The sequence below is a fragment of the Streptomyces axinellae genome (assembly GCF_039532135.1).
GTDB lineage: Bacteria > Actinomycetota > Actinomycetes > Streptomycetales > Streptomycetaceae > Streptomyces > Streptomyces axinellae.
Map to the genome: position 1 here is coordinate 230,687 of NZ_BAAARJ010000001.1, position 230,686 is coordinate 461,372.

Genomic DNA, 230,686 nt, shown 5'->3' on the forward strand with positions numbered 1-230,686 from the left:
AGACGCCAACCTCTCCGAGGTCTCCACCTACCTCAAACTCGGCACCACCTCCCTCGTCCTCTCCATGATCGAGGACGGCTTCATCGCCGTGGACCTCGCCGTCGACCAGCCCGTACGCACCCTGCACCAGGTCTCACACGACCCGACACTCCAGCGACTGGTCACCCTCCGCAGCGGGCGCACCCTCACAGCCGTACAGCTCCAGATGGAGTACTACGAGCTGGCCCGCAAATACGTCGAGGAACGCTGGGGCGCCGACGCCGACGAGCAGACCACAGACGTGCTCACCCGCTGGGAGGACGTACTCAACCGGCTGGAGAGCGAGCCGATGAGCCTCAGCGGAGAGCTGGACTGGGTCGCGAAGCGCGAGCTGATGGAGGGCTACCGCCGCCGCGACAGCCTCGACTGGGACGCCCCCCGGCTCCACCTGGTGGACCTCCAGTATGCCGACGTACGCCCCGACAAGGGCCTCTACAACCGGCTCACCTCCCGCGGCAAGATGCAGCGGATCGTCTCCGAGGAAGAGGTCAAGCACGCCACCACCAAGCCGCCTGAGGACACCCGCGCCTACTTCCGGGGCCGCTGCCTGGAGCAGTACGCGGACGATGTAGCAGCCGCCTCCTGGGACTCGGTCATCTTCGACCTGCCCGGCCGTGACTCTCTGCAACGAGTCCCGACCCTGGAGCCGCTGCGGGGTACCCGGAACCACGTCAAAGCACTGCTCGACCGCTGCCGGACGGCGGAAGAGCTGGTGAAGGTGCTCTCGGGGGGCTGAGGCGCGCCTATTCGGTCCCGGGTCCGGGAATCATCGAGGTGGTTACTGGACGTTGAAGGAACAGAGAAGCCGATGTCAGTCCCGGCTTGTAGGGTCTGACCTGTACGTTCCGCGCACACCACCGATCTGAGCGGGGTGAGGGATATGGCGACCAAGGACACCGGCGGCGGACAGCAGAAGTCGACGCGCCAGACCGAGGAGGAGTACGACTCGGGTTATGAGTCGGATTCCGACTCAGGCTCCGAGGACCTCAAGGAGCGCCAGGAGGCGCTTTCCGACGACGTGGACTCCGTGCTGGACGAAATCGATGACGTGCTCGAGGAGAACGCAGAGGATTTCGTGAGGTCCTTCGTGCAGAAGGGTGGACAGTAGTCCACGTATATGAACGGAAAGCGGTGTCCGCGTTGCGAGCAGGTGTTGACCCGGGAAGCATGCGGGCCGCACCGAGGACGGCCTGACGGCCGCCAGGACTATTGCAGGCCGTGTGCTCGTGAATACGCGAAGCAATGGGACCGAAGGAAACGTCAAGAGCGACGTGAGCTGAAGAACCCGCCGGTCCCGGCGGGGCATAAGAGATGCCATCACTGCGGCGAAGTGAAGCCGCATGCCGAATGGCACCGGAACACGGCTGCGTCCGACGGGCTTTCAACGCGCTGTAAGTCGTGTCGCGCCGAGGAGAGCCGGGCCGGACATCTCAAGCGCAAGTACGGGATGACCGTCAGCGAGCGACAGACCCTGTTCGACGAGCAGTTCGGGATCTGTCCGGTCTGTCTCAAGCCGGACCCGGAGCATGTGGACCACGATCACGAGACGGGTAGGGTCCGTGGCGTACTGTGCTTCAGCTGCAACGCCGCGCTGGGGCAGTTCAAGGACCGGCCGGACGTCATCAGGCGTGCGGCCGGCTACGTGGAAGGAAACGTGTGGAAGCCGAAACTCGTAGCACCGGGCGTCTACCTGCTGCCTTCCTGACGCCAGGATCCTCGTCCTTCATGGACTTCCTGTCCCAGCACGCTCCGGAGCAGCTGCCGGGGGCGCGGCCTCTGCCGCCGGTGGAAGGTGCCATTCAGGTGCCGCACGGTACGACGATCGTTGCCGTGTCTTTTCCGGGTGGTGTGGTGCTGGCGGGTGACCGGCGGGCGACGATGGGCAATGTCATCGCGCAGCGGGATATCGAGAAGGTCTTTCCGGCGGATGAGCATTCTGCCGTGGGGATCGCGGGTACCGCTGGGCTGGCGGTGGAGATGGTGAAGCTGTTCCAGCTGGAGTTGGAGCACTTCGAGAAGGTGGAGGGGTCGACGCTCTCGCTGGAGGGCAAGGCCAATCGTCTCTCCACGATGATTCGCAGCAATCTCGGTATGGCTCTTCAGGGGTTGGCGGTCGTCCCGGTTTTCGCGGGGTATGACGTGGACCGGCAGAAGGGCCGCATCTTCTCCTATGACGTTACGGGTGGCCGTTCGGAGGAGGTGGGTTTCGCCGGTGTCGGTTCGGGGTCGGTGTTCGCGCGGGGTTCGCTCAAGAAGCTCTACCGCGAGGACATGACGGAGCGTCAGGCCGCGATGGTGGTGCTTCAGGCGCTGTACGACGCGGCGGATGACGACTCGGCCACCGGTGGTCCGGATATGACGCGCCGCATCTACCCTGTTGTCGCGGTGATCACCGAGGACGGCTATCGCAGGCTGTCCGAGGAGGAGGTCGCGCAGTTGGTTCAGACGGTGCATGAGGGGCGTCTGGAACTGCCCAACGGGCCGCAGGCCCCGGTTTCCTAGGCACCTCTACGGACAGGAAGGGACGGATAGCCGGTGTCGACGCCGTTCTATGTGTCACCCCAGCAGGCAATGGCCGATCGTGCGGAGTATGCCCGTAAGGGCATCGCGCGCGGGCGCAGTGTGGTCGTGTTGCAGTACGTGGACGGCATCGTCTTCGTCGCGGAGAACCCGTCCCGGGCGCTGCACAAGGTCAGTGAGATTTATGACCGGATCGCTTTCGCGGCGGTCGGTAAGTACAACGAGTTCGAGAACCTTCGTATCGGCGGGGTGCGTTACGCCGATCTGCGTGGCTATACCTACGATCGCGAGGATGTCACCGCTCGTGGTCTTGCCAACGTTTATGCGCAGACGTTGGGCACTATTTTCTCGGCGAATGCGGAGAAGCCGTATGAAGTCGAGTTGATTGTCGCGGAGGTGGGTCCGGCTCCGGAGGACGATCAGATCTATCGGCTGCCGCATGACGGTTCGATCGTAGATGAGCATGGTTCGGTCGCGGTCGGTGGTAATTCCGATCAGATCGGCACGTATATGGATCAGCGGCACCGCGAGGGTATGTCCCTGGCGGAGGCGTTGAAGCTGGCGGTCGAAGCGTTGAGCCGGGACAGCAACGGCAGTGAACGGACGCTGACCGCCGAGCAGTTGGAGGTGGCTGTGCTGGATCGTGGCCGCCCGCAGAAGAGGAAGTTCAAGCGCGTCCCGGGTTCTCAGGTTGCCGAGTTGCTGGGCGAGGCTGCCGGGTCGGAGGCTTCGTCGGAGGGTGAGGCCGGGGACTCGGAAGGGTCCGGGCCGGAAGGGTCCGGCTCGGAGAGCGAGAGCTGAGGTTCAGGGGCCCCTGCCTCTCCTCCTCCGTGTCCTGGGCGGTTGCCGCACTAGGGGCGGGGGTGGGAGGGGCGGGGGCCTGTTGATGTCCGGGCCTTCAGGTGTACGGGAAGGCGTGTGGTTGCTGGGCGCCGGCCGTCGAGGGTGTCGAGCAGGGCGTTCATGGCGGCGGCGCCCGCGTCCGCGGCGGGCAGCCGGATGGTCGTCAGTTCGGGTTCCACGGCGGTTGCCAGGGCGAGGTCGTCGAAGCCGGTCACGGAGAGGTCCTGGGGCACGCGCAGGCCCAGTCGGCGGGCGGCTTTGAGGGCGCCGGCGGCGAGCAGGTCGTCGTCGCACACCAGCGCGGTGGGGGTGCCGTCTGTGTGGTGGCTGGTGAGGACGTGGGTGGCGGCTTGTTGTCCGGCCGGGACGCTGAGTGCGGCGGGTTCGGTGTGCATGAGTGTTCCTCCGCCTTGGGCGAGTGCCTCGCGCAGGGCGCGGGCTCGTATGGCGAAGGTCCAGGAGTCGACGGCCGCGGCGATGTGGGCGATGTGCCGGTGTCCGAGTTCCAGCAGGTGGGCCGTCAGCTGGCGCATGCCGTCTGCGATGTCGTAGTTGACGGTGGCGTCGGCGGCTGAGTCGTCGCTGTCCAGCGCGATGAGCGGGAGACCGTCCCGGCGCAGGATCTTCAGGGCTCCTGGGGCCATGGAGGTGGCGATGACGCCGTCGAGGGCGGAGCGGGCGGAGGCGAAGGGGTCGGGGGCCGTGGAGATGCCTTCGGGGGAGGGGTAGAGGAGCAGGCCGAAGTCGTGTGCGGAGGCGACTTCGACCGCGCCTTGGTGCACGGCGGCGAAGAAGTCGCCGGCGAGTGCGGGGATGACGAGCAGGGCTGTGCGGGTGCGGCCGAGGCGGAGGTTTCGGGCGGCGAGGTTGGGGCGGTAGCCCAGTTGGCGTGCGGCGGTGCGGACTGTCTCGGCTGTGCGTGCCGAGACGCGGCCTTGCCACTTTCCGCCCAGTACGAGGGAGACGGTGGCTTGTGAGACGCCGGCGGCGCTTGCTACGTCGTGTCCTGTGGGCCGGGCACGGGGTGGTTCGCCGGGGGTGTCCGGGTTGGTGGCGGTGTTGATGCGGGCGGCGGCTGTGCCGGCTTCCGCGCCTGGGCTGATTTCCGCGCCTGTGCCGTCGCCGGTGCCCGCGTCCCCGCCCGGGCTTGTGGGGGTGTCCGCGCTCGTGCCGGTCTCCGCGCTCGCGTCGGTGCCTGTGCCCGGGCCGGCGTCGATGCCCGGGCCTGTCTGTCGCTCTCGCACGGAAAACTCCTTCACCGTGGCTCCTCCCGCATGGTACGTATAACCCCGGCCGTTATACGTACAACTCCCGGGGGTCGGGCCTCCGGTGGAGGGGTGGGGCGGATGATGACGGGCTATGGCGAACTGCTGCGTGCCCGGCATGCGATGCGGCTGCTCGCCGGCACGCTGGTCGGCCGGCTGCCGAATGCGACGGGGCCGATCGCCATCGCGCTGTTCGTCCGCGCGGAGGGCGGTGGGATGGCTCTGGCGGGTGCGCTGTCGGCGGTCTACGGGCTTGCCACGGCAGCGGGTCAGCCGATGCTGGGGCGGCTGGTGGATCTGTTCGGGCAGCCGCGGGTGATGCTGCCCGCTTCGCTGGCTTCGGCGCTGGGCGCCGGCGCTCTCGCGGTCACGGGCATCGGCTCGCTGGTTCTCTCATGCGCCTGTGTGCTGGTTTTCGGGCTGTTCACGCCGCCACTGGAGGGCGGGTTGCGTGCGCTGTGGCCCAGCGTGCTCAAGCGTGAGGAGCGGGTGCATGCCGCGTACGCGCTGGACGCGGTGGCGCAGGAAGTGATGTTCGCTGCGGGGCCGTTGCTGGTGACTCTTCTGGTGGCCAGGTGGGATGAGACGGCGGCGCTGCTGGTGGTCAACGCGCTGGGGGTGCTGGGTGCGCTGTCCGTGGTGGTCTCGCCGCCCTCCCGTGCCTGGCGTTCGGCACCTCGTAAGGCTCACTGGCTGGGTGCGTTGCGCTCGGGCGGGCTGAAGGTGCTGCTGGCGGCGTTCTTCTTCGTCGGGCTGACGCTGGGCACCTTCGCGCTGGCGGCGGTGTCCTATGCGCAGGACCACGGGGACAAGCTGATTTCCACCTATCTGCTGGCGGCCCAGGGGGCGGGGGCGCTGGTCGGCGGGGTGGTCTACGGGGCGCGAGAGTGGCCGGGGGTGTATGAAGGGCGGCTGAGGGTGTTGGTGGGGCTGTTCGCGGTGGGGAATCTGCCATTGGCCCTGGTGCCGGGGGTGGGGCTGATGGCGGCCTTCGGCGGTCTGTCGGGGCTGTTTTTGGCCCCTGCGCTGGCCTGTGCGTTCGTCGTGGTGGACCGGCACGCGCCTGCGGGCACGGTGACGGAGGCGTTCTCCTGGCTGGTCACCACCTTCGGGGTGGGTGCTGCGGTGGGGACGGCCGGGGTGGGCTCGGTCATCGAGTGGGGCGGCACGGGTGCCGGTTTCGGTCTGGCCGGCGCGGGCGGGGTCGCCGCGCTCGTCGTCATGCTCCTGACCACCCGTCTGCTGGCGCCTCCCCGTCCGGCCGGGGCGGAGGGTTCGCGGGACGGGTCCGGGGAGGCCATGGGCGTGGCGGGGCCGGCTCCCGCCGCAGGTCCCGAAGGTGTGTCAACCTCGTTGGCGGGTGCTGAAACTGATCGCAACCGTGCGGTCGAACCCGGTTTCAGATCCGGCCATCAGGCGTAATGTTCAGTCATGGACCGCCGAATCTTCGGGCTGGAGAACGAGTACGGCGTCACATGTACGTTCCGGGGGCAGCGGCGGCTGTCCCCCGACGAGGTGGCGCGGTACCTCTTCCGCCGAGTTGTGTCATGGGGCCGCAGCAGCAATGTGTTTCTGCGGAACGGCGCGCGCCTCTACCTGGATGTGGGCTCGCACCCGGAGTACGCCACTCCTGAGTGCGACAGCGTGACCGAACTGGTCACCCACGACAAGTCGGGCGAGCGCATTCTGGAGGGTCTTCTCGTCGATGCCGAACGCCGCCTGCACGAGGAGGGCATCGCGGGCGACGTCTATCTCTTCAAGAACAACACCGACTCGGCGGGCAACTCCTACGGCTGTCACGAGAACTATCTCGTCGCGCGCCACGGGGAGTTCTCGCGGCTGGCGGATGTTCTCATTCCGTTTCTCGTCACCCGGCAGCTGGTGTGCGGTGCGGGCAAGGTGCTCCAGACGCCGCGCGGCGCGGTCTTCTGCGTCAGCCAGCGCGCCGAGCACATCTGGGAGGGCGTCAGCTCGGCGACGACCCGTTCCCGGCCGATCATCAACACCCGCGACGAGCCGCACGCGGACGCGGAGCGCTATCGCAGGCTCCACGTGATCGTCGGCGATTCGAACATGTCCGAGACGACGATGCTGCTGAAGGTCGGGGCCACGGATCTGGTGCTGCGCATGATCGAGGCGGGCACGGTGATGCGGGACCTGACGCTGGAGAATCCGATCCGGGCCATCCGTGAGGTCAGTCACGACATCACGGGGCAGCGCAAGGTGCGGCTGGCCAGTGGTCGGGAGGCATCGGCGCTGGAGGTGCAGCAGGAGTACTTCGACAAGGCGCTGGACTTCTGCGACCGGCGCGGCATCCGCAGCGGCCGGGTCGAGCAGGTGCTGGAGCTGTGGGGCCGAGCGCTGGACGCGATCCGCGCCCAGGAGCTGGACAAGATCAACACCGAGATCGACTGGGTGATGAAGTACCAGCTCATCGAGCGCTACCGGAACAAGAACAACATCACGATGTCCCACCCGCGCATCGCGCAGATAGATCTCGCATATCACGATATCCACCGCCGCAGGGGGCTGTACTACCTGCTGGAGCGCAAGGGCAAGGCGGCGCGGATCTGCAACGACCTCAAGATCTTCGAGGGCAAGTCCGTGCCCCCGCAGACGACCCGTGCACGGCTGCGGGGTGACTTCATCCGCCGGGCCCAGGAGCAGCGCAGGGACTTCACGGTCGACTGGGTGCATCTCAAGCTCAACGATCAGGCGCAGCGCACGGTGCTGTGCAAGGACCCCTTCCGCTCGGTCGATGAGCGAGTGGAGAAGCTGATCGCCGGTATGTGACGGCGCTGGTCGCAGGTATGACGGCGGCGGTGCGTACGGGCGGCCCCGGGGTGCCGGTGGGCCGCCCGTACGCTTGCGCGTCAGCGTGGGTTGACCGGTGCCGCAGGGGATTCCGTGTCGCAGGTGGCGAGGGTGCCAGGGCGTAGTCGTAGGCTGTCAGGACTGCCCGGACCACCCCTATACCCACGAGTGGGACACATGCTGCATCTCTCCGGGGGTTCGACCCCCCGCACCCCCCGCGCTACCAGCACTTTCTCCGTGAAGACCGTGCGTCGCACAGCCGCCGTACTGGCTGTGCCCCTGCTGATCGTCTCGGCGGCGGCCTGCGGAAGCGATGACGGTGGGTCCGATTCCAAGGGCGGCGTCCCCAGCGTCTCCGGGGCGCTGGGACAGAAGCCCAAGATCGAGAGGGGCGAGGGTGATCCGCCCAAGAAGCTCGATGTGAAGGTCCTCAAGGAGGGCAAGGGGCAGAAGGTCGAAAAGGGCGACGCGCTCAACGCGCACTACGTCGGCCAGCTGTGGAACGGCAAGGAGTTCGACAGCAGTTGGAAGCGCAAGCAGCCCGCGACCTTCCAGATCGGCAGCGGCAAGGTCATCAAGGGCTGGGACGAGGCGCTCGTCGGCAAGAAGCTCGGCAGCCGCGTGGAGATCGTCGCCCCGCCGAACAAGGCGTACGGCAAGCAGGGGCAGCCGCCCACCATTCCCGCCGACTCCACGCTGGTCTTCGTCGTCGATCTGAAGAAGATCATGCCGAGCCAGATCGACGGCAAGCCCGTCGACAAGCCGCAGAATCCGGACCTTCCCAAGGTCAGCACCAAGGTGGTCAAGGACAAGGCGCCGTCCATCGAGATGCCCAAGGGCAAGGACGAGGGACCGGACAAGCTGGTCAGCGAGACCGTGGTCCAGGGCGACGGCAAGAAGGTCGATGAGAAGAGCACCGTTTTGACCAACTTCACGGCCAAGATGTGGAAGGGCGGCAAGCAGCTCGACAACACCTGGGCGCAGGGCGGCCCGCAGGAGATCCCGGTCTCCCAGATCCCGGGCTGGAAGGACGGCCTCAAGGGCGCGAAGGCAGGCAGCCGCGTGGTGTTCTCGGTGCCGCAGGAGACCTTCCCCAAGGAGCAGCGCAAGCAGTTCACGTCGGGCGTCGTCTTCTCGGTGGACGTCCTTTCCGTCAGCTGAACGCTTCCGTGGCAGACTGGCGCGGTTGTCCCCCAGATTCTTTCGTAGGAGCAATTTCGTGAGCATCGACAAGCCCGAGGTCGACTTCCCCGAGGGCGCGGCGCCGGCCGAGCTTGAGATCCAGGACCTGTGGGTGGGCGACGGCCCCGAGGCGAAGGCCGGGGACAACGTCTCCGTGCACTATGTGGGCGTCTCGTTCTCCACGGGCGAGGAGTTCGACGCCAGCTGGAACCGGGGCAAGCCGCTCCAGTTCCAGCTCGGTGCCGGTCAGGTCATCGAGGGCTGGGACAAGGGCGTGCAGGGCATGAAGGTCGGCGGGCGCCGCCGACTGACCATTCCGGCGCACCTCGCTTACGGGGAGCGCGGCGCCGGTGGCGGGCGGATCAAGCCGAACGAGACGCTGATTTTCGTCTGCGACCTCATCTCGGTCTGAGCCGCACCGCCTGAGCTGTACCGTTTGAGCCGTACGGTCCGTATCCGGGCCCAGCCCGTCCGGTCCGTCCGGTTCACCAGCCGGTCCCAGCTATCGGGAGCGGTGGCCGGAGCGCCTCGCGTTCCGGTGTCCGCGTACCCGTCGGGAGCCCCGCTGCGGCGGGGCTCCCGGCTTTTGCCCTCCGCCGCCCGGCGGTACGGTCGAGGGCCGAGAACAGCATGAGAGAGGGCACGAGGGAACCCATGGCGATTGCCAAGGCCGAGCGGCTGATGAATCTGGCGCTGTGCCTACTGGGGGCCCGGCGCCCGCTCACCAAGCGTGAGCTGCGGGAATCCATCGAGGCGTACGTGGAGACGTTCGGTTCGGGGGAGAGCCAGGCGGCGAGCGAGGAGTCCTTCAACCGCATGTTCGAACGGGACAAGGACGATCTGCGCGAGCTGGGGCTGGTGATCGAAACCGTCGACAACCTCGACGGCGAGACCGGCTATGTGGCCCGCCGGGACAGCAACCGCCTCCCGCCGATCACGCTGGACGCCGCCGAGGCCACGGCGCTGGGCCTGGCCGCGCGCGTGTGGCAGCAGGCCCGGCTGGCCGCCGCCGCCAGCGGAGCCCTGCAGAAGCTGCACGCGGCCGGGGGCATGCCGGGGGTGACCGTTCCCGAGCAGGCGGGGGAGCGTGCGCAAAGCACGCTGGAGCCGCACATTCCCGCGCGGGAGGCCGCGTTCGAGCCGTTGATGCTCGCCTGCCGCGACCGCCGTCCCGTCGTCTTCGACTACCGCAAGTCCAACGCGGCGCGTGCCGAGCGCCGCCAGGTCGAGCCCTGGACGCTGGAGTGCTGGCGGGGCCACTGGTATCTGGCCGGGTACGACCGGGAGCGGCAGGCCGAGCGGGTCTTCCGGCTCTCCCGTATCACCAGCCCCGTGCGCTCTCGTGCCGCGGCGTTCACCGCGTCCGTGCCCGACCAGGTCACCGTGCGCGAGACGGTCGAGCGCTGGGCGGGGGAGAGCGCCACCGGCACCGCCCGCATCCGGCTGCGCTCCGGCTCCGGCTACCCGCTGCGTGCCCGTGCCCTGACGACCCGGGAACTGGACGGGGGCTGGGAGGAGTTGGAGATCCCGTACGGGCACGGGCTGGATGCCTGGCTGGTGGAGTTCGGCCCGGACGTCGTCGTGCTGGAGCCCGCCGAGCTGCGGGCCGACGTGGTCGACAGGCTGCGCGCCGTGGCCAAGGGCTGAGGGGGAGGAGCGCCATATGGCCGTCAACGCCATCGACCAGACTCGCAGGATGCTCTCGCTGGTCACCTATTTGAGGGACCGGCCCGGCGCCCGCGTCGAGGAGGTCGCCCGCGCCTTCGGAATCTCCGAGGACGAGCTGATCTCGGATCTGAACGTGCTGCCCATGTGCGGCACCAGCTTCCGGGGCGGCGACCTGCTGGAGATCGACACCGACGGCGAGCGCATCTGGTGGCGGAACGCAGAAGCGCTCGGCAGCGACACGGCCCAGCCGCTGCGGCTGGCCGCCGACGAGGCCACCGCGCTCCTGGTGGCCGCGCGGGCCGTGGCCACGCTCCCCGGGCTGCGCGGCAGCGACCGGGACGCACTCCAGCGGGCCACCGCCAAGCTGGAGACGGCGGCGGGGGAGAGCGCGGGGGCCAGCTCCCGGCTCTCGGTCACCTTCGAGTCCGAGGGCGGCGTCTTCGCCGACGTGGACCGGGCCATCGCCGAGCGCCGCAGGCTGTGGCTGCGCTACTACTCGCCGGCCAGGGACGAGCTGACCGAGCGCGAGGTCGATCCCATCCGGCTCTTCGCCGTCGGCCACACCTACGTCGAGGCATGGTGCCGCCTCTCGGAGGCGCGGCGCACCTTCCGGCTGGACCGGGTCGCCGAGATCAAGCTGCTGGACGAGCGCTCGGATCCGCCGCCCATCGAGCCGAGGGACCTGAGCGCCGGGCTGGTGCAGCCCTCGGCCGAGGATCCCGAGGTCGTCATCGAGGTCGGACCCGGCGGGCGCTGGGTCGCCGAGTACTACCCGTACGACAGCGCCGAGGAACTGCCGGACGGCGGGCTGCGGATCACGCTGCGCACCCCCGACCCGGCCTCGTTGCGCCGCCTCGGGCTGCGGCTGGGCAGGGACGGCCGGATCATCGCGCCCGCGGAGCTGGCCGACAGTGCCAGGGACGCGGCCCGCAGGGCGCTGGCCGCCTACGGCGAATGAGGACCGGCGTCCTGGGGCCGCGGCGGGAAATCGGCGGCGGTGCCAGGCACTAGGCTGCTCCTCATGCTCTGGCCGATGGTGTTTTTGGCGCTCGCGTTCTGCGGGGTCGCCGTGCTCGGGGTGCTCGCCGTACGCGTCGGGCTGGAAGTGCGCCGTCTCTCACGTGCGGTCGGCGACAGTTCCGAGCGGATCACCCGGGCCGCGGAAAATCTGGAGCGTGCGGCGGTGCCGCTGGCGGCCCGCGGCGGGCGGCAGTCGGGCTCGGGCGAAGCGCAGGACCCTTACGAGACATAGGAGGCCGAAGGCGGCCCCCTGGTCCGGACCGCCGGGGGGTAGGGTGCCAGGTGCCACGTCGATGACGGCTGGAGCGTGCAACCGGGCGGATGCACGGGGATTGCCCGGTGTTCACTCCACAGGGTTACGATCGATGCTGGCACGTCAGCACGATGCAGCCAGTCCGATTCATCCGGCGGGCAAGGGAATACGCCGCCCCGGCGAGAAGGTAGTGGCACATGATCGCAGGTTTGAAGCCCATGGAGATCGTTCTGATTCTCCTTGTCATCCTGCTGCTGTTCGGCGCCAAGAAGCTTCCGGACATGGCCCGTTCGCTCGGCAAGTCGGCGCGCATTCTCAAGAGCGAGGCCAAGCAGATGAAGAAGGAGGGCTCCGCCGACGGCGAGGCCGAGGCGGGCAAGACCGCCGACGCGCAGCAGGCGGCGCCCAAGACCATCCAGGCCGCGCCGGGGGATGTCGCCACCTCGCGTCCCGTCACCGAGCAGAGCCAGCAGAAGCAGGGCTGAACACCGCGCCCCCAGGATCGTTTCCGACACTTCGAGACCACTGAGGACGAAGGTTGCTCAAGTCCGCCCGCAAGCAGGGTAAGAGGGAGAAGGATCCCGAGGGCCGGATGCCCCTTGCGGACCACCTGCGGGAGCTGCGCAACCGCCTGATGAAGTCGGTCCTGGCGATCCTCGTCGTCACGATCGTGGCGATGTTCTACTACAAGCAGATCGCCGACTTCCTGATGGAGCCGGTCAAGGACTCGGTGGGCTGCACCAAGGGGTTCGGTGAGGCCGCCAAGGAGGGCGAGACCTGCGCCGAGATCACCATCAACGGTCTGATCGCGCCCTTCACGATCATGCTGAAGGTGGCGCTGACCGCGGGAGTGGTGGCCGCCTCCCCGATCTGGCTCTACCAGCTGTGGGGTTTCCTCGCGCCGGGGCTGCACCAGCACGAGAAAAAGTACGCGCGCTCTTTCGTGGGCGTCGGTGTGCCGCTGTTCCTCGCGGGCGCCTGCCTCGCCTATCTGATCCTGCCCTCGGCGGCCAAGGCCCTGCTGGGCTTCAGCCCGGAGGGCGCGGGCAACCTCATCCCGCTGGACGACTTCCTCGACATCGTCACCCGCCTCGTCATCGTCTTCGGCCTGGCCTTCGAGCTGCCGCTGCTGCTCGTGCTGCTCAATGTCGGCGGGGTGCTGACCGGGAAGCGGCTGCTGGGCTGGTGGCGGGCCATGGTGCTGGGCATCACGGTCTTCGCGGCCGTCGCGACTCCGACCGGTGACCCGCTGACGATGTGCATGCTGGCGGCGCCGATCGTCGCGCTGTACTTCGGCGCCGTCGTGATCTGCCTCATCAACGACCGCCGCCGCGTCCGCACCAACCCGTACGCGGGGCTCGACGACGACGAAGCCTCCTCGCTCGACCACGCCCCCGAACCCCTCGGCGGCCCGGAAGCCGTCCCCGGGCCGCGTCCCGTCTCCGACGACGACGAGCCGGGCGGACCGCGCAGGCTGAACGGCTACGACGACGCCACCTGACGCTCGGGCGGTCGCCTGCCCGGGCCGGGGCCCGTGTGACCGGCGTGATGCCGTGTGACGTCATGTAACGCCATGTGAGGGCCGGGATGCCGTCCGCCGAGTGCGGAGCTGTGCGGCTGCGGGGCTCTGACCATGGGGTTCCTGCCATGGGCCGGTAAAGATCGTGAGTTCTGTCAGAGGTGGCCGGTAGTCTCGTAAGCACAATGACCGAGGACCTGCCCCCTGCTGAGCGGTACTCCATGGCGCGCAGGCGCGCCGAGGAGGAGGCCACCGCTCTCGCCCCCTTCCGTGACATGTACGACTTCGATCTGGACGCGTTCCAGATCGAGGCGTGCCAAGCCCTCGAAGCAGGAAAGGGAGTGCTGGTCGCGGCGCCGACCGGCTCCGGCAAGACCATCGTGGGCGAGTTCGCCGTCCACCTGGCCCTCACGCAGGGCCGCAAGTGTTTCTACACCACGCCCATCAAGGCGCTGTCGAACCAGAAGTACCAGGACCTGGTCAAGCGCTACGGAGCGGCCAAAGTCGGCCTGCTGACCGGTGACAACAGCGTCAATGCGGAGGCTCCCGTCGTCGTGATGACGACGGAGGTCCTGCGGAACATGCTCTACGCCGGCTCCAAGTCCCTGCTGGGTCTCGGCCACGTCGTCATGGACGAGGTGCACTACCTCTCGGACCGCTTCCGCGGCGCGGTGTGGGAGGAGGTCATCATCCACCTCCCCGAGTCGGTGGCCCTGGTCTCCCTCTCGGCGACGGTCTCCAACGCCGAGGAATTCGGCGACTGGCTCGACACCGTGCGCGGGGACACCGAGGTGATCGTCTCCGAGCACCGGCCCGTGCCGCTGTGGCAGCACGTGCTCGCGGGCCGGCGCATGTACGACCTGTTCGAGGAGTCGGGTGACAAGCGCGAGGTCAACCCCGACCTGGTGCGCATGGCCCGGATGGAGAACAGCCGGCCCAGCGGCCCCAGGGAGCGCAGAGGAGGCCGTCCCAAGCGGGAGGCGGACCGGGAGCGGGAGCGCCGCCAGCGCTCGCGTATCTGGACCCCCGGCCGCCCCGAGGTGATCGACAGGCTGGACTCGGAGGGCCTGCTGCCGGCCATCACCTTCATCTTCAGCAGGGCCGGCTGCGAGGCCGCCGTACAGCAGTGCCTGTACTCCGGTCTGCGGCTCAACGACAACGCGGCCCGCGCCAAGGTCCGCGAGCTGGTCGAGGAGCGTACCGCCGACATCCCCGACACCGACCTGCACGTGCTGGGCTACTTCGAGTGGCTGGAGGGCCTGGAGCGGGGCATCGCCGCGCACCACGCGGGGATGCTGCCGACCTTCAAGGAGGTCGTCGAAGAGCTGTTCGTGCGCGGGCTGGTGAAGGCCGTCTTCGCGACGGAGACGCTGGCGCTGGGCATCAACATGCCCGCCCGCTCCGTCGTGCTGGAAAAGCTCGTCAAGTGGAACGGCGAGCAGCACGCCGACATCACCCCCGGCGAGTTCACGCAGCTCACGGGCCGGGCCGGGCGGCGCGGCATCGACGTCGAGGGTCATGCGGTGGTGCTGTGGCAGCGCGGCATGGACCCGGGGGCGCTCGCCGGGCTGGCCGGGGCGCGCACCTATCCGCTGCGCTCCTCCTTCAAGCCGTCGTACAACATGGCCGTCAACCTCGTCTCCCAGTTCGGCAGGCACCGCTCCCGCGAACTGCTGGAGACCTCCTTCGCGCAGTTCCAGGCGGACCGCTCGGTCGTGGGCATCTCCCGCCAGGTGCAGAAGAACGAGGAAGGGCTGGAGGGCTACCGCGCCTCCATGACCTGCCACCTGGGCGACTTCGAGGAGTACGCGCGGCTGCGCAGGGACTTGAAGGACCGGGAGACGGAGCTGGCCAAGCAGGGCGCGGTGCAGCGCCGGGCGCAGGCCGCCGCGGCGCTGGAGAAGCTCAAGCCCGGCGATGTCATCCACGTGCCCACCGGCAAGTTCGCCGGGCTCGCACTGGTGCTGGACCCGGGCGTCGGCGGCGGGCGGGGCAGCCAGGGCCACCGCAGGGGCTATGACCGGCACGCCGAGCCGGAGGGGCCGCGTCCGCTGGTGCTCACGGCGCAGCGGCAGGTCAAGCGGCTGGGTGCGATGGACTTCCCGGTGCCTGTTGAGGCCCTGGACCGGATGCGGATCCCCAAGAGCTTCAACGCGCGCAGCCCCCAGTCCCGGCGCGATCTGGCCTCCGCGCTGCGCACCAAGGCCGGGCACCTGGTGCCCTCCCGGCACCGCAAGGGCCGCTCGGAGGCCGCCGACGACACCGAGATCAACAGGCTGCGCGCCGCCATCCGCCAGCACCCCTGCCACGGCTGCGACGAGCGGGAGGACCACGCCCGCTGGGCCGAGCGCTACCACCGTCTCAAGCGCGACACCCGGCAGTTGGAGCGCCGTATCGAGGGCCGCACCAACACCATCGCGCGCACCTTCGACCGCGTCTACGCGCTGCTGTCCGAGCTGGGCTACCTCTCGGGGGACCACGTCACCGACGACGGCAGGGTGCTGGCCCGGCTGTACGGGGAGCTGGACCTGCTGGCCTCCGAGTGCCTGCGCGACGGCGTGTGGGAGGGCCTGCCGCCGGCCGAGCTGGCCGCCTGCTGCTCGGCGCTGGTCTTCGAGTCCCGCAACAACGACGACGCGCTGCCGCCCAAGCTCCCCGGGGGCAGGGCCAGGACGGCGCTGGGCGAGATGGTGCGCATCTGGGGCCGGTTGGACGGGCTGGAGGAGGATCACCGCATCACGGCTGCCGAGGGCGTGGGGCAGCGCGAGCCCGATCTGGGCTTCGCCTGGGCCGCCTACCAGTGGGCCGAGGGCCATGGGCTGGATCAGGTGCTGCGCGAGGCCGACATGCCCGCCGGCGATTTCGTGCGCTGGTGCAAGCAGGTCATCGACGTCCTGGGCCAGTTGGCGGCGGCGGCCCCCGACGGCGGCACGGTGCCGAAGAACGCCCGCAGGGCCATCGACGCGATGCTGCGCGGCGTTGTGGCGTATTCGAGCGTCGGGTAGCCGCCGGGCGGGGATGTTCAGCAGTGCGTCAACTGCCGGGCACGGTATGGCCGTACGGGTCCGGCACCCTCTCGTGTGACATGCGCGATCCCGCGCGTCCCGACCGATCAGGGGGCTGAAGTGCGTACGAGAACCAGATCCCTCCTCCGCCGCTGGGCCTGCGCCGTGACCGCGATCGCCGCGGTCACGGCGCTCTCGTCCGCGGCCCAGGCCCGGCCCGGCGGCGAGAGCCCTCGCCAGAGCCACCGCGCGGACCCGGCCGGAGACCTGAAGCTGACCCAGATCCAGGCCATGGCCACGCACAACAGCTACCACCGCGAGGCCGTCCTCCCCGAGCAGAAGCTCATGTCGCAGCACGACCCGAACTGGCAGACGCTGCTCTACAGCCACTCCTCGCTGCCGGTCCAGTTCGAGCGGCAGCGGGCGCGGGGCATCGAGCTGGATGTCTTCCCCGACCCCGAGGGCGGGCTCTACGCGGACCCGTTGATCCGCAGGCAGGCCGGGCTGCCCCCGCTGACCGATCCGGACTGGAAGAAGCCCGGCTTCAAGGTGCTGCACTGGGCGGACTTCGACTACCGCTCCACCTGTGTGACGCTGCGCGGCTGCCTGCGTGAGGTCAAGGAGTGGTCCGACAGCCGTCCCGGCCATGTGGCCGTACCGGTCCTGCTGGAGCTGAAGCGGACCGATCCGCGCCTGGAGGAGCTGGGCGGCGCCAAGAGCCCGCCGTGGGACACCGCGATGCTCGACGCGCTCGATGCGGAGATCCGCTCCGTCTTCCCCGACCAGGAGACCGTGACCGCCGATGACATCCGGCACCGGGGCGAGACGCTGGAGCAGTCCGTGCTCAAGCGGGGCTGGCCCAGGGTGCGGGACACCAGGGGGCAGGTCATGTTCTTCATGGACAACGACGCGCGGGACATCCAGGACGCCTACCGCGCGGGGGGACGCGAGAGCCTCCAGGGGCGGGTCCTGTTCACCGACTCCGAGCCGGGGCGGGCGGATGCGGCCTTCATGAAGGTCAACGACCCGACCGGCGCGAACAAGGCGGCGATCCGCGACCTGGTGGGCCGGGGGTACTTCGTCCGCACACGCTCCGATGTGCCGCTGGAGCAGGCGTCGAGCGGAGATACGGGGATGCTGCGCGACGCGCTGGCCTCGGGGGCGCAGATGGTGAGCACCGACTTCCCCGTACCGGGGCTCGCCGCGCGGTACGGGTCGGACTACGTGGCCGAGCTACCGGGGGACCGGGAGCGGACGGTGCGGTGCAACCCGGTGACGGCACGACGCTGCCCCGGGGGCGCGCTGGAGCGGTGAGGGCATGGGAGCGCTGAGGCCGCCCGGCCGCTGGTGATCAGCCCCGGCCGGGCCGGGCCCGGCCGGGTCCGGCCAGATCGGCCCGGCCGGCGTGCGGCGGCCGGTCGGCCGGGTGAGTGAGCGGTGTCAGGCAACGGTGCCGGAGCGCCGGTGTCTGGTCACCGGTGCCGGGCCACCGGGCTCAGGCCACCTGCTGGGGGCGCTCCTGCTCTGCCTCGACCTGCTCGTTCCACTCCTTCTTGGACGCCTGCCAGCCGTCCTCATCGGCACCCAGGCGCCAGTAGCCGGAGATGGAGAGCTGCTCGCGGGCGATGCCGCGCTCCAGGCGCAGATGGCGGCGCAGTTCCTTGACGAAGCCGGCCTCGCCGTGGACGAAGGCGTGCACCTGGCCGGTGGGGAAGTCGAGATCGCGGACGGCCTCGGTGAGGTGTTCGCCCACGCGGGAGGCGCCCCGGTGCAGCCATACGATCTCGGCGCCGGGCACCGGGGGCAGTTCCAGCTCCTCCTCCGGGCCCGCGACCTCGATGAACGCGCGTACGGGCGCGCCCTCGGGGATGCGGGCGAGCGCCGCCGCGATGGCGGGCAGTGCGCTCTCGTCGCCGGCGAGGAGGTGCCAGTCGGCCTCGGTGCTGGGCGCGTAGGCGCCGCCGGGGCCGAGGAAGCGCACCTCGTCGCCGGGTGCCGCGGCCAGCGCCCAGGGGCCGGCGAGCCCCTCGTCGCCGTGGACGACGAAGTCGATGGACAGCTCCAGGACTGCCGGGTCCCACTCGCGCACGGTGTACGTACGCATGGCGGGCCACTGGTCGCGGGGCAGGTCGGCGCGGATGCGCGCCATGTCGAACGGCTCCCCGTAGTCCACGTCGGGGCGGGGGAAGAGGAGCTTGACGTAGTGGTCGGTGTACTCGCCGGCCGGGAAGCCCGTCAGGGACTCGCCGCCGAGGACGACGCGGACCATGTGCGGTGTGAGCCGCTCAGTGCGGACGACTCGCGCGTGGTGGATCTGGGGCTGCTTGCGGGCCGGGCGGTCTGCCACGGGGGCCTCCTGGAACACGGCTGTGTCACGGCTGCGGATCTGAGAACTTAGGTTTACCTAAGCTAACAGATCAGCTGTCCAGCGCCGAGAGCAGCCGCCGCAGTGAACTGCCCAGTCCCCAGCGCTCGGAGAGGGCCTCCAGCGCCTGCGGATCGCGCGGGGTGCGCGGCAGCGTGAGGTCGGTGTCGGGCAGCTCCACCTCGCGGGCGACCCGCACCACCCGGGGTGCGGCCTTGAGGTAGTCGGCGGCCTCGCGGAACTTGGTGCGCTGGGCCGCTGTCAGCTTCGAGGCGGGCTGCTCGACGGCGGCCAGGATTCCGGCGAGGTCGCCGTACTCGGCCAGCAGCTTGGCCGCCGTCTTCTCGCCGATGCCGCGCACGCCGGGCAGCCCGTCGCTGGGGTCGCCGCGCATCAGGGCGAGGTCGGCGTAGCCCGAGCCGTCCACGCCGTACTTCTCCCGCAGCGCCGCGCCGTCGTACACGGCCAGGCTGCCGACGCCCTTCACCGGGTAGAGCACCCGCACCGCGCGCGCGTCGTCGACCAGCTGGAAGAGGTCGCGGTCGCCGGTGACGATGTCCACGGGTCCGCCGGCGCGTTCGGCGAGGGTGCCGATGACGTCGTCGGCCTCGTACCCCTCGGCGCCCAGCCGGGCCAGGCCGAGCGCGTCCAGTACCTCGTCGATCACCGGGACCTGCGGGCTGAGGGTGTCGGGGGTCTCTTCGGTGTCCGGGCCGCCGGAGACCTCCTCGGCGACGCGGTGCGCCTTGTAGGAGGGGATCAGCTCGACGCGCCACCGGGGGCGCCAGTCGAAGTCCATGCAGGCTGCCAGCGCGTCGGGGCGGTGGTCCTGGACCAGCCTGGCGATGAAATCGAGCAGTCCGCGCACGGCGTTGACGGGGGTGCCGTCGGGGGCGCGGACCGAGTCGGGGACGCCGAAGTAGGCGCGGAAATAGAGCGAGGCGGTGTCCAGCAGCATCAGACGGCTGTGTGCGGTGTTCGCTGTGGTAATGGTCACGGGCTGATGATGCCGTACCGGACCGACAGCGGCTGCTCGCTCCGGCGGTGACCTGCGCGCCCTGAATCGCCGGTATGAAGCGCGTCACTGCCGGTTTGAGATCCCCGCCTGTGAGCAGGAGCAACCTGGCAGAGCCTTGGTGTAGGGTGCACTTTTCTGGTATGCGCCGTTTGCAGCGATTTACACCGCTCCATCTACAGCGTGCGGGGATGCCGGGTAACTGTTGTCGATCCAAGAGGTGAATGTGTCCAGGCTGAGAGCTGAACACCTGTACAAGGTGTTCGGGAGGAGATCAGACCAGGCCGTAGCCCGGCTGGAAGCCGGTACCGACCGCGAGGAACTGCGTGCCCAAGGCACGACCGCGGCCGTGATCGACGCCTCGTTCGAGGTCGAGGAGGGCCACATATTCGTGGTCATGGGCCTCTCCGGCTCCGGCAAGTCCACGCTGCTGCGCATGCTCAACGGGCTGCTCGAACCCACGGCAGGCCGCGTGCTGTACGACGGTGACGATCTGACCGCGCTCCGTCCGCGCGAGCTGCGGGAGGTCCGCGCCAAGAAGATCAGCATGGTCTTCCAGCACTTCGCGCTCTTCCCCCACCGCAGCGTCCTGGAGAACGCCGGCTACGGCCTTGAGGTGCAGGGCGTCCCGCGTGAGGAGCGCGAGCGGCGCGCCACCGAGGCGCTGGAGCTGGCGGGCCTCAAGGGCTGGGAGAAGTCCTGGCCCGACGAGCTGTCCGGCGGCATGCAGCAGCGTGTCGGCCTGGCCCGCGCGCTGGCGACCGACGCCGACCTGCTCCTCATGGACGAGTCCTTCAGCGCACTCGACCCGCTGATCCGCCGGGACATGCAGGACCAGCTCCTGGAACTGCAGAAGACCCTGAAGAAGACCATCGTCTTCATCACCCACGACCTGAACGAGGCCATGCGCCTCGGCGACCGAATAGCCGTCATGCGGGACGGCCGCATTGTTCAGATCGGCACCGCGGAGGACATTCTCGTCCGCCCGGCCACCGACTACGTCGCCTCCTTCATCCAGGACGTGGACCGCTCGCGGGTGCTGACCGCCGGTTCGATCATGGAGGACGCCAAGACCGACGACTCCGCCGTGCAGGACGACGCCTCCACCGTCACCGCGGAAACCCCGATCGCCGAGCTGTTCACCCCGTTCTCCACCAGCGAGGACGCGATGATCGTCACCGATGACGACGGCACCCCGGTCGGTGTCATCGACCGTGAGCGGCTGCTCGCCGCGCTGGCCGAAGAGCCCCACGTTGAGAGCCCAGGAAGCCCAGGAAATCCGGAGGGACCGGGAAGTTCCGGTGCCTCCGAGCCCGGCGCCGCCGGGACCGACACCGGGGACACCTCCAAGGACGCTGGGGTGACCGCACGTGCCTGAGTTCCACCCCGGTGACTGGGTCGAGACCGCCGTCGACTGGCTGCAAACCCACCTCGGCTGGCTCTTCGACTTCATCAACACGGTCCTGACCGGGCTGTACGACGGGATCAACGCGGTCCTCTCGGGCGGTGAGCCGCTGCTGCTCGCGGCGATCTTCGCCGTCATCGCGTTCTGGCTGCGCGGACTGCTCGCCGGAGTCGTCGCCTTCGTCGGCTTCGCACTGGTCGATTCCTTCGGCCTGTGGGGCGAGGCGATGTCGACGCTTTCGCTCGTCCTCGCCGCGGCCGTCATCACCATCGCGATCGCGGTGCCCGCCGGTATCTGGGCGGCCCGCAACAAGGCCGTCAGCACCACGCTGCGCCCCGTGCTCGATGTCATGCAGACGATGCCCGCCTTCGTCTACCTGATCCCGGGCGTGATGTTCTTCTCCGTCGGCACGACCCCCGGTCTGCTGGCGACGATCATCTTCTCGATGCCTCCCGGCGTCCGGATGACCGAGCTGGGCATCCGGCAGGTCGATGGCGAGCTGGTCGAGGCCGCCGAGGCTTTCGGCACCAGCCCCAAGCACACCCTCACCCGGGTGCAGCTTCCGCTGGCGCTGCCGACGATCATGGCCGGTATCAACCAGGTCATCATGCTGGCGCTGTCCATGGTCGTCATCGCCGGTATGGCCGGTGCCCCGGGCCTGGGCGAGCGCGTCTACGCGGCCGTCACCCAGGTCCAGGTCGGACTCGGTGTGGAGTCCGGCGTGGCCGTCGTCATCCTGGCGATGTACCTGGACCGGATGACCGGTGCGCTCAACGCACGTGTGTCTCCGCTGGGCCGCCGCGCCGCCGCCAAGGCGTCCGCCGCGCTGGGCGGGCTGCGCTTCACCCGCTACAAGCCGGGCACGGCCGTCGCGCTGTGCGGTGTCGTCATCCTCGCGCTGGTCGCGGGCGGCATGAACATCGCGGGCACCAGCTCCGACAGCGAGGCCGGCGGCTCCGCCGACGTCGGCAAGGGCAAGCAGCTCAACATGGGCTACATCCCCTGGGACGAGGGCATCGCCACCTCCTACCTGTGGAAGGAGGTGCTGGAGCAGCGCGGCTACAAGCCGAACCTCACCCAGCTGGACGCCGGCCCGCTCTACACCTCCCTCGCCCAGGGCAAGACGGACTTCCAGACCGACGCCTGGCTGCCCACCACGCACGCCCAGTACTGGGACAAGTACGGCTCCAAGATGGAGAAGCTCGGTGCCTGGTACGGGCCGACCTCGCTGGAGCTGACCGTTCCCTCGTACGTCAAGGGCGTCAAGTCCCTCGCGGACCTCAAGGGCCAGGGCAAGAAGTTCCACGGCAAGATCATCGGCATCGAGTCCAGCGCCGGTGAGATGAAGATCCTCAAGGAGAAGGTCCTCAAGGACTACGGCTTGGAGGGCGAGTACAAGGTCGTCTCCTCCAGCACGTCCTCGATGCTCGCCGAACTGAAGCGCTCCATCCAGAAGAAGGAGCCGGTCGCCGTCACGCTCTGGTCGCCGCACTGGGCGTACAACGCGTACGACCTGACCAAGCTCAAGGACCCCAAGGGCTCCTTCGGCAAGGGCGAGCAGCTGCAGAACGTGGCCCGGAAGGGCTTCGCCAAGGACGAGCCGACCGTGGCCTCCTGGCTGAAGAACTTCAAGATGTCGGAGAAGCAGCTCACCTCCCTGGAGGACAAGATCCAGAGCGGGGGCAAGGGCCAGGAGCAGAAAGCCGTCAAGGACTGGCTCAAGGAGCACCCGGGCTTCGTGGACAAGATGGCGCCGGTGCCCGGCGGTAAGCAGAAGAAGGGCAAGGACGCCGGGAAGCCCGTCAACATGGGCTACTTCCCCTGGGACGAGGCCATCGCGACCACCTACCTGTGGGAGAACGTCCTGGAGGACCGGGGCTACAAGCCGAACGTGAAGCAGCTCGACCCGGGCCCGCTCTACACGGCCATGTCCCAGGGCCAGATGGACGTCCAGACGGACTCGTGGCTGCCGACCACCCATGAGCAGTACTGGCGCAAGTACAAGTCCAAGCTCACGGATGTCGGCGAGTGGTACGGCCCCACCTCGCTGGAGCTGTCCGTGCCCAAGTACGTCAAGGGCATCGACTCGCTCTCCGACCTCAAGGGCAAGAGCAAGGAGTTCGGCGGCAAGATCACCGGTATCGAGTCCAGCGCGGGCGAGATGAAGGTGCTCAAGAAGGTCCTCAAGGAGTACGGGCTGGACAAGGAGTACAAGGTCGTCTCCTCCAGCACCTCCTCGATGCTCTCCGAGGTCGACCGCTCCGTGAAGCAGAAGAAGCCGGTCGTGGCCACCACGTGGTCGCCGCACTGGGTGTACAGCAAGTACCCCATGAAGAAGCTCAAGGACCCGAAGGGCGCCTGGGGCAAGGGCGATGACATCCACGTGACCGCCAAGAAGGACTTCGAGAAGGACTTCCCCGAGCTGTACGGCTGGATGAAGAACTTCACGTTGTCCGAGAAGGACCTCGGCTCCCTCGAAGCCGCGATCCAGAAGGGCGGCAAGGGCAAGGAGAAGGAGTCCACGCGCAAGTGGATGGACTCCCGCCCTGGCATCGTGGACAAGCTGGCTCCCGTCAAGTGAGCAGGTCCGCCGCCTGAGAGGGCGGACGCCGCGATGACACCGGGCCGCCCCGCATCCGTACGGAGTGCGGGGCGGCCGTCGCGTTTCCGAGCGCTGCCCGGACCGGGCCGCGGGAACGCCACGGCGATGTGACGGGGAGTCAGGGGCGGCGTAGGGTGCGGGACATGCCGCCTCGCACCGTGGTCTCCCTCGTGCCCTCGCTCACCGAGGCGGTCGCCGCCACCGCGCCGGAGCTGCTGGTGGGCGTCACCGACTGGTGCACACACCCGCCGGGGCTCGGCGCCGCCAGGGTGCGGGGCACCAAGAACCCGGACATCGCGGCGATCGCCGCACTGGCCCCCGGCCTCGTGCTGGCGAACGAGGAGGAGAACCGCCCGCAGGATCTGGCAGCACTGCGCGCGGCGGGGCTCCGGGTGCTCGTCACCGAAATCCGCACCCTGGCACAGGGGTTCGCCGAACTGCACCGGGTGCTCACCGAGGGGTGCGGGCTGCCGCGTCCGGACTGGCTCGACGCGGCGGAGGCGGCCTGGCGTCAGGCGCGTGCCGAGTTCGACGTGCGGGCCGTGGTGCCCGTCTGGCGCAGGCCCTGGATGGTCCTGGGCCGCGACACCTTCGCGGGCTCGCTCCTCGCCCACCTGGGCGTGCGCAACGTGTACGCGGCCGACGCCGAGCGCTATCCGAAGGTGCCGCTGCCGCGGCTGGCCGCACCGGGCCATGCCGATGTGGTCGTCCTGCCCGACGAGCCGTACCGGTTCACCGCCGAGGACGGCCCCGAGGCGTTCCCCGCGACCCCGGCCGCGCTCGTCAGCGGACGTCATCTCACCTGGTACGGGCCCTCGTTGAGCGAGGCGCCGGCGGTCATCGGCGCGGCACTGCGAGCAGCGATCCGGTGAACAGGCCGCCCGCCGTGCGGATGGCGGCGGTCACCCAGGCCACCACGAGGAGCGCGTAGAGGCCGACGGCCAGCCAGCCGAAGGCGGGCAGGCCCGTGTGCCGGTGCAGCGCGGCGGCCCCCGTCACACAGGTGCCGACGGGGAAGGTGAAGGCCCACCAGGTCATCGCGAACCCCATGCCCCGCCTCGCCGCGCGCACCACCATGGCGGCCGACAGCGCCAGCCACATCAGCGCGAACCCCATCACCGGCACCCCGTACAGCACCGAGACCGTGCCGAACGTGGCGGGGGAGGAGTCGGCGAGGTTGCCCAGCGCCGTCGTGGACTGCCCCAGCGGGCCGAGCACCAGGAAGAGCGTGGGCGTCATCGGCAGCGGCAGCTCCCCGTGGTGCATCAGCCGGGAGAAGACCAGGGGCAGGATCAGCAGTGTGGACAGCAAGCTCATGCCGAAGAGCGCGTAGCAACCCATCAGCATCGTCACCCTCGCCTGCCCGGCCGGCAGGTGCATGGCCAGCGGCGGGCCCAGCGCCGCCGCGACCATCGGTGCCACCACCGGCAGCAGCCACACCGGACCGGCGCCGCCGGGCTCGACCTTGTGCCGGGTGGACATCAGATAGGGCACGCCCACGGTAGCCAGCAGCCCCACGGCCGTGCCCGCCGTCCACAGTGTCGTATCCAGCCCGACGGCGCCTGGCACCGACAGGGCCAGCGCCCCGCTGCCGACGGAGAGCAGCGCCATGGACAGGCAGCCGTAGAACGGTGCGACCGCCGGGTCGTGCAGGTGCCGGCGGGCCTGGTCGCTGTGGCGCGCCCAGTGCCCGGCGCGCGCCACCATCAGCGCCGCCAGCATCACGGCGGCCAGCACCCACACCGACACCAGCAGCGGGCGCGGGAGATGAACGGGGAGGGCCTTCCCGGCGCCCGCGACGATCGCCGTGCCCATGACGGAGGCGTACCAGTTGGGGCCGAGCGCGCGCAGGCGCGAGGGCGGCCGGGGAGGCGGTGCGGCGGACGGCTCCGCCGGGGGCGGGTCTGCCGGGGTGGCGGCGGCCGGGAGGGGAGCGGCCGGGGTGGGGGAAGTGGGGGCGGCCGGGGCCGGAGTCCGGGCCCCGGGGTGGGAGGACGAGGCGGACGTCTCCCCCTCCGAAGCATCTGGTGCGGGCGGGCCGCCGGAAGTGGCGGGGGCGGAAACGGTCATGTGCCCCACGCTCGCGCTGCCCGGGCGCTACCGCCAGGGAGCATCCCCCTATGAGGGACATAAGGTGGCCTTATGGGAGCCGAGGAACAGCACGGTCCGGATGGACGGCACGGGCCGGACGGGCCACACGAGCCGGGCGGCCGACACCCGCGCGCCGGACGGGAGAGGCCAGGCGGGCGGCGCGCGCCGAGTCCGCAGTCACCGCCCAGCAGGCAGCCCCGGCCTGGCGCTCAGCCCCCGCCGGGCGGGCCGTACCGGCCGGGGCTGGCACACCGGGTCCCGGAACTGGGCGCGCTGGAGCTGCTGTTGGCCGTGGCCCGGCTCGGCAGCCTGGGCCGCGCGGCGCGGGAGACCGGCGTCAGCCAGCCCGCCGCCAGCGAGCGCATCCGCTCCATGGAACGGATGCTCGGCGTCACCGTGTTGGAGCGCTCGCCGCACGGCTCCCGCCTCACCCAGGCGGGAGCGCTGGTCACCGACTGGGCCCGGCGCATCGTCGAGTCCGCCGAAGCCTTCGACGCCGGAGTCGGCGCCCTGCGCGATCGCCGGGACACGCGGCTCGGCGTCGCCGCCAGCATGACGATCGCCGAGTACCTCCTGCCCGGCTGGCTCATCGCACTGCGCTCCGAGCGCCCCGATACGGCGGTCTCCCTGCGCGCGGGAAACAGCGCCGCCGTGACACGCATGCTCCTCGGCGGCGAGGCCGACCTGGGCTTCGTGGAAGGACTCGGGGTCCCGGCGGGGCTGGACGGCACGGTCGTCGCCCACGACCGGCTGCTGGTCGTGGTGGCCCCCCGCCACCCGTGGAGCCGCCGCCGCGCTCCACTGGACCCGGCCGAACTCGCGCACACCCGGCTGGTGCTGCGCGAACCCGGCTCCGGCACCCGGCAGGTCCTGGACTCGGCCCTCGCCGGACACGGCGGCCTCGCGCCCCCGTTGCTCGAACTCGCCTCCACGACGGCCGTCAAGGCCGCCGCCATCAGCGGCGCGGGCCCCGCCGTGCTCAGCGAACTCGCCGTGGGGGAGGAGCTGTCCGCCCGGCGGCTGGTCGCCGTGCCGGTGGCGGACACCGCACTGACCCGCGAACTGCGCGCCGTATGGCCCCGGGGAGCCCGCCCGGCCGGCCCGGCCCGCCGGCTGCTCTCCCTCACCCGCGGCCGGTGAGGGCCGGGATTCACGCCTCCGCTTCACCCCGCGCCCGGATGCGCCCCGACGCCTCGGTGGCCAGGGCGCGCATCAGGCGGAGGTCCTCGCCCGCCTCGGGGTGCCACTGGACGGCGAGCACGAAGGCGGCGGCGCCCGGGAGTTCCAGCGCCTCGACCGTGCCGTCCACCGCCGCGTACGCGCCCGCGACCAGGCCCTCGCCGAGGCGGTCAACGGCCTGGTGGTGGTAGGTCGGGACATCCGCCGGGCCGGGCAGCACCGAGGCGAGCAGGGTGCCGGGTACCGGCTCGACCGGGTGGGTGGTGAAGATGCCGGGCGCGCCCCGGTGGGCGTGCGTGCGGGGCAGGTGCTGGACGAGAGTGCCGCCGCGGGCGACGTTGAGGACCTGCATCCCCCGGCAGATGCCCAGCAGCGGCACGCCCTGGGCCAGGGCCTCGCGGGTGAGGGCCAGCTCCCAGGCGTCGCGCTCGGGGTGGGCCGGGCCCGACTCCGGTGCCCTGGGCGCCCCGTAGCAGGCGGGGTCCACGTCGGGGCCGCCGGCCGTGACGAGGGCGTCCAGGCGGGCGACGGTGTCGGCTGCCGCCGCCGGGTCGTCGTCCGGCGGCAGCAGGACGGCCCGCGCGCCCGCGCGCTGGACCAGCCGGTGGTAGCGGGCGGGGAGCAGCGCGGCGGGCAGGTGCCAGTCGCCCCAGTGGGCGCTCGGCTCCAGGTAGGTGCTGATGCCGATGAGCGGGGGAGGGGGTGCGGGCGGGGATGTAGGCGTCACATGTCCTCCGGCTGTGCCATGCGCTGTGCCCAGCGCGCTGTGCGGGGTGCGGGCCCCAGACTGCCGCAGCCCCGGCTCCGTTGCCGCGTATTCGCTGCCGGTGTTCAGTTCCGCTGTTTCAGTTCCGCCTCGGCCTCGGCCAGCGCGGCGAACTCCTCCTCGGGGGCGGCGGCGACGAGATGCCGGTGGGAGTAGAGGGCGAAGTAGGCCACGGCCACCCCGTAGACGAGGAGCGCGATCAGCGCCGCCTGCTCGTCCACCAGGAACGTCGCCACCAGCGCGGCCAGGGCGAGGACGAAGGCGACCGACGAGGTGAGCACTCCGCCCGGGGTGCGGTACGGCCGGTGCAGGCGCGGCTCGCGCCGGCGCAGCACGATGTGGGAGAGCGACATCAGCGCGTAGGAGATGGTCGCGCCGAACACCGCGACGTTCAGCATCGTGGCACCGTCCCCGCTGCCGGCCGCCAGCGCGAAACCGAGCGCCCCGGGCAGCAGCAGACCCAGATAGGGGGCCTTGCGGCGGCTGGTGAGGGACAGGAAGCGGGGCAGGTATCCGGCGCGTGAGAGCGCGAACAGCTGCCGTGAGCCCGCGAAGATCAGGGAGAAGAAGGAGGCGACGAGCCCGGCCAGGCCCGCGTAGTTGACGACGCGGGAGAGCGCGGTCGCCTTGCCGTCCGGCTGGAGCGCCTCGACCAGCGGGTTGCCCACGTCCTGGAGCACGGCGGAGCCGCGCGCCCCGGTGGCGGCCAGGAAGGTGAGCAGGGCCAGGAGCAGCAGGATGCCCATGGACCAGGCCATGGCCCTGGGCAGCGTGCGTGCCGGGTCGCGGGTCTCCTCGGCGGCCAGCGGCACCCCTTCGACGCCGAGGAAGAACCACATGCCGAAGGGAAAGGCCGCCCAGATTCCCAGCACGCCGAACGGCAGCCAGGAGCCGGAGCCGAAGGCGCCGGGGTCGGCGGGGATGTCGTCGAGGTTCGCGGTGCTGAACTCGGTGAACGCGCCGAGGACGAAGACCAGCAGCGCGGCGACGGCGATGGCGGTCACCACGAGCGAGAAGCGCAGCGCCTCACCGACGCCCCACAGGTGGACGCCGATGAACAGCACGAAGCAGACGAGGTAGACCGGCCAGGCCGACTCCAGGCCGAACAGGCCCAGCGATTCGACGTAGTCGCCGATGAAGCAGACGATCGCGGCCGGGGCGAGCACGTACTCGATCAGGATCGCGGTGCCGGTGAGGAAGCCGCCCCACGGGCCGAGCGCGCGGCGCGCGAAGCCGTAACCCCCGCCCGCCGTGGGCAAGATGGCGGACAGCTCGGCGAGCGCGAAGACCATGCAGGTGTACATGAGACCCATGAGGACGGCGGCGATCGCCAGCCCGCCGAAGCCCCCCTCGGCCAGGCCCGCGTTCCAGCCCGAGTAGTCGCCGGAGACGACGTAGGCCACACCCAGGCCGCACAGCAGCAGCGGGCCCGCGCTGCCGCGCCGCAGCTCCCGGCGCTCCAGATATGCCGCGTCCGGGCCGGCGGGCGCGGTGTCGGCAGGGCCGCCGGTTGCCGTGGGCGAGTCGGTCTCTTCGGTCATGCGCCACACTCCCGCCGTTCAGCCATTGGTGTGCTGGCATACCTTTGTGCGGAGGGCCGGTGCGGCGCAACCCCTGTGCGGGAACGAGGTGTTGCCGCACGCCCCGTACCGGCACCGGAGCGGGCCCGCGCCCGGCAGCGGGAGGGAACTGGTCCCCGGCGGGATCCGGCCGCGACAGGGATCCGGCCGCGGAAGGAGGAGGGCTCAGGACAGGAAGCCGCGCAGCAGTGAGGCCGTGCCCGCGCAGTGCTCGCGTGCGACCGCCCGCGCGCTCTCGCCGTCGCCGTCCAGTACGGCCGCCACCAGCGCTGTGTGCTGCCGCTGTGCGTGCTCCAGGTTCCTGACGAGCAGCGGGATCCGGTTCAGCAGGTCGTTGAGGGTGGCGCGGACGGCCGCGTACTGGGCCGTCAGGGAGGGGGAGCCCGCCAGCTCCACGAGGGTGAGGTGGAAGAGGGTGTCGTGCCTGCGGTAGTCCTCCAGCGCGGCCTCGCTGGTGGCGCCCAGCGCCTCCCCCAGCCGTACCTCCTCGGCCACCGACAGGCCGCGCGCCGCGCACAGTTCGGCCGCGCCCGTCTCCAGGACCTCGCGGAAGCGGAGCGTGTCCGACAGCTCCGGGTCCGCCGCCGGTCCGCGCAGCGGCCCGGGGGCCGCTCCCCGCGCCGGGCCGCCCGCCGCCCCGTGGGGCAGGACGAACGTGCCGCCGTACCGTCCGCGCCGGCTCTCCACGATGCCCTGCTCGGCCAGTGCCCTGAGCACTTCGCGGAGGGCGACCCGGCTGATGCCGAGGCGCTCGGCCAGCTCCCGCTCGGCCGGCAGCCGCTCGCCCGCCGGGACGAGTCCGAGGCGCACGATCTGGAGTATCTGCTCCAGCGCCTCCTCGAAGCCGTTGCCCGCCCGTACCGTCCGCAACACCGTCGCCAGCCTGTCGTCCTCCCGCATGGAACCTCTTCCGTTTCAATGGTCTTCACGACTACCTTATGGCTTCCGGCGGACCGACAGGAGGCCACTCGTGGCAGACCGCACACCACCGCTCGACGTCGAGGAACTGCGCGGACTCGTCGAGGGCGGTGAGATCGACACCGTCGTCCTGGCCTTCACCGACATGCAAGGGCGCCTCCAGGGAAAGCGGTTCGCCGCGCCCTACTTCCTCTCCGATGTACTCGACGGCGGCAGCGAGGGGTGCAACTACCTCCTGGCGGTCGATGTCGATCTCAACACCGTCGAGGGCTACCAGATGTCCTCATGGGAGCGCGGCTACGGCGACTTCGCCATGCACGGGGACACCGCCACCCTCCGCCGTGTCCCCTGGAACCCCGGCACCGCGCTGCTCACCGCCGACCTGGCCTGGCACGACGGCAGTCCGGTCGCCGCCTCGCCCCGGCAGATCCTCCAGCGCCAGCTCGCCCGGCTCGCCGAGCGCGGCTGGGGCGCCTGCGTGGGCACCGAGCTGGAGTTCATGGTCTTCCAGGACACCTACGAACAGGCGTGGGACGGGGGCTATCGCGGACTGACCCCCGCCAACCAGTACAACGTGGACTACTCCATCCTCGGCACCGGCCGCGTCGAGCCGCTGCTGCGCCGCATCCGCAACGAGATGGCCGCCGCCGGGATGACCGTCGAGTCCGCGAAGGGCGAGTGCAACCTCGGCCAGCACGAGATCGCCTTCCGCTACGCCGACGCGCTCACCACCTGCGACCAGCACGCCCTCTACAAGACCGGCGCCAAGGAGATCGCGGCACAGGAGGGCCAGGCCCTCACCTTCATGGCGAAGTACGACGAGCGCGAGGGCAACTCCTGCCACATCCACCTCTCCCTGCGCGACGACTCCGGCGCCGCCGTGCTCGCCGACGAGGCGGGGGAGTACGGGATGTCGCCGCTGATGCGGCACTTCCTGGCCGGACAGCTGGCCGCGCTGCGTGAGTTCACCCTTCTGTACGCGCCGAACATCAACTCCTACAAGCGCTTCCGGCCCGGCTCCTTCGCCCCCACCGCCGTCGCCTGGGGCCCGGACAACCGCACCTGCGCCCTGCGTGTCGTGGGCCACGGCCATGGCCACCGGCTGGAGAACCGGGTGCCCGGGGGCGATGTCAACCCCTACCTCGCCGTGGCCGGGATGATCGCCGCCGGGCTCCACGGCATCGACCACCAACTGGAGCCCCCCGAGGCGTGCACCGGCAACGCCTACAAGAGCGACGCGGCGCATGTGCCCGCCACCCTGCGCGAGGCCGCCGGACTGTGGGAGGACAGCTCACTGGCGCGCGACGCCTTCGGTACCGAGGTGGTGGACCACTACCTCAACATGGCCCGTGTGGAGCAGCGGGCCTACGACACCGCCGTGACGGACTGGGAGCGCTACCGCTCCTTCGAACGTATGTGAGGAGCGCAGTGCAGCAAGGCCAGCAGGCGGGCCCGGCCCCGCACGAGCACGAGCACGGACACGGGAATGCGCAGGGGTGCGGGAACGCGCAGGGATACGGGAGGGAGCGGCGCGGGACACCGGCGGACACGCTCGACATCGTCAACCCGGCGACCGAAGAGCTGATCACCAGCGTCCCCGCCACCACACCCGAAGAGGTGGACCGCGCGGTCGCCCGCGCCGCCGGGGCGCAGGCCGTCTGGGCGGCGCTCGCCCCCGCCGACCGTGCCCGGCTCCTGCGCCGCTTCGCCGCGCTCGTCGATGCGCACACCGAGGAACTCGCGCAGGCCGAGGTCCGCGAGGCGGGCCACCCGGTCGGCAACGCACGCTGGGAGGCCGGCAACGTACGGGACCTGCTGGAATACGCGGCGGGCGGGGTCGAGAGGCTGACGGGAAGTCAGATCCCGGTCGCGGGCGGAGTGAACCTCACCTTCGCCGAGCCGCTGGGTGTCGTCGCCGTCATCGCGCCCTGGAACTTCCCGATGCCGATCGCCGCCTGGGGCACCGCGCCGGCGCTGGCAGCCGGCAACGCCGTCCTCCTCAAACCGGCCGAGACCACCCCGCTGACCGCGTTGCGGCTGGCCGAACTGGGCCTGGCGGCCGGGTTGCCCGAGGGCCTCTTCCAGGTGCTGCCGGGGGAGGGCCCGGTCACCGGCCACGCGCTCGTCGAGCACCCGCGCGTCGCCAAGGTCGTCTTCACCGGCTCCACCGCCATCGGCAAGCGCATCATGGCCCAGTGCGCCGCGAGCGTGAAGCGCGTGACCCTCGAACTCGGCGGCAAGAGCCCCAACATCGTCTTCGCCGATGCCGACCTGGAGCGCGCCGCAGCCTCGGCCCCCGGCTCCTTCCTCGACAACACGGGCCAGGACTGCTGTGCCCGCAGCCGTATCCTCATCCAGCGCTCCGTCTACGACCGCTTCCTGGCGCTGCTGGAGCCGGCCGTGCTGGCCTGCACCGTCGGCGACCCGGCAGACGAGGGCACCGGCATAGGGCCCCTGATCTCCGCCCGCCAGCGCGAGCGCGTCCGCTCCTACGTACCCGAGGACGCCCCCGCGCTCATCCGCGGGCAGGCCCCCGACGGCCCCGGCTACTGGTACCCGGCCACCGTGCTGGAGGCCGCGCCGGGCGAGCGGACGGCGGTGGAGGAGATCTTCGGCCCGGTAGCCGTCGTGATCCCGTTCGAGGACGAGGAGGAGGCCGTACGCCTGGCCAACGACACCCCCTACGGCCTCTCCGGCTCCCTGTGGACCCGCGACGGGGCCCGCGCCCTGCGCGTCGCGCGCGCCGTCGCCGCCGGGAACCTGTCCGTCAACTCGCACAGCAGCGTGCGCTATTCGACGCCCTTCGGGGGCTACAAGCAATCGGGGCTCGGCCGCGAGCTGGGCCCCGGCGCGCTGGCCGCCTTCACCGAGACCAAGAACGTCTTCATCAGCACGGAGGAGAGCACGTGAGCGACAGCGAAGCCGGCGGCACCGCCCCGGCCGCCCAGGCCGGTCCAGCCTCCACGGCCTCACCGGCAGTCCCGACCGACCCGGCAGCCCCGGCCGACTCGACCGCCCCGGTCTGCCGGCGCCTCGTCGGCCGCACAGCCGTCATCACCGGAGCGGGCAGCGGCATCGGCCTCGCGACAGCCCGGCGGCTGGCCGCCGAGGGCGCGCACGTGGTGTGCGCGGATGTGGACGCGGTCAGCGGCAAGGCCGCCGCCGAGGCCACCGACGGCCTCTTCGTCCAGGTGGACGTCACCGACCCCGACGGCGTCCAGGCCCTCTTCCGCGCCGCACACGACACCTACGGCTCGGTCGATGTCGCCTTCAACAACGCGGGTATCTCGCCCCCCGACGACGACTCCATCCTGGAGACGGAGCTGGCTGCCTGGCAGCGTGTCCAGCAGGTCAACCTCACCTCCGTCTACCTGTGCTGCAAGGCCGCGCTGCCCTACATGCGCGCGCAGGGGCGCGGCTCCATCATCAACACCGCGTCGTTCGTCGCCGTCATGGGCGCCGCCACCTCCCAGATCAGCTACACGGCCTCCAAGGGAGGGGTGCTGGCGATGTCCCGCGAACTGGGCGTCCAGTTCGCCCGCGAAGGCATCCGGGTGAATGCGCTGTGCCCCGGTCCGGTGAACACACCGCTCCTGAAGGAACTCTTCGCCAAGGACCCCGAGCGCACCCAGCGGCGCCTGGTCCACGTGCCGGTGGGGCGGTTCGCCGAGCCGGAGGAGATCGCGGCGGCGGTCGCGTTTCTCGCCAGCGACGACGCGTCGTTCGTGAACGCCGCCGAGTTCCTGGTGGACGGGGGCATCGCCGGGGCGTATGTGACGCCCGTGTAGGGCGCTCCCGTGCCCGGCGTCGCGCCGGGGAGCGTCCGGCGAGCGGGGGCGAGCAGGGGGCCGTCGGGACAGCAGGGCCAGGTCCGGTTGTCCTATGGATGTACGGTGCACACGGTCAATGTCGACAACCCAGGAGGGGCGCCACATGCGCAGCAGATCCGTCCTGACCGGTCTCACCGTGGCCGCGGCCCTCGCCGCGACCCTCACCGCCGCCCCCGCCCAAGCCGACGCGCACCAGCGCGGTGGCGGCCCTCACCACTGCCCGCAGCTGTCCGAGAAGCTGCCCTGGTACGGCGCCAACCGCGCCAAGCTCCAGCGCACCATCGACGAGCGCGGCACCTGCTCCCCGCACTGGCGGGGCGGCAAGCACCGCCCGGTCGCCGCGTTCGACTGGGACAACACCATCGTCAAGAACGACTCGACCGACGCCACCATCGCCTGGGCCCTCCAGCACGACAAGATCCTGCGGCCCAAGAGCTGGGCGGCCACCAGCACATGGCTGACCCCCGCCGCGGACCGCGCGCTGACGAAGGCGTGCGGCACCAGCGTCCCCGTCGGCCGCCCGCTGCCCACCTCGACCGACACCGACTGCGCCGACGAGATCCTCCAGGTGCGCGGCGAGGCCGAGACAATGGGCGGCGAGGCGGCGTTCGCCGGGAAGTGGAACCACCGCCGTACCGTGCCCGAATACGCCTGGGTACCGCAGCTGTTCGCCGGGCATACGGTCGCCGAGCTGCGCTCCTACGCACGGGCGGCCCGCGACGAGGCGCTGGCGGCCCCGATCGGCAGCGAGCAGAAGGTCGGCACCCACACCGTGCCCGGCTACAGCCGCTACTACGACCAGCAGAAGGATCTCATCCGCACCCTCCAGAAGGCCGGGTTCGACGTCTACATCGTCTCGGCCGGCTCGGAACCGGTGGCCGAGGAGTGGGCGAGCGGCGTCGGCATCGACCGCGCGCACACCCTCGCCATCCGCAGCGTCGTCAGGCACGGCCGGATCACCACCTCGACGGAGGGCTGCGGCGACGTACCGGCGGGCCAGGGCGAGGCGATCCCGTACATCGACGGCAAGCGCTGCGTCATCAACCAGGAGATCTTCGGCATCAAGGGCGCCAGGGCCTGGCAGAAGCAGGACCGGCGGCACCGTATCGCGATCGGCGGCGGCGACGCGGACACCGATGTGACCTTCGTCGGAGACGCGACGGGCACCCACCTCGTACTCAACCGCAACAAGCCCGAGATCATGTGCCGGGGCTACGACGACGCCGACGGCCGCTGGGCGGTGAACCCGATGTTCATCGAGCCCCTGCCGCGCAAGAGCGCACCCTACCCGTGCGCCACCAAGGGCTACATCCGCCCCGACGGCAGCCTCGGCCCGGTCCGCCGAAGCGATGGCACCGTCATCCCGGACCAGGAGGACACGGCATCCGGCAAGAGCGCGGCGGGCGTCACCTCCGGCACGGGCGGCGGGAGTGCCGGGGGCCGGGCTCGCGGCACTGTCTGACGCACGCTCCACCGGCCCCCCTGTCTGCCGCACAGGTGTTGCCCATAAGGTGCGTGCGTGAGCATGACGACGCCGCCCGGCTGGTACCCCGATCCGGGACAGACACCCCAACTCCCGCCCCAGGAACGCTGGTGGGACGGCACCACATGGAGCGCGCACACCCGCCCCGGCACGGGCATACCCCCGGCGCCGCCATCCCCTCCGGGTGGCGGCGCCGGGCGCGGGCCGCTCATCGCGGGGATCGTGGGCGCGGTCGTCCTCGTGGCGGCGCTCGCCCTCGCGGGCGTCCTCCTCGTCGGCGGCTCCGACGACGACGCCGACGGCGGCGGCCCCGAAGCCGGTTCGAAGCCCTCGCCGTCCTCCCCGGAGAAGCCCGGCGACGAGGGCGACGGCGGTCCCTCCGGGGAGGAGTCGCCCGCACCCGGTACCGGCGGGGTCGTCGGCGACCCCCGGGCCGGCGTCGGCATGCCCGTCCTGGACGGGTGGGAACAACCCCACCCCGACTCCGCCTTCGTCAGCAGCAAGACTTCCTACGCGTGCCCGAAGCCCCAGTCCCAGGAGTGCGTACGCGGCGGCGCCAGCGTCCTGCCGGTCTCCAGCGGCTGGGACGGCGAGAAGGCACTCAAGGAAGCGGCCGGACTCCAAGTGGCCAAGAACGCCGAGGAGTCCTACGCGAAGAAGGCGTACGGGGGCATCACCTCGCACAAGGTGACGGAGAAGGGCGCCGTCACCGTCATGGGCCAGTCCGGATACCGCGTCCGCTGGCGCATCGACAACGAGAAGGGCCCCGACGCCTACGTCGAGTCCGTCGTCTTCCGCTCCCCGCATCTGCCCGAGGAACTCCTCACGCTCTGGAGCAGCGTCGATGTCGCGGACGACGCCCCGCCGCCCGCCGATCTGGACGCGCTGCGCACGGGCCTGGTCAAGACGGAGCTGGGCGGCGGGGACTCCGGCAGTGGGGAAGCCGTCTGAGTCCCGCCGCCGGAGGCGGACTTGGCGCCGTCTTGGGGCGGCCGGGACCGGGGCCCGGGCCTCACAGGAAGGTCATGCCCTCGCCCCGGTAGGTCGGCACGTTCGCCGTCACCCGCGAGCCCTCGACCAGGTGGAGGGTGTCGAACCGCTCGCACAGCTCGCCCGCCTTGGCGTGGCGGAACCACACCTTGTCCCCGATCAGCAGATCGTCGGCCGGCTGCCCCAGCAGGGGGGTCTGCACCTCGCCCGGCCCCTCCTGCGGGTCGTAGCGCAGCCCCGCGGGCAGATACGGTTGCGGCAGCCGGTCCCTGCCCGCGACGCCGGAGGCCGGGTAGCCGCCGCCCAGCACCGTCACCACGCCGACCCCGGGCCTGCGCACCACGGGCAGCGCGAACAGCGCGGCGGGACGGCCGGTGAAGGAGGTGTAGTTGTCGAACAGTCGCGGGACATACAGGCCCGACCCGGCGGCGATCTCGGTGACAGCGTCCTCGGCGGCCGTGTGCTGCACGCTGCCGGTACCGCCGCCGTTGACGAACTCCAGGTCGGGGGCCACCGCGCGCACCGCCCGCACAGCGGCTTCCCGCCGCCCCGCCAGCTCGCGCCGCGCCGCCACCTGCATCAGCCGTACCGCACGCGAGCGCAGCGGCGCCCCCGGCACCGCGTCACCCACGCCCGCCACATGGCCCTCGTACGCCATGACGCCCACCAGTCGGAATCCGGGACGCCGGGCCACGGCGCGCGCCAGTTCGGCCAGGTCGGCGGGGGAGTGCAGCGGGGAGCGGCGGGCCCCGACGCGCACCCGGCCGCCCAACAGCCACAGCGAGGTGTCCAGTTCGAGGCAGACGCGGATCTCCTCACATCCGCCCTCGCGCGCGGCGTCGATCAGGGTGAGCTGGGCGAGGTCGTCGACCATCACGGTCACCGCCTCGGCCAGCTTGGGATCGGCGGCCAGCTCCGCGTAGCCGGCGCGGTCCGCCGACGGGTAGGCCAGCAGCACATCGCGCACGCCCGAGCGGGCCAGCCACAGCGACTCGGCCAGGGTGTAGCTCATCACCCCGCTGAAGCCGTCCTTGGCCAACACCCGTTCCAGCAGGGCGCGGCAGCGCACCGATTTGCTGGCCACGCGCAGCGTCTTGCCCCCGGCGCGGCGTACCAAGTCGTCGGCGTTGGCGTCGAACGCCGCCAGATCGACCAGCGCGAGCGGCGCGTCCAGGAAGGCGGTCGCGCGGTCGTACCGGGCGCGGTCAGCGGCGAGATCGGCAGTCGTATCGAACACCCTTGCAGCTTGCCAGAGCCCGGCCCCGGGGCACAGTCCTCACCGCGCGGGAGCCTCAACGGCCTCCGCCCCGGCCCGCGTCACGGCCGTCATGGCCCGCGTCGCGGGCTCCGTCCGCGCACCTCGGGCGGGTTGCCGTCCTGCCCGGTGGGCACCGTAGAGTGACGCCACGCCGTAGCGGGATGGCACGCGGCGTATTGTCCGATGACGAACCCGCCTGCCCCGCAGGGGCATTCGTGCGAGGTGGCACCGCGGGAGGGGGTGCGGATGAGCACTGACGCCGACCGTGCCCACGTCCCCGAGCCTCCCAGCACCCCGCCCAGGCCGTCGGGCGACCCCGCGGGCATCCCGCGCAAGCCCGCGCACGAGCCCGCTGTCCCCCCGCCGCCCGCCGCCCCGCCCCGCCCCGCTGTCCCCCCGCGCCCGAGCGTCCCCCCGAAGCCCGCCACCCCGCCGCCGACGGCCCGTACCGAGGGGAGCGCGGACCCCGCCAGCGACGCGGCGGGACCCGGGCGGGCGGCAGAGCCGATCCCGGAAGACGAACCCAGCGAACAGATGCCGACATCCCGGGAAGGGGAGGCGGACGAGGCCACGCGTGCCCAGGTCCCCGCTCCCCGCGACCGCTCGCGTACGCTCCGCCCCCCGGCGCCTGTCTCGCCGCCCCGGCCCGCCCCGCCCACGGGTGAGCCCCTCACGGCTCCGCGCCTGCCCGCACGCCCGAAGGACCTTCCCCCGCCCCCCGCCGTCCCCCCGCGAGAGGCCGGAGGACGGGCCGCCGCCGCTCCCGGCCAGGCCGACGACGCGGGAGCAGCCGCCATTTCGGCCGCGGTCGGCACCCCGGGGAAGAGCGGCACCGCCGGAAGGACCGGCACCACGCGGTCGGCCGCCCGCCCGGCCACGGCGGACCCGGCCACGCCGGATCCCGCGGCCACAGCGCGCCCGGCCACGGCGGACGCGGCGACAGCAGCTCCGGCCGCCCCCACTCCCGTGACAGCGCCCGCGCGGGCGCCCGGCGACGGGGAGCGCCCCGGCGTCCACTTCGCGGGCGCCCCGCCGGAGCCCGTAGGACAGCCACACCCGGCCGACTCCATACGGCCGCCGCACCACCCGGCACCGCCGCCCGTGCCGCCCCGCACTCCGGTCGCGGTTCCGCCGCCGCCCCGTCCGCCCGTCCGCCCCGGGCACTCCCCGCTGGGTGCCCGTACGGTCGCTGCCGCCGCCTGCCTCGTCCTGGGCGTCGGGCTGCTCGGCGGCGCGGGCGCCGGAGCCTGGCTGACGGGGGACTCCAGCGAACGCCCCGGCCCCGGCAAGGCGTTCGACGACGCCCGCGCCGCCTGGCACCAAGTCCCCGTCGATACGCTCTTCCCGCGCACCCTCAAGGGCCGGGGGGCGGGGCCCGGCGGCGCCGACCGGAACTGGACCCGGGTCGCCGTCGCCCCCGACAGCGGCTGCTCCCACGCCTTCGACCCGCTGCTGACCAAGGCCCTCTCACCGGTCGGCTGCGCACGGCTGGTGCGCGCCACCTACACGGACGAGACCACCAGCGGAGTCACCACCGTCGGACTGCTGTTCACCAAGGCCGGTCCCGAGGCCATGCGCGATCTGCGCAAGCGCTTCGCCACCGAGAACCTGACCGAGCGCAGCGACCTGATGCCCCGCCCCTACGCCGGACGCGGCACCGTCGCCGCCGACTTCGGCGACGCGCAGCGGGCCAGCTGGACCGTCCATGTGCTCGACGACGTCCCCGTCGTCGTCTACTCGGTCAGCGGCTTCGCGGACGGGCGCGCGGTCAGCGACCCCCAGTCGGCGTCCGACGCGACCCGCGAGGGCGAGACCTCCGCGGCGGCACAGGCCGGGCTCGGCCACGACGCGCAAGGCATCGCCGACCGCGTCGAGCGCGGCCTGCGCAAGGAGACCACGGGCGACGGCCCCGAGCCGGGCGACGGCCCGGACCAGGGCGCCGACGGGGGCCCGAAGGGCAAACCGGCCCCGAACAAGAACGGCGGACGGGCCCAGGACAAGAACGGCGGACAGGCCCCGGACAAGAACGGCGGAGCGGCCTCGGACAAGGACCGGCAGGCCGCGCCGGAGGAGAAGGACGAGCGCCGATGAACCGCGGGCACACCGGCCGCTTGCTGACCGCCTTCCTGACCGCCCTGCTGGTCCTCGCCCCGGCCACCGCCGGTACGGCGCACGCCCAGGGCGAGGGTATCCAGGCGCAGGAATGGGCCCTCAAAGCCCTCAAGGCGAAGGACGCGTGGAAGACCACGAAGGGGCGGGGCATCACCGTCGCGGTGCTCGACACCGGCGTCGATGCCGCCCACCCCGACCTGTCCAAGAACGTCGAGAAGGGCAAGGACTTCCTCGGCATGGGCGCCCAGAAAGGCGACCGCGCCTGGGCCCGGCACGGCACCGCCATGGCCGGCATCATCGCCGGTCACGGCCACGGCTACCGGGGCAGGGACGGGGTGCTCGGCGTCGCCCCCGAGGCCCGGATCCTGCCCGTACGCGTCCTGCTGGAGGACTCGGACCCGCAGCGCAAGAAGGCCCGCGCCGCCCGGGGCACCGCACTCGCCGACGGCATCCGCTGGGCGGCCGACCACGGCGCGGACGTCATCAACCTCTCACTCGGGGACGACAGCGACTCCGCCCACCCCGAACCCCGCGAGGACGCCGCCGTCCGCTACGCCCTGCGCAAGGGCTCCGTCGTCGTCGCCTCGGCGGGCAACGGCGGTGAGGACGGCGACCACATCTCCTACCCGGCCGCCTACCCCGGGGTGATCGCCGTCGCCGCCGTGGACCGCTACGGCGCGCGCGCCGCCTTCTCCACCCGCCGCTGGTACGCCACGGTCGCCGCGCCCGGCAAGGACATCCTCATCGCCGACCCCGACCGCACCTACTACGAGGGCTGGGGCACCAGCGCGGCGGCGGCCTTCGTCTCCGGCGCCGTCGCCCTCATCCGCGCCGCCCACCCCGACCTGAGCCCCGCGCAGATCAAGGAACTGCTCTCCGACACGGCCAGGAACACCCCCGAGGGCGGGCGCAGCGACGCGGTGGGCACCGGGGTGGTGGACCCCTCGGCCGCCATCGAGATGGGCACCCACATCAACGCGCGCAAGCAGCGGCCCAGCGCCGCCGAGTACTCCCACGGCTACTTCGGTGCCGGACCGGTGGACGGCGGCGGGCCCGGGTGGTTCGCCGTGGCCGCCGCCGTCCTCGGGGCGCTGCTGATCGGTACGGCGCTCGCCATCTGGCGGGGCTTCACTCCGCCGTTTCCGCACGCGCTGCGGGATCCCGCGCTGCGGATCCTCTCCGTGCCCGCCCGGTTGCGGGACAAGGGGCGGGATCGGAGCCGGAGGCCCGGGCAGCATCCGCCGGGCGGCTACTGAGGCCGCTGAGGCTTCCCGGCGAGAGCGCGGCGACGGCGGCACACGCGGCCTCCTCCACCCGCGCGATCCCGCCCTCGCGGGTGGTGTGCCCGTCCGAGCACGGCCAGCAGCCAGGAGCGCCCGACCGCCGTCACCCGGCCCACGCTGTTGAGCACCCACAGGCCCGTCGCCGTGCGCGGCAGCCAGCCGTTCTTCAGCTCGACCGGCGCCCTGGAGGCCCCGGCGGCGGTGACGCCCCAGCGCTGCGGGCCCACTGCCCGCCCCATCGGCTCCCGGATCCGCTCGCGCGCGCCGTCCGCCAGCCTGCCGGGCGCATCCTCACCCCGGCCGAAGACGGCCTCCAGCAGCGTGAGTTGGTCGGCGGCCGTCGTACAGCTCAGCCCCCAGCGGTCCGAGCGGTGCGGCTCGGTACGGGTGAGGCCCAGGCGACGGTTGGCCCGCGCGATGCCCTCGGCGCCGCCGGCCGCGCGCCACAGCGCGTTGGCCGCGTCGTTGTCGCTGCGCTCGATCACGGCTTCGGCCTGCGCGCTCTCCCGCGCGGACAGCTCCCATGGGTCCGCCCCGGCCGTGCCGGCAGCAGCTGTGACCTCCCCCGCCACGGTCAACTCCCGGGCGCGGCCAGATGGTTCGTCCTGCCGCCCCGGCAGCAGCGCGGCGAGGATGTTCACCTTCATCACGCTCGCCGCGACATACAGCCCGTCCCCGCTGACCGCGGCGCGCGGCGTGTCCGCCTCCCGTACCGCCACCGCCGGCCGTCCCTCACAGCGGCTCCGCACGGGCGCGAGGGCGTCCGCCAACAGTGCGCTCAACTCCCCGTCCCGCCCCGCCCCGCCCCGTCCCTGCCGTCCATGCCCCTCCATCCCGTCCATGCCCGGTCCCCGCCATCCTCCTCCCCTCTCTTCCCTCGCCTCCCCTTCCGCTGCCGCCCATTGCCGCCACCACCTCCCGGGCGGCCGGTACCCACCGGATACGCTCAGCGTGTGGCGCTCAAGAACATCCCCGCATCGGCCTTCTCCGGCGACGACGGCACCGCCGACCCCGCGCTCGCCGAAGCGCTCGCCGCCTGGCGGGCGGGCCCCGGGCCCGGCACCGAGGCGGGAGTCCTCCAGGCGCTGCCCGGCGCCCGGCTCCTCGTCCCCGTCGTCGCCGTGCTGACGGAGGCGGAGACCGGCGAGGACGGGCTGCGCCGCGACAAGACCAGCGACATGGCCGTCCCCACCCTCAACGCGCCCGGCGGACGCCGCGCCCTGCCGGCCTTCACCTCCACCGAGGCCCTCGCCCGCTGGCGCCCGGAGGCCCGCCCGGTGGCCGTCCCGCTCCACCAGGCGCTCCAGGCCGCGGTACACGAGCAGGCCGACACCGTCGTCCTCGATGTGGCGGACCCGGTGCCCTACGAGCTGACCGGCTCCGCCCTCTACGCGCTGGCCGAGGGCCGCACCCCGGCACGCCCCGCCGACGATCCAGCGGTGGCCGAGGCGCTGCGCGCCGTGCTCGCGGCCGAGCCGGGAGTGACCGGCGCCCATCTGACGCCCGGCGGGGACTCCTCCGACGGCACGCTCGCGCTCGCCCTCGCGCCCGGAGCCGACGTCTCCGCCGTCGCCCAGCGGCTGGCCGGCGCCCTCGCCGCCGACGAGGCGCTGCGCGCGCGCCTGGTGCGCGGGCTCGACCTGGCCCTGCTCCCGGCCGGCAGCGCGCTGCCGGAAAGGGCCCTCTACCGGAGTTGACCCCGCCCGAGGTGCGGTGCGGGGCGGCCCGTCGGACACTCGGGAGGAGTGCCGGGACAGACCGATCCCCGGCAGCCTCTACGACCCCCACGGGAGGTCGACATGCAGGTCAAGTCGCTCCAGCCGAGCCCGGCACAGCTCAGGAACCTGGAAGACAAGCCCCAGCCGCTGGCCGCCGAGTTCCTCGGCACGCTGCTGCTGGTCTTCTTCGGCGTCGGTGCCGCGGTGCTGGCGGCGGAATACGTCGGCACGCTCGGCATCGCGCTCACCTTCGGTTTCGTGATGCTCGCGCTGGCGTACGCCATCGGCCCGATCTCCGGCTCCCATGTGAACCCGGCTGTGACGCTCGGCATGCTGCTGGCCGGGCGTATCGACCTGGAGATGGCGGTCAAGTACTGGATCGGGCAGATCGTGGGCGGCATCGCGGGGGCCGCGCTGCTCTTCCTGGTCGCCAAACAGGTCCCGGGTCTTCGGACGAGCGAGACGTTCGGCAGCAACGGCTTCGGCGACCGCTCGGCGGTTCACATCAACACTGGTGGCGCCTTCGTCGCCGAGCTGATCTTGACGTTCCTGTTCGTCTACGTCGTCCTGGCGGTGACCCACAAGGTCGCCGTGATCGGCTTCGACGGGCTGCCCATCGGCATCGCCCTCGCCACTGCCCACCTGGTCGGCATTCCGCTGACGGGCACCTCGGTGAACCCGGCGCGGAGCATCGGCCCCGCCCTCTTCGCGGGCGGCGCCGCGCTCACCCAGCTGTGGCTGTTCATCGTGGCCCCGCTGGTCGGCGCGGGCATCGCGGCGTACGTGCACATGATCACGCACCCGCGGCCGAACAGGATGCCCGCGACCGAGCCGGACGTGGGCTGACGAGTGCGTGCCCGCGCGCCGCGCGCCCCCGCCACGCGTGCTTCCGCGCCGCGCGGCGGTCAGGGGCGGGCGGCCTCAGCCGTGTACCGGTCCGGTGTACTTTTCGCCGGGGCCCTGGCCCGGCTCGTCCGGAACGGTGGACGCCTCGCGGAAGGCGAGCTGGAGCGACTTGAGGCCGTCGCGCAGCGGGGCCGCGTGGTAAGAGCCGATCTCGGTCGCGCTCGCCGTGACCAGGCCGGCCAGGGCGTGGATCAGCTTGCGGGCCTCGTCCAGGTCCCGGTGCTGCTCGCCCTCCTCGGCCAGCCCGAGGTTCACGGCGGCGGAACTCATCAGGTGCACCGCTACGGTGGTGATCACCTCGACCGCCGGCACATCCGCGATGTCGCGGGTCATGCTGTCGAAGTCGGGGGTCTGGCCGGAGGGCCCGGCTGCGGCGTCGCTCATGCGGATCACCCTATGCCCAGGCCCGTCCGCACGGACGTGCGGGCTTCGGGGGGCGCGCTTCCCGTCGGCCCTGGTATGGTGGACGTACGACCGGCTGAAGACTGTCCCGAGCGACGGGCCTCAGCCCGCAAGTGGAGGCTCCGATCTCCCACCTGGCGGCTTTCCTGGCCGCGGGTCAACGGTCAGGCTGCGCCCCGCGGTGACCCGCGGCGGTGCTCCCGGTCTGTGAGGAGCCCCGCCTGTGTCCCGTCCGGGGCGTTTTGTGCGTCCGGGCACGGTGGTCACACTTATCAGAATCATGCGCGGCCGTCCGCCAGACGCTCGCGCGGTGTACCCGAGGAGGCCCCATCAGCGCCGAGCCCCGCATCAACGACCGGATTCGCGTCCCCGAGGTGCGACTCGTCGGTCCCAGTGGCGAGCAGGTCGGCATCGTGCCGCTTGCCAAGGCCCTGGAGCTTGCGCAGGAGTACGACCTCGACCTCGTCGAGGTGGCGGCACAGGCCCGCCCGCCCGTGTGCAAGCTCATGGACTACGGAAAGTTCAAGTACGAGTCGGCCATGAAGGCCCGTGAAGCGCGCAAGAACCAGGCGCACACGGTCATCAAGGAGATGAAGCTCCGGCCGAAGATCGATCCGCACGACTACGACACCAAGAAGGGTCACGTCGTCCGGTTCCTCAAGCAGGGTGACAAGGTCAAGATCACGATCATGTTCCGCGGTCGTGAGCAGTCCCGCCCCGAGTTGGGCTTCCGACTGCTCCAGCGGCTCGCCGACGACGTGGCCGACCTGGGCTTCATCGAGTCCAACCCGAAGCAGGACGGCCGGAACATGATCATGGTTCTCGGTCCGCACAAGAAGAAGACCGAGGCCATGGCCGAGGCCCGCGAGGCGCAGGCCGCCCGCAAGGCGGAGCGTCAGCAGGACTCCGCTCCCGCTGAGGAGCTCGCCGAAGAGCAGGAGTCCGCCGAACAGCAGGAGCCTGCCGAGGCGTGAGCCCCCCGGGGCACCCGCCCCGGTAATCCCACACGAACCAGATGGCGCTTCCGCATGCCCTGTGGCGGCGCAGGCGCCACCGACGAGGAGAGAACGGCGACATGCCGAAGAACAAGACGCACAGTGGTGCCCGCAAGCGCTTCAAGATCACCGGATCGGGCAAGGTGATGCGCCAGCGCGCCGGTCGCCGCCACCTTCTCGAGCACAAGTCGTCCACGCTGACGCGCCGCCTTGCCGGCAAGACCGAAGCGGCCCCGGCCGACGCCAAGAAGATCAAGAAGCTTCTCGGCAAGTAGGACCCCGCAAGACCGGGACCCACCGATCCGGGCTGAGCAGGCACAAGCCGGCCCGGCCCCCCAACAAGGAGTAATCACGTGGCACGCGTCAAGCGGGCAGTAAACGCTCAGAAGAAGCGCCGGGCGATCCTGGAGCAGGCCAGCGGCTACCGGGGTCAGCGCTCGCGCCTGTACCGCAAGGCGAAGGAGCAGGTCACCCACTCCTACGTCTACAACTACAACGACCGCAAGCGCCGCAAGGGCGACTTCCGGCAGCTGTGGATCCAGCGGATCAACGCCGCCGCCCGCGCGAACGGCATCACCTACAACCGCTTCATCCAGGGTCTGAAGGCCGCCTCCATCGAGGTGGACCGCAAGATGCTGGCCGAGCTGGCAGTGAATGACGCCGCCGCCTTCACCGCGCTGGTCGAGGTCGCGCAGAAGGCCCTGCCGAGCGACGTGAACGCGCCCAAGGCCGCGTAGTCGGCACAGCCGGCGTCATCGGCCTCGCCGCCGGACGTCTGTGCGGCCGGTGCATCCGGCCTTTCGCCGGATCCTCGCCGTCGTGGTTCCCGCCCCCGTGCTCCGCACAGGAGGCGCCCCACGGCGGCGAGTTGTTGTAGAGCCGGGCGGCTTCGCCGCCCTACAGAGAGCGAGCGCTGCCCATGCCACCTGAGCTGACCTCCCCGCGCTCCCCGCGTGTCGTGGCCGCGCGCAAGCTCGGGAAGCGGAGCTTCCGGGGCAAGGAGCGGCGGTTCGTCGCGGAGGGGCCGCAGGCGGTACGGGAGGCGATGGAGCACCTGATCGAGGTGTATGTGACGCCGGAGGCGGCCGGGCGGCACGCGGAGATCCTGGACGCGGCCCGCGCCGCGCGGGTGCCCGTGCTGACCGCCTCGGACGAGGTGATCGGCGAGATGTCGGACACCGTCACCCCGCAGGGCATCGTCGCGCTGTGCGGCTTTGTCGACCGGCCCTTCGCCGAGATCCTCCAGGCCCGCCCCCGGCTGGTCGCCGTGCTCGCGCACGTGCGCGACCCGGGCAACGCGGGGACCGTGCTGCGCTGCGCCGACGCCGCCGGGGCCGACGCCGTCGTGCTGACGGACGCCTCCGTGGACATCTACAACCCCAAGGCCGTGCGCGCCTCGGCCGGCTCGCTCTTCCATCTGCCGGTGGCCGTCGGAGTGCCCGTCCAGGACGTGGCGAGCGGACTGTCGGGCGCGGGGGTGCGGGTGCTGGCCGCCGACGGCGCGGGGGAGCGGGACCTCGACGAGGAACTGGACGACGGCGCCATGGCCGGGCCCACCGCCTGGGTGTTCGGCAACGAGGCGTGGGGGCTCCCGGCGGAGACCCGCGCACTCGCGGATGCGGTGGTGCGCGTCCCCCTGCACGGGCGCGCCGAGAGCCTCAATCTCGCTACCGCCGCGGCGGTGTGCCTCTATGCCTCCGCGCGCGCCCAGCGCACCCGCCGAGGGTGACGTCCGGTCACACCGAGCTAGTAGGGTGTCGGCCCGGACGCGGGCCGTGACGGCGCGGCAGGAGGGCAGGACGGATGGACGTGAGGGCTTCGGACAGCCGTACACGCGAGGCCGCGCTCCCTGACGCCGCCCCCGCCCTCGGCGTCCCGGCACCCGGCTTCGCTGCCGAGGGCCCCGCCGGCGGCGAAGCCGGGGGCCGGGAGAGCGGTCCCGGCGGCGTGCACCCGGACGACCTGCCCGACGGGCTCGTCGTCGCCGACAGCACAGGCAGCGTCGTCTGCTTCAACTCCGCTGCGGCCCGCATCACCGGATACGCGCCCACCGAGGCACTCGGCCGCCCCCTGCACACCGCGCTCCCGCTCGAAGACCTCGACGGGCGCCGCTGGTGGCACCTCACAGACCCCTACGGCGGGCTGGCCATCCGCAACGGCCAGCCCGAGCGCAATCTGCTGCTGCCCGGGGGGCGCGAGGTGCTGGTCTCCGCGCGCTATGTCCGTACCCGGCCCCGGGGGGAGGTGCGGCGCGTCGTGGTCACGCTGCGCGGCACCGAGGCCCGGCGGCGTACGGAGCGCAGCCACGCCGAACTGATCGCCACCGTCGCCCACGAGCTGCGCTCGCCGCTCACCTCCGTCAAGGGCTTCACCGCCACGCTGCTGGCCAAGTGGGAGCGCTTCACCGACGACCAGAAGCGGCTGATGCTGGAGACGGTCGATGCCGATGCCAACCGCGTCACCCGGCTCATCGCCGAGCTGCTCGACATCTCCCGCATCGACTCCGGACGGCTGGAGGTGCGCCGCCAGCCGGTGGACATGGCCGCCGCCGTGCGCCGGCACATCGACGCGCACCTCGCCGCCGGGCAGAGCGGCAACCGCTTCGCGCTCCGTATCGCCGAGGGTCTGCCGGGACTGTGGGCCGATCCGGACAAGATCGACCAGGTGCTCGGCAACCTGCTGGAAAACGCGGTGCGGCACGGTGCGGGAACTGTCACGATCGACATCCAGCCGGCATCCTCGCCCCGCGAGTCCGAGGACACCGGCACGGCGGTCACCGTCAGCGACGAGGGGCCCGGCATCCCGGAGGAGTCCATGAGCCGCGTCTTCACCCGCTTCTGGCGCGGCAGCAGGCGTGGCGGCACCGGGCTGGGGCTCTACATCGTCAAGGGCATCGTCGAGGCGCACGGCGGGACGATCGCCGTCGGCCGCTCCGCGGTCGGCGGGGCCGAGTTCCGATTTACCCTGCCCGTGAGCGCCCCGGCCTTCATGGCCTGATCACGCGGCGCACACGGGCTCCTCCGCACCGCGAACCCCCGCACGGCCCCCACGATGCCCCAGTGGCCTCCGCGTTCAGGAGCCCACGTACGCCCCTTAGACTCGACCTTTGGCACGCCGGTCATGGGGCGGGGCGCAGCCGGGGGGCACCTCCCAGCGACAGCTGGGGACAATCGGAAGCACGGGAAGAGATGTCGGCACCGAACAAGTCGTACGACCCTGTCGAGGTCGAGGCACTGAAACCGGAAGAGATCGACCGGGCGAAGGACGCGGCGCTCGCCGCGATCGCCGCGTCCGGCGACCTCGAAGCGCTGCGTGAGGTGAAGGCGGCCCACGCGGGCGACCGTTCGCCGCTCGCCCTCGCCAACCGCGAGATCGGCGCGCTGCCCCCGCACGCCAAGGCCGAGGCGGGCAAGCGCGTCGGTCAGGCGCGCGGCGCGGTGAACAAGGCACTCAAGGCCAGGCAGGAGGAGCTGGAGCGAGAGCGCGACGAGCGGGTGCTGGTCGAGGAGGCGGTCGATGTCACCCTGCCCCATGACCGCATCCCGGCGGGCGCCCGGCACCCCATCACGACACTGTCCGAGCGCATCGAGGACATCTTCGTCGCCATGGGGTACGAGGTCGCCGAGGGCCCCGAGGTCGAGGCGGAGTGGTACAACTTCGACGCGCTCAACCTCGACCCCGACCACCCGGCCCGCTCCATGCAGGACACCTTCTTCGTGCGGGGCCCCCGAGAAGCACGGGAAGACCGGGCCGGGCAGGCGGCCGAGGACAGCGGTGTCGTACTGCGCACGCACACCTCGCCGGTGCAGATCCGCTCCCTGCTGGCCCGCGAGCTGCCCGTCTACGTCATCTGCCCGGGGCGCGTCTACCGCACCGACGAGCTGGACGCCACCCACACCCCCGTCTTCACCCAGGTCGAGCTGCTCGCCATCGACAAGGGCCTGACCATGGCGGACCTGAAGGGCACCCTGGACCACATGGTGACGGCGCTGTTCGGGGAGGGGCTGAGCACGCGGCTGCGGCCCTCGTACTTCCCGTTCACCGAGCCCTCCGCCGAGATGGACATGGTGTGCTTCGTGTGCCGGGGCGCCTCCGTCGGTGACCCGGACAACCCCTGCCGCACCTGCGGCAGCGAGGGCTGGATCGAGCTGGGCGGCTGCGGCATGGTCAACCCGCGGGTGCTGACCGCCTGCGGCGTCGATCCGGAGGTCTACAGCGGATTCGCCTTCGGGTTCGGCATCGAGCGGATGCTGATGTTCCGCCACAACGTCGAGGACATGCGAGACATGGTCGAGGGCGATGTCCGTTTCGCCCAGCCGTTCGGGATGGAGATCTGATGCGGGCCCCGCTTTCGTGGCTCCGGGAGTACGTCGAGCTGCCGGCTTCGGAGACCGGCCGCGATGTCGCGGCCAGGCTGATCTCGGCCGGACTCGAGGTCGAGACGGTCGAGCAGACCGGTGCCGGGCTCAAGGGCCCGCTGGTGGTCGGACAGGTCCTCGCCATCGAGGAGCTGACCGGTTTCAAGAAGCCCATCCGCTACTGCCAGGTGGACGTCGGCACGGCCGGGACCCGCCCGGGCGAGCCGCAGAACCTCATCTGCGGCGCCACCAACTTCGCCGTCGGCGACAAGGTCGTCGTCGTGCTGCCGGGCGCCGTGCTGCCGGGCGGCTTCGAGGTCGGCGCGCGCCAGACCTACGGCCACCTCTCCGAGGGCATGATCTGCTCCGAGCGCGAGCTGGGCATGGGCGAGGACCACGACGGGATCATGATCCTCCCGCCCGAGTACGAGCCCGGCACCGACGCGATCGAACTGCTGGAGCTGGTCGACGACGTCCTCGACATCGCCGTCACACCCGATCGCGGATACTGCCTGTCGATGCGCGGCCTCGCCCGGGAGACGGCCACCGCCTACGGGCTGCCGCTGCGCGACCCCGCCCTCCTGGACGTGCCCGCGCCCAACCCCGACGGCTACCCCGTCCAGGTCGCCGATCCGCTGGGCTGCGACCGGTTCACCGCCCGTACGGTCAGCGGACTGCGGCCCCGGAGCGCGTCCCCGATCTGGCTGCGGCGCAGGCTCCAGAAGGCCGGCATGCGTCCGGTCTCGCTGCCCGTGGACATCACCAACTACGTGATGCTGGAGCTGGGCCAGCCCCTGCATGCCTACGACAGGTCGCGCGTCGAGGGTGCCATCGGGGTGCGCCGGGCAGGCAGTGGCGAGAAGCTCGTCACGCTCGACGGCGTCAAGCGGACCTTGGACGCCGAAGACCTGGTCATCACCGACGACCGCGGCCCCATCGGCCTCGCCGGTGTCATGGGCGGTGCCAACACCGAGATCGCCGACGCTGCGGAGGACCCCGGGACCGGCGGCGCTGGGGGGACCACGGACGTGGTGATCGAGGCCGCGCACTTCGACGCGGTCTCCGTCGCCCGCACCGCGCGCCGCCACAAGCTCTCCTCCGAGGCGTCGCGCCGCTTCGAGCGCGGCGTGGACCCGGAGGCGGCCTCCGCCGCCGCGCAGCGCGCCGTCGATCTGCTGGTCCTCCTCGCGGGCGGTACGGCGGAGGCGGGCGTCACCGAGATCACGACGCCCTCCGGTCCGCGCACCATCCGCATGCCGGCCGACCACCCCGACAAGGTCGCCGGTGTCGCCTACGGCCGCGAGACCGTCGTACGCCGCCTCCAGCAGGTCGGCTGCGACGTCTACGGGACGACCGAGCTGACGGTCACCGTCCCCTCGTGGCGGCCCGACCTGACCGACCCCAACGACCTGGCCGAGGAGACCATCCGGCTGGAGGGCTACGAGAACCTGCCCGCCACGCTGCCCAGGCCACTGCCAGGACACGGGCTGACCGAGCGGCAGCGGCTGCACCGCCGGGTCGGCCGGGCCCTGGCCGCCGCCGGCTACACCGAGGCGCTCTCCTACCCGTTCGTGGGCGAGGCGGCTTTCGACGCGCTCGGCCTGGACGCGGGAGACCCTCGCCGCCGCACTGTCCAGCTCGCCAACCCGCTCTCGGACGAGGAGCCGGGCCTGCGCACCACCTTGCTGCCCGGACTGCTCGCCACACTGCGCCGCAACGACGGACGCGGGGGCCACGACCTGGCACTGTTCGAGACCGGGCTGGTCTTCCTGCCCACCGGCACCGAGACAGCGCCCGACCGGCTGCCGGTGACCGCCAGGCCCACCGAGCGGCAGCTGGCCTCGCTGGACGCCGCACTGCCCGAACAGCCCCGGCACGCCGCCGCCGTCCTGGCGGGCGCACGCGAGCGCGCCGGATGGTGGGGCGGGGGCCGGCCCGCCGGATGGGCGGACGCGATCGAGGCCGCACGCACCGTGGCGGCCGAGGCTGGTGCCGAACTCACGGTGGAGAACGCCCAGTTCGAGCCCTGGCACCCGGGCAGGTGCGCCGCGCTCCACGTCGTCCTGGACGGCGAGCGGGTCCTGGTGGGCCACGCGGGGGAGCTGCACCCGCGTGCGCTGAAGGCCCTCGGCCTGCCCGAGCGCAGCTGCGCCATGGAACTGGACCTCGACCTGGTCGAGCGCGCCGGAGCCGGGGCCGTCCGCGCGCCGCGCGTCTCCACCTTCCCGGTGGCCACCCAGGATGTGGCGCTCGTGGTGGACGCCTCCGTTCCGGCAGCGGATGTGGAGAGCGCGCTGCGGGCCGGTGCCGGTGAACTGCTGGAGTCCCTGCGGCTGTTCGACGTCTTCACCGGTGAACAGCTCGGTGGGGGGCGCAAGTCGCTCGCCTACGCGCTGCGCTTCCGCGCTCCGGACCGCACGCTGAAGGCCGAGGAGGCATCGGCGGCACGGGACGCGGCGGTGGCCGCGGCCGTCGAACGCACGGGTGCCGCCCTGCGCGGCGCCTGAGCCCGGGCCCGCGGGCGCGCGTCCGGACACCTGGCTCGGCCCACCGGAGACCCGGGCCGGTGGGAGGTGGCGGACCAGGACGCCGCCGCATCGGCAGGCACATACGAGGGGCACCCGTCTCGCACGGGTGCCCCTCGGTGCGTGTCCGCGACCGTGCGTGCCCGTGACCGTGTCCGCGATCGCGCGTTGATCGCGCGCGGTGTGAGGGGTGGCGTGTGAGGCCGGTGTGCGAGGGGTGGCGTGCGCGGCGAAGGCGGGGCGCCGTGCCGCAAGCCGACGCCGTGCCGCAAGCCGACGCCGCGCCGCTGGGCGACCCGCGCCGCTGGGCGACCCGCGCCGCTGGGCGACCCGCGCCGCTGGGCGACCCGCGCCGCTGGGCGACCCGCGCCGCTGGGCGACGCCGTGCTGTCGGCGGCGCCGTCTCCAGGGCGCTCGGCGTCCTTCCGCGAGGCCGCCCACAAGGAGCCCCGCCTCCCGCCCCCGCCCCGGTGAGGTGCCGCGTCGTCCTGCGCCCGCTGAGCCAGGGAACACACCTCGGCCGGCCGAGAAGGAGGAGCTCGAAGCTCACGCTTTCGGGTGAGAACGGGAGGCGCAGTCCTGACAGAGGGGCAAGGCTGGTTAGGGGTGACGGGGTGGCAGCAGCGAACTCATCATCCCGTCCGGCGGACGCACCGATCCGCAGCCTGATCCCCGCGCGAATCGACCGGATGCCGTGGTCCGGCTTCCACACCAAGATGATCGCGGCGCTGGGGTGCGCGTGGATCCTGGACGGGCTGGAGATCACGGTCGCCAGCTCGGTCACCTCCATCCTCACCAAGGAGGACACCCTCGGTCTGTCCTCCAGTGAGGCGGGCCTGATCGCCACCGTCTATCTGGTCGGACAGGTTCTGGGAGCCCTGTTCTTCGGGCGGATGGCCGACCGGTTCGGGCGCCGGAAGCTGTTCCTGCTCACCTTCGGCGTCTATCTGTTCGGCAGCGGTCTGACCGCCTTGACCTACGGTCAGGGACCCGGCTGGGACGCCTACCTGTATCTGACCCGCTTTGTCGCGGGCACCGGCATCGGCGGGGAGTACGCGGCGATCAACTCCGCGATCCAGGAGATGATGCCCGCCCGCTTCCGGGGGCGGGTGGACCTGCTGGTCAACGGCACCTACTGGGCGGGCGCCATCGTCGGCACCGTCGCCGAGCTGCTCATTCTCGGCCACTTCGAAGACGGCACGGCATGGCGGGTCGGCTTTCTGCTGGGGCCGGTGCTGGGCTTCTCCGTGCTGTTCGTGCGCCGTCATCTGCCCGAGAGCCCGCGCTGGCTGATCATGAACGGGCGGGAGCGGGAGGCCGAGGAGGCCATCGGCCGCATCGAGGAGGCTGTACGCAGGCACGGCAAGAAGCTGCCCGAGGTGGACGAGAAAGCCGCGATCGAGATCAGCGAGTCGGCGCACAGCACCTACCTCACGCTGCTGCGCGTGCTCTTCAAGCAGTACCCGCAGCGCGCCGTGCTGGCCTCCACGCTGATGATCACGCAGTCCTTCCTCTACAACGCGATCTTCTTCACGTACACGCTGGTGCTCACGAAATTCTACGGAGTGCCCGACGACCAGGCGCCGATGTATCTGCTGGCGTTCGCCGCGGGGAACCTGCTGGGTCCGATCGTGCTGGGCCCGCTCTTCGACATCCTGGGACGGCGCTGGATGATCGCGGGAACCTATCTTTTTTCCGGGTGCGCGCTGGTGGTGACCGCGACGCTGTTCGAGGCCGATGTGCTGACGGCCTTCACCCAGACCACGGCCTGGTGCGTCATCTTCTTCTTCGCCTCGGCCGGAGCCTCCTCCGGCTATCTGACGGCGGGGGAGATCTTTCCGCTGGAGGTGCGCGGGAAGGCCATCGCGCTCTTCTTCGCCATCGGGCAGGCCGCGGGTGCCTCCGGGCCGTACTTCTACGCGTGGCTGATCGGGGACGGCAGCGACCGGGGGCGGCTGTTCATCGGCTTCCTCATCGGCGCCGCGATCATGATCCTGGGCGGGCTGGCGGAGGTGTTCCTCGGCGTGGACGCCGAACGCAAGCCGCTGGAGGCCGTGGCCAAGCCCCTGTCCGTCGTCCGCACCTCGGTGAGCGCCGCGAAGCGGGGCACGGCCCGCCGGCTCAAGAAGACCGACGAGGAACCCCCGCCCCCGCCCCCGGCACCGGAAGCCAGTGACGAGGACCCCTCCTCGGGCGCCAGCCCTGTGTGACGCGGGCAACCGGCCGACGCGTGGCCCCTCGTGCGAGCGCCTGGCCGGGTGGGGCCTGATGACGGCGGGCCTGATGACGGGAGTGCCGGCCCGGGGGCCGGTCGTACGACCGGCCCCCGGGTCAGGTCAGTCGTAGGAGTAGAAGCCCGCGCTCGCCTTGCGGCCGAGGCGGCCCGCATCGACCATGCGCTGGAGCAGCGGCGGCGCGGCGTAGAGGGGTTCCTTGAACTCCGCGTACATGGAGTCGGCGACCGAGGCGACGGTGTCCAGACCGATGAGGTCGGCCAGTTTGAGCGGGCCCATGGGGTGGGCGCAGCCCAGTTCCATGCCGTTGTCGATGTCCTCGCGGCTGGCGATGCCGGACTCGAACATGCGGATGGCCGAGAGCAGATAGGGGATCAGCAGCGCGTTGACGACGAAGCCCGAACGGTCCTGGGCGCGGATGGTGTGCTTGCCCAGGATGTCGCCGACGACCGCCTCGGCCCGCTTGATGGTCTCCTCGCCCGTGGTGAGGGCCGGGATCAGCTCCACGAGGCGCTGTATCGGAGCGGGGTTGAAGAAGTGGATCCCGATCACCTGGTCGGGACGCGAGGTCGCCACGGCGAGCTTCACCAGCGGGATGGACGAGGTGTTCGACGCCAAGATCGCGTCCGGGCGGGTCACCACCTGGTCGAGCACCTGGAAGATCTCCGTCTTGACCTGCTCGTTCTCGATCACGGCCTCGATGACCAGGTCACGGTCGGCGAAGTCGCCCAGGTCCGTGGTGAAGGTCAGCCGCTCCAGCGCCGCATCGCACTCCTCCTTGCTGAGCTTGCCGCGCTCGGCGGCCTTGCCCAGCGAGTTGACCAGCCGTGTGCGGCCGAGTTCCAGGGCCTCGCCGGTGGTCTCCGCGACCATCACCTCAAGGCCGGCCCGCGCGCACACCTCGGCGATACCCGCACCCATCTGGCCACAGCCCACCACTCCGACGCGCTTGACGTCGGCTTCAGACTCCGTCACCTCGTGCCTTTCGCTGAACTTCATGGTCCCGGTGCGGACCAGCCCGGCCTCGGCGGGGACGCCGGGCGCGCCGCCTCGCCGCCCGACGTTACCTGGGCAGGCACGTCAGGCGGAGGGCGGGTACGAAAGGTCATCTATGTGCGAGATGCCCTGGTGTCCGTGATCGGGCAGTGTGTGCGGGGAGCGCTGCTCGTGCCGTGACCGGCGATGTTCGCCGGGAGGGCACTAGCTGTGCCGCTCCGGCGCCTGGACCACGGAGTCGGGGCCGGGCGAGAGCACCGTCTCGTGGCCGTCCTCGAAGCGGACGCGGTACGGCGGCTCGCCGTGCGGCCCCAGCACTTCCACGATCTCGGCCACCCTGTCGTGCTGGCCTACCACTCGCCCGCGCATCAGCAGACGGTCGCCTGTGTTCGCTCGCATCAGGGGTGCCCTCCTGTTCGCCGTTCTCCACCGTGAGGTCCGTACGTGTGCGAGCCCCGTCAGGTCGTGCGATTCCCGGTTCGGCCCGGTGAGCCCAAGGCGGCGAACGGGAGTCGGGGCCCTGGCGGCGTCAGGCGCGAGTGCGCTGGACCACCACGATGCACACCAGCACGGCGACGGCTGCCACCGGCGCCGCGGGGGAGAGCCGTTCGCCGAGCAGCAGCACCGACCACACCAGCGTAAGCAGAGGCTGGACAAGCTGCACCTGGCTCGTACGGGCCACACCGGCCAGGCCCATCGCGCGGTACCACACGAGCAGGCCGAGGAACTGCGAGCCCAGCACGTTCCAGGCCAGCCCCGTCACCGAGTGTGCCGTGAGGGTCACCGGCTCGTGCAGCAGGGCGAACACGGCCCCGGCCGCCCCGAGCGGCAGGCAGCCCACCAGCGCCCAGCCGAGTACCTGTAGCGCGGGCAGCTCCCGCGCGAGCCGCCCGCCCTCCGCGTACCCGGCGGCACAGATCAGCAGGGCCCCGCACAGGTAGAGGTCGCCCAGCGTCGGGTGGCCTCCGCTCTGGTACAGCGCGAAGGCCACCGCCACCGCCGCGCCGGCCACGGCGGCCACCCAGAACAGCGGCGCGGGGCGGGTGCCGGTGCGCAACGAGGAGTAGACGGCTGTGGTCAGTGGCAGCAGGCCCACCACGACGGCGGCGTGCGAGGTGGTGGAGGTCTGGAGCGCGAGCGTGGACAGCAGCGGGAAGCCGATCACCACCCCGGAGGCGGCCACGGCCAGCCCAGCCCAGTGCCGGCGGGCGGGCAGCGGGACGCGCAGCGCGGCGAGAGCGACGGCGGCGATGAGGCCCGCGCCCACGACGCGCAGCGTCGTCGCCGTCCACGGACCGAAGCCCTCCAGGGCCCAGGCGGTGGCGGGGAACGTGAGCGAGAAGAAGGCGACGCCGAGGGCGGCGAGGAGGACCCCGCGGCCCGCTGCGGGTCCCTTTCCGGGGGTGTTCGGGGTTGAGGGGGTGTCCGGGGCGGCTGGGGTGCCTCGTGCGCCCGGTGCGGCAGTTGCCTCGGCTGTGATGCTCGTGGACGGTGTGTGCCGCGCGTCCGGGGCGGCAATCGCCCCTGCCGTGGCGCTCTTGGGCAGTGCGGGCCTCGTCCCGGCCATGGTCCCCGGACCGGTCTCCGCTATCGCGGCAGCGAGGGTAGCGCTATCGTGTGCTCTCATGTCGCAGCGTAGCAGTGTCGCAGAGCTGGCTCATTCTCTGCGCGGGGAGCTGGACCGCTACTCGCCCGGTGAGAAGCTCCCTTCCAGCCGGTCGCTCGTGGAACGGTTCCGGGCCAGCCCCGTGACCGTCTCCCGCGCGCTGTCGGTGCTCGCCGCCGAGGGGCTGGTCGTCACCCGCCCCGGCGCCGGGGCCTTCCGCGCTGAGACGCCCGCAGCGCCTGGGCCGCCCACCGGAGCGGGAGCGGGGCCCGGAGCCGGGGCCGGGGACACCTCCTGGCAGGAGATCGCGCTCAGTGCCGACGCTTCGGCCGATCAGGTACCGCGCAGCGTGGACGCCCGCGGGGTGACCGTCACGCTCGACACCCCGCCACCCGGCTCCACCGAGCTGAACGGCGGCTACCTCCCGCCCGGCCTCCAGCCCGAGCGCGCGCTGTCCGCCGCGCTCGCCCGCGCCGGACGCCGGCCGGGGGCCTGGGACCGGCCGCCCCTGGAGGGCGTCTTTGAACTGCGCGGCTGGTTCGCGCGGGAGATCGGCGGCCCGTTCGGCGCCGTGCTCCCCAGCGAGGTGCTGATCACGGCGGGCGGGCAGAGCGCGATCACCACCGCGCTGCGCGCCCTCGCCCCGCCCGGCGCTGCTGTACTGGTCGAGTCGCCCACCTACCCCGGCATGCTGGCCGCCGCCCGCGCGTCCGGGCTGCGGCCCGTACCCGTGCCGGTCGATACCGACGGGGTGCGGCCGGAACTGCTCGCCGAGGCGTTCCGCGCCAGCGGCGCGCGCGTCTTCGTGTGCCAGCCGCTCTTCCAGAACCCCACCGGTGCCACCCTCGCCCCCGGCCGGCGGCGCGAGGTGCTGCGCGTCGCCAGGGAGGCGGGCGCCTTCGTCGTCGAGGACGATTTCGCGCGCCACCTCGCGCACGACGACGCCGGAGCGCTGCTGCCCCCGCTGCGCTCCGAGGACCCCGACGGGGTGGTCGTCCACATCCGCTCACTCACCAAGGTCACCTCGCCCAGCTTCCGGGTGGGGGCCCTCGCGGCGCGGGGGCCGGTGGTGGAGCGGCTGCGCGCCATTCAGATCGTCGACAGCTTCTTCGTGCCCCGCCCCCTCCAGGAGGCCGCCCTCGAACTCGTGGGGGCGCCCGCCTGGCCCCGCCATCTGCGTGCCGTCGCCACCGGGCTGCGCGCCCGGCGCGACCTCATGCTCGCCGCGCTGGCGAGCGAACTGCCCGCACTGCCGCTCGCGCACGCGCCGCGCGGCGGCTACCACCTGTGGCTGCGGCTGCCCGACGGCACCGATGAGGCGGCGCTGGCCTCGGCCGCGTTGCGCGCCGGGGTCGCGGTGGCGCCGGGACGGCCGTACTTCGCCGCCGAGTCCCCGGCGCCGCACCTGCGGCTGACGTTCGCGCCCCCTGCCGAGAGCGAGATCGCGGAAGGCGTACGGCGGCTGCGTACGGCCTGCGCGGAAGTGCTGCCCGACCGCTGCCGCGACTCTCGAACATAGGGGCGGACGGCTCTACGATCGCGCCATGCCAGGTCGTCTGACACTGCTCGCCGCCGCCCGCAGCTCCTCCCTGCTCGATGTGCGCTTCGACGACGACCGGCCGCTGGATGCCGCCGGGTGGGAGGAGGTACGCCGGATGATCCCCTCGCTCTCCCACTTGGCGGGCGCCGAACTGCGCTACTGCTCCCCGTCCGTGCGCTGCCGCGAGACGGGTGATGTGCTCGGGCTCGGCCCGCTCGCGCAGCCCGCGCTGATCGACTGCGACATGGGCCGCTGGCGCGGCCGGACCCTCTCCGAGGTGACGGTCAGCGAACCGCGGGCCGTCAGCGTGTGGCTGGCCGACCCCCGCTCGGCGCCCCACGGCGGGGAGTCCTTATTGGCGTTCATCCAGCGGATAGGCGGCTGGCTCGACACCCGGCCGGTGGGGGAGGGCGGCTGGGCGGTCGCCGTCACCGAGCCGTCGATCGTGCGGGCCGCGCTCTGCTACGTGCTCAAGGCCCCGCCGCACGCCTACTGGAACATCAACGCCGCCCCGCTGGCCGCGCTCACCCTCACGGGGCAGGCGGGCGGCTGGCAGCTGAAGCTGCTGTGAAGCGACCCGGACGGGGGAAGTTCACCGCATCTGCTGCGGAGGAGGAGTGGGCGGCGCAGGCGGCCTTTCCCCGCAGGACGACCCGGAGTACGCCGTCGCGCACATGGTCGCCTGGTGAACGCGGAGTTGATGAAGAACGTGGCAGAGATCGGCCAGTTGCGGATGCTGCGCGCGGCCTCCCGGGAGTGAGGAGCCGCCCCTCGGCTTCGCAGGCCCGTCAGCCGCCGGGTCAGTCGAATCGATCGGGTCAGCCGGATCGGTCGGCCCGTGCACCGTCGCGGGCCGTGTCGCCGCGGGCTGTGTCGTGGAGGGCGCTGAGCAGCCAGAAGCGTTGCTGTTCGGGGCTGTCGGCTCCGCCGGTCATGGCTCGCCTCAGGTGACACATCACCGGCGGGCCGTCGGGCCCGGCCCCCTCCTCGCGCGTCAGCATGTTGCCCAGTGCCTGCCAGACGGCGGCCCGCCGGGCCTCGGGGTCGGGGCCGTGGCCCGGCCCGCGCGCAGCCGCGCGAGTGGCCAGGTCGGTGCGCAGCTGTGCGCGGGCCTCCGGCGGGCCGCAGCCGTCCAGCACCGCGAGGGCGAGCGTGTACAGGGCCTCGTCGGCGATTCCGTTGTCCCGCGCGGCCAGTTCGATCCCGTACCGCTCCATGTCGGGCACCGCGTCGGCGACCGGCCCGGCCAGAAAGCCCGCGAAGGGCTCCTCGGCCAGCAGGGGTGCATTCCCCGGCTCTTCGAGGAGTCCGTCGTCATCCGTCCCCGTGTCCTCGGTCATGCCGACGAGTATGGCCCGCGAGCCCGCCAGCGGGCACCGGGACGCGGAAGGCGAACCGGACGCGGAGAGCGCGCCTCCCGTCTCAGCGGTCGATGACGGAGAGCGCGCCCGCGTCGTAACGGGTGCCGGCGACCTGGTCGCGCGGGGCCGCCGCCTCGATCGCGGTCAGTTCCTCGTCGGTGAGGGAGAGGCCGAGCGCCGCGATGTTCTCCTCCAGGTACTTCTCACGGCGGGTCCCGGGGATCGGCACCACGTCGTCGCCCTGGTGCTGCACCCAGGCGAGCGCGAGCTGGCCCGCCGTGACCCCGCGCGCCCCGGCCAGCTCGTCGAGCTTGTCCACGATGGCCAGGTTCCGCTCCAGGTTCCCCTCGGCGAAGCGCGGCTGGGTGCGGCGGACATCCGATTCCGCCAGCCCCTCCACCGAGGTGTAGCGCCCCGTCAGAAAGCCGCGGCCCAGGGGCGAGAACGGCACCAGCCCGATGCCCAGCTCGCGGCAGACCGGGGCGATCTGGTCCTCCAGGTCGCGGGTCCACAGCGACCACTCGCTCTGCAGCGCGCTGATGGGGTGGACGGCGTGCGCCCGGCGGATGGTGCGGGCACCGGCCTCGGACAGGCCCAGGTGGCGTACTTTGCCCTCGGCGACCAGCTCCGCCATGGCCCCGACGGTCTCCTCGATGGGTACCTCGGGATCGACCCGGTGCTGGTAGTAGAGGTCGATGTGGTCGGTGCCCAGCCGCCGCAGCGAAGCCTCGCACGCCTGCCGCACATACGCGGCGTCGCCCCGGATGCGGGTGGGCTCGCCCAGCTTGTTGGCGAAGCCGAACTTGGTGGCCAGCACGGCCTGATCGCGCCGGCCGGTCAGGGCGCGTCCGATCAGCTCCTCGTTGTGGCCGGAGCCGTAGAAGTCGGCGGTGTCCAGCAGGGTGACACCCAGATCGAGCGCGCGGTGCAGGGTGGCGGTGGAGGTGGCGTCGTCGGACGAGCCGTAGCCGTGGCTCATGCCCATGCAGCCGAGGCCCTGTCCGGAGACTGCCAGGGTGCCCAAGTGGCGGGTGGGGAGAGTGGTCATGCGGTTGCCTCCTGGAGCTGAAGTCCGGCCCGTGGACGGAACGGTCACCGGCCGGCGGGTGACCGGGAGGCTGACGCTATGACCTGGAGTGCGCTCCAACGCAAGCCCTCCCCGCTCTCCCCCGGGATGCGGCATCTCGTCGTCCGCCCCGGGTCACCGATTACGCGTTACCGGTTATCGGTTGTCAGCTACCGGATACCGGTTACGGGGTGGGACCGGCCGCGCCGTCCTTGCGCCACACCAGCGCCGCCGAGACCGGGTGGCCGCGGAACTTCTCCCACTTCGGCTTGCGGGCCAGCCACCGCTCGTCCACGACGCCTTCGCGAAGCTCCACGAGCCGCCAGCCGGCGCCCAGACCGGCGCTCACATGGTCGCTGAGCAGGTGGACATGGGTGGTGATGGCGATGTGCTCGCCCGTCTCGTCGGTGAAGTGCGTCGGCATGCCCGACGCCATGATGAAGTGCGGGTGGAAGGCGACCACCACGCATACCGCCCCGGGCGCGGCCAGCCGCCACGCCTCGTCGTAGAACGGCCCCAGCTCGGGCAGGTGTTCGTCGATGAGCGAGGAGATCACCAGGTCGTAGACGCCGCTCGCCAGTCCGGTCGCGCGGACATCGCTCTGGAAGAGCCGGTCGTGCGAGCCCTTGGCCCGCGCCACCTCCAGCATCCCGGGGGTGAGGTCCACTCCGTCCAGGGCGCCCTCGACGCCCCGCCGCCGCAGCCAGGCCCCGGTGCGCCCCGTACCGCAGCCCAGGTCGGCGGCGCGCCGGACACCCGGCCAGCCGGGTACGGTCAGCTCGTCCAGCAGCGCGAGGTCCATCACATCCTCGACGGTGTCCTCGTAGGTGCTCACCCAGCGGCCGTAGCCGGTGGCGACATCGACGGTGCGGTAGCCACGGGTGTCGAAATCAGCGAAGTCAGCCATGCGGGCGAGTATCACGGGCGCCGTCGCGGGCGGGCGATCGGTTTTCCGTGGACGCCGGCTCGCCGCCGGCCGTGAGGGTCTCGCCCGTCTCCAGCAGCGTCTTGAGGTCGGACAGGATGCGCGGCCACCCCTCGCCCACCATCTGCCGCACGGTGCTCCCGGGCGGGAAGCCGGTGTGCGTCACGGTGAGCTTGACCAGGTCGCCGACCGGTTCGAGGGCGAAGGAGACCGTCGAGCGCGGCTCGGCCGCCAGCTTGGCGGGCAGCTTCGGCTCCAGCCCCACCGAGGCCGCGAACTCCTCGGTCATGGTGTGCCATGTGTAGGACAGGTGCCGGTGCGGCTCGGCAGCGACCACGACCTGCTCCGGGTCGTCGATGATCACGCCCTCCTGCTCCCAGGTGACGGTGGCGCCGGGCGTCCACTCCGAGGCGAAGCCGACACCCCAGTAGCGCTTGGTGAAGGCGGGCTCGGTGAGCGCCCGCCACAGCAGCTCGGGCGTGGTCCTGATGTAGGTCGTGTAGACGAAGTCCGGTGCGCCTTCGGTGGCTGATGCCGCGTTCCCGGCCGGTGTCCCGTTCTGTGTCCCGTCCGCCATGGTCTTCTCCTCCAGTGCTGTCTTCAGGTCCGCGAGCGCACTGGCGCGTTCGCGGTCGTACTGCCGCATCCAGCGGTCGGCGAGAGCGTTGATCGGCACGGTGTTGAGGTAGTGCAGCTTCTCGCGGCCCCGGCGGACGGTGGTCACGAGGTGGGCGGCCTCCAGCACCGCCAGGTGCTTGCTGACGGACTGCCGTGTCATGTCGAGCCCCGTGCACAGCTCGCGCAGGGTCTGCCCGTCATGCGCGTTCAGGCTGTCGAGCAGCCGCCGTCTGCTGAGGTCGGCCAGGGCCTTGAACACCTCGTCCTCCATGCTCCGCCCTCCCCGGTCACGGATATGCAGCCGTCTGGCTGCCAAAAAATTAGGCAGCCGTGCGGCTGCATGTCAACCCGGGTGGGCCAGGTGGGGGCGTCACCGGTTGAGCCGGTGACTCTCCATTCCGTCACCCCCTGGACCGGTGACGGTCGAGCGCGGGGCCGCGCGTGTGCGACCCGTGCGGACGGGGCGCATGCTGGAGACGGATGTGACATGAGCAACGCCGTCGGCCGGGTGACAGGCATACGACGCCGGGGCCGGGCCGTGGGAAAGGCAGCGATGAGGCATGGCAGCTCACACCACCGTCAAAGAAGTCCTGGCCGCCCTTGACGACGTCGATTTCCCGGCGGGGAAGGACGAGTTGCTGCGGGCGGCGTCCAACGCGCCCCAGGAGGTCTACGCCGCGCTGCGCGGCATCCCGCCGGAGGAGTACGCGAACCGCGAGGAGGTCGCCCGCTCCGTGCGCGTCGATCCCGACTCCGACCTCGACCTGAGCCCTGCTCAGCGCGCCGAGCAGGCGCGGCAGGGCGGCCGTCCCGGCCAGTCCGAGCGCCTGCGAGAGGCCCCCAAGCCCCCGGTGGAAGACGAACTCGACCGCTAGGGTCTGGATCCGCCCGTTCACCGGAGTGCCCCCACGGCTCCGCGACCCCACGACCACCGCGCCCCCGCATTCCCGTATCCCCGTACCCAGCGCCGGAGGAGGCCCCGCCATGGTGCGCAAGAAGGTGGAAGGCGACGAGGACCAGCGGCGCAAGGCCGCGCACAAGGCGTACCGGGAGGAGGAGTCGCCCAGCGCCCGGCACGCGACCACGGGTGCCTCGAAGCAGCGTGCCCACCGCGCGGGCGAACCCTCCCGGCACTCCCGAGGCGAGGAGTCGCCCGTCCAGCGGGAGGGCAAGCAGGGCCACAGCGCGGAGGCCCCGGATGCGGCGCCACGGAGCCCGGTCGGCCCCGAGCGGCCCGAAAGCCCGTTCCAGGGGCGCGGGCACCCCGGCTATTCGGCGGAGCACGAGCAGGTCTTCGCCGCGCTCGTCACGGCCGAGCGGCACAGCGGGGGCCGGCCCGTCCTCCTCGCGGACATCGCCCGCGCCGCGGACCGCCCCGAGGGGGAGACCCGTGTCCTCGTGCACGATCTGGTGACCGCCCACCACCTCGTCACCGAGCTTCAGGGCTCGGACCCGGTGGAAGGCCCCCGCTACGAGACCAAGCCCCGCCGCTGAGCGCGGGTCCCGTCTCTGCGTGAGGGCGGGCCGGGGGCTCTGGCCGTAGAGCGATGATCGGCTCCCTCCATTGCATAAAACTGCTGCGCTGCGTATAGTCATGCTCTCCAGGAGGAGGGCCGATGGCAGTGCGTGTGGCAGTTGCGGGAGCGAGCGGATACGCGGGAGGCGAGGTGCTGCGCCTGCTCGCCGGGCATCCCGGAGTCGAGGTCGGGGCGCTGACCGGGAACTCCAACGCGGGGCAGCGCATCGGCGCGCTCCAGCCGCACCTCACACCATATGCGGACCGGATCCTGGAGGAGACGACGTCCGGGGTGCTGCGCGGCCACGACGTGGTCTTCCTCGCCCTCCCGCACGGGCAGTCGGCGGCCGTCGCCGAGGCGCTCGGCGAAGAGAGCGTCGTGGTGGACTGCGGCGCCGACTTCCGGCTCGCGGATTCCGGCGACTGGGAGCGCTTCTACGGCACCCCGCACGCCGGCACCTGGCCTTACGGACTGCCCGAGCTGCCCGGAGCGCGGGAGGCGCTGCGCGGGGCGCGCCGTATAGCCGTCCCCGGCTGCTTCCCCACCGCCGTCTCGCTCGCGCTCGTCCCCGCCTACGCCGCCCGCCTGGCCGCACCCGAGGCCGTCGTCGTCGCGGCGACCGGCACCTCCGGCGCGGGCAAGGCACTCAAGCCGCACCTGCTGGGCAGCGAGGTCATGGGGTCGATGAGCCCGTACGGCGTCGGCGGCACGCACCGGCACACGCCCGAGATGATCCAGAACCTCTCCGCGGCGGCCGGGCAGCGCGTCAGCGTCTCCTTCACCCCCACCCTCGCCCCGATGCCGCGCGGCATCCTCGCCACCTGCTCGGCCAAGGCGGCCCCCGGGACCACGGGCGAGGGGCTGCGGGCCGTGTACGAGAAGGCGTATCAGGACGAGCCGTTCGTCCGGCTGCTCCCCGCCGGCCAGTGGCCCGCGACCGCCTCCGTGCAGGGCTCCAACGCGGTGCACCTCCAGGTCGCCCACGATCCGGACGCGGACCGGATCATCGTCATCAGCGCCGTGGACAACCTCACCAAGGGAACGGCCGGCGGCGCCGTCCAGAGCATGAACCTCGCTCTCGGCCTCGACGAGACGCTGGGTCTGTCAGCGGCGGGGATCGCGCCGTGAGCGCCGTGAGCGCCGCAAGGCCCGCCCGGCGCGGCGTACCGGCGACCGCCGGTCAGTCAGTACGGACAGCAGCCGCGCACTCCAGCCGCGCGGGCGCAGAAGCGAACGGAGAACAGCAGTGAGCGTCACAGCGGCCAAGGGATTCACGTCGTCCGGGATCGCCGCGGGGATCAAGGACAGCGGAGGCGCGGACCTGGCGCTCGTCGTCAATCAGGGGCCGAGCCGGGCCGCGGCGGGCGTCTTCACCTCGAACCGCGTCAAGGCGGCCCCCGTCCTGTGGTCCGAGCAGGTCCTCAAGGGCGGCCAGGTCTCCGCCGTCGTGCTCAACTCGGGCGGCGCCAACGCCTGCACCGGCCCCCTCGGCTTCCAGGACACCCATGCGACGGCCGAGAAGGCCGCCGAGGTGCTCGGCGACGCCCACAGCGCGGGCGAGATCGCCGTGGCCTCCACCGGGCTGATCGGGCAGCGGCTGCCGATGGACAAGCTGCTGCCCGGCCTCGGGACGGCGGTGGCGGCGCTCTCCCCGCACGGGGGCGAGAAGGCCGCGATCGCGATCAAGACCACCGACACCGTGCACAAGACCGCCGTCGTGGAGAGCCCGGCGGGCTGGACCGTCGGCGGCATGGCCAAGGGCTCCGGCATGCTCGCGCCGGGGCTGGCCACCATGCTCGTCGTCCTCACCACCGACGCCGAGGCGACGGCGGACGAGCTGGATGCCGCGCTGCGCGCCGCGACCCGCACCACCCTCGACCGGATCGACTCCGACGGCTGCATGTCCACCAACGACACCGTGCTGCTCCTGGCCTCCGGCGCGAGTCAAGTGCGCCCGGACGAGGCCGAGTTCGCGGAGGCCGTACGCGCCGTGTGCGACGACCTGGGCCAGCAGCTCATCCGGGACGCCGAGGGCGCCTCCAAGGACATCCGGATCGAGGTCGTGGGCGCCGCGAGCGAGGAGGACGCCGTACTGGTCGGCCGCTCGATCGCCCGCAACAACCTCCTCAAATGCGCCGTGCACGGCGAGGACCCCAACTGGGGCCGGGTCCTCGCCGCGATCGGTACCACGGACGCCGTCTTCGAGCCCGACCAGCTGAACGTCGCCATCAACGGCGTGCAGGTCTGCCGGGGCGGCGCCATCGGCGACGACCGGGACAAGGTGGACATGCGCTACCGCGAGGTCCGCATCACGGCCGACCTCGCCGCCGGGCCGGAGTCCGCCGTCATCTGGACCAACGACCTGACGGCCGACTACGTCCACGAGAACAGCGCCTACAGCTCATGAGCGGACCTCAGCCCACCCCGCGCAAGCACACCGCGCTGCCCAAGGCGCAGACCCTCATCGAGGCGCTGCCCTGGCTCACCCGGCACCACGGCAGGACCGTCGTCATCAAGTTCGGCGGCAACGCGATGATCGACGAGGAGCTGAAGGCGGCCTTCGCGCAGGACGTCGTCTTCCTGCGGCACGCGGGCCTGCGCCCCGTGGTCGTGCACGGCGGGGGACCGCAGATCAGCGCCCAGTTGGACAAGCTGGGGCTGGCCTCCGAGTTCCGTGCCGGGCTGCGGGTGACCACACCCGAGACCATGGAGGTCGTCCGCATGGTGCTGGCGGGGCAGGTCCAGCGTGAGCTGGTCAACCTCCTCAACCAGCACGGTCCGCTGGCCGTCGGCATGACCGGCGAGGACGCCCACATCCTGGCCGCCACCCAGCACTTCGCCGAGATCGACGGCGAGCGTGTGGACATCGGCCGGGTCGGCGACATCCACACCGTGGAGACCGGGGCGATAGAGGCGCTGCTGGACGACGGCCGCATTCCGGTCATCTCCTCCATCGCGCGCAGCGCCGACGGCGGGACGGGCGTCTACAACGTCAATGCGGACACGGCCGCCGCCGCACTGGCCGCCGCGCTGGGCGCCGAGACGCTGATGGTGCTGACAGATGTGGAGGGCCTGTACGAGGACTGGCCGCACAGCGACGAGGTCATCAGCCGGCTGACGGCGGGCGAACTGGAGACCCTGCTGCCCGAGCTGGCCAGCGGCATGGTGCCCAAGATGGAGGGCTGCCTGCACGCCGTGCGCAACGGCGTGCACACCGCCCGCGTGCTGGACGGCCGCGTGCCCCACTCCATCCTGCTGGAGATCTTCACCGATGAAGGCATCGGGACGATGGTCGTGCCCGACGCCGTACCCGACCCCCGGAAGGCGAAGGGCCCCGCATGAGTCTCGCCCACGACAACTCCACCCTCACCGGCCGCTGGCAGGGCTCGCTGATGAACAACTACGGCACCCCGCGCGTCCCCCTCACCCACGGCGAGGGCACCCGGCTGTGGGACGCGGCGGGCAGGCAGTACACCGACTTCGTCGGCGGTATCGCCGTCAACGCGCTCGGCACGGCGCACCCCGCGATCGTCCGCGCCGTCTCCGACCAGATCGCGACCCTGGGCCATGTCTCCAACCTGTTCATCGCCGAGCCGCCGGTCGCGCTGGCCGAGAAGCTGCTGGAGCTGGCCGGGCGGCCGGGCAAGGTCTACTTCTGCAACTCCGGAGCCGAAGCCGTGGAGGCGGCCTTCAAAATCGGCCGCCGCACCGGCCGGACGCACATGGTCGCCACCGAAGGCGGCTTCCACGGGCGCACCATGGGCGCGCTCGCGCTGACCGGACAGCCGGGCAAACAGGAGCCGTTCCGGCCGCTGCCCGGCGACGTCACCCACGTCCCCTACGGTGACACCGAAGCCCTGCGCGCCGCCGTCAGCGAGGAGACGGCGCTGGTCGTGCTGGAGCCGGTGCAGGGCGAGAACGGCGTCGTCGTCCCGCCCGAGGGCTACCTCGCGGCGGCCCGCGAGATCACCTCGGCCACCGGCACCCTGCTCGTCCTGGACGAGATCCAGACCGGCATCGGCAGGACAGGCCACTGGTTCGCCTCCCAGGCCCAGGGCGTCGAGCCGGACGTCATCACGCTCGCCAAGGGCCTGGGCGGCGGACTGCCGCTGGGCGCCACCCTCGCCTTCGGCGCCGCCGCCGAACTGCTGACCCCCGGGCAGCACGGCTCCACCTTCGGCGGCAACCCGGTCTCGTGCGCGGCGGGGCTCGCCGTGCTGGAGACGATCGCGGCCGACGGGCTGCTCGACCATGTCAAGCGCGTCGGCGCCCAGTTGCGGGACGGGATTCTCGGCCTCGGGCACCCGATGGTCGGTCAGGTCCGTGGCGCAGGACTGCTGCTGGGTATCGTGCTCACCGAGCCGGTGGCGCCGCTCGCCCAGCAGACGGCTCAGGACGCCGGGTTCCTGGTGAACGCTGTCGCTCCGGACGTGCTCCGGCTCGCCCCGCCGCTGATCGTGGGCGCGACGGAAGTGGAGGCGCTCGTCCGGGCCCTGCCCGCCGTCCTCGACGCGGCGGCGGAAAGACAGCGATGAGCCGAAGGGGTACGCGCACGATGACCGAGGAGCAGCACAACGGGCAGGCGGTTCCGCAGACGCGGATGGCCAGACACCGGCGGATCGTGGACATCCTGAGCAGACAGCCGGTCCGCTCGCAGAGTCAGTTGGCCAAGCTCCTGGCCGACGACGGGCTCACGGTCACCCAGGCGACCCTCTCCCGCGACCTGGACGAACTGGGCGCGGTCAAGATCCGCAACACCGGGGGTGAGCTGATCTACGCGGTCCCCGCCGAGGGCGGGGACCCCACCCCCAAGGCGCCGCTGGGCGAGTCGGCCAGCGAGGCCCGGATGGCCCGGCTCGCGGGCGAACTCCTCATCTCCGCCGAGGCGTCGGCCAACCTCGTCGTGCTGCGCACCCCGCCGGGCGCGGCCCAGTTCCTGGCCTCGGCCATCGACCAGGCCGGCGTCCACGAGATCATCGGCACCATCGCCGGGGACGACACGCTCCTGCTCATCAGCCGCGCACCCGACGGGGGACAGGCCCTCGCCGATCACCTGCTGGGCCTCGCCCAGAAGGAGCGCTGACCCAGAAAGAGCGCCAAGGGGGCCGGGGCCGGGGGCTTCCTCTGACAGGTACGCACCATTACTCTCCCTTTAGCCAGCAGCACACCCCCCACCCAGGTTGCTCACTGGCACGGGCAGCGCCTTCTCTCCTACGGCCCACAGCAGCCGGGTGACGAACCGTCCGCCGCCCCCGGGAGGATCACGGTGAAAGTTCGCACAGGCTCGGCCGTTGCCGGCACCTTCGCCCTGCTCGCCGCACTGACGTTATCCACGGCCTCGGCCCAGGAGCCCACGGGGCCCCCGGCAGCCGCCGCGACCGCCGGGAAGGCCGCGCCCCGGCAGGGGGACGCCGCGCTGACCAAGGTCACCGGGGACGCCGAGATGCCCACCGCCGGAGTCGCCGGCCCCGGCAACACCCTCTGGATCACCGAACGGCCCGGCAGAGTACGCGTCCTGGACAAGCAGGGGCTGGGCGCGCCCGTCCTCGACATCTCCGACGAGACCACCATCGACGGCGAGCGCGGTCTCCTCGGCCTCGCGTTCGACCCCGGCTTCGAGCACCTCTACATCTCGTTCACCAACCTCGAAGGCACCAGCACCATCGACGAGTTCGCCGTCGAGAACGGCGAACTCCGGCCCGACACCCGCCGCACCGTACTCACCCAGGAGCAGCCCTACTCCAACCACAACGGGGGCGACCTCACATTCGGCCCCGACGGCATGCTCTACATCGGCTTCGGCGACGGCGGCAGCGGCGGCGACCCGCACGGCAACGGGCAGAACCTCGACACGCTCCTGGGCAAGATGCTGCGTATCGATCCGCGCGGCGGCCTGCCCGAGAAGCCGTACGCGATCCCCGGGGACAACCCCTTCGTGGGCCAGAGCGGCGCACGCGGCGAGATCTGGGCGTTCGGACTGCGCAACCCCTGGCGGTTCTCCTTCGACGCGGCCAGTGGGGACCTGCTGATCGGCGATGTCGGGCAGAGCCTGCGCGAGGAGATCGACTGGGCCTCGGCCTACAGCCGGGGCGGCGAGAACTACGGCTGGTCCCGCATGGAGGGCTCGCTGCCCTTCCGCGACAACACCGAACCGGCCGGCCACGTACGGCCCGTCTTCGAGTACGACCACGACCCGCAACGCTGCTCGGTCACCGGCGGATACGTCTACCGGGGCAAGGCCATACCGCAACTGCGCGGAAAATACCTGTTCAGCGACTACTGCGAGGGCGCCATCCGGGCCCTGACGATGAAGAACGGCAAGGTCACCGGCGAGACCGACCTGGGGATCAGCGGCGGCGAGGTCGTCTCCTTCGCCCAGGACAGCGCCCGCGAGGTCTACGCCCTGGCACTCGACGGCAGCGTCTACCGCCTGGACCCCGCCGCGTAGCCGCTGGGCCGCCGCCCCGGCCCCGAAGGGGCGCGAGGCTGTGTCATATGCGGCTCCGCCGCGTGGGCGCGCCGAGCGCAGAACGCACCCGCACCCTGCGCGAGACAGGCAGGGGAACCCCGAAGGGGCGCGGGGAACTGCGCGCCCCGCGCGTACGACCTCGCACCCTGCACAGCACAGACAGGGGCACCCCCTACACAGCACCAGGAAAGAGGGCGACAGCGCCGTGCCCTCCCGGCAGGCTCCGGGAAGCCGCGGCGCGGGGGACAGGCCCCCGGGGCCGCTGCCCGCCCAGCGGCTAGCGGCCCCGCCGGGAGAGCCAGGCCGCCGCCAGGGCCCCGGAAACGTTGTGCCACACCGAGAAGACCGCGGCGGGCAGGGCGGCCAGCGGGCTGAAGTGGGCGGTGGCCAGCGAGGCCGCCAGGCCGGAGTTCTGCATTCCGACCTCGAAGGACATGGCGCGGCTGGCGGGCTCGCCCAGCCCGGCGAGCCGTCCGGCGCCGTACCCCAGGGCGAGCCCCAGGCCGTTGTGCAGGACGACCGCGAGCAGCACCATCAAGGCAGCCGACTTGATGGCGTCCGCGCTGCCCGCCACCACCACGGCGACGATCACCGCGATGGTCAGCGCCGAGAGCCACGGCAGCACCGGCAGCGCCCGCTTCACCAGCCGCGCCGCGACCAGCCGGACCAGCAGCCCGGCGAGTACGGGCAGCAGCACCGTCTTGAGGATGTCGGTCACCATCGAGCCGGCGTCCACCGGCAGGTACTCGCCCGCGAGCAGCAGCGTCAGCGGTGGCGTCACCAGCGGGGCCACCACCGTGGAGACGGTGGCCACGGACACGGACAGTGCCACATCGCCCCTGGCCAGATAGGTCACCACGTTCGAGGCGGTACCGCTGGGGGCGCAGCCCACGAGGATCACGCCGGCCGCGAGCTGTGGCGACAGGTGCAGGGCGTGTGCGATCAGCCAGCCCAGCCCCGGCATGAATATGTAGTGCGCCACCAGGCCGAGCGCGACCGCCCACGGCCGCTTGGCGACGCCCTTGAAGTCCTGCGGCGTCATCGTCACGCCCATGCAGAACATCACCACGCCGAGGAGGTAGGGCACCGCCTCGCCGCCGCCGGAGAACGTCCCCGGACTCACCAGGCCGAGGACTCCGGCGAGAAGTACGAGGAGGGGGAAGAGGGTCACCGCGCGGCGGGCGCCCCGCGCCTCGGCGGTGCTGCCGCTCGTGGTCTCGGTGGCGTCGGCGCCGGTGTCGGGCTGTTCGGTTCTGTCACTTCGCACCGTGTGAGAAAACGCCTGTTGGCGCGTACACGCAAGGGCGTCTCGCGATGTGACCTGCGGCCTTGTTGCGCGGGTCCACGGCGCTTCGCCCTTGGCGGGGCCGCGCAGCGCGAAGCGGGCGGTGGTGTGGACGGGGCCCAGGAGGTGTCGCAGCAGTCGCGCGAGACTCGGGATGCCGGTCGTGGAGGGACGTCGCCCGCACAATGTGAGACGTGTCAACATGCGAAGACGGCGCGGCGCCCGCACCCTGAATTCATGACCTCTCGCAAGAAGTTGACTGTACGAGTCCGCCGCGTCTACGAGGACCCGGAGCCCGGTGAGGACGGAGTGCGAGTCCTCGTGGACCGTGTGTGGCCGCGCGGCGAGTCCAAGGAGCGCGCGGCGCTGGACGCCTGGGAGAAGGCCGTGGCGCCCAGTACCGAGCTGCGCAAGTGGTACGGGCACGACCCGGAGCGCTTCGAGGGCTTCGCGGCCCGCTACCGCGCCGAGCTGGAGACCGAGGAGGGCGAGCAGGCGCTGGCGGACCTGCTCGCCCATGCCCCGCGCGGCGGCACGCTGACCCTGCTGACCGCCACGAAGGAGCCCTCGCTCTCCCATGCCCGGGTGCTGGAGGAGGAGCTGGAGAAGCGGGCGTGAGAGTAAGGGTGAGGGGCGGAGGCGGCGCCCCGGCCACGCGTTGACGAAACATGCAGAGGAATGCATACTTATGCTGTCTAGCGTACCGGCGATTCCGGTCCGGGCGGCACATTCACGGCACGGCGTGACCCGGCATAGTCTCGGGTCACCGCGCGTGCTGCCGTGCGCCAGGGCGCGCGACCGTACGCGCGGCGACCCGCAGTCAGCGAAGCAACCGCACGCACCCAGGAGCAGCGCACACAGTGAGCAGCACTGACAACGACAACAACGGCGGCGACGTCCGCCTCTGGGGCGGCCGGTTCGCCGACGGTCCCAGCGAGGCGCTGGAGAAGCTCTCCGCCTCCGTCCACTTCGACTGGCGCCTGGCGCCCTACGACATCGCCGGCTCCCGTGCCCACGCCCGCGTACTCCACGCGGCGGAGCTGCTCACCGAGGACGAGCTGCGGCGCATGCTGGAGGGGCTCGACCAGCTCGAACGGGACGTCGCTGACGGCTCGTTCGTGGGCACCGTCGCCGACGAGGACGTGCACACAGCGCTGGAGCGCGGCCTGCTGGAGCGCCTCGGCGCCGAACTGGGCGGCAAGCTGCGCGCCGGCCGCTCCCGCAACGACCAGGTGGCCACCCTCTTCAGGATGTACCTGCGCGACCACGCCCGGGTGCTCGGCGGGCTCCTCGCCGACCTCCAGGGTGCCCTGGTGGGGCTGGCCGAGGCGCACCCCGAGGTGGCCATGCCCGGCCGCACCCACCTCCAGCACGCCCAGCCGGTGCTGTTCGCGCACCATGTGCTCGCCCACGCCCAGGCCCTGTCCCGGGACGCGGAGCGGCTGCGCCAGTGGGACGCGCGGACGGCGGTCTCGCCCTACGGCTCGGGGGCGCTCGCCGGCTCCTCGCTGGGGCTCGACCCGGAGGCGGTCGCCGCCGACCTCGGCTTCGAGCGCGGCAGTTCGGCCAACTCGATCGACGGCACGGCCGCGCGCGACTTCGCCGCGGAGTTCGCCTTCGTCACCGCGATGATCGGCGTCGATGTCTCGAAGATCGCGGAAGAGATCATCCTGTGGAACACCAAGGAGTTCTCCTTCGTGACCCTCCACGACGCGTTCTCCACCGGCTCCTCGATCATGCCGCAGAAGAAGAACCCCGACATCGCGGAGCTGGCGCGCGGCAAGTCGGGCCGGCTGATCGGCAATCTGACGGGCCTGATGGCCACGCTCAAGGCGCTGCCGCTCGCCTACAACCGGGACCTCCAGGAGGACAAGGAGCCGGTCTTCGACTCCATCGACCAGCTGGAGATCCTGCTGCCCGCCTTCACCGGCATGATGGCCACGCTCACGGTGCACGGCGACCGGATGGGTGAACTGGCGCCCGCGGGCTTCTCGCTGGCGACCGACATCGCCGAGTGGCTGGTCAAGCGGGGCGTCCCCTTCCGGGTCGCCCACGAGGTCGCGGGCGAGTGCGTGAAGGTCTGCGAGCGCGAGGGCATCGAGTTGGACCAGCTCACCGACGAGCAGTTCGCCGCGATCTCCCCGCACCTGAGCCCGCAGGTGCGCACCGTGCTCAACGTCCCCGGCGCGCTCGCCGCCCGCGACGGACGCGGCGGCACGGCGCCGTCGGCTGTCGCCGCGCAGCTCGCCGACTTCCGCGCCGACCTGGACCTCCAGCGCGACTGGGCCGATGCCAAGCGCTGAGCGGACCTGAGCGGGCCCGAGGGTCCCGAGCGGCGCTGCTCAGCGCTGAGCCCGGCGCCCCGCCGCACCCTGACGCACCGTGGTCCGCACGGACACACGGGCCCCCGCACCGATGTGCGGGGGCCCGCACGCTGCCCGGTACGGTAGGGCCTCCCACCCAGCCGCCTGCCGGGAGACGCCATGCCCCTGACCCGCCTCGCCTCGGCGACGACCCCGACAGCCCACCTCGGGCTGGGCCTCGCCGCGATCGGACGCCCCGCCTACCTCACCCTCGACCGGGACGCCGAACTGCCCGGCGACCGCAGCCCCGAGGCGCTGCGCGCCCGCACCCACGAACTCCTCGACGCCGCCTACGCGCAGGGCGTGCGCTATCTGGACGCGGCCCGCTCCTACGGCCGCGCCGAGGAATTCCTGGCGGGCTGGCTCGCAGAGCACCCGGAGATCCAGGACGTGGTCGTCGGCAGCAAGTGGGGCTACGCCTACGTCGGGGAATGGCGTACCGAGGCCGACGTCCACGAGGTCAAGGACCACGGGCTCGCGGCGTACGAGCGGCAGCTGGCCGAGACCCGCGAACTGCTGGGGGAGCGGCTGGACCTTTACCAGATCCACTCCCTCACCCCGCAGAGCCCGGCCCTGAGCGACACGGCGCTCCACGAGCGGCTGGCCGAACTGGCGGCCGAGGGCGTCACCATCGGCTTCAGCACCAGCGGCCCCGCGCAGGCGGAGGCGATCCGCGCCGCGCTGTCGGTCACCGTCGCCGGCGAGCCCCTCTTCCGTACCGTCCAGAGCACCTACAACCTCCTGGAGCCCTCGGCCGGCCCCGCGCTGGCCGAGGCACACGACGCGGGGCTGAGCGTCATCGTGAAGGAGGGCATGGCGAACGGCAGGCTCGCGGCGGGTCACGCGCCCGGCCCACTGCGCGAGGTGGCCGAGGCGGCGGGCACGACACCCGACGCGGTCGCCCTGGCCGCCGTACTGCGCATGCCCTGGGCCAGTGTCGTGCTCTCGGGCGCCGCCACCGTCGGTGAGCTGCACTCCAATCTGCTGGGTGCGGCGGCCGACCTGGAGGAGTCCCAACTCGCCTCGCTGGCGGGCCTCGTGGAGGATCCGGCGGCCTACTGGCAGTACCGCTCCGAGCTGCCCTGGCACTGACGAGCGAGCCCCGATGCCGACAGGGGGCACGGGGAAACCCCAGGTCATGAGCTTCTAGTGAGCATGACATTCCGGATTCCGGGCAGGTCCCCCGTCGCACATTGACAACCGGGAGACCAGGAAATGAAAAAGGCATCGACAGCCGCAGTGGCGTTCACCCTCTCCGTGGCAGCGGTCGCGGGCGCCGTCGGATTCACCGCGGGAGCTTCCCACGCCGAGGCCGGGAGCCGCCCCGAGCCCGTCGTCCAGAACGAGTTCGACCCCCTCGGCCCGCCGATGCACCAGATCGAACACGCCGGCCGCACCGTGCACTACAGCGACACCGGGGAGAAGCACGGCGACCCGGTCGTCTTCATGGGCGGCACCGGCACCACCGCGCGTGCCGCCGGCATGACCGAATTCCTGCGCACCACCCGGGAGAAGCTGAACCAGCGCGTCATATCCGTCGAGCGCAACGGCTTCGGCGACACCGAGTTCGACAAGTCGCTCGGCTTCGAGGACTACACCTCCGACGTCAAGGCCGTCCTGGACAAGCTGGGCGTGCGCAAGGCGGCCGTCGTCGCGATCTCCGGCGGCGGCCCCTACGCCGCGCACTTCGCCGCCGAGGCGCCCGGCCGGATCGCCTCCCTCCACCTGGCGGCGGCGCTCCCGCCGTACGGGGCGAAGGCCGACTACTGCGGCAAGAGCGACAAGGAGCTGACGGAGTACTTCGGCGAGCAGATCCGCGACCCCCGCAAGTGGTGGGGCTACCCCGCCGACAGCCCCATGCACAAGATTCCCGGCTTCACCGACACGGCCGAGGAGGACGGCGCGCGCTCGTACTACCTGCGCGGCCAGAAGGGCGACCCGTCCGCGCAGGTCCATGAGCAGAAGCTCTACTGCGAGCGGCCCGGCCCCGACATGTCGCGGCTGAAGGCGCCGGTGTACGTCTACACCGGCCTCAAGGACGCCTCCGTGCCTCCCGCCACCCAGGCCCGCTGGAGCGAGGCACTGCCGAAGAAGCCGGTCACCCGGAAGTACGACGACAGCGGCCACGACGTGCAATACCGCCACTGGGACCAGATCCTGCTGGACATGGCCGGCTACGCCGACCGCACCCCGGTGTGCACGGGCAAGAAGACCCGGGTGCTGCCCGGGAACGAGGCGGCCCGTGCCCTCGAGCACGGTGCCACGTCGGGCAGTTGCGCCTGGCGTTGAGGCCCGCCCCCGAGGGGGGATCCTGAGCACTGGGCCCCGCCGCTCGCCCTCGCGTGCGGCGGGGCCACTTCTCTGTCTCGTGTGCGACAGTGGTGTCTCAAACGGTCTAACCTTGTCGCATGAATCTGGACAGGGAAGAGCTGCTGAGCACCGCGGCGGAAGTGCTGACCCGGCGCCCCACCTCGTCCATGGACGACATCGCCAAGGCCGCACGGATCAGCCGCGCCACCTTGCACCGGCACTTCGCGGGCCGCGACGCGCTGATACGCGCGCTCGAACAGCTGGGCCACCGCCGTCTGGAAGCGGCGCTGGACGCGGCCGGGACGGACGAGGGGGACGCCGCCGACGCGGTACGCCGCCTCATCGCCGAGACCGAACCCCTCGCCGGGTTCCTCGGCTTCCTCGTCACCGAGAACCAGCTGTTCGAACCGGGAGAACAGCACGAGGGCTGGATGAGGATCGACGAGCGCATCAGCGCCCTCTTCCGGCGCGGCCAGGCCGAGGGGACCTTCCGGCTCGACCTGACCCCCGCCTGGCTGACCGAGGCGCTCTACGCGCTGATCACCGCGTCCGCCTGGGCTGTCCAGGACGGCAGGGTCGCCGCGCGCGACTCCACCCACATGACCGCTGAGCTGCTGCTCGGCGGCGCACGACGGAGCATGGAGAGATGAGCAGCAAGATCGCCGGGCCCGGCTCCGGCCCCCGGGGTGCCGAGCCCCAGCCCCACTCGACCCGGCTGCGCTGGGTCGCGCTCGCGGTCCTGGTGCTGGCCGTGCTGCTGGTGGGCATCGACGTCACCGTCCTCGGCCTGGCAGCGCCCTTCCTCAGCGAAGACCTGCGCCCCTCCAGCACCCAGCTGCTGTGGATCGGCGACGTCTACTCCTTCGTCATCGCCGGGTTCCTGGTCTCCATGGGCAGCCTGGGCGACCGCATCGGCCGCAAGAAGCTGCTGCTGACCGGCTCGGTCGCGTTCGGCGGCATCTCGGTCCTCACCGCCTACGCGAGCAGCGCGGAGACGATGATCCTGTGGCGGGCCCTGATGGGCGTCGCGGGCGCCACCTTGATGCCCTCCACGCTCGCACTGATCCGCAACATCTTCCCCGACCCGCGCGAGCGCAGCCTGGCCGTCGGTATCTGGGGAGCCATGACGGCCGCGGGCACCGCCGTCGGCCCCCTCGTCGGCGGATTCCTGCTGGAGCACTATTGGTGGGGCTCGGTCTTCTTGATCAACCTGCCCGTGATGGCCCTCCTCGTCCTGGTCGGCATCAAGCTGCTGCCCGAGTCGAAGAACCCGGCCCCCGGCCCCTGGGACCTGCCGAGTGTGGGCCTGTCCATGGTCGGCATCATCGCCCTCGTCTACGCGGTCAAGGAGGCGGCGGCCTACGGTCTGCGCTGGGACATCGCCGCCGGCGCCGTGGTGGGTGTGGCCGCGCTGATCGTTTTCGTACGGCGCCAGCTGCGGCTGCCCCACCCGCTGCTGGACATGCGGCTGTTCAAGAACAGGGGCTTCACCGGCGCCGTCCTGGCCGATCTGCTGACCATCCTGGGGCTGTCGGGGCTGGTCTTCTTCTTGTCCCAGTTCCTCCAGATGGTCCAGTCCCGCAGCCCTTTTCAGGCAGGACTGGCCGAATTGCCCGCCGCGATCGGTTCGGTGGCCGCGGGTCTGCTCGCGGGCACCGTGGCGCGGCGTATCTCGGTGCGCGGTGCCGTCTCGGGAGGGCTGGCCGCCGTCGGCCTGGCACTGGGGGCCTGCCTCTGGCTCCAGGCGACGACCGGCTACCTGCTGCTGGGCAGCGTGCTCCTGGTCGTCGGCCTCGGCGCGGGGCTGGCCTTCACCGTGACAGCGGACGTCATCCTCTCCAGCGTCCCCAAGGAGCAGGCCGGCGCCGCCTCCGCCGTCTCCGAGACGGCGTACGAACTGGGAGCCGCGCTCGGTATCGCGCTGCTGGGGTCGGTCGTCACGGGTGTCTACCGCTCCTTCGTCACCCCGGCAGGCGTGCCCGAGGCAGCCGCCGAGGAGGCCAGACACTCGCTGGGGGAGGCCGTGCAGAGCGCGCACTCACTGGGCGGGGCACCGGGGGAGCAGCTGCTGGCCACCGCGCGGGACACCTTCACCGAGGGCCTGCGCTTCGGGGCGGGCGCAGGCGCGGTCATCCTGCTCGCCGCGGCGGTGCTGGCCTGGTGGCTGCTGCGCGGGCAGCGGCTCGGTGAAATCCCGGAGGACTAGCGAGGGGTACGCGTGAGGAGGGGAGGCAGGCAGGCCCATGGGCCTGGCGCCGCTGTGGACCCGCCCGTTACGGCGGACGCGCGGGCGGGCTCCGGGTGGGGTCCGCCCGCCCGGGTCCGGGGGGACCGCTAGGCGGCCTTCGCCTTGGTGGCGTAGATGTCCACGTACTCCTGGCCGGACAGCCGCATCACCTCGCTCATGACCTCGTCGGTCACGGCGCGCAGCACATAGCGGTCGCGGTCCATGCCGTCGTAGCGGGAGAAGTCCAGCGGCTCACCGAAGCGCACCGCGATCCTACGACCGCCGCCGATCTTGGGCAGGCCCTTGCCGCCCGGCTGCACCGCGTCGGTGCCGATCATGGCGAACGGCACCACCGGGGCGCCCGTCATCAGGGCGAGCCGCGCGATGCCCGTACGTCCCCGGTACAGCCGTCCGTCGGGGGAGCGGGTGCCCTCGGGGTAGATCGCGAAGAGGTTGCCTTCCTCCAGCACGCGCCGCCCGGTCATCAGGGCCGCGACGCCGCCGCGCCCGCCGTCCCGGTCCACCGGGATCATGCCGACGCCGGTGAAGAACCAGGCCATGAGGCGGCCCTTGAAGCTTTTGCCGGTGACGTACTCGTCCTTGCCGATGAAGAAGACCTGGCGGGTGGTGACCAACGGCAGAATCATCGAGTCGATGAACGTGAGGTGATTGCCCGCCAGGATCACCGGACCCGAACCAGGGATACGGTCGGCCCCTTCGACCTTCGGCCTGAACAGCACGCGAAGAAGCGGGCCGAGCACTGCCTTGAGCAGTCGGAAACGGGACAACGGACCCTCCGCCCAGTCGGTATCGGTCATGCGCACGGACGCGCAGATGAGGACGATACTCGCCGCTACCGGTGAGTCGCACGCCGGGTTCATTGCACCGATACGAAGAGTTGACGTGGTTTACGCCCCTATTGCGCACGCGGCCTTCCCCAGCCTCTCGCCGCACACGGCCGTCTCCCGGGAGACGGCCGTGCCCTGTGCGCGTTCTCTGTTCTCTCGGTTCGCCCGCACGCGCGGCCGTCCCTGATATGCCACCGTCCACCATCAGACGCGTGTTTCCCTCATGTTCCGCCTCATGTCTCCCCGGCGCTGTTCCGACGGTCCTACGATCGGCCCGACGTTCGGCAGGTGCCGGTCGCCGGTGCCACGGAGTTGAGGAGAGCGCATGGAAGAGGAGCAGCAGCCGGGCCGCAGAACCCTGCTCGGGGCGGCGGTACTGGGCGCGGCGGGCGCGGGCGCGATGGCGCTGGGCACCGGTACGGCGCACGCGGCCGGGGACGAGGCGGCCTCCGCGGGACGCTCCCGCGACCGGCACGGAGGCGGCGAACTCCCCTTCCCCGCCGTCATCGCCCACCGCGGCACCAGCGGCTACCGCCCCGAGCACACCCTCGGCTCCTACCAGCTCGCCATCGACATGGGTGCCGACGTCATCGAGCAGGATCTCGTCCCCACCAAGGACGGGCACCTGGTGTGCCGTCACGAGAACGACATCACCGCGACGACGGACGTCGCCGACCACCCCGAGTTCGCCTCCCGCAAGGCCACCAAAACCGTTGACGGGGCGAAGCTGACCGGCTGGTTCACCGAGGACTTCACGCTCCGGGAGCTGAAGACACTGCGCGCCAAGGAGCGCATCCCCGCGCAGCGTCAGCACAACACGCTCTACAACGGCCGCTGGGAGGTGCCCACCTTCGAGGAGGTCCTCGACTGGGCCGAGGAGCAGGGACGGCGGCGCGGGCGTCGTGTCTGGCTCCATGTGGAGACCAAGCACCCCACCTACTTCGCCAAGCTCGGCCTCGCCCTGGAAAAGCCCCTCGCCAAGCTGCTGCGCCGCTATGGCCGCCACAAGGCACACTCGCCGAACTTCGTGCAGTCCTTCGAGCCCAGCAGCATCGCCAAGCTGGGCAAGCTGGTGGACTGCCCCGGTGTCGTCCTGCTCGGCGCTCTCACCACCCGGCCCTGGGACTTCGTGGAATCCGGCGACCCGCGCACCGTCGCCGACCTGGTCAAGCCCGAGGGCCTCCAGTGGATCGCCGAATTCGCCCAGGGCATCGGGCCCACCCTGGAACTCGTGATCCCGCGCAACACGGACGGCACTCTGGGCGAGCCGACCACGCTGGTGCGGGACGCGCACGCGCGGAAGCTGCTGCTGCACCCCTACACCGTGCGCAACGAGAACACCTTCTTGCCCGTCGACTTCCGCAGGGGCCAGGACCCCAACGACTACGGTGACGCGTTCGGCCTCTTCAAGCGCTACTTCGCCACCGGCATCGACGGCCTCTTCTCCGACAACTGCGACACCGCGCTGCTGGCCGCCGAGGAATTCCGGGGCCGCGGCTGAGCCTCCTGGACACGCCCCCGCAAGCCGGTGGCGGTCCTCCGGCAGATCCGGCAAGCCTTCACGCGCCGCACCTGCGGGTGACATGCCGCCCGCTCCGCAACCACGGGGCGGGCGGTACGCGTGCAGCGGCGTATGACGGAACCCACCCTGCTGGACGCGCGGCTGCGCGCGCTGCTGCACGCCGAGTGCTCGGCGGAGGCCGCCGCACACCCCGGTACCGAGGCCGAGGACCTGCGGCAGAGCGTGTGGCTGCGCTGGCTGGAACACCTGAGCAGGCACGGGCTTCCCGCCGAACCTGCCGCCTGGCTGCGGCAGGCCGTCCGTGCCGAGGCCGAAACCGAAGCCGAGGCCGCGCGCCGCGCGACGGGGGAGACCCGTTCGGCGCGCCGGCCGGTCCCGCGCTCACCCGACGCCCACCGGGTCACCGCGGCCGACGGCAGGGCAGACAGCGTGAGCGACGCCGAGGCGCCGCTGCTGGCCGCCGAACGGCGCCGCACGCTGACCGAAGCGGTGACGCGGCTGCCGGGCCGCTGCCCCGCGCTGCTGGGCGCCATGCTGAGCGGAACAGACCGCACATACCCCGAAATCGCACATGAGTTGGGAATGTCACAGGGCAGTCTGGGCCCGCTGCGTTCCCGTTGTCTGGAATGCCTGCGCAGAATGCTCGCGACGGAGGTTGCACCCCCTGAACTTAGGGGAAGGGTGCGAGAGGCAACCGGCGTCACCAGGGCAGACAGCACGGGCGCGGCACCCTCACTCTCGCGTGCCCGCGCGCACACAACTTGGGGAGGCATGCGCACATGGGCATGAGCGTGACCATCTCTGCGGCGAGCGAGCAGGACGCCGAACAGATACTGAAACTGCAGTACCTCTGCTTCCAGAGCGAGGCCGAGCTGTACGGCGATTACCGCATCGAGCCGCTGGTCCAGACGCTGGAGGACTTCCGCGCCGAGTTGGCGCACAGCTGTGTGCTCGTGGCCCGGCTCGGCGAGGAGATCGTCGGTTCCGTCCGTGCCGTCGTCGATGAGGAGGGCACCGCCCGGATCGGCAGGCTGTGCGTGCACCCCCGCCTCCAGGGGCACGGGCTCGGCGGACGGCTGCTGGCCGCGGTGGAGAACCGCCTCGTCGCCGAATTCGACGCCAAGCGCTACCGCTTGGTGACCGGCAGCCGCAGTGAGGGCAGCCTCCGCCTCTACCGCAAGTTCGGCTACGCCCAGGTCGGCACCGAGCTGGACCGCCAGGTCACCTTGGTCTCCCTGGCGAAGGACGCCACCACATACGCCACCAGCGCGTAGTGCGCGCGAACCGGCGCCGGCTGACGCCGTGTTCGGCGGGGTCCGACGGGCCTCGCCGAACACGGCGTCGCTGTATCCGCTGTGTGCGCGGACGCGCTCCCCGCCCCCCGGCGTTGTTGCCGTGGTCGCCGTGACGGTGGTTCAGGCGTCCTCGGAGGCGCGCGAGCGGCGCAGCCACAGGAGCCCGGTCACCGGCAGCACGACCGGGATGAACAGGTAGCCCATCCCGTAGTCCGACCAGACCGTGGCGTCGGGGAAGGCCGAGGGCTCGGCGAGGGTCCAGGTGCCGACGGTCAGGACGCCGAGCAGTTCGACCGCGCAGCAGATGAGGGCCGCCTTGCGGGCGCCCTCACCGCCCCGGACGAGCGAGAGCGTGATGAACGCGTACACCAGCGCGGCCACCGCCGAGAGGACATAGGCCAGCGGCGCCTCGTCGAAGCGCGTCGAGAGCTGGACGATGGAGCGCGAGGCCGCGCCCACCGTGAAGATGCCGTACAGCGTGACCAGGAGCTTGCCCGGCCCGCTGCTGATGCCCCCGCGTGAAGTCGCGGGAGCGGCGTCCGTCGGCGTCTCAGGCAACGGTGCCGCCTCCCCAGATGTCGTAGAGCCGCACCTGGAGAACCGCCAGCACGACGGCGCCGGCCACGACCGTCAGCGAGCCCCACTTGGTGCGCTCCGTCAGCGAGATCAGTCCCACAACCGGCACACACGCCACGACCCCGACCAGGTACGACACGAAGATCACCGCGCCGTCCGCCGGGTCGTGCCCGCCGGCGAGCTGCACGATCCCCACCACGAGCTGCGCCAGCGCGAGAACCGTCACCACGGCCATGCCGATGAAGTGCCAGTCCTTGGTCGGCTGGTCGCGGTACGCCGCCCAGCCGCACCACGCGGCCAGCGCGAGCGCTGCCACGGCGAGCGTGACCGTCAGGGGGGTGAGCATGGACAGGAGTCTAAGAGGGCGCTCCAGGCCACCGGCGCGCGCCCCCGTACGCCGTCGTACGCTGGCACCTCATGAAGATCGAAGCCCCCGTGACCCTGCTGTTCGACAACGACGGCACCTTGCTGTCCTCCATGGAATCGGTGCTCCGCTGCTGGAGCGCCTGGGCCCGGGAGTTCGGGATCAGCGCCGAGGACTTCGCCGCCGTCGAGCTGCACGGCCGCCCCGCGGCCGAGATCGTCGCGGACCTGCTGCCGCCCGAGCGCGTGGCGGAGGCGGTCGCGCGGATCGCCGAGATGGAGATCGAGGACGTCGCGCACGGCGGCGTCGTCCCGCTGCCCGGCACCGCCGAGCTGCTGGCCTCGCTGCCGGCGGGCAGCTGGGCCGTCGTCACCTCCGCGACCCGCGAGCTGGCCGAGGCCAGGCTGCGCGCGGTGGGCATCGAGGCACCGCTTGTCATCGCCGCGGACGACATCACGCGCGGCAAGCCCGACCCCGAGCCCTATCTGCTGGCCGCCGGGAAGCTGGGCGCCGATCCGGCCCGGTGCGTGGTCTTCGAGGACGCCCCGGCCGGGCTGGAGGCGGGCCGCAGGGCCGGCATGTGGACGGTGGCGCTGGTCACGACCCACGCCCGCGAGGAACTGCGCGCGGACGTGGTGGTCGAGAACCTCTCCGCCGTCTCGGCGCAGGTCACAGCGGCCGGTGTGACGCTCACCGCAGCCGGCTGACCGGGCCGGGCGCGAGGGCGGGGGCGGGGGCGGGATCGAGCGCCGGTGTCCATGTTCGCGTCCAGCATGCGGACAGATGCCTCCGTTCGGCCCTTCCGGTCTGCTTTACTGAACACCATGAACACGACGAGCTGCCGCACCCTTGCGACCGACGCGAAGCACGCGCCGGGTGCTCGTTGTCCGCGTATGCGTGACTGCTCGCGTACCGCGCGGCGAATGTGTGCCCGCTGAGGGCCCCCGCCTGAGCTGACCGAGGCGACTCGCGCCCCGAAGCGAGTCAGCGCCCGCGCACTCCGCACCGTCCCGGAGCCGATCCCGCCGCCACTGGCGGCAGCCCCCGACCCCACCGCACCACGGGGCCGTGTGGCCGCGCTCCGCGCCTCTCGCGGAGTCCCGCGACACCGCGCACCTCATGAGCTACGTAAGCGCTCATCCCACCAACACCCACGGATGTTCCTGTGATCACGACCAAGGACCTGACGAAGGTCTATCGCACCCGGGACCGGGAAGTCACCGCGCTGGACGGCGTCGATCTGCACGTCCGCGACGGTGAGGTCTTCGGCGTCGTCGGCCAGAGCGGTGCCGGCAAGTCCTCCCTCATCCGCTGCGTGAACCTGCTGGAGCGTCCCACCGCAGGCACCGTCACCGTGGACGGCCAGGAGCTGACGGCCCTCACCGGCAACAGCAAGCGCGCCGGCAAGGAACTGCGCCGGGCCCGCGGCCGTATCGGCATGGTCTTCCAGCACTTCAACCTGCTCTCCTCGCGCACCGTCCTCGGCAACGTCGAACTGCCGCTGGAGATCCTCGGCCACTCCGGCCAGGAGCGCACCCGCAAGGCCAGGGAACTGCTCGACCTCGTCGGCCTCGCCGAGAAAGCGGGCAGCTACCCCGCGCAGCTCTCCGGCGGGCAGAAGCAGCGCGTCGGCATCGCCCGCGCGCTGGCCGGTGACCCCAAGGTGCTGCTGTCCGACGAGGCGACCTCGGCGCTCGACCCCGAGACCACCCGCTCCGTCCTCCAGCTGTTGCGCGACCTGAACCGGCAACTCGGCCTGACCGTGCTGCTGATCACGCACGAGATGGAGGTCGTGAAGGCCGTGTGCGACTCGGCGGCCCTGATGAAGGGCGGCCGGATCACCGAGTCCGGCACCGTTCCCGAGCTGCTGGCCACGCCCGGCTCGGAGCTGGCCCGCGAGCTGTTCCCGGTCGGCGGGGTGCCCTCGGCGCCCGGCCGTACTGTCGTGGACGTCACCTTCCACGGCGAGACCACCACCGAGCCGGTGATCTCCAAGCTGTCGCGGACCTACAACGTGGACATCTCCATCCTCGGCGCCGCCATGGACACCGTCGCCGGCAAGCAGGTCGGCCGGATGCGCATCGAGCTGCCCGGCAGCTTCGAGGACAACGTCGTACCGATCGGATTCCTGCGCGAGCAGGGCCTGACCGTCGAGGTGGCCGCCGTCGCCACGCCCGCCGCCGGCGCCGCGTCCGAAGCGGGGAGCCGCGCCTCGGGCGCCGCGAGCCCCGATGAGGACGAGGCCGCACGAGCCGAGGAGAGTGCCAAGTGAGCTGGTCCGAAATACAGCCGCTGCTGTCCCAGGGATTCTGGGACACGCTCTACATGGTCGGCTGGTCCACGCTGATCGCCCTGATCGGCGGCCTGCCCATCGGTGTGCTGCTGGTGCTCACCGACAAGGGCGGCATGCTCCAGAACACGGTCGTCAACAAGGCCGTCAGCGCGATCGTGAACGTCGGCAGATCGCTGCCGTTCATCATCTTGCTGATCGCGCTGATCCCCTTCACCCGCGTCGTCGTCGGCAGCTTCATCGGCCCGACGGCCGCGATCGTCCCCCTCGCCATCGGGGCGATCCCGTTCTTCGCGCGGCTGGTGGAGACCGCGGTCCGCGAGGTGGACAAGGGCCTGGTCGAGGCAGTGCAGGCAATGGGAGGCGGCACCCCCACCGTCGTCTTCAAGGCCCTGCTGCCGCAGGCGCTGCCCTCCCTGGTGGCCGGTCTGACCACGACCGTCATCGTGCTGATCGGGTACTCGGCGATGGCCGGGACCGTCGGTGGCGGCGGCCTGGGCTCGGTCGCGGTGCAGTACGGCTACCAGCGCTTCGAGACCAGCGTGATGGTCGCCACCGTGGTCGCCCTGATCGTCATCGTCACCGCGGTGCAGCTCATCGGTGACGCCCTCGTCCGCGGCCTGGCCGCACACCGGGGCGGCGGCGCCGACGGCGCGGGCCGGCCCCTGGCGCGCCTGGGCAGGCCCCGCACCGTGGCCGTCGCCGTGGCGGTCGTCGTCCCGCTCGCGCTGATCGGCTACGGGCTCGGCTCGGGCGGCGACGACAAGCAGACCCTCAAGGTCGCCGCCTCGCCCACCCCGCACGGCGAGATCCTGGACTACGTGCAAAAGCACCTCGCCGCGAAGGAGGGACTCAAGCTGGAGGTGCGGAAGTTCAACGACTACGTCATCCCCAACACCGCCACCGAGAGCGGCGAGGTGGACGCGAACTTCTTCCAGCACAAGCCCTACCTCGACGACTTCAACAAGAAGAAGAACACCCACATCAAGCCCGTGGTCAACGTCGAGCTGGAGCCGCTGGGCCTCTACTCCAAGAAGGCCAAGAGCCTCAAGGACCTCACCGCGGGCAAGACCGTGGCGCTGCCCAACGACAGCACCAACGAGGGCCGGGCCCTGCACCTGCTGGCCGACAACGGCGTGATCGACCTCAAGTCGGGCGCCGGTGCCGAGGCCACGCTCGGCGACGTATCCGACACCAAGGGCCTGAAGTTCAAGGAACTGGAAGCCGCTTCCGTGCCCCGCGCGCTCGGTGACGTGGACGCGGCGGTGATCAACGGCAACTACGCGGTGGACACCGGCCTGAACCCTTCGAAGGACGCGCTGGTCGCGGAGAAGGTCAAGGGCAACCCCTACGCCAACTTCCTCGCGGTCAAGGACGGCAACCAGGACGACCCCCGCATCGAGAAGCTGGCCAAACTCCTGAACTCCGACCAGGTCAGGACATTCATCGAGCACAAGTACAAGGGGGGCATCGAACCCGCCTTCGGGCCTGTGGGATCGTGAACCCCAGGACCTGAACCGGGGAAGTCCCCGTATCGACAAGTCTCTTGAACGGCGCCGGGCACCCTCACCAAGAGGGGCCCGGCGCTGCACATCCTGGTGCCGATGCTGCATGCTGTGCACCCCGACGTGTATGGAGCGGCGCATGACCTCGACCTTCCCGGACATCTCGATCAGCACGGACCGGCTCGTGCTGCGCCCGTTCGAGGAAGAGGACATCCCTGCACTCACGGAGATGATGGCCGACGACCAGATCACCGCCTGGATGGCGCAGCCCCTGCCCTACACCGAGGCCGAGGCCAGGCACTTCATCACCCGCCGCGCCCCCGCACTGCGCAGCAGCGGCCAGGGCATCGTCTTCGCCGTCACGGAGTTCCTCACCCAGCGCCTCGTGGGCATCGTCGCGCTGCACGGCACCGACTGGCGCGTCCTGTCGGCGGAGGCCACCTACGCCACCGCCTCCTGGGCACGCGGTGAGGGCTACGCCTCGGAGTCCCTGCTCGCGCTCGCCCAGTGGCTCTTCCAGGACCAGAAGTTCGAGCGACTGGAGCTGCGCACGGCCGCCGACAACACCGCGGCCCAGCAGGTCACCCAGAAGCTCGGCTGCATCAGCGAAGGCGTCCTGCGCAACGCGTGGATAGCGCGTACCCGCACCGAGGGCTGGGGAGCCCCCCGGCCGGAGGCGAGCCTTCGGGCCGGCGCGCCCCCGGAGGGCGGGTGGACCGAGATCCGCACCGACCTCATCGTCTGGAGCCTGCTGCCCGAGGATCTCGACGGCGCCTTCGAGCAGTTGGCCGAGACCGGCGGCTACGCCCCCTACCCCGACTGGGCCCAGCACAACTGAGGCGGGTGCCGCCGCGCGCAGGCGTTCCGTACCGGGCGGCCCGTACGCGGCTGCTCCCTGCTCGGGCGTTCCGTACACGGCATTTTCCGTACGCGGGCGTTCCGTACGGGGGTGTCGCCCGGCCGGGCTCTCCCGGGGGCCGCCGGCCCCCGCAGGACCACCCGCTCGGTGTGACCGCACGGATACCCCGGGTACCGGAGGACCGCGTGCCGCGACAGGGAGTACTCTCAGTGGGCCCGACCTGCGATGAGCCCAGACCAGCCAGGAGACAGCACCCATGGCCGACCGCGTCACCGTGATCGGGTGGGACGGCTCGCCGCTGACCGACGCCGCCCGCTCGGCTCTCGCCGCGGCCACGCTCGTCGCCGGGGCCGCACACCATCTGGCCTTGCCCGAGGTGCCGCCGCACGCCGAACGCATCCGGCTCGGCAGCGCCTCACTCGCGGCCCGCCGCATCGCACGGCACCGGGGCTCCGCTGTCGTCCTCGCCGACGGCGACCCCGGCTTCTTCGGCGTCGTACGCACCCTCCGCGCGCCCGAACACGGCCTGGAGGTCGAGGTCGTCCCCGCCGTCTCCTCCGTCGCCGCCGCCTTCGCGCGCGCCGGAATGCCCTGGGACGACGCCCAGCTCGTGGTCGCGCACTCGCGCACGCTGCGCCGCGCGGTGAACGTCTGCCGCGCTCACAAGAAGGTCGCCGTCCTCACCTCGCCGGGCGCGGGACCGGCCGAACTCGCGCTGCTGCTCACCGGGGTCCACCGCACCTTCGTCATCTGCGAGGCCCTCGGCACGGAGCGCGAGGAGATCACCGTCCTCACCTCCGACAAGGTCGCCGACCACACCTGGCGCGACCCCAACGTCGTCATCGTCGTCGGCGGTACCGGCGCCGGGGCCGACACCGGCACCACGCAGGGCAGCGGCTGGCTCGCCGGGCTCGATGTCGGATACCCGCCCGCCGTACGGGGCTGGGCCCTGCCGGTGGCCGAGTACGCCGGCCGGCCCGCCGACGGCGCGCCCGGCGCCAGGGCGGGCGAGTCCGTCCAGCTGCGCGCCGCCCAACTCGCCAGGCTGGGACCGCGCATCGGCGATCTCGTATGGGACATCGGGTCCGGCAGCGGGGCCCTGTCCGTGGAGGCCGCCCGCTTCGGCGCCGCCGTGATCGCCGTCGATGCCGACGCGGACGCCTGCGCCCGCACCTACGCGGCGGCCCGGCGCTTCGGCGTCCAACTGGAGACGGTGCACGGGATCGCGCCACACGTGCTGGAGGACCTTCCGGAGCCCGATGTGGTGCGTGTCGGCGGCGGGGGAGTGGCCACGGTCACCGCCGTCGCCGACCGCCGCCCCGCCCGCATCGTCACGCACGCGGCCACCCGGGACGAGGCCGAGGCGTTCGGCAGGGCGCTCGCGGAGGGCGGTTACGCCGTGGAGTGCGCACTGCTCCAGTCGGTGGAGCTGGACACCGGGGACTGGGCGGAAACCGAACGGGCCGTTGTGTTCCTGCTGTCCGGTGTCCGGATCTGAATCGCTCTTCGCACCACTGTGATTCGCTGCGTGACGAACCCCGACGAAGTGCGGTTTCTCTCCCACCCATGGCCAGCGGGACACTCTGTGCCCGGTAGGCTGATGGACTGTTGTGCCACCGTTCGGGGTTGACGGTTCGTCCGTCATTGTCCGAATGGTGTAGGCGGAGGCACGTGCCGCACCGAGTGCGTGCTCGTTCTTCATCTACGGGGCGCGGCGGTCCGTCCGCCGGGTTGGAAGGAGCACTAGCGATGGGCGAGGGGAACGCATGACTGACACCGGTCAGGTCCCGGGAGAGGGGCTGCCGGAGAACGCAGGCGGGCAGCAGCAGGAGGGACAGCCGGGCGTTCCGGCCTCCGGCACCTACACCTTCGCCGACCCGGCCGACGGCATCGGCGGCGCAGCCCCCGCACCCTCCGCCCACGAATCCCCACTCGCCCAGCAGGACGACGAAGACCTGCTGCTGATGCCGGGCGCCCAGGGCGCCTGGAGCGAGCAGCAGGTGGTGCAGGGCCAGCCGGCCCCCGGCGGGCCCCAGCAACAGGTGCGGCAGCCGCAGTCCCCCGGGCCGGGGTACGCGGAACAGCAGTCGGTGTACGGCGATCCGCAGCAGGTGTCGCAGGCCGCTGCCGGACCTGAGTTCGCGGGCGGAGCGCAGCCGGATGCTTACGCGCACGACCCGCAGGCCCAGGCCGCGGCTGCTGCCCACGAATACGCACAGGCGGCAGCGCAGGCGCAGGCCCAGCCGCAGGGTTCCGCCCAGCAGCCGCTCCACGAAGGGCAGTTCCCGCAGGAGGTGCCGCACGCCCCTGGCGCCCAGGCCCCGGGCGCGGAGTACGCGCAGGGCGACTCGGGCTCCACCGACCCCGGTGCCGCCCACCCGTCCCAACAGCCGCAGCCGGCCCAGGCGTCCACGCACAGCCCGCCCGCACCGGCTCCGTCCACGCAGGGCCCGCCCTCGCAGAGCAGTACGCCCAGCCACGGGACGCGGCGCCCCCTCCACCTGGGCCCGCCCGTGCCGGAGCAGTCCGGCACCGTGCGCCCGCTCTCCGACCGGGGGCCCGCGCCCGTCCCCGCCGCGCAGCCCGCGCCTGCCGCCGCCCCTGCCCCTGCCCCTGCTGCGGCCCAGCTCCAGCCCCAGTCGGATGAGGCGCCCCAGGAGGCCGAGGGCCAGGCTCCGGGAGACCAGGGACAGCAGCAGGACAAGGCGCAGCAGCAGGGCCAGGCGCCCGCGGCGGATGAGCAGCAGGCCGCCCCGGCAGAACAGCCGCCCGTGGAACCACAGATGACAGCACCCGCCGTCACGGACCCGCAGCCGGCCGACCCGCAGCCGGCCGACCCGCAGTCGGCGGGCCAGGAGCCGGTGGGCCAGGAACGGCAGCAGGCTCCGCAGGCCCAGCCGGCTCAAGGCGACGGCGCAGCTCAGGGCCAGGACCAAGTTCCGTCGGCCGAACGGACGCAGCAGGTCCCCTCGGCCGAAAGCGCCGAGCAGGGCGCGCAGTCGGCGGAACCGGAATACCTCGACGTACCGCATCCCGGCACATCGAACACAGCGAGCGCATCGGCGGCGGAGGAGCCGCTGCCGGGCCCCCAGCTCGGTGAACTCCCGCCGCAGCGCGACCCCTGGACGGCTCAGCAGCCGACCGTTTCCCAGGACGCGGCGGCTGTGGCCGAGGCCGGTCAGGGCGCGGCAGAAACGGTCGCTCCCGCGCAGACCTCGGCCGGGGACATCCCGTCCGCCGAGGGCGCTCCGGGAGCCGAGGGCGCTCCGGAAACCGGAAGCGACTCGGAAGTCGTCAGCGTCCAGGAAGCCTTGGCCGTCCAGGAGGCAGCAGCCGCCTCCGAGGCGACGGAATCGACTCAGTCCGCGCAAGCCGCGCCGACCACCCAGGTCCCGCAGGGTGCGGAGGCGGACGCGGACGCGCAGACGGCTATGGAAGCCGCGCAGTCCGCACAGCCGTCCGAGCCGGCCGAGGAGCCCGTGCGCAACGGTCCCATCGAGGTCTCCGCGACCGGCGAAGCCGTTCCCCGGGAAGCCCGTGAAGCGCAGGAGCAGCAGGAATCGCCTGAAGGCCAGAAAGCTCAAGAGCCCCAGCCCCAGCCCCAGCCCCAGCCCCAGGACGTCGCTGCCCCGCCTCACGACACGGTGCCCGGGCCGCGCCAGGAGTCCCAGCCGCAGGCCCTCCCGACGGTGCCCGCTCAGGCGGGCGAGCCCGAGTCGCGTACGGACGCGGCCGTACCCGCCTCGGCCGCGCCTCCCATAAACCAGGAAGCGGACCAGCCGAAGCCCCAGCAGGACACCGCACCCGGCACCGAGGCGGGTGCGGGAGCCGCCGAGCCCGCTGCCGGGCCCGAGGCCCACATCCCTGAGCAGGCGACAGCCTCCGCTTCGCCTGCCGGCCAGTCGGCCCCGTCAGGCGAGACGACCCAGACGCCTCACCAGGCGGCGCCCGCGCCCGACGCCGAACCCGAGCCCGGCCCCGAGGCGACGACCACGACGGACACAGACACAGACACAGACACAGATACAGGCACCGACACGGACACGGACACGGACACGGCTGCAGCCTCCCCGGGCGCCTCGGACGCCCCCGAGACTGCCGCAACCGAGGAATCAGCCCCGGCCGGGACAGCGGAGGCAACACCCCAGGCCGACGAGCCCCCTCCGGCCGACAACGCAGCCCCGGACACCGGATTCTCGGACGCCGCACCCTCGGACACCGCGTCCCCGGGCGCCGCAGCCGAGACCGACACCGGTACGGAAGCCGCAGCCGACGGCGAATCGGCGGCCTCCCCCGGGGACGAGGGCGTCGCCGCAGCCGAACCCGAAGCGGTCACCGCGGCAGCGGAGCAGGACCCGGACATGCCCCCGGCTCAGCAAGGCAGCCACGCCGATGCGCCGCAGCGAGCAGGGACGGCGCAGGAAGCTCCGGCGGCAGAAGAGGAAGCGGAGCAGGAAGCTCCGGCAGTCCGGGAATCGGGGCCGCAGGATCCGGAGACCGCGCAGTCGCCTCCGTCACCCGAGCCCCCGGTGGGCGAGCCCGCACCCGGGTTCGCCGAGGCCGAGCGCGAAGCCGTACACCGGCTCATGCGCGAGCGCCGCGACATCCGCAACGGCTTCCGCTCCGACCCGATCCCGCACGAGGTGCTGCTCCGCGTCCTCGAAGCGGCCCACACGGCGCCCAGCGTCGGCCACTCACAGCCGTGGGACTTCGTGGTCATCCGCTCCGAGGAGACCCGCCGCACCATGCACGAGCTGGCCCAGCGCCAGCGGGAGGCGTACGCCAAGTCCCTGCCCAAGGCGCGTGCGAAGCAGTTCAAGGAACTGAAGATCGAGGCCATCCTCGATACGCCGGTCAACATCGTCGTCACCGCCGACCCGACGCGCGGCGGACGGCACACTCTCGGCCGCCAGACCCAGCCGCAGATGGCGCCGTACTCCTCGGCGCTCGCCGTGGAGAACCTCTGGCTCGCCGCACGTGCCGAGGGCCTGGGTGTGGGCTGGGTCAGCTTCTTCGACGAGCGTGAGATGGTGCGGACGCTGGAGCTGCCCGAGCATCTTGAGGTCGTGGCGTATCTCTGCGTCGGGTACGTGGACGAATTCCCGGACGAGCCCGAGCTGATGCAGGCCGGCTGGTCCAAACGCCGTCCGCTGTCGTGGGTCGTCCACGAGGAGTCCTACGGCCGTCGTGCGCTGCCCGGTGCCGAACCGCACGGCATGCTCGCCGAGACCCTCGGCGGAATCCGCCCCCTGGACGCCAAGGCGCTCGGCGAGGCGTGGGAGCGGCAGAAGCGGATGACCAAGCCGTCCGGCGCTCTCGGGATGCTGGAGATCATCTCCGCCCAGTTGTGCGGGCTGTCCCGCAAGTGCCCGCCCCCTGTGCCCGAACCAGCCGCCGTCGCGGTCTTCGCGGGCGACCACGGCGTGCACGCCCAAGGCGTCACCCCGTGGCCGCAGGAGGTCACCGCGCAGATGGTGGCCAACTTCCTGGGCGGCGGCGCCGTATGCAACGCCTTCGCCAACCAGGTGGGGGCCGAGGTGTGTGTCGTCGATGTCGGCGTGGCCGCCGAACTGCCCGCCACCCCTGGCCTGTTGCCCCGCAAGGTGCGCGCCGGGACCGCCGACATGACGGCCGGGCCCGCGCTGACCCGCGAGGAAGTCGAGCGGGCCGTCGAGGTCGGCATCGAGACGGCCCGCGACCTGGTGGCGGCGGGCAACAAGGCGCTCCTCACCGGCGAGATGGGCATTGCCAACACCACCGCCTCCGCGGCCCTCATCGCCGTCTGCACCGGCGCCGACCCGGCCGAGGTCACCGGCCGCGGAACCGGCATCAACGACGAGACCCACGCCCGCAAGGTGGAGGTCGTACGCCGCGCCCTCGAACTGCACCAGCCGGATCCGGCCGACGCTCTCGGCATGCTGAGCGCCTTCGGCGGGCTGGAGCACGCGGCGATGGTCGGCCTCATTCTGGGCGGCGCCTCGCTGCGTACCCCGGTGATCCTGGACGGCGTCAGCGCGGGCGCCGCCGCGCTCGTCGCCCGCTCGCTGGCGCCGGAGTCGCTCGCCGCCTGCATCGCGGGACACCGGAGCGCGGAGCCCGGCCATGTCGCGGCGCTGACCAAACTGGGCCTGCGCCCGCTGGTCGATCTCGACCTGCGCCTGGGCGAGGGCACCGGGGCGCTGCTGGCCCTGCCGATGGTCCAGAGCGCGGCGCGTGCCATGCACGAAGTGGCAACCTTCGACGCGGCGGGTGTCACAGGGAAGAACTGACGCTCACCCGGCCGCCCCCCGCCTCCGCTGGTCGAGACCGGCTCGGGAGGCCAGGCGGCCCGGCCAGGCGGCCGGGCGCTCAGAAGGCCAGGTGCTGCGAGCCAGTCGAGGGCCGCGGGGAGGGGCTGGGGACGGGGAGGACACACTCCGTCCCCAGCCCCAGCCCCAGCCCCAGCCCCAGCCCCAGCCCCAGCCCCAGCCCCAGCCCCGGCCACCAACCCGGGCCGGGGGCCGTCCTCCGGCTCCACCGACCGGCACGGCGCGCCCGTCCCCCGGTCCGGCCGCCTCCCGCTCGCGCCCCGGACGCACGGAAGGGGCCTCGCCACCTCTCCTCCGACCGGCATCGCGAGCCCAAGACGTGCGAGACCGAAACCGACCCGTTCCGTGACCTGCGAAACAGCCCCTGCCGCGGGCCCCGCATAGGCTGTACTCCACCGGCTGTACCCGTCCCCGGCCGCTCCACCGCCGCAGCGGCGTCATCGCGCACCACCCTCCCGACAAGGATGCCGCCCCAGATGCCCGAGACCCCCGCCTACCCCGTCGGACTCCGCCTGGCCGGACGCCGCGTAGTCCTGGCCGGCGGCGGCACCGTCGCCCAGCGCCGCCTGCCCGCGCTGCTCGCGGCGGGCGCGGACGTCACGCTCATCGCTCCCGAGGTCACCCCGTCCGTCGAGGCGATGGCCGAGGCCGGAGAGATCACCTGGGAGCGCAGGACGTACCGCGACGGCGACCTCGCGGCCGCCTGGTACGCGCTCGCCGCGACCGACGAGCCCGCCGTCAACGCCGCCATCGCCGCCGAGGCCGAAACCCGCCGCATCTGGTGCGTACGCACCGACGAGGCCGACGAGGGCAGTGCCTGGACCCCGGCGACCGGCCGTACCGAAGGGGTCACCGTCGCCGTCCTCACCAGCGGCGCCCCCGGTGTGCCGGAGGGCGCGGCCGGCCGTGACCCGCGCCGTGCCGCCGCCGTACGCGACGCCATCGTCGCCGGGCTCAGCGACGGCACCCTGGTCGCCCGCCGCAACCGGCCCCGCGCCCCCGGCGTCGCCCTCGTCGGGGGCGGCCCCGGCGACCCCGACCTGATCACGGTGCGGGGACGCAGGCTGCTGGCCGAGGCCGATGTCGTCGTCGCCGACCGCCTCGGCCCCCGCGACCTGCTGGACGAACTCCCCCCGCACGTCGAGGTCATAGACGCCGCCAAGATCCCCTATGGCCGCGCCATGGCCCAGGAGGCGATCAACGCGGCACTGGTCGCCCACGCGAAGGAGGGCAAGGCCGTCGTGCGCCTCAAGGGCGGCGACCCGTTCGTCTTCGGACGCGGCATGGAGGAGGCCGAGCAGCTCGCGGCGGAGGGCATCGAGGTCACCGTCGTGCCGGGCATCTCCAGCTCCATCAGCGTTCCCGGCGCAGTCGGCATCCCCGTCACCCACCGGGGCGTCGCCCACGAGTTCACCGTCGTCAGCGGCCATGTCGCGCCGGAGGATCCGCGCTCGCTGGTGGACTGGCCCGCGCTCGCCCGGCTGCGCGGCACGCTCGTGCTGCTGATGGCCGTCGAGAACCTCGGCGCCATCGCCGCGGCGCTGCGCGCGCACGGCCGCCCCGACGACACCCCCGTCGCCATGATCCAGGAGGGCACCATGGCGACCGAGCGCCGTGTCGATGCCACCTTGGCGACGGCGGCGGACCGCGCGGCGGCCGAGGGCGTGCGTCCGCCGGCGGTCGTCGTGATCGGCGAGGTGGTCGGCGTCGGCCCGTACGCCCCCGGCGCCCCGGCCGCCTCCCGGGATTCCGGTACGCGTCGGTAACAGCGGATTGGCACTTCGGGCACGACAAGGCAGTATCGGGCGTGTGGCTACCGCATCCTCCCCCGGACTGTCCCCGGAACCCCCGGCCGGCAGGCTCCTGACCGTCGATGATCCCGACGACCCGCGCCTGAGCGACTACACCGGGCTCACCGACGTCGAACTGCGGCGCAAACGCGAACCGGCCGAGGGGCTGTTCATAGCCGAGGGCGAGAAGGTCATCCGCCGTGCCCGGCACGCGGGTTACGAGATGCGCTCGATGCTGCTGTCCGCCAAGTGGATCGACGTCATGCGCGATGTCATCGACGAGGTCCCCGCCCCGGTCTACGCCGTCAGCCCCGAGTTGGCCGAGCGCGTCACCGGATACCACGTGCACCGGGGCGCCCTCGCCTCCATGCAGCGCAAGCCACTGCCGCAGCCGGGCGAACTGCTCACCGCGGCCCGCCGCGTCGTGGTGATGGAATCGGTCAACGACCACACCAACATCGGCGCCATCTTCCGCAGCGCCGCGGCACTCGGTATGGACGCCGTGCTGCTCTCACCGGATTGCGCGGACCCGCTCTACCGCCGCTCGGTGAAGGTCTCCATGGGCGCGGTCTTCGCCGTCCCCTACGCCCGGCTGGAGGACTGGCCGCGCGGCCTGGAGACGGTACGCGACGCGGGCTTCCAACTGCTCGCGCTCACCCCCGACGAGAAGGCCGTACCGATCGACGCCGCCACAGCGGGCACGGTGGGGCGCACGGCGCTGCTGCTGGGCGCCGAGGGCGACGGACTCTCCACCCGCGCACTGCGGGCGGCCGACGACTGGGTCCGCATCCCGATGGCCCACGGCGTCGACTCCCTCAACGTGGGCGCGGCGGCGGCGGTCGCCTTCTACGCGGTGACCCGGTGACCCGGTGACCCGGCCGACCCCGCTCTGAGCCCGCGGCGCGGGAACGTACCGTCTCCGTGACGCACCGTCCCGGTGACCGGTGGCCGGATAGTGACGCAGCGCCGGGCCGACGGCCGCGAGCGCGCGTACGCGGCGTCCGGCGTGCGCCGCCTCGCCCGGACTTTCCCGTACGGGTCCTCGGGGACCGGCCCAGTACCGCAGCGCCCATCGAACGCTGGCCCGCATTCGGTCAGGGTGCTGCCGACGAGGAGATGGCGCCGGCCCTGAACGGACTGTTCAAGCGGGAGCGCTGAGCACCTCGGTGTTCTTGCTGGTGGCCCTGTTGCAGTTGATCGGTTAACGTGACCGGATGGAGTGGCTGCGCATGCACCCCGGGCAATGGAGGACGCGGTGGAGGAGCTGCTGCGCTGCAATCAGTCCATCGGTGACGGACTGCCGAGGGTCGTCACCCGCGACACGGGACTGGGCGGAACAGCCGTCGCCGAAGGCGATCTCGTCTTGGTCGAAGGCGCCGACCACGATCCCGCTGTCTTCCCCGGCCCGCACGAAATGCACCTGATCCGTCGGACGGGCCCGCATTTTGCCTTAGGCGTCGGCAGGCACTACTTCTCAGCCACCTTCCTTGCCTGTACGCACGCAGCCGTCGCTCCGTCGGCCGTCCTGGACCAGACGGCCGACTTACGGCGGCCGAGCCCACCGGAGGAGATCAGCTGGCGCCCGGGGTGGGGCAAGCGCACCGCCGAACGCCTCCCCGCACTGCGGTGACCCCGCGAAGACACCGCCTTCCCGCGCCACACCGCCCGATGCACGCCTCCGGCCCGGCGGTGCAGCTGTCCGGCACGGCGCGGACGGCGACGGACGAGGAGACGGCGCCGGCAGGAGACCGGCCATCCCCCGTACATCCCGGGCCGACCGCGGTATCCACCGCATTGCCGTGCCGGGGCTGCCATCGGGCACAGGACGACATGGGCCGGGCAACCACCAAGGAGAGAAGATGACCTCCGCCTACTGGCCGCTCGCCGACCTGCGCATCCGCTCCGGTCCGCTCGAACTGCGCCCGCCCGTCCCAGCGGAATACGAGGTCCTCGCGGACGCGGCCGCCCGGGAACCACACGCGCACCCACGCATCCCCTTTTTGGAACACACAGCTGACACCCCGCTCCGACGCGGTCGGCGCACGCTGCAGTGGCTGTGGAGTGACCAGGGCACCTGGCGGCCGGACCAGTGGTCTCTCACCCTGGCGGTCTTCGACCAAGGCCAGCTCGTCGGAGTGCAGAACGTCCGCGCGGCAGAATTCGCTCGCACCCGTGAGGTCCGGACCGGAGTGTGGGTCTTCCAGGACAGGCGGGGGCAGGGCATCGGCGCGCACTCGCGGCGCGCCCTGCTTCATCTCATCTTCGACGGACTCGGCGCACGCCGGGCTCAGTACCGTGCGGCGGCCAGCAACCAGGCTTCCCTGGCATTGGCACGCTCGCTCGGTTACGCGGAAGACCTCGCGCCCCTGACCGCCGACGACACCGTCCGCCATTTCTCGCTGACCGCCGACTGCTGGCGCACCCGCACCGATCCCGTGTCCACCCACGTCACGGGGCTTGCCCCGGCCCTGTTCATGTTCGGTATCGGCCACGAATGAGACCGGAGAGCGCCCAAGCCCCAACACAGCGTGCTTAGTACTGCAGCCGGACTTCGGTGTATGTGCTGGTCAACGGTTTGAGCGGGGGGATTGCAGCGGGGTGGTGCTGGGTGCGGGGCGGGTTCGCCCGGCCTGTCCAGCGAGGGAATGGCCCCGCCGTGTGTAGTGACAGCGGCGAGGACAGCCATCGTCAGGTGATCGATGACGTACCTGCCTCCGTGCGGGAACAAGAGCTGGAAGAACTGTTCTTACGGTTCGGACACCGATTTACCCGCGTCGAGCTCAGACGACGGACGCGGGACTGCGTGCGAGGTCTGCTCGGGCCGGTGGGGCGCAAAAACTCCTGGCAACTGGCCGAGTTCGCTGGGCACTCCACTCCTGACGGACTGCAGCACCCCCTGGCGAAGAGCCGCTGGGAAGCCGACGAGATACGCGACGACCTGCAAGGGTACGTCGCTGAACACCTCGGCGCCGACGACGGCATCCTGATCATCGATGGCACCGGCTTCGTCAAGAAGGGCATCACCTCAGCCGGGGTGCAACGGCAGTACACCGGCACCGCCGGCCGCACCGAGAACTGTCAGATCGGAGTCTTCGCCGCCTACCCACCAGCCGCGGCCACGCTCTCGTCGACCGCGAGCTCTACCCCCCAAGTCCTGGACCGACGACCCCGAACGCTGCCGCGCCGCCCGCATCCCCCAACACCGCCGATGCGCGACCAAGAATGAGCTGGCCCGCACCATGGTTCTGCGGGCCCTTGCCCCGCCGCTGCCCGTCGCCTGGGTCGCGGCAGATGCCGCCTACGGGCAGGACTCCCGCTTCCGGCGATTCCTGGAAGACGCCGGACTGCCCTACGTCGTGGCCGTGCCGAAGTCCCAGCAGGTCCACGGCCCCCGCATCGAGCATCTCATCGACCAGGCCCCCGACGAGGCATGGCAGCGGCTCTCCTGCGGCGACGGCGCCAAAGGGCCGCGGCTCTACGACTGGGCTGCCGCCCGCCTGCCGGCGGTCTGGGAGTTCGGTGGCGACCAACCCACCCGGCAGCGCTGGATGCTCGCCCGCCGCAGCATCACCAAGCCCGACGAACTCGCCTACTTCCTCGCATCCGCACCTTGGACGCCACCGTCGCCGATCTCGTGCGGGTCGCTGGATGTCGCTGGAAAATCGAGGAATGCTTCCAGGGCGCCAAGTAAGGAATGCGGCCTGGACCAGTACGAAGTCCGCCGCTACGTCGGCTGGCACCCGCACATCACCCTCGCCATGCTCGCCCACACGCTCCTGGCCGTCACCGCAGCCCAAGAGCGCCAAAAGGGGGAGCCGACCACGACACACCCGACCTCGTGGACCTCACCCCCGCCGAAATCCGCCGTCTACTGGCAACCATCCGCCCGCGTCCTGCTCGACAGGGCAACCACGCGATGAACTGGTCGAGATGGCGCCGACGACACCAGACCCGGGCCCGCCGCTGTCACTGCACACGGCAGGGCCATTCCCTCGCGGGACAGGCCGGGCGAACCCGCCCCGCACCCAGCACCACCCCGCTGCAATCCCCACGCTCAAACCGTTGACCAGCACATACACCGAATTCCGGCTGCAGTACCAGTGCCCCTCCCGGCAAGCTTTGCCCTGTCGCGCCGTCCGGCACGCACTCCCCCGAGCTCTACGAGCAGGGGGCGCCCCCAGCGGCGTTGGCCGAAAGCCCTGGTAGCTCCTTCCCCAAGCTCTCGACTCCTCCCCCGGCCTTCGGCCGGGAGGGACCCCCAGAGCAGGGGAGACCCCAATCCAGGACTTCCGGCCGCCTTGCGATCGCACGCTCCCGCACGCTCGGCTCCGCTCGCGCGCGCGGTGCCCCCACGACGACGCTCCTTGACGGGTAAACATTGCCGGTCACGGCACTAGCGTTCCTCGTCCTGCTGCGAGGCCGAAGCGGGCAGCCGCTTGAAGTGCTCGCCCATTCCCCGGGACGGACCCTCGCAGCCCTGCGCGGCGGCGATGGCGAGCGCGACCAGCAGTGTCACCGTCACGAAGACGACCAGACGCTGGCGCAGCAGCCGCCGCTTGCGGGCCGCCGGGCTCCGGCCGTTACCCGGACGCTGGGGCGCGGGGCGCTTACCGGAAGCCCGGCCACCGCCGCTCGCGCCCGTACCGTTGCCGGACTGTCTGCCGCCGCCGGTTCTTCTGCCGCCGCCGGTTCTGCTGCCCTCGCGCGGGGTCGGGGGACCGGAAGGACGACGGGAGGGTCGGTCGGTGCCCGTACGGGCACCGGTTCCCTCGTCGTAGCCGTCTTTGGCCGGACGCGGTGTGCGCGGTGTCGAGGCGCGTGGCGCGCTGGTCGTGTCCCCCAGCGCGCCGCCCCCGGCGGCCCGCTGGGTGCGTTGCCGCGCGTGCTCCCGCGTCCGGCGCTCGGCCGCCGCCCGGCTCTGCCGGACAGCGGGCGCGGGGCGCACGCCGGAGCCTGGCCGCTCCCCGGGAGCCGGGACCCAGCCGGCGCCCAGCGCCGGGAGATCACCGCTGTCCGGGAGTCCGCGCGCCTCACGCGCCGCGATCTCCTTGAGCCGCAGCGACAGCTGGAGCGTGCTCGGCCGGTCTTCGGGCGACTTCACAAGGCAGGCACGCACCAGCGGCGCGAGCGCGGCGTGCACCTCGTGCAGATGCGGCTCCTCGTGCACGACGCGGTAGAGCATGACCTCCGAACTGCCCTGCCCGAAGGGGGAGTCGGCCGTCGCCGCGTAGGCCAGCGTGGCGCCGAGCGCGAAGACGTCGGTGGCGGGCGTCACCGCCGCCCCCCGCACCTGCTCGGGGGAGAGGTAGCCGGGCGAGCCCACCGCGGTGCCCACATGGGTGAGGGTGCTCGCGCCCGTCGCCCAGGCGATGCCGAAGTCGATGATGCGCGGGCCCTTGGGGGAGAGCAGGATGTTGGACGGCTTCAGATCCCGGTGGACGACGCCCGCCTCGTGCACCGCGACCAGGCCCTCGGCCAGCGCGGCGCCGATCGAGGCGACCTGCGCGGCCGGCAGCGGACCGTCCTCGTTGACCTTGTCCTGGAGAGAGGGGCCGGGGACGTACTGGGTGGCGAACCAGGGCCGGTCGGCCTCCAGATCGGCCGCCACCAGCCGGGCCGTACAGCCGCCCCGGATGCGCCGGGCGGCCGACACCTCGCGCGCGAAGCGCGAGCGGAACTCCTGGTCCTCGGCGAGATCCGGCCGGATCACCTTCAGCGCCACCCGCTGCCCGCGCCGGTCCGAGCCGAGATACACGACGCCCATGCCGCCGGCCCCCAGGCGCCGGTGGAGCCTGAACGAGCCGACGACTCGCGGGTCCTCGCGCCGGAGCCGCATCATCGCCATGTTCGTTCCCCTACCTCCGGTGTCCGGTGGAGGATGAACCCCACCCCGCGGACCGGTCCGTCTGACGACCACAGCTTACGGACTGCCCTCGCATGGCGACGATAGGCCGCGCACGCGGCGCCAGACGGAATGTCAGCGCCCGGTGGAAGACCCCAAGTCGGCTCGGCGCGCCCGATCACGCGCCCCCGCGCCCCCCGCCCGCCGGACCCAAGGCCCGGCGGCAGCGCGGAGTTTGACGGGGTGACGGGTCCGGCCGGGGAAGAGCCTCCGGCGGGCCCGCCGCTCCCCTCGTACCCGGGAGCGGACCGCCACCGGAGGCGCTTTCCGAAGTGAGCGATGTCACCCGGAAACCCTGCCCCGCGGCAGTCGGCGGGGGCGCCTCGGCCGGTGTGCGCCCTGCCCCGGCCCGGGTGTCCCGGCCGCTCGCTGACCTGCGGCGGGGTCCTCGTCCCCGGGTCTTCCCCGGTACCCCCTGGGGGAAGACCCGGGGAAGGAGGAATCCGCCTCCACCCTGGGGAGTAGCCGACGCCGTGTCACGTCATCCTGGGGGAGGCCCAAGAGCCGGTACGCGGGCATGACGCAGGGGCGCGCGCCGGTCCCTAATGTTGTGGTCAAGCGGCGGGCGCAGCACTCGTCCCCCGAGGTCAGACGTCCGCCGCCCCAGACCACGACAGGAGCGGATCATGGCGCACACCGCAGGGCGCACGTCGCCCGGAGGACAGGGAGAGCCGGCGGCCCTGGCCGCCCCCGGCACCCGTCCGGGCGGGCGTCGGCATCCTCTGGTGGCAGCCGCGATGGTGCTGCCGCTGGCCCTCCTGCTCGGCTTCATCACAGGCTGGGGCCAGATGGTGGCCGCACAAGCGTCGTCCGTGGCCGGAATGCTGGGGTCCTGAGCGGACCTCGGGCCCGGTGGAGCGGACCGGGTCGGGGACTTCCGGCTGATTACCCCGTGGGGACGGGGGTGCGGCGGACGGCACGAGGCCCGGGTAGCTGGGGAGCTGCCCGGGCCCTCGCGCATCCGCGCCCCGAGTTCGAATCCGCCCCGGTCCGGGCCCCGAACCGGCCGTCCGCCGGCTCCGCGCCGTGCGGCGTACGCTCCCGGGGTGGCGGTCCGGCCGTGCGTCCGCCGTCTTCGCCGCGACCCCCGGAGCACCCGTGTCCCCTCGCCCTTCTCCCGCCGATCGCGCGCTTCTCCTGCGGAAGCTGGCGGAGTGCGCCGGTGCGGGGGAGGGTGACGAGAGCGCGGAGGTGCTCGCCGAGCGGGGCGACGTGTGTGTCCTGCGCGTGGGCGACGTGGTGGCCAAGGCACACGAGCCGCAGGCATCGCCCGAGGACCTGCGCCCCCGCATGGCGGTCGCCGCTCATCCGGCCTACCGCGGAATCCTGCTGCCGCCCGAGGGCGGACGGGGCCCGGTGCCACTGGCCGTCGGCGGCAGGCTCGCCAGCCTGTGGGGGTACGGGGCACCGGTGGACCCTGAGAACCCGGCCGCCGCGCCCTGGGAGGCGGCCGGCGCACTGCTGGCGCGGCTGCACGCGGCGCCCGCCCCCGCCGCACTGCCGCCGATGCGCGGTCCGGGCAAGGCGGCACGGGCCCTCGCGCGGATGCGGGCCGCGACCCCCGCGAGCGCGGCGCACACACACCGGGCGGCGGCCGAAGCCGTGGAGCGCGCCTGGCGGACGTTGCCCGGCTGGTGCCGGGGGGAGTCCCCACCGCCGCGCGCCACCGCCGTGTGCCACGGGGACTTCCACCTCGGACAACTCGTCAGGCACCCCGCGCCCCACGGCCCCTGGCTCCTCATCGACGTCGATGACCTCGGCCTCGGCGATCCGGCGTGGGACCTGGCCCGGCCCGCCTGCTGGTACGCGACGGGCCTCCTCGCCCCCGCCGAGTGGGAGCGATTCCTCGGCGCCTACGAAGCCACCCGTCACGCCCTGGCCCACCGCGGCAACGGCATTCGGAGCGTCCGGGAGCACGCCCCCGCTCCACGGCCCGGGCGGGATTCCGCTGCCGGGCCGGATACCTGGCCGGGCGGCGACGGCGATCTCTGGGCGTATCTCGACGCCCCCGCCCGTGCGTTGACGGTGCAGACCGCCGCACTCGCCGTCGCCAAGGCCCGCACCGGGGCGCGGGCCTTGGACGAGGCCGAACAGGCGTGTATCGGCGCGTGTTTCCGCATCGCCTCACTCGGCACCCCGGCCACAGCCCGGGCGGCAACCGGACCGGCTGCCGCGCCCGAACTCCCCCCGCGCCAGGGGCCGTACTCTGGTGCGGCAGCACAACGACCGGGCGCCGGGGAGGCCGGGGGACCGGTGGAGAGAGGAAGCCGACAATGATGCAGTGTCCGAAGTGCGGTGCGCCCATGCACACCTACAACCGCAACGGCGTACAGATAGAGCAGTGCTCCGGCTGCCGGGGGATCTTCCTCGACTACGGCGAGTTGGAGTCCATCACGCGGCTGGAATCCCAGTGGTCGCAGCCCGCGCCCCCGCCACCCGGCGGCCCGCAGTCCTACCCCGCCGGACCGGCCTGGGGCGCCCCCCACCAGGGTTCGCACGGCGGCCATCACGGACACCATGGCCACCACGGTCACAACAGGGGCTTCGGGCGGATGCTCTTCTCCTCCTGAGCCCCCTGGCGGCAATTGCGGCCCACCACTGGGCGGGCCACCATCTGGGAGGCCCGCCCGGAGCGCCGGCCATCGAGACCACCGAGACATGAGAAGGGCCCCGGTCACATGACCGGGGCCCGCTCGCTGGTGGACGATACTGGGATTGAACCAGTGACCTCTTCCGTGTCAGGGAAGCGCTCTCCCGCTGAGCTAATCGTCCGTGCGCGGTACTGGGATTGAACCAGTGACCTCTTCCGTGTCAGGGAAGCGCTCTCCCGCTGAGCTAACCGCGCGTGAGGCCCCGAGGGGCCCGGTGGACGATACTGGGATTGAACCAGTGACCTCTTCCGTGTCAGGGAAGCGCTCTCCCGCTGAGCTAATCGTCCTTGGAGGTGGAGACGGGATTTGAACCCGTGTAGACGGCTTTGCAGGCCGTTGCCTCGCCTCTCGGCCACTCCACCAGGCAATGGGGGTTCGGGAAGATCCCCCATGTCGAGCGGACGACCAGGTTCGAACTGGCGACCTCAACCTTGGCAAGGTTGCGCTCTACCAACTGAGCTACGTCCGCAGATGCCGTGCTCCGGTCCGCTTCCGCGACCCGGCGACGTGTTGAACTTTAGCGGATTCCCCGGCCAGCTCAAATTCCGTTTGCGCAGCGTGGCCGCCCCGAGGCCCCCCATAGACTCGCCGGCGTGCCCGATCTGACCCCGCTCGCCCGCTTCGGTGGACGCCTGGCCACCGACCTTCGCGATGTCACCAGCGACCCCGAGGCCCTCGACTCCACAGGCTGGTGGGCCGTCGTCGCCGGCTTCGAGGGAGGTTTGCGCTGTGCCCGCTTCGGCGACGTACGCGCGGCTCCGCCCCCCGCGCCCCTGCCCGGACGCTGGCGCGGACCCGACGCCGGGGCCTGGACCAGCTCCCTGGACCGCGCCGCGTACACCGAGGGTGTGCGCCGCATACGCACAGCCATCGCCGCGGGTGACGTCTACCAGGCCAACCTCTGCCGCGTCCTGAGCGCGCCCCTGCCCGACCCCTCGCCCACCGCCGCCGACATCGACCAGCTCACCGCCCGTCTCGCGCACGGCAATCCGGCCCCCTACGCGGGCACCGTCCGGCTCCCCGCCCATGGCATCGAGATCGCCACGGCCTCGCCCGAGCTGTATCTGCGCCGCGACGGTCGCGCCGTCGAGTCGGGCCCCATCAAGGGCACGGGACGCACCCGGGCCGACCTTCAGGAGAAAGATCACGCGGAGAACGTGATGATCACCGACCTGGTGCGCAACGACCTCGGCCGCGTCTGCGCCGTCGGCTCCATCACGGTCCCCGCCCTGTGCACCGTGGAGCCGCACCCCGGGCTCGTCCACCTCGTCTCCACCGTGCGCGGCGAACTCACCGAAACCGACGAGCGCGGCGCCGGCTGGGCGCGGCTGCTGGCGGGCACCTTCCCGCCCGGCTCGGTCACCGGGGCGCCCAAGTCCAGCGCCCTGCGCCTGATCGAGGCGCTGGAGCCCGTGCCGCGCGGCCCCTACTGCGGAGGCGTGGGCTGGGTCGACGCGGACCGGGGGACCGGCGAGCTGGCCGTCGGCATACGGACCTTCTGGATCGACCGGGACCACGCCCGGCCACTGCTGCGCTTCGGCACCGGCGCCGGGATCACCTGGGGCTCCGACCCGGAGGGCGAGTGGCGTGAGACCGAGCTGAAGGCGTCCCGGCTGCTCGCGGTAGCGTCGGGGGAGTACGAAGCGCGCGCACCCGGCACGGACCGGCAGCCGCCTCCGCCGTGAACGGAGGCGACCGGCCGTCCCCACCGGCCCCTTATCGGCTTCTTGAGGTGAACAGCAGTGAAGATCTGGCTCGACGGCGGACTGCGGGACGCGCACAGCGCGCAGGTCTCGGTGCTCGATCATGGACTGACCGTCGGCGACGGCGTCTTCGAGACCGTCAAGACCATCCAGGGCACCGCCTTCGCCCTCACCCGGCATCTCAACAGGCTCGCCGCCTCCGCGCGCGGCCTGGGCCTGCCCGAGCCCGACCTGGACGAGGTGCGCCGCGCCTGCTCGGCCGTCACCGCCGCCGGCCCGGTGCCGCGCGGACGGCTGCGGATCACCTACACCGGGGGGCTCTCCCCTCTCGGCTCCGACCGGGGCGAGGCCGCGCCCACCCTCGTCGTCGCCCATGACGAGGCCGCCGCACGGCGTGAGAGCACCGCCGTCATCACCGTTCCCTGGACCCGCAACGAGCGCGGCGCGCTGGCCGGACTCAAGACGACCTCCTACGCGGAGAACGTGGTCGCCCTCGCCCGGGCCCGTCAACAGGCCGCCACCGAGGCCCTGTTCGCCAACACCCACGGACAGCTGTGCGAGGGCACCGGCTCCAACGTCTTCGTCGTCCTCGACGGCGAACTGCACACCCCGCCGCTCGCCTCCGGGTGCCTCGCCGGCATCACCCGCGCGCTGACCGCGGAATGGACCGGGGCGAAGGAGACCGAGCTGTCGATGGACGTACTGGAGCGCGCCGAGGAGATCTTCCTGACCTCCACCCTGCGCGACGTACAGGCCGTCGCCCGCCTCGACGGCCGCACACTGCCCGCGGCGCCCGGACCGGTCACCGCCAAGGCCATGCGCGTCTTCGAGGAGCGCTCGGCCGCCGACATCGACCCGTGACCCGTCACCCCGCCCCCGGCCCGATCGGCGATTCGCCGAGCGGGAGCGCCCCGGGCCCGGGACAAGGAAGGTGACGCGGGCTCCGGGGGCGGGGTAGAACCACTCCGTGACCACCACCTTGCGCCCGGCCGGACCCGCGAGCCGCACCGCCGACGGCAGACGCTCGCGGGAGTACGAGATCCGCGTCAACTCCCGCCCTGTGGGCGCCGTACGCCTCCTCGGTCCGGCCGAAGGCGGTGCGTCGGCCACCGGGCGGATAGGGGAGCTGCGCGTCGAGCCCGGGGAGCGGCGCCGGGGGAGGGGCACCGTGGCCGCGCTGGCGGCCGAGGAGGTGCTGCGCGACTGGGGCTGCGCCCGCGTCGAGGCGTCCGTCCCGCTCGGCGGCGGGGACCTCGCCCCCGGCGAGGAGGAGACCGCCCACGCGGGCCCGCACCTGCTGGCCTCGCTCGGGTACCGCGAGCGCAGCCGTCACATGGTCAAGGAGCTGGGGGAGCGGCCCGCACTCCCCGAGTCCACCGCGGTCCGCACGCTGAGGGCGGGGGAGTTCGACGCGTGGTGGGACGCGGGCATCGGACGCTTCATCGACGGACTGGCCGGCCGGGGCTTCACCCGCGAAGAGGCCGTCGCCCGGGGCGAGGCCGCCCGCGCCGCCCGGCTCCCGGACGGCGCGGCGAGCGAGGGGGTCGCGCTGCGCGTCCTCACCCACTCCGGAGCCGGCACCGAAGCGGCCGATGTGGGCTCGCTGTGGCTCGGCTTCCGGGGGCTGCCGCGCCCCGATGCCGAGGCGTGGGTCTTCGACGTCGAGGTGGCCGAGGAGCGGCGCGGTGAGGGCCACGGGCGTGCCCTGATGCTGGTGGCCGAGCGAGAGTGCCTGGCGGCGGGGCTGCGGCTGCTGGGCCTGAAGGTCCGCACCGACAACCCCCGCGCCGAGCGGCTTTGCACGTCGCTGGGGTACCGCACCGTGGAGCGCCACTACGACAAGGCTCTGATGTGAGCCCTGGGCCGCTGGAAGCCGCGGGAGGGCCCGGGGCGCTGTGAGTGCCCGTGCGCGCACCGGGAGTATCCGTGTGCGCCGCCGGGGGTGCCGCGAGCGCTCGGGTCCCGCTCACCGCACCGTTCTCAGCGGCAGTGACAGGCCGCCGCTTCTCAGCGGCCGAGCAGCCGGTCGGCGATCTCCTCGATCCGCTCCCGCAACCCCTCCTGGCTCTTGCCGCCGTCCAGCCGCTCGCCGCCGATGACATAGGTCGGAGTGCCCGCCACCCCGATCGCCTTGCCCTCCGCCTGGTCGGCGTCCACCGCCAGCAGGTGCCGGCCGTCGATGAGCGCCGTCTCGAACTCCTCGGCGTCCAGGCCGAGTTCGCCCGCGACATCGAGCAACAGCGCCTCGCCCCGCTCGCCCAGCTCATCGGTGCGCGCGAGCACGGCCTCCGCGTAGGCGTCGGCCCGGCCCTGCGCATACGCCTCTTCGTACGCCTGCGCCGCCGAGTAGGCGTACTTGTGCTTGGCCAGCGGGAAGTGCCGCAACCGGATCTCCAGCACGTCCCCGTACCGCTCCCGCAGGGCACGCAGGTCGGACTGGGCGCGGTGACAGTCGGGGCACTGCAGTTCGCACCACACGTCAAGGGCGGTACCGGCGGGGCCGGCGGCGGTGGGTTCGTCCATGGCGCCAGTCTCTCAGTCCTGAGAACGGCATCCGACCCGGAGATGTCCCTGAACCGAAGCCCGGCCATGGCCCGGATCGCCCGAACGGTGACAGGATGGAGCAATGCTCACCACGACCGTCTGCGCCGCGCTCTCCGCCGCCGGCCTCGCCGTGGCCTTTCTGACGGCCTGGCGCCGCCGCTTCGTCGCCGCGACGCGTATCGCGGCCTTCTCGCTGGTGCCCGTCGGGCTCGCGATGTCAGGGCTGGCGGGTCTCGGCGGCAAGATCGGCAAGGCGTTCGGCACCTGGGCGGGCGACCTGGTGCTGAAGCCCACCGTGTGGGCCGGATTCGGGGTGCTGGCCTGTGCCGTACTCCTCTACGTCATCGCCCGCGCGGCCGGCGGCAGGGCCTCGGCGGGTGACGGCCGCAAGGAGCGCCGCGCGGCGGCCCGCGCCGAGCGCTCCCGAGCCAAGGAGCCCGCCAGCGCGGCGCCGTCCCTGACCCCGGGCACCGCCGTCGCGAGGACACCGGCCCCCGGATCCGGGAAGCCGACGGCCAAGCAGCCCGCCTCCGGTGGCGACGACTTCTCCGACATCGAGGCGATCCTCAAGAAGCACGGCATCTGAGAGCGACCGCCTGCCCCAGTGGACGGGTTGGACGCCTAGCATGCCGGATGCCCCTATGGTGGCATTTTTCCCGAACTAGACGTCAAACAGGGCACGCTGCACGCGGGGACGCGGCCGTCTGCGACATGATCCCGGCGAGATGGACACCACGCCGAACTCCGCGATCGAGCTCGACGAGCCGCAGCGCACAGCACCCGCGCCCCCCGCAACCGAGCCCCCGCTCACCGAACCCAAGGGGTGCCTGTACGCGCTCTCCCAACCTCCGTTGATGCTCTTCCTCGCCGTGATCGCCCTGCTGCTCGCCATCACCGGCGCCCACGACCTGATCTTCCTCTGACCCCCTGCGCTGACCCCGTCCGCGGGGCCTCAGCTCTGGCCCGCGTCCGCCGACTCCCGCCGCCGCGCCCGGTAGGCCGCGACATGCAGTCTGTTTCCGCAGGTCCGGCTGTCGCAGTACCGGCGGGAGCGGTTGCGGGACAGATCGACGAAGGCGCGGCGACAGCCGGGCGCCTCGCACCGGCGCAGCCGGTCGCGCTCCCCGGACACGAGGAAGAAGGACAGCGCCATTCCGCCGTCCGCCGCCAGATGCTGGGCGACCGAGGCGCCGGGAGCGAAGTAGTGGACATGCCAGTCGTAGCCGTCATGGTCGGTGAGCTGGGGTGTCGTGCCGGCCTCCGCGACCAGCTCGTTGATCAGCTCCGCCGCGGTCCGGGTGTCGGGGGCCTCGAAGACCCGCGCGAAGCGCTCCCGTACGGCGCGTACGGCCCGCAGGTCGGCATCGGTGAGGGTCCCCACACCGCTGACCTGGTTCCGCTCGACGAAGGAGCGCAGATCCGCCACAGTGGCCAACGCGTCCGGGGTCTCCCCGTCCGCCACGGTGTTCAGCAGGTCGACCGACTGGCCGAGCGCGCCCCGGGTGTCGTGGTTGATCTGCACGGGCAGCTCCTGCGCGTCGGGAACATCCTCCGGCTTGATGCGGCAAGAGCCTAGCCCGTTCCCTGACACAGCGACGCCGCCGCCGCGTACGAGTACGCGGCGGCGGCGTCGCTGTGTGCCGTACACGGGGTGGTGCGGCGGGCACACGCCTGCCGGGCCCCGCAACCGTCGCCCCGAGTCGGACGGCTGCGGTGACCGGCGGTCTCAGCTCTCGGCGAGGATGTGCGAGAGCTCGGTGTCGAGGTCGAAGTGACGGTGCTCGGTGCCGGGCGGCACGGCCGCGTCGGTCCGCTTGAGGAAGGATTCCAGCGCCCGCGCGGGGGCTTCGAGCAGTGCCTCGCCCTCTGGGGAGCTGAGGGCGATACAGGCCACGGACTGGCCGTGACTGCGGGAGGGCCAGACCCGTACGTCACCGGTGCCCGTGGGCCGGTGCAGGCCCTCGGCCAGGAGGTCGCGGGCGAAGACCCACTCGACGGTCTCCTCCGCGCCGGTATGGAAGGTGGCGTGCACGGCGTAGGGATCCGCCGTGTCATACCGCAGGCCCGCGGGTACAGGCAGTGAGGACTCGCTCGAAACAACGAGGCGCAGGTGCAGCTCACAGCTCACCGTTGTGTTCATAAGCGCCAGGGCCTTTCGCTCAGTGTGCGCTCGGGGGTTCGCACGTCGGCGCAATCGACATGCCACCTACGCGCCGGTTGTAAACCCCTCTGACCGTTTTGTGCGGAATCAGGTCCTTCATATGGCTCCCGGATGGTTTGCACCATGCGGCCATTCCAGTGATCCGCCGTAACCGAAAAGGGTCAGGTACCTTGGCCTTTATGAGTGCGGAGAGTGACGAAAAGCCGCTTGGGTCACGCGCGCCGAGCTTCATCCAGGCGTCGCGTCCGCTGCACGTGAGCTGGCGCGCCGGAATCTTCGTGGTGGGCCTGGCCGTCGTGGTCGCCGGGGTCATCATGCTGCCCCTGCCGGGCCCGGGTTGGCTGGTGATCTTCGGTGGGATGGCTGTGTGGGCCACCGAATTCATCTGGGCCCAGCACGTCCTGCGCTGGACCAGGCGCAAGGTGCACGAGGGGACCGAGTGGCTGAAGGCCCGCCGTGCCGCGCGGCGAGAGCGCAAGAAGGCCCGAGGGGCGGAAAAAGCACCCGCTGACATGGGGTAATGTTGGGCCCGCCGAAGGGCGATTAGCTCAGTGGGAGAGCGCTTCGTTCACACCGAAGAGGTCACTGGTTCGAACCCAGTATCGCCCACCGCCACGATGAGGGTGAGGTCGTCCGCGAGATCCGCGGGCCGCCTCACCCTCATCGTTTTCGCATGGTGTTCTCGCACGGTCCAGTCGCTCGTGGCGGGGGTACCCGGGCGGCTCGACGACGCCCTTCGCGGTCGGCCGCGTGCGGATGGCGCGGGGCCGAGTGCGCGGTCTGCGGCCCCTGCTGGGAAGGGGTTTGGATGAAGGGTGACGCGCACTGTATGGTTCTGCACGTGCCGCACCGCAAGGGGCGGAACACCCAGGGCGATTAGCTCAGTGGGAGAGCGCTTCGTTCACACCGAAGAGGTCACTGGTTCGAACCCAGTATCGCCCACCGCCACGATGAGGGTGAGGTCGTCCGCGAGATCCGCGGGCCGCCTCACCCTCGTCGTTTTCGCATGTTGCTTTCGCGCGGTTTCACTCCGTGTTCCCCGCCCTGCGCCCTCAACTCACCGCACAGGCCGCTCCGTCCGCGCGAAGCGGCCTCTTCCGCATGCCCGGCCGACCGGCCCCGGTCAACCGCCGGGCCGCCAACCGAGCCTGTTTGGGGTGCTGTTCCCTGGTGAGGAGAAGGAAGGGACGGCCAGGAGACCGGAGACCCCCTGATGCGAGCCTGCGCCGAGGACGGCGATGAGATCCACTGGCAGCGCGAGCTGCCCGAGACCAACACCGCGGCGGCATGGCGTGCCCGGCAGAAGCTGGGTGCCGCCGCCCGCGCCATGCTGCGCGCCGGAGCCCTGGCCGCCCACGAGCGCGCCGGATACCACGGCGCCCGCCACGAGCGGCGGGCCGACGCCTACGCGGAACTGGCCCGCTTCGAGGAAGAGCGGGGCGAGGGCGCTGGCGGGCGGCTGCTGAGTGCCCGGCTCCCCGCTGCTCCGGAGACCGCGCGGCATCCCCTCGTCGCCCTCGGCAAAGCCCTGCGCGCGACCGCCGATGCCGTGCGCTCCTACCGCTCCACGGGCGCGGCCGAACACTTCGACGCCGTACGCGAATACGGCGTCTGCCAGGAGCTGACCGACTCGGTGTGCCAGTTGGTGCGCGGCACCGAAGGCGTGCGGATCACCGTGCGCTGGTCCGCCTCCGCCGGTATTCCGCGTGGCTGCCCGGCCTGGCCCGCCCCCGTCGTCTTCACCCCCGGTGACCTGTCGGCGCTGGAGCTGGCCGGACGGCACTACGCGCACGCCGAGCCCTCCGTCCCCGTCCGGGTGACGGGTGCCGTGGTGCGGCTGCGGCGTGCCGAGCCCTCCGGGCCGGGTTCTGTGCGGCTGAGGGTGCTGGCGGGGGCGGAGGTGACGCAGGTGCGGGCGCGGCTCGAAGAGGACGACTACCGCCTCGCACTGCACGCGCACCTGGCCGGGCTGCCGCTGCGGCTGAGCGGACTGCTGGAGAGCAGAGGCGGGTTCCGCAGGCTGAGCGGGGCGCACGAGGTACTGCCCGTACCCGTGCCCGAGGACGCACGGGAACGGCTGCTCAAACAGCTCCGGTACGGGCTCGACTGCTTCGACCGCGGGCTCGGCGGCTGAGCACACGGCCGTTTCGCAGAGCACACGGCCGTTTCGCGGTACGGCGCCACGGCTCGGTACGATTCGACGGCGCGGCGAGTGCCCGCGTATCCCAGGCAAGAGTCAGGAGAGACCGGTGACGGACGTCCGTGTGACCATCCAACGCGATTCCGAGCGGGAAGAGCGCGTGGTGACGACGGGCACTACGGCCGCCGCGCTCTTCGAGGGCGAGCGCTCGGTGATCGCCGTCCGGGCCGGGGGCGAGCTGAGGGACCTCGCCTACGAACCTGCCGACGGCGAGGAGATCGAGCCCGTCGAGCTGGCCAGCGACGACGGCCTGGACATCCTGCGCCACTCCACCGCGCACGTGATGGCGCAAGCCGTACAGGAGCTGTTCCCCGAGGCCAAGCTCGGCATCGGCCCGCCCATCAAGGACGGCTTCTACTACGACTTCGACGTGGCCGAGCCCTTCACCCCCGATGATCTCAAGCGCATCGAGAAGAAGATGCAGCAGATCCAGAAGCAGGGGCAGCGCTTCGCCCGCCGCGTCACCACCGACGAGGACGCGCGCGAGGAACTGGCCGACGAGCCCTACAAGCTGGAGCTGATCGGCCTCAAGGGAAGCGCGGCCGACGCCGCCGAGGGTGCCTCGGCCGAGGTCGGCGGCGGCGAACTGACCATCTACGACAACCTCGACCCCAAGAGTGGCGAGCTGTGCTGGAAGGACCTGTGCCGGGGCCCGCACCTGCCCAGCACCCGGATGATCCCGGTCTTCAAGCTGATGCGCTCGGCCGCCGCCTACTGGCGCGGGAGCGAGAAGAACCCGCAGCTCCAGCGGATCTACGGCACGGCCTGGCCCAGCAAGGACGAGCTGAAGGCACACCTGGAATTCCTCGCCGAGGCCGAGAAGCGCGACCACCGCAAGCTCGGCTCGGAGCTGGACCTCTTCTCCTTCCCCGAGGAGGTCGGCCCTGGGCTGGCGGTCTTCCACCCCAAGGGCGGTGTGGTCCGCAAGGTGATGGAGGACTACTCGCGGCGGCGGCACGAGGACGGGGGTTATGAGTTCGTGAACACCCCGCACATCTCGAAGGAGAAGCTCTTCGAAACCTCGGGACACCTGCCGAGCTACGGGGAGAACATGTTCCCTCCCCTGGAGTTCGACGAGCAGAACTACCGTCTCAAGGCGATGAACTGCCCGATGCACAACCTGATCTTCAAGGCGCGGGGGCGCAGCTATCGCGAATTGCCGTTGAGGCTGTTCGAGTTCGGGACGGTCTACCGCTATGAGAAGTCCGGCGTCGTGCACGGCCTGACCCGCTCGCGGGGCTTCACCCAGGACGACTCGCACATCTACTGCACCAAGGACCAGATGGCGGGCGAGCTGGACAACCTGCTCACCTTCGTCCTCGACCTGCTGCGTGACTACGGTCTGACCGAGTTCGAGCTGGAGCTTTCCACCCGCGACCCCGGCTCCGACAAGTTCATCGGCACGGACGAGGTGTGGGAGGAGGCCACCGAGGCGCTGCGCCAGGCGGCCGAGAAGCAGGGACTGCCGCTGGTGCCCGACCCGGGCGGTGCCGCGTTCTACGGGCCGAAGATCTCCGTGCAGGCCAAGGACGCCATCGGCCGCTCGTGGCAGATGTCCACGATCCAGGTCGACTTCAACCAGCCCGCGCGCTTCGGGTTGGAGTACACCGCCGCCGACGGCTCCCGGCAGCAGCCGGTGATGCTGCATCGCGCCCTCTTCGGCTCGATCGAGCGCTTCTTCGCGGTGCTGCTGGAGCACTACGCGGGCGCGTTCCCGGCGTGGCTGGCACCGGTACAGGCCGTCGGAATCCCGATCGGTGACGACCACGTGCCGTACCTGACGGAGTTCGCCGCCGCCGCGAAGGCCAAGGGGCTGCGGGTGGAGGTCGACTCCTCGTCGGACCGGATGCAGAAGAAGATCCGCAACGCGCAGAAGAGCAAGATCCCGTTCATGGTGATCGCGGGGGACGAGGACGTCGCGAACGGTGCCGTCTCCTTCCGCTACCGGGACGGTTCGCAGAAGAACGGGATTCCGCGGGACGAGGCGCTGAGCGAGATCGTCGAGGCCGTGGAGCGCCGCGTCCAGGTGTGACCTCTTCCCCGCCCCGGCGGGGTCTGCGAGGGGCGGCCCCACAGGGCCGCCCCTCGTCGTGTCCGGTGCTGCCGGGCGCATAAGCTGGCGAGCATGACGAGTGAGCCGGAGCAGCAGATCGGAGTGGGGGCGCCGGACGCGTTCCAGCGCCTGTGGACCCCGCACCGGATGGCGTACATCCAGGGTGAGAACAAGCCGAGCGGGCCCGGCGCCGAGGACGGCTGCCCGTTCTGTGCCATCCCCGAGAAATCCGACGAGGACGGGCTCATCGTCGCGCGGGGCGAGCAGGTGTACGCGGTACTCAATCTGTATCCGTACAACGGCGGGCACCTGATGGTCGTCCCCTTCCGGCACCTCGCCGACTACACCGAGCTGAGCGCCAGTGAGACGGCCGAGCTGGGTGCCCTCACCCAGCGCGCGATGACGGTGCTGCGCCAGGTCTCGGGAGCGCACGGATTCAACATCGGCATGAACCAGGGCTCGGTCGCAGGCGCCGGGATCGCGGCCCATCTGCACCAGCATGTGGTGCCCCGCTGGGGCGGGGACACCAACTTCATGCCCGTCGTCGGCCACACCCGGGTGCTGCCGCAACTGCTCGCCGACACCCGGGCGATGCTGGCCGAAGCCTGGTAGCGGACCGGCGGGCATCAGGCTCCGGGCGCGCCCGGCGCGGCGGCCGGCGCCCGCCGCGCGTCAGGCGTCGTACACGTCGGCCTTGCCCGGCTTCGCGTCCTGTACCGCTCCGCTGAGGTTGAGGGAGCGGCTGCCGAACTTCTCGACGTCACAGCCGTTCTCCGCCAGCACCCGGATCGCGGCGGAGTGCACGACCCGCAGCACCGGGGTGGCGGCGCGCAGCGCGTCGTCTGCCATGAAGCGGTGGCGCCAGGGCTTGTCCGCCCAGGCGTGCCGCAGTCCGAAGGGCTCCGGGAGCGCGAGCTTGCCGCCGAGGAAATCCAGGACCGGCGGGAACCAGGTGAAGGGGGCGCGCGCCGAAAGGCGTACGACCTCCTGGGCCTCCACCAGGGGCAGCTTGACGGTCCTGGTCTCCCAGAACTTCACGCTCTTGGAGACCTCTTTCGTCTTGGCCTTCGGCCCGCTGGTGAACAGCCCGTGCACGGGGCCGAGAGCGTGCCCGGTGACCTCGATGCGCAGGGTGTGGTGCAGCACGGTCACCGTGATCAGGAGGGTGATCACCAGCTGGCCGTCCCAGAGGACGAACTGGACGCCGAGATAGTGGCGGTTACCCGCGCCGAACTGCTGCTCGTTGCAGATGCGCTGTATCTCGAAGTCCTTGATGCTGTAGCCCTCGACTTCCTGGCCCTCGGGGCGCTTGACCGCCTTGGCGCCTTCGGCGACCGGCGAGACGATCCAGTGCCGTATCGAGGGGGTGGGGAAGCCTCCGGTGTGCAGGGGGCCGCGCTCCAGCATCCGCAGCTGATCGTGGATGGCGCGGACGACGTCCCAGCTGCGGAAGGGGTTGATGTCGTCCTGGCCCTCGGCGGGGACGAGTTCCTCGGCGAGCTGCCAGCTGCCCCAGCGGGTGCCCATGCCCAATATCCCCTTGGGGCCCGCGTAGTAGACGAGGTTGCTGGCCTGCTCGGCGGTCACCTTGGCCAGGCCCAGGCGGATGCGCTCGGCACCCGCGTCGCCCGGGTCCTGGGGCACGGCTTCGGGGATCTTGGCGCCGACGCCCCCGCCGCCCAGCAGGTTCTCCCAGCGACTGCGCAGGTCCTTGGCATAGCGCTCGCAGATCTGCTTGGCCCACAGCCAGCCGACGACGGGCGCGACCAGCATCGCGCGCAGATACAGCGCCCAGAGGCCGCCGAAGGGCAGCCGGATGGCGAACAGCACGATGAGGGCTCCCACGGCGACCAGCGCCACCGTGCCGAAGGCCCCGGCGCGCTTGTCCTTGGAACCGGCGATCACCCGGCGCAGTTGGAAGGCGCCGAGCCACAGCAGCACGCCGGGCAGGAAGACCAGGCCGAACAGCGACATCACCACGGTCAGCCGCGAGTCGCGCTGTTTGCGCACCCGGGTGGCGGCGAGGCAGTGCTCGACCACGGCCTGGGGCTCGATGCCGAAGGACTGGATGAGGGGGGCTCGGGCGCCGCCCAGCAGCCTGGTCTGCACGGCGCGGGCGTACGCCTCGCCCAGGTTGGGTTCGAACAGGGAGATCTTCGGTTTCTTGAAGGTGGCCTCGGGGTTGGCCTCGATGAGCTTCTCGACCCCGTCGTCGCGGTAGGCGGCCGAGGCCAGGGCCTGGGTGGCCGCCGTCTGGCCGCTCGCCCCGGACAGGGGGATCTGGGCGCCTGGGGTGAAGTCGGATGCCGCATCGGTCTTGCTGCTGGGATCGTCGAATCCGGCCACTTGGCCCCCACTCCACTCGGATCTGGCTCGCGACACCACGGCGACCGCCCGTGTGTGCCGCCGACCACGACGGCTTCCCAACTGCCGTGGTCGGCACACATCTTGCCTCAGCCTAGGCGCCCTCAGCGACCGCCGTCAGGGTTCGACGCCTCCTTCAGGATTCTTGCCGCCTGCTGTTGAGGCATTGGTTCGTGCCGGGCGTACGCCCGGGTGAAGCGGCCGGTGCCGTGCGACATCGAACGCAGGTCCACCGCATACCTGCTGATCTCGATCTCCGGGATCTCGGCACGCACCAGCGTGCTGCCGGGCCCGGCCTGTTCGGTGCCGAGAACCCGGCCGCGGCGCCCGGAAAGGTCGCTCATCACGGCGCCCACGAAGTCGTCGGCGACGGAGACGGCCAGTTCGGCGACGGGCTCCAGCAGGTGGATCGTGGCCTGCCCCGCGCACTCGCGCAGCGCCAGCGCGCCCGCCGTCTGGAACGCGGCGTCCGAGGAGTCCACCGAGTGGGCCTTGCCGTCGAAGAGGGTGACGCGTACATCCACGAGCGGATAGCCGGCGGCCACGCCCCTGGCGGCCTGGGCGCGCACCCCCTTCTCCACGGACGGGATGAACTGGCGGGGCACCGAGCCGCCCACCACCTTGTCGACGAACTCGATGCCCGAGCCGCCGGGCAGCGGCTCGACAGTGATCTCGCAGATGGCGAACTGGCCGTGGCCACCGGACTGTTTGACGTGCCGGCCGCGCCCGGTCGCCCGGGAGGCGAAGGTCTCCCGCAGCGACACCCGGTGCGGGACGGTATCGACCTGCACGCCGTAGCGGGAGCGCAGCCGCTCCAGCGCGACGTCCATGTGCGCCTCACCCAGGCACCACAGCACGAGCTGGTGGGTGTCGGGGTTCTGCTCCAGGCGCATCGTCGGATCCTCGGCGACGAGCCGCGACAGGCCCTGGGAGAGCTTGTCCTCGTCGGCCTTGCTGTGGGCCTGGATGGCGACGGGCAGCAGCGGGTCGGGCATCATCCACGGCTCCATGAGCAGCGGATCGTCCTTCGCGGAGAGGGTGTCGCCGGTCTCGGCGCGCACCAGCTTGGCCACACATGCCAGATCGCCCGCGATGGCGCGGCCGAGCGGGTGCTGCTGCTTGCCGAAGGGGGCGGACAGCGCGCCGATCCGCTCGTCGACGTCGTGATCCTCGTGGCCCCGGCTCTCCAGGCCGTGCCCGGAGACGTGCACGGTCTCATCGGGGCGCAGGGTGCCGGAGAAGACCCGGACGAGGGAGATGCGGCCGACATAGGGGTCGGAGGAGGTCTTGACGACCTCGGCGGCCAGCGGCCCGGACGGATCGCAGGTGAGCGGGGGCCGGGGCGCGCCCTGTGGCGTGGTGACCTCCGGGAGGCCGCGCTCCTCCGGGGTGGGGAAGCCGCCGGTGATCAGCTCCAGCAGTTCGACCGTGCCGAGGCCCTGCCGTCCTCCCCCGGCGGGCGGGGCCGCGGCCAGTACGGGATGGAAGACGCCGCGTGCCACGGCCTTCTCCAGGTCCTGGACGAGCGTCTTGACGTCGCACTCCTCGCCGCCGAGATAGCGCTCCATGAGGGTCTCGTCCTCGCTCTGCGCGATGATGCCCTCGATGAGCCGGTTTCTGGCCTCCTCGATCAGCAGGAGGTGCTCCTCGCGGGGGTCGCTCTCGGTGCGGGTCCCCTTGCCGTAGTCGAACAGGCGCTGGGAGAGCAGCCCGATCAGCCCGGTGACCGGGGCGCTGCCGTCGGAGCGCCGTTCGCCCAGCGCCGGCAGATAGAGCGGGATGACGGCGTCGGGGTCGTCGCCGCCCAGCGCCTTCTGGCAGACGGCGGTCATCTCGTCGAAGTCGGCGCGGGCCGCGTCGAGATGAGTGACGACGATGGCGCGCGGCATGCCGACCGCCGCGCACTCCTGCCACACCAGCCGGGTCGCGCCGTCCACGCCGTCGGCTGCCGAGACGACGAAGAGGGCGGCGTCCGCGGCGCGCAGACCCGCCCTCAATTCCCCGACGAAGTCGGCGTACCCGGGGGTGTCGAGCACGTTGATCCGGATGCCGTCCCAGGCGAGAGGCACCAGGGAGAGCTGGATGGAGCGCTGCCGGCGGTGTTCGATCTCGTCGTAGTCGGACACGGAGCCGCCGTCCTCCACCCGGCCCGCCCGGGTCACGGCTCCCGAGGCGAGGGCGAGGGATTCGACCAGAGTCGTCTTTCCCGATCCGCTGTGGCCGACCAGCACCACGTTCCGTATCGACGCGGGGTGGTCGGCCGCCGCTGCCCTGCCGGCGGCTCCGGGATGTGCGTTCGCTTTGTCGGCCATGCGTCCCGCCTTCCGGTTGGATACCTGCTGGATCGCGCTGAAAGGGGCCGAGGGGTCGCGAAGACCACGGTCCTTCGAGCTTTCCACCGCTGCCGGGAGGCGTCCATACGTCGAACACGGCGCTGGGCCCTGCCGGACGGTGTGCGCCGGGCGCTGCCGCCGCGTGGCTACGATGGGCCGGGCCGGTGGCCACACCGCTGTCCGGCTCGCTCACGACCTACCGGGACGGCCATGCTGAACAAGTACGCGCGTGCCTTCTTCACGCGTGTTCTCACGCCATTCGCCGCGATGCTGCTGCGACTGGGCGTGAGTCCCGACGCGGTCACCCTGGTCGGCACCGGCGGGGTGATGGCGGGAGCCTTGATCTTCTACCCCATGGGGGAGTTCTTCTGGGGCACCGTCGTCATCACCTTGTTCGTCTTCTCGGACCTGGTCGACGGCAACATGGCGCGGCAGTTGGGCCGCTCCAGCAGGTGGGGCGCGTTCTTGGACTCGACCCTGGACCGCGTCGCCGACGCGGCCGTCTTCGGCGGGATCGCCCTGTGGTACGCGGGGCGCGGTGACGACATCGCGCTGTGCGCCGTGACGATCTTCTGTCTGGCCAGCGGCCAGGTCGTCTCCTACACCAAGGCGCGCGGCGAGAGCATCGGCCTGCCCGTCAATGTCAACGGGCTGGTCGAGCGGGCCGAGCGGCTGGTGATCACGCTGGTGCTCGCCGGGCTGTCGGGCTTCGAGGCCACCTTCGGCGTCCCGTACATCGGCGTGCTGCTGCCCGTCGCGCTGTGGGTGGTCGCGGCGGGCAGCGCGATCACCCTCGGCCAGCGGGTGGTGACGGTGCGCCGCGAGGCTGCCGAGGCCGCGGTGCCGCCCGCCGGGGCGCCCGGCCAGGAGACCGGGACCCCCGGGCGGGAGTCCGGGAGTGCCGCGGCCGGGCGGGAGGCAGCGGCGGAGCCGGCAGCGGCGCCGGCTCCCGGGCAGGTGCCCGACGGCGGGGCCGAAGAGGCGTCCGACCCGGCGAAGGAGAAGGGAAGGACCGCGTGAGCGCGGTCCGCGACCGGCTCACCGACTCGCTCTACGGGCTGGGCTGGGCCGGAGTGAAGAAGCTGCCGGAGCCCGCCGCCGCGGCGCTGGGCCGGCAGGTGGCCGACACGGCCTGGCGGCGCCGGGGCAAGGGCGTCACCCGGCTGGAATCGAACCTCGCCCGGGTGGTGCCGGACGCGTCGCCCGCCCGCCTGCGCAGCCTCTCGCACGCCGGGATGCGCTCGTACATGCGCTATTGGATGGAGTCCTTCCGGCTGCCGTCCTGGAACGAGCGGCGCATCGTCCAGGACGTCGAGATAACGGACCTGCACCGGCTGACCGACGCGCTCGCCGCCGACCGGGGCGTGATCCTCGCGCTGCCGCACATGGGCAACTGGGACCTGGCGGGCGCCTACGTGGTCACCGCACTGCGCACCCCCTTCACCACGGTCGTGGAGCGGCTCAAGCCCGAATCGCTGTACGACAGGTTCGTCGCCTACCGCGAGAGCCTCGGCATGGAGGTGCTGCCGCACGCCGGGGGCACGGCGTTCGGCACCCTGGCGCGCCGACTGCGGGCCGGCGGCCTGGTGTGCCTGGTGGCCGACCGCGATCTGTCCTCCTCCGGGCTGGAGGTCTCCTTCTTCGGCGAGACCGCCCGGATGCCGGCGGGCCCCGCGCTGCTCGCGCAGCAGACCGGCGCGCTGCTGCTGCCGGTGACGCTGTGGTACGACGATTCCCCCGTCATGAAGGGGAAGGTGCACGCTCCCGTCCCGGTGCCCGGCGTGGAGGGGCGCAGGGAGCGGGTGGCGGCCATGACGCAGACGCTCGCCGACACCTTCGCGGCCGGTATCGCCGAGCACCCCGAGGACTGGCACATGCTCCAGCGGCTGTGGCTCGCCGATCTGGACGACGACGACGACGGCGGCCGGGCCGGGCCGCGGAAGGGGAGGGGGAAGGGATGAGGATCGGCGTCGTCTGCCCGTATTCGTGGGATGTCCCCGGCGGTGTCCAGTTCCACGTCCGGGATCTTGCCGAGCATCTGATCCGGCTGGGGCACGAGGTCTCCGTCCTCGCCCCGTCGGACGAGGACACCGTGCTTCCGCCGTACGTCGTCTCGGCGGGCAGGGCCGTTCCCGTGCCGTACAACGGCTCGGTCGCGCGGCTCAACTTCGGCTTTCTGTCCGCGGCCCGCGTACGCAGATGGGTGCACGAGGGCCGCTTCGACGTGCTGCACATCCATGAACCCGCCACACCGTCGCTGGCGCTGCTGGCGTGCTGGGCCGCGCAGGGGCCCATCGTCGCCACCTTCCACACCTCCAACCCGCGCTCCCGGGCCATGATCGCGGCGTATCCGATCCTGCAGCCCGCGCTGGAGAAGATCAGCGCGCGGATCGCCGTGAGCGAGTACGCACGCCGCACCCTGGTCGAGCACCTGGGCGGGGATGCCGTGACCATCCCCAACGGCGTCGATGTCGGCTTCTTCGCGGACGCCGAGCCCAAGGAGGAATGGCAGGGCGGCGCCGAAGGCCCCACCATCGGCTTCATCGGCCGCATCGACGAGCCCCGCAAGGGCCTGCCCGTACTGATGGCGGCCCTGCCACGGATCCTGGCGGGGGCCCCGGGCACCCGGCTGCTGATCGCCGGCCGCGGGGACGAAGAGGAAGCGGTGGCCGCGCTGCCGCCTCCGATGCGGGACCACGTGGAGTTCCTGGGCATGGTCAGCGACGAGGACAAGGCCCGGCTGCTGCGCAGCGTGGATCTGTACGTGGCACCCAACACCGGCGGTGAATCCTTCGGCATCATCCTGGTCGAGGCCATGTCGGCGGGCGCGCCCGTCCTCGCCAGCGATCTGGACGCCTTCGAGCAGGTGCTGGACGGGGGAGCGGCCGGTCAGCTGTTCGCCGGCGAGAGCGCCGACGCGCTGGCCGACGCCGCTGTGCGGCTGCTCGCGGACCCCGCGCGCCGGGCCGAACTGAGGGCGCGCGGCGCCCGCCATGTGCGCCGCTTCGACTGGTCCACCGTCGGCGCCGACATCCTCTCGGTGTACGAGACGGTCACCGACGGCGCCGTATCGGTCGCCCCCGACGAGAGGATCGGACTGCGCGCCCGGCTCGGTCTGGCCAGGGACTGAGCAACCCCGGCCAGGCGGCGAACGACCCGACCGGCCCCGAGAGCCAGCACCGAGACCCGGCCCGAGACCCTATGACCGAGACCCCGCTCCGAGGATCTGAGAACTACGATGCCGACCCTCACCACACTGATCTGGATCGTCGTCGCGCTGTTGCTGATCGGCGTCTATCTGAGCTGGACGGCGGGCCGCCTCGACCGGCTGCACGCACGCATCGACGCGGCCAGGGCGGCCCTGGACGCCACCTTGCTGCGCCGGGCCTCGATCACGCAGGAGCTGGCGACTGCCGGAGTGCTCGATCCGGCGGCCTCGATGGTGCTCTACCAGGCGGCACACGACGCACGGCAGGCCGAGGAGGATCAGCGCGAGGTGGCCGAGAGCGAGCTGAGCCAGGCGCTGCGTGCCGTCTTCGCCGAGCCGGCACAGGTCCAGGCCGTACGGGCGGCGCCGGGCGGGGAGGAGACGGCGGGGGAGTTGGGTGCCGCGGTGCGCAGGGTGCCCATGGCGCGGCGCTTCCACAACGACGCCGTCCGGGCCGCGAGGGCGCTGCGGCGGCATCGCAAGGTGCGCTGGTTCCGCCTGGCGGGCCACGCCCCGTTCCCCCTGGCGTTCGAGATGGACGACGAGGCGCCGCCCGCGCTGGCCGACCGGGGCCACGGCAGGGCATAGCCCCGCTCACCCGGCGGCCCGCGACCGGGGACGCGGACCCGCGAGAGGGATGAGGCCCGGGGCGCGCAGCGGGAGGGCAGTTGCGGGGGCACGCTCGCGGAGGGCCCGGGTGCAGGCCACGGCACCGGGATTGGCCCTTTCCGGCGGCGACCCGCATCGGTGACCGTGTACTCAGGGGCTGCCAGCCCCGCCGTACGGCCGTTGTGCACGTATCTCCGTATCCCCCGAATCCCCTGTTGAGCGAGGTCGCACCGTGTCCACTCCGTCCCCTGTCACCGAGTCCGCAGCGCCCAGCGCCGAGACCGGCACCGCCCGCGTCAAGCGCGGCATGGCCGAGCAGCTCAAGGGCGGCGTGATCATGGACGTCGTCACTCCGGAAGAGGCGAAGATCGCCGAGGACGCCGGTGCCGTGGCCGTCATGGCGCTGGAGCGGGTGCCCGCCGACATCCGCAAGGACGGCGGCGTGGCCCGCATGTCCGACCCCGACATGATCGACGGGATCATCAGCGCCGTCTCCATCCCGGTCATGGCCAAATCCCGTATCGGCCACGTGGTGGAGGCACAGATCCTCCAGGCGCTGGGCGTGGACTACATCGACGAGTCGGAGGTCCTCACCCCCGCCGACGAGGTCAACCACAGCGACAAGTTCGCCTTCACCACGCCGTTCGTCTGCGGCGCCACCAACCTGGGCGAGGCCCTGCGCCGGATCGCCGAGGGCGCGGCCATGATCCGTTCCAAGGGCGAGGCCGGCACGGGCAACGTCGTGGAGGCGGTCCGGCACATGCGCCAGATCAAGAACGAGATCGGCAAGCTCACCGTCCTGGACAACAACGAGCTGTACGGCGCGGCGAAGGAACTGCGCGCCCCCTATGAGCTGGTCAAGGAGGTGGCGGCGGCGGGCAAGCTCCCCGTCGTGCTGTTCTCGGCCGGAGGCGTGGCCACGCCCGCGGACGCGGCACTGATGCGGCAGCTCGGCGCCGAGGGCGTCTTCGTCGGCTCCGGCATCTTCAAGTCCGGCGACCCGGCCAAGCGCGCCGCCGCCATCGTGAAGGCCACCACCTTCTACGACGACCCGAAGATCATCGCCGACGCGTCCCGCGGTCTGGGCGAGGCCATGGTCGGGATCAACTGCGACACCCTCCCCGAGGGCGAGCGCTACGCGAACCGGGGCTGGTAGAGCCCAAAGGCGCCGGGCCCGCACGCGCCGGCCCGGCCGGGCACCGAGCGAGCCGGCGCCCGCGAGTACGAAGGACCGCACAGTGTCTGAGCCCACCATCGGCGTGCTCGCCCTCCAGGGCGACGTGCGTGAACACCTGGCAGCCCTCAGCGGCTCCGGGGCGCAGCCCGTACAGGTGCGCCGCCCCGAAGAGCTGGCGGCGGTCGACGGCCTCGTCATCCCGGGCGGCGAGTCGACGACGATCAGCAAGCTGGCCGTGGCCTTCGGCCTGATGGAGCCCCTGCGCGCCCGTATACGGGCCGGAATGCCCGCCTTTGGTTCCTGCGCGGGCATGATCATGCTCGCCGACAAGATCCTCGATCCCCGCTCCGGTCAGGAGACGATCGGCGGAATCGACATGATCGTGCGGCGCAACGCCTTCGGGCGGCAGAACGAGTCCTTCGAGGCGTCCCTGCCCGTGGACGGGGTGGACGGCGGCCCCGTCGAGGGCGTCTTCATCCGCGCTCCCTGGGTGGAGTCCACCGGAGCGGCGACGCGGACGCTGGCCGTGTACGACGGCCATCCGGTCGCCGTACGCCAGGGCAGCTTGCTCGCCACCTCCTTCCACCCCGAGCTCACCGGCGACCACAGGGTGCACGGACTGTTCGCGGCGATGGTGCGGTCAGCACGCTGAGTCGCTGACGGTAGGATCTCCGCGTTGAGAAGAAGTTGGTGACTGTGAAGGAGCGAGGCTGTGTCCGGCCACTCTAAGTGGGCTACCACCAAGCACAAGAAGGCCGTGATCGATGCCAAGCGCGGCAAGCTCTTCGCGAAGCTGATCAAGAACATCGAGGTCGCGGCGCGTACCGGCGGCGCCGACCCGGAGGGCAACCCGACCCTCTTCGACGCCATTCAGAAGGCGAAGAAGCAGTCGGTTCCGAACAAGAACATCGACAGCGCGGTCAAGCGCGGCGCGGGTCTTGAGGCCGGTGGCGCCGACTACGAGACGATCATGTACGAGGGCTACGGCCCCAACGGCGTGGCCGTACTGATCGAGTGCCTGACGGACAACCGCAACCGCGCGGCATCCGACGTGCGCGTCGCCATGACCCGCAACGGCGGCTCCATGGCCGATCCGGGCTCGGTCTCCTACCTCTTCAACCGCAAGGGCGTCATCATCGTCCCCAAGAACGGTCTGAGCGAGGACGATGTGCTCGGCGCCGTGCTCGAGGCGGGCGTCGAGGAGGTCAACGACCTCGGCGAGAGCTTCGAGGTGATCAGCGAGGCCACCGACCTGGTTCCGGTGCGTTCCGCGCTGGTCGAGGGCGGGATCGACTACGACTCCGCCGACGCCAGCTTCGTGCCGAGCATGCAGGTCCAGCTCGACGAGGACGGCGCGCGCAAGATCTTCAAGCTGATCGACGCGCTGGAGGACAGCGACGACGTGCAGAACGTCTTCGCCAACTTCGACGTCTCCGACGAGGTGATGGCGAAGGTGGACGCCTGAGCGGCGCGTTTGGGAGCACGGCTGACGACGGCCCGGCGGAGACACGTCTCCCCGGGCCGTCGCTCTGTCGGTGCCGCCCGATAACCTGCGGGAACACGGCGACAGGTGCCGGGAACATGCCGAGAAGAGGGGGGATCGCGTTGCGCGTGCTGGGAGTTGACCCCGGCCTGACCCGCTGCGGGATCGGCGTGGTCGACGGCGTCGCGGGGCGACGGCTTTCCATGGGCGCGGTCGGCGTGATCCGTACCCCCGCCGAGGCCGAGACCGCCGAGCGGCTGGTGCTCGTCGAGCGCGGCATGGAGGAGTGGCTGGATACGCACCGCCCCGAAGCTGTCGCGGTCGAGCGGGTCTTCAGTCAGCACAACGTGCGCACCGTCATGGGCACGGCGCAGGCCAGCGCCGTCGCCATGCTGTGCGCGGCGCGCCGTGGTCTGCCGGTGGCGCTGCACACCCCCAGCGAGGTCAAGGCCGCCATCACCGGCTCGGGCCGCGCCGACAAGGCGCAGGTCGCCACCATGGTGACGCGGCTGCTGCGGCTGGACGCGCCACCGAAACCGGCCGACGCGGCCGACGCGCTCGCGCTCGCCATCTGCCATCTGTGGCGCGGCCCCTCACAAAACCGTCTCCAGCAAGCCGTCGCCGCCCAGCGTCTGAAAGGCACCACTCGATGATCGCCTTCGTCTCGGGCCCCGTCGCCGCGCTCGCCCCCGACACCGCAGTGGTCGAGGTCGGCGGCGTCGGCATGGCCCTCCACTGCACCCCCGGCACCCTCGCGGGACTCCGGGTGGGAGAGCACGCCAAGCTCGCCGCCTCCCTGGTCGTACGCGAAGACTCCCTGACGCTGTACGGCTTCGCCGACGACGACGAACGGCAGGTCTTCGAACTGCTCCAGACCGCCAGCGGCGTCGGCCCCAGGCTCGCGCAGGCGATGCTCGCGGTGCACACCCCCGACGCACTGCGGCTCGCGGTCTCCAGCGGGGATGAGAAGGCACTGACGGCCGTACCGGGCATCGGCAAAAAGGGCGCGCAGAAGCTGCTGCTGGAGCTGAAAGACCGCCTCGGTGAACCGCTCGGCACCGGCGCGCACGCCTCCCGGGCCGGTGTGGGCACCCCCGCCGCAGCCGGGTGGCGCGAGCAACTCCACGCCGCGCTGGTCGGGTTGGGGTACGCCACGCGGGAGGCGGACGAGGCGGTCACCGCCGTCGCGCCGCAGGCCGAGGCCGTGGTCGCCGACGGCGGCCGGCCGCAGGTGGGTTCGCTGTTGAAGGCCGCACTCCAGTCGCTGAACCGGGCCCGGTGAGGGCCGTGACTCCCGCCCCGCACCCGAGCGCGGCCCGGCGGTTGTGGTGCGCCCCCCTTATCCGCCGCGCCGAACGCCTGCCCACAACCCGGTGGAGGTCTCTGCCATGAACGCGGAAGAACGGCTGGTCGGCGCCGACGCCGACAGCGAGGACCAGGCGGTCGAGGCGGCCCTGCGGCCCAAGCAGCTGGGGGAGTTCATCGGGCAGCCCAAGGTGCGCGAGCAACTCGACCTCGTCCTGCGGGCGGCCCGGGCCCGCGGCGGCACCGCCGACCACGTACTGCTCTCCGGCGCCCCCGGGCTCGGCAAGACCACTCTTTCGATGATCATCGCGGCCGAGATGAACGCCCCGATCCGCATCACCTCGGGCCCTGCCATCCAGCACGCCGGCGACCTCGCCGCGATCTTGTCCTCGCTCCAGGAGGGCGAAGTCCTCTTCCTGGACGAGATCCACCGCATGTCCCGCCCCGCCGAAGAGATGCTCTACATGGCGATGGAGGACTTCCGGGTCGATGTGATCGTCGGCAAGGGCCCCGGCGCGACGGCGATCCCACTGGAGCTGCCGCCCTTCACCCTGGTCGGCGCCACCACCCGCGCGGGGCTGCTGCCGCCCCCGCTGCGCGACCGCTTCGGCTTCACCGCGCACATGGAGTTCTACGAGCCCGGCGAACTGGAGCAGGTCGTACACCGCTCCGCCCAGCTCCTGGACGTCCGTACGGACCCGGCGGGCGCCGTGGAGATCGCCGGACGCTCGCGCGGCACACCGCGTATCGCCAACCGGCTGCTGCGCCGCGTGCGGGACTACGCCCAGGTCAAGGCGGACGGCGTGATCACCCGCGAGATCGCCGCCGCTGCGCTGGAGGTCTACGAGGTGGACGGGCGCGGCCTCGACCGGCTCGACCGCGCCGTGCTCGGCTCGCTGCTCAAGCTCTTCGGCGGCGGCCCGGTGGGCCTGTCCACACTCGCTGTCGCGGTGGGGGAGGAGCGTGAGACCGTGGAGGAGGTCGCCGAGCCCTTCCTCGTCAGGGAGGGGCTCCTCGCGCGTACGCCCCGTGGTCGGGTCGCCACTCCTGCCGCATGGGCGCACCTGGGTCTCGTCCCGCCCCAGCAGTCCCCGCAGTCGCCCTCCGGCACCCCGGGACAGCAGGGCCTGTTCGGAGCGTGACGGCGCGGAGACTCGCCGGGCCAGGAACCCCGGTGCCATGCTTGACGTTGTTCCATCGGCGAAGGCTCGCTTAGACTCCGCCGACGCCCTCCCTTTGCGGAGGCTTGCCCACCCCCGAAAACCCAGGCCGCTGAGACGCGGCCATGAAGGAATATCTTCCGCCGTGGATCCTATTGCTCTGCTCCCTTTCATCGTGCTCATCGGGGCCATGTTCCTGATGACCCGCTCGGCCAAGAAGAAGCAGCGTCAGGCAGCGCAGATGCGTGACCAGATGCAGCCCGGCACGGGCATCCGGACCATCGGGGGCATGTATGCCGTCGTCAAGGAGGTCCGCGACGACGCCGTCCTGGTCGAGATCGAGCCGGGCGTGCACGCTCTGTTCGCAAAGAACGCGATCGGTGCCGTCCTCCCGGACGAGGAGTTCGACCGCATCGTCAACGGTCCCGAGGGCGAGGAGCTGGACGTCGACACGGTGGTTCCGGACGACGCCTCGGCGCTGACCCGCGACGAGGACTCTCCCGCGGACGGGAAGCTCGACCTCGGCAAGAAGGACACCGCCGCGGACGCGCCCGCCGACGACGAAGCCGACAAGGACGCCAAGGCCGCCGTGGACGCACCCGAGGAGCCCAAGGTGGACACGGCCAAGGCCGACACCACCGGCTCGAAGGATGCCAAGCGGGACGGAGACTCCGACTCCAAGTAAGGTCGGCGCCGCCGGACTGTGGGGGCACCTCCTGGCCGAAGGTCGGGGGAGACCGGGTCCGGCGGCGTAGCACGTCCACAGACCACTTCGCGTGCCGCCGGGCCGCCCAGCCGAACTCAGGGGGCGGCCAGGGCGGTTGGACAGGGAGAGACGAGAAGGTGGCAGCACCGAAGAGGGGCCGGAAGGCTCCCGGCACAAAGGGCAGGCCGTGGCGCTCCCTTGTGCTGATCATGCTGGTCATGGCCGGGTTGTTCGGGGGGATGTTCCTCTCGGGCCACACCAGCCCCCGGCTGGGGATCGACCTCGCCGGCGGTACGAGCATCACGCTTGAGGCGAAGAACCAGCCGGGCAAGCCCAACGCGATCAACAAGACCAACATGGACACCGCCGTCAGCATCATCGAGCGGCGCGTCAACGGTCTCGGTGTGCAGGAGGCCGAGGTCCAGACCCAGGGCGACCGGCACATCATCGTCAACATCCCGAAGGGCACCAACTCCAAGCAGGCACGCGAGCAGGTGGGCACGACCGCCGAACTGGGCTTCCGCCCGGTGCTGACGCTGGCCCAGACCGGCCAGCAGCAGCCGGTACCGACACCGTCGCCGTCCGACACCGCGGGTTCGGGCAAGAAGAAGGACGGGCAGGACGGCAAGAGCGGCGAGGGCGACAAGAGCGGGGACAAGGGCGCGGGGGACGCCGGTCAGAAGGCGTCCTCGGGCTCCTCGGCGTCCGGGGGACAGGGCCGCGCGGTCACCGAGGGGCTGAAGTCCCAGAGCGCCAAGACGGCGGACACCCCCACCCCCAAGCCGGGCGAGTCCAGCGGATCCGGCAGCAAGAAGACCCCCCCGCCCTCGGCCCCCCCGCAGCCCCAGCAGCCGCCCGGCGTCTCCGGCGCGCTGGCCAAGAAGCTGCAGGCGCTGAACTGCAACAGCAAGGAAGCCAGGGCGAAGGCCAGCGAGAAGGCCGCCAGCGCCAAGCCCTCGCAGCAGATCGTCGCCTGTGACGCGCGCGAGAAGGTCAAGTACGCGCTCGGCCCGGTCGCCGTCCAGGGCAAGAACGTCAAGGACGCCAAGGCGGTCTTCGACCAGCAGCGGGCCCAGTGGATCGTCCAGATGTCGTTCGACGACAAGGGCTCCAGCCAGTTCGGCAAGATCACCGGCAAGCTGATGAAGCAGCAGCAGCCGCAGAACCAGTTCGCCATCGCGCTGGACGGCGAGGTCCAGTCGGCCCCGACCGTCAACCAGCGGCTGACCAACAACGCCGAGATCTCCGGCAGCTTCACTCAGGAGTCCGCCGAGGACCTGGGCAACATCCTCTCCTACGGCGCGCTGCCGCTCTCCTTCGACGAGTCCGATGTGACCACGGTCACCGCCGCGCTCGGCAGCGACCAGTTGCACGCGGGCCTGATCGCCGGCGCCATCGGCCTTGCCCTGGTCATCATCTACCTCGTCGCCTACTACCGCGGCCTGTCCCTGATCGCGATCCTCAGCCTGCTGGTCTCCGCCGTGCTGACGTACACGATCATGACTTTGCTGGGCCCCGCGATGGGCTTCGCGCTCAACCTGCCCGCGGTCTGCGGTGCCATCGTCGCCATCGGCATCACCGCGGACTCGTTCATCGTCTACTTCGAACGCATCAGAGACGAGGTGCGCGAGGGACGCACGCTGCGGCCCGCCGTCGAGCGCGCCTGGCCGCGTGCCCGGCGCACCATCCTGGTCTCGGACTTCGTCTCCTTCCTCGCCGCCGCGGTGCTGTTCATCGTCACCGTCGGCAAGGTGCAGGGCTTCGCGTTCACGCTCGGCCTGACCACCGCGCTCGACGTCGTCGTGGTCTTCTTCTTCACCAAGCCGATCATGACGCTGCTGGCCCGCAGGAAGTTCTTCTCCGACGGGCACCCGTGGTCCGGGCTCGATCCCACCAGGCTCGGCGCAAAGCCGCCGCTGCGGCGCGGCCGTCGCTCCTCCGTCAGCACCGACACGAAGGAGGCGTGAGATGTCCCGTCTCGGCAATCTCGGCGCCCGGCTCTACCGCGGCGAGGTCGGCTACGACTTCATCGGTCACCGCAAGCTCTGGTACGGCGTCTCGATCCTGATCACGATCACGGCGATCGTCGGGCTCGTGGTCCGCGGGCTCAACATGGGCATCGAGTTCGAGGGCGGCGCGGTCTTCACCACGCCCAAGACCACGGCCTCCGTCGAGCAGACCGTCCACTCGGCCGAGAAGATCTCCGGGCACACCGCCATCGTCCAGGAGCTGGGCGACGGCGGAATGCGCGTCCAGATCGCCGGCGTGGACACCAAGACCTCCTCCGCGGTCAAGGAGCAGCTCGCCGAAGAGCTGAAGGTCAACCCGGAGAAGATCGACGCGCAACTCGTCGGCCCCAGCTGGGGCGAGCAGATCGCCAACAAGGCGTGGCAGGGGCTCGGGATCTTCATGGTCCTGGTGGTGATCTATCTCGCCATCGCCTTCGAGTGGCGTATGGCGCTCGCCGCGCTCATCGCCCTCATCCACGACCTCACCATCACCGTCGGCGTCTACTCCCTGGTCGGCTTCGAAGTCACACCGGGCACCGTGATCGGTCTGCTGACGATTCTCGGCTACTCGCTCTACGACACCGTCGTCGTCTTCGACGGGCTCAGAGAGGGCAGCAAGAACGTCACCAAGCAGACGAAGTTCACCTACAGCGAGATCGCCAACCGCAGCATCAACAGCACCCTGGTGCGCTCCATCAACACCACCGTCGTCGCGCTGCTGCCCGTCGCCGGCCTGCTGTTCATCGGCGGCGGCCTGCTCGGTGGCGGCATGCTCAACGACATCGCGCTCTCGCTGTTCGTCGGCCTGGCCGCCGGCGCCTACTCCTCGATCTTCATCGCGACCCCGCTCGTCGCCGACTTCAAGGAGCGCGAGCCGCAGATGAAGGCGCTCGCCAAGCGCGTGCGGGCCAAGCGCGCCAAGGCCGAGGAGCGCGAGGGCCACGACTCGGACGGCCCCCAGGACGGGGACGGGCCCGGTGGCGAGGACGACGGCGGCACCCGCCCTCGCATCACCGTCCAGGACGGCAACGGGAACGGTGCCGGTGCGGGCGCCGGAGTCTCCGGCCAGCGCCGACAGGAGCCGCCCCGCAACCGGGGCGGTCGCGGCAGGCCCTCGGGAAAGCGCAGGTGAGGACGTGAGCGCCATGGAGTCCCCCGCGCCGCCCCTGCTCCCCGACGAGGTACGGGAGCTGCTGGCCGCCCGGATCCACGATGTGCCGGACTACCCGAAGCCCGGGGTGACGTTCAAGGACATCACCCCGCTCCTGGCCGACCCGGAGGCGTTCTCGGCCCTGACCGACGTGCTCGCCGCTCTGGTCGCCCGGCACGGCGCCACCAAGGTCGTCGGTCTGGAGGCGCGCGGCTTCATCCTCGCGGCCCCGGCGGCGGTCCGCGCGGGCGTCGGCTTCGTCCCCGTGCGCAAGGCGGGCAAGCTGCCCGGCGCCACGCTCTCGCAGACCTACGACCTGGAGTACGGCAGCGCCGAGATCGAGATCCACGCGGAGGACCTGGGCGCCGGCGACCGCGTCCTGGTGATCGACGACGTGCTGGCGACCGGGGGCACCGCCGACGCCTCCGTGCAGCTCATCCGCCGTGCGGGGGCCGAGGTCGCGGGGGTGGCGATGCTCTTGGAGCTGAGCTTCCTCGACGGCCGGTCCCGGGTCGAGCGGGCCCTGGAAGGAGCACCGCTGGACGCCCTCGTCACGGTCTGAGCTGTCACAGTCCGACCACAGCGTGGGGCCGGCAGCAGCGGCATAAGGCGGCCACCCGATACGTTCACGCAGAAGGTGGCCGCCTTCGTCGTGCCCGCCCGCCCCGGCCCAGGAGGGGCGCGGAGCGCGGAATGGCTACCATGGCAGTCCGACCTGGGGTCGAACGAGGAGTGCTTTTGCCAGACGAGGCCCAGCAGCTCACCGCCGCACAGCACCAGGACGCTACGGCCGCCGACGGCGCGGCACGGCAGCGGCCGGACGCCGCGGCGAGCGAAGGGCTGCCCCACAAGAGCGGCGGCTCGGGCAAGCCCCGTCCGGCCGGGAACGGCACCAGCACCGGCAAGGGCAAGAAGGGCTCCGAGCCCCAGGCCGCCGCCGGGGGAGCCCCTGACGGCTCCGAGAGCGGCGCAACCGACCGTGTGGCGCCCGCGCGGGCCGTCTCGGGGGTTTCGGGCCGCTCCGGCTCCTCCAACCGCGTACGCGCCCGTCTGGCACGGCTCGGGGTGCAGCGCTCCAGCCCGTTCAACCCGGTCCTGGAGCCCCTGCTGCGGATAGTGCGCAGCAACGACGCCAAGATCGAGTCCTCGACGCTCCGCCAGATCGAGCGCGCCTACCAGGTGGCCGAGCGCTGGCACCGGGGGCAGAAGCGCAAGAGCGGCGATCCGTACATCACCCACCCTCTCGCGGTCACCACCATCCTCGCCGAGCTGGGCATGGATCCGGCCACCTTGATGGCGGGCCTGTTGCACGACACCGTCGAGGACACCGAGTACGGCCTCGACACTCTCCGTCGCGACTTCGGCGACCAGGTCGCGCTGCTGGTGGACGGTGTCACCAAGCTCGACAAGGTCAAGTTCGGCGAGGCCGCGCAGGCCGAGACGGTGCGCAAGATGGTCGTCGCCATGGCCAAGGACCCCCGCGTCCTGGTCATCAAGCTCGCCGACCGGCTGCACAACATGCGCACGATGCGCTACCTCAAGCGGTCCAAGCAGGAGCAGAAGGCCCGCGAGACCCTGGAGATCTTCGCCCCGCTGGCCCACCGGCTGGGTATGAACACCATCAAGTGGGAACTGGAGGACCTCGCCTTCGCGATCCTCTACCCCAAGATGTACGACGAGATCGTCCGGCTGGTCGCCGAGCGCGCCCCCAAGCGGGACGAGTACCTGGCCGTCGTCACCGACGAGGTCCAGGCCGACCTGCGCGCGGCCCGCATCAAGGCCACTGTCACCGGACGGCCGAAGCACTACTACAGCGTCTACCAGAAGATGATCGTCCGCGGCCGGGACTTCGCGGAGATCTACGACCTGGTGGGCATCCGCGTCCTGGTGGACACCGTCCGCGACTGCTACGCCGCGCTGGGCACCGTCCACGCCCGCTGGAACCCGGTTCCCGGGCGGTTCAAGGACTACATCGCGATGCCCAAGTTCAACATGTACCAGTCGCTGCACACGACGGTCATCGGGCCCGGGGGCAAGCCCGTAGAGCTGCAGATCCGCACCTTCGACATGCACCGCCGCGCCGAGTACGGCATCGCGGCGCACTGGAAGTACAAGCAGCAGGCCGTCGCGGGGGCCTCCAAGGTGCGTTCGGATGCGCCCAGGAGCAACAGCAAGGCCGGCGGCCAGGACACCATCAACGACATGTCCTGGCTGCGGCAGTTGCTGGACTGGCAGAAGGAGACCGAGGACCCGGGCGAGTTCCTGGAGTCGCTGCGCTTCGACCTCTCGCGCAACGAGGTCTTCGTCTTCACGCCCAAGGGCGACGTCATAGCTCTCCCGGCCGGCGCGACCCCCGTCGACTTCGCCTACGCCGTGCACACGGAAGTGGGGCACCGCACCATCGGCGCGCGCGTCAACGGCCGTCTGGTGCCGCTCGAATCGACGCTCGACAACGGCGACACCGTCGAGGTCTTCACCTCCAAGGCCCCCGGCGCCGGGCCCTCGCGCGACTGGCTGGGCTTCGTCAAGTCACCGCGTGCCCGCAACAAGATCCGCGCCTGGTTCACCAAGGAGCGGCGCGACGAGGCGATCGAGCAGGGCAAGGACGCCATAGCGCGGGCCATGCGCAAACAGAACCTGCCCATCCAGCGCATCCTCACCGGAGACTCGCTGGTCACCCTCGCGCACGAGATGCGCTACCCGGACATCTCCGCGCTCTACGCGGCGATCGGTGAAGGCCACGTCTCGGCGCAGCACATCTGCCAGAAGCTGGTGCAGGCGCTCGGCGGGGAGGACGAGGCCAAGGAGGATCTGGCCGAGACCACGCCGCCGATGCCGACCCGCACCAAGCGGCGGTCCATGGCCGACCCGGGGGTGGTCGTCAAGGGCGTCGGCTCGGACGTGTGGGTCAAGCTGGCGCGCTGCTGCACACCGGTACCGGGCGATCCCATCATCGGCTTCGTCACGCGGGGCAACGGGGTATCCGTGCACCGCGCCGACTGCGTCAACATCGACTCCCTGGCCAAGGAGCCCGAGCGGATCCTGGAGGTCGAGTGGGCGCCCACCCAGTCCTCCGTCTTCCTCGTCGCCATCCAGGTCGAGGCGCTGGACAGGTCCCGGCTCCTCTCCGATGTGACCAGGGTGCTGTCCGATCAGCACGTCAACATCCTGTCGGCGGCCGTGCAGACTTCCCGCGACCGGGTGGCCACCTCGCGCTTCACCTTCGAGATGGGCGACCCCAAGCACCTCGGGCACGTGCTGAAGGCGGTACGCGGCGTGGAGGGTGTCTACGACGTCTACCGCGTGACCTCCGCGCGGCGCCCTTAGCGGGCGGCTCCGCGGTGGCTCTTCGGCGCACGTTGTGGCGGGGGCCGCCTTGAATTCCGCCGGACCCTCGCCGTGGTGGTCGCCCGCCGTCGCGGCGGGAGAGGGCCCGGGGGCTACCCCCTCCGGAACCTCGGCTTCCGGCTGTGGAGAGCAAGGGGTTGCGTCCGGGATCCCAGGCTCCTGGTCCGTCGGGAGTGCGGGGGTTCCGCCCGGGATCCCCGGCTCCTGGACCGTCGGGAGTGCGGGAGCTGCGCTCCCGGAGTGCCGTGCCCATCACCGTCGGCCGGCTCCCGGCTCGTCGAGCCCCCGGGCCCTGTGTAACCCCCGGCACCCCACCCGCCGCTGTCGAGGCAGGCACCCGCTGGCGGTGTGCCTCTGTCCCCGGCCGGCGTCGCGCCGGGCTCCGCCTGTCACCACGGCGTTCCCGGCAGTAGTAACAGGCGGGTACTTCAGAGCCCCGCCCCTGGTTTCCCGGTTCCCTTGCCCCTTGCCGTAGCGGGGGAGACCTCCGGGGGCTGGCCCGCCCCGGACATGCTGAAAGGGGTGTGGGGCAGTACCCCCACCCCTTTCAGCTACAGCGGCGCGCGACTACAACCGTGCGGGCCCGGCGGTCGAGCGACCCGGCTCGCCAGCCCCTTCGCCAAGGCCGATCCGTGAAGGTCAGCCGCCGAACTCCTGGAGACCCTTCTGGGCCTGGTCCAAGAGCATCTGGCGGCCGGCCAGTTCCTGTTCCAGCTTGTCGGCCTTCGCGTTGTTGCCCGCCGCGCGGGCCCTGTCGATCTGGGCGCGCAGCTTGTCGACCGCGTCCTGGAGCTGCCCGGTCAGACCCGCGGCACGGGCCCTGGCCTCCGGGTTGGTACGGCGCCACTCGGCCTCCTCGGCCTCCTGGATCGCCCGCTCCACCGCGTGCATCCGGCCCTCGATCCTGGGCCGTGCCTCGCGCGGTACGTGCCCGATGGCATCCCAGCGCTCATTGATCGCGCGGAAGGCCGGCCGGGCCGCCTTCAAGTCCGTGACGGGCAACAGCTTCTCCGCCTCGGCGGCCAGCTCCTCCTTGCGGGTGAGATTCTCGCGCTGCTCGCTGTCGCGCTCGGCGAACACCTCACCGCGGGCCTGGAAGAAGACATCCTGCGCGCCCCGGAAGCGGCTCCACAGATCGTCCTCGTGCTCCCGCTGGGCCCGCCCCGCCGACTTCCACTCCTGCATCAGCTCGCGGTACTTGGCCGCCGTCGGCCCCCAGTCCTGCGACCGGGACAGCGACTCGGCCTCGGCCACCAGCTTCTCCTTGCGCTGCCTGGCCTCCTCGCGCTGCGCGTCCAGCTGTGCGAAGTGGGCCTTACGGCGCTTGGAGAAGGCGGACCTGGCGTGCGAGAAGCGGTGCCACAGCTCGTCATCGGTCTTGCGATCCAGCCGGGGCAGGCCCTTCCAGGTGTCCACCAGCGCGCGCAGCCGCTCACCCGCTGCCCGCCACTGGTCGCTGCGGGCCAGCTCCTCGGCCTCGGCCACCAGCTGTTCCTTGGCGCCGCGCGCCTCCTCGGACTGCTGCGCCTTGCGGGCCTTGCGCTCCTCGCGGCGCTCCTCGACGGCTTCGTCCAGCTTGTCGAGCCGGGCGCGCAGCGCGTCGAGATCGCCCACGGCGTGATGCGCGTCAACCTGCTCGCGCAGGTGACCGATCGCTGTCGCGGCGTCCTTCGCCGACAGGTCGGTCGTCTTGACCCGACGCTCCAGGAGGCCGATCTCCACGACCAGACCGTCGTACTTGCGCTTGAAGTAGGCGAGGGCCTCATCGGGCGAGCCCGCCTGCCACGATCCGACGACCTTCTCGCCGTCGGCCGTACGCACGTATACAGTCCCCGCGTCATCGACACGGCCCCACGGGTCGCTGCTCACAGCGCCTCCTCCACATGACGCCTGGAAAGGGGCGTGCGGCCCCCGGCATCGTCCACAGTTTTCGTCCGGCCGGCAGAATCGTCCGGCCGTCGGCGCAGGCACCCTACACAACGACAACATAGGCGACCGGCGCCCGCGCTGTCCGCAATCCGCGCGGCCGAAATTCCCGGCATGAGCGGGCTCAGGACTTCCGTACGGTGGCCTTGTCGATCATCACGGTGGCGTTGGGCGGGGTGTTGCGGGTCCGGGGGTCCGGAGTGGACCCGGCCTTGGCGATCTTCTTCAGGACGCCCATGCCCTCGGTGATCTTGCCGAACGGGGTGTAGTCGGGCGGCAGTTCGCTGTCCTCGAAGACGAGGAAGAACTGGCTTCCGCCGCTGTCCCGGCCCTTGCCGCTCTTCGCGTCGTACTGGTTGGCCATCGCGACCGTCCCGGCTGGGTACTTCTCGCCCCTGATCCGGGGGTCCTTCAGATTCTCGTCGGGAATCGTGTAGCCGGGGCCGCCCTGGCCGGTGCCCTGGGGGTCGCCGCACTGCAGGATGTGGATCTTCGTGTCCTCGGCCAGCCGGTGGCAGGGCGTGTGGTCGAAGAACTTCTGGCCCGCCAGGAATGCGAAGGAGTTGACCGTGTGCGGCGCCTTGCCGGCGTCCATGCTGATCCCGATGCGCCCGCAGGTGGTGTCCAGGTCCATGCGGTACGAGGCGGACCTGTCCACCCGCATCGACGGCTCCTTCTTCCACCGCTTGCCGTTCGGCAGGCCCTTGGCGGGCTTGTCGCAGGGGTCGGCGGCCTTGCTGGGCTGCTCGTCCGCCGCCTCGTCCTTCTTCGCGTCGCTCTTCTCGTCCCCATTCAGCCCGCCGCCCGCCGCGTAGGCGCCGCCGGCCACCAGGACGAGGATCACGCCCAGGGCGATGGCGGCGTTGCGTATCCGGGCCTTGCGGCGGGCTGCCTCCCGCCGCTTGCGCTGGCGCTCGAACTTCTCCCGCGCCAACTGCTTCCTGCGCTGCTCACTGCTCACCACGGTCTCGTCTCCTTCGAGGCGCCGCACGTGCGGGGACTCCAGCGGGCGGGCCGCGCCCGGATGAGGCCGCGGCCGTCGGCCACGTACCGTATACGGTCCCGTCACGGGTTCGCCCCCCGCTGGGCCGCGCCGGTAGGCTGAGGGCTGCCGGGCCGGGGAAATGCCTGCTCGGCGCCACCGCCGCATCCTGTTGTCGGACGATTGAAGGACGATCGTGCTCGTTGCCGGGTTCCCCGCCGGGGCCTGGGGGACCAACTGTTATCTGGTCGCCCCCGCCGCCGGTGAGGAGTGCGTGATCATCGACCCGGGCCACCAGGCCGCCGAGGGTGTCGAGGAGGCCGTCGCCAAGCACCGGCTCAAGCCGGTCGCGGTGATCCTCACGCACGGCCATATCGACCATGTCGCCTCCGTCGTCCCCGTCTGCGGCGCCCACGGCGTGCCCGCCTGGATCCACCCGGAGGACCGCTACATGATGAGCGATCCCGAGAAGGCGCTGGGCCGCACCATCGGCCGGCCGCTGATGGGGGAGCTGACCGTGGGCGAGCCCGACGACGTCGAGGAACTGACCGACGGAGCGCGGCTGGAGCTGGCCGGACTGGAGCTGGCCGTGGCGCACGCGCCGGGCCATACCAAGGGGTCGGTGACCTTCCGGATGCCCGAGCGGCCCGACGTTCCGCCGGTGCTGTTCTCGGGCGACCTGCTGTTCGCCGGCTCCATCGGACGCACCGACCTCCCCGGTGGCGACCCGGACGAGATCCTCGGCTCGCTGGCACGTGTGTGCCTGCCGCTGGAGGACGAGACCGTGGTCCTGGCCGGGCACGGCCCCCAGACGACCATCGGCCAAGAGCGCGCCACCAACCCCTTCCTGCGGCAGGTGGCGGGCGACGGCCCCGGAGGCGGCGTCTTCGACGCGGCCCCGCGACGAGGAATGTGACGACGAGCTTCGTGAGTACCTTCAAGGCCCCCAAGGGCACCTATGACCTGCTCCCGCCCGACTCCGCGAACTATCTCGCGGTGCGCGAGGCGCTGTCCGCACCGCTGCGCCGGGCAGGGTACGGCTACGCGGAGACCCCCGGGTTCGAGAGCGTCGAGCTGTTCGCACGCGGTGTCGGGGAGTCCACCGACATCGTCACCAAGGAGATGTACACCCTCACCACCAAGGGCGGCACCGATCTGGCCCTGCGCCCCGAGGGCACGGCATCCGTACTGCGCGCCGCGCTGGAATCCAGCCTCCACAAGGCCGGCAACCTCCCGGTGAAGCTGTGGTATTCGGGCTCGTACTACCGCTACGAGCGCCCCCAGAAGGGGCGTTACCGTCACTTCTCGCAGGTGGGCGCCGAGGCGATCGGCGCGGAGGACCCCACGCTGGACGCCGAGCTGATCATCCTGGCGCACGACGCCTACCGCTCGCTGGGGCTGCGCGACTTCCGCATCCTGCTCAACTCGCTGGGCGACCGCACCTGCCGGCCGGTCTACCGCGCGGCCCTCCAGGAGTTCCTGCGCGGCCTCGACCTGGACGAGGACACCCGCTCCCGCATCGAGATCAACCCGCTGCGGGTGCTGGACGACAAGCGCGAGAGCGTTCAGCGGCAGCTCAAGGACGCGCCGATGATGCGCGATCACCTGTGCGAGGAGTGCAAGAGCTTCCACGAAGAGGTGCGTTCCCTCCTCACGGAGGCGGGCGTCGGCTTCGAGGACGACCCGCGGCTGGTGCGCGGCCTCGACTACTACACGCGTACCACTTTCGAGTTCGTCCACGACGGCCTCGGCTCCCAGTCCGCCGTCGGCGGCGGGGGCCGGTACGACGGCCTCTCGGAGATGATCGGCGGCCCGGCGCTGCCCTCCGTCGGCTGGGCGTTGGGTGTGGACCGTACGGTGCTGGCCCTGGAGGCCGAGGGCGTGACCCTCGAACTCCCCGCCACCACCGAGGTGTTCGCCATCCCGCTCGGCGACGAGGCGCGGCGGCGGCTCTTCGCGCTGGTGACCGAGCTGCGCCGGGAAGGGCTCGCGGCGGACCTCGCCTACGGCGGCAAGGGCATGAAGAACGCCATGAAGTCGGCCAACCGCTCCGGCGCGCGCTTCGCCCTGCTGCTGGGCGAGCGCGATCTGGCCGAGGGCGTCGCCCAGCTCAAGGACCTCACCAGTGGCGAGCAGACCCCCGTCGCGCTCGACCGGGTGGTGGCTGAACTGCGGGCGCACCTGCGGTGATTCCACAGCCGGCTGGGGCACAATGTGCGGCACACCGGCCACGGACCAGATGACAGGACGACAGAGGCTATGACGACGACGGCACCCCCCGAAGAGGCGCACACCGCTGCGGACGAACCGGAGGGGGGTGCCGTCGGCGCGAGTCGCGCCTTCTCCTGGATGCTGATCATCACCGGCGCCGCCGGCCTGCTCGCCGCGTGGGTGATCACCCTCGACAAGTTCAAGCTGCTGGAGGACAAGAACTTCAAGCCGGGGTGCAGCATCAACCCCGTCGTCTCCTGCGGCAACATCATGGAGAGCGACCAGGCTTCGGCCTTCGGCGCGCCCAACCCCATGATCGGCCTGGTCGCTTACGGCATCGTCATCGCCGTCGGCGTCACGCTGCTCACCCGCGTGACCTTCCCGCGCTGGTACTGGCTGACGTTCAACGCGGGCTGCCTGTTCGGCGTCGGGTTCTGCACCTGGCTGCAGTACCAGTCGCTGTACAACATCGGTTCGCTGTGCCTGTGGTGCTGCCTGGCCTGGGTCGCCACCCTCGTCATGTTCTGGTACGTCACCGCGCACAACATCCGCAGCGGCTTCCTGCCGGCGCCCGCCGCGGTGCGCGGCTTCGCCGACGAGTTCCCCTGGGTACTGCCGGTGCTGCACGTCGGCGTCATCGGCATTCTCATCCTCACGCGCTGGTGGGACTTCTGGACGGGCTGACGCGTGCCCGTCCGCCCGCGCACCCCGTCGGTTCCGGCCAGGGACTCCGGGGGAGGGCGGACGGCGGGGCGGTTGTCAGCGGTCTGTCAGGGGTCTGTCAGTGGTCTGGCTTAGGGTTCCGGCGTGGAGCCCGATCTTTTCACCGCAGCAGCCGAGGACCGTCAGGCCAAGGACCCGTCCGCCAGCCCCCTGGCGGTCCGGATGAGGCCGCGCACCCTGGATGAGGTGGTGGGCCAGCAGCATCTGCTGCGTCCCGGCTCTCCGCTGCGCCGCCTGGTGGGAGAGGGCGGCGGTGGACCCGCGGGGCCCTCGTCGGTGATGTTGTGGGGTCCGCCCGGGATCGGCAAGACGACGCTCGCCTACGTGGTCAGCAAGGCGACGGACAAGCGGTTCGTGGAACTGTCGGCGATCACGGCGGGCGTGAAGGAGGTGCGCGCCGTCATCGACGGGGCGCGGCGCTCCTCGGGCGCCTACAGCAAGGACACCGTCCTGTTCCTGGACGAGATCCACCGCTTCAGCAAGGCCCAGCAGGACTCCCTGCTGCCCGCCGTGGAGAACCGCTGGGTCACCCTGATCGCCGCCACGACGGAGAACCCGTACTTCTCGGTGATCTCCCCCCTCCTCTCCCGCTCCCTGCTGCTGACCCTGGAGCCGCTGACCGATGACGACCTGCGCGGGCTGCTGCGCAGAGCGGTCGCCGACGAACGTGGCCTGGCGGGTGAGGTGGCCCTGCCCGAGGACGCGGAGGCCCATCTGCTGCGCATCGCGGGCGGGGATGCCCGCCGCGCGCTGACCGCGCTGGAGGCGGGTGCGGGAGCCGCGCTGGCCAAGGGCGAGAGTGCGATCTCGCTGGCCACCGTCGAGGAGGCCGTGGACCGTGCCGCGGTGAAGTACGACCGCGAGGGCGACCAGCACTACGACGTGGCGAGCGCGCTGATCAAGTCCATCCGCGGCTCCGACGTGGACGCCGCGCTGCACTATCTGGCGCGGATGATCGAGGCGGGGGAGGACCCCCGGTTCATCGCGCGGCGCCTGATGATCTCCGCGAGCGAGGACATCGGCCTGGCCGACCCCTCCGCCCTCCAGACCGCCGTCGCCGCGGCGCAGGCCGTCGCCATGATCGGCTTTCCGGAGGCCCGGATCACCCTCGGCCAGGCGACCATCGCGCTGGCCCTGGCCCCCAAGTCGAACGCCGCGTACACGGCGATCGACGCGGCGCTGGCCGACATCCGCGCGGGCCTGGCCGGCCCTGTCCCGCCGCACTTGCGCGACAGCCACTACAAGGGCTCCGAGAAGCTGGGCCACGGCAAGGGCTACCAGTACCCGCACGACCTGCCGGGCGGCATCGCGGCCCAGCAGTACGCGCCGGACGAGGTGCGCGGCAAGCGCTACTACGAGCCCACGCGCTACGGCGCCGAGGCCCGCTACGCCGAGGTGGCCGAGAGAGTGCGGGCAAGACTGCGCGGCGAGGGCGGCGAGGGCGAGAGCTGACTCCGCCTGCCCCGCGCCCGCTCCGCCTCGGCGCCCCCGTCCTCCTCCGCGCCGCGTCCTTTCCTGCGTCCGCCCGGCGTCGTCTTCACCCCTGCGCGGCGGTGAACAGCGCGTGCATCGCGTGCCGCAACTCCGCGACGCTGCCCACCGGCTGGGGGAACTCGAAGCGCGCGTCCACGCAGCCGCCGCTCTCGCCCCAGCCGCGTACCCGCAGCCCGAAGCGGTCGATGGCCAGCGGGACGACCGACTCGCCGGTGCGGCAGGCGCACAGTCCCCGTACCTGGTCGGCGTGGGCCGAGGCCAGGTGCTGGAGCAGTTCCGCCTCGTGCGCCGCCAGCGGGTCGGGTGCCGCCTCGGCGAATTCGTCGGGCTCGACCGGCCCGACGCCCCACAGATCGTCGATGTACGCCTCGCCGACCTCCAGGCGCAGCATTCTGCGGGCGGCACCGGCGACGGGGACGGCCGGGGCGGCGTCGGCGAGCAGCCGGGCGCAGGCGGCGCGCTGCGCGTCGGGCACGGGGGCGAGCCAGCCGGCGACCCAGGCGCGGCCCCTGATGCGGTGCGGTACGGAGACGGGAGCCACATCCGTGATCTCCATCACCGCGGTCAGCTCGTCGTCCTGCGCGTGCAGACAGGCGCGCGCCTCCGGCGAGTCCGCGGGGACCAGCACAATCACGTCGCCCTCGGCGGTGACGGCGCGTGCCTCGGGCATGCCGGAGCCCGGTTCGGCGGGGCCTTCGGCGGTGCCGGGAATGGTCAGCAGTGCGGATACGCTGGACTGGACGAGGGTCCGTACACGTTCGGCGGCAGTGGGCTGCCGGACGTCTTCCACGGGACGCGGCTGTTCCCCTTCGGCGTGGGCGCCGGACAGGGAAATCCCAGGTCGAAACATGCGTTCTCCTCAGCTAAGGTAAGCCTCACCTAACTTACACGGAGGTCCGTTCAACGTGAACCAGTCGCGTCCCAAGGTCAAGAAGTCGCGTGCCCTCGGCATCGCGCTGACCCCGAAGGCCGTCAAGTACTTCGAGCAGCGCCCGTACCCGCCGGGGGAGCACGGCCGGGGCCGCAAGCAGACCAGTGACTACAAGGTCCGTCTGCTGGAGAAGCAGCGCCTGCGCGCGCAGTACGACATCAGCGAGCGCCAGATGGCGCGTGCCTACGACCGCGCTCGGAAGGTCGAAGGCAAAACGGGCGAGGCCCTCATCATCGAGCTTGAGCGCCGTCTGGACGCGCTCGTCCTGCGGTCCGGTCTGGCCCGCACGATCTACCAGGCCCGCCAGATGGTGGTGCACGGCCACATCGCGGTCAACGACCGCAAGGTCGACAAGCCCTCCTTCCGCGTCCGCCCGGACGACGTGGTGATGGTCCGCGAGCGCAGCCGCGACAAGCACCCCTTCCAGGTCGCCCGCGAGGGTGGCTACGCAGGCGAGGGCGAGACCCCGCGCTACCTGCAGGTCAACCTCCAGGCGCTCGCCTTCCGCCTGGACCGGGACCCCAACCGCAAGGAGATCCCGGTCATCTGCGACGAGCAGCTCGTCGTCGAGTACTACGCGCGCTGAGCCCGCTCCGCCCCGCGGAACAGTTCCCTCCACGGCCCGCCCGTCCGGCCGCCGGCTCTACCCGGCCCAGGCGCGGCGGGCCGTGGCGTGTGCGGACGTGCCCCCTCTGGCCGGCGAGGGGCGACCCGGAGCGCCGAACAGGCCAGGTGAGCGGTGGATTCGGCGGGACGGGCGGGTCCATCCGGCGCGGCGGACAGCCGCGCCCGCCGGCCGGCGAAGGCACCAGGAGCCGGGCGGCGGATCCCACTCGCAGCCGCCCCGCGGCCAGTTCGACGCGCACCTGTCGCATCCGCCGGGAATGCGGTAGGGGCGCGGGTGCGCGGCGCGATAAGGTCGGTATCTCGTCCGCCGCCGCGGTCGGCCACCCGGCGAGCGGCGGCCGACCCCAAGACGAATCCAAGGGACCCCCGAGGAATACGAAAGCGGTGCAGCGTGTCCGGTGGAGAAGTGGCCGGCCTCCTCGTGGCCGTCTTCTGGGCGATTCTGGTCTCGTTCCTCGCCGTTGTGCTGGTGAGGCTCGCGCAGACGCTCAAGGCGGCTACCAAGCTGGTGTCCGGCGTGACGGAGCAGGCGGTGCCCCTCCTGGGTGAGGCTTCGGCGACCGTCCGGTCCGCGCAGACCCAGCTCGATCGCGTCGATGCCATCGCGACCGACGTCCAGGAGGTCACCTCCAACGCCTCCGCGCTCTCCTCCACCGTCTCCACCGCCTTCGGCGGCCCGCTCGTCAAGGTCGCGGCCTTCGGCTACGGAGTGCGCCGCGCGCTGGGCCGCAAGAGCGAGGCCGAGCAGCCTTCCGGGCAGCGGGGGAGCCGCAAGGTCGTCGTCAGCCGGACGGTGCCCGCCGCCCGGCGAGCCGGACGCAAGCGCGGAAAGGACTGAGCCGCACCGATGTTCCGCCGCGCCTTCTGGTTCACCACCGGCGCCGCCGCCGGTGTCTGGGCCACCACCAAGGTCCAGCGCAAGATCCGCGCTCTCGCCCCCGACGCGCTCGCCGTCCGCGCCGCGGACAAAGCCGTCGAAGGCGGCCACAAGCTCCGCGAGTTCGCGCTCGATGTCCGGGCCGGAATGGCCCAGCGCGAGGGCGAACTCAAGGACGCGCTCGGCCTGTCGGCCCCCCTGCCCGGGGACCGGCGCCCCGAACTGCCCGTCCAGCCGGACCGGCGCCAGCTCGGCGCCTCCGGCCCCGCCTACCCGATCCGCCCGTACGACCGGAATGAGGACCACTGATGGAGTCGGCTGAAATCCGCCGCCGCTGGCTGCGCTTCTTCGAGGAGCGGGGGCACCACGTCGTGCCGTCGGCGTCGCTGATCGCGGACGACCCCACGCTCCTGCTGGTCCCCGCGGGCATGGTCCCCTTCAAGCCGTACTTCCTGGGCGAGGTCACCCCGCCCTGGCCGCGCGCCACCAGCGTGCAGAAGTGCGTGCGCACCCCGGACATCGAAGAGGTCGGCAAGACCACCCGGCATGGCACCTTCTTCCAGATGTGCGGCAACTTCTCCTTCGGCGACTACTTCAAGGAAGGCGCCGCCGAGCTCGCCTGGGAGCTGCTGACCAGCTCGCAGGAGCAGGGGGGGTACGGCCTGGATCCCGAGCGGCTGTGGATCACCGTCTACGAGCAGGACGACGAGGCCGAGCGCATCTGGCGCGAGGTCGTCGGCGTCCCCGCCGAGCGCATCCAGCGCCTGGGCATGGAGGAGAACTACTGGTCCATGGGGGTCCCGGGCCCCTGTGGACCCTGCTCGGAGATCAACTACGACCGGGGCCCCGAGTTCGGCGTCGAAGGCGGCCCGGCCGTCAACGACGAGCGGTACGTGGAGATCTGGAATCTCGTGTTCATGCAGTACGAACGCGGCGCCGGCTCCTCCAAGACGGACTTCGAGATCCTCGGCGACCTGCCCAGCAAGAACATCGACACCGGGCTCGGCCTGGAGCGCCTGGCGATGATCCTGCAGGGCGTGCACAACATGTACGAGATCGACACCTCGCGCGCCGTCATCGACAAGGCCACCGAACTGACCGGCATCGCCTACGGCGCGGCCGAGCAGTCCGACGTCTCCCTGCGCGTCGTCTCCGACCACATCCGCACCTCCGTGATGCTCATCGGCGACGGCGTCACACCGGGCAACGAGGGCCGGGGCTACGTCCTGCGCCGCATCATGCGCCGCGCCATCCGCAACATGCGCATCCTGGGCGCCACCCGCCCCGTGGTCGAGGACCTCATCGATGTCGTGATCAAGACGATGGGCCAGCAGTACCCGGAGCTGGTCACCGACCGCAAGCGCATCGAGACCGTCGCGCTCGCCGAGGAGGCCGCCTTCCTCAAGACCCTCAAGGCGGGCACCAACATCCTCGACACCGCCGTCACCGAGACCAAGGCCGAGGGCGGCCGGATCCTGCCGGGTGACAAGGCGTTCCTGCTCCACGACACCTGGGGCTTCCCCATCGACCTCACTTTGGAGATGGCCGCCGAGCAGGGCCTCTCCGTGGACGAGCAGGGCTTCCGCCGCCTGATGAAGGAGCAGCGGGAGCGCGCCAAGGCCGACGCCAAGTCCAAGAAGCAGGGCCACGCCGACCTCTCGGCCTACCGCGAGATCGCCGACAGCGCCGGAGCCACGGACTTCACCGGCTACGGCGAGACCGCCGACGAGGCCAGCATCGTGGGCCTCCTCGTGGACGGCGTCTCCTCACCCGCCGCCCACGAGGGCGACGAGGTGGAGGTCGTCCTCGACCGCACCCCCTTCTACGCCGAGGGCGGCGGCCAGCTCGCCGACACCGGCCGCATCAGGCTGCACGGCGGCGCCGTCATCGAGATCCGCGACGTCCAGCAGCCGGTGCCCGGCGTCAGCGTCCACAAGGGCACCGTGCAGGTCGGCGAGGTCACGGTGGGCTCGCCCGTGTTCGCGCAGATCGACGCCGACCGCAGGCGCTCCATCGCCCGTGCCCACAGCGCCACCCACCTCACCCACCAGGCGCTGCGGGACGCCCTGGGCCCGACGGCGGCCCAGGCCGGGTCGGAGAACGCCCCGGGCCGCTTCCGCTTCGACTTCGGCTCGCCCGCGGCCGTCCCCGGCGGCGTGCTCACCGACGTCGAGCAGAAGATCAACGAGGTGCTGGCCCGTGAACTCGACGTGCACGCCGAGTACATGGGCATCGACGACGCCAAGAAGCAGGGCGCGCTGGCCGAGTTCGGCGAGAAGTACGGCCAGACCGTGCGCGTGGTCACCATCGGCGACTTCTCCAAGGAGCTGTGCGGCGGCACTCACGTCCACAACACCGCGCAGCTGGGCCTGGTCAAGCTGCTGGGCGAGTCCTCCATCGGTTCCGGCGTGCGCCGCGTCGAGGCCCTGGTCGGGGTGGACGCCTACAAGTTCCTGGCCCGCGAGCACACCGTCGTCTCGCAGCTCACGGAGCTGGTCAAGGGCCGCCCCGAGGAGCTGCCCGAGCGGGTGTCGGGGATGCTGGCCAAGCTCAAGGACGCGGAGAAGGAGATCGAGCGCTTCCGCGCGGAGAAGGTCCTCCAGGCCGCCGGCGGGCTGGCCGAGAGCGCCAAGGACGTACGCGGTATCGCGCTGGCCGCGGCCCAGGTGCCGGACGGCACCGCGTCCGATGACCTGCGCACCCTGGTCCTCGACGTACGCCAGCGGCTCGGCAGCCGCCCGGCCGTCGTCGCGCTGTTCGCCGTGACCAACGGCCGCCCGCTCACGGTGATCGCCACCAACGAGGCAGCCAGGGAAGCCGGTCTCAAGGCCGGTGACCTGGTGCGGACCGCCGCCAAGACCCTCGGCGGCGGGGGCGGCGGCAAGCCGGATGTCGCCCAGGGCGGCGGCCAGGACCCGGCCGCTGTGGACGAGGCGCGCGCCGCCGTGGAGCGCCTGGTCGCCGAGGCGGGGGGCAACGCCTGATGGACTCGCCGTCCTTCCGGCGGGGCCGGCGGCTGGCCATCGACGTCGGGGACGCCCGGATCGGGGTCGCCAGCAGCGACCCCGACGGGGTCCTCGCGACCCCGGTCGAGACGGTGCCGGGGCGGGACGTCCCGGCGGCCCTGCGGCGGTTGACGGCGCTGGCAGCGGAGTACGAGCCCCTGGAGGTCGTCGTCGGGCTGCCCCGTTCGCTCAGCGGCGGGGAGGGCCCGGCGGCGGCCAAGGTGCGGACCTTCGCGGAGGCGTTGGCGAAAAATCTCACACCCTTGCCCGTCCGGCTGGTCGATGAGCGTATGACGACGGTCACCGCGGCGCAGGGGATGCGCGCTTCGGGAGTCAGCTCCAAGAAGGGGCGTTCGCGCATCGACCAGGCCGCGGCCGTGGTGATCCTGCAGAGCGCGCTGGAGACCGAACGGTCCTCCGGCCATCCCCCTGGGCAGTGCGTCGAAGTGGTTGTCTGATCGCGGTACGGTAACGTTCCGCGCGACACGGCAGCCGACGGAGGCATACACACAGCGCGCGGGCTTCGGTACGGGAGCTCGCCGCTCATCCGTCGGCTGCCGCTCTCGCGTCACAAGGGGATCGATGACTGAGTATGGCTGGGAGCCTGGTTCCCAACCGTGGCACCCTGATGACCCCCTCTACGGGGATCAGGAGCGCGGCGGCGACCGGCCCGATGGCTGGGACCCGTCCGCCCAAGGGGACTATTCCGGGCACTCCGGATACTCGCAGTACCCCGGAGCCCAGCAGCCTCACGACCCCTACCACCAGTACCACCAGCAGCAGGCGCAGCAGTACGCGTACCCCCAGCAGTACGAGCACCCCCAGCAGGCCGCTCAGTACGGGCAGCAGCAGGAGTACCAGCAACAGGGCTACCAGCAGCCACAGGGGTATCAGCAGCAACAGGGCTACCCGGACTACCAGCACCCCCAGCAGCAGCCCTCCCCGCAGCACTACGGCGGCTGGGACGGCTCCCAGGGCGGCGGCCTGCCCTACGACCCCGCGTACGGCGGCGGGCAGGGCGGCTACGACCCGGGCGAGTACGGCACCCCGCAGGCCGACCCGTACGGCACGGGTGAGCATGCGGCGATGGCACCCACCGACCTGTACGGCACGGGCGAACACACCGTCGTGCACCCCGCCGACCCCTACGGCACCGGGGAGCAGCAGACCATCGCGCCCGCCGGTCTCCAGGCCGGCGCCGCCTACCCCGGTTACGCCGAATCCGCGCAGGGCTACCAGCAGCCGGGCGGCTACGCCCTGCCGCAGCCGGGCCGTCCCGGGGAGCACCCCGGCCGTGACCCGCAGCGCGGGCCGGCGGACCCCGACACCGGCTGGGACCCGGGCCCCGACCAGGGCGAACACGCCTTCTTCTCGGGCCGCGACGAGGAGGACCCGGACGGCTACGAGCGCTACGACGAGCACGACGGGGGCGGCGGGGACGGAAACAATGACGGGCGCGGGCGGCAGAGCGGCAAGAGCGGCAAGGCCAAGCGCCGGAACGGCTGCGCCTGCGGCCTGGTCGCCCTGGCGCTGGTCGCCGGCGTCGGGACCGTCGGGTACTTCGGCTACGACTTCTACCAGTCCCACTTCGGCTCCGCGCCCGACTACCCGGGCAAGGGCACGGGCGAGGTGACGGTCAAGATCCCCGAAGGCGCCTCGGTCGCCGAGATGGGCCAGGTCCTCCAGCGCGAGGGCGTCGTCAAGAGCCCCGGCGCCTTCGTGGAGGCGGCAGGCGGCAAGCGGGGCATCCAGGCGGGCACCTACACCCTGCGCAAGCAGATGTCCGGGGCCCGCGCCGTCGAGCTGATGCTCGACCCCTCCAGCCAGAACGGCCTCATCATCGCCGAGGGCTGGCGGGCCAAGAGGATCTACGAAGAGGTCGACAAGAAGCTCGACGTTGCCAAGGGCAGCACCGCGAAGGCGGCCGAATCCGGGAAGCTCGGCCTCCCGAAGTGGGCCAAGGGCAAGCCGGAGGGCTTCCTCTTCCCCTCCCGCTACAGCGTGGGCAAGAACAGCAAGCCCGAGGACGTGCTGCGCGAGATGGTCAGGCGTGCCGACGCCGAATACACCAGGACGGGCCTGGAGGCCGAGTCGAAGAAGGCCGGCAAGACGCCCGAGGAGGTCATCACCATCGCCTCCCTCGTCCAGGCCGAGGCCCAGCAGGACCACGAGTTCGGCAAGGTCTCCCGCGTCATCTACAACCGGCTGGACAAGGACATGCGGCTCGGCTTCGATTCGACCATCAACTACGCGATGGGCCGCTCCAGTCTGGACACCTCCATCAGCGACACCAAATACCCCTCGCCCTACAACACCTATCTCCACAAGGGCCTGCCACCCGGCCCCATCGGCAACCCCGGCCACCAGGCAATAGAGGCCGCGCTCAAGCCGACCAAGGGCGACTGGCTCTACTTCGTCACCGTCCGGCCCGGGGACACCCGCTTCACCGCGGACGAGAGCGAACACTCCAAGAACGTCGAAGAGTTCAACAGGGAACAGCGGAACAAGAGGGGGAGCGGCGGCTGATGGCCCAGCAGGCGCACCAGGAGTCATACACCGGACCGGACCAGGGCGGCAGGCGTGCCGCGGTCCTGGGCTCCCCGATCGCCCACTCGCTCTCCCCGGTGCTGCACCGCGCGGCATACGCCGGACTCGGCCTGGAGACCTGGACCTACGACGCCTTCGACGTCGATGAGAAGGGCATCGCCGGATTCCTCGCCGAACTGGACGGGCGGTGGGCTGGGCTCTCCTTGACCATGCCGCTGAAGCGCGCCGTCATCCCGCTGCTGGACGAGGTCAGCGCGACCGCCGCCTCGGTCGAGGCCGTCAACACCGTGGTCTTCGGCGAGAACGGCCGCCGCCTCGGCGACAACACCGACATCCCCGGCATGATCGCCGCCTTGGACGAGCGCGGCGTCGAATCCGTCGAGCACGCGACCGTGCTCGGCGCCGGCGCCACCGCCGCCTCGGCGCTCGCCGCGCTCACCCGGGTGTGCAAGGGCGAGGTCACCGCCTATGTACGCAGCGAGGAGCGGGCCCGCGAGATGCGGGGCTGGGGCGAACGGCTCGGTGTCACCGTCCGCACCGAGGACTGGGCGCGTGCCGCGGAGGGACTGCGGGCCCCGCTCGTCGTCTCCACCACACCCGTGGGCGCGACGGACGGCCTCGCGCAGGCGGTACCCGCGGTGGGCGGCACACTCTTCGACGTCGTCTACGCGCCCTGGCCGACCGCGCTGGCCGCCGCCTGGAGCGGCGCCGTCGTCGGCGGGCTCGACCTGCTCGTGCACCAGGCCGTGCTCCAGGTCGAGCAGATGACCGGCCGCCGGCCCGCCCTGGGCCCGATGCGCGCGGCGGGCGAGGCGGAGCTGCGCGCCCGCGCCTCCTGAAACCGGCCGGCACCACCCGTGACACCCGCACCGAGCGGACCGGCCGGTCCGGCTTCCGCCCGCGAGGCGTCCGGAGGCAGACAGCGGCGGCTTCCGGGGCTCGGTGAAGGCCCTTCCTCCCGCCACCGCCCGGCATGGGAGGATCGGACCCAGGGATGAGGATGGCCGCGCGGCGGCCGAGAGGAGCACCGTTGAGCAGGTTGCGCTGGCTGACGGCGGGGGAGTCGCACGGACCCGCACTGGCGGCGACGCTGGAGGGTCTACCCTCCGGCGTCCCGGTCACCACCGGGATGGTGGCCGACGAACTGGCGCGCCGTCGTCTCGGCTACGGTCGCGGCGCCCGGATGAAGTTCGAGCGCGACGAGGTCACCTTCCTCGGCGGCGTGCGCCACGGTGAGACCCTCGGCTCCCCGGTCGCGATCATGGTCGGCAACACCGAGTGGCCCAAGTGGGAGCAGGTCATGGCCGCCGACCCCGTCGATCCCGGCGAGCTGGCCCAACTGGCGCGCAACGCCCCGCTCACCCGCCCCCGCCCCGGGCACGCGGACCTGGCGGGGATGCAGAAGTACGGCTTCGACGAGGCCCGCCCGATCCTGGAGCGCGCCTCGGCCCGCGAGACCGCCGCCCGCGTGGCGCTGGGCACCGTCGCGCGCTCCTACCTGCGCGAGGTGGCCGGGATCGAGATCGTCTCGCACGTGGTCGAGCTGGGTGCGGCCAAGGCCCCGTACGGCAGCGTGCCCGAGCCGGGGGATGTGACGCGGCTGGACGAGGACCCCGTGCGCTGTCTCGACCCGGAGGCGAGCGCGGCGATGGTCGCCCAGATCGACCAGGCCCACAAGGACGGCGACACCCTCGGCGGTGTGGTCGAGGTCGTCGCGCACGGCGTGCCGGTGGGTCTCGGCTCGCACGTGCACTGGGACCGGCGGCTGGACTCCCGGCTGGCCGGCGCGCTGATGGGCATCCAGGCGATCAAGGGCGTCGAACTGGGCGACGGCTTCGGCCTCGCCCGGGTGCCCGGCTCCCAGGCGCACGACGAGATCCACGCCACCCCCGAGGGCATCCGCCGTGCCTCCGGGCGCAGCGGCGGCACCGAGGGCGGCCTGTCCACGGGTGAACTGCTGCGCGTACGGGCCGCGATGAAGCCCATCGCCACGGTGCCGCGTGCCCTGGCCACCGTCGATGTGCGCACCGGAGAGGCCGACAAGGCACACCATCAGCGCTCCGACGTGTGCGCCGTACCGGCCGCCGGCATTGTCGCCGAGGCCATGGTGGCGCTGGTGCTGGCGGACGCGGTGGCGGAGAAGTTCGGCGGGGACAGCGTCGCCGAGGCGCGGCGCAACGTGCGCGGATTCCTCGACAACCTGGAGATCAAGTGACCGGCCCCGCCGTCGTACTCGTCGGCCCGATGGGGGCCGGCAAGTCCACCGTCGGCGCGATCCTCGCCCAGCGGCTCGGGGTGACCTGCCGCGACACCGACCAGGACATCGTGGAGACGGCGGGCAAGCCGATCTCCGAGATCTTCCTCGACGAGGGCGAGCCGCACTTCCGGGAGCTGGAGCGCGCCGCCGTCCGCGCGGCACTGGCCGAGCACACCGGGATCCTCGCACTCGGCGGCGGCGCCGTGCTCGCCGAGGAGACCAGGGCGCTGCTGGCCGGACAGCCTGTGGTCTTCCTGGAGATGGGCCTGAGCGAGGCCGTCAAGCGCGTCGGCCTGGACGCCCCCCGTCCGCTTCTGGTGATCAACCCGCGCCAGCAGTGGCGCAAGCTCATGGCGGAGCGCAGGCCCCTGTACACGGAGGTCGCGCGCGTCGTCGTCAGCACCGAGGACCGCACCCCCGACGAGGTGGCCGACGAGATCCTCGCCGCCCTGGAGCTACAGCCGACCCAGCCGGAGAAGCAATGACCACCCAGCACCCCTCCGTCACCCGCATCGCCGTGGGCGGCACGGCGGGCACCGCGCCCTACGACGTGCTCGTCGGGCGGCAGCTGCTCGGCGAACTGCCCGGCCTCATCGGCCGCGAGGCACGCCGCGTCGCCGTCCTGCACCCCGAAGCGCTCGCCGACACCGGCGAGGCGCTCCGGGAGGATCTGGCCGGCCAGGGCTACGAGGCCATCGCCGTGCAGCTGCCCAACGCCGAGGAGTCCAAGACCGCCGAGGTCGCCGCCTACTGCTGGAAGGCGCTCGGCCAGACCGGCTTCACCCGCACCGATGTGATCGTCGGCGTCGGGGGAGGGGCGACCACCGACCTGGCCGGATTCGTCGCGGCGACCTGGCTGCGCGGAGTGCGCTGGATCGCGGTGCCGACGACGGTCCTGGGCATGGTGGACGCGGCGGTCGGCGGCAAGACCGGGATCAACACCGCCGAGGGCAAGAACCTCGTCGGCGCCTTCCACCCGCCGGCCGGGGTGCTGTGCGACCTGGCGGCCCTCGAATCGCTGGGCACCCACGACTACGTGAGCGGTCTGGCCGAGATCATCAAGGCCGGCTTCATCGCGGACCCGGCCATCCTGGAGCTCATCGAGAGCGACCCGCAGGCGGCCCGCAGCCCGGCGGGGCCGCACACGGCGGAGCTGATCGAGCGCTCCATCCGCGTCAAGGCCGAGGTGGTCACCGACGATCTCAAGGAGTCGGGCCGCCGCGAGATCCTCAACTACGGCCACACCCTGGCGCACGCCATCGAGAAGAACGAGCGCTACAACTGGCGGCACGGGGCGGCCGTTTCGGTGGGTATGGTCTTCGCCGCCGAACTGGGCAGGATCGCGGGGCGGCTGGATGACGCCACGGCCGACCGGCACCGCGCGGTGCTGGAGTCCGTCGGGCTGCCCGTCACCTACCGGGGCGACCAGTGGCCCAAACTGCTGGACACGATGAAGGTCGACAAGAAGTCCCGGGGTGACCGGCTGCGTTTCATCGTCCTCGAAGGGCTGGGCAGGCCGGCGGTGCTGGAGAGCCCCGACCCCGCCATGCTGCTGGCGGCACACGCCGAGATCGCCGCCTGAGCCGGGCGGGCGGTCACTGCGGGAGCGCCGTTCGCGGATGCTGTCGGCCGCGGGGCGTGGAGCCGTTCCTGTGGGAGAGGCGGAGCCGCGCACCGTGCGCCTGGCAGGGGTCTCCCGTGCGGAGGCGGAGGCCGCCCGCTGTCCGGCCGGGAACTGCCAAGCGGCGCGGGGGCGTCGGGCACTCGGGAGCTGACCCGGGCGTTCACACGGCGGCGGTCGGGAACGGTACCTTCGGTATCCGGAGAACCGGTATCCGAAAGACGCGGGCGCCCGCCGACGGCGCCCCCAGACCTGAGACGGAGTTGGGGTCCGGATGCAGCACAGCGGTGCCCAGGGCACCTACGGAGGCTTCGGGGCGCAGTGGCCCGCGCCTCCACTCCGTCCCGACGCCGCCGCCCAGGCGCAGCAGCACCCCCAGCCGCCGCAGCCCCACCACCCGCCTCACCCTCCACAGCCCCAAGGGCCGCCACAGCCTCAGCCCCACCCGCAGACGCAACAGCACCCCCACCCCCCGCCACACCCTCATCCGCCGGCCCAGCCCCATCCCGCTCAGCCTCATCCTGCCCAGCCGCCGGTCCACCCCGCCCAGCCCCCGGCCCGGCCCGGGCCCCAGGGCCCGCCCGGCGGGGGAGTGCCGCCCGGCGGGCGAGCGCCGCAAGGAGACGGCATGCCGCCCGGCGGAGGCGGGATCTCCAGCGAATCGACGGGCCACATAAAGCTGCCCCCCGGGGCCCCGGTGCAGATCCCCGCGCCCGGCGCCGGCCCGGCCCAGCTCGACGGCACCCGCGCGGCCGTCGCCGTCCTGCTCATCGGCCCGGCCGGCGCGGGCAAGACCACCGTCGCGCGCTACTGGGCCGACCACCGGGCCGTGCCCACGGCGCACATCAGCCTCGACGACGTACGCGAGTGGGTGCGCTCCGGCTTCGCCGACCCCCAGGCCGGCTGGAACGACCACTCCGAGGCGCAGTACCGCCTCGCCCGCCGTACCTGCGGCTTCGCCGCGCGCAATTTCCTGGCCAACAGCGTCTCCTGTGTCCTGGACGACGCGGTCTTCCCCGACTGGCCGGTCGTCGGGCTCGGCGGCTGGAAGCGCCATGTGGGCCCCGGCCTCATCCCGGTCGTTCTGCTGCCGGGCCTGGATGTCGTCCTGGAGCGCAACGCGGCCCGCTCGGGGAACAGACGGCTGTCCGACGAGGAGGTCGCCCACATCCACGGCCGGATGGCCGGCTGGTACAGCTCGGGGCTGCCCATCATCGACAACTCGCGCCAGGACATCGCCAGCACGGCCCGCATGCTCGACAACGTCGTCGCCCGCAGCCTCGCCAGCCCCCTGAGCTGGTAGCGCGGCGCCACAGGCCGGGCCTTCGGTCTCCTGGAGCGGGCCACAGGCCGGGCCTTCGGTCTCCTGGAGCGGGGGGCCTCCGCCCGCTGGCGTACCCGTCCCAGGGGCCGGGCCACAGTGGCCCGTCGCCCGCACGGCCCTCTCCGGACGGCCGGGCCGTGCCCCCGTGCTTAGGCTCGGCACATGTCCGAGGTGCATGTGTCCCGCCGCTCACGACTCCGTGACCGCTGTGCGGCGAGCACGGCGCACGACGGACCCGCCGACGCGGTGCTGGTCTCCCGCCCCGCCAACGTCCGCTATCTGACCGGCCGGGCCGCCCCCGGCAGCGTGCTGCTGCTGGGGGCGGACGGCCGGGACACCCTCGTCTCCGTCCCCGGCGGCGGCCCGCTGAACGGATCCCACCCCGCCGACGGCCTGCGCGAGACCGTGCTGGACGGGGAGGGGCGGGAGAGCGGCGAGGACTCGGGGCAGGGCCGCGAGACGATGGACGGCGCGCGGAGCGCTGCCCGCGCCCGCAATACCGGCGGCACCGGCGGCACCCGGAACAGAGCCAAGGGGGCCGGCAGCGTGGAGGACGCCGCGGTGGCGGCTGCCGCGCTCGCCGCCCGCGGCGGGGCCCGTGCGCTGGCTGTCGAGGAGCACCACCTGACGGTCGCCCGGCATCGTGCCCTCGCGACAGCGGCCCCCGGCCTCCAGCTGGCCGACCTCGGTCTGGCCGTGGAACAGCAGCGGGTCGTCAAGGACGAGGAGGAGATCTCCGCGCTGCGCATCGCGGCCGAGATCACCGATCAGGCGCTCGGCGAGCTGCTGGAGTCGATCCTCGTCGGGCGGACCGAGCGGCACCTCGCGCTGGAGCTGGAACGCCGGCTGATCGACCACGGTGCCGAGGGCGCGGCCTTTCCCACCTCCGTCGCCACCGGGCCCCATTCCGGACTACCCGGACATCTGCCGACCGACCGGCGTGTGGAAGAAGGAGATTTCCTGACCGTGCGCCTGGGCGCCCGCTACCGCGGATACCGCTGTCAGATCGGCCGTACGTTCGTGATCGGCACCGCGCCCGAGGACTGGCAGATCGAGCTGTACGACCTCGTCTTCGCCGCTCAGCGCGCCGCGCGGGAGGCACTGGAGCCCGGCACCGAGTGCCGCGAGGTGGATTCGGCGGCCCGGCAGGTACTGGGTGCCGCCGGGCACGGTGCGGCCGTCGGGGAGTCCACGGGGCACGGGGTGGGGCTGGAAATCGGTGAGGACCCTCGGCTGTCACCTGCGGCCATGGGTAAACTGGACGCTTGTGTGCCGGTCACCGTCGAACCGGGGGTCCATCTCCCGGGCCGGGGCGGCGTCCGGATCGACGACACGCTCGTCGTCCGCCCGCAGGCGGACGGCGGACCCGAGCTACTCACCATCACGACCAAGGAGCTGCTCGCCCTCTAGTCCCTCGCGGGGCTCAGCCCACGGGCCGTCGGAGGCGCGGCAGTAGCCCTGGTCTCCGCAGCAGTCTCAGGAGATTCCGCGACCGTGGCATCCACGAACGACCTCAAGAACGGCATGGTGCTCAAGCTCGACGCCGACCAGCTCTGGTCCGTCGTTGAGTTCCAGCACGTCAAGCCCGGCAAGGGCCCCGCTTTCGTCCGCACCAAGCTCAAGAACGTGCTGTCCGGCAAGATCGTCGACAAGACGTTCAACGCGGGCACCAAGGTCGAGACGGCCACCGTGGACCGACGCGACATGCAGTTCTCGTACATGGACGGCGACTATTTCGTCTTCATGGACATGCAGACCTACGACCAGCTCCACGTCGACCGCAAGGTCGTCGGCGACGCCGCCAACTACCTCATCGAGGGCTTCGAGGCGACCGTCGCACAGCACGAGGGCGAGGTGCTCTACGTCGAGCTGCCGGCCGCCGTCGAGCTGGTGATCAAGCACACCGAGCCCGGCGTCCAAGGTGACCGCTCCACCGGCGGCTCCAAGCCCGCCGAACTGGAGACGGGCTACAGCATCCAGGTCCCGCTCTTCATCACGACCGGCGAGAAGATCAAGGTGGACACCCGCTCCGGCGAGTACCTCGGCCGGGTGAACAGCTAACCGTGGCTGCCCGCAACAAGGCCCGCAAGCGTGCCTTCCAGATCCTCTTCGAGGCCGACCAGCGCGATGCCGAGGTGCAGACCGTGCTGGCGGACTGGCTGCGGCTCGCCCGGACCGACCCCCGGCAGCCGCCGGTGACCGAGTACACGATGCAGCTCGCCGAGGGGTACGCCGGCAACGCGGCCCGGATCGACGAGCTGCTGTCCGCCTACGCCGTCGGTTGGACGCTCGACCGGATGCCGGACGTGGACCGGAGCATCCTGCGGCTCGGCGTGTACGAGCTGCTGTGGGTGGACGACGTACCCGACGCCGTGGTGATCGACGAGGCGGTACAGCTCGCCAAGGAGTTCTCCACGGACGAGTCCCCCGGCTTCGTCAACGGCCTCCTCGGCCGCCTGAAGGAGCTGAAGCCGGGGCTCTCGCGCTGACGGCCCGGCAGCCGGCAGTCCCGCGTCGGCGGCAAGTCCTTCACCGGCGGCAAGTCCTTCACCGGCGGCAAGTCCTTCACCGAAAAAGGGCACCCCCTCTCGTGGGGGTGCCCTTCGTCTTCCGCTCGTCTTCCGCCACGGTGGCGCCAGGTGGCGGGCCTGCCCGAGCGGGATGTGGCCGACCGGCCCGGAACCGCCCGTCCGCGCGCCGCAACGCGTCACGCCGGGCGGCGTGTGGCAGGTGCCGCCGTGACCAGCGCCGCGTGACGGATGCCGCGCGACAGCCGGTGTGCTCCTACACGTCCTCGTGGGAGACCGCCCGGCGCGCGTCCGCGTCCAGGACGCCCCAGCTGATGAGCTGTTCGGTCAGCACGGAGGGCGACTGGTCGTAGATGACCGCGAGCGTGCGCAGGTCGTCCTGGCGGATGGAGAGGACCTTGCCGTTGTAGTCGCCGCGCTGGGACTGGATCGTCGCCGCGTAGCGCTGGAGCGGGCCGGCCTTCTCCGCCGGGACGTGGGCCAGCCGCTCAAGGTCGAGCACGAGCTTCGGCGGGGGCTCGGCTGCCCCGCCGGGGGTGGTGCCGGGCAGCAGTTCCTGCACCGGCACCCCGTAGAAGTCGGCCAACTCGGCAAGGCGCTGCACGGTCACGGCCCGGTCGCCGCGCTCGTACGAGCCCACCACGACCGCCTTCCAGCGGCCCTGGGACTTCTCCTCGACACCGTGGAGGGAGAGGCCCTGCTGGGTGCGGATGGCGCGGAGCTTCGCTCCGAGCTGTTTGGCGTATTCGCTGGACATATGGCTCCCCGGACGCTGTATCGCGCTGCACCGATCAGCGGCTCGGCCGCGTGGGCTGCACCGCGCGTTTGGTAACTCACTGTGAGGTTACGCAGCGTAATGTGCCGCGTCAAGCCGAGCGGGTCCAGACGGCTGGTACTGCCCCCGCCGAACCCCCGCGGAGCCCTTCGACGGACCCCTGATACCGTGGAGCGGCAAGAGACCGACGTCCTTTAAGGCCCGTCCCGTGAGGCGGGGAAGGAGGTCCGATTTTTCATGGACGACAGCAGCGCAAGCAGCGATCCGGCCCGGCCCGTTCTGGAGGCACCGGACATCGCGCGGGTTCTCACCCGCATCGCACACGAGATCGTCGAGCGCGCCAAAGGCGCCGACGACGTGGTACTTCTCGGCATTCCCACCCGTGGTGTCTTCCTCGCCCGGCGGCTGGCCGACAAGCTCGAAGAGATCACCGGCGGTGCCATTCCGGTCGGTTCGCTGGACATCACGATGTACCGCGACGATCTTCGCCTGGGCCCCGCGCGCGCCCTCGCGCGCACCGAGATCCCCGCCGACGGAATCGACGGACGGCTCGTCGTCCTCGTCGACGATGTGCTCTATTCCGGCCGCACCATCCGTGCCGCACTCGATGCCCTGGGTGACATCGGACGTCCGCGTGCCGTGCAACTCGCCGTCCTCGTCGACCGCGGTCACCGGGAGCTTCCCATCCGGGCCGACTATGTCGGCAAGAATCTGCCCACCTCGCAGCGCGAGACCGTCAAGGTCCAGCTGACCGAGGAGGACGGGCACGACGGCGTGCTGCTCGGCACCCGCGAGACCTCCGAGAGCAAGGCGACCGAGCGCGCCCGGCACGGCACGGCCCCGGCCGGCTAGCTCCCACGCACCCGCACGGCGCGCGGGGCACCTCCATGCGCCCGGCCGCACGGGCCGCACCGGTATGCGTGCGTGTGCTCCCGCATGCCCGCGGCCCCCTCGCGAAGTCCTCCTATCCCCTCCCACGGAAGGCACCAGGCAACAGATGAAGCGTCACCTCATCTCGGCCGCCGACCTCACCCGCGACGACGCGGTCCTCATCCTCGACACCGCCGAGGAGATGGCCAGGTTCGCCGACCGGCCGATCAAGAAGCTGCCGACGCTGCGCGGCCGGACCATCGTCAACCTCTTCTTCGAGGACTCCACCCGCACCCGGATCTCCTTCGAGGCCGCCGCCAAGCGGCTGTCGGCCGACGTCATCAACTTCTCCGCCAAGGGCTCCTCCGTCTCCAAGGGCGAGTCGCTCAAGGACACCGCGCTCACCCTGGAGGCCATGGGAGCCGATGCCGTGGTCATCCGGCACGGTGAGTCCGGCGCCCCGCACCGGCTGGCCACCTCCGGCTGGATCGGCGGCTCCGTCCTCAACGCGGGGGACGGCACCCACGAGCACCCCACCCAGGCGCTGCTGGACGCCTTCACCATGCGCCGCCGCCTGGTGGGCGAGGAGGGCGCGGGCCTGGACGGGCGGCACATCACGATCGTCGGCGACATCCTGCACAGCCGGGTGGCCCGCTCCAACGTCCACCTCCTGAGCACCCTCGGCGCCCACGTCACGCTGGTGGCGCCGCCCACGCTGGTGCCCGTCGGGGTCGGGAACTGGCCGTGCGAGGTCTCCTACGACCTGGACGCGGTACTGGCCAAGTCGGACGCCGTGATGATGCTGCGCGTCCAGCGCGAGCGGATGAACGCCGCCTTCTTCCCCACCGAGCGCGAGTACGCCCGGCGCTACGGGCTCGACGGCGAGCGCATGGCGCGGATGCCGGGGCACGCCATCGTGATGCACCCCGGCCCGATGAACCGGGGCATGGAGATCACCGCCGAGGTCGCCGACTCGCGCCGCTGCACCGCCGTCGAACAGGTGGCCAACGGCGTCAGCATCCGGATGGCCGTGATGTACCTGCTGCTAGGCGGCGCCGAGCCGGCTTTGACCCGCACCGAGTCCCAGACCGCCCAGGAGGGCAACTGACATGAACGAGCAGAAGCGGACGCTGCTGCGGGGCGCCAGGATCCTCGGCGGCCAGCCGCAGGACGTCCTCATCGAGGGCGGGACCATCGCCGCCGTGGAACGGGGCATCGGGGCCGCGGGCGCCGAGGTGATCGACACCGGGGGAGCGGTCCTCCTGCCGGGCCTCGTCGATCTGCACACCCACCTGCGCGAGCCCGGCCGCGAGGACTCGGAGACCGTGCTGACCGGTACCCGCGCCGCCGCCAGGGGCGGTTACACCGCCGTGCACGCCATGGCCAACACTTTCCCCGTCGCCGACACCGCCGGCGTGGTCGAACAGGTGTGGCGGCTGGGCAAGGAGTACGGCTACTGCGATGTGCGGCCTGTCGGCGCCGTCACCGTCGGGCTGGAGGGCAAGCAGCTCGCCGAACTCGGCGCCATGCACGACTCGGCCGCCGGGGTGCGGGTCTTCTCCGACGACGGCAAGTGTGTGGACGATGCCGTGATCATGCGGCGCGCCCTGGAGTATGTGAAGGCGTTCGACGGCGTCGTCGCCCAGCACGCCCAGGAGCCCCGGCTGACCGAGGGCGCCCAGATGAACGAGGGCACCGTATCCGCCGAGCTGGGCCTGGCCGGGTGGCCGGCCGTCGCCGAGGAGTCGATCATCGCCCGCGATGTGCTGCTCGCCGCGCACGTCGGCTCCCGCGTGCACATCTGCCACCTCTCGACGGCCGGGTCCGTGGAGCTGGTGCGCTGGGCCAAGTCCAAGGGCTGGCAGGTGACCGCCGAGGTCACCCCGCACCACCTGCTGCTCACCGACGAGCTGGTCCGCTCCTACGACCCCGTCTACAAGGTCAACCCGCCCCTGCGCACCGAGGCCGACGTCCTGGCCCTGCGCGAGGCGCTGGCCGACGGCACCATCGACTGCGTCGCCACCGACCACGCCCCGCACCCGCACGAGGACAAGGACTGCGAGTGGGGCGCCGCCGCCATGGGCATGGTCGGCCTGGAGACCGCCTTGTCCGTCGTGCAGCACACCATGGTCGATACCGGGCTGCTGGACTGGGCACAGGTCGCCGACCGCATGTCGCACCGGCCCGCCGCCATCGGGCGGCTGGCGGGCCACGGCCGCCCCGTCTCACCCGGCGAGCCCGCCAGCCTCGTCCTGCTGGATGCGGACTACCGTGGACAGGTGGACCCCGCGGGCTTCGCCTCCCGCAGCGGCAACACCCCCTACGAGGGCCGTGAGCTGCCCGGACGCGTCACCCACACCTGGCTGCGGGGCCGCGCGACGGTCGTGGACGGGACATTGGTGTGAGCGCGGGAAACCTTTCGCTGGCCGGCCTTGCCGCCGGACAGAAATCGCAGGAAGTCACGGACTGGGCGGCCCGCATCGGCTGGGTCGTCGGGCTGGTCCTCTTCATCGCCCTGCTGTACTGGCTGATGCGTCAGGGCTGGAAGTGGCGCGGCACCCTCCAGGGCGACCTGCCCGAACTGCCCCAGCGGCCCGGGGGGCCCGAGGGCACCCCCGACAGTGGCGAGCCGCTGTTGACGGCGGCCGGCCGCTACCACGGCTCCACCAGCGCGGGGCAGTGGCTCGACCGGATCGTCGCCCACGGACTGGGCACCCGCAGCAGGGCCGAGCTGACCCTCACCGAGCAGGGCCTGGAGGTGCTGCGCCCCGGCGCGCAGGACTTCTGGGTGCCCGTGGACAAGCTGCGCGGCGCCCGGCTCGACACCGGCATCGCGGGCAAGGTCCTCACTGAAGGCGGCCTGCTGATCGTCACCTGGGAGCACGGGGACCGGCGGCTGGATTCGGGATTCCGCCTCGACCAGTCGGCGCGGCAGACCGAATGGGCCGAGAAGATCAACGCAATGAGCGGCGACGACGAAGTCGCGGCGCGGCAGCACCACAAGGAAGGCGCATGATGACGACCTCCGCCAGGGGAGCGACCGACACGACGGCCGGCCCCGCCCTTCTCGTCCTGGAGGACGGCCGCACCTTCCGCGGACGCGCCTACGGAGCCGAAGGGGAGACCTTCGGCGAGGCGGTGTTCTCCACCGGCATGACCGGATACCAGGAGACGCTGACCGACCCCTCCTACCACCGCCAGGTCGTCGTCATGACGGCACCGCACATCGGCAACACCGGAGTCAACGACGAGGACCCCGAGTCGCGGCGTATCTGGGTGTCCGGTTATGTCGTACGCGATCCCGCCCGCCTCCCCTCCAACTGGCGCTCGGTCCGCTCGCTGGATGAGGAGCTGCGCGGCCAGGGCGTCGTCGGCATCAGCGGCGTCGATACCCGGGCCCTCACCCGGCACCTGCGCGAGCGCGGCGCCATGCGGGTCGGGATCTTCTCCGGTGGCGCTCTCGCCGACGAGGGCACCCTCCTCGCACGGGTACGCGAGGCCCCCCAGATGAAGGGCGCCGACCTCGCCGGAGAGGTCGCCACCGCCGAGGCGTACACCGTGCCCGCGATCGGTACCAAGCGCTTCACCGTCGCCGCGGTGGACCTCGGCATCAAGGGCATGACCCCGCACCGCATGGCCGAGCGCGGCATCGAGGTGCACGTGCTGCCCGCCTCCGCCGCCTTGGAGGACATCTACGCCATCGCACCCGACGGGGTGTTCTTCTCCAACGGGCCCGGCGACCCGGCCACCGCCGATCATCCGGTGGAGCTGATGCGCGGCGTCCTGGAGCGCGGCACCCCCCTGTTCGGCATCTGCTTCGGCAACCAGATCCTCGGCCGCGCCCTCGGCTTCGGCACGTTCAAGCTGAAGTACGGGCACCGGGGCATCAACCAGCCCGTCCAGGACCGGACGACCGGCAAGGTCGAGGTCACGGCCCACAACCACGGCTTCGCCGTGGACGCGCCCCTCGACCGGGTGAGCGACACCCCCTACGGCCGCGCCGAGGTCTCGCACATCTGCCTGAACGACGACGTCGTCGAAGGACTGCGGCTGCTCGACAAGCCCGCCTTCAGCGTCCAGTACCACCCGGAGGCGGCGGCCGGCCCGCACGACGCCGCCTACCTCTTCGACCGGTTCGTCGCGCTCATGCGAGACGGCGATCAGCACCGCACCACCCCCCTGGAGGACCAGCGTGCCTAAGCGCACCGACATCCAGTCCGTCCTGGTCATCGGGTCGGGCCCGATCGTCATCGGGCAGGCCGCCGAGTTCGACTACTCCGGCACCCAGGCGTGCCGCGTACTCAAGGCCGAGGGTCTGCGCGTGATCCTGGTCAACTCCAACCCGGCCACGATCATGACGGACCCGGAGATCGCCGACGCCACCTACGTCGAGCCCATCACCCCCGAGTTCGTCGAGAAGATCATCGCCAAGGAGCGCCCCGACGCGCTGCTGCCCACCCTCGGCGGCCAGACCGCGCTCAACACCGCGATCTCCCTGCACGAGTCCGGCACCCTGGAGAAGCACGGTGTCGAGCTGATCGGTGCCAACGTCGAGGCCATCCACAAGGGCGAGGACCGCGACCAGTTCAAGGACGTCGTCGAGGCCGTCCGCGGCCGGATCGGCCACGGCGAGTCCGCGCGCTCCTACATCTGCCACTCCATGGACGACGTCCTGGCCGGCGTGGACGAGCTGGGCGGCTACCCCGTCGTCGTCCGCCCCTCCTTCACCATGGGCGGCGCCGGCTCCGGCTTCGCGCACGACGAGGAGGAGCTGCGCCGCATCGCGGGCCAGGGCCTGACGCTCTCCCCGACCACCGAGGTGCTCCTGGAGGAGTCCATCCTCGGCTGGAAGGAGTACGAGCTGGAGCTGATGCGCGACAAGAACGACAACGTCGTGGTCGTCTGCTCCATCGAGAACTTCGACCCCATGGGCGTGCACACCGGCGACTCGATCACCGTGGCACCCGCCATGACGCTGACCGACCGCGAGTACCAGATCCTGCGGGACATCGGCATCGCCGTCATCCGCGAGGTCGGCGTCGATACCGGCGGCTGCAACATCCAGTTCGCCGTCAACCCCGAGGACGGCCGGGTCGTCGTCATCGAGATGAACCCGCGCGTCTCCCGGTCCTCCGCGCTCGCCTCCAAGGCCACCGGCTTCCCCATCGCGAAGATCGCCGCGAAGCTCGCCGTCGGGTACACCCTGGACGAGATCCCCAACGACATCACCGAGCAGACCCCGGCCTCCTTTGAGCCGACGCTCGACTACGTCGTGGTCAAGGCGCCGCGCTTCGCCTTCGAGAAGTTCCCCGCCGCCGACTCCACCCTGACCACCACCATGAAGTCGGTCGGCGAGGCCATGGCCATCGGCCGCAACTTCACCGAAGCCTTCAACAAGGCGCTGCGCTCCCTGGAGAAGAAGGGCAGCCAGTTCGACTTCGCCACCCCGGCGGCGGGACCGGAGGAGAAGGCCGCCTTGCTGGAGCGGGCCGCCCGCCCCACCGACGGCCGCATCAACACCGTCATGGCCGCCATCCGCGCCGGGGCCACCCAGCAGGAGGTCTTCGACGCGACGAAGATCGACCCCTGGTTCGTCGACCAGCTCTTCCTCATCAAGGAGACCGCCGATGAGATCGCCGCGGCGCCCGAGCTGAGCGCGGCGCTGCTGGCCGAGGCCAAACGGCACGGCTTCTCCGACGCCCAGATCGCCGCCATCCGCTCGCTGCGCGAGGACGTGGTGCGCGAGGTGCGGCACGCGCTCGGCATCCGGCCCGTCTACAAGACGGTGGACACCTGCGCGGCCGAGTTCGCCGCCAGGACGCCGTACTTCTACTCCTCCTACGACGAGGAGAGCGAGGTCGCACCCCGCGAGAAGCCCGCGGTGATCATCCTCGGCTCGGGCCCCAACCGCATCGGCCAGGGCATCGAGTTCGACTACTCCTGCGTCCACGCCTCCTTCGCGCTCAGCGCCGCGGGCTATGAGACCGTGATGGTCAACTGCAATCCCGAGACGGTCTCCACCGACTACGACACCTCCGACCGGCTCTACTTCGAGCCGCTCACCCTGGAGGATGTCCTGGAGATCGTCCACGCCGAACAGCAGGCGGGACCCGTCGCCGGCGTGCTCGTCCAGCTCGGCGGCCAGACCCCGCTCGGCCTCGCGCAGGACCTCAAGGACAACGGGGTGCCCATCGTCGGCACCTCGCCCGAGGCCATCGAGCTGGCCGAGGAGCGCGGCGCGTTCGGCCGCGTCCTGACCGAGGCGGGCCTGCCCGCGCCCAAGTACGGCACCGCCTTCTCCTTCGAGCAGGCCAAGGGCATCGCAGCCGAGATCAACTACCCGGTGATGGTGCGCCCCTCCTATGTGCTGGGCGGACGCGGCATGGAGATCGTCTACGACGAGCCCTCGCTGGAGTCCTACCTGGAGCGCCACGCCGGCCTGATCGAGAAGCACCCTGTGCTGATCGACCGCTTCCTCGACGACGCCATCGAGATCGACGTGGACGCCCTCTACGACGGCGAGGAGCTGTACCTCGGCGGCGTCATGGAGCACATCGAAGAGGCCGGCATCCACTCCGGCGACTCGGCCTGCGCGCTGCCGCCGATCACGCTGGGCGGCTACGACATCAAGCGGCTGCGCGCCTCCACGGAGGCCATCGCGCGCGGGGTGGGCGTGCGGGGACTGATCAACATCCAGTTCGCCATGGCCGGGGACATCCTCTACGTCCTGGAGGCCAACCCCCGCGCCTCCCGGACCGTGCCCTTCACCTCCAAGGCCACAGCCGTCCCGCTCGCCAAGGCGGCGGCCCGTATCTCGCTGGGTGCGACCGTCGCCGAACTGCGCGCCGAGGGTCTGCTCCCGGCCGCGGGCGACGGTGGTGACCTGCCGCTGGACGCGCCGATCTCGGTCAAGGAAGCAGTCCTTCCGTGGAACCGCTTCCGCGATGTGCAAGGGCGCGGCGTGGACACCGTCCTGGGCCCCGAGATGCGCTCGACCGGCGAGGTCATGGGCATCGACTCGGTCTTCGGCACCTCCTACGCCAAGTCGCAGGCCGCCGCGTACGGGGCGCTGCCCGGCAAGGGGCGCGCCTTCGTCTCGGTCGCCAACCGGGACAAGCGCTCGCTGATCTTCCCGGCGCGCGAACTGGTCGGCATGGGCTTCGAGCTGCTCGCGACCTCCGGCACGGCGGAAGTTCTCAAGCGCAACGGGATCAACGCGCGGGTCGTCCGCAAGCAGAGCCAGGGCACGGGCCCCGCGGGCGAGCCGACCATCGTCCAGCTCATCCAGGACGGCGAGGTCGATCTGATCGTCAACACGCCATACGGCACCGGGGGCCGGCTGGACGGGTACGACATCCGCACGGCGGCGGTCGCCCGCGCCGTCCCCTGCCTGACGACCGTGCAGGCGCTGGCCGCCGCGGTGCAGGGCATCGAGGCCCTGACGCGCGGCGAAGTGTCGGTCCGCTCTTTGCAGGAGCACGCGAAGCATCTGATCGCCGCCCGCCAGGGCTGAGCGCGTTTCTCCCCCCTGCCCCGCCCCTTCCAGCCCAGCAGGAAAGGGGCGGGGCAGGGCCACGACAACTCACAGGGACCCACCACCACATGTACGGACTCCTCTTCCGCGAGGTCTTCTGCCGGATGGATCCGGAAAAGGCCCACCACCTGGCGTTTTCCTGGATCCGGCGCGTGGCCCGCACCCCGGTTCTGCGAACATTCGCGGCAGCGGTCCTGGCCCCGCGTCACAAGGAACTCCGCATCGAGGCCCTGGGCCGCCGGATGCACGGCCCCTTCGGCCTGGCGGCCGGGTTCGACAAGAACGCCGAGGGCATCGACGGTCTCGCGATGCTCGGGTTCGACCATGTCGAGGTCGGCACCGTCACCGGCAGGGCCCAGCCCGGCAACTCCAGGAAGCGGCTCTTCCGGCTGGTCGGGGACCGGGCGCTGATCAACCGCATGGGCTTCAACAACGAGGGCTCGGCGGCCGTGGCGGCCCGGCTGGCCGCGCGCCGCGCCGTCTTCCGCACGACGGTCGGCGTCAACATCGGCAAGACCAAGGCCGTCCCGGAAGGGGAGGCGGTCGCCGACTATGTGACCTCCACCGAGGCGCTGGCCGCGCACGCCCACTACCTCGTCGTCAACGTCTCGTCCCCGAACACCCCCGGCCTGCGTAATCTCCAGGCGACCGAACACCTGCGCCCGCTGCTGACCGCCGTGCGCGAGGCCGCCGACCGCACGGTGACCACGCGTCGCGTCCCGCTCCTGGTCAAGATCGCGCCCGATCTCGCGGACGAGGACATCGACGCCGTCGCCGACCTCGCCGTCGAGCTGGGGCTGGACGGCATCATCGCCACCAACACCACGATCGCCCGCGAGGGGCTCGGCCTCACCTCGGACCCGGCGCTGCGGGCGGAGACCGGCGGGCTGTCCGGCGCTCCGGTCTCCGACCGCTCCTTGGAGGTGCTGCGGCGGCTGTACGCACGGGTCGGCGGACAGCTCACGCTCGTCGGAGTCGGCGGCATCACCACGGCGGAGGACGCCTGGCGGCGGATCCTGGCCGGTGCCACGCTCGTCCAGGGCTACACGGCGTTCCTCTACGAGGGCCCGCTGTGGATGCGCACCGTGCACAAGGGCCTGGCCCGCCGTCTGGAGGCCAGCCCGTACGCCACCCTCGCCGAGGCCATCGGCGCCGACCACCGGAAGGTGACCGCATGACGGTATCCGACCCCTTCGGCGCCCGCCTCCGCCGGGCCATGGACACCAGAGGGCCGCTGTGCGTCGGCATCGACCCGCACGCCTCCCTGCTGCACGCCTGGGGGCTGGAGGACGATCTCGCGGGCCTGGAGCGCTTCACCCGTACGACGGTGGAGGCGCTGGCGGACCGGGTGGCGGTGCTCAAGCCGCAGTCGGCCTTCTTCGAGCGCTTCGGCTCGCGCGGCATCGCCACCCTGGAGAAGGCGGTGGCCGAGGCCCGTGCGGCCGGGGCACTGGTGGTGCTGGACGCCAAACGCGGCGACATCGGCTCCACCATGGACGCCTACGCCGCCACGTACCTGCGTGCGGACGGCCCGCTGTTCTGCGACGCGCTCACCGTCAGCCCCTACCTGGGTTTCGGCGCGCTGGCCCCGGCGGTGGAGGCGGCCAAGGTCAGCGGCGCCGGACTCTTCGTACTGGCGCTGACCTCCAATCCGGAGGGCCGGGAGGTCCAGCGAGCCCTTCGCGAGGACGGCACGAGCGTGGCTGCGGCGATGCTGGCGCACCTGGCGGAGCTGAACGCGGACGCCGGGGAGCTGGGCTCCTTCGGAGCCGTGGTGGGCGCGACGCTCGGTGACCTGTCCTCGTTCCGGCTGAGCGTCAACGGGCCTCTCCTCGCACCCGGCATCGGTGCCCAGGGAGCCACGCCCGCCGACCTCCCCGTGGTCTTCGGCGAGGCTGTCCGGAATGTCGTGCCGAGCGTGAGCCGGGGTGTTCTCCGACACGGCCCCGGCACAACCGGACTGAGGGATTCCGCCGCTCGCTTCGCCGATGAGGTACGGCTGGCCGTCGGCTGACGTGAAAAAATCCGCTCTTTATGTCCGGAAATGTCCTGGTCGGCAGAGGCTGACCAGGACTTTTCGTCTGTTCTCGCTGACTCTTGGGCTCCCGGCCGCTAGTCTCCGTCGAGAGCACCGCGCCAAGCGCGTTGCTCGTTGCTCCGCAGGTGTAGGGCTACTAGGTTCCTCACCGGTCCGTATCCGACAGTTCGACATCCGAGGTGACGTAGGCGTGGCCCTTCCGCCCCTTACCCCTGAACAGCGCGCAGCCGCGCTCGAAAAGGCCGCCGCGGCTCGCCGGGAGCGCGCCGAGGTCAAGAACCGGCTGAAGCATTCCGGCGCATCCCTCCACGAGGTGATCAAGCAGGGTCAGGAGAACGATGTCATCGGCAAGATGAAGGTCTCCGCGCTCCTGGAGTCCCTGCCCGGCGTCGGCAAGGTCCGCGCCAAGCAGATCATGGAGCGTCTCGGGATCTCCGAGAGCCGCCGTGTGCGCGGGCTCGGCTCCAACCAGATCGCCGCCCTGGAGCGTGAGTTCGGCGGTGCGAACGCCTGAGGGGTCTCAGGCACTCGTGTTAACCGGGATAATCGCTGCATGAGTTCTGCAGTTCCCCGGGGGGAGACCCCGGCACCCCCGGTCGGCACATCGCGGCTGACCGTGCTCTCCGGCCCCTCGGGGGTCGGCAAGAGCACGGTCGTCGCACATATGCGCAAGGCCCATCCCGAGGTCTGGCTCTCCGTCTCCGCCACCACCCGGCGCCCTCGCCCCGGCGAGCGCCACGGGGTGCAGTACTTTTTCGTGGACGACGAGGAGTTCGACAAGCTGGTCGCCAACGGCGAGCTGCTGGAGTGGGCCGAGTTCGCCGGCAACAGGTACGGCACCCCCCGACAGGCGGTGCTGGAGCACCTGGAGCGCGGCGAGCCCGTCCTGCTGGAGATCGATCTGCAGGGCGCCAGGCTGGTCAAACAGTCCATGCCCGAGGCGCAGCTCGTCTTCCTCGCCCCTCCCACCTGGGAGGAACTGGTCAGGCGCCTGACCGGGCGGGGGACCGAGCCGCCGGAGGTCATCGAACGCCGTCTGACGGCCGCCCGCACCGAGCTGGCAGCCGGCTCCGAGTTCGATGTGACTCTTGTCAATACCTCCGTCGAGGACGTCAGCGCCGAGCTGCTAGCCTTGATGAGTATCGAATACTGAAATCTTCCCGGGGAAACACCCCCGGACCCCCTTCGGAAGGCAGAGAGTGTCCTCTTCCATCACCACGCCCGAGGGCATCATCAACCCGCCGATTGATGAGCTGCTTGAGGCCACCGACTCGAAGTACAGCCTCGTGATCTACGCCGCCAAGCGCGCCCGTCAGATCAACGCGTACTACTCCCAGCTCGGCGAGGGTCTCCTGGAGTACGTCGGCCCGCTGGTGGACACCCACGTGCACGAGAAGCCGCTGTCCATCGCGCTTCGCGAGATCAACGCGGGTCTGCTCACCTCCGAGGCCATCGAGGCCCCGGCCACGGTCTGAGCGGCGGCGGGAAGCTCCCGCGGCGGCACCACCGATCCAGCACAGGGCCCGGCAGCGCGGCTGCCGGGCCCTTGGTGTGTCATAGGGGCACAAGAGCGTGTGGGGAGAGACGAGTGACCAATCAGCAGGCCAGGCCGAAGGTCGTTCTGGGCGTGAGCGGCGGGATCGCCGCGTACAAGGCGTGCGAACTGGCGCGGCGGCTGACCGAGAGTGGCCACGACGTGCGGGCCGTGCCCACGGAATCGGCGCTGCACTTCGTGGGCGCCGCCACCTGGTCGGCGCTGACCGGGCATCCGGTCTCCACCGAGGTGTGGGAGTCGGTCCACGAGGTGCCGCATGTGCGCATCGGGCAGGGCGCCGACCTCGTCGTCGTGGCCCCGGCGACCGCGGACCTGCTGGCCAAGGCCGCCCACGGCCTCGCCGACGACCTGCTGACGAACACGCTGCTGACCGCGCGATGTCCCGTCGTCTTCGCGCCCGCCATGCACACCGAGATGTGGGAGCACCCCGCCACCCGGGAGAACGTGGCCACCCTGCGCCGCCGGGGCGCCCTGGTCATCGAGCCCGCCGTCGGCCGGCTGACCGGGGTGGACACCGGCAAGGGGCGGCTGCCCGGCCCGGACGAGATCTTCGAGTTCTGCCGCCGGGTGCTGGCCCGCGGGCCCGAGGGCGTGCGGCCCGACCTGACCGGCCGGCACGTCGTCATCAGCGCCGGCGGCACCCGCGAGCCGCTGGACCCGGTGCGCTTCCTGGGCAACCGCTCCACCGGCAAACAGGGCTACGCGCTGGCCCGTACGGCGGCGGCGAGGGGGGCCCGCGTCACGCTGGTCTCCTCCAACAGCGCCCTGCCCGACCCGGCCGGTGCCGACGTGGTGCGCGCCGACAGCGCCCGCGAGCTGCGCGAGGCCATGGTCGCGGCGGCTGCCGACGCCGATGCCGTGGTCATGGCCGCCGCCGTCGCCGACTTCCGGCCCGCGACCTACGCCCCCGGGAAGATCAAGAAGAAGGGGCAGGAGGCGCCGGCGCCGCTGGAGCTGGTGCGCAACCCTGACATTCTCGCCGAGCTGGCCGCCCGGCGGGCCCGGCCGGGACAGATCGTGGTCGGCTTCGCGGCCGAGACCGACGACGTGCTCGCCCACGGCCGGGCCAAGCTCGCCGCCAAGGGCTGCGACCTGCTGGTCGTCAACGAGGTGGGGGCGAGCAAGACGTTCGGCTCGGAGGAGAACGAGGCGGTCGTGCTCGGTGCGGACGGCAGCGAGACGGCGGTGCCGCACGGCCCGAAGGAGGGGCTGGCCGACAGGGTCTGGGACCTCGTCGCCGCCCGGCTCGCGGGGGAATGAGCACCCGGCTCGTGGGGAAGTGCGCACGGGGGAGAGCAGCGGCGGGGTAAGCGGGGTACTCGCAGCCTTCCGGCCGGCCCGCGGACGGTCCGGGGCGGCTCTTGCGGAAAGTGTGCCAATGGGCCGGAACTCGTCCAGCGGGGCCGGAACGGGTCTCTTGACCCGGTTGCGGGCCGCCCGATACTCCATGACATATCCGCACCTCTCCCGGGTCTCTGGCGGTGCTGAAGCGCGGATCGAGCAGGTCATGGTCGTCTCGGAGTTCGAGAGTCCGTGATTGGATGCGGGCGGAGATGGATAAACTGGCCGCGGACCGTGCTTGGGCGCAGCCCCCGACCGGTCCGCCCCATGCTCAGCCAGCAGCCGCTGCAACCCCAGGGAGCGATGTGTCGCGCCGCTTGTTCACCTCGGAATCTGTGACCGAGGGTCACCCTGACAAGATCGCTGACCAGATCAGCGACACCATTCTCGACGCCCTCCTGAAGGAGGACCCGCACTCGCGGGTCGCCGTCGAGACCCTGATCACCACCGGCCTCGTGCACGTGGCCGGAGAGGTGACCACCAAGGCTTACGCCCCCATCTCGACGCTCGTGCGCAACAAGATCCTCGACATTGGATACGACTCGTCGAAGAAGGGCTTCGACGGCGCCTCCTGCGGCGTCTCCGAGTCCATCGGCGCCCAGTCGCCCGACATCGCCCAGGGCGTCGACACCGCGTACGAGAAGCGGGTCGAGAGCGGCGAGAAGAAGGAAGCCGACGAACTCGACGAGCAGGGCGCGGGCGACCAGGGCCTGATGTTCGGCTACGCCTGCGACGAGACCGCCGAGTACATGCCGTTGCCCATCACGCTGGCGCACCGGCTCTCCGAGCGGCTCTCCGCCGTCCGCAAGAACGGGACCATCCCCTACCTGCGGCCCGACGGCAAGACGCAGGTCACTATCGAGTACAACGGCGACAAGGCAGTGCGCCTGGACACCGTGGTGGTCTCCTCGCAGCACGCGGCCGACATCGACCTGGACTCGCTGCTGGCACCCGACATCCGGGAGTTCGTCGTCGAGCCCGAGCTGAAGGCCCTCGTGGACGAGGGCATCAAGCTGGAGACCGAGGGCTACCGCCTGCTGGTCAACCCCACCGGGCGCTTCGAGATCGGCGGCCCCATGGGTGACGCCGGACTCACCGGCCGGAAGATCATCATCGACACCTACGGCGGCATGGCCCGCCACGGCGGCGGTGCCTTCTCCGGCAAGGACCCCTCCAAGGTGGACCGCTCCGCCGCGTACGCCATGCGCTGGGTCGCGAAGAACGTGGTCGCCGCCGGGCTGGCCGGGCGCTGCGAGGTCCAGGTCGCCTACGCCATCGGCAAGGCCGAGCCGGTCGGTCTCTTCGTGGAGACCTTCGGCACCGCGACGGTGGACGTGGAGAAGATCGAGCAGGCCATCGCGGACGTCTTCGACCTCCGCCCGGCAGCCATCATCCGCGACCTCGACCTGCTGCGGCCCATCTACGCGCAGACCGCGGCGTACGGCCACTTCGGCCGCGCCCTCCCGGACTTCACCTGGGAGCGCACCGACCGGGTCGAGGCGCTGCGCAAGGCGGTCGGGCTCTAGTGCCCCTCCCGGCAAGCTCTGCCCCGTCGCGCCGCCCGGCACGCACTCCCCCGAGCTGTACGGCAGGGGGCGCCCCCAGCGGCGTTGGCCGATAGCCCTGGCAGCTCCTTCCCCGAGCTCTCAACTTCCCTCCCGGCCTTCGGCCGGGAGGGACCCCCAGAGCAGGGGAGACCCCAATCCAGGACTTCCGGCCGCCTTGCGCTCGCACGCTGCCCCACGCTCGGCTCCGCTCGCGCGGGGGGTGCCCCCACGACGACGCTCCTCGACGGGCAAACACTGCCGGTCACGGCACTAGCCCTTCGCTTCCGACGGTCTTTCCCGAGGCCCGGCATCCCACGCTGGCGGGGTGCCGGGCCTCAGGCATGCGCTACGGCCTGCCGTGGGGTGGAAGACCGCTGGGCGATGCGTGGTCGGCTTCGGGGGTATTTCGTAGTCTGTAGACGATAGCCAACCGTCGAGGGGGACCACAGATGCTTTCCGCAGGACTGCCACCAGGTGCCGTGCCCAAGCTCGAACGCCCCGGTCCGCTGCGCGAGCGGGTCTACGAGGCGCTGCTGGAACTGATCACCACCCGCGCGCTCAGGCCGGGCCAGCACCTGGTGGAAAGCGAACTCGCCCAGCACCTGGGGGTATCCCGGCAGCCGGTGCGCGAGGCGCTCCAGCGGCTCAACAGCGACGGATGGGTCGATCTGCGCCCCGCGCAGGGCGCGTTCGTGCACGAGCCCTCGGAGGAGGAAGCCGACCAGCTGCTGAGCGTCCGCACGCTGCTGGAGGCCGAGGCGGCCAGGCTGGCCGCCGCCCACGCCGACAAGGCGGGTATCGCCGAGCTGGAGGAGCTGTGCACCCAGGGCGAGGCGGCCGTCGCGCGGGACGAGGTGGAGACCGTCGTCGCCATGAACGCGCAGTTCCACGCGAAGGTGATGCGGCTGGCGGGCAACGCGGTGCTCTCCGAGCTGGCCGCGCAGGTGGACCGCCGGGTGCGCTGGTTCTACAAGCCGGTGGCCCGTCAGCGGGGTATTCAGTCGTGGATCGAGCACCGCCGGCTGATCGCCGCGATCACCGCGCGCGACGAGGAGGAGACCGGCCGGATCATGCGGGAGCACACCGAACACACCCGTCGCCAGTACCATGCCCGCGAGACCGACTGAGGCGGCCTGAGCGCGGCCTTGTGCGGCGATCTCACGCGCTCGGCCGGTCCGCCCGAAAGCGGGCGGACCGGCCGACGCGTCACATGGCCTCGCGGCTGATCGGATACGGGTTGGGCTGGATCTTCCGGACCGGCAGGCGGCCGGGCCGCCGCAGGAGGACGGCCAGGAGCGCGGAGAGCAGCCCGACGCCTCCCGCGAGCGCGAAGGCGCCCTCATCACTCCAGGCTGAGACCGCGACGGCGGCCCCCAGACCCGAGCCCAGCGGGCCCGAGATCAACTGGGCGCTGTGGACGATGCCGTAGTTCGCCGCGCTGTGGTTTTCTCCGAAGAAGTCCGCGGTCATGGCGGCGAAGAGCGGGAAGGCGGCGCCACCGCACAATCCGGCGACCGTCGAACAGGCCAGGAACAAGGGCGTGTTGCCGGTATTCGCCGAGGCCGGCGTTCCGAACTGGGCGCCGCCGAGGAGCACGCAGACGACGGCGAGTGTCTTTCGGCGACCGCAGCGATCGGACATCCAGCCGATGACCCCGCACCCCGTGCCGTTCACAACGGCGTTGAGCGAGGCGGCCGTGGCCAGGGCACCGCCCGTGAAGCCCATGTCGGTGCCGAGCGGCACCAGCATGGCGGCGCCGAACGCATGGACCCCGGCTGTACACAGCAGGCAGCCCCACATCATCCACAGCACCGGCCTCCTGGCCGCCTCCCGAGCGGTGAACTGCCGTACGGCAGGTGGATTCTTCTCCGGATCCCGGACCGTCCCCGGCGGGCCCGGCCGCTTGCGCGGGTCCGCATGCGGCGGCCACCAGTTCGCCGGCGGGTCCTTGACCAGCCGGCCGGCTGAGGCGACCGCCACACAGCACACGGCGCCCACGACCACCAGCGCTTCCCGCTGGCCGCCGCCCACGTCCCGGTAGTCGGCGAGGAGGGAGAGGAACGGCACGGAGCCGTACGCGAATCCGCCGCCCACCAGCCCTGTCCTGCCGCCCTTCCGCTCGGGATACCACTTGCCGGCCGTGCTGACGCAGGTCGCGTACACCAGCCCGGTGCCGATTCCGCCGAACGTGCCGAAGCCGAGGCAGGCGAGGAGCGGATCGGGCACGTACGCCAGGAAGACGTGGCCGGTCAGGGCTGCGGCGGCGCCGAACAGGAGCGCGTCGCGCGCCGGAAGCCTGCCGCTCTCGCGCAGCTGCCCGGCGGGAAAGGCCACGGCGGCCTGGCAGAATACCCACACGCCGGTCAGCCAGAAGAAGTCGGCCCCGCCGCCGCTCCAGAGGCGCGAGGTGCGGAGTCCCTCCGGAGCGGCGGCTGCGAAGGCGTACGCGGACGCACTGACGCCTGCCATCGCGATCCACGGGCAGAGCACCATCACCCACCGGGGGCGGCCCAGGAGGTCGCGGCCGGTCTCACCTATGCGGTACGCACGGCCGTTGCGGTCCGTCACCTCCCGGCAGGGCACGGTTGCCGGAGCCGCGGATGTCGCGATTGTTTCCATGCGATTGCACCCCTTCACGGAGGAAACTGGGCGGTCGTCCGCCACTGTCGCGAGGCGCCGGGGCGGACAGCCGCCGCCGCGGCGGAAAGGCATCCCGCCGCAGCGGTTCTCCACGGCGGCGGAGGACGCGCCGCCTCGTCGCGCTACAGCAGTCCCGCCGCGCGGGCCCAGCGGTACTTGGCGCCCAGGGCCGCCACCGGCTTCTCCGTCGTGTAGGGGTACGCGACGACGCCGCGTTCGAACAGGTAGGCGCACGCCTCCTCGACCTCGGTGTCACCCGCGAGCGAGGCCACCACCGGCTTGTGGATCCCCTTCCGCTTCGCCTCGGCCACCAGCCGTGCCGTCAGCTCGGCGAAGACCATGGGCGGGGTCACGATGGTGTGCCAGTAGCCCAGCACCAGCGCGTGCACCCGGGGGTCCTCCAGGCCGAGGCGGATGGTCGCCTCGTAGGTGCTGGGCGGCTCGCCCCCGGTGATGTCCACCGGGTTGCCCGCGGCGCCGAACGGCGGGATGTGGCGGCGGAACGCCTCGTCCAGATCGGGCGGGATCTCCATCAGGGACAGGCCGTTGTCCACGATCGCGTCCGAGAGCAGCACCCCCGATCCCCCGGCGCCGGTGATGACGACGACGTTGTCCCCCCGCGGCGCGGGCAGTACGGGCAGCGCCCGTGCGTACTCCAGCATCTCGTTGAGGCCCGGGGCGCGGATGACGCCCGCCTGGCGCAGAATGTCGTCGTAGACCGCGTCGTCGCCCGCCAGCGCCCCGGTGTGGGAGCCGGCGGCCTTGGCGCCCGCGTTGGTGCGCCCCGCCTTGAGGACGACGACGGGCTTCTTGCGTATGGTCTCCCGCGCCGCCGCCACGAAGGCGCGGCCGTCCTTGAGGTCTTCCAGGTGCATGGCGATGCACTCGGTGTGCGGGTCGTCGGCGAAGTAGGTGAGCAGGTCGTCCTCGTCCAGGTCGGATTTGTTGCCGAGGCCGACGATGGCGGAGACGCCGGTCCGCGTCGTCCGGGCGAATCCGAGGATCGCCATGCCGATGCCGCCCGATTGGGAGGTGAGCGCCACCCCGCCCTTGACGTCGTAGGGGGTGCAGAAGGTGGCGCACAGGTCGTGCCAGGTCGAGTAGTAGCCGTAGATGTTCGGGCCCAGCAGGCGGACGCCGTGGCGCTCGCCGATCTCCACGATCTCCTCCTGGAGGGCGTGTTCGCCGGTCTCGGCGAAGCCGGAGGGGATCAGTACCGCGTTGGGTATCCCCTTCCGTCCCGCCTCCTCCAGCGCGGCGGCGACGAACTTCGCGGGGATCGCGAAGACCGCCACATCCACCTCTCCCGGCACATCCTTCACGGACTTGTACGCCTTGCGGCCGAGGATGCCGTCGGCCTTGGGGTTCACCGGGTGGATGTCTCCGGCGAAGCCTCCGTCGATGAGGTTCCGCATCACCGAATTGCCGATCTTTCCCGGCTCGTTGGAGGCGCCGATCACCGCTACGGAGCCGGGCCGCATCAGCCGCCGCATCGACGTGCGGATCTCCTCCTTGGACCACTGCCGCCGCCGCACCGGCTCGCCCTCGGCCAGCAGGATCCGGATGTCGGCGGCCACCACGCCGCGCGCGGAGGCGAAGACGGGGTTGAGGTCGATCTCGGCGATCTCGGGAAAGTCGTACGCGAGCCGCGAGACGGACACGATCAGTCCGGCCAGGGCCGTCCGGTCAACGGCCTCGCCGCCGCGTACGCCCTTGAGGAGTTCGGCGGCGCGGATCCCGTCGAGCATGGACAGCGCGTCGGCCTCGCTCGCGGGCGCGAGCCGGAAGGTCACGTCCTTGAGCACCTCGACCAGCACCCCGCCCAGGCCGAAGGCGACCACCTTGCCGAACGTCGGATCGGTGACGGTGCCGATCAGCACCTCCAGGCCGGGCTCGGCCATCCGCTGGACCTGTACACCCTGGATCCGGGCCTCGGCGTCGTACGCCCGCGCGTTGCCCACGATCGAGGTGTACGCCTCCCGCACGGCGGCGGCGCCGGTGACGCCGACCTGGACACCACCGGCCTCCGTCTTGTGCAGGATATCGGGGGAGACGATCTTCATGGCGACGGGGAAGCCGATCCGGTCGGCCAGCGACACCGCCTCATCCGCCGTCTCCGCCAGCCCCTCCTCGGGCACCGGGATGCCGTAGGCGTCGGCGATCTGCTTGCCCTCGGGCGCGGTGAGCGCCGTGCGCCCGGCCGCGCGGGCCGCCGCCAGCACGGCTCTGACCTCGGCGACCTCGTCCGTGGCTCCCGCTGTGTGCTGCTGCGCCATCGCTCAGATCACTCCGTCCGTCTTGAGCAGCTGGATCTCCTCGTCGGCGAGCCCGAGTTCGCCGGCGTACACCTCCGCGTTGTGCTCGCCCAGCAGCGGCGAGGAGGTGATCTCGACGGGGGAGTCGGAGAGCTTCACCGGGGAGCCGACCGTGGTGAAGGTGCCGCGCTGGGGGTGCTCGACCTGCACGACCATCCCGTTGTCCGCGAGGGAGGCGTCCTCGACGATCTCCTTGGTGGACAGGATCGGGCCGCAGGGGATGTTGTGCGCGTTGAGTGCTTCGAGGACCTCCCACTTGGGGAGGGTGGCCGACCATTCCTCGATCAGCTGGAACATCTTGCCGAGCTTGGGCAGCCGGGCCTCGGGGGTGTTCCAGTCGGGGTCCTCGGCGAGTTCTGGACGGCCGATCAGCCGCGTCAGCGGCTCCCAGCCGACGGGCTGCACGATGACGTAGACGTAGTCGTTGGGCCCGCCGGGGGCGCACTTGACGGCCCAGCCGGGCTGGCCGCCGCCGGAGGCGTTCCCGGAGCGGGGGACCTCGTCGGTGAAGGCGGTCGCCGCGGCGTTCGGATACTCCGCCAGCGGCCCGTGTGCCAGCCGCTGCTGGTCGCGCAGCTTGACGCGGCACAAGTTGAGCACCGCGTGCTGCATCGCGACGTTCACCCGCTGGCCGCGGCCGGTGCGCTCGCGCTGGTAGAGCGCGGCCAGGATGCCGGCGACAGTGTGCACGCCGGTGCCCGAGTCGCCGATCTGGGCGCCGGTGGCCAGCGGCGGTCCGTCCTCGAAGCCGGTGGTGGACATGGAGCCGCCCATGGCCTGCGCGACGACCTCGTACGCCTTGAAGTCGGTGTACGGCCCCTCACCGAAGCCCTTGATCGAGGCATAGACGATGCGCGGATTGATCTCCTGGATGCGCTCCCAGGTGAAGCCCATCCGGTCCACGGCGCCGGGGCCGAAGTTCTCCACCAGGACATCGCTGCGCCGGATCAGTTCGGTCAGCAGTCCCTTGCCGCGCGGGCTCTTGGTGTTGAGGGTGATGCTGCGCTTGTTGCAGTTGAGCATCGTGAAATAAAGAGAGTCCACGTCGGGCAGATCGCGCAGCTGCTTGCGGGTGATGTCGCCCGTGGGCGCCTCCAGCTTGACGACGTCCGCGCCGAGCCAGGCCAGCAGCTGGGTCGCCGAAGGGCCCGACTGCACATGGGTCATGTCGAGGACGCGGATGCCGGTCAGTGCCTTGGCGGTGCTGTTGTTGCTCTCGGACACCGGGACACACCTCACTTGTACATCGTCTGGTTCATGGTCCCCGGGGCGTAGGCGTCCGGATCGACCCACACATTGATCAGCGAGGGCTTGCCGGAGGCGCGGGCGCGCTCCAGCGCCGGGCGGATCTGGTCCGGTTCGCGCACCTCCTCGCCGTGGCCGCCGAGCATCCGTGCGAACTGGTCGTAGGGCACGTCGCCGAGGGTGTTGCCGAGCCGTTCACGCTCGGGGCCGTACTTCGCGCGCTGGCCGTAACGGATCTGGTTCATCGAGGAGTTGTTGCCGACGATGCCGACGAAGGGCAGGTCGTAGCGCACGAGCGTCTCGAAGTCCCAGCCGGTCAGCGAGAAGGCGCCGTCACCGAACAGCGCGACGACCTCCGACTGGGGCCTGGCCTGCTTGGCGGCCAGTACGAACGGCACCCCGACCCCGAGCGTCCCCAGGGGACCCGGGTCCATCCAGTGGCCGGGAGAGCGGGGCTGGACGACCTGTCCGGAGAAGGTGACGATGTCGCCGCCGTCACCGATGTAGAGGGAGTCCTCGGTGAGGAACTCGTTGATCTCGCTGACCAGCCGGTACGGGTGGATCGGCGAGGCGTCCGAACGCAGCTGCGGCAGGCGCTTCTCGGCCGCTGTGTGCTCGGCTGTCCGCAGCTCCTCCAGCCAGGCCCGGCGCTTGTCCGAGCCGCCGTTCAGCCGCCCGGACGCGGCCTGGGTGACAGCGGCGAGCACCAGATCGGCGGAGCCGACGATGCCCAGGTCGATGTCGCGGTTCTTGCCCACCGTGCGGTAGTCCAGGTCGATCTGGACGACGGTCGCCTCGGGCGAGAGCCGCTTGCCGTAGCCCATCCGGAAGTCGAACGGGGTGCCGACGATGATGATGAGATCGGCGTTGTTGAAGGCGTAGCGGCGCGAGAGCTGAAAGTGGTGCGCGTCGCCGGGCGGCAGGGTGCCGCGCCCCGCGCCGTTCATGTACGCGGGCACGTTCAGCGTCCGCACCAGTTCGCGGGCCGCCTCGGTGGCGCGGGTCGTCCACGTCTGGCTGCCCAGCAAGATCGCGGGGCGCTCGGCGCGCACGAGCAGGTCGGCCAGCTTCTCCACGGCCTCGGGATCGCCGCCGCTGCGGGTGGAGGCGCGGTAGTGGCCCGCCTGGGGGACCCGGGCCTGGTCGCTCGGCACCTTGGCGTCCAGCACATCGCGCGGGATCTCCAGGAAGGAGGGGCCGGGGGCGCCGTGGTAGCACTCGCGGAAGGCCATGGAGACCATGTCGGCAGCACGCGAAGTGTCCGGCACGGTGGCGGCGAACTTGGTGATCGGCGTCATCATGTCCACATGCGGAAGGTCCTGGAGCGAGCCCATCTTGTGCTGGGTGTGCGCCCCTTGGCCGCCGATCAGGAGCATCGGTGACTCGGCGCGGAAGGCGTTGGCGACCCCGGTGACCGCGTCGGTGGTTCCCGGCCCGGCCGTCACCACCGCGCAGCCCGGCTTCCCGGTGAGGCGGGCGTAGCCGTCGGCGGCGTGGGCGGCCACTTGTTCGTGGCGTACGTCCACCACTTCGATTCCCTCGTCGGCGCAGCCGTCGTAGATGTCGATGATGTGACCACCGCAGAGCGTGTAGATGACCTCGACGCCCTCGGCCTTGAGTGCCTTGGCGACGAGGTGACCGCCGGATATGGAGTCGCGGCCGGTCTCGTCGGTCGAGTCGGACATGCGCGATCGCCGTCCCTTCGCTGGGAGTTGGTGCGGACTTCGGTGCGGAGGCCGGTATGGGGGCCGGTATGGGGGCTGGTCGGGCGCCGGGGCCGCAGAGTCAGGGCCCGGGCCGGTCGGAGTGGACGGGCAGCACGGTACAAAGAAGTGTATACAGTCGACGAATACTGTATGAACTTCGTTATCCCGCATCACTGCGCCGATGTCCAGAGGGCGTGCGGCGATCGATCCCCACGAGGACCGTGGGAGGAGGACCTGCGCACCGCGCGTGGTGTCGGCGCCTTCTGTTAAGACTGAGGCTGTGAGCAGGGATGACGAGCAGCGAGGCGAGCAGGCGGGGGCGCAGCCGCCCGAGCAGCTCGCGCTCATCCGGGAGACCGTGCGCGGGCGCAAGGCCCCCAAGGCGAAGCCCCGTACCTGGCGCGGGGCCGACATGGCCGCGCGGCTGCCGGTGGCGAGAGTGCTCGTGGACAAGGGCCTGGTCCATCTCGACCGCTATTTCGACTACGCGGTACCCGCCGCGATGGACGAGGAGGCCCAGCCCGGTGTCCGGGTCCGCGTGCGCTTCGGGGCCGGGGAGCGGGAGGGGCGCCGCGAAGGGGGCGGGCTGATCAACGGGTTCATCGTCGAGCGCCGCGCCGACAGCGACTTCACCGGCCGGCTCGCCCCGCTCGCACAGGTCCTGTCACCCGAGCCCGTTCTCACCCCCGAACTGCTCCAGCTGTGCCGCTCGGTGGCCGACCGGTACGCGGGCTCGCTCGCCGACGTCGTCCAGCTCGCGGTCCCCCCGCGCCGCGCCAAGCCCGAGAAGCAGCCCTCACCGCGCCCACTACCCGCCCCCAGTGCCCCGGCACCGGGAGGCTGGGCCCGCTATCCGCAAGGCCCCGCCTTCCTCCAGGCGCTCGCGGACAAGAGCGCGCCCCGCGCCGTGTGGACCGCGCTGCCGGGCCCGGGCGGTTGGGCCGACGAGCTGGCCCGCGCCATGGCCACCACCCTCGCGGCGGGGCGCGGTGCGCTCGCCGTGCTGCCCGACGGCAAGGCCGCGGCACGCGTCGATGCCGCGCTGACCGCGCTTCTCGGCGAGGGCCGGCATGTGCTGCTCACCGCCGAGGCGGGCCCCGAGCCGCGCTACCGCCGCTGGCTGGCGGTCAGCCGCGGCGCCGTACGCGCCGTCGTCGGCACCCGTGCGGCCATGTTCGCGCCCGTCCGCCGCCTCGGCCTCGCCGCCATCTGGGAGGACGGCGACGCCAGCCACAGCGAGGACCGCGCCCCCCAGCCGCACGCCCGCGAGGTGCTGCTCCAGCGCGCCGTCACCGAGCAGGCCGCCTTCCTGCTCGGCGCGCACGGCTGCACGGTCGAGGCCGCGCAGCTCGTGGATTCGGGTTTCGCCCTCCCGCTGGCCGCCGACCGGGAGACCGTCCGCGCGGTCATGCCCCGGGTCCGCACCGCGGCCGAGGGCGACGAGGCACGGGACCCGGCGGCCCGCAGCGCCCGGCTGCCCAGCCTCGCCTGGCGCACCGCGCGCGACGCGCTGGAGCGCGGCCCCGTGCTGGTCCAGGTGCCGCGCCGGGGCTACGTGCCCCGGCTGGTGTGCGAGCGGTGCCGCGAGCCGGCGCGCTGTACCCACTGCGCGGGCCCCCTGGAGGCGGCGGGCGAGGGCACGGTACTGCGGTGCGGATGGTGCGCCCGGGAGACCCCGGCCTGGCGCTGCCCCATGTGCGGCGGAATCCGGCTGCGCGGCAGCGTGTTCGGGGCCAGGCGTACGGCGGAGGAGCTGGGCCGCGCCTTCCCCGCGGTGCCGGTCCGCACCTCGGGTGGTGAACATGTGCTGGGCTCGGTACCGGGCCGCCCCTCGCTGATCGTGGCCACCCCGGGTGCCGAACCCGTGCCCGAGGGCGGCGAGGGGTACGCAGCCGCGCTGTTGCTGGACGGCTGGGCGCTGTTGGGCCGCCCCGATCTGCGCGCGGGCGAGGAGGCGCTGCGGCGGTGGCTGGGCGCGGCCTCCCTGGTCCGCCCCCAGGGCGAGGGCGGCACCGTGATCGTCGTCGCGGACGAGACGATGCGCCCCGTGCAGGCCCTGATCCGCTGGGACCCGGCCGGGCACGCGATGCGGGAGCTGGCCGAGCGGTCGGAGCTGGGCTTTCCACCGGTCTCCCGGATGGCGGCGGTCACCGGCCCGCCGGAGGCGGTCGCCGCGCTGATCGCGGCGGCCCGGGAGGCCGGATTGCCCGAGCACGCCCAGGTGTTGGGGCCCGTGCCGCTCCCCGTCCTGGAGCCGGGGCGCCCCCGGGGGCCCGGGGACCCGCCGCCGGGTGAGCAGTGGGAGCGCGCGCTCGTCCGGGTGCCGCGCGGCAGCGGGGCCGCCCTCGCCGCCACGCTGAAGACGGCGCAGGTGGGGCGGTTGACCCGGCGCGAGGGCCCGGTGGCCCACATCCGTGTCGATCCGCTGGACATCGGCTGAGCGGAGGCGGTGGGCTCGGCACCACCGCACAGGAAGCTGCCCGGTGCCGGGGCACCGGGCAGCGGGAGGACGGCCGAAGGCCGCCAGGGCGAGGCCGGGACAGCCGCTCGGTGCGGGGACAGGGGGACGACGTCGTCCCAGGGTCCCGTTGCTTCGGGCTGTCGCAGCCGCACCGTTGTCGCGGCCGTCGGGCTGTCGCGGTCGTCGAGCTGTGGCGGCCCCCGTCGGTGTTCGCCGCCGTGAAAGGGGCAGAGAGGGGGAAAGAGGGACGGGAGGGAGCGCGGGCGGTAGGCCGGTCAGCCGTTGCGCGGTGCGGGGAGCGCGCCCGCGCGGGGCTCTTGACGCACCTCGTGCCGCGGGTCGTGCCGCAGGTCCTGGCGTACGTCGTGGCGTGGGTCGTGCCGCAGATCCTGGCGCATGTCGTGCTGCGGGACCGGTTGCGGCTGCTGCGGGGGGATCGTCCGTGCGGCGGGCACGGCGGCGGCCGGACGAGGCGCGCCCGCACCGGGCAAGCTGGGCACAACGGGCAGCGAACGGGCGGGCGCCGGCACTGTTTCGGAGGGGCGGGCCACGGAAGTCTCCGCGCTCTCGGGGGAGTTGCGCGAGGTGCCGCGGCGCGATCCGTACCTGCGGTGCACCGCTTGCTTGGTGACACCCAGCGCCGAGCCGACGGCGTCCCAGGAGAAGCCGAGCGAGCGGTCGAAGTCGACGGCCGCTGTCACCAGCGTCTCGACGCTGTCGCGTAGTTCCTGGGCGAGCCTGACGGTCGGCGCGGGCGCGCGGCCGTAGACGACGAAGCCAGCGGACGGGCCGGTGCGCCGCGGGCGGTAGACGTTGCCGAGCTGCGCCGTGAGGGTGCGCAGTGCGTCCACCTGCCGGCGGACCCGCTCGATATCCCGTACCAGAAGGTGCAGGCTGGCCCTCGCCTGGGCGTCGTGGGTTGCGTGGTCGGCCATGAAAAAGCCTCTCGGACCGGCTGAAAAGGGCTGTTGGGGGGACTGGCTGTTGCGCAAGGTCTGTGACGAACGGGGCCACTGCACTGAGCACGCTGCGTGGTGCCCGTTTCGGTCAATCTGACTTGACCAACGCCATAACGGTCGCTCTGGTCACGCTGCGGGGGCGCGGGGAACGTATGCGCAGGGCGCGCGGACGCCCGCACGCCCCCTCGGTGATGGACGAGGCGCGGACCGTAAACTGGACCGTCTTTCACGGGACGGCGCCCGGAACTGTCCCGTCCGCTTCCCGCCGTCCGACACCGTCGTCCACCACGTCGCCCGCTCGCGTGTGAGAGGTAGTTCGCCACCGATGAGGCTCGTCTTCGCCGGCACCCCCGAGGTCGCCGTACCCGCCCTCGACACCCTGATCGCCTCGGAGCGGCACGAGGTCGCCGCCGTGATCACCCGGCCCGACGCGCGTGCCGGGCGCGGCCGTCACCTGGTGCCCAGCCCCGTCGCACAGCGCGCGGAGGAGGAGGGCATCGAGGTGCTCAAGCCCAAGCGGCCCAAGGACGAGGACTTCCTGGCCCGGCTGCGGGAGATCGGCCCCGACTGCTGTCCCGTCGTCGCCTACGGCGCGCTGCTGCCGCGCGTCGCGCTCGACGTACCGGCCAGGGGATGGGTCAATCTGCACTTCTCGCTGCTGCCCGCGTGGCGCGGCGCCGCGCCCGTGCAGCACGCGCTGCTCGCCGGGGACGAGGTGAGCGGCGCCTCCACCTTCCTCATCGAGGAGGGGCTCGACTCGGGGCCGGTCTACGGTGTGGTCACCGAGGAGGTGCGCCGCACCGACACCAGCGGCGACCTGCTCACCCGGCTGGCCTTCGCCGGGGCCGGGCTGCTGGCGGCGACCATGGACGGCATCGAGGACGGCACCCTGAAGGCCGTGCCCCAGCCCGAGGAGGGCATCTCCCTCGCGCCCAAGATCACCGTCGAGGACGCCAGGATCGACTGGACGGCTCCGGCGCTGCGCGTGGACCGGGTGGTGCGGGCCTGTACGCCCGCCCCCGGAGCCTGGACGGTCTTCCGCGGCGAGCGGCTCAAGGTGCGCTCCGTCGCCCTCGCCGAGGGCTCCGGGGCGGAGGGCCTGGCACCCGGAGAGCTGAAGGTCGGTAAGAACTCCGTCCACGTCGGGACCGGCTCCCAGCCGGTGGCGCTGGACTGGGTGCAGGCACAGGGCAAGAAGCCGATGCGCGCCGCCGACTGGGCGCGCGGCTCGCGCATCGGAGCCGGCGAAAGGCTGGACTCCGAGGCCGGGTGACCCCCGCTCCACTTGGTGCTGTTCCGCATGGGCGCCCGCCCTTTCCCCGGCCCCGGTCCGTGCGTGCCGTCCGGCCGGTGGCGGGGTGCGGGGCCCGCTGTCGCCGCCGGGCGCGCGGTGGGCCCGGCGACGCTGGTCACCTCGCCGGTGGGCCTTCCCCGCGGCGAGCAGGAGGGGGCGGCGGGCGGAGAGGGGCGGCGTAGGGTGGGGGCTCGATCCCCTTATTCTCCGGAGCACCTTCAGACGTGAGCACCCGTCCCCGCCAGGGCACGAAGCCCTCCCACGGCAAGCCCCACCGGCGCCCGCGCAAGGACCCCGTCCGCATTCTCGCCTTCGAGGCGCTGCGCGCCGTGGACGAGCGGGACGCGTACGCCAACCTCGTACTGCCTCCCATGCTGCGCAAGGCGCGGGAGAAGGCCCCCGAGCAGGGCGGCCTCGACGCGCGGGACGCGGCGCTGGCCACCGAACTCGTCTACGGCACGCTGCGCCGGCAGGGCACCTACGACGCGATCATCGCCGAGTGCGTGGACCGGCCCCTGCGCGAGGTGGACCCGCCCGTGCTGGACGTGCTCTCGCTCGGCGCCCACCAACTGCTCGGCACCCGTATCCCCGGGCACGCGGCGGTCAGCGCGACCGTCGAGCTGGCCAGGGTGGTACTGGGCGACGGCCGGGCGAAGTTCGTCAACGCCGTGCTGCGCAAGATCTCCGCCGACGATTTCGACGGCTGGCTGGAGCGGATCACACCGCCCTACGAGGAGGACGCCGAGGAGCACCTGGCGTTGCGCCACGCCCACCCCCGCTGGGTCGTCTCCGCGCTCTGGGACGCGCTCGGCGGCTCCCGGCAGGACATCACCGAACTGCTGGAGGCGGACAACGAGCGGCCGGAGGTCACCCTGGTGGCCCGTCCCGGCCGTGCCACCACCGGCGAACTGCTGACCGAGGAGGCCCTGCCGGGCCGCTGGTCGCCGTATGCCGTGCGGCTGACCGAGGGCGGCGAGCCGGGCGCGCTGGACGCCGTACGCGAGGGCAGGGCGGGAGTGCAGGACGAAGGCAGCCAGCTCGTGGCGCTCGCCCTCGCCAACGCACCCGTCGAGGGCGCCGACACCCGCTGGCTCGACACCTGCGCCGGACCCGGCGGCAAGGCGGCGCTCCTCGGGGCGCTCGCCGCCGGGCGGGGCGCGGCCCTGGTGGCGGCCGAGAAGCAGCCGCACCGCGCCCGCCTGGTGGCGCGCAGCCTGGCGGGCAACCCCGGCCCCTGGACGGTCGTCACCGCCGACGGCACCCGGCCGGCGTGGCGGCCGGGAAGCTTCGACCGGGTCCTGGCCGATGTGCCCTGCACCGGGCTCGGGGCCCTGCGACGCAGGCCCGAGGCGCGCTGGCGGCGCCGGCCCGAGGACCTGGAGGGCTTCGCGCCGCTCCAGCGCGGGCTGCTGCGCCAGGCGCTGGAGGCGGCCCGCGTCGGCGGGGTCGTGGCGTATGTGACCTGCTCACCGCATCCGGCGGAGACCCGCGCCGTGGTCGATGACGTGCTCAAGTCCCTCGCCAAGGAGCCGGGCGGCACGGCGGCCGAACTGATCGACGCGCGGCCCCGGCTGCCGGAGATGCCCGCGCTCGGCGAGGGGCCCGACGTTCAGCTGTGGCCGCACCTGCACGGCACTGATGCGATGTACCTGGCGCTGCTGCGCCGTACCGCGTGATCACCTCGAACTCCCACACGGAATACTGGAGTCATGGCTCAGATCAACCCCAGCATCCTGTCCGCCGACTTCGCGCGCCTCGCCGAGGAGGCGGAGCGTGTCGGAGGCGCTGACGGCGCCGACTGGCTCCACGTCGATGTGATGGACAACCACTTCGTCCCCAACCTCACCCTGGGCGCCCCCGTCGTCGAGTCGCTGCGCAAGGCGACGGACACCCCGCTGGACTGCCACCTGATGATCGAGGAGCCCGACCGCTGGGCCCCCGCGTACATCGAGGCGGGCGCCGGATCCGTCACCTTCCACGCCGAGGCCGCGGCGGCTCCCGTCCGGCTGGCCCGCGAGATCCGCGCGAAGGGGGCCAGGGCCTCCATGGCGCTCAAGCCGGCCACCCCCGTCGAGCCGTACGAGGACTTGCTGCCCGAGCTGGACATGCTGCTCGTCATGACGGTGGAGCCGGGCTTCGGCGGACAGGCGTTCCTCGACATCATGCTGCCGAAGATCCGCCGCACCCGGCAGCTCATCGACAAGCACGGCCTGCAGATGTGGCTCCAGGTCGATGGCGGGGTCTCCGCCGCCACCATCGAGCGTTGCGCCGAGGCGGGAGCCGATGTGTTCGTGGCGGGGTCGGCCGTCTACAGCGCCGAGGACCCGGCGGCGGCCGTACGGGCGCTGCGCGCGCAGGCCGAGGTCGCGGCCGGCGGGGGCCGCGCCGGCTGAGCCCGCGCCGGGAGCACGGGCCGGAAGCCGGAGCAGGGCCCGGCCGGGCGGGGGATCTGCAAGGATGAGCGCGCGGCGCGAACGCGGACGTGTCAACAGCGCGGAAACAGCAAGACAGTGAGGTGAGTGCGGTGTCGTCGGGGCGAGCCACGCGAATGGGACCCGCCGAACTCATGCAGGCTGCGGCGATGGCTCGTCGCTTCTATCTGGAGGGCAAATCCAAGATCCAGATCGCCGACGAGTTCGGAGTCAGCCGCTTCAAGGTCGCCCGCGTTCTGGAGACCGCACTTGAGCGCGACCTGGTACGCATCGAGATCCGGGTGCCCGCCGAGCTGGACGCCGACCGCTCCGACGCGCTGCGGGCCCGCTTCGGGCTGCGGCACGCGGTCGTCGTCGAGTCGCCCACCGAGGCGGTCGACGACGCGGCCGACCCGGAGAACCTGGGCGAGGTGGCCGCCGACCTGCTCGGCGAACTGGTCACCGACGGCGATGTGCTCGGCCTCGCCTGGGGCCGCTCCACGATCCACATGGCCACCGCACTCCGCCAGCTGCCCCCCTGCACCGTCGTACAGCTGACGGGGGTCTACGACGCCGGCACCGCCGACCGCGGCTCCGTGGAGGCCGTACGCCGTGCCGCCGAGGTCGCCGGGGGAGAGGCGCACCCCATCTACGCGCCCATGCTGCTGCCCGACAGCTCCACCGCCGCCGCGCTGCGCAGCCAGACCGGCATCGCCCGCGCCTTCGAATACTTCGACAAGGTGACCGTCGCCGCCGTGTCCATCGGCTCCTGGGAGCCGGGCATCTCCACCGTCCACGACATGCTCAGCGACCAGGAGCGCGACCACTACTCCTCGCTGGGCGTGGCCGCCGAAATGTCCGCCCACCTGTTCGACACGAGTGGCCGGCGCATCGGCCGGGACCTGGGCGAGCGCTGCATCACCGTGGAGGCCGAGCGGCTGCGCCGCATCCCCGAGGTCGTCGCGATCGCCGGCGGCCACCGCAAGGGCGTCGCCATCGCCGCTGTCCTGCGCTCGGGCCTGGTCACCAGCCTGGTGACCGACACCGCAGCCGCCGACTGGCTGCTCACCGAGGAAGAACCGGCCCCCCGCCCGGCGTTGGAGCGTACGGACCCGGACAGTACGGCCGCCTCCTAGCCGCTGCCGCCCCCGCGCGCGTGGTGCGCGGAGCGGTCGCCGGGCGGGTGCGGACAGGCGTGCGGAAAACGCTACGATCTGTCCGGTCCCGGCCGTACCCGGCCGGTCCGCTTACACGTCCGAGGAGGGCAGGCAGCACGCCATGACGACCAAGAGCACCAAGCTGCCGGGGCTGGGCAAGCAGTACGACATCACCACCCGGGGCGGCCGGCACATCTCGGTGGTCGCCCACCAGGACGGGCGCCGTTTCCTCGGCTTCTACGAAGAGGACGACCCGGACGCCTGCATGGGCACGGTCCAACTCGACAAGGAAGAGGCCGGCTCCCTCGCGGAGATCCTCGCCCCCGGTGAGAACCCCAAGCTGGGCACCTGCGAGATGGAGATCGACCTGGTCACCGTCCGTATCCCGCTCTCGGGCCAGTCGCCCTACAGCGGGGAGCCGCTGGGGGAGACGCGGGCGCGCACCCGCACCGGCGCCTCCATCGTCGCGGTGCTGCGCCGCACCGGAGCGGTCCCCTCACCCACGCCCGACTTCCGGCTGGAGGCGGGCGACACGCTCGTAGCCGTCGGCACCCGCGAGGGCGTGGACGAGCTGACCCGCATCATCGCCGGCACATGACCGGCGGGCCCGCGCCGGGCGGCCCCCGGCCGGCGCGGGCCCGGACAACCGAGAAGGACCACACGTGCACGACACCACCGTCCTGCTGATCGAACTCGGCGCCGTCATCCTGGGCCTGGGGCTCGTCGGCCGCTTCGCCGGCCGTATCGGGCTCTCCCCGATACCGCTCTACCTGCTGGGCGGGCTGGCCTTCGGGGAGGGCGGCATCTTCCCGCTGACGGCAAGCGAGGGGTTCATCGAGGTCGGCGCGGAGATCGGCGTGATCCTCCTCCTGCTGCTGCTCGGCCTGGAATACAGCGCCTCCGAGCTGGTCACCAGCCTCAAGACCCAGTACCCCTCGGGCGTCGTGGACTTCACGCTCAACGCGGTGCCGGGCGCTGTGGCGGCGCTGCTGCTGGGCTGGGGCCCGGTCGGCGCGGTCGCGCTCGCGGGCGTCACCTGGATCTCCTCCTCGGGAGTCATCGCGAAGGTCCTCACCGACCTGGGCAGGCTCGGCAACCGCGAGACGCCGGTGATCTTGGGCGTGCTCGTCATCGAGGACCTGTCGATGGCCCTCTACCTGCCGCTGCTGACCGCGCTGGTGGCCGGGCTCGGGCTCGCGGGCACCAGCGTGGCCATGCTCGTCGCGGTGGGCACCGTCGGCCTCGTGCTGCTGGTGGCGCTGCGCTTCGGACGCCACATCAGCCGCGCCGTCAGCTCCAACACCCCCGAGATGCTGCTGCTGGTCGTACTCGGCCTCACCCTGCTCATCGCCGGGATCGCCGCCAAGCTCCAGGTCTCGGCGGCCGTGGGCGCCTTCCTCGTCGGTATCGCGCTGTCGGGGGAGACGGCGGAGAACGCCCGCAGCCTGCTCACCCCGCTGCGCGACTTGTTCGCGGCGGTCTTCTTCGTCTTCTTCGGACTCAACACCGTGCCCTCCGACATTCCGCCGGTGCTGCTGCCCGCCCTGGCGCTGGCGGCGCTCACCAGCGTCAGCAAGATCGTGACGGGCTGGTACGCGGCACGGCGTGCCGGGATCGGCACCAAGGGCAGGCTGCGGGCGGGCGGGGCGCTGGTGGCGCGCGGGGAGTTCTCCATCGTCATAGCCGGGCTCGCCGCCGGAGCCGAGCCGAGGATCACGCCGCTGGCCACCGCCTATGTGATGATCCTCGTCATCCTCGGGCCGCTGACCGCGCGCTGGACCGAGCCCGCGGTGCGCAGGCTCCAGCGGCTGCGGCTCGACCGCCGCGCCGCGCGAAACCCCGCACCGGGCGTCGAGGGCGCCGCGGCGGCCGACGGCTCGGCCCCGGCTGATGGCCCCGCCGCGGCCGACAGCGCGTCCCCGGCCACCGGCGCCCATCCGGCACTGGCCGAAGCGCAGTCCGCGCCCTTGCGCAATTTCCTTACCGATAAGGACAGTTGACCCCGGGGCCCCGGCCGGGCGGCCCCGCGAGGGATTCGACGGAACTGGGGGTGCCGGATGGCGCACGCGGTGGTGCTGGGAGCCGGAATGGCCGGGCTGTGCGCGGCGGGCAGCCTCGCCCGCCACTTCGAACAGGTGACGGTGGTCGAGCGCGACCCGCTGCCGGCCGATGCGAGCCCGCGCCGCGGAGTGCCGCAGGGCCGCCACGTCCACGCGCTGCTCGGTACGGGTGAGCAGGCCCTTGAGCGGCTCTTCCCCGGGCTCGGCGCCGAACTGGTCGCCGCGGGTGCCGTGCGCTCGGCCGTGCTGGAGCAGGCCCGCTATGTGATCGGCGGCGCCAGCCTGGCGCGCGGCAGCACCGGCCTCGAAGCCCTCCAGGCCACCCGGCCCCTGCTGGAGGCGGGCGTACGGCGCAAGGTGCGGGCCCTGCCCGGGGTGAAGTTCCTGGAGGGCTACGACGTGCTCGGCCCGGTGACCGAGGGGGACCGGGTGACGGGCGTACGCGTCCAGAAGCGGGCAGCGGCCGAAGGGGACACCACCGACACCACCTCCGGCGCGGACCCACGGCGCCCCGCAGACCTTGGGAGCCCCGCAGGCCAGGAGAGCGCCGGGCCCCCGGCGAGCGAGCCCGAGGTGGTGTCAGCCGCGCTCGTCGTGGACGCGCTGGGGCGGGCCGGGCGCATGGCGGGCTGGCTGGAGCGCGCCGGGTACGGGGCGCCGCCGGAGGACCGTACGAAGATCGACGTCGGCTACACCACCCGCTTCATACGCATGCCTCCCGGGGCGCTCGACGGCGACCTGACCGTCTTGACCGGCAGCATCCCCGACCTGCCGGAACGCGGCGCCGGCCTGCTCCACCAGGAGGGCGACCGCTGGACGCTCACCCTCGCGGGCATGTGCGGCGACCATCCGCCGGCCGAGGAGGACGGCTTCTGGGCGTTCGCGCGGACGGTCTTCCCCGACGACATCTACACAGCGGCCCGGGGCGCCCGGACGCTGAGCGAGCCCGTCTCCTACCGCTTTCCCGTCAGCGTGCGCCGCCGCTTCGAGCGGCTGCCCCGGCTGCCCGAGGGGCTGCTGGCCCTCGGGGACAGCGTGTGCAGCTTCAACCCGGTCTACGGCCAGGGCATGAGCGTGGCGGCGCGCGAGGCCGAGGTCCTGGACCAGTGCCTGCGCCAAGGTACCGAGGACCTGCCGAAGCGATATTTCCGCGAGGCCGCGAAGGTCGTCCAGCCCGCCTGGGAGCTGGCGCGCAGCGCCGACCTGGCCGTGCCGCAGGTCCCGGGCCGCAGACCGCTCGCCGGCCGGGTCGTCGGCCGCTACGTCCAGCGGCTCCTGGACGCCGCGCACCACGACCCGGTGCTGGCCGCCGGATATCTGCGGGTCCTCGGGATGCTGGACCCGGCCGCCGCGCTGTTCGCACCGAGAGTGGCGTGGCGGGTACTGCGCGGTGGCCGTCCCGGCTGATCGCACAAAGGGTGCGCCTCCAGTACGGCGGATCGTCCGCTCTCGCATGCCAGTCCGAACGTGGGACACTCAAGTACGTGCGTTTCCTCAATGATCAGCGGCCCCCGTACGACCTGACGTACGACGATGTCTTCATGGTCCCGAACCGTTCGGCGGTCGGCTCCCGGCAGGGCGTCGATCTGTCCTCGCCGGACGGCACCGGCACCACCATCCCCCTGGTGGTGGCCAACATGACCGCCATCGCCGGGCGCCGGATGGCCGAGACCGTCGCCCGGCGGGGCGGCCTGACAGTGATCCCGCAGGACATCCCCCTCGATGTCGTCACCGAGGTCACCGGCTGGGTCAAGCGGCGCCACCACGTACTGGACACCCCCATCACGCTCACCCCGGCGCAGACCGTCGCCGACGCGCTGTCGCTGCTGCCCAAGCGGGCGCACGGGGCGGGCGTCGTGGTGCGCGACGGGCGGCCCGTGGGCGTCGTCACCGAGTCCGACCTGACCGGCGTGGACCGCTTCACCCAGCTGTCCGAGGTCATGACGAGCGAACTGATGGTGCTCGACGCGGACATGGACCCGCGCGAGGCATTCACCCGGCTGGATGCCGCACACCGCAAGTTCGCGCCCGCCGTGGACGCGGACGGGAAACTCGCCGGCATCCTCACCCGCAAGGGCGCCCTGCGGGCCACCCTCTACCGCCCGGCCCTGGACGCGCGCGGCGGCCTGCGCGTCGCCGCCGCCGTCGGCATCAACGGCGATGTGGCCGCGCGCGCCAAGGCGCTGCTGGAGGCGGGCGTGGACACCCTCGTCGTGGATACGGCACACGGCCACCAGGAGGGCATGCTGGAGGCGCTCCGCGCCGTACGCGCGCTCGATCCCCGAGTCCCGGTCGCGGCGGGCAACGTCGTCGCCGCCGAGGGCGTGCGCGACCTCGTCGAGGCGGGCGCCGACATCATCAAGGTCGGCGTCGGCCCCGGCGCCATGTGCACCACGCGCATGATGACCGGCGTCGGCAGGCCCCAGTTCTCCGCCGTTCTGGAGTGCGCCGAGGAGGCCCGGAAGTACGGCAAGCACGTGTGGGCCGACGGCGGGGTGCGCCATCCGCGCGATGTGGCCATGGCGCTGGCCGCCGGGGCCTCCAACGTCATGATCGGCTCCTGGTTCGCGGGCACCCACGAGTCCCCCGGCGACCTCCAGCAGACCGCCGACGGGCGGCTGTACAAGGAGTCCTTCGGCATGGCCTCCGCCCGCGCCGTGCGCAATCGCACCAGCGAGGAGTCGGCCTACGACCGGGCGCGCAAGGGCCTGTTCGAGGAAGGCATCTCCACCTCGCGGATGTTCCTCGACCCGGCCCGGCCCGGCGTCGAGGACCTGATCGACTCCGTCATCGCGGGCGTCCGCTCCTCCTGCACCTACGCGGGCGCCGGCACGCTGGAGGAGTTCGCCGCCAAGGCCGTCGTCGGTGTGCAGAGCGCCGCCGGATACGCGGAGGGCAAGCCCCTGCACGCCAGCTGGTGACCCTCACACCGATGGCCGCCCTCCGCACACCAACCGGCCGCCCCCGCACGGCGGATGACGGCGGGGGCGGTGGCGGTCGCCGGGTCCTCCAAGGCTTTCCCGGGCGCCCGCGGTGTGCTGCGATGTGCGCATGAGCGCATACACACGTGAGGCGAACTCCGGTACGGGCCCCGGGGAGATCACCCCGGACGGGTGCGCCGTGGAGGTGTACGCCCGCCTCCCCGAGATGGGGGAGACGGCCGTCATCGCCTCCGCGGTGGCCGAGCCCCGGGGCAGCACCCTGCTCGAACTGGGCTCCGGCGCGGGCCGGATGACCGCGCCGCTGGTCCGCAAGGGGTTCCGCGTCACCGCCGTGGACGAGTCGCCCGGCATGCTCGACCTGATCGAGGACGCCAGGACGGTGCGCGGCACGATCGAGGATCTCGACCTCGGCGAGCGCTTCGACGTGGTGCTCCTCGCCTCCATCCTCGTCAACACCGCCGATCCGGCCCTGCGTGCCGCGCTGCTCGCCACCTGCGCACGGCACGTCGCCGAGGACGGCTGCGTGGTCATCCAGCGGCTGCACGACACCCGGCGCGCGGAGGTCGGGCCCGGGCACTCCTGGAGCGCCAACGGGGCGACCATCACCACGCTGGAGGTGGAGCCCGTCGAGGACGGGGTGACCCGCTCGCACGTGGAGTACCTCTTCGAGGACCGCAGGTGGACCCAGACCTACTACTCCCGGCTGCTGGTCGAGCCGGAGTTCGAGGAGGCGCTGGCCGGGGCCGGGCTGGCGCTCGACCGCTGGCTGACCGACAAGCACGACTGGGCCCGCGTGGTGCCGGCCCGCTAGCGTGAGCGGCGGATCTTCGGGTTGCCCTCTTTCGGGGTGCCTTTGTGCTGCCCTCTTCCGGGGCGCTGAGGACGGGGCCACTGCCTGTGCTCGGCAGGGTCCGGGATGTGGGGGCTGACCGCTCTTCCCCGCGCCCTTCGGGGGCGCCCTCAGCCTGTCACCTCTGGGGGCAGCAGCTTCGAGAGGGTCTCGGCTACCGCCGATGCCACCAGCGCGTGCCCCGCGTCGCCGGGGTGGACGCCGTCCACCAGGTGTCCGCGCCCCAGCAGCCCGGCACCGGGCAGCAGCGCCAACTCGCCGTCACCCGCGGCCATACGGTCGCGCACGGCCTCCTCGACGGCCGCGCGCAGGTCGCCCAGCGTGGCGCCGAGCGCGTTCGGCGCCCGCTCCGCCTCGGGGCGCGGCAGTGGCGAGACCACCAGCAGCGGCGTACGCGGGTGGCCCGTGCGTACCAGTTCGAGGAAGGCGCGGGTCACCTCGTACAGCAGCGAGGGTGAATGCGGCACGCCTGTCCAGCAGTTGCAGCCGAACGCCAGGGTGATCGCCGCGCCCGGCAGGCCGGCGAGCTGCTCGGCCGAGGGCAGCTCGCCGCGCGCCGAGCCCGCGTAGCCGAGGTTGACCGGGTCCAGGCCCAGCGCGCGCCCCGCGAGCGGGGGCCAGCTCAGCGCCGGGCCGCCGGCCGACCAGCCCTCGGTGATCGAATCGCCGTACACCAGCCAGCGGGGCAGCGCCGGCGCGGGCTCGGCGCCGCGCACCCCGAGCGGCACGGGGCAGTAGGCCACGGGCGGATACAGCACCCCGGGGCCGCCGGGCCAGTCGATGCGCACGACCCGTTCGCCCTCGCGGGGTGCATCGGGCACCAGGGCGACGCGCTCGCCGTCCTCGCGCAGCGCCTCCCACGCGGTGGTGCCCTCGCGCAGCGCGTCCACCGTGCCCAGCGTGCTGGCGCGGTAGCGCACCTCGAACGGGCCCTGCGCCGTGAACTCCAGCCGCACTCCCACCGGCACGGCCGCCCGTGCCCAGGTGTCCAGAGGCAGCCGCGTCGCGTCGTGCGGATCGGCTCGCACGCACCGCTCACCGTCCCACCAGCCGACGCCCCGCAGATACGGTCCGGCTGCCCTCCAGTGGCCCGTCACCTGCCTCTTGCCCACGCCCTCACCTGTGCCTCTCGTCGTGTTCTACTGCTGCGGTGCCACTGAACGATCTCGACGAACGCATCGTCCACGCCCTCGCCGAGGATGCCCGTCGCACCTACGCCGACATCGGAGCCTCGGTCGGCCTGTCGGCCCCCGCCGTCAAGCGCAGGGTGGACCGGCTGCGCGCGCAGGGTGCCATCACCGGCTTCACCGTCCGGGTGGACCCCGCGGCCCTCGGCTGGCGGACCGAGGGGTTCATCGAGATGTACTGCCGGTCGCGGACCTCACCGCAGGACATCCGCCGCGCCCTGTCCGACTACCCCGAAGTGGCCTCGGCCTCCACGGTCACGGGCGAGGCCGACGCGCTCGTCCAGATTTTCGCCGCCGATATGCGGCACTTCGAAGCCGTGCTGGAGCGGATCGCGGGCGAGCCCTTCGTGGAGCGGACCAAGTCCGTGCTGGTGCTCTCGCCGCTGCTGCGGCGCTACAACGCCGGGCCGCCGCTGTGACCCCACCCCCGGCGGAGACGGGATCGCTGGGCACCCCGTACGTGGAACGGGACGCTGGTGATGACGACCTTGGGCAGCGGGCGCAGCGCACGGCGCAGCCGGGGAGCGGTGCGACCGTGCAGGAGTTGGTCCCGGCGGCGCCGGGTGACGATTTCCGGTACGACGATCGTCACGGTCAGGTCCGGACGCCGGTGGTGGAGGGTTTCGACGTAGTGGACCAAGGGCGCGACGGTGGCCCGGTAGGGCGAGACGACCACTTCCAGCGGGACGTGATCGCCCCATAGATCCCAGTAGCCGCGGAAGCGCCGGGCCTCCTCCTCGTGGGGGCTGATATGGAGCGCCAGGGTGGGCTGGTGCAGCGACGCGGCGTAGGCCAGCGCCCGGAGGCCGGCGAGGTCGAGGGCGGCGACGGGGACCACGGAGAGGTGGTGGATCGCCTGCGGCGCCTCCTCGGCCTCGACGCCTTCGCCCTCGGATACGGCGCCTTCGCCCTCGGCGCTTTCGTCTTCCGTGCCTTCGGGTACGGCCCCGGCCCCCGTGCCGGTGCCGGTCTCGGTCCCGGCTCCTGGCCCTGGCCCTGATCCCGGCCCCGGTCCGGCTCCGGCCACGCCTTCCGCCGTCTCGCGGGTCCGGTCCGCTGCCGGCCGGACCGTGGCCGTCGCGGCGGTGGAGCCCTCGGGCCCGGGCGCGGTCGGGGGCGCGGGGGCGGTCGGGACAGGGTGGGCGAGCGGCAGTTCGATGGCGTGCGGATGGGGCCGCAGAGCCTCGTTCACCGCGTCGTAGTGGCGCCGGATGCGGGTGGTCACCAGCAGGAATCCGGTGACCGCGACGATGACGACCCAGGCGCCCTCGGTGAATTTGGTGATCGCCGCGGTGACCAGGACGAGAGCGGACAGCAGCGCTCCGACAGCGTTGAAGAACAGACTCTTGCGCCAGTGCGGAGCGCGCACCCGCCACCAGTGCACGACCATCCCCGTCTGGGAGAGGGTGAAGGCCAGGAAGACGCCGACCGCGTAGAGCGGAATCAGAGCCGAGGTGTCGCCGCTGAACACGGCGTAGATGAGAGCGGCTGCCACGGACAGCAGGATGATCCCGTTGCTGAAGGCCAGCCGGTCGCCCAGGCGCAGGAAGAGACGCGGCGCGTGCTGGGCGCGGGCCAGCAGGTACAGCACGCGGGGGAAGTCGTTGTACGCGGTGTTCGCGGCGAGCAGGAGTACGGCCGCGGTCGCGGTCTGGATGCCGACGTACATCGCGCCGGAGCCGAAGCTGTGGTGGGCGAGTTGGGACAGTACGGTCTCGCTGCCGCCGGGCACGATGCCGCTGAGGTGGACGACGCCGACCGTCCCGGCGAACAGGGCGATGAGCAGGCCGATCATCCAGGTCAGCGTGGTGCGGGCGTTGCGCCACTGGACCGGCTTGAAGGCGGGCACCGCGTTGGAGATCGCCTCGATGCCGGTCATGGCGGTCGCACCGGAGGCGAACGCCCGCATGACCAGCAGGATGCCGACGCCTTCGGCAGCCGCCGCGGGATGCGCGGGCAGCGGGTGGAATCCACGGCCCGCCGCGTCCGCCAGACCGGCGCCGACGATCGCGAAGACCGCGACGATGAACGCGTAGGTGGGCAGCGCGAACAAGGCACCGGCCTGCCGGATGCCGCGCAGGTTTCCCGCCAGCAGTACGGCGATCACGGCCATGCCGATGGGCACCGTGTCCGAGGCCAGGGCGGGCAGTGCCGAGGTGATCGCGGCGACACCGGAGGCGATGGAGACGGCGACTGTCAGGACGTAGTCGGTCATCAGACCGGCCGCCGCCACCAGCCCCGGCATCCGGCCGAGGTTGTCGTCGGCGACGATGTAGGACCCGCCGCCGTGCGGGTAGGCCCGGATGGTCTGGCGGTAGGACAGCCCCACCGCCAGCATCATGAACGCGATGGCGGAGGCGACCGGCAAGGAGAGCGCCGTTCCGGCGGTGCCCGCCAGGACCAGGACGGCCAGCAGCGCCTCGGGACCGTAGGCCACCGAGGAGAGCGCGTCCGCCGACAGGACGGGCAGCGCCACCAGTTTGCGCATGGTCTCGGCCACGAGCGCGGTGCTCTTCAACGGCGAGCCCAGGAGCGTCCGGCGCGTCAGTCCGCCCCACCGGGAGACGGCCGTCGAGGGCAGCGCGTACGGCTCGCCGGAGGGGCGTCTCCCCGAGTGTGCGACGCGCACCAGCCGGTCGAACCGGGTGGGCCGGACCTCCTCCGGCAGCGGAAACCGTCCGAGGTCGGGGTCGAGCGGCAGCCCGCGCCAGGACCGGCCAGGAGCGGGGGAGACCCGGGTCCACTCCCGCCCCACCTGTCGCAGCACCTCCTGCTGTGCGCTGTCCAGCGCCGGCATGACATCAGCAGGGCTGGGCGCGCCTGATACCGGCTGCTTTTGTGATCTTTCCTCACGATGTGTGCCTCTCACGCGGCAAGTCTGCTGGCGGCCGGACGCCGCGCCCGCGCGCCACGCGTGCAGCTCGGGGACCACGTCCCGGACCGGGGGCCCAGCACCCCAGCGGACACCCCTTCGGGGCGGGAGGAAAGGTCCGGTGCGCTCACTGTCGCGGGCCGACTCCGCCGTCCGACGACGGGCACCGGACCGCGAAGGACGCGCCCGGCGGGGGCACGGTTGCCCCTGCCGTCGCGCAGGGCGCGACGGCCCGCGAGCCGTTCGTCCCTCACGGCCCGCGCCCGTGGCCAAGGGATTCTCCCGCAACCCCGATGATCCCGAGCTGAAGATCCGGCACGAGGAACTGACCGAGGAGATCGAGCACTGGGAGGCGGTCATCAAGGGTGCCGAGGCCAGGGGCCTCAAGTCTGGTCGAAGGCCGACTGCACACGCGGGGACTTCGTGCTCTACCGCGGCACCTGGTACGAGGTCCTGCGCGTCAACCCGAAGTCGCCCACCATCCCGCCCATCCACAACGGCGTCGGCCAGAAGATCGTCCGCGCGGCGGACAACCGGCTGGACGGGTGGACCTGGGCCGCCCCGTACGACGAGTGTCCGGGCGCAGGAGCGCCGACGAGTTGCAGCCCAAGACCCAGCGCCGAGGCCGCGTAACAACTGCCCCGGCGCCCTCCGGCGACCGAACGCCCCGGGGCGGGCCCCTCTCTCACCAGAACAGGGCACGCACCATGAGCACCCAACTTCTCGAACGCCCCGCGCCCCTCCCCCTCCCCGTCCCCGCCGACGGGCCGACGGCCGCACTCGCGGGCAACACCGCCACCACCGAGGCGGCCATGCCGTACCGCGTCGGCGCCCCGGCCATCCAGTGCCGATACCCCGTACCGTCAGCAAAGACCAGGTCATCGGCCGCGCCTACCGCTGGCACCGAGACCGGCTCGTCGATGGAACGGCTGGGCATCAGGCGTCAGAAACACCGTCATCGGCCGGCCGCCATGCCCTGCCACCGCCTGAATGGCCTCCATGAGCGGTTGGAGAGGGCATGGTTTTGCTCGATGTACTTCGGATCATCCGCTGAGCCCCCCAAGGCTCGCCTCGGCGGTCGTCCTGCCGTCTCCGTCCCGCTGCGACAGCACGCAACGATCGGCCCGAGCCGCGACAGGAAACTCCCGGGCCGCCGGAGGTCCACACCGGGCGGGTACGCGGTCCGCCGGGCGGGAACGGGGCGGGCCGTGGCGGCGGTGTCAGATGAGAAGGGTTCCTTGGGCGACGGCCACTGCCGATCCTGCGACGTCGACCGCGTCAACCTGCTGGCCGTTGCCGTCGGCGGAGGCGTACATGAGTGACGGGCGGCCCATCTCGACTCCCTGCGCGATCTCGATCCGCTGCCCGAAGGAGACCAGGCCATGACGCGCGAGGTGGATCGCGAGCGGCCCTGCCGCGGACCCCGTGGCCGCGTCCTCGGCCACGCCGTACGCCGGTGAGAACATCCGCATGCGCCAGCGCTCTCCAAAACCGGCGAAGCAGTTGACGGCCATGTCCGTGTGCCGTGCCAATGCGTTGAGGTCGGGCCGCAGTTGGGAGAGCGCTGCTACGTCCTTGAGCCCGACGTAGACGTGGCAGGGGCCGTTTCGATAAGCCTCGACCGGCAGGACGGACGAGGTGATCCCGAGCGCTTCGAGCAGTTCGTCCGCTGCGTGGTAAGGCTCCCAGGAAGGAACCGGCTGCCGCATGGAAGCGGAGAGGCTCCGGCCCTCCGTGCGCTGGATTTCCAGGGGGATGGTGCCCATGGCGGTTTCCAGTCGCAGTCGCTCCTGGGCCGTCCGCTCACCCAGTGCCACGGCGGTCCCGAGTATCGGGTGTCCAGCGAACGGCAGTTCGTTCACCGGAGTGAATATGCGGACATGTGCGTCGCCGTTTTCCCGCGCCGGGAACACGAAAGTGGTCTCGGAGAGATTCATCTCCCGGGCGATGCGCTGCATCTGCTGAGACGAGAGACCGGATGCGTCGAGGAAGACGGCCAACGGGTTGCCTTCCAGCGCGACGTCGGTGAAGACGTCCACTATCACGTATTCGTATGCCATTGCGTCAGTCTCCAGCTGCTGCTCTGCCGGCCTGCGCGCCGAGTACGAGCGCAGGGCCGATCGTTCCGCCGGTTCCGGGATAGGCACTGCCGAACGGGCTCGCCACAGCGTTGCCGGCTCCGTACAGCCCGGGGACGGCATTTCCGTCAGCGCGCAGAACGCGGCCGTCCGCATCGGTGCGGGGGCCACCGCTCGTCCCGCCGACTCCCGGGTATACCCGAAGGGCGTAGAAGGGCGGTTCCCGCAGTGGCCCCAGCGTGGGATCGGGCGCCTGCGAATCTCCCATCGCCCGGTCGTATTCGTCGGCCCCGCGGCCGAAGACCGCGTCCAAGCCGTGCTCCGCTCCCAGGTTGAAGCGGTGGACCGTCCCGGTCAGGGCATCGCCCGGGACGCCGATGAGGTCGGCCAGCTCCGCGGGCGTATGTCCGCGCGGCAACCAGTCGGGGTCGGGGTCAGCGGGCTGCAAGGGGCCGACGGGGTACCGGCGGCGATGCACCGCGTCGAAGACGAGCCACGCGCGGTCGTCACCGTCCGTTCGCCGGCCGAGATCGCGCAGGGACCGGCCGACCTCGTGGTAGCTCTGGGCCTCGTTGGTGAATCGGCGGCCCAGGCTGTCGACCATGAGGGCGCCGGGGCGTCCCCGCTCGGCGAGCAGCATCCGGTACAGCGGCTCTCCACCCACCGCGTCGCCCGACGCCTTGATGGTCGGACACCACCATGCCTGGGAGGTGTTCTTCAGGGCGGCTCCGGCCGACAACGCCATCCGCAGGCCGTCACCGCGGGCACCGGGTGCCCCGATGAGGCCGCGCACAGGTCTGCCCAGATGGGCTTCGACCAGCGCGGGGTCGCGTTCGAAGCCGCCGCTCGCGAGGACCACCCGGCCGTGCAGCGGCTGCCCGTCCACCTCGACGCCCTTCCCCGTGAGCCTCGTCGCCCTGGCCGAGGTCCGGACGGTGACCCCCGCCCGTACGGCGGCACCCAGCAGCGCCGCTACGAGTGCCTGCCCGGAGGTGAGCACCCCCGTGAGCTCGCGTCGCTCGACCAGTTCGCGTGTCAGCTCGCCTGTGAGCAGTTCGGTGAGGGTGGCCGGAGGCCGCCAGGGCGGTGTCGGGCGCACGCGGGCGGCAGGACCCGCCGGGGGGAGCGAAAGGGGGCGCGGTTCGAGGGAACGGCCGCCGCCGCGGTTCGCGCCCGGCCGGTCGCAGTAGCAGTCGGGCAGTGGCACCGTCGCCCAGCGCAACGGCGTCACCCGCTCCAGCCACAGCGCGACACGGGGGGCCTCCGCGAGGAACCGGTCGAGCACGCCGGTGTCCCCCTCGCCCATGTCGAGGTGGGACAGATAGGTGCGGACGAGCCCGGGGTTGTCGCCGCCCCCGGCCACCGCGGACAGATGGCTGTTCGGGAGCCATGCCACACCGCTCGACAGGGCGGTCGTACCGCCGATCGTCGCCTCCGCCTCCAGGAGCGTGACCTCGGCGCCCTCCTCCTGCGCCGCCAGCGCGGCGGCCAGCCCCGCCGCGCCCGAGCCGACGACGATCACCGAGCTCATCGCGGGCCCCTGGGTACGTTTGCCGCCGGCGCGATGAAGCTTTCTGCGGTCATCAGGTCGGAATTCCGCCCCGCTTGATCAGCGGCACTTCGATCCCGAGCGCTCGCATCTGCTCACACGGGTTCATGAACTCGCGAATCTCCGAGATCTTTCCGTTCTCCAACTGGAAGGAGTGGATGAAGTGGTTCTTGTAGTAGCCCGGGGCGTAGTCGGGGAAGAGGATCTGACCCTCCCCGTCGCATTCCACCCAGAACCGGTTGGGGTCCTGGGTCTCGAATATCTCGATATTGGTCCAGCGCCAGTCCGGGAAGCACTCCAGGGACCACGCCGCCATCTTGTACAGGTTGTGGTTTCCGGTGACCGCGGCCGGTTCTCCGGTATCGGTGGTCCACAGGCCGCCGCGCGCGTTCTCGGTGAGGAGGCGGTGACGCTCAAGCCGGGCCGGGCCTTCCGTGACGCGTAGATATTCCTCCACGGTCGCCCTGTTGATGCGGCGCAGCTCCTGCTCGCGGTCGAACCCTTCAGCGGGCTTGCCGACGTCGGACATTCGAAACCTCCAAAGGCTGGGGGCCGTTCTGGCCCCGATGACTGGTGATGTCTCTCAGTTCGCGGCGGACGTCGCTGCCGCCGGCGACAGGATCTCCCTGACGCGGTCCGCGAAGATTCCGGGGCCGTCGCGGGTGAGTACGGATTCGGCATGGAACTGCAGGGAGCCGAAGTGTGGGCCGCGCAGTGCGTGCACCTCGCCGGTGCCGGTGTCACGGCTGATCTCCACCCGGCCGGTGCCCGGTACGTCGATGGTGTCGGTGTCGCTGTGCGCGGCGAACGTGTTGTAGAACCCGACGGTCCGGCGTCGGCCGAACAGGTCGATCTCCCGAAGCGTCCCCTGGTTGGGGACGGGGCAGCGGCGCACGCTCAGGCCGACGGTCCGGCAGAGCACCTGGTGGCTCAGGCACACCGCGAGAAAGGGGCGCTGTTCGGACAGCAGCGTGGTGATCGACGAGTGCAGATAGGCGATCCGCGGGTCGCTGGTATCGCTGGGATCGCCTGGCCCCGGGCCCATGACGACGAGGTCGTGGTCGTCCCAAGAGTGCGGAGTGTCGTAGCGGCGAACGGTGACGTCGAGGCCGAGCGACCGGAGCTGCTCAGCGATCATCGTGGTGAACGTGTCATCGGCGTCGACGACCAGGACCCGGCGGCCCTTCAGGGGCGGCTGAGGCACCGTCCTCAGCCGGTGGTCGGCCCGCCAGAAGGGTGCCAGCCCGCCCCCGCGGCGTTGGAGCGCCGCCCGGACCCCGGGGTGTTCACTCCGTCCCTCGGGGTCCTCGTTGAACGGCGCGGACGGCTCGGCGCGCAGGGCACTCAACAGCCCGGCCGCCTTGGCACGGGTCTCAGCGGCCTCGGACGCGGGATCGGAGTGCCGCACCAGGGTGGCCCCGACCCCCAGCCTCACCTGCCCGGCCCGGTCGATGTCCGCCGTACGGATCATGATGGCGGAGTCCAGCGAGCGTTCCCCCTGACCGTCCCGGCCGATGAGCGCCGCGACCCCGGCGTAGTAGCCGCGGCCCTCCCGCTCGTACCGGCTGACCACCCGGCACGCGCTCGCCAGCGGGCTGCCCACCACCGTCGGGGCGAACATCGTCTCGCGCAGGATCTCCCGCGGATCCAGGCGCGAACGGCCCTTGATGTGGTGCTCGACATGGGCGAGCCTGGCCATCTCCCGCAGCTGAGGGCCCACGACCTGCCCTCCGCCGTCACAGACGGCGGCCATCATCTTCAGTTCCTCGTCGACGACCATGTGCAGTTCGTCCGACTCCTTATGGTCGTCGAGGAACTGCATCAGCCCGCCGAGGGTGGGGCCGCCCGGCGGATAGCGGTAGGTCCCGCTTATCGGGTTCATCACCGCCTCGCCGTGGTGCAGGCTGATGTGTCGCTCCGGCGTGGCGCCTATGAAGGTGCGGTCCCCGGTGTGGATGAGGAACGTCCAGTACGCCCCCGACTCCCGTTCGCACAGCCGCCGGAACACGGTGAGCGCCGCGTCCAGGCCGTACTCGGCGATACCCGCGGTGTACGACCGGCTGAGCACGAAGTTCGAGCCCTCGCCCTGGCCGATCTCCTCCGCGATCAGTTTTCGGACGGTCTGCGCGTAGGTGTCGTCGTCCTGGTCGAAGCCCTCGTTCACGAGCCGGACCGGGACATCGGGGAGCAGGGGCAGCACGTCGCTCAGCGGAGCAACGGCCTGTTCGGTGATCCGCAGGGCGAGGAGCGGCGATCCGTCATCGACACACGCCAGGCCACGCTCGGCGAGCTGCCGGAACGGGATGACGGCCAGAACCTCGTGGCCGGGCCCCAAGGCACCGTCGGAGAGCGGTATGTCCGCGAGTGTGTCCGGTGTGCACACCTCCCCGGACATCAGGTCCAGCCTGTGCCGGCCCTCCGGTCCCGCGCGGTGCACCAGGGCGAAGGGCGCTGTGGGAGAGGCCAGAATCCGGGTGAGAAGATCCGCCGGGTCGGTCACGGCAATATCTCCCTGGCGGTCGTCACCACAGCGCAGTTCTGGGCGGCGTAGGCCAGGCACAGTCGGTGGTGGTCCGCGGAGAAGTCAGCGACAGCGTCCGCCACCAGAAACGTCTGAATGTCATGTGAGAGGGCGTCCACGGCGGTTGCCAGCACTCCCACGTGCCCGTACACCCCGCAGATGATGAGCTGATCGCGGCCGTGGCGACGCAGCCACTCCAGCAGTCCGGTACGGAAGAACGCGCTGTAGCGCCACTTGGTGAACACCTCGTCGCCCGAACCGGGGGTCAGGGGCTCGGGGACGTCCCGTTCGCCCGGCTCGGCGCGCATCCCCGTTCCCCAGAAATCAGCCAACAATCCTCGTTCCTGTGTGGTCATACCGGGCTGCATGGTATAGGCCACCGGCATTCCTAGAGAGGAGGAACGACTCTTCAGGGAGACGACGTTCTCCGTGAGCTGCCGCGTCATGTCCTCAGCGAACGGCCGCAGGAAATATTTCTGCATGTCATGGACGAGGAGGGCGGCACGCGTGGGGTCGAGGACCCATGGGGCCACATTGGGCGGGAGATCTGCCGGTACAGGCAGCGGATAAGGGGCAATGTTCGGGATACCCATCAAGACCCCCAGGTCGTGCTGGCGAAAATTGATCGTGGCAGGGAGCATATGCACCGGGAGTCTGCACGTACAACACCGCTTCTCCTCTCGCGGGCCGGACACTTGGAGACCCCCTGGACTCTGCCGGAACCAGATGGTCCGTTCTTCGGGCGTGGAGCTTCCGGCGCCTCGTACTGGCTGTCCGTCTCGTTCCCGCCCCCATCGGACGACCGCTGCCCGCCTTCGACTTGGCGCTGCGCCGCTACGCTGAGGCCCGCTCAATGCCCTCCGGAAAACCGGTCTTGTAGTCCTTGCCGAAGCATGGGCGGGGGCGGCGCGCACCTTCCAGGGCACCTTGCCTGCCCAAGGCAGGAGGCTCAGATCGAAGAAGAACTACCCCAAGGCGAGTTCCAGTTGACCGGGACGGTGGAGTACCTCGCTGCCGATTGAACCGCCCGGTTCCGTGAAGTCCGGCGGCCTTGTCCCAGGCGGGCTGCGGGTGGCTTCCTGCTGTCGTCACCGGTGGCGTCCGTGCTCGGCGGGCGGTACGTAGCCGGGGGCGGGGTGGCGCCGTTCCTCGTTGCACCAGGTGACCCGCTGGAAGATCGCCCGCTCGGCTCGGCCGATGTCCTTCCACGGGCCCCGCATCTCGATCAACTCGGCGTTGCGGATCCCGTTCAGGGCCTCGGCCATGGAGTCGCCGTAACTGTCCGCAACCGAGCCGGCCGACGCGGAGGCGCCGATGTCGGCAGTCTCCCGGCAGACCTGGTTGACACGTATGGCGACCCGTGGTCGCTGTGCTGCCGCATCGCCTCGCTCGGAGTTGTGGCGCGGCACGGTCACGAAAGCAGAATCATCACCGCCGTGAAGGCCAGTCCCAGCGTGGCGATGAGGGCGCTGGCGCCCCACGGCACGGTTGTCCGCGCATGCCCGCTCATCGCGAAGCACCACGAGCACCGCGGACAGAGCCACGACGAGTGAGAAAAGGACCGCGACAAGCCGGAACACCAGCTTCGTGCGCGTATTCCCCCCAGGACGGCTTGCACCGGGACGCAATGGATCACCGCGCCCGCTTCATATCGCGCAACAGACCGCGGTCTCTTCCGCAAGATCCGCTGCTTGTGGCCGTTCCCGGGCCCCCGTAGCGTCGAGGGCGTGCGTATCGCCCTCCATCAGACCCGGGCCACCGGCCTGCGAGCCCTCGACGACGCGGCAGCCCGAGCCGCGGCGCAGGGCGCGCGTCTTCTGCTCACTCCCGAGCTGTCGCTCACGGGATACGCCCTCGGCGACAGGGTGGCCCAGTACGCCGAGCCGGGAGACGGCCCCGCTGCCGCCGCCGTGGCCCGCATCGCCCAGAGGCACGGCGTGGCCGTCGTCTACGGCTATCCCGAGCGCGCCGCGGCAGGCGGATCGCTCCACAACGCCGTCCAGCTCATCAGCGACGAGGGCGTCGCTCTCGCGAACTACCGCAAGACACATCTGTACGGCCCGTACGAGGCCGAGCACTACACACCCGGCACCCGGCTCCCCGTGCAGGCCGAGCTGGCGGGGCTGCGCATCGGCCTGCTGGTCTGCTACGACGTCGAGTTCCCCGAGGCGGTGCGCGCCCACGCCCTCGCGGGCACCGACCTGCTGCTGGTGCCCACCGCCCTCATGCGTTCGTTCGAGACCGTCGCGCGCACCCTCGTCCCCGCGCGGGCCTTCGAAAGCCAGCTCTACATCGCGTACGCGAACCGCGTCGGACACGAGGCGCCGCGGGGGGCAGGCCCCGGCGCGGAGTTCGACTTCGCCGGGCTGAGCTGTGTGGCCGCGCCGGACGGCACCGTTCCGGTGCGTGCCGACGACAGCTCACCGGCCCTGCTGCTCGCCGACATCGACCCCGCGCTGCTGCGGGCCTCCCGGGAGCGGAACCCGTATCTGGCCGACCGCCGCCCCGAGCTGTACTCGCTCTGAACCTCCCTCCGCACCTCCAGGAGCAACACCCTCATGACCTCCACCGTGCCCACGGCTGCCCAGGAACACGTCGCCCACGCGGACGGCGGGATACGGCCCGCGCAGCCACCGCTGACCATGTTCGGCCCCGACTTCCCCTTCGCCTACGACGACTTCCTCGCCCACCCCGCCGGGCTCGGTGCCGTGCCCGCGACCGAGCACGGCACCGAGGTCGCCGTCATCGGCGGGGGCCTGTCCGGACTGGTCACCGCCTATGAGCTGATGAAGATGGGGCTCAAGCCCGTCGTGTACGAGGCCGACCAACTCGGCGGCAGACTGCGCACCGCCTCCTTCGAAGGCGGCGACCCCGCGCTGCGGGCCGAGATGGGCGCCATGCGCTTCCCGCCGTCCTCGACCGCACTGCGCCACTACATCGGCCTGACCGGTCTGGAGACCAGGCCCTTCCCCAACCCCCTGGCGCCCGGCACCCCCTCCACGGTGGTCGATCTCAAGGGCGAGTCGCACTACGCGCACACCCTGGAGGACCTGCCGCCCGTCTACCACCAGGTGATGGACGCGTGGAACGCGTGCCTGGAGGAGGGCGCCGACTTCGCCGCGATGCAGCGGGCGATACGCGGGCGGGACGTGCCCCGTATCCGCGAGATCTGGTCCCGGCTGGTGGAGAAGCTGGACAACCAGACCTTCTACGGATTCCTGTGCGACTCCCCGGCGTTCGCCTCCTTCCGGCATCGTGAGATCTTCGGCCAGGTCGGCTTCGGCACCGGCGGCTGGGACACCGACTTCCCCAACTCCATCCTGGAGATCCTGCGCGTCGTCTACACCGGCGCCGACGACGACCACCAGGGCATCGTCGGGGGCAGCCAACTGCTGCCGCTGCGGCTGTGGGAGCGTGAGCCGGACAAGCTCGTCCACTGGCAGCGGGGCACCAGCCTCAAGTCGCTGCACCCGGGCGGCGCCCACCGCCCCGCCGTCACCAGGCTGCGCCGTACGGCGGGCAACCGCGTCACCGTCACCGACGCGGCCGGCGACACCCGCACCTACCGGGCCGCCGTCTTCACGGCGCAGTCCTGGCTGCTGCTGAGCCGGATCGACTGCGACGACGCGCTGCTGCCCATCGACCACTGGACGGCCGTCGAGCGCACCCACTACATGGAGTCCTCGAAGCTGTTCGTGCCCGTGGACCGCCCCTTCTGGCTGGATCAGGACCCGCGCACCGGCCGGGACACCATGAGCATGACCCTCACCGACCGGATGACGCGGGGCACGTACCTGCTGGACAACGGGCCGGACGAACCGGCCGTCATCTGCCTCTCGTACACCTGGTGCGACGACAGCCTCAAGTGGCTGCCGCTGGGCGCCAACGAGAGGATGGAGGTGATGCTCAAATCCCTTGGTGAGATCTACCCCGGCGTGGACATCCGGGGCCACATCACGGGCAACCCGCTCACCGTCTCCTGGGAGGACGAGCCCTACTTCCTGGGCGCCTTCAAGGCCAATCTGCCGGGCCACTACCGCTACCAGCGGCGGCTGTTCACCCACTTCATGCAGGAGGCCCTGCCCGCCGACCGCCGCGGCCTCTTCCTCGCGGGCGACGACATCTCCTGGACGGCGGGCTGGGCCGAGGGCGCCGTCCAGACCGCGCTCAACGCCGTCTGGGGCGTCATGCACCACCTCGGCGGCGCCACCGACCCCACCAACCCGGGGCCCGGTGACGCCTTCGAGGAGATCGCCCCGGTCGCGTTGCCGGAGGACTGAGCGGGCCGCTTGTATCCGCAGGTCAGGAGACGGCTCTCGTCGCGCCGGTCACCGCTCCGGCGCCGGGGCGGCGCACGTTCCCGGCCCCCGGAGGACGAGCGGTGGCCGCGGTCAGCCGGAGCAGGAAGAGCAGGAGCAACAGGAGCCGACGCTCACGTTGTCGATCACCGGACCGTAGGCGCCGGCGGCAGTGGTGCTGGCGAACGACAAGGTCGTGGAGGAACCAGTGGCCACGAACGTCAACTGACGTCCCACGTAACCCATCTTGGCAAATGTCTTGCCAGTGGTGTCGAACGAGAAGTTCTGGAAGTTCTGCCCGTCGATGAGGACCTCACCCGTCTTCACGCCCTGAGTGCCCCCCGGGTTGCCGGCCAGCGAGTAGGAGATCGTGTACGTCCTGCCCGCCGTCGTCGCGAAGGTCTGCGACACCTTGCCCGGGCCCGTGCCGTTGAGGTCCACGGACTGCGCCCTGTCGGCCGCCTGCCAAAAGCCGCTGCCGATCAGGTCCACCGAACCGCTGTCGACTGCCCAGGGCCCCAGGGGCTGCCCCGCTGTGAGCGTGGTGAAGGAGTTCGCGGGCGCGGCCGGGTATTCGAAGCTGCCGTCATCGAGCGCGACCGGTGCGGCCGTCGCCGTACCGGGCAGGAGAGCCAGCAGGCCGGCAGCGGCGATGGTTGTGACGGATGCGCGTAAGACCACCATGAGTTCCTCCAAGTGAAGAAGCGTCCAGGCGTACGGGTGGAGCACAGGAAGTCTGTAGCGCGGGCTTCGCCGGGGACAGGTCGCGAAGACGGCGCCCGGGGCAGCGGCCCTGGTGAATTCACCGCCGCGCGCCGTGCTCGCGCATCAGCACGCCGACGGGAACCAGCCACAGCACGCCCGACGCGCACAGCAGCGCCGAAGGGAGAAGCCGCGCCCCGAGGCGCGAGGGGGTGTGCCCGCACCTGAGCGGGCACACCCCCTCACCGGGCACGGGCTACAGGCCCGCCTCGGTGACCGCCTCCCGCAGCGCCTTCGCCGAAGCGATCAGTTCCTGTATGCCGTCGCTGCTCAGCTGGGTGTCCAGCAACACCTCATCGGCCCCGGCGCGCGCAGCGCCCGCCAAGTCCTCGACGACCTGTTCGAGGCTGCCCTGGAAGGTGCGCCGTTCGCCGTCCACGGGCTTGTCCGAAAGCTGTACGAAGGCCCGTACGGTGGTGCTCAGCGTGGCCGGGTCCCGCCCGATCTCGGCGGCGAGTTCGGCGATCCTGGCGCGGCGCGCGGCGAGCCCGTCGTTGTCGATCTGCGACGGCAGCCATCCGTCGGCCCGCCGCACCAGCCGGCGCAGCGCCCGGTCGGCGCTGCCCGCCAGCAGCACCGGGATGCGGCCGGCCGGTTTGGGGCCGACGGCCGAAGGCGTGAAGCGGGTCCGCTCTCCCTGGTAGGAGGCCGGGTCCTCACCCCAGACGGCCTCGCACACATCCAGCAGTTCATCCAGGGACCTGCCCCGCGAGGCGTGGTCGGCGCCGGCCGCCGCGTACTCGTCGCGGGACCAGCCGGTGCCCAGGCCCGCGATCACCCGGCCGCCGCTCACGGCATCCAGCGAGCCCAGCGCGCGGGCCAGCATGAAGGGCTGGTGCAGCGGGCCGACCAGCACGGCGGAGCCCAGCTTGACCCGCTCGGTCACGGCCGCCGCGAGCGACAGCGTGACCAGGGGGTCGGCCACCGAGCGGAAGTAGTCGGCCCAGGGCATCCCCGGGATCAAGTACATGTCGTCCAAGGGCTGTTCGGGGCGCATGAGGCGCTCCAGCACCCAGACGCTGTCGTAGCCCAGTTCGTCGGCGGCCCGTGCCGCCGCCGTCACATCACTGTTCAAGTCATAGATGGTGCCTGCCTGGGGCAGTCCCAGACCGAGTCGCAGTGTCATTTCGCCTCCGTAGCACTGTTGTCGGCCCGTCATCTCGTGGCGGGCGCACGTGGCGTGCCGGAGCGCGCCGCGTGTCACTGCAACGCTGAACCGGCGCACACCATGCCCGAGTACGGTCCTCGCGGGACATGTCTATGCGCGGAAGCCACACCCGGCAATGGCGCCTCTCTTTTTCCAAGAGCCCCAGGAGCACGGGAGACTTCGGGCCCCAAGGCCCCGACGGACCGAGCGCACACCGGAGAGCCGGTGCCACAGCGACCAGCGGCAACAGCGACATCAGCGGAGCGGCGACAACAGCGAATCAGCGGCACAGCGGCGTCAGCAGACAGCGTCCCGTCATGCCGACCGTGGCATCCAGCCCCCCGGCTGCCTCCTCCAGCACATCACCCAGCCCCCGCAGTCCCCACAGGGCACGGAAGGCGGCCCAGGCCCCGCCGCGCGCCCGCTCCAGGCTCCAGGAGCCGACCAGATGAGTCAGCGGGTCCGCCACGTCCAACAGGTCGGGGCCCGGCATCAGATCCTCTCTGATGTGCTCCTCCAGCCCGGCCAGCAGCTCGCCGATCCGTTCGAAGTCGGTCTCCAGATCATCCGGTCCGGCATCCAGGGCCCGGCAGGTGTCCACCAGAGCGAGTGGCAGATCGTGGCCGATGTGCGCGTTGATACCGGCCAGCGCGAACTGGAGCGGACGCACCGCCGGATGGCGCCGGAACCGGAAGAGCGGACGCCAGCAGGCGGGGGTACGGCAGCCGGTGGCCTCGGCATCGACCGCTGCCAAGAAGCGCCCCGCGAACCGGGTGCCCAGCTCCGCGGTGGCGGCACGGTCCTCGAAGTGGCCGAGGCGCAGGCGTCGTTCCAGCTCCTGGGTCACCGACAGATAGACGCGGTTGAAGACCGCCACACCGTCCCGCGGCGGCAGCTGCGCGCCGATCTCCCGCATCCTGGCCGTCACTTGTCCGATACGCGCCGGCGTCGCCCCGCGCTGCGCGGGCACCTGGTCCGTTGAGGTCATTTCCGCAGGGTGACACCGGCGATCACCCTGAGTGGTCAAGCAGGTCCGTGCGGCCCCCCGGACGGAGGACGGGAACGCGCGGCGGAGGCTCAGGCCGGGACGCCGGGACGCCGGGACGCCGGGACGCCGGGACGCCGGGACGTAGAAACGGCGTGCGGGCGCTCCGGAGCCCGTGGTATTCCACCGCTCCTGACGGATCTGCGGACGACCCGGCTCGTGCTCCACCCCATGACGCCCCGCGAGGCACGGCGGGTGGTCGCGGGGGCGCCGGAGGAGGCGGACTCATGGGGCCCGGAGCAACCCGACGCGATGGACGTCAAAGGCGCGGCGGACTTCCTGGCGGCGTGTGCGGCCGGTGACGACCCCAGTCCCTTCGGCAACCACGAGATACGCCGCCGCACGGACGACCGCGCCGTGGGCGGCATCGGGTTCACCGGGCCGCCCCGGGAGACCGGCTCCGCCACCGTCGGCTACTCCCTCAACTCCTCGGCGCGCGGCCGGGGTTACGCCGCCGAGTCCCTGTGCGGTCCGCTCGCCTTCGCCTGGGCGCAGGAGATCGCCCTGGTCGGGGCCGATGCCGACCGGGAGAACGCGGCCTCGCAGCGCGTCCTGCTCGCGGCCGGAATGCACCGGGGCGAGGACCACCGGGTCGTGTACTTCGAGCTGACGGCACCGGGACAGACCTCGTGTCCGGGACGGGCCCGGTGAGCGGTCCCGCCGCCCCGCCACTCGGCGAGGAGCTCCGAGGACGCCGCCGCCCCGGCTGAGGGCTCTCGCCACCGGGGCCGGAGCTCAGTTCTCGCCGCCCTTGCCGCCCTCCCGCGCGGCCGGGCCGCGCCCGCCGGGCAGCTCCTCCCGGGCCGGGGAAGCGGGTACAGCCTCGTCGTACTGGCTCGTGCCCTCGTCCAACAGGGGCTGCTGCGCCTTGAGATGGGGAGGCGCCAGAGCCTTGAGGACGTGATAGCCGGTCAGGACGACCACGGTACCCAGGGCGATACCACTCAGCTCGAAGGTGTCGGTGAACTTCAGCGTCACGCCGCCGATGCCGATGATGATCCCGGCGGCGACCGGCACCAGGTTGAGCGGATTACGCAGATCCACACCGTTGCTGAGCCAGATCTGCGCGCCCAGCAGGCCGATCATCCCGTAGAGGATGACGGTGATACCGCCCAGCACCCCGCCCGGAATGGCCGCCACCACGGCGCCGAACTTGGGGCAGAGGCCGAACAGGAGCGCGAAGCACGCCGCCGCCCAGTAGGCCGCCGTCGAGTAGACCCGGGTGGCGGCCATGACGCCGATGTTCTCCGAGTACGTCGTGGTCGCCGGCCCGCCGACCGCCGTCGAGAGCACGCTGCCCGCGCCGTCCGCCGCGATGGCGGTGCCCAGCTTGTCATCCAGCGGGTCGCCGGTCATCTCGCCGACGGCCTTGACGTGCCCCGCGTTCTCCGCCACCAGCGCGATGACCACCGGCAGCGCCACCAAGATCGCCGACCACGAGAAGGCGGGGCCGTGCACCGAAGGCAGCCCGAACCAGTCCGCCTTGCTCACGCCGGACAGATCCAGCCGCCAGTGATCCACGGTCTTCCCGCTGCCGTCGGGGGAGTGGATCCGGCCGAAGACCCGGTCGAAGCCCCAGGACATCACATAGCCCGCGACCAGCCCGAGGAAGATCGCGATCCGCGACCAGAAGCCGCGCAGGCACACCACGGCCAGCCCCGTCAGCAGCATGGTCGCCAGTGCCGTCCACTGGTCCTGCGGCCAGTAGGTCTTGGCCGTCACCGGAGCGAGGTTGAAGCCGATGAGCATCACCACGGCGCCGGTCACCACCGGCGGCATCGCCGTGTGGATGACCCGCGCGCCGAACGTGCGCACGGCCAGTCCCACCAGGAACAGCGCGGCGCCCACCACGAGGATGGCCCCGGTCACCGTCGCGGTGCTGCCGCCCTGCCCCCGGATGATGGCCGCCACCCCGACGAAGGAGAGGCTGCACCCGAGATAGCTGGGCACTTTGCCGCGGGTCGTGAGCAGGAAGAGCATCGTCGCGACGCCGGACATCATGATGGCCAGATTCGGGTCCAGGCCCATCAGCACCGGGGCGACGAAGCTCGCACCGAACATCGCCACCACATGCTGGGCACCGAGGCCCGCCGTGCGCGGCCAGGAGAGCCGCTCATCGGGCCGTACGACGGCACCGGGTGCGGGGACGCGCCCATCGCCGTGCAGTTTCCAGCGCACGCCGAGGCCGCCGCCGCTCATGGTCGCTCCTGTTGTGTACCTGGCTGATTCTGAACGGCCCACATAGTAGTTCGATGCCGTCCCGGACTGGTCAGCGCCGGTCGCCTGCCGCCCCCGGTGACGGCCTCGCGCCCCCGGCGACCGCCTCGCGCGCCCCGTCGCCCCGGTCGCGCAGCCGGGCAGCCAGGCAGCCGGGGTTCCGGGCCCCGCACACCCCTGGCGCCCTGGCGCCGCCTTCTGCCCTGCCGCCGCGTCCCGGCGTCAGTCCCGCAGCACGCCCGCGCCCAGCATCAGCCCCACCAACAGCGCCGTGACCACGCCGAAGGACACCGACAGCGACGTCGTCTCGGCGACCCAGCCGACGATCGCCGGGGCGCCCAGCCCCGAGGCGTAGGCGAGCGTCGCCACCCCCGCGATCTCCTGCCCGGGCGCCGCCGCCGAAGACGACCGGCCCGCTGCCGCGAAACACAGCGGTACAACCACCGCGATGCCCACCCCGATCAGCGCGAACCCCGCCACGGCGGCCGGCGGCGTGCGCGCCGCGACCACCAGCGCGGCCCCGGCCGTGGCCAGCGCGCCGCCGCAGCGCACCGTGGCCACGGGCCCGAACCGGCGCACCGCCGCGTCACCCGACAGCCGTGCCAGCGCCATCGTGCAGGCGAACGCCGTGTACGCCGAGGCGGCGAGCCCCGCCCCGGCGCCGGTCACATCGGCCAGGTAGATGCCGGACCAGTCCATCGAGGCCCCCTCGGCGAACACCGCGCAGAAGCCCAGCAGCCCGATCGCCAGCACCCCGCGCGAGGGCAGGGCGAAGCGCGGCGGCTCCCCGGCTCCCTCCCCCGCGGGCTCCGCCGGGGCGCTGCCGCCCGCGCCCGGCGAGCCGGAGCCGGCGCCGACGCCGGGCGTCCGGCGCGCGGCGAGCACCGCCACCACGGCCAGCACCGGCGCGGCGATGCCCAGGTGGATCCGCGCGTCCAGCCCCGCCTGCGCCGCCAGCACCCCGCCCGCGCCGCCCACCAGAGTGCCGACGCTCCACATTCCGTGCAGCCCCGACATCACCGAACGCCCGTACAGCTCCTCGACCCGTACACCCTGCGCGTTCATCGCCACGTCCATCAGCCCGAGCCCGCAGCCGTAGAGGAACAGCGCAGCACACAGCCAGCCCAGCGCGGGCGCGAGCGGCGGCAGTACGAGGCCGGCGCAGCACAGCACCGACAGTCCGGCCAGCGCGCGACGCTGCCCGTAGCGGTGTGCCAGCCGGGCCGACAGGGGCATCGCCGCCGAGGCGCCCACCGTCAAGAAGACCAGCGCGAGCCCCAGCCATCCGGGGCCCGGGCCCAGGTGCTCCCTGATCCAGGGGATGCGCGTCGCGAAGGTGCCGCTGACCATCCCGTGTGCCGCGAACACGACGGCGACGGCCCTTCGGCCCACCCGCAGCTCGCGGTCCGGCCCGTCCGCTCCGTCCGCCCCCCAAGCCCCGTCGGCACCCTCAGCCCCGCCGGAACCCAGCGCCCCGTCCACGTCCGCCGCACCACCCGGTTCTCTCGTCCGCTCCGCCCGCCCGCGCCCGTCTTCGTCGCGTCTCCTCGCGCGGCCCTGCTGCGCGGACCGTGCGGGGAATCGTGCCCCGATCGGGTACCGCTCGAACGCGCGCACCCGGCGGGTCCTTTGCGACCGCTGGGACGGCTGTGAGTCAGCCCACAGAAGGCCGCCTGCCCAGCCCTCCGGCCGGCGTGGCAGACTTGACGTATCTCCCGGCCGAAAGCTGGGGGAGTACCAGTGACGTCAGCGCACTCCGGGGTCGGTGAAAGTCCGAACCGGCGGTTACAGTCCGCGACCCGACCGCAGCCAGCGGCCGGTTGACCAGGTGAGATTCCTGGACCGACGGTTAAAGTCCGGATGGGAGGCAGTGCGCGGCGGGCCGAAACCGGTGCACCGTCGCTCGGCGGTCCCGTTCCCGCGACAGCGGAGCGGTTCCCTCCCGCAGGCGGATGTCCTCCCGGTCTCGCGCTCGTCATCTTCCCGTACAGCCCCGGAGTCCGTGCCCGAAGAGGCAGGAGGACCCGGTGGCCCCCCACCCAGCGGCGCCGCACGCGCCCCAGGCCGAGCGCGAGGCCATGCGCCGCGCTGTGGACCTCGCCGCGCGGGGGCTCGGCGCCACCAGCCCCAACCCCGTCGTCGGCTGCGTGATCCTCGACCGCGCCGGGCACACCGTGGGGGAGGGCTGGCACCAGCGGGCCGGCGGCCCGCACGCCGAAGTACACGCGCTCGCCGAGGCCGGGGAGGACGCCCGTGGCGGCACCGCCCTCGTCACCCTCGAACCCTGCGACCACACAGGCCGCACCGGTCCCTGCTCCCAGGCGCTCATCGCGGCCGGGATCGCCCGCGTCGTCTACGCCGTCGCCGACCCGGACCCGGGCGCGGCAGGCGGCGCCCGCGCGCTGGCAGCCGCCGGAATCGATGTCGAGTGCGGGCTGCTGGGCGACGAGGCGGCGGCAGGCAACGCCGCCTGGCTGACCGCCGTCCGCCTCCACCGCCCCTATGTGACCTGGAAGTACGCCGCCACCCTCGACGGGCGCACCGCGGCAGCCGACGGCTCCAGCCGCTGGATCACCTCCGAGGAGGCCCGCGCCGATGTGCACCGGCTGCGCGCCGAGTCGGACGCGGTGCTCGTCGGCTCGGGGACGGTACGCGCCGATGACCCGCATCTTGCCGTGCGCGGCGTGCCGGGCGCCGTCCAGCCGCTGCGCGTCGCCCTCGACACGGAAGCGGCCGTCGTCCGCCCCGGCGCCCGGATCCTGGACGGTGCGGCACCCACCCTCATCGCCGTCGCCCAGGACGCGGACACCGCCGCGCTGGACGGGGTCGCCGACCTGCTGCGCCTGCCCCGCGCGGCCGAGAACGCCCCGGCGAGCGGTACCGCCGCGAGCGGCCACGCCGCGACCGGTGACGGCGCGACCGGTGACGGCGCGGGCCGGGGGATCGCGCTGCCCGCCCTGCTCTCCGCGCTGTACGAGCGCGAGGTGCGCTCCGTGCTGCTGGAAGGCGGCGCCACCGTGGCCGGGGCCTTCGTCCGCGCCGGGCTGGTCGACCGGGTGATCGGCTACCTCGCCCCCGTGCTGCTGGGTGCCGGCCCGCCCGCCCTGGGCGGGGCCGGAATCAGCACGCTGGCGCAGGCGTTGCGGCTGTCGGTGAGCGACACCGCGCGCCTCGGACCTGACCTGCGTATCACCGCCGTCGGGCGCCCGGCGCCCACCGCAGCAACCGCCACCGAGGAGTTCTGAGTGTTCACCGGAATCGTTGAAGAGCTGGGCGAGGTCGTCGCCGTCGAGGACCGGGGCGCGGCTGCGCGGCTGCGCCTGCGCGGCCCACGCGTCACCGCCGATGTGCGCCACGGCGACTCCATCGCCGTCAACGGCGTCTGCCTGACCGTCGTCGAGGCCGGGCAGGGGGAGTTCACGGCCGACGTCATCGCCGAGACCCTGCACCGCTCCAGCCTCGGCGCACTCGCCGTGGGCTCGCCCGTCAACCTGGAGCGGCCCATGGCCCTCGGCGGCCGGCTCGACGGCCACCTCGTCCAGGGCCATGTCGATGGCACCGGCGTCATCGCCTCCCGCGACGACGCCGACAGCGGCACCACCCTCACCGTCACGCTCCCCGCCGGACTCGCCAGATACCTCGTCGAGAAGGGCTCCATCACGGTGGACGGCATCAGCCTCACCGTCGTCGAGGCCGCCGACGACCACTTCTCCGTCTCCCTCATCCCCACCACCTTGGCGCTCACCACCCTCGGCACGAAGCAGCCAGGTGACCCGGTCAACCTGGAGGTGGACGTCCTCGCCAAGTACGTCGAGCGGCTGCTGGGCCACACGGCGGGCACGGCGGCGGCCCCGCACCAGGGCCCGGCCCCGCACCAGGAAGAAGCAGCCCGGTGAACGCCTTCGCCTGGCTGAACGGGGAGGCGTTCACCGCCTTCGGTCAGCACGTCATCTGGTCCGACATGCTGGGCAACATCATCGGCCTGCTCGCACTCGCCCTGGGCTGGCGCCGCTCGATCCTGACCTGGCCCGCACAGCTGCTCTCCGGCCTGGTCCTCGTGGGCGCCTTCGCCTCCGCACATCTGGCGGGCGGCGTCGGCAAACAGCTGCTCGTGATCGTCGTCGCGCTGTGGGGCTGGTGGCAGTGGCGCCGCGGCCACCAGCAGGCGCGGGACGGTTCCATAGCCGTGCGCTTCGCCACCTGGCGCGAGCGCGGGGTGCTCGCGCTGGGCACCGCGCTGGGCACCGTCGCCGTCGGCTGGCTCTTCAGCCTTGTGCCCGCGCTGTCCTGGAACCCCTGGCCGGACGCCTACATCTTCGTCGGCACCCTCGCGGCGATGGTCGCGCAGGCGCGCGGCCTGGTGGAGTTCTGGTTCGCCTGGCTGCTGGTCGATGTGGTCGGCGTACCGCTGGCCTTCAGCAGCGGGCTGCCCTTCTCCGGCTTCGTCTACGTCCTCTACCTCGGTCTCGTCCTGTGGGGCATGCGCGCCTGGTGGCAGCGCTCCCGCGTGGATGCGGCCCAGGCCCGAGCCGCCCGGCCCGGGCCCGCACTGAACGGAGCCGCGCTGTGAGCGGGGCCGAACGGAAGGAAGGAGCACGCTCATGACCGCACTTCCGAGCGGGTACGGAGCGCTCCCGGCGCCGGCCGTGCCGGGCCAGGAACCCGGCGGGCGCACCGGTGCCGACGACGCGTTCGACCTCGGGCTCGACCCGGTGGCCGACGCCATCCGCGACATCGCCGCCGGACGCCCCGTGGTCGTCGTCGATGACGAGAGCCGGGAGAACGAGGGCGATCTGGTGACGGCCGCCGAGCTGATCACCTCCGAGACGGTCGCCTTCATGATGAGCGAGTGCCGGGGGCTGATCTGCACGCCGATGGAGGCCCGGGACCTCGACCGGCTCGCGCTGCCCCAGATGGTGGACCAGAACACCGAATCCATGGGCACCGCCTTCACCGTCTCCGTGGACGCGACAGCCGCGCACGGTGTCACCACCGGCATCTCGGCGGCCGACCGTGCCGCCACCATCCGGCTGCTCGCCGACCCGGACACCGTCCCCGAGGACTTCGTCCGCCCCGGCCACGCCTTCCCGCTGCGCGCCAAGCAGGGCGGCGTCCTGGTCCGCGCCGGCCACACCGAAGCGGGCGTCGATCTGGCACGGCTGGCCGGACTGCGCCCCGCCGCCGCCATCGTGGAGATCGCGGGGGAGGACGGCGCCATGCTGCGGCTGCCCGAACTGGTGCCCTTCGCCCGCAAGCACGGGCTGCGGATCATCTCCATCGAGGACCTGATCGCCTACCGCCGCTCCGCCGAACCGACCGTGCGCCGCGAGGCGGAGACCCGGCTGCCCACCCGGCACGGCGACTTCCGCGCCTACGGGTACCGCTCCACGGTCGATGGCGTCGAACACATCGCGCTGGTCGCCGGGGACGTCGGCGGCCCGCAAGGCGCCGAAGCGGGCGAGGACGTACTCGTCCGAGTGCACTCCGAGTGCCTGACCGGCGACATCTTCGGCTCCCTGCGCTGCGATTGCGGCCCCCAGCTGGAGAGTTCCCTGGAGCGCGTACAGCACGAGGGCCGGGGCGTGGTGCTCTACCTGCGCGGGCACGAGGGCCGGGGCATCGGGCTGCTGTCCAAGCTGCGGGCCTACGAACTCCAGGAGCGGGGCCGCGACACCCTCGACGCCAATCTCGAACTCGGTCTCCCGGCCGACGCGCGCGACTACGCGGCAGCCGCCCAGATCCTCACCGACCTGGGCGTACGCTCCCTGCGGCTGCTGACCAACAACCCCGACAAGACGGCGGCCCTGGCCCGCAGCGGGCTGCGCGTCACCGGCCGCGAGCCCATGCCCGTAGAGGCGGGCGAGCACAACCTGCGCTATCTGCGCACCAAGCGGGACCGCATGGGGCACGACCTGCCCTGGCTGGACGCGGACCGCGCGTCCCCCTGCGGCACCCAGTGACCGCACGGCACCAGCACCCCACCGGCATATCGCCGGTACACCACCAGTCCACACCGACCGAGACAGCCACAGCACGAGGAGCAACGTGAGCGGCAAGGGCGCACCCGAACTGACCGTCGAGAACCGCGGAGACCTGCGTGACCTGCGCGTGGCGGTGATCGCCGCGCAGTGGCATCAGCAGATCATGGACGGCCTCGTCAACGGCTCCCTGCGCGCCCTGCGCGAGCTGGGCATCGCCGAGCCGACCCTGCTGCGCGTCCCCGGCAGCTTCGAGCTGCCCGTCGCCGCCAAGGTCTTCGCCGACCGGGGCTATGACGCCATCGTGGCGCTCGGCGTCGTCATCCGCGGCGGAACCCCGCACTTCGACTACGTCTGCCAGGGCGTCACCCAGGGCCTCACCGAGGTCAGCGTCACCACCGGCGTACCCGTCGGCTTCGGCGTGCTGACCTGCGACACGGAAGAGCAGGCCCTCGCCAGGGCCGGGCTGGCCGGCTCGGTGGAGGACAAGGGCCACGAGGCGGTCACCGCGGCGGTGGCCACCGCCGCGACCCTGCGTACCGTGGCGTGACCCTGGCGCCGGCGACCGTGCCCCGGCACGTAGGGTGAGAGCACCATGGCGAACAAGACATTCGAGCAGCTCTTTGCCGAGCTTCAGCACAAGGCCGCCACCGGCGACCCCCGCACCTCCCGCACCGCCGAACTCGTCTCGCAGGGCGTCCACGCCATCGGCAAGAAGGTCGTGGAGGAGGCCGCCGAGGTGTGGATGGCCGCCGAGCACGAGGGCGAGGAGCGCACCGCCGAGGAGATCTCGCAGCTCCTCTACCATCTACAAGTGCTCATGACCGCCAGGGGCATCTCCCTCGACGACGTCTACGCCCACCTCTGAGCCCGGCACCGCTCGCGCTCTCCCCGCACACCCCGCCAGTACGTTCACGCCCCGCCAGTACGTTCACGCCCTCCAAGTACGTCACGAAAGGCCACCCCATGCTGCGCATCGCCGTCCCCAACAAGGGTTCCCTCTCCGGCCCTGCGGGGGAGATGCTGCATGAGGCCGGCTACCAGCAGCGCAAGGCGTCCAAGGAACTCGTCCTGGTCGATCCGGAGAACGAGGTCGAGTTCTTCTACCTGCGCCCCCGCGACATCGCCATCTACGTCAGCTCGGGCAAGCTCGACATCGGCATCACGGGCCGCGATCTGCTGCTCGACTCGGGCGCACAGGCCGAGGAACTGCTCGCCCTCGGCTTCGCCCGCTCCACCTTCCGCTTCGCGGCCAAGCCCGGCACCGTCGCCTCCGCACAGGACCTGGCCGGGCTGTCCGTCGCCACCTCCTACGAGGGCATCGTCGGCCGGCACCTGGCCGAACAGGGCATCGATGCCTCCGTCGTCCACCTCGACGGCGCGGTGGAGACGGCCATCGAGCTGGGTGTCGCCCAGGTCATCGCGGATGTCGTGGAGACCGGCACCTCGTTGCGCAACGCCGGGCTGGAGATCACCGGCGAGCCCATCCTGGAGTCCGAGGCCGTCGTCATCCGCCGGGTGGGGGCCGACCCCGGGGCGCCGAAGGTCCAGCAGTTCCTGCGCCGCCTCCAGGGCGTCCTGGTCGCCCGCAGCTACGTGATGATGGACTACGACATCCGCGCCGAGCAGCTGGAGCGCGCCGTAGCGCTCACCCCCGGCCTTGAGTCGCCGACCATCTCCCCGCTGCACGACCAGGGCTGGGTAGCCGTCCGCTCGATGGTGCGCACCAAGGAAGCCCAGCGGATCATGGACGACCTCTACGACCTGGGCGCCCGCGCCATCCTCACCACCGGCATCCACGCCTGCCGCCTGTGACCGGGACGACCGCCATGACACACAGCACCCAACTCCCCGCCCTGCCCGTCACGTTCCGGCCCACTCGCACACGTGTGGTGCTGCTGGGCGTCGGGGCCGCCGTGTTCGTCGTCATCACGGCCATCTCGTTCCTGCTGGACCTCGGCGGCGGGGAGCGGGCGAGCTTCATCTTCACCGCGGCGCTCTTCCTGGGCGTGCTGATCCTCCTCAGCCGCCCGTACATCAGCGCCGACGAGGACGGGATGACGGTCGTCAACCTCACGACCAAGCGCCGCCTCGAATGGGCGGAAGTCCTCGGCGTGCATCTGCGCTCCGGTGACCCGTGGGTCTCCCTCGATCTGGCGGACGGCACCAGCCTGGCCGCCATGGGCATCCAGCCGGGCATCGCCAAACAGCGCGCCGTCGCCGACGCGCGCGCCCTGCGTGCCCTGGTCGAGCGGCGCGGCACGGGAGAGGGCACCCCGGACACCACCGGGGACGGCCCCGAGCACTGACCCGGCCCCCGCATCCGGCCCGTCCCGGGGCGCCGGGCACGCGTGGCGCGGAGCGTCTTCGCGGTGCGGAGCCCAGTGTCTACTCTGTTCCTCACGGCATGAGCCGCCCCGCACCCTCGCGGGCACCTGCGACCCGAGGAGTGACCACCTCCAGCAATGGACGGATCGTCCTGTAGTACGTGCGCCGCGTCCCGCTCCCGGAGGGCCGCGGCATGACCCTCCCGCTAGCGCTGCTGGCCGTCGCCTTCCTGCTCGTCCTCGCCAACGGGTTCTTCGTGGCGGCGGAGTTCGGCCTCGTCACCGTGGAGAAGCCCGACGCCGAACGGGCGGCGGCCCAGGGCGACAAACACGCCGGTGACGTCGTACGCGCCCTGCGCGAGCTGTCCTTCCAGCTCTCCGGCACCCAGCTCGGCATCACCCTCACCTCCCTGGTCACCGGCATGCTCGCCGAACCGGCGCTCGCCCGGCTCCTGGACGGGCCGCTGGCGGCAGCCGGACTGCCGCCCGGCGCGGTCGGCGGTGTCGCCGTCGTCACCGGCATGCTGATCGCCTCTGCCGCCCAGATGGTCATCGGCGAACTGGTCCCCAAGAACTGGGCCGTCTCCCGGCCGCTGGCGGTGGCCCGCTTCGTGGCCCGCCCGCAGCGCCGCTTCTCCCGCCTCTTCCGGCCCGTCATCACGCTGCTGAACGCGGCGGCCAACCGGATCGTCCGCCTCTTCGGCGTCCAGCCCGCACAGGAGCTGGCCTCGGCCCGCACCCCGGGGGAACTCGTCTCCCTGGCCCGCCACTCGGCCCGCGCCGGGGCCCTCGAACAAGGCACCGCCGAACTTTTCGTGCGCACCCTCGCCCTGGACGGGCTGACTGCCCAGCAGGTGATGACGCCCCGCGTACGGGTCAGCGCGCTCCAGGCGCTCGCCACGGCCGAGGACGTCCTCAACCTCACCCGTGCCACCGGGTTCTCCCGCTTCCCCGTCTACCACGAGTCCCTGGACGAGATCACCGGGATGGTCCACCTCAAGGACGCCCTCGCCGTTCCCGCGCACCGCCGGCTGCACACCCCCGCCGGGCGCATCGCCGTCCGGCCGCTGCTGGTGCCCCAGACCTTCCCCGTCCAGCCCCTGCTGGAGCGGCTGCGCAGCGAACAGCCCATCGCCGTCGTCGTCGACGAATACGGCGGCACGGCCGGGGTGGTCACCCTGGAGGACATCGTCGAGGAGATCGTCGGCGAGGTGCGGGACGAGCACGACGGACAGCTCTACGACGAACTGCCCGCGCTGGCCCCCGCACCGCCCGACCCCGAGGGCCGGCCCGTGTGGGAGGCCGACGGAGGCTGCCGCGTGGGCGCCTTGCGCACCCTCGGCCTCCAGGTGCCCGAGGGCCCCTACGAGACCGTGGCCGGGCTGGTCGCCGACCTGCTCGGGCGTATCCCCGTCCCCGGTGATACGGCACGGCTGCGGGCGCCCGACGCCACCGCCGAGGGGGACGTGCGCGAATGGCAGTTGCGGGTGCGGCACGTCGCCCACCACCGGGCCGAGCGGGTCCGCATCGTCGCCGGGGCCAGGACACGGTCGGAGGCGGCGGCCCGATGACTCTCCTCCAGCTCCTGCTCGCCGGGCTGCTGGTGCTCGGCAACGGCTTCTTCGTGGGTGCCGAGTTCGCCCTCGTCTCCGTACGCCGCAGCCAGATCGAACCGCTGGCCGCCGGAGGGCAGGGTCGCGCCCGCCGCGCACGGCAGGTCCTGCGCGGGCTGGAGTCACTGCCGCAGATGATGGCGGCGGCCCAATTCGGCATCACCGTCTGCTCCCTGACGCTGGGCGCCGTGGCCGAGCCGACACTCGCGCACCTGCTGGAGCCCTGCTTCCTGGCCGTCCACCTGCCCGAGGCGCTCATCCACCCGCTCGGCTATGTGATCGCGCTGGCCGTCGTCGTCTTCTTCCACCTCGTCGTCGGCGAGATGGTGCCCAAGAACCTGGCCATGGCGGCGCCCGAACGCACCGCGCTGTGGCTCTCCCCGGCGCTGGTGGCCTTCGCCCGGCTGACCCGGCCGGCTACCCTGGCGCTGGGTTCCTGCGCCACGCTGATCCTGCGGGTCTTCCACGTCGAGCCCAGGGACGAGGTCGAAGCCGTCTTCACCAGCGAACAGCTCAACCGGCTGGTGGACGACTCCCACCAGGCCGGCCTGCTCGGCCAGGCCGAGCAAGAACGCCTCGCCGACGCCCTGGAGTTGGGGTCCCGCCCGCTGACCGACGTCCTGCTGGGCAGCAGGGACCTGGTGACGGTCGAGGCGACCGTCACGCCCCGCCAGGTGGAGGAGTTGACGGTGCGCACCGGATACTCGCGGTTCCCGGTGCGCGCGGACGACGGCCGCTTCATGGGCTACCTCCACGTCAAGGACGTGCTCGACCTGGAGGACGGCGACCGGGCCGTGCCACAGCACCTGTGGCGGCCCATGGCCACGTTGCGTGGCGAACTGCCGCTGGACGAGGCGCTGGGCGCCATGCGGGCCAGCGCCTCCCACCTCGCGGCGGTCGCGGACTCATCCGGCCGGGTGCTGGGGCTGGCCGCGCTGGAGGACGTGCTGGAGATGCTCGTCGGAGAGGTGCACGACCCCGCCCACACCACCCACACCGCGCACACCGCACGCGTGCTCCCGGCGGCCCGGTGCCTCGGCCCGGAAGGCGGCCAGGACCCCGGGCAGCCCGTGCAGGCCGGTGAGCCCGGTCAGCGTGTCCCGGCCCGCGCGGCCGTGCCGCCCGCTCCGGCCCCGGGCCGGGAGGCGCCGGGAAGCCCGGAGCCCCGTCAACGCGGGCCCCGGGATCCCGAGTTCCACGGACCCCGGTTCCCCGCACCCGAGCCCCGTGACGCGGGCGCCCTCAGCCCGGAGGCTGCCGGCCCGGACGGGGGCCGTCAGGACCGCGCCCGGACAGCACCTCGCCGTACGCCTGCATGAGATCGGGCAGCCGCAGCGTCGCCAGGTCGCCCCGGGAGGGGGTGCCCGCGTATCCGGAGAGCCGCAGGTCACGGTAGGCGCAGCTCTTCTCGTACAGCGTGCGCAGAAAGCGGCCGTTGCCCAGCTCGTCGATCCAGCCCTGATCGACGACGTGGCCGCTGATGCTGCGCAGCTCCTCCAGCGACTCCTCGTCCCACACGTCGCCGTTGTCGGCCGCCAGCGCCTCTCCGATCGCCGTCAGCTCCAGCGGCCGGTAGCTGGGGAAGTCCACCCGGGTGGTGAAGCGGGAGGACAGGCCCGGGTTGGCGGCCAGCAGCCGGTCCATGCCCTCGGGGTAGCCCGCGAGGATCACCACGAGCTGGTCGCGGTTGTCCTCGGCGCGCTTCAGCAGCACCTGAAGGGCCTCGTCGCCGTACGCGTCACCCTTGGTGTAGCCCGAGTTGGACAGCGCGTACGCCTCGTCCACGAACAGCACACCGCCCAGCGCCGAGTCGATCAGCTCGTTGGCCTTGACCGCTGTCTGGCCCAGGAACTCGCCGACCAGATCGGCCCGTTGGGCCTCCACCAGATGGTCGCCGCCCAGCAGGCCCAGCGCGTAGAAGGCCCGGCCCAGGATCCGCGCCACCGTCGTCTTGCCCGTGCCCGAGGGGCCCGAGAAGACGAAGTGCCGCTTCGGCGGCTGCACGGGCAGGCCCTGGCCCGCGCGCAGCCGCGCCATGTGCAGCTGGGCCGACAGCGCCCGCACCTGCCGTTTGACCGGCTCCAGGCCGACCATCCGCTCCAGCTCGTCCAGCGCCTGCGCCAGCAGCACCGGGTCGGACGGGCCTGCGGGCAGCCGCCCGTCGGTGCCACGCGGGGAGCCCAGTACCGCACGCTCCCGCAGCACGCCGGTGTCCACGCGGATGGGCTCGGCCGGATCGCCCGAGTCCTCCAGCCGCAGCCCGTCGGCCTCCGGGTCCACGTCGGGGTCGGCTGTCTCGGAGGCGTCCGGCGGCCCGGCCGCTGCCGGATCCGCACCGGGACCGGAGTCGAACGGTCCCGGCTGCCGGGGGCCCGTGGCGAACGGGCCCGCGCCCTCGTTCCGCGTCCCGTCCGCCGGGTCGGCGAGGTCGGTGGGCTCCGCCGGGTCGGCCGGGGCGTCCGGTTTGCGCTCGAACAGCTCCTGCGCGGCGTTGCCGCCGCCCTGGCCGCCGAGTCCGCCCGAGAGCAGGGCAGCGGCCAGATCGCCGGCAGCGCCGTCCATCCCGTCGCTCTCGGCGATCGCCGTCAGCCGGGCCGCCGTGTCCATGAACGTGGGATCGATCCGGTGCACCGCGCGGTACAGCGGCAGGGCCGCGGCGCTGCGGCCGGTGCCCTCGCGGGCGCGGGCGAGCCAGTAGCGCAGTTCCTTGCGCTGCGGCTGCTCGCTGCGGCAGCGCATCAGCGCGGCGGCCAGCAGCGGCTCGGCCTGCCCGTACATCTCCAGGCGCACGCGCGCCATCCCGGCGAACAGCCCCGCCTCGATGCCCAGCAGCGGGTCGTCCACCAGCGGCTCGGTGTGGGCGACCAGCCGCTCCCAGTCCTTGGCCAGGTACGCGCGGCAGGCGTGCAGGAACCGCACCTGCGGATCGGTGTCCACCGGCGGGCAGCTGGCCAACGCCCGGTCCAGCTCGGCCACATGACGCCCGTCCAGCCAGTGCGAGGCGTGCGCCAGCAGCAGGTCACGCTCGTGCTCCAGCACGGGCTGCACCCACCACCCCAGCCAGTACCAGGAGTTGAGGGTGCGTCCGTGACGGGTGCGCTGCTCACCGAAGCGACTGCGGTGGTGGTACATGCGCAACAGCGCGGTGGCGGTGTCGGCGCGCAGAGCATGCAAGCCGAGCCAGCCGTCGGCCATCCCCGGGTCGAGCCGCACCGCGGTGCGGAACTCGTCTTCCGCCTGGGCGTAACCGCCGACGGTGTACGCGTCCACCCCGCGCAGCCAGGCGAGTTCGGCCGGTGCGTGCAGGCCCTGGGGGTCCTGCGTGCCGAAATCCATCACGTCCCCCACGAAACGTCCCCCGTCATCTGCCGGTCATCACCCGGGGTTCCCACGCTGTTTCGCATCGTACCCGCGTGTCGGGCGCCGTCGAAGAGCGGAGTACCCGGCTGCTTCGGTGCGAATTCGGCACGGAGAAGAGGCGCCCGGAGGGGAGAGCCCGGGGGAGACGTCCGCCGAGCCCAGTACGAAGAGTGAGTGAAACGCGTGAGCGTACTTCCGCTTAGCGTCTCCAGCGCAGAACGAAGCCCCCGGTCACGGGGGAACAACCGGGGGCTTCGTGTCTACAGGCGGCCAGCGTAGGCCGCTTGTTGGAAACGTAATCGGTCCCGGGCGCGCGGGTCAAGCCGCTCCGGAGCGCGACGGTCCGCGTATCGCGCTCAACTGCCTTGAGATACACGGAGGGTGATATCCACGGGTGGGCCTGTCCGCCTCCCCGGCCCCTCGCGTACCTCGTATCCCTCGGCTGTCTCCCGTACCAGAAAACGCGCGAATGGGCGGGAGGGGTCGGCCGCGAAATGCGCGCGCTCCGTGGGGATCCAGTGCGCCCAGAACTCCCGCTGGCCGGGCCCGTCCCGCTCCTGGCCGCGACCCCGAGCGACCTCCGGTGACATCTCCAGCCACAGCAGGCAGGACAGGAACGGACGGACAGCGGCGCGGCCGGCACCCACCCCTTCCAGGAGCACCACGGGCGCCGGCGGCAGCACGGCCTCGGTGGTGTACGCGCCCGCGACCCAGTCGTACACCTCGTAGCGCGCGCTCCGGGCCTGCTCCCACGGCGTGAGCACCTGCGAGACCAGGCGCTCCGTCCAGCCGAAGAGCGCCTCGTGACTGGCCAGGTCATCCAGGTGCAGCACCGGGGCCCCGCCGAGGAGAGCGGAGAGCCGGGCGGCCATCGTCGTCTTGCCCGAACCCGCGTGCCCATCGACGGCGACCAGCCGCACCGGGCCGCAGGAGGCGGGGAGTGCGGGCAGCTGCCGAGCGAGCGCTTCGAGGGGGACGGAATCGGACATGCCCACAGCGTACGTGGCAGGTCACGGCGGTCATTCGCGGCGGGATACCGGGAGGCGGCGCAGGGACGCCGGCGCGGACCGGCCGCGCGGGCGGTCTTTCCCGGCGGGATACGGGGAGGCGCCCCGGCCGCGCGGATCGCC

Annotated in this window: 201 protein-coding genes, 7 tRNA genes, 4 pseudogenes and 1 riboswitch (1 of these 213 only partly in view); of the genes and pseudogenes, 156 read left to right on the forward strand and 56 right to left on the reverse strand. The window is 71.8% G+C overall.

Annotated elements, in window-relative coordinates; all coding sequences use genetic code 11:
- The 5 genes from dop to prcA form a co-directional block, all read left to right on the forward strand.
- Window positions 1-775, forward strand: partial view of a depupylase/deamidase Dop gene (gene dop / locus ABD339_RS00870; RefSeq protein WP_344561075.1) — the 3' portion only. It extends 737 nt beyond the left edge of the window; the window shows 775 of its 1,512 coding nt (coding positions 738-1,512); its start codon lies beyond the left edge, outside the window; it ends in the stop codon at window positions 773-775.
- 144 nt (window positions 776-919) lie between these two features.
- Complete coding sequence (locus tag ABD339_RS00875; RefSeq protein ID WP_344561077.1) at window positions 920-1,147, forward strand: ubiquitin-like protein Pup; 228 nt, start codon at window positions 920-922, stop codon at window positions 1,145-1,147.
- 9 nt (window positions 1,148-1,156) lie between these two features.
- Entirely contained in the window at window positions 1,157-1,744 is a 588-nt protein-coding gene (locus ABD339_RS00880; protein ID WP_344561079.1) for an endonuclease VII domain-containing protein, read from the forward strand.
- Complete coding sequence (gene prcB, locus ABD339_RS00885) at window positions 1,696-2,541, forward strand: proteasome subunit beta (RefSeq protein ID WP_344561081.1); 846 nt, start codon at window positions 1,696-1,698, stop codon at window positions 2,539-2,541. Before ABD339_RS00880 ends, prcB begins: the two co-directional genes overlap by 49 nt.
- A gap of 33 nt (window positions 2,542-2,574) precedes the next feature.
- Window positions 2,575-3,360 (forward strand): proteasome subunit alpha, encoded by a 786-nt coding sequence (gene prcA, locus ABD339_RS00890; RefSeq protein ID WP_344561083.1) that lies wholly within the window; start codon window positions 2,575-2,577, stop codon window positions 3,358-3,360.
- A 50-nt stretch (window positions 3,361-3,410) separates the two neighbouring features.
- On the opposite strand, the gene ABD339_RS00895 is transcribed toward prcA, so the two are convergent.
- A complete protein-coding gene (locus tag ABD339_RS00895) occupies window positions 3,411-4,466 on the reverse strand; it encodes a LacI family DNA-binding transcriptional regulator (protein WP_344561578.1) in 1,056 nt (351 codons plus the stop codon).
- A 282-nt stretch (window positions 4,467-4,748) separates the two neighbouring features.
- Here ABD339_RS00895 and ABD339_RS00900 point away from each other — a divergent pair, with 282 nt between their 5' ends.
- The 11 genes from ABD339_RS00900 to ABD339_RS00950 all read left to right on the forward strand — a co-directional run bounded on the left by ABD339_RS00900 (window position 4,749) and on the right by ABD339_RS00950 (window position 17,442).
- Entirely contained in the window at window positions 4,749-6,089 is a 1,341-nt protein-coding gene (locus tag ABD339_RS00900) for an MFS transporter (RefSeq protein WP_344561580.1), read from the forward strand.
- 9 nt (window positions 6,090-6,098) lie between these two features.
- A complete protein-coding gene (gene pafA, locus ABD339_RS00905; protein ID WP_344561085.1) occupies window positions 6,099-7,460 on the forward strand; it encodes a Pup--protein ligase in 1,362 nt (453 codons plus the stop codon).
- 258 nt (window positions 7,461-7,718) lie between these two features.
- Window positions 7,719-8,642 (forward strand): FKBP-type peptidyl-prolyl cis-trans isomerase, encoded by a 924-nt coding sequence (locus ABD339_RS00910; protein WP_344561087.1) that lies wholly within the window; start codon window positions 7,719-7,721, stop codon window positions 8,640-8,642.
- Window positions 8,643-8,700: 58 nt separating this feature from the next.
- Window positions 8,701-9,075 (forward strand): FKBP-type peptidyl-prolyl cis-trans isomerase, encoded by a 375-nt coding sequence (locus ABD339_RS00915; protein ID WP_344561088.1) that lies wholly within the window; start codon window positions 8,701-8,703, stop codon window positions 9,073-9,075.
- Between the two features lie 242 nt (window positions 9,076-9,317).
- Window positions 9,318-10,310 carry a helix-turn-helix transcriptional regulator gene (locus tag ABD339_RS00920; RefSeq protein ID WP_344561089.1) on the forward strand — a complete coding sequence of 331 codons (993 nt, stop codon included), beginning with the start codon at window positions 9,318-9,320 and terminating at the stop codon, window positions 10,308-10,310.
- A 16-nt stretch (window positions 10,311-10,326) separates the two neighbouring features.
- Window positions 10,327-11,289 (forward strand): helix-turn-helix transcriptional regulator, encoded by a 963-nt coding sequence (locus ABD339_RS00925; protein WP_344561091.1) that lies wholly within the window; start codon window positions 10,327-10,329, stop codon window positions 11,287-11,289.
- Window positions 11,290-11,352: 63 nt separating this feature from the next.
- Window positions 11,353-11,583 (forward strand): hypothetical protein, encoded by a 231-nt coding sequence (locus ABD339_RS00930; protein WP_344561093.1) that lies wholly within the window; start codon window positions 11,353-11,355, stop codon window positions 11,581-11,583.
- Window positions 11,584-11,801: 218 nt separating this feature from the next.
- Window positions 11,802-12,089, forward strand: a complete 288-nt coding sequence (gene tatA / locus ABD339_RS00935) for a Sec-independent protein translocase subunit TatA (RefSeq protein ID WP_344561095.1) — start codon at window positions 11,802-11,804, stop codon at window positions 12,087-12,089.
- A 53-nt stretch (window positions 12,090-12,142) separates the two neighbouring features.
- Window positions 12,143-13,105, forward strand: a complete 963-nt coding sequence (gene tatC / locus ABD339_RS00940; protein WP_344561097.1) for a twin-arginine translocase subunit TatC — start codon at window positions 12,143-12,145, stop codon at window positions 13,103-13,105.
- Between the two features lie 203 nt (window positions 13,106-13,308).
- Window positions 13,309-16,128, forward strand: a complete 2,820-nt coding sequence (locus tag ABD339_RS00945) for a DEAD/DEAH box helicase (protein ID WP_344561099.1) — start codon at window positions 13,309-13,311, stop codon at window positions 16,126-16,128.
- 165 nt (window positions 16,129-16,293) lie between these two features.
- Complete coding sequence (locus ABD339_RS00950; RefSeq protein WP_344561101.1) at window positions 16,294-17,442, forward strand: phosphatidylinositol-specific phospholipase C1-like protein; 1,149 nt, start codon at window positions 16,294-16,296, stop codon at window positions 17,440-17,442.
- Between the two features lie 181 nt (window positions 17,443-17,623).
- Here the strand turns inward: ABD339_RS00950 and ABD339_RS00955 are convergent, their stop codons facing one another.
- Window positions 17,624-18,475, reverse strand: coding sequence for a siderophore-interacting protein (locus ABD339_RS00955; protein ID WP_344561103.1), 852 nt, complete (start codon window positions 18,473-18,475; stop codon window positions 17,624-17,626).
- A 70-nt stretch (window positions 18,476-18,545) separates the two neighbouring features.
- Window positions 18,546-19,451, reverse strand: coding sequence for a 5'-3' exonuclease (locus tag ABD339_RS00960; protein WP_344561582.1), 906 nt, complete (start codon window positions 19,449-19,451; stop codon window positions 18,546-18,548).
- 283 nt (window positions 19,452-19,734) lie between these two features.
- Here ABD339_RS00960 and ABD339_RS00965 point away from each other — a divergent pair, with 283 nt between their 5' ends.
- The 3 genes from ABD339_RS00965 to ABD339_RS00975 all read left to right on the forward strand — a co-directional run bounded on the left by ABD339_RS00965 (window position 19,735) and on the right by ABD339_RS00975 (window position 24,387).
- Window positions 19,735-20,886: a quaternary amine ABC transporter ATP-binding protein gene (locus tag ABD339_RS00965; RefSeq protein WP_344561105.1), complete on the forward strand. Its 1,152-nt coding sequence runs from the start codon at window positions 19,735-19,737 to the stop codon at window positions 20,884-20,886.
- Window positions 20,879-23,494 (forward strand): ABC transporter permease/substrate binding protein, encoded by a 2,616-nt coding sequence (locus ABD339_RS00970; protein WP_344561107.1) that lies wholly within the window; start codon window positions 20,879-20,881, stop codon window positions 23,492-23,494. The genes ABD339_RS00965 and ABD339_RS00970 overlap by 8 nt, the downstream gene beginning before the upstream one ends.
- Window positions 23,495-23,658: 164 nt before the next feature.
- Window positions 23,659-24,387, forward strand: a complete 729-nt coding sequence (locus ABD339_RS00975; RefSeq protein WP_344561109.1) for a helical backbone metal receptor — start codon at window positions 23,659-23,661, stop codon at window positions 24,385-24,387.
- Here ABD339_RS00975 and ABD339_RS00980 read toward each other — a convergent pair.
- Complete coding sequence (locus tag ABD339_RS00980; RefSeq protein ID WP_344561111.1) at window positions 24,353-25,585, reverse strand: TDT family transporter; 1,233 nt, start codon at window positions 25,583-25,585, stop codon at window positions 24,353-24,355. The genes ABD339_RS00975 and ABD339_RS00980 overlap by 35 nt on opposite strands.
- A 72-nt stretch (window positions 25,586-25,657) precedes the next feature.
- Here ABD339_RS00980 and ABD339_RS00985 point away from each other — a divergent pair, with 72 nt between their 5' ends.
- Window positions 25,658-26,746 (forward strand): LysR family transcriptional regulator, encoded by a 1,089-nt coding sequence (locus ABD339_RS00985; RefSeq protein WP_344561113.1) that lies wholly within the window; start codon window positions 25,658-25,660, stop codon window positions 26,744-26,746.
- Window positions 26,747-26,756: 10 nt separating this feature from the next.
- Here ABD339_RS00985 and ABD339_RS00990 read toward each other — a convergent pair whose 3' ends face one another.
- From ABD339_RS00990 to ABD339_RS01000, 3 genes are all read right to left on the reverse strand, one after another.
- A complete protein-coding gene (locus ABD339_RS00990) occupies window positions 26,757-27,512 on the reverse strand; it encodes a gamma-glutamyl-gamma-aminobutyrate hydrolase family protein (RefSeq protein WP_344561115.1) in 756 nt (251 codons plus the stop codon).
- Window positions 27,513-27,616: 104 nt separating this feature from the next.
- On the reverse strand, window positions 27,617-29,092 hold the full coding sequence (gene eat, locus ABD339_RS00995) for an ethanolamine permease (RefSeq protein WP_344561116.1): 1,476 nt from the start codon (window positions 29,090-29,092) through the stop codon (window positions 27,617-27,619).
- 204 nt (window positions 29,093-29,296) lie between these two features.
- Complete coding sequence (locus ABD339_RS01000; RefSeq protein WP_344561117.1) at window positions 29,297-30,031, reverse strand: FadR/GntR family transcriptional regulator; 735 nt, start codon at window positions 30,029-30,031, stop codon at window positions 29,297-29,299.
- A gap of 70 nt (window positions 30,032-30,101) precedes the next feature.
- On the opposite strand from ABD339_RS01000, the gene ABD339_RS01005 reads away from it, so the two are divergent.
- The 5 genes from ABD339_RS01005 (at window position 30,102) to ABD339_RS01025 (ending at window position 36,313) form a co-directional block, all read left to right on the forward strand.
- Window positions 30,102-31,469: a glutamine synthetase family protein gene (locus tag ABD339_RS01005; protein WP_344561118.1), complete on the forward strand. Its 1,368-nt coding sequence runs from the start codon at window positions 30,102-30,104 to the stop codon at window positions 31,467-31,469.
- A 137-nt stretch (window positions 31,470-31,606) separates the two neighbouring features.
- Complete coding sequence (locus tag ABD339_RS01010; RefSeq protein WP_344561584.1) at window positions 31,607-32,959, forward strand: aldehyde dehydrogenase family protein; 1,353 nt, start codon at window positions 31,607-31,609, stop codon at window positions 32,957-32,959.
- Window positions 32,956-33,837 (forward strand): 3-oxoacyl-ACP reductase, encoded by an 882-nt coding sequence (locus ABD339_RS01015; protein ID WP_344561120.1) that lies wholly within the window; start codon window positions 32,956-32,958, stop codon window positions 33,835-33,837. The genes ABD339_RS01010 and ABD339_RS01015 overlap by 4 nt, the downstream gene beginning before the upstream one ends.
- A 145-nt stretch (window positions 33,838-33,982) precedes the next feature.
- Window positions 33,983-35,341 carry a haloacid dehalogenase-like hydrolase gene (locus ABD339_RS01020; RefSeq protein ID WP_344561122.1) on the forward strand — a complete coding sequence of 453 codons (1,359 nt, stop codon included), beginning with the start codon at window positions 33,983-33,985 and terminating at the stop codon, window positions 35,339-35,341.
- Window positions 35,342-35,404: 63 nt separating this feature from the next.
- Window positions 35,405-36,313 carry a DUF2510 domain-containing protein gene (locus ABD339_RS01025; protein WP_344561585.1) on the forward strand — a complete coding sequence of 303 codons (909 nt, stop codon included), beginning with the start codon at window positions 35,405-35,407 and terminating at the stop codon, window positions 36,311-36,313.
- 61 nt (window positions 36,314-36,374) lie between these two features.
- Here ABD339_RS01025 and ABD339_RS01030 read toward each other — a convergent pair whose 3' ends face one another.
- On the reverse strand, window positions 36,375-37,589 hold the full coding sequence (locus ABD339_RS01030) for an amino acid deaminase/aldolase (protein WP_344561124.1): 1,215 nt from the start codon (window positions 37,587-37,589) through the stop codon (window positions 36,375-36,377).
- A gap of 987 nt (window positions 37,590-38,576) precedes the next feature.
- On the opposite strand from ABD339_RS01030, the gene ABD339_RS01035 reads away from it, so the two are divergent.
- Both ABD339_RS01035 and mycP read left to right on the forward strand, forming a co-directional pair.
- Complete coding sequence (locus tag ABD339_RS01035; protein WP_344561126.1) at window positions 38,577-39,701, forward strand: hypothetical protein; 1,125 nt, start codon at window positions 38,577-38,579, stop codon at window positions 39,699-39,701.
- Window positions 39,698-40,978 (forward strand): type VII secretion-associated serine protease mycosin, encoded by a 1,281-nt coding sequence (mycP, locus tag ABD339_RS01040; RefSeq protein ID WP_344561128.1) that lies wholly within the window; start codon window positions 39,698-39,700, stop codon window positions 40,976-40,978. The genes ABD339_RS01035 and mycP overlap by 4 nt, the downstream gene beginning before the upstream one ends.
- Here mycP and ABD339_RS01045 read toward each other — a convergent pair.
- On the reverse strand, window positions 40,972-41,847 hold the full coding sequence (locus ABD339_RS01045; protein WP_344561130.1) for a serine hydrolase: 876 nt from the start codon (window positions 41,845-41,847) through the stop codon (window positions 40,972-40,974). The two genes, mycP and ABD339_RS01045, sit on opposite strands and share 7 nt — an antisense overlap.
- 111 nt (window positions 41,848-41,958) lie before the next feature.
- Between ABD339_RS01045 and ABD339_RS01050 the strand changes: the two genes are divergently transcribed.
- Entirely contained in the window at window positions 41,959-42,702 is a 744-nt protein-coding gene (locus tag ABD339_RS01050) for an SseB family protein (protein WP_344561132.1), read from the forward strand.
- Between the two features lie 102 nt (window positions 42,703-42,804).
- Window positions 42,805-43,569 carry an MIP family channel protein gene (locus tag ABD339_RS01055; protein WP_344561134.1) on the forward strand — a complete coding sequence of 255 codons (765 nt, stop codon included), beginning with the start codon at window positions 42,805-42,807 and terminating at the stop codon, window positions 43,567-43,569.
- A 75-nt stretch (window positions 43,570-43,644) separates the two neighbouring features.
- Here ABD339_RS01055 and ABD339_RS01060 read toward each other — a convergent pair whose 3' ends face one another.
- A complete protein-coding gene (locus tag ABD339_RS01060) occupies window positions 43,645-44,013 on the reverse strand; it encodes a DUF1844 domain-containing protein (protein ID WP_344561136.1) in 369 nt (122 codons plus the stop codon).
- Window positions 44,014-44,360: 347 nt separating this feature from the next.
- Here ABD339_RS01060 and infC point away from each other — a divergent pair, with 347 nt between their 5' ends.
- The 8 genes from infC (at window position 44,361) to ABD339_RS01100 (ending at window position 54,119) form a co-directional block, all read left to right on the forward strand.
- Window positions 44,361-45,005, forward strand: a complete 645-nt coding sequence (gene infC, locus ABD339_RS01065; RefSeq protein WP_344561587.1) for a translation initiation factor IF-3 — start codon at window positions 44,361-44,363, stop codon at window positions 45,003-45,005.
- Between the two features lie 101 nt (window positions 45,006-45,106).
- Window positions 45,107-45,301 (forward strand): 50S ribosomal protein L35, encoded by a 195-nt coding sequence (gene rpmI / locus ABD339_RS01070; protein ID WP_344561138.1) that lies wholly within the window; start codon window positions 45,107-45,109, stop codon window positions 45,299-45,301.
- A 78-nt stretch (window positions 45,302-45,379) separates the two neighbouring features.
- Window positions 45,380-45,763: a 50S ribosomal protein L20 gene (gene rplT / locus ABD339_RS01075; RefSeq protein ID WP_099878845.1), complete on the forward strand. Its 384-nt coding sequence runs from the start codon at window positions 45,380-45,382 to the stop codon at window positions 45,761-45,763.
- Between the two features lie 182 nt (window positions 45,764-45,945).
- Window positions 45,946-46,755, forward strand: a complete 810-nt coding sequence (locus tag ABD339_RS01080) for a TrmH family RNA methyltransferase (protein ID WP_344561142.1) — start codon at window positions 45,946-45,948, stop codon at window positions 46,753-46,755.
- 74 nt (window positions 46,756-46,829) lie between these two features.
- A complete protein-coding gene (locus ABD339_RS01085; protein WP_344561144.1) occupies window positions 46,830-48,023 on the forward strand; it encodes a sensor histidine kinase in 1,194 nt (397 codons plus the stop codon).
- A gap of 191 nt (window positions 48,024-48,214) precedes the next feature.
- On the forward strand, window positions 48,215-49,363 hold the full coding sequence (gene pheS, locus ABD339_RS01090) for a phenylalanine--tRNA ligase subunit alpha (protein WP_344561146.1): 1,149 nt from the start codon (window positions 48,215-48,217) through the stop codon (window positions 49,361-49,363).
- On the forward strand, window positions 49,363-51,891 hold the full coding sequence (pheT, locus tag ABD339_RS01095; RefSeq protein WP_344561148.1) for a phenylalanine--tRNA ligase subunit beta: 2,529 nt from the start codon (window positions 49,363-49,365) through the stop codon (window positions 51,889-51,891). Before pheS ends, pheT begins: the two co-directional genes overlap by 1 nt.
- A 632-nt stretch (window positions 51,892-52,523) precedes the next feature.
- Window positions 52,524-54,119, forward strand: a complete 1,596-nt coding sequence (locus tag ABD339_RS01100) for an MFS transporter (RefSeq protein WP_344561150.1) — start codon at window positions 52,524-52,526, stop codon at window positions 54,117-54,119.
- A gap of 126 nt (window positions 54,120-54,245) precedes the next feature.
- Here the strand turns inward: ABD339_RS01100 and ABD339_RS01105 are convergent, their stop codons facing one another.
- The 3 genes from ABD339_RS01105 to ABD339_RS01115 all read right to left on the reverse strand — a co-directional run bounded on the left by ABD339_RS01105 (window position 54,246) and on the right by ABD339_RS01115 (window position 56,766).
- Window positions 54,246-55,142: a 3-hydroxybutyryl-CoA dehydrogenase gene (locus tag ABD339_RS01105; RefSeq protein ID WP_344561152.1), complete on the reverse strand. Its 897-nt coding sequence runs from the start codon at window positions 55,140-55,142 to the stop codon at window positions 54,246-54,248.
- Window positions 55,143-55,343: 201 nt separating this feature from the next.
- The gene (locus ABD339_RS01110) at window positions 55,344-55,538 is read right to left on the reverse strand and encodes a DUF1918 domain-containing protein (RefSeq protein ID WP_344561156.1); all 195 of its coding nucleotides are present in this window, start codon (window positions 55,536-55,538) and stop codon (window positions 55,344-55,346) included.
- Between the two features lie 130 nt (window positions 55,539-55,668).
- Window positions 55,669-56,766 carry a DMT family transporter gene (locus ABD339_RS01115; RefSeq protein WP_344561159.1) on the reverse strand — a complete coding sequence of 366 codons (1,098 nt, stop codon included), beginning with the start codon at window positions 56,764-56,766 and terminating at the stop codon, window positions 55,669-55,671.
- On the opposite strand from ABD339_RS01115, the gene ABD339_RS01120 reads away from it, so the two are divergent.
- From ABD339_RS01120 to ABD339_RS01130, 3 genes and pseudogenes are all read left to right on the forward strand, one after another.
- A complete protein-coding gene (locus ABD339_RS01120) occupies window positions 56,765-58,264 on the forward strand; it encodes an aminotransferase-like domain-containing protein (RefSeq protein WP_344561162.1) in 1,500 nt (499 codons plus the stop codon). The two genes, ABD339_RS01115 and ABD339_RS01120, sit on opposite strands and share 2 nt — an antisense overlap.
- A gap of 25 nt (window positions 58,265-58,289) precedes the next feature.
- Window positions 58,290-58,856: a histidine phosphatase family protein gene (locus ABD339_RS01125; protein ID WP_344561164.1), complete on the forward strand. Its 567-nt coding sequence runs from the start codon at window positions 58,290-58,292 to the stop codon at window positions 58,854-58,856.
- Window positions 58,857-58,938: 82 nt separating this feature from the next.
- Window positions 58,939-59,045: pseudogene (locus ABD339_RS01130) on the forward strand (DinB family protein); the annotation flags it as partial.
- A gap of 58 nt (window positions 59,046-59,103) precedes the next feature.
- Here the strand turns inward: ABD339_RS01130 and ABD339_RS01135 are convergent.
- The 4 genes from ABD339_RS01135 to ABD339_RS01150 form a co-directional block, all read right to left on the reverse strand.
- Window positions 59,104-59,625 (reverse strand): hypothetical protein, encoded by a 522-nt coding sequence (locus tag ABD339_RS01135; protein WP_344561166.1) that lies wholly within the window; start codon window positions 59,623-59,625, stop codon window positions 59,104-59,106.
- Between the two features lie 82 nt (window positions 59,626-59,707).
- Window positions 59,708-60,694 (reverse strand): aldo/keto reductase, encoded by a 987-nt coding sequence (locus ABD339_RS01140; RefSeq protein ID WP_344561168.1) that lies wholly within the window; start codon window positions 60,692-60,694, stop codon window positions 59,708-59,710.
- A 202-nt stretch (window positions 60,695-60,896) separates the two neighbouring features.
- Window positions 60,897-61,619 carry a class I SAM-dependent DNA methyltransferase gene (locus ABD339_RS01145; RefSeq protein ID WP_344561170.1) on the reverse strand — a complete coding sequence of 241 codons (723 nt, stop codon included), beginning with the start codon at window positions 61,617-61,619 and terminating at the stop codon, window positions 60,897-60,899.
- Window positions 61,612-62,526, reverse strand: coding sequence for an ArsR/SmtB family transcription factor (locus tag ABD339_RS01150; RefSeq protein WP_344561172.1), 915 nt, complete (start codon window positions 62,524-62,526; stop codon window positions 61,612-61,614). Before ABD339_RS01150 ends, ABD339_RS01145 begins: the two co-directional genes overlap by 8 nt.
- 289 nt (window positions 62,527-62,815) lie before the next feature.
- On the opposite strand from ABD339_RS01150, the gene ABD339_RS01155 reads away from it, so the two are divergent.
- The 8 genes from ABD339_RS01155 to ABD339_RS01190 all read left to right on the forward strand — a co-directional run bounded on the left by ABD339_RS01155 (window position 62,816) and on the right by ABD339_RS01190 (window position 70,220).
- Window positions 62,816-63,130, forward strand: a complete 315-nt coding sequence (locus ABD339_RS01155) for a DUF2795 domain-containing protein (RefSeq protein WP_344561174.1) — start codon at window positions 62,816-62,818, stop codon at window positions 63,128-63,130.
- 109 nt (window positions 63,131-63,239) lie between these two features.
- Complete coding sequence (locus ABD339_RS01160) at window positions 63,240-63,749, forward strand: hypothetical protein (protein WP_344561176.1); 510 nt, start codon at window positions 63,240-63,242, stop codon at window positions 63,747-63,749.
- 122 nt (window positions 63,750-63,871) lie between these two features.
- Entirely contained in the window at window positions 63,872-64,900 is a 1,029-nt protein-coding gene (argC, locus tag ABD339_RS01165) for an N-acetyl-gamma-glutamyl-phosphate reductase (RefSeq protein WP_344561178.1), read from the forward strand.
- A 118-nt stretch (window positions 64,901-65,018) separates the two neighbouring features.
- Window positions 65,019-66,179 carry a bifunctional glutamate N-acetyltransferase/amino-acid acetyltransferase ArgJ gene (gene argJ, locus ABD339_RS01170; RefSeq protein WP_344561180.1) on the forward strand — a complete coding sequence of 387 codons (1,161 nt, stop codon included), beginning with the start codon at window positions 65,019-65,021 and terminating at the stop codon, window positions 66,177-66,179.
- Window positions 66,176-67,114, forward strand: a complete 939-nt coding sequence (gene argB / locus ABD339_RS01175) for an acetylglutamate kinase (protein WP_344561182.1) — start codon at window positions 66,176-66,178, stop codon at window positions 67,112-67,114. The genes argJ and argB overlap by 4 nt, the downstream gene beginning before the upstream one ends.
- On the forward strand, window positions 67,111-68,307 hold the full coding sequence (locus ABD339_RS01180; protein WP_344561184.1) for an acetylornithine transaminase: 1,197 nt from the start codon (window positions 67,111-67,113) through the stop codon (window positions 68,305-68,307). The genes argB and ABD339_RS01180 overlap by 4 nt, the downstream gene beginning before the upstream one ends.
- A 20-nt stretch (window positions 68,308-68,327) precedes the next feature.
- Window positions 68,328-68,855 (forward strand): arginine repressor, encoded by a 528-nt coding sequence (locus ABD339_RS01185; protein ID WP_326691896.1) that lies wholly within the window; start codon window positions 68,328-68,330, stop codon window positions 68,853-68,855.
- A gap of 183 nt (window positions 68,856-69,038) precedes the next feature.
- Window positions 69,039-70,220, forward strand: a complete 1,182-nt coding sequence (locus ABD339_RS01190) for a PQQ-dependent sugar dehydrogenase (RefSeq protein WP_344561186.1) — start codon at window positions 69,039-69,041, stop codon at window positions 70,218-70,220.
- Window positions 70,221-70,518: 298 nt separating this feature from the next.
- On the opposite strand, the gene ABD339_RS01195 is transcribed toward ABD339_RS01190, so the two are convergent.
- A complete protein-coding gene (locus ABD339_RS01195) occupies window positions 70,519-71,508 on the reverse strand; it encodes a bile acid:sodium symporter family protein (RefSeq protein WP_425575848.1) in 990 nt (329 codons plus the stop codon).
- Between the two features lie 255 nt (window positions 71,509-71,763).
- On the opposite strand from ABD339_RS01195, the gene ABD339_RS01200 reads away from it, so the two are divergent.
- The 6 genes from ABD339_RS01200 to ABD339_RS01225 all read left to right on the forward strand — a co-directional run bounded on the left by ABD339_RS01200 (window position 71,764) and on the right by ABD339_RS01225 (window position 78,405).
- Window positions 71,764-72,144 carry a DUF488 domain-containing protein gene (locus tag ABD339_RS01200; RefSeq protein WP_344561187.1) on the forward strand — a complete coding sequence of 127 codons (381 nt, stop codon included), beginning with the start codon at window positions 71,764-71,766 and terminating at the stop codon, window positions 72,142-72,144.
- A gap of 242 nt (window positions 72,145-72,386) precedes the next feature.
- Window positions 72,387-73,829 carry an argininosuccinate lyase gene (gene argH, locus ABD339_RS01205; protein ID WP_344561189.1) on the forward strand — a complete coding sequence of 481 codons (1,443 nt, stop codon included), beginning with the start codon at window positions 72,387-72,389 and terminating at the stop codon, window positions 73,827-73,829.
- A 180-nt stretch (window positions 73,830-74,009) separates the two neighbouring features.
- On the forward strand, window positions 74,010-74,981 hold the full coding sequence (locus ABD339_RS01210; protein WP_344561191.1) for an aldo/keto reductase: 972 nt from the start codon (window positions 74,010-74,012) through the stop codon (window positions 74,979-74,981).
- 123 nt (window positions 74,982-75,104) lie between these two features.
- On the forward strand, window positions 75,105-76,178 hold the full coding sequence (locus ABD339_RS01215; protein ID WP_344561193.1) for an alpha/beta fold hydrolase: 1,074 nt from the start codon (window positions 75,105-75,107) through the stop codon (window positions 76,176-76,178).
- Window positions 76,179-76,297: 119 nt separating this feature from the next.
- Window positions 76,298-76,849 carry a TetR/AcrR family transcriptional regulator gene (locus tag ABD339_RS01220; RefSeq protein WP_344561195.1) on the forward strand — a complete coding sequence of 184 codons (552 nt, stop codon included), beginning with the start codon at window positions 76,298-76,300 and terminating at the stop codon, window positions 76,847-76,849.
- Entirely contained in the window at window positions 76,846-78,405 is a 1,560-nt protein-coding gene (locus tag ABD339_RS01225) for an MFS transporter (protein ID WP_344561197.1), read from the forward strand. Before ABD339_RS01220 ends, ABD339_RS01225 begins: the two co-directional genes overlap by 4 nt.
- A gap of 128 nt (window positions 78,406-78,533) precedes the next feature.
- On the opposite strand, the gene ABD339_RS01230 is transcribed toward ABD339_RS01225, so the two are convergent.
- Entirely contained in the window at window positions 78,534-79,214 is a 681-nt protein-coding gene (locus ABD339_RS01230) for a lysophospholipid acyltransferase family protein (protein ID WP_344561199.1), read from the reverse strand.
- 385 nt (window positions 79,215-79,599) lie between these two features.
- On the opposite strand from ABD339_RS01230, the gene ABD339_RS01235 reads away from it, so the two are divergent.
- The 3 genes from ABD339_RS01235 (at window position 79,600) to ABD339_RS01245 (ending at window position 82,070) form a co-directional block, all read left to right on the forward strand.
- Window positions 79,600-80,775: a glycerophosphodiester phosphodiesterase gene (locus tag ABD339_RS01235; RefSeq protein WP_344561201.1), complete on the forward strand. Its 1,176-nt coding sequence runs from the start codon at window positions 79,600-79,602 to the stop codon at window positions 80,773-80,775.
- Between the two features lie 132 nt (window positions 80,776-80,907).
- Window positions 80,908-81,585 (forward strand): RNA polymerase sigma factor, encoded by a 678-nt coding sequence (locus tag ABD339_RS01240; protein WP_344561203.1) that lies wholly within the window; start codon window positions 80,908-80,910, stop codon window positions 81,583-81,585.
- Window positions 81,576-82,070 (forward strand): GNAT family N-acetyltransferase, encoded by a 495-nt coding sequence (locus tag ABD339_RS01245; protein WP_344561205.1) that lies wholly within the window; start codon window positions 81,576-81,578, stop codon window positions 82,068-82,070. Before ABD339_RS01240 ends, ABD339_RS01245 begins: the two co-directional genes overlap by 10 nt.
- 141 nt (window positions 82,071-82,211) lie before the next feature.
- On the opposite strand, the gene ABD339_RS01250 is transcribed toward ABD339_RS01245, so the two are convergent.
- Window positions 82,212-82,649 carry a hypothetical protein gene (locus tag ABD339_RS01250; protein ID WP_344561207.1) on the reverse strand — a complete coding sequence of 146 codons (438 nt, stop codon included), beginning with the start codon at window positions 82,647-82,649 and terminating at the stop codon, window positions 82,212-82,214.
- A complete protein-coding gene (locus ABD339_RS01255) occupies window positions 82,642-83,013 on the reverse strand; it encodes a hypothetical protein (protein WP_344561209.1) in 372 nt (123 codons plus the stop codon). Before ABD339_RS01255 ends, ABD339_RS01250 begins: the two co-directional genes overlap by 8 nt.
- A gap of 71 nt (window positions 83,014-83,084) precedes the next feature.
- On the opposite strand from ABD339_RS01255, the gene ABD339_RS01260 reads away from it, so the two are divergent.
- From ABD339_RS01260 to ABD339_RS33680, 13 genes and pseudogenes are all read left to right on the forward strand, one after another.
- The gene (locus tag ABD339_RS01260; RefSeq protein ID WP_344561211.1) at window positions 83,085-83,738 is read left to right on the forward strand and encodes an HAD-IA family hydrolase; all 654 of its coding nucleotides are present in this window, start codon (window positions 83,085-83,087) and stop codon (window positions 83,736-83,738) included.
- Between the two features lie 458 nt (window positions 83,739-84,196).
- Window positions 84,197-85,303 carry a methionine ABC transporter ATP-binding protein gene (locus tag ABD339_RS01265; RefSeq protein WP_344561213.1) on the forward strand — a complete coding sequence of 369 codons (1,107 nt, stop codon included), beginning with the start codon at window positions 84,197-84,199 and terminating at the stop codon, window positions 85,301-85,303.
- Window positions 85,300-85,959, forward strand: a pseudogene (locus tag ABD339_RS01270) (methionine ABC transporter permease); the annotation flags it as partial. The gene ABD339_RS01265 and the pseudogene ABD339_RS01270, both read left to right, overlap by 4 nt.
- Window positions 85,960-85,986: 27 nt before the next feature.
- The gene (locus tag ABD339_RS01275) at window positions 85,987-86,823 is read left to right on the forward strand and encodes a MetQ/NlpA family ABC transporter substrate-binding protein (protein WP_425575858.1); all 837 of its coding nucleotides are present in this window, start codon (window positions 85,987-85,989) and stop codon (window positions 86,821-86,823) included.
- Window positions 86,824-86,965: 142 nt separating this feature from the next.
- A complete protein-coding gene (locus ABD339_RS01280) occupies window positions 86,966-87,664 on the forward strand; it encodes a GNAT family N-acetyltransferase (protein WP_344561215.1) in 699 nt (232 codons plus the stop codon).
- 277 nt (window positions 87,665-87,941) lie between these two features.
- The gene (gene cbiE / locus ABD339_RS01285) at window positions 87,942-89,183 is read left to right on the forward strand and encodes a precorrin-6y C5,15-methyltransferase (decarboxylating) subunit CbiE (protein WP_344561216.1); all 1,242 of its coding nucleotides are present in this window, start codon (window positions 87,942-87,944) and stop codon (window positions 89,181-89,183) included.
- Between the two features lie 268 nt (window positions 89,184-89,451).
- Entirely contained in the window at window positions 89,452-93,954 is a 4,503-nt protein-coding gene (gene cobT, locus ABD339_RS01290) for a nicotinate-nucleotide--dimethylbenzimidazole phosphoribosyltransferase (protein ID WP_344561217.1), read from the forward strand.
- A gap of 515 nt (window positions 93,955-94,469) precedes the next feature.
- A complete protein-coding gene (gene cobA / locus ABD339_RS01295) occupies window positions 94,470-95,759 on the forward strand; it encodes a uroporphyrinogen-III C-methyltransferase (RefSeq protein WP_344561218.1) in 1,290 nt (429 codons plus the stop codon).
- A 43-nt stretch (window positions 95,760-95,802) separates the two neighbouring features.
- On the forward strand, window positions 95,803-96,648 hold the full coding sequence (locus ABD339_RS01300; RefSeq protein WP_344561220.1) for a TrmH family RNA methyltransferase: 846 nt from the start codon (window positions 95,803-95,805) through the stop codon (window positions 96,646-96,648).
- Between the two features lie 378 nt (window positions 96,649-97,026).
- Window positions 97,027-97,413 carry a cytochrome P450 gene (locus ABD339_RS01305; RefSeq protein ID WP_344561222.1) on the forward strand — a complete coding sequence of 129 codons (387 nt, stop codon included), beginning with the start codon at window positions 97,027-97,029 and terminating at the stop codon, window positions 97,411-97,413.
- Between the two features lie 229 nt (window positions 97,414-97,642).
- Window positions 97,643-98,281 carry a GNAT family N-acetyltransferase gene (locus tag ABD339_RS01310; protein ID WP_344561224.1) on the forward strand — a complete coding sequence of 213 codons (639 nt, stop codon included), beginning with the start codon at window positions 97,643-97,645 and terminating at the stop codon, window positions 98,279-98,281.
- A 158-nt stretch (window positions 98,282-98,439) separates the two neighbouring features.
- A complete protein-coding gene (locus ABD339_RS33675; protein ID WP_425575849.1) occupies window positions 98,440-99,009 on the forward strand; it encodes an IS701 family transposase in 570 nt (189 codons plus the stop codon).
- Window positions 98,975-99,703 (forward strand): IS701 family transposase, encoded by a 729-nt coding sequence (locus ABD339_RS33680; protein ID WP_425575859.1) that lies wholly within the window; start codon window positions 98,975-98,977, stop codon window positions 99,701-99,703. Before ABD339_RS33675 ends, ABD339_RS33680 begins: the two co-directional genes overlap by 35 nt.
- 473 nt (window positions 99,704-100,176) lie before the next feature.
- Here ABD339_RS33680 and ABD339_RS01320 read toward each other — a convergent pair whose 3' ends face one another.
- Window positions 100,177-101,628, reverse strand: coding sequence for a serine/threonine-protein kinase (locus ABD339_RS01320; protein WP_344561226.1), 1,452 nt, complete (start codon window positions 101,626-101,628; stop codon window positions 100,177-100,179).
- A gap of 683 nt (window positions 101,629-102,311) precedes the next feature.
- On the opposite strand from ABD339_RS01320, the gene ABD339_RS01325 reads away from it, so the two are divergent.
- The 3 genes from ABD339_RS01325 to ABD339_RS01335 all read left to right on the forward strand — a co-directional run bounded on the left by ABD339_RS01325 (window position 102,312) and on the right by ABD339_RS01335 (window position 104,255).
- Window positions 102,312-102,521, forward strand: a complete 210-nt coding sequence (locus tag ABD339_RS01325; protein ID WP_344561228.1) for a hypothetical protein — start codon at window positions 102,312-102,314, stop codon at window positions 102,519-102,521.
- A gap of 301 nt (window positions 102,522-102,822) precedes the next feature.
- Window positions 102,823-103,962, forward strand: coding sequence for a phosphotransferase (locus tag ABD339_RS01330; protein ID WP_344561593.1), 1,140 nt, complete (start codon window positions 102,823-102,825; stop codon window positions 103,960-103,962).
- Window positions 103,962-104,255, forward strand: a complete 294-nt coding sequence (locus ABD339_RS01335) for a TFIIB-type zinc ribbon-containing protein (RefSeq protein ID WP_344561595.1) — start codon at window positions 103,962-103,964, stop codon at window positions 104,253-104,255. The genes ABD339_RS01330 and ABD339_RS01335 overlap by 1 nt, the downstream gene beginning before the upstream one ends.
- A gap of 127 nt (window positions 104,256-104,382) precedes the next feature.
- Here ABD339_RS01335 and ABD339_RS01340 read toward each other — a convergent pair.
- The 5 genes from ABD339_RS01340 to ABD339_RS01360 all read right to left on the reverse strand — a co-directional run bounded on the left by ABD339_RS01340 (window position 104,383) and on the right by ABD339_RS01360 (window position 104,805).
- A tRNA-Val gene (locus ABD339_RS01340) sits at window positions 104,383-104,457 on the reverse strand.
- Between the two features lies 1 nt (window position 104,458).
- A tRNA-Val gene (locus ABD339_RS01345) sits at window positions 104,459-104,530 on the reverse strand.
- Window positions 104,531-104,551: 21 nt separating this feature from the next.
- Window positions 104,552-104,623: transfer RNA gene (locus ABD339_RS01350), tRNA-Val, on the reverse strand.
- A gap of 1 nt (window position 104,624) precedes the next feature.
- Window positions 104,625-104,698: transfer RNA gene (locus tag ABD339_RS01355), tRNA-Cys, on the reverse strand.
- A gap of 34 nt (window positions 104,699-104,732) precedes the next feature.
- Window positions 104,733-104,805 (reverse strand) — tRNA-Gly (locus ABD339_RS01360).
- 124 nt (window positions 104,806-104,929) lie between these two features.
- On the opposite strand from ABD339_RS01360, the gene ABD339_RS01365 reads away from it, so the two are divergent.
- The 3 genes from ABD339_RS01365 (at window position 104,930) to ABD339_RS01375 (ending at window position 107,894) form a co-directional block, all read left to right on the forward strand.
- Entirely contained in the window at window positions 104,930-106,021 is a 1,092-nt protein-coding gene (locus ABD339_RS01365) for a chorismate-binding protein (RefSeq protein ID WP_344561230.1), read from the forward strand.
- 57 nt (window positions 106,022-106,078) lie between these two features.
- Complete coding sequence (locus ABD339_RS01370) at window positions 106,079-106,900, forward strand: aminotransferase class IV (RefSeq protein ID WP_344561232.1); 822 nt, start codon at window positions 106,079-106,081, stop codon at window positions 106,898-106,900.
- 106 nt (window positions 106,901-107,006) lie between these two features.
- A complete protein-coding gene (locus ABD339_RS01375; RefSeq protein ID WP_344561234.1) occupies window positions 107,007-107,894 on the forward strand; it encodes a GNAT family N-acetyltransferase in 888 nt (295 codons plus the stop codon).
- Between the two features lie 152 nt (window positions 107,895-108,046).
- Here the strand turns inward: ABD339_RS01375 and ABD339_RS01380 are convergent, their stop codons facing one another.
- A complete protein-coding gene (locus ABD339_RS01380) occupies window positions 108,047-108,562 on the reverse strand; it encodes a DsbA family protein (RefSeq protein WP_344561236.1) in 516 nt (171 codons plus the stop codon).
- 103 nt (window positions 108,563-108,665) lie between these two features.
- On the opposite strand from ABD339_RS01380, the gene ABD339_RS01385 reads away from it, so the two are divergent.
- Window positions 108,666-109,169: a hypothetical protein gene (locus tag ABD339_RS01385; protein ID WP_344561238.1), complete on the forward strand. Its 504-nt coding sequence runs from the start codon at window positions 108,666-108,668 to the stop codon at window positions 109,167-109,169.
- A gap of 139 nt (window positions 109,170-109,308) precedes the next feature.
- Complete coding sequence (locus ABD339_RS01390) at window positions 109,309-109,506, forward strand: hypothetical protein (protein WP_344561240.1); 198 nt, start codon at window positions 109,309-109,311, stop codon at window positions 109,504-109,506.
- Window positions 109,507-109,535: 29 nt separating this feature from the next.
- Here ABD339_RS01390 and ABD339_RS01395 read toward each other — a convergent pair whose 3' ends face one another.
- Window positions 109,536-110,105: a CGNR zinc finger domain-containing protein gene (locus ABD339_RS01395; protein ID WP_344561241.1), complete on the reverse strand. Its 570-nt coding sequence runs from the start codon at window positions 110,103-110,105 to the stop codon at window positions 109,536-109,538.
- A 204-nt stretch (window positions 110,106-110,309) separates the two neighbouring features.
- Complete coding sequence (locus ABD339_RS01400; protein ID WP_026005227.1) at window positions 110,310-110,723, reverse strand: SsgA family sporulation/cell division regulator; 414 nt, start codon at window positions 110,721-110,723, stop codon at window positions 110,310-110,312.
- A 200-nt stretch (window positions 110,724-110,923) separates the two neighbouring features.
- Between ABD339_RS01400 and ABD339_RS01405 the strand changes: the two are divergent.
- From ABD339_RS01405 to ABD339_RS01430, 6 genes and pseudogenes are all read left to right on the forward strand, one after another.
- A pseudogene (locus ABD339_RS01405) lies at window positions 110,924-111,214 on the forward strand (TIGR02611 family protein); the annotation flags it as partial.
- Between the two features lie 67 nt (window positions 111,215-111,281).
- A tRNA-Val gene (locus tag ABD339_RS01410) sits at window positions 111,282-111,353 on the forward strand.
- Window positions 111,354-111,614: 261 nt separating this feature from the next.
- Window positions 111,615-111,686: transfer RNA gene (locus ABD339_RS01415), tRNA-Val, on the forward strand.
- 271 nt (window positions 111,687-111,957) lie between these two features.
- Window positions 111,958-112,878: a hypothetical protein gene (locus tag ABD339_RS01420; protein ID WP_344561245.1), complete on the forward strand. Its 921-nt coding sequence runs from the start codon at window positions 111,958-111,960 to the stop codon at window positions 112,876-112,878.
- Between the two features lie 115 nt (window positions 112,879-112,993).
- The gene (gene thrS, locus ABD339_RS01425; RefSeq protein WP_344561247.1) at window positions 112,994-114,976 is read left to right on the forward strand and encodes a threonine--tRNA ligase; all 1,983 of its coding nucleotides are present in this window, start codon (window positions 112,994-112,996) and stop codon (window positions 114,974-114,976) included.
- A gap of 93 nt (window positions 114,977-115,069) precedes the next feature.
- Entirely contained in the window at window positions 115,070-115,609 is a 540-nt protein-coding gene (locus ABD339_RS01430; protein WP_344561249.1) for an HIT family protein, read from the forward strand.
- A 60-nt stretch (window positions 115,610-115,669) separates the two neighbouring features.
- Here the strand turns inward: ABD339_RS01430 and ABD339_RS01435 are convergent, their stop codons facing one another.
- Both ABD339_RS01435 and ABD339_RS01440 read right to left on the reverse strand, forming a co-directional pair.
- Window positions 115,670-117,343: a hypothetical protein gene (locus ABD339_RS01435; RefSeq protein WP_344561251.1), complete on the reverse strand. Its 1,674-nt coding sequence runs from the start codon at window positions 117,341-117,343 to the stop codon at window positions 115,670-115,672.
- A 122-nt stretch (window positions 117,344-117,465) separates the two neighbouring features.
- A complete protein-coding gene (locus tag ABD339_RS01440) occupies window positions 117,466-119,673 on the reverse strand; it encodes an elongation factor G-like protein EF-G2 (protein ID WP_344561253.1) in 2,208 nt (735 codons plus the stop codon).
- 231 nt (window positions 119,674-119,904) lie between these two features.
- Between ABD339_RS01440 and pgsA the strand changes: the two genes are divergently transcribed.
- The 15 genes from pgsA to ABD339_RS01515 all read left to right on the forward strand — a co-directional run bounded on the left by pgsA (window position 119,905) and on the right by ABD339_RS01515 (window position 135,828).
- Window positions 119,905-120,714, forward strand: coding sequence for a phosphatidylinositol phosphate synthase (pgsA, locus tag ABD339_RS01445; RefSeq protein WP_344561255.1), 810 nt, complete (start codon window positions 119,905-119,907; stop codon window positions 120,712-120,714).
- Complete coding sequence (locus ABD339_RS01450) at window positions 120,711-121,655, forward strand: phosphatidylinositol mannoside acyltransferase (RefSeq protein ID WP_344561257.1); 945 nt, start codon at window positions 120,711-120,713, stop codon at window positions 121,653-121,655. The genes pgsA and ABD339_RS01450 overlap by 4 nt, the downstream gene beginning before the upstream one ends.
- Window positions 121,652-122,824 carry a glycosyltransferase family 4 protein gene (locus ABD339_RS01455; protein ID WP_344561259.1) on the forward strand — a complete coding sequence of 391 codons (1,173 nt, stop codon included), beginning with the start codon at window positions 121,652-121,654 and terminating at the stop codon, window positions 122,822-122,824. The genes ABD339_RS01450 and ABD339_RS01455 overlap by 4 nt, the downstream gene beginning before the upstream one ends.
- A gap of 108 nt (window positions 122,825-122,932) precedes the next feature.
- The gene (locus ABD339_RS01460; RefSeq protein WP_344561261.1) at window positions 122,933-123,490 is read left to right on the forward strand and encodes a hypothetical protein; all 558 of its coding nucleotides are present in this window, start codon (window positions 122,933-122,935) and stop codon (window positions 123,488-123,490) included.
- A gap of 253 nt (window positions 123,491-123,743) precedes the next feature.
- Window positions 123,744-124,667: a pyridoxal 5'-phosphate synthase lyase subunit PdxS gene (gene pdxS / locus ABD339_RS01465; RefSeq protein WP_344561263.1), complete on the forward strand. Its 924-nt coding sequence runs from the start codon at window positions 123,744-123,746 to the stop codon at window positions 124,665-124,667.
- 82 nt (window positions 124,668-124,749) lie between these two features.
- Window positions 124,750-125,340, forward strand: coding sequence for a pyridoxal 5'-phosphate synthase glutaminase subunit PdxT (gene pdxT / locus ABD339_RS01470; RefSeq protein WP_344561265.1), 591 nt, complete (start codon window positions 124,750-124,752; stop codon window positions 125,338-125,340).
- Between the two features lie 60 nt (window positions 125,341-125,400).
- Window positions 125,401-126,153: a YebC/PmpR family DNA-binding transcriptional regulator gene (locus ABD339_RS01475; RefSeq protein WP_344561267.1), complete on the forward strand. Its 753-nt coding sequence runs from the start codon at window positions 125,401-125,403 to the stop codon at window positions 126,151-126,153.
- Window positions 126,154-126,293: 140 nt separating this feature from the next.
- A complete protein-coding gene (ruvC, locus tag ABD339_RS01480) occupies window positions 126,294-126,824 on the forward strand; it encodes a crossover junction endodeoxyribonuclease RuvC (protein WP_344561597.1) in 531 nt (176 codons plus the stop codon).
- The gene (gene ruvA, locus ABD339_RS01485; protein ID WP_344561269.1) at window positions 126,821-127,453 is read left to right on the forward strand and encodes a Holliday junction branch migration protein RuvA; all 633 of its coding nucleotides are present in this window, start codon (window positions 126,821-126,823) and stop codon (window positions 127,451-127,453) included. Before ruvC ends, ruvA begins: the two co-directional genes overlap by 4 nt.
- Before the next feature lie 106 nt (window positions 127,454-127,559).
- The gene (gene ruvB, locus ABD339_RS01490) at window positions 127,560-128,618 is read left to right on the forward strand and encodes a Holliday junction branch migration DNA helicase RuvB (RefSeq protein WP_344561271.1); all 1,059 of its coding nucleotides are present in this window, start codon (window positions 127,560-127,562) and stop codon (window positions 128,616-128,618) included.
- Window positions 128,619-128,781: 163 nt separating this feature from the next.
- Window positions 128,782-129,321 (forward strand): preprotein translocase subunit YajC, encoded by a 540-nt coding sequence (gene yajC / locus ABD339_RS01495; protein ID WP_344561273.1) that lies wholly within the window; start codon window positions 128,782-128,784, stop codon window positions 129,319-129,321.
- A 158-nt stretch (window positions 129,322-129,479) separates the two neighbouring features.
- Window positions 129,480-131,309 carry a protein translocase subunit SecD gene (gene secD / locus ABD339_RS01500; RefSeq protein ID WP_344561275.1) on the forward strand — a complete coding sequence of 610 codons (1,830 nt, stop codon included), beginning with the start codon at window positions 129,480-129,482 and terminating at the stop codon, window positions 131,307-131,309.
- 1 nt (window position 131,310) lies between these two features.
- Window positions 131,311-132,483 (forward strand): protein translocase subunit SecF, encoded by a 1,173-nt coding sequence (gene secF, locus ABD339_RS01505; protein WP_344561277.1) that lies wholly within the window; start codon window positions 131,311-131,313, stop codon window positions 132,481-132,483.
- A gap of 13 nt (window positions 132,484-132,496) precedes the next feature.
- Window positions 132,497-133,063, forward strand: a complete 567-nt coding sequence (locus ABD339_RS01510; protein ID WP_344561599.1) for an adenine phosphoribosyltransferase — start codon at window positions 132,497-132,499, stop codon at window positions 133,061-133,063.
- Between the two features lie 176 nt (window positions 133,064-133,239).
- Window positions 133,240-135,828, forward strand: coding sequence for a RelA/SpoT family protein (locus ABD339_RS01515; RefSeq protein ID WP_344561279.1), 2,589 nt, complete (start codon window positions 133,240-133,242; stop codon window positions 135,826-135,828).
- Between the two features lie 660 nt (window positions 135,829-136,488).
- Here ABD339_RS01515 and ABD339_RS01520 read toward each other — a convergent pair.
- Window positions 136,489-137,718, reverse strand: a complete 1,230-nt coding sequence (locus ABD339_RS01520; protein WP_344561281.1) for a DUF349 domain-containing protein — start codon at window positions 137,716-137,718, stop codon at window positions 136,489-136,491.
- A 181-nt stretch (window positions 137,719-137,899) separates the two neighbouring features.
- Window positions 137,900-138,739, reverse strand: a complete 840-nt coding sequence (locus tag ABD339_RS01525) for a peptidylprolyl isomerase (protein ID WP_344561285.1) — start codon at window positions 138,737-138,739, stop codon at window positions 137,900-137,902.
- Between the two features lie 214 nt (window positions 138,740-138,953).
- On the opposite strand from ABD339_RS01525, the gene ABD339_RS01530 reads away from it, so the two are divergent.
- The 4 genes from ABD339_RS01530 to ABD339_RS01545 all read left to right on the forward strand — a co-directional run bounded on the left by ABD339_RS01530 (window position 138,954) and on the right by ABD339_RS01545 (window position 143,143).
- Entirely contained in the window at window positions 138,954-139,673 is a 720-nt protein-coding gene (locus ABD339_RS01530; protein ID WP_344561287.1) for an MBL fold metallo-hydrolase, read from the forward strand.
- An 11-nt stretch (window positions 139,674-139,684) separates the two neighbouring features.
- Window positions 139,685-140,947, forward strand: coding sequence for a histidine--tRNA ligase (gene hisS / locus ABD339_RS01535; protein WP_344561289.1), 1,263 nt, complete (start codon window positions 139,685-139,687; stop codon window positions 140,945-140,947).
- A 69-nt stretch (window positions 140,948-141,016) separates the two neighbouring features.
- Entirely contained in the window at window positions 141,017-141,652 is a 636-nt protein-coding gene (locus ABD339_RS01540; protein ID WP_344561290.1) for a vitamin K epoxide reductase family protein, read from the forward strand.
- Window positions 141,653-141,775: 123 nt separating this feature from the next.
- Complete coding sequence (locus ABD339_RS01545) at window positions 141,776-143,143, forward strand: replication-associated recombination protein A (protein WP_344561291.1); 1,368 nt, start codon at window positions 141,776-141,778, stop codon at window positions 143,141-143,143.
- A gap of 85 nt (window positions 143,144-143,228) precedes the next feature.
- Here the strand turns inward: ABD339_RS01545 and ABD339_RS01550 are convergent, their stop codons facing one another.
- A complete protein-coding gene (locus ABD339_RS01550; RefSeq protein WP_344561292.1) occupies window positions 143,229-144,035 on the reverse strand; it encodes a DUF2470 domain-containing protein in 807 nt (268 codons plus the stop codon).
- A 55-nt stretch (window positions 144,036-144,090) separates the two neighbouring features.
- Here ABD339_RS01550 and rpsD point away from each other — a divergent pair, with 55 nt between their 5' ends.
- The 14 genes from rpsD to nusB all read left to right on the forward strand — a co-directional run bounded on the left by rpsD (window position 144,091) and on the right by nusB (window position 158,863).
- Window positions 144,091-144,702, forward strand: a complete 612-nt coding sequence (gene rpsD / locus ABD339_RS01555; protein ID WP_344561294.1) for a 30S ribosomal protein S4 — start codon at window positions 144,091-144,093, stop codon at window positions 144,700-144,702.
- 432 nt (window positions 144,703-145,134) lie between these two features.
- A complete protein-coding gene (locus tag ABD339_RS01560) occupies window positions 145,135-145,581 on the forward strand; it encodes a DUF948 domain-containing protein (RefSeq protein ID WP_344561298.1) in 447 nt (148 codons plus the stop codon).
- Between the two features lie 9 nt (window positions 145,582-145,590).
- Window positions 145,591-145,929, forward strand: a complete 339-nt coding sequence (locus ABD339_RS01565) for a DUF6167 family protein (RefSeq protein ID WP_344561300.1) — start codon at window positions 145,591-145,593, stop codon at window positions 145,927-145,929.
- Window positions 145,929-148,604: an alanine--tRNA ligase gene (gene alaS / locus ABD339_RS01570; RefSeq protein WP_344561302.1), complete on the forward strand. Its 2,676-nt coding sequence runs from the start codon at window positions 145,929-145,931 to the stop codon at window positions 148,602-148,604. Before ABD339_RS01565 ends, alaS begins: the two co-directional genes overlap by 1 nt.
- On the forward strand, window positions 148,604-149,083 hold the full coding sequence (ruvX, locus tag ABD339_RS01575; protein WP_344561304.1) for a Holliday junction resolvase RuvX: 480 nt from the start codon (window positions 148,604-148,606) through the stop codon (window positions 149,081-149,083). Before alaS ends, ruvX begins: the two co-directional genes overlap by 1 nt.
- A gap of 124 nt (window positions 149,084-149,207) precedes the next feature.
- Window positions 149,208-151,151, forward strand: a complete 1,944-nt coding sequence (gene mltG, locus ABD339_RS01580) for an endolytic transglycosylase MltG (RefSeq protein ID WP_344561306.1) — start codon at window positions 149,208-149,210, stop codon at window positions 151,149-151,151.
- Window positions 151,151-152,011 carry a shikimate dehydrogenase gene (locus tag ABD339_RS01585; RefSeq protein ID WP_344561308.1) on the forward strand — a complete coding sequence of 287 codons (861 nt, stop codon included), beginning with the start codon at window positions 151,151-151,153 and terminating at the stop codon, window positions 152,009-152,011. Before mltG ends, ABD339_RS01585 begins: the two co-directional genes overlap by 1 nt.
- Before the next feature lie 191 nt (window positions 152,012-152,202).
- Window positions 152,203-153,387: a chorismate synthase gene (gene aroC / locus ABD339_RS01590; RefSeq protein ID WP_344561310.1), complete on the forward strand. Its 1,185-nt coding sequence runs from the start codon at window positions 152,203-152,205 to the stop codon at window positions 153,385-153,387.
- Window positions 153,384-153,914, forward strand: a complete 531-nt coding sequence (locus ABD339_RS01595; RefSeq protein WP_344561312.1) for a shikimate kinase — start codon at window positions 153,384-153,386, stop codon at window positions 153,912-153,914. The genes aroC and ABD339_RS01595 overlap by 4 nt, the downstream gene beginning before the upstream one ends.
- Complete coding sequence (aroB, locus tag ABD339_RS01600) at window positions 153,911-155,011, forward strand: 3-dehydroquinate synthase (protein WP_344561314.1); 1,101 nt, start codon at window positions 153,911-153,913, stop codon at window positions 155,009-155,011. The genes ABD339_RS01595 and aroB overlap by 4 nt, the downstream gene beginning before the upstream one ends.
- Window positions 155,012-155,324: 313 nt before the next feature.
- On the forward strand, window positions 155,325-156,353 hold the full coding sequence (locus tag ABD339_RS01605) for an AAA family ATPase (protein ID WP_344561316.1): 1,029 nt from the start codon (window positions 155,325-155,327) through the stop codon (window positions 156,351-156,353).
- A gap of 183 nt (window positions 156,354-156,536) precedes the next feature.
- Window positions 156,537-157,784, forward strand: a complete 1,248-nt coding sequence (locus ABD339_RS01610; RefSeq protein ID WP_344561318.1) for a M24 family metallopeptidase — start codon at window positions 156,537-156,539, stop codon at window positions 157,782-157,784.
- An 84-nt stretch (window positions 157,785-157,868) separates the two neighbouring features.
- A complete protein-coding gene (gene efp, locus ABD339_RS01615) occupies window positions 157,869-158,435 on the forward strand; it encodes an elongation factor P (protein ID WP_344561320.1) in 567 nt (188 codons plus the stop codon).
- 2 nt (window positions 158,436-158,437) lie between these two features.
- Window positions 158,438-158,863: a transcription antitermination factor NusB gene (nusB, locus tag ABD339_RS01620; protein WP_344561322.1), complete on the forward strand. Its 426-nt coding sequence runs from the start codon at window positions 158,438-158,440 to the stop codon at window positions 158,861-158,863.
- Window positions 158,864-159,158: 295 nt separating this feature from the next.
- On the opposite strand, the gene bldD is transcribed toward nusB, so the two are convergent.
- Window positions 159,159-159,659 (reverse strand): transcriptional regulator BldD, encoded by a 501-nt coding sequence (gene bldD, locus ABD339_RS01625; protein ID WP_030875652.1) that lies wholly within the window; start codon window positions 159,657-159,659, stop codon window positions 159,159-159,161.
- Between the two features lie 255 nt (window positions 159,660-159,914).
- Here bldD and pyrR point away from each other — a divergent pair, with 255 nt between their 5' ends.
- The 14 genes from pyrR to ABD339_RS01695 all read left to right on the forward strand — a co-directional run bounded on the left by pyrR (window position 159,915) and on the right by ABD339_RS01695 (window position 175,689).
- On the forward strand, window positions 159,915-160,529 hold the full coding sequence (gene pyrR / locus ABD339_RS01630) for a bifunctional pyr operon transcriptional regulator/uracil phosphoribosyltransferase PyrR (protein ID WP_344561325.1): 615 nt from the start codon (window positions 159,915-159,917) through the stop codon (window positions 160,527-160,529).
- A 145-nt stretch (window positions 160,530-160,674) separates the two neighbouring features.
- Window positions 160,675-161,655, forward strand: coding sequence for an aspartate carbamoyltransferase catalytic subunit (locus ABD339_RS01635; protein WP_344561326.1), 981 nt, complete (start codon window positions 160,675-160,677; stop codon window positions 161,653-161,655).
- A gap of 1 nt (window position 161,656) precedes the next feature.
- Window positions 161,657-162,952 (forward strand): dihydroorotase, encoded by a 1,296-nt coding sequence (locus ABD339_RS01640; protein ID WP_344561327.1) that lies wholly within the window; start codon window positions 161,657-161,659, stop codon window positions 162,950-162,952.
- Entirely contained in the window at window positions 162,949-163,563 is a 615-nt protein-coding gene (locus ABD339_RS01645; protein ID WP_344561329.1) for a PH-like domain-containing protein, read from the forward strand. Before ABD339_RS01640 ends, ABD339_RS01645 begins: the two co-directional genes overlap by 4 nt.
- Window positions 163,563-164,747: a glutamine-hydrolyzing carbamoyl-phosphate synthase small subunit gene (gene carA / locus ABD339_RS01650; protein WP_344561600.1), complete on the forward strand. Its 1,185-nt coding sequence runs from the start codon at window positions 163,563-163,565 to the stop codon at window positions 164,745-164,747. Before ABD339_RS01645 ends, carA begins: the two co-directional genes overlap by 1 nt.
- On the forward strand, window positions 164,740-168,060 hold the full coding sequence (carB, locus tag ABD339_RS01655) for a carbamoyl-phosphate synthase large subunit (RefSeq protein ID WP_344561331.1): 3,321 nt from the start codon (window positions 164,740-164,742) through the stop codon (window positions 168,058-168,060). Before carA ends, carB begins: the two co-directional genes overlap by 8 nt.
- Before the next feature lie 89 nt (window positions 168,061-168,149).
- Window positions 168,150-169,259, forward strand: coding sequence for a quinone-dependent dihydroorotate dehydrogenase (locus tag ABD339_RS01660; protein WP_344561333.1), 1,110 nt, complete (start codon window positions 168,150-168,152; stop codon window positions 169,257-169,259).
- The gene (pyrF, locus tag ABD339_RS01665) at window positions 169,256-170,095 is read left to right on the forward strand and encodes an orotidine-5'-phosphate decarboxylase (protein WP_344561335.1); all 840 of its coding nucleotides are present in this window, start codon (window positions 169,256-169,258) and stop codon (window positions 170,093-170,095) included. Before ABD339_RS01660 ends, pyrF begins: the two co-directional genes overlap by 4 nt.
- Window positions 170,096-170,309: 214 nt before the next feature.
- Entirely contained in the window at window positions 170,310-170,633 is a 324-nt protein-coding gene (locus ABD339_RS01670) for an integration host factor (RefSeq protein WP_019356158.1), read from the forward strand.
- 39 nt (window positions 170,634-170,672) lie between these two features.
- On the forward strand, window positions 170,673-171,272 hold the full coding sequence (gene gmk / locus ABD339_RS01675) for a guanylate kinase (protein ID WP_344561337.1): 600 nt from the start codon (window positions 170,673-170,675) through the stop codon (window positions 171,270-171,272).
- Between the two features lie 46 nt (window positions 171,273-171,318).
- A complete protein-coding gene (gene rpoZ / locus ABD339_RS01680) occupies window positions 171,319-171,594 on the forward strand; it encodes a DNA-directed RNA polymerase subunit omega (RefSeq protein ID WP_326691982.1) in 276 nt (91 codons plus the stop codon).
- A gap of 113 nt (window positions 171,595-171,707) precedes the next feature.
- Complete coding sequence (gene coaBC, locus ABD339_RS01685) at window positions 171,708-172,934, forward strand: bifunctional phosphopantothenoylcysteine decarboxylase/phosphopantothenate--cysteine ligase CoaBC (RefSeq protein WP_344561340.1); 1,227 nt, start codon at window positions 171,708-171,710, stop codon at window positions 172,932-172,934.
- A gap of 386 nt (window positions 172,935-173,320) precedes the next feature.
- Window positions 173,321-174,541: a methionine adenosyltransferase gene (gene metK, locus ABD339_RS01690; RefSeq protein ID WP_344561342.1), complete on the forward strand. Its 1,221-nt coding sequence runs from the start codon at window positions 173,321-173,323 to the stop codon at window positions 174,539-174,541.
- A 470-nt stretch (window positions 174,542-175,011) separates the two neighbouring features.
- A complete protein-coding gene (locus ABD339_RS01695; protein ID WP_344561344.1) occupies window positions 175,012-175,689 on the forward strand; it encodes a GntR family transcriptional regulator in 678 nt (225 codons plus the stop codon).
- Window positions 175,690-175,768: 79 nt separating this feature from the next.
- On the opposite strand, the gene ABD339_RS01700 is transcribed toward ABD339_RS01695, so the two are convergent.
- From ABD339_RS01700 to ABD339_RS01715, 4 genes are all read right to left on the reverse strand, one after another.
- A complete protein-coding gene (locus tag ABD339_RS01700; RefSeq protein WP_486388341.1) occupies window positions 175,769-177,172 on the reverse strand; it encodes an MFS transporter in 1,404 nt (467 codons plus the stop codon).
- Between the two features lie 152 nt (window positions 177,173-177,324).
- On the reverse strand, window positions 177,325-179,478 hold the full coding sequence (locus ABD339_RS01705) for an acetate--CoA ligase family protein (RefSeq protein WP_344561348.1): 2,154 nt from the start codon (window positions 179,476-179,478) through the stop codon (window positions 177,325-177,327).
- A gap of 3 nt (window positions 179,479-179,481) precedes the next feature.
- Window positions 179,482-180,741 carry a formyl-CoA transferase gene (gene frc, locus ABD339_RS01710; RefSeq protein ID WP_344561350.1) on the reverse strand — a complete coding sequence of 420 codons (1,260 nt, stop codon included), beginning with the start codon at window positions 180,739-180,741 and terminating at the stop codon, window positions 179,482-179,484.
- Window positions 180,742-180,752: 11 nt separating this feature from the next.
- Window positions 180,753-182,447, reverse strand: a complete 1,695-nt coding sequence (locus tag ABD339_RS01715; protein WP_344561352.1) for a thiamine pyrophosphate-binding protein — start codon at window positions 182,445-182,447, stop codon at window positions 180,753-180,755.
- Between the two features lie 301 nt (window positions 182,448-182,748).
- Between ABD339_RS01715 and ABD339_RS01720 the strand changes: the two genes are divergently transcribed.
- Entirely contained in the window at window positions 182,749-184,908 is a 2,160-nt protein-coding gene (locus ABD339_RS01720; RefSeq protein ID WP_344561354.1) for a primosomal protein N', read from the forward strand.
- Between the two features lie 296 nt (window positions 184,909-185,204).
- Here ABD339_RS01720 and ABD339_RS01725 read toward each other — a convergent pair whose 3' ends face one another.
- Window positions 185,205-185,864, reverse strand: a complete 660-nt coding sequence (locus ABD339_RS01725) for a hypothetical protein (protein ID WP_344561356.1) — start codon at window positions 185,862-185,864, stop codon at window positions 185,205-185,207.
- A 349-nt stretch (window positions 185,865-186,213) separates the two neighbouring features.
- On the opposite strand from ABD339_RS01725, the gene fmt reads away from it, so the two are divergent.
- From fmt to ABD339_RS01770, 9 genes are all read left to right on the forward strand, one after another.
- Window positions 186,214-187,161, forward strand: coding sequence for a methionyl-tRNA formyltransferase (fmt, locus tag ABD339_RS01730; RefSeq protein ID WP_344561358.1), 948 nt, complete (start codon window positions 186,214-186,216; stop codon window positions 187,159-187,161).
- A gap of 245 nt (window positions 187,162-187,406) precedes the next feature.
- Entirely contained in the window at window positions 187,407-188,858 is a 1,452-nt protein-coding gene (locus ABD339_RS01735; RefSeq protein WP_344561360.1) for an RsmB/NOP family class I SAM-dependent RNA methyltransferase, read from the forward strand.
- Between the two features lie 33 nt (window positions 188,859-188,891).
- Window positions 188,892-189,575 carry a ribulose-phosphate 3-epimerase gene (rpe, locus tag ABD339_RS01740; protein WP_344561362.1) on the forward strand — a complete coding sequence of 228 codons (684 nt, stop codon included), beginning with the start codon at window positions 188,892-188,894 and terminating at the stop codon, window positions 189,573-189,575.
- Between the two features lie 155 nt (window positions 189,576-189,730).
- Window positions 189,731-190,729, forward strand: coding sequence for a sugar-binding transcriptional regulator (locus ABD339_RS01745; protein WP_344561364.1), 999 nt, complete (start codon window positions 189,731-189,733; stop codon window positions 190,727-190,729).
- 142 nt (window positions 190,730-190,871) lie between these two features.
- Window positions 190,872-191,348, forward strand: a complete 477-nt coding sequence (locus ABD339_RS01750; RefSeq protein ID WP_344561366.1) for a cation:proton antiporter regulatory subunit — start codon at window positions 190,872-190,874, stop codon at window positions 191,346-191,348.
- 64 nt (window positions 191,349-191,412) lie between these two features.
- A complete protein-coding gene (locus ABD339_RS01755) occupies window positions 191,413-192,750 on the forward strand; it encodes a cation:proton antiporter (RefSeq protein ID WP_344561368.1) in 1,338 nt (445 codons plus the stop codon).
- Between the two features lie 57 nt (window positions 192,751-192,807).
- A complete protein-coding gene (locus ABD339_RS01760) occupies window positions 192,808-194,217 on the forward strand; it encodes an NAD(P)/FAD-dependent oxidoreductase (protein WP_344561370.1) in 1,410 nt (469 codons plus the stop codon).
- Window positions 194,218-194,294: 77 nt separating this feature from the next.
- On the forward strand, window positions 194,295-195,731 hold the full coding sequence (locus tag ABD339_RS01765) for a GuaB1 family IMP dehydrogenase-related protein (protein WP_344561372.1): 1,437 nt from the start codon (window positions 194,295-194,297) through the stop codon (window positions 195,729-195,731).
- Between the two features lie 130 nt (window positions 195,732-195,861).
- Window positions 195,862-196,563 carry a class I SAM-dependent methyltransferase gene (locus tag ABD339_RS01770; RefSeq protein ID WP_344561374.1) on the forward strand — a complete coding sequence of 234 codons (702 nt, stop codon included), beginning with the start codon at window positions 195,862-195,864 and terminating at the stop codon, window positions 196,561-196,563.
- Between the two features lie 149 nt (window positions 196,564-196,712).
- On the opposite strand, the gene ABD339_RS01775 is transcribed toward ABD339_RS01770, so the two are convergent.
- Window positions 196,713-197,714 carry a GDSL-type esterase/lipase family protein gene (locus ABD339_RS01775; RefSeq protein ID WP_344561376.1) on the reverse strand — a complete coding sequence of 334 codons (1,002 nt, stop codon included), beginning with the start codon at window positions 197,712-197,714 and terminating at the stop codon, window positions 196,713-196,715.
- A gap of 38 nt (window positions 197,715-197,752) precedes the next feature.
- On the opposite strand from ABD339_RS01775, the gene ABD339_RS01780 reads away from it, so the two are divergent.
- Window positions 197,753-198,208: an Lrp/AsnC family transcriptional regulator gene (locus ABD339_RS01780; RefSeq protein ID WP_344561378.1), complete on the forward strand. Its 456-nt coding sequence runs from the start codon at window positions 197,753-197,755 to the stop codon at window positions 198,206-198,208.
- Here ABD339_RS01780 and ABD339_RS01785 read toward each other — a convergent pair.
- A complete protein-coding gene (locus ABD339_RS01785) occupies window positions 198,184-200,586 on the reverse strand; it encodes an APC family permease (protein WP_344561380.1) in 2,403 nt (800 codons plus the stop codon). The two genes, ABD339_RS01780 and ABD339_RS01785, sit on opposite strands and share 25 nt — an antisense overlap.
- Before the next feature lie 498 nt (window positions 200,587-201,084).
- On the opposite strand from ABD339_RS01785, the gene ABD339_RS01790 reads away from it, so the two are divergent.
- Complete coding sequence (locus ABD339_RS01790) at window positions 201,085-201,294, forward strand: hypothetical protein (RefSeq protein WP_344561382.1); 210 nt, start codon at window positions 201,085-201,087, stop codon at window positions 201,292-201,294.
- Window positions 201,295-201,881: 587 nt separating this feature from the next.
- On the opposite strand, the gene ABD339_RS01795 is transcribed toward ABD339_RS01790, so the two are convergent.
- From ABD339_RS01795 to ABD339_RS01820, 6 genes are all read right to left on the reverse strand, one after another.
- Window positions 201,882-202,721 (reverse strand): PhzF family phenazine biosynthesis protein, encoded by an 840-nt coding sequence (locus ABD339_RS01795; RefSeq protein ID WP_344561384.1) that lies wholly within the window; start codon window positions 202,719-202,721, stop codon window positions 201,882-201,884.
- A gap of 4 nt (window positions 202,722-202,725) precedes the next feature.
- Complete coding sequence (locus ABD339_RS01800) at window positions 202,726-204,270, reverse strand: FAD-dependent oxidoreductase (protein WP_344561386.1); 1,545 nt, start codon at window positions 204,268-204,270, stop codon at window positions 202,726-202,728.
- A gap of 52 nt (window positions 204,271-204,322) precedes the next feature.
- Window positions 204,323-204,817, reverse strand: coding sequence for a PhzA/PhzB family protein (locus ABD339_RS01805; protein WP_344561388.1), 495 nt, complete (start codon window positions 204,815-204,817; stop codon window positions 204,323-204,325).
- Between the two features lie 54 nt (window positions 204,818-204,871).
- Window positions 204,872-206,788 (reverse strand): anthranilate synthase family protein, encoded by a 1,917-nt coding sequence (locus ABD339_RS01810; RefSeq protein WP_344561389.1) that lies wholly within the window; start codon window positions 206,786-206,788, stop codon window positions 204,872-204,874.
- The gene (locus tag ABD339_RS01815; RefSeq protein WP_344561601.1) at window positions 206,785-207,405 is read right to left on the reverse strand and encodes an isochorismatase family protein; all 621 of its coding nucleotides are present in this window, start codon (window positions 207,403-207,405) and stop codon (window positions 206,785-206,787) included. The genes ABD339_RS01810 and ABD339_RS01815 overlap by 4 nt, the downstream gene beginning before the upstream one ends.
- Before the next feature lie 492 nt (window positions 207,406-207,897).
- Entirely contained in the window at window positions 207,898-208,224 is a 327-nt protein-coding gene (locus tag ABD339_RS01820) for a hypothetical protein (RefSeq protein WP_344561390.1), read from the reverse strand.
- Window positions 208,225-208,536: 312 nt separating this feature from the next.
- Here ABD339_RS01820 and ABD339_RS01825 point away from each other — a divergent pair, with 312 nt between their 5' ends.
- Both ABD339_RS01825 and ABD339_RS01830 read left to right on the forward strand, forming a co-directional pair.
- Window positions 208,537-209,334 (forward strand): carbon-nitrogen hydrolase family protein, encoded by a 798-nt coding sequence (locus tag ABD339_RS01825; protein WP_344561392.1) that lies wholly within the window; start codon window positions 208,537-208,539, stop codon window positions 209,332-209,334.
- A gap of 33 nt (window positions 209,335-209,367) precedes the next feature.
- Window positions 209,368-211,089, forward strand: a complete 1,722-nt coding sequence (locus tag ABD339_RS01830; RefSeq protein ID WP_344561394.1) for a flavin monoamine oxidase family protein — start codon at window positions 209,368-209,370, stop codon at window positions 211,087-211,089.
- Window positions 211,090-211,200: 111 nt separating this feature from the next.
- On the opposite strand, the gene ABD339_RS01835 is transcribed toward ABD339_RS01830, so the two are convergent.
- The 3 genes from ABD339_RS01835 to ABD339_RS01845 form a co-directional block, all read right to left on the reverse strand.
- Window positions 211,201-211,791, reverse strand: coding sequence for a choice-of-anchor C family protein (locus tag ABD339_RS01835; RefSeq protein ID WP_344561396.1), 591 nt, complete (start codon window positions 211,789-211,791; stop codon window positions 211,201-211,203).
- 274 nt (window positions 211,792-212,065) lie between these two features.
- A complete protein-coding gene (locus tag ABD339_RS01840) occupies window positions 212,066-212,995 on the reverse strand; it encodes a TIGR03619 family F420-dependent LLM class oxidoreductase (RefSeq protein WP_344561398.1) in 930 nt (309 codons plus the stop codon).
- A gap of 301 nt (window positions 212,996-213,296) precedes the next feature.
- On the reverse strand, window positions 213,297-214,004 hold the full coding sequence (locus tag ABD339_RS01845) for a DUF5995 family protein (RefSeq protein ID WP_344561400.1): 708 nt from the start codon (window positions 214,002-214,004) through the stop codon (window positions 213,297-213,299).
- A gap of 216 nt (window positions 214,005-214,220) precedes the next feature.
- On the opposite strand from ABD339_RS01845, the gene ABD339_RS01850 reads away from it, so the two are divergent.
- Entirely contained in the window at window positions 214,221-214,712 is a 492-nt protein-coding gene (locus ABD339_RS01850; protein ID WP_344561402.1) for a GNAT family N-acetyltransferase, read from the forward strand.
- Between the two features lie 84 nt (window positions 214,713-214,796).
- Here the strand turns inward: ABD339_RS01850 and ABD339_RS01855 are convergent, their stop codons facing one another.
- Both ABD339_RS01855 and ABD339_RS01860 read right to left on the reverse strand, forming a co-directional pair.
- Window positions 214,797-216,260, reverse strand: coding sequence for a uracil-xanthine permease family protein (locus tag ABD339_RS01855; RefSeq protein ID WP_344561405.1), 1,464 nt, complete (start codon window positions 216,258-216,260; stop codon window positions 214,797-214,799).
- 240 nt (window positions 216,261-216,500) lie between these two features.
- Window positions 216,501-217,760: an MFS transporter gene (locus ABD339_RS01860; protein ID WP_425575850.1), complete on the reverse strand. Its 1,260-nt coding sequence runs from the start codon at window positions 217,758-217,760 to the stop codon at window positions 216,501-216,503.
- A gap of 265 nt (window positions 217,761-218,025) precedes the next feature.
- A riboswitch (FMN riboswitch) is annotated at window positions 218,026-218,156 on the forward strand.
- A 149-nt stretch (window positions 218,157-218,305) separates the two neighbouring features.
- On the opposite strand from ABD339_RS01860, the gene ribD reads away from it, so the two are divergent.
- The 10 genes and pseudogenes from ribD to ABD339_RS01910 all read left to right on the forward strand — a co-directional run.
- Complete coding sequence (gene ribD, locus ABD339_RS01865; RefSeq protein WP_344561407.1) at window positions 218,306-219,523, forward strand: bifunctional diaminohydroxyphosphoribosylaminopyrimidine deaminase/5-amino-6-(5-phosphoribosylamino)uracil reductase RibD; 1,218 nt, start codon at window positions 218,306-218,308, stop codon at window positions 219,521-219,523.
- Window positions 219,524-220,174 (forward strand): riboflavin synthase, encoded by a 651-nt coding sequence (locus ABD339_RS01870; RefSeq protein WP_344561409.1) that lies wholly within the window; start codon window positions 219,524-219,526, stop codon window positions 220,172-220,174.
- Window positions 220,171-220,848 carry a nicotinamide mononucleotide transporter family protein gene (locus ABD339_RS01875; RefSeq protein ID WP_344561411.1) on the forward strand — a complete coding sequence of 226 codons (678 nt, stop codon included), beginning with the start codon at window positions 220,171-220,173 and terminating at the stop codon, window positions 220,846-220,848. Before ABD339_RS01870 ends, ABD339_RS01875 begins: the two co-directional genes overlap by 4 nt.
- Window positions 220,849-220,879: 31 nt before the next feature.
- Window positions 220,880-222,238, forward strand: coding sequence for a bifunctional 3,4-dihydroxy-2-butanone-4-phosphate synthase/GTP cyclohydrolase II (locus ABD339_RS01880; RefSeq protein WP_344561413.1), 1,359 nt, complete (start codon window positions 220,880-220,882; stop codon window positions 222,236-222,238).
- Window positions 222,239-222,323: 85 nt separating this feature from the next.
- Window positions 222,324-222,806, forward strand: a complete 483-nt coding sequence (gene ribH / locus ABD339_RS01885; protein WP_344561415.1) for a 6,7-dimethyl-8-ribityllumazine synthase — start codon at window positions 222,324-222,326, stop codon at window positions 222,804-222,806.
- Window positions 222,807-222,851: 45 nt separating this feature from the next.
- Window positions 222,852-223,124, forward strand: coding sequence for a phosphoribosyl-ATP diphosphatase (locus ABD339_RS01890; RefSeq protein WP_344561416.1), 273 nt, complete (start codon window positions 222,852-222,854; stop codon window positions 223,122-223,124).
- 98 nt (window positions 223,125-223,222) lie between these two features.
- Window positions 223,223-224,071, forward strand: coding sequence for an ATP phosphoribosyltransferase (gene hisG, locus ABD339_RS01895; RefSeq protein WP_344561418.1), 849 nt, complete (start codon window positions 223,223-223,225; stop codon window positions 224,069-224,071).
- Window positions 224,072-224,085: 14 nt separating this feature from the next.
- Window positions 224,086-224,565: a PH domain-containing protein gene (locus tag ABD339_RS01900; protein WP_344561420.1), complete on the forward strand. Its 480-nt coding sequence runs from the start codon at window positions 224,086-224,088 to the stop codon at window positions 224,563-224,565.
- A gap of 212 nt (window positions 224,566-224,777) precedes the next feature.
- On the forward strand, window positions 224,778-226,154 hold the full coding sequence (locus tag ABD339_RS01905; protein ID WP_344561422.1) for a hemolysin family protein: 1,377 nt from the start codon (window positions 224,778-224,780) through the stop codon (window positions 226,152-226,154).
- Window positions 226,151-227,182: pseudogene (locus tag ABD339_RS01910) on the forward strand (hemolysin family protein); the annotation flags it as partial. The gene ABD339_RS01905 and the pseudogene ABD339_RS01910, both read left to right, overlap by 4 nt.
- Before the next feature lie 256 nt (window positions 227,183-227,438).
- Here the strand turns inward: ABD339_RS01910 and ABD339_RS01915 are convergent.
- Window positions 227,439-229,532 (reverse strand): AAA family ATPase, encoded by a 2,094-nt coding sequence (locus tag ABD339_RS01915; RefSeq protein ID WP_344561424.1) that lies wholly within the window; start codon window positions 229,530-229,532, stop codon window positions 227,439-227,441.
- 380 nt (window positions 229,533-229,912) lie between these two features.
- Window positions 229,913-230,545, reverse strand: a complete 633-nt coding sequence (locus tag ABD339_RS01920; protein WP_344561426.1) for a uridine kinase family protein — start codon at window positions 230,543-230,545, stop codon at window positions 229,913-229,915.
- Window positions 230,546-230,686: the final 141 nt, after the last annotated feature.

Bases quoted from the DNA above. Each gene is read 5' to 3' on its own strand.
- ABD339_RS00975 (WP_344561109.1), top strand. From the start codon at position 23,659: ATGCCGCCTCGCACCGTGGTCTCCCTCGTGCCCTCGCTCACCGAGGCG.
- ABD339_RS01585 (WP_344561308.1), top strand. From the start codon at position 151,151: ATGGCCCAGCAGGCGCACCAGGAGTCATACACCGGACCGGACCAGGGC.
- ABD339_RS01160 (WP_344561176.1), top strand. From the start codon at position 63,240: ATGGTGCGCAAGAAGGTGGAAGGCGACGAGGACCAGCGGCGCAAGGCC.
- ABD339_RS01025 (WP_344561585.1), top strand. From the start codon at position 35,405: ATGACGACGCCGCCCGGCTGGTACCCCGATCCGGGACAGACACCCCAA.
- ABD339_RS01045 (WP_344561130.1), bottom strand. From the start codon at position 41,847: ATGGACGGGATGGAGGGGCATGGACGGCAGGGACGGGGCGGGGCGGGG.
- ABD339_RS00920 (WP_344561089.1), top strand. From the start codon at position 9,318: ATGGCGATTGCCAAGGCCGAGCGGCTGATGAATCTGGCGCTGTGCCTA.
- secF (WP_344561277.1), top strand. From the start codon at position 131,311: ATGTCCCGTCTCGGCAATCTCGGCGCCCGGCTCTACCGCGGCGAGGTC.
- ABD339_RS01420 (WP_344561245.1), top strand. From the start codon at position 111,958: ATGCGAGCCTGCGCCGAGGACGGCGATGAGATCCACTGGCAGCGCGAG.
- pheT (WP_344561148.1), top strand. From the start codon at position 49,363: ATGCGGGCCCCGCTTTCGTGGCTCCGGGAGTACGTCGAGCTGCCGGCT.
- ABD339_RS01380 (WP_344561236.1), bottom strand. From the start codon at position 108,562: ATGGACGAACCCACCGCCGCCGGCCCCGCCGGTACCGCCCTTGACGTG.
- ruvB (WP_344561271.1), top strand. From the start codon at position 127,560: ATGAACGCGGAAGAACGGCTGGTCGGCGCCGACGCCGACAGCGAGGAC.
- ABD339_RS01915 (WP_344561424.1), bottom strand. From the start codon at position 229,532: ATGGATTTCGGCACGCAGGACCCCCAGGGCCTGCACGCACCGGCCGAA.
- ABD339_RS01235 (WP_344561201.1), top strand. From the start codon at position 79,600: ATGGAAGAGGAGCAGCAGCCGGGCCGCAGAACCCTGCTCGGGGCGGCG.
- ABD339_RS01840 (WP_344561398.1), bottom strand. From the start codon at position 212,995: ATGACACTGCGACTCGGTCTGGGACTGCCCCAGGCAGGCACCATCTAT.
- ABD339_RS01640 (WP_344561327.1), top strand. From the start codon at position 161,657: ATGAACGAGCAGAAGCGGACGCTGCTGCGGGGCGCCAGGATCCTCGGC.
- ABD339_RS01390 (WP_344561240.1), top strand. From the start codon at position 109,309: ATGGACACCACGCCGAACTCCGCGATCGAGCTCGACGAGCCGCAGCGC.
- alaS (WP_344561302.1), top strand. From the start codon at position 145,929: ATGGAGTCGGCTGAAATCCGCCGCCGCTGGCTGCGCTTCTTCGAGGAG.
- ABD339_RS00875 (WP_344561077.1), top strand. From the start codon at position 920: ATGGCGACCAAGGACACCGGCGGCGGACAGCAGAAGTCGACGCGCCAG.
- ABD339_RS00945 (WP_344561099.1), top strand. From the start codon at position 13,309: ATGACCGAGGACCTGCCCCCTGCTGAGCGGTACTCCATGGCGCGCAGG.
- ABD339_RS01055 (WP_344561134.1), top strand. From the start codon at position 42,805: ATGCAGGTCAAGTCGCTCCAGCCGAGCCCGGCACAGCTCAGGAACCTG.
- ABD339_RS01610 (WP_344561318.1), top strand. From the start codon at position 156,537: ATGTCCGAGGTGCATGTGTCCCGCCGCTCACGACTCCGTGACCGCTGT.
- ABD339_RS01280 (WP_344561215.1), top strand. From the start codon at position 86,966: ATGACCTCGACCTTCCCGGACATCTCGATCAGCACGGACCGGCTCGTG.
- ABD339_RS01440 (WP_344561253.1), bottom strand. From the start codon at position 119,673: ATGGCCGACAAAGCGAACGCACATCCCGGAGCCGCCGGCAGGGCAGCG.
- ABD339_RS01460 (WP_344561261.1), top strand. From the start codon at position 122,933: ATGCCGACCCTCACCACACTGATCTGGATCGTCGTCGCGCTGTTGCTG.
- ABD339_RS01745 (WP_344561364.1), top strand. From the start codon at position 189,731: ATGGGACCCGCCGAACTCATGCAGGCTGCGGCGATGGCTCGTCGCTTC.
- ABD339_RS01150 (WP_344561172.1), bottom strand. From the start codon at position 62,526: ATGGAGGACGAGGTGTTCAAGGCCCTGGCCGACCTCAGCAGACGGCGG.
- mycP (WP_344561128.1), top strand. From the start codon at position 39,698: ATGAACCGCGGGCACACCGGCCGCTTGCTGACCGCCTTCCTGACCGCC.
- ABD339_RS01060 (WP_344561136.1), bottom strand. From the start codon at position 44,013: ATGAGCGACGCCGCAGCCGGGCCCTCCGGCCAGACCCCCGACTTCGAC.
- ABD339_RS01455 (WP_344561259.1), top strand. From the start codon at position 121,652: ATGAGGATCGGCGTCGTCTGCCCGTATTCGTGGGATGTCCCCGGCGGT.
- ABD339_RS01155 (WP_344561174.1), top strand. From the start codon at position 62,816: ATGGCAGCTCACACCACCGTCAAAGAAGTCCTGGCCGCCCTTGACGAC.
- cobT (WP_344561217.1), top strand. From the start codon at position 89,452: ATGACTGACACCGGTCAGGTCCCGGGAGAGGGGCTGCCGGAGAACGCA.
- aroB (WP_344561314.1), top strand. From the start codon at position 153,911: ATGACCACCCAGCACCCCTCCGTCACCCGCATCGCCGTGGGCGGCACG.
- tatA (WP_344561095.1), top strand. From the start codon at position 11,802: ATGATCGCAGGTTTGAAGCCCATGGAGATCGTTCTGATTCTCCTTGTC.
- ABD339_RS01805 (WP_344561388.1), bottom strand. From the start codon at position 204,817: ATGTCCGACGTCGGCAAGCCCGCTGAAGGGTTCGACCGCGAGCAGGAG.
- ABD339_RS01000 (WP_344561117.1), bottom strand. From the start codon at position 30,031: ATGCGGGAGGACGACAGGCTGGCGACGGTGTTGCGGACGGTACGGGCG.
- ABD339_RS00980 (WP_344561111.1), bottom strand. From the start codon at position 25,585: ATGACCGTTTCCGCCCCCGCCACTTCCGGCGGCCCGCCCGCACCAGAT.
- ABD339_RS01760 (WP_344561370.1), top strand. From the start codon at position 192,808: ATGGCGCACGCGGTGGTGCTGGGAGCCGGAATGGCCGGGCTGTGCGCG.
- pyrF (WP_344561335.1), top strand. From the start codon at position 169,256: ATGACGGTATCCGACCCCTTCGGCGCCCGCCTCCGCCGGGCCATGGAC.
- ABD339_RS01660 (WP_344561333.1), top strand. From the start codon at position 168,150: ATGTACGGACTCCTCTTCCGCGAGGTCTTCTGCCGGATGGATCCGGAA.
- ABD339_RS01695 (WP_344561344.1), top strand. From the start codon at position 175,012: ATGCTTTCCGCAGGACTGCCACCAGGTGCCGTGCCCAAGCTCGAACGC.
- eat (WP_344561116.1), bottom strand. From the start codon at position 29,092: ATGACCGAAGAGACCGACTCGCCCACGGCAACCGGCGGCCCTGCCGAC.
- pheS (WP_344561146.1), top strand. From the start codon at position 48,215: ATGTCGGCACCGAACAAGTCGTACGACCCTGTCGAGGTCGAGGCACTG.
- ABD339_RS01245 (WP_344561205.1), top strand. From the start codon at position 81,576: ATGGGCATGAGCGTGACCATCTCTGCGGCGAGCGAGCAGGACGCCGAA.
- pyrR (WP_344561325.1), top strand. From the start codon at position 159,915: ATGGACGACAGCAGCGCAAGCAGCGATCCGGCCCGGCCCGTTCTGGAG.
- ABD339_RS01180 (WP_344561184.1), top strand. From the start codon at position 67,111: ATGAGTCTCGCCCACGACAACTCCACCCTCACCGGCCGCTGGCAGGGC.
- gmk (WP_344561337.1), top strand. From the start codon at position 170,673: ATGAGTTCTGCAGTTCCCCGGGGGGAGACCCCGGCACCCCCGGTCGGC.
- ABD339_RS01905 (WP_344561422.1), top strand. From the start codon at position 224,778: ATGACCCTCCCGCTAGCGCTGCTGGCCGTCGCCTTCCTGCTCGTCCTC.
- ABD339_RS01310 (WP_344561224.1), top strand. From the start codon at position 97,643: ATGACCTCCGCCTACTGGCCGCTCGCCGACCTGCGCATCCGCTCCGGT.
- ABD339_RS01240 (WP_344561203.1), top strand. From the start codon at position 80,908: ATGACGGAACCCACCCTGCTGGACGCGCGGCTGCGCGCGCTGCTGCAC.
- ABD339_RS01145 (WP_344561170.1), bottom strand. From the start codon at position 61,619: ATGGCTGACTTCGCTGATTTCGACACCCGTGGCTACCGCACCGTCGAT.
- cbiE (WP_344561216.1), top strand. From the start codon at position 87,942: ATGGCCGACCGCGTCACCGTGATCGGGTGGGACGGCTCGCCGCTGACC.
- ABD339_RS01565 (WP_344561300.1), top strand. From the start codon at position 145,591: ATGTTCCGCCGCGCCTTCTGGTTCACCACCGGCGCCGCCGCCGGTGTC.
- ABD339_RS01900 (WP_344561420.1), top strand. From the start codon at position 224,086: ATGACACACAGCACCCAACTCCCCGCCCTGCCCGTCACGTTCCGGCCC.
- ABD339_RS01135 (WP_344561166.1), bottom strand. From the start codon at position 59,625: ATGACCGAGGACACGGGGACGGATGACGACGGACTCCTCGAAGAGCCG.
- ABD339_RS01255 (WP_344561209.1), bottom strand. From the start codon at position 83,013: ATGCTCACCCCCCTGACGGTCACGCTCGCCGTGGCAGCGCTCGCGCTG.
- ABD339_RS01540 (WP_344561290.1), top strand. From the start codon at position 141,017: ATGACGACGACGGCACCCCCCGAAGAGGCGCACACCGCTGCGGACGAA.
- ABD339_RS01305 (WP_344561222.1), top strand. From the start codon at position 97,027: ATGGAGGACGCGGTGGAGGAGCTGCTGCGCTGCAATCAGTCCATCGGT.
- ABD339_RS01845 (WP_344561400.1), bottom strand. From the start codon at position 214,004: ATGACCTCAACGGACCAGGTGCCCGCGCAGCGCGGGGCGACGCCGGCG.
- ABD339_RS00985 (WP_344561113.1), top strand. From the start codon at position 25,658: ATGGGAGCCGAGGAACAGCACGGTCCGGATGGACGGCACGGGCCGGAC.
- carA (WP_344561600.1), top strand. From the start codon at position 163,563: ATGACGACCTCCGCCAGGGGAGCGACCGACACGACGGCCGGCCCCGCC.
- ABD339_RS01725 (WP_344561356.1), bottom strand. From the start codon at position 185,864: ATGGCCGACCACGCAACCCACGACGCCCAGGCGAGGGCCAGCCTGCAC.
- ABD339_RS01140 (WP_344561168.1), bottom strand. From the start codon at position 60,694: ATGACCACTCTCCCCACCCGCCACTTGGGCACCCTGGCAGTCTCCGGA.
- ABD339_RS01080 (WP_344561142.1), top strand. From the start codon at position 45,946: ATGCCACCTGAGCTGACCTCCCCGCGCTCCCCGCGTGTCGTGGCCGCG.
- ABD339_RS01325 (WP_344561228.1), top strand. From the start codon at position 102,312: ATGGCGCACACCGCAGGGCGCACGTCGCCCGGAGGACAGGGAGAGCCG.
- ABD339_RS01855 (WP_344561405.1), bottom strand. From the start codon at position 216,260: ATGAGCGGCGGCGGCCTCGGCGTGCGCTGGAAACTGCACGGCGATGGG.
- ABD339_RS00960 (WP_344561582.1), bottom strand. From the start codon at position 19,451: ATGCTGCTGGACACCGCCTCGCTCTATTTCCGCGCCTACTTCGGCGTC.
- pgsA (WP_344561255.1), top strand. From the start codon at position 119,905: ATGCTGAACAAGTACGCGCGTGCCTTCTTCACGCGTGTTCTCACGCCA.
- ABD339_RS00900 (WP_344561580.1), top strand. From the start codon at position 4,749: ATGATGACGGGCTATGGCGAACTGCTGCGTGCCCGGCATGCGATGCGG.
- rpe (WP_344561362.1), top strand. From the start codon at position 188,892: ATGGCTCAGATCAACCCCAGCATCCTGTCCGCCGACTTCGCGCGCCTC.
- ruvA (WP_344561269.1), top strand. From the start codon at position 126,821: ATGATCGCCTTCGTCTCGGGCCCCGTCGCCGCGCTCGCCCCCGACACC.
- fmt (WP_344561358.1), top strand. From the start codon at position 186,214: ATGAGGCTCGTCTTCGCCGGCACCCCCGAGGTCGCCGTACCCGCCCTC.
- ABD339_RS01785 (WP_344561380.1), bottom strand. From the start codon at position 200,586: ATGCCGGCGCTGGACAGCGCACAGCAGGAGGTGCTGCGACAGGTGGGG.
- ABD339_RS01835 (WP_344561396.1), bottom strand. From the start codon at position 211,791: ATGGTGGTCTTACGCGCATCCGTCACAACCATCGCCGCTGCCGGCCTG.
- ABD339_RS01510 (WP_344561599.1), top strand. From the start codon at position 132,497: ATGGAGTCCCCCGCGCCGCCCCTGCTCCCCGACGAGGTACGGGAGCTG.
- ABD339_RS01920 (WP_344561426.1), bottom strand. From the start codon at position 230,545: ATGTCCGATTCCGTCCCCCTCGAAGCGCTCGCTCGGCAGCTGCCCGCA.
- ABD339_RS01225 (WP_344561197.1), top strand. From the start codon at position 76,846: ATGAGCAGCAAGATCGCCGGGCCCGGCTCCGGCCCCCGGGGTGCCGAG.
- argC (WP_344561178.1), top strand. From the start codon at position 63,872: ATGGCAGTGCGTGTGGCAGTTGCGGGAGCGAGCGGATACGCGGGAGGC.
- ABD339_RS01750 (WP_344561366.1), top strand. From the start codon at position 190,872: ATGACGACCAAGAGCACCAAGCTGCCGGGGCTGGGCAAGCAGTACGAC.
- ABD339_RS01880 (WP_344561413.1), top strand. From the start codon at position 220,880: ATGACCGCACTTCCGAGCGGGTACGGAGCGCTCCCGGCGCCGGCCGTG.
- ABD339_RS01605 (WP_344561316.1), top strand. From the start codon at position 155,325: ATGCAGCACAGCGGTGCCCAGGGCACCTACGGAGGCTTCGGGGCGCAG.
- ABD339_RS01110 (WP_344561156.1), bottom strand. From the start codon at position 55,538: ATGCGAGCGAACACAGGCGACCGTCTGCTGATGCGCGGGCGAGTGGTA.
- ABD339_RS01215 (WP_344561193.1), top strand. From the start codon at position 75,105: ATGAAAAAGGCATCGACAGCCGCAGTGGCGTTCACCCTCTCCGTGGCA.
- ABD339_RS01385 (WP_344561238.1), top strand. From the start codon at position 108,666: ATGCTCACCACGACCGTCTGCGCCGCGCTCTCCGCCGCCGGCCTCGCC.
- ABD339_RS01260 (WP_344561211.1), top strand. From the start codon at position 83,085: ATGAAGATCGAAGCCCCCGTGACCCTGCTGTTCGACAACGACGGCACC.
- hisG (WP_344561418.1), top strand. From the start codon at position 223,223: ATGCTGCGCATCGCCGTCCCCAACAAGGGTTCCCTCTCCGGCCCTGCG.
- cobA (WP_344561218.1), top strand. From the start codon at position 94,470: ATGCCCGAGACCCCCGCCTACCCCGTCGGACTCCGCCTGGCCGGACGC.
- ABD339_RS01115 (WP_344561159.1), bottom strand. From the start codon at position 56,766: ATGAGAGCACACGATAGCGCTACCCTCGCTGCCGCGATAGCGGAGACC.
- argB (WP_344561182.1), top strand. From the start codon at position 66,176: ATGAGCGGACCTCAGCCCACCCCGCGCAAGCACACCGCGCTGCCCAAG.
- ABD339_RS01105 (WP_344561152.1), bottom strand. From the start codon at position 55,142: ATGAAGTTCAGCGAAAGGCACGAGGTGACGGAGTCTGAAGCCGACGTC.
- ABD339_RS01430 (WP_344561249.1), top strand. From the start codon at position 115,070: ATGACGAGTGAGCCGGAGCAGCAGATCGGAGTGGGGGCGCCGGACGCG.
- ABD339_RS01210 (WP_344561191.1), top strand. From the start codon at position 74,010: ATGCCCCTGACCCGCCTCGCCTCGGCGACGACCCCGACAGCCCACCTC.
- ruvX (WP_344561304.1), top strand. From the start codon at position 148,604: ATGGACTCGCCGTCCTTCCGGCGGGGCCGGCGGCTGGCCATCGACGTC.
- ABD339_RS01125 (WP_344561164.1), top strand. From the start codon at position 58,290: ATGCCAGGTCGTCTGACACTGCTCGCCGCCGCCCGCAGCTCCTCCCTG.
- ABD339_RS01200 (WP_344561187.1), top strand. From the start codon at position 71,764: ATGACCTCTCGCAAGAAGTTGACTGTACGAGTCCGCCGCGTCTACGAG.
- ABD339_RS01770 (WP_344561374.1), top strand. From the start codon at position 195,862: ATGAGCGCATACACACGTGAGGCGAACTCCGGTACGGGCCCCGGGGAG.
- bldD (WP_030875652.1), bottom strand. From the start codon at position 159,659: ATGTCCAGCGAATACGCCAAACAGCTCGGAGCGAAGCTCCGCGCCATC.
- ABD339_RS01800 (WP_344561386.1), bottom strand. From the start codon at position 204,270: ATGAGCTCGGTGATCGTCGTCGGCTCGGGCGCGGCGGGGCTGGCCGCC.
- ABD339_RS01400 (WP_026005227.1), bottom strand. From the start codon at position 110,723: ATGAACACAACGGTGAGCTGTGAGCTGCACCTGCGCCTCGTTGTTTCG.
- ABD339_RS01335 (WP_344561595.1), top strand. From the start codon at position 103,962: ATGCAGTGTCCGAAGTGCGGTGCGCCCATGCACACCTACAACCGCAAC.
- ABD339_RS00925 (WP_344561091.1), top strand. From the start codon at position 10,327: ATGGCCGTCAACGCCATCGACCAGACTCGCAGGATGCTCTCGCTGGTC.
- ABD339_RS01550 (WP_344561292.1), bottom strand. From the start codon at position 144,035: ATGTTTCGACCTGGGATTTCCCTGTCCGGCGCCCACGCCGAAGGGGAA.
- ABD339_RS01020 (WP_344561122.1), top strand. From the start codon at position 33,983: ATGCGCAGCAGATCCGTCCTGACCGGTCTCACCGTGGCCGCGGCCCTC.
- ABD339_RS01635 (WP_344561326.1), top strand. From the start codon at position 160,675: ATGAAGCGTCACCTCATCTCGGCCGCCGACCTCACCCGCGACGACGCG.
- ABD339_RS01830 (WP_344561394.1), top strand. From the start codon at position 209,368: ATGACCTCCACCGTGCCCACGGCTGCCCAGGAACACGTCGCCCACGCG.
- mltG (WP_344561306.1), top strand. From the start codon at position 149,208: ATGACTGAGTATGGCTGGGAGCCTGGTTCCCAACCGTGGCACCCTGAT.
- ABD339_RS01120 (WP_344561162.1), top strand. From the start codon at position 56,765: ATGTCGCAGCGTAGCAGTGTCGCAGAGCTGGCTCATTCTCTGCGCGGG.
- ABD339_RS01705 (WP_344561348.1), bottom strand. From the start codon at position 179,478: ATGGCGCAGCAGCACACAGCGGGAGCCACGGACGAGGTCGCCGAGGTC.
- ABD339_RS01185 (WP_326691896.1), top strand. From the start codon at position 68,328: ATGACCGAGGAGCAGCACAACGGGCAGGCGGTTCCGCAGACGCGGATG.
- pafA (WP_344561085.1), top strand. From the start codon at position 6,099: ATGGACCGCCGAATCTTCGGGCTGGAGAACGAGTACGGCGTCACATGT.
- ABD339_RS01890 (WP_344561416.1), top strand. From the start codon at position 222,852: ATGGCGAACAAGACATTCGAGCAGCTCTTTGCCGAGCTTCAGCACAAG.
- ABD339_RS01795 (WP_344561384.1), bottom strand. From the start codon at position 202,721: ATGGCATACGAATACGTGATAGTGGACGTCTTCACCGACGTCGCGCTG.
- ABD339_RS00930 (WP_344561093.1), top strand. From the start codon at position 11,353: ATGCTCTGGCCGATGGTGTTTTTGGCGCTCGCGTTCTGCGGGGTCGCC.
- ABD339_RS01220 (WP_344561195.1), top strand. From the start codon at position 76,298: ATGAATCTGGACAGGGAAGAGCTGCTGAGCACCGCGGCGGAAGTGCTG.
- rpmI (WP_344561138.1), top strand. From the start codon at position 45,107: ATGCCGAAGAACAAGACGCACAGTGGTGCCCGCAAGCGCTTCAAGATC.
- ABD339_RS01085 (WP_344561144.1), top strand. From the start codon at position 46,830: ATGGACGTGAGGGCTTCGGACAGCCGTACACGCGAGGCCGCGCTCCCT.
- ABD339_RS01320 (WP_344561226.1), bottom strand. From the start codon at position 101,628: ATGGCGATGATGCGGCTCCGGCGCGAGGACCCGCGAGTCGTCGGCTCG.
- ABD339_RS00880 (WP_344561079.1), top strand. From the start codon at position 1,157: ATGAACGGAAAGCGGTGTCCGCGTTGCGAGCAGGTGTTGACCCGGGAA.
- ABD339_RS01715 (WP_344561352.1), bottom strand. From the start codon at position 182,447: ATGTCCGACTCGACCGACGAGACCGGCCGCGACTCCATATCCGGCGGT.